212 protein-coding genes, 4 tRNA genes and 1 riboswitch (2 of these 217 cut by a window edge) are annotated in these 227,031 nt (G+C 65.9%); of the genes, 145 read left to right on the top strand and 71 right to left on the bottom strand.

Features of this window, described 5'->3' with window-relative positions; all coding sequences use genetic code 11:
- The 9 genes from der to NX774_RS04110 form a co-directional block, all read left to right on the top strand.
- Positions 1-72: the 3' end of a ribosome biogenesis GTPase Der gene (gene der, locus NX774_RS04150; protein ID WP_258820890.1), read on the top strand. The gene continues 1,272 nt to the left of window position 1, outside the view; only the last 72 of its 1,344 coding nucleotides appear in the window; its start codon lies beyond the left edge, outside the window; its stop codon occupies positions 70-72.
- Positions 73-208: 136 nt separating this feature from the next.
- Positions 209-445 (top strand): RNA chaperone Hfq, encoded by a 237-nt coding sequence (gene hfq / locus NX774_RS04145; protein ID WP_258809657.1) that lies wholly within the window; start codon positions 209-211, stop codon positions 443-445.
- 32 nt (positions 446-477) lie between these two features.
- Complete coding sequence (gene hflX, locus NX774_RS04140) at positions 478-1,644, top strand: GTPase HflX (protein WP_258821437.1); 1,167 nt, start codon at positions 478-480, stop codon at positions 1,642-1,644.
- A 6-nt stretch (positions 1,645-1,650) separates the two neighbouring features.
- On the top strand, positions 1,651-2,988 hold the full coding sequence (gene hflK / locus NX774_RS04135) for an FtsH protease activity modulator HflK (protein ID WP_258820889.1): 1,338 nt from the start codon (positions 1,651-1,653) through the stop codon (positions 2,986-2,988).
- Complete coding sequence (hflC, locus tag NX774_RS04130) at positions 2,988-3,863, top strand: protease modulator HflC (protein ID WP_258820888.1); 876 nt, start codon at positions 2,988-2,990, stop codon at positions 3,861-3,863. Before hflK ends, hflC begins: the two co-directional genes overlap by 1 nt.
- A gap of 271 nt (positions 3,864-4,134) precedes the next feature.
- A complete protein-coding gene (locus tag NX774_RS04125) occupies positions 4,135-4,941 on the top strand; it encodes a hypothetical protein (RefSeq protein WP_258820887.1) in 807 nt (268 codons plus the stop codon).
- Positions 4,942-5,134: 193 nt separating this feature from the next.
- Complete coding sequence (locus NX774_RS04120; RefSeq protein WP_258820886.1) at positions 5,135-6,289, top strand: ATP phosphoribosyltransferase regulatory subunit; 1,155 nt, start codon at positions 5,135-5,137, stop codon at positions 6,287-6,289.
- Between the two features lie 5 nt (positions 6,290-6,294).
- Positions 6,295-7,614: an adenylosuccinate synthase gene (locus NX774_RS04115; protein ID WP_258820885.1), complete on the top strand. Its 1,320-nt coding sequence runs from the start codon at positions 6,295-6,297 to the stop codon at positions 7,612-7,614.
- Between the two features lie 24 nt (positions 7,615-7,638).
- On the top strand, positions 7,639-8,178 hold the full coding sequence (locus NX774_RS04110) for a phosphoribosyltransferase (RefSeq protein ID WP_258820884.1): 540 nt from the start codon (positions 7,639-7,641) through the stop codon (positions 8,176-8,178).
- Between the two features lie 181 nt (positions 8,179-8,359).
- Here NX774_RS04110 and NX774_RS04105 read toward each other — a convergent pair whose 3' ends face one another.
- From NX774_RS04105 to NX774_RS04095, 3 genes are all read right to left on the bottom strand, one after another.
- On the bottom strand, positions 8,360-9,409 hold the full coding sequence (locus NX774_RS04105; RefSeq protein ID WP_258820883.1) for a hypothetical protein: 1,050 nt from the start codon (positions 9,407-9,409) through the stop codon (positions 8,360-8,362).
- Between the two features lie 15 nt (positions 9,410-9,424).
- Positions 9,425-10,225: a hypothetical protein gene (locus tag NX774_RS04100; protein ID WP_258820882.1), complete on the bottom strand. Its 801-nt coding sequence runs from the start codon at positions 10,223-10,225 to the stop codon at positions 9,425-9,427.
- Between the two features lie 528 nt (positions 10,226-10,753).
- Positions 10,754-11,122, bottom strand: coding sequence for a hypothetical protein (locus NX774_RS04095; RefSeq protein WP_258820881.1), 369 nt, complete (start codon positions 11,120-11,122; stop codon positions 10,754-10,756).
- 112 nt (positions 11,123-11,234) lie between these two features.
- Between NX774_RS04095 and NX774_RS04090 the strand changes: the two genes are divergently transcribed.
- From NX774_RS04090 to NX774_RS04015, 16 genes are all read left to right on the top strand, one after another.
- Positions 11,235-11,399, top strand: a complete 165-nt coding sequence (locus NX774_RS04090; protein ID WP_258820880.1) for a hypothetical protein — start codon at positions 11,235-11,237, stop codon at positions 11,397-11,399.
- A 96-nt stretch (positions 11,400-11,495) separates the two neighbouring features.
- The gene (locus tag NX774_RS04085) at positions 11,496-12,092 is read left to right on the top strand and encodes a MarC family protein (protein WP_258820879.1); all 597 of its coding nucleotides are present in this window, start codon (positions 11,496-11,498) and stop codon (positions 12,090-12,092) included.
- Positions 12,093-12,101: 9 nt separating this feature from the next.
- Positions 12,102-12,932 (top strand): AraC family transcriptional regulator, encoded by an 831-nt coding sequence (locus NX774_RS04080; protein ID WP_258820878.1) that lies wholly within the window; start codon positions 12,102-12,104, stop codon positions 12,930-12,932.
- 163 nt (positions 12,933-13,095) lie between these two features.
- Positions 13,096-15,411, top strand: a complete 2,316-nt coding sequence (locus tag NX774_RS04075; protein ID WP_258820877.1) for a DUF3141 domain-containing protein — start codon at positions 13,096-13,098, stop codon at positions 15,409-15,411.
- A gap of 33 nt (positions 15,412-15,444) precedes the next feature.
- Entirely contained in the window at positions 15,445-16,383 is a 939-nt protein-coding gene (locus NX774_RS04070; protein WP_258820876.1) for a phosphate acetyltransferase, read from the top strand.
- A 4-nt stretch (positions 16,384-16,387) separates the two neighbouring features.
- Positions 16,388-17,575: an acetate/propionate family kinase gene (locus NX774_RS04065; RefSeq protein ID WP_258820875.1), complete on the top strand. Its 1,188-nt coding sequence runs from the start codon at positions 16,388-16,390 to the stop codon at positions 17,573-17,575.
- A complete protein-coding gene (locus NX774_RS04060; RefSeq protein WP_258820874.1) occupies positions 17,572-18,216 on the top strand; it encodes a 3-oxoacid CoA-transferase subunit A in 645 nt (214 codons plus the stop codon). Before NX774_RS04065 ends, NX774_RS04060 begins: the two co-directional genes overlap by 4 nt.
- A gap of 10 nt (positions 18,217-18,226) precedes the next feature.
- Positions 18,227-18,892 carry a 3-oxoacid CoA-transferase subunit B gene (locus NX774_RS04055; protein WP_258820873.1) on the top strand — a complete coding sequence of 222 codons (666 nt, stop codon included), beginning with the start codon at positions 18,227-18,229 and terminating at the stop codon, positions 18,890-18,892.
- Positions 18,889-19,671: an enoyl-ACP reductase FabI gene (gene fabI, locus NX774_RS04050; protein WP_258820872.1), complete on the top strand. Its 783-nt coding sequence runs from the start codon at positions 18,889-18,891 to the stop codon at positions 19,669-19,671. The genes NX774_RS04055 and fabI overlap by 4 nt, the downstream gene beginning before the upstream one ends.
- 7 nt (positions 19,672-19,678) lie before the next feature.
- Positions 19,679-19,918, top strand: a complete 240-nt coding sequence (locus NX774_RS04045) for an RNA recognition motif domain-containing protein (RefSeq protein WP_258820871.1) — start codon at positions 19,679-19,681, stop codon at positions 19,916-19,918.
- Positions 19,919-19,929: 11 nt separating this feature from the next.
- The gene (locus NX774_RS04040) at positions 19,930-20,946 is read left to right on the top strand and encodes a hypothetical protein (RefSeq protein ID WP_258820870.1); all 1,017 of its coding nucleotides are present in this window, start codon (positions 19,930-19,932) and stop codon (positions 20,944-20,946) included.
- A 163-nt stretch (positions 20,947-21,109) separates the two neighbouring features.
- Positions 21,110-22,306: an efflux RND transporter periplasmic adaptor subunit gene (locus NX774_RS04035; RefSeq protein WP_258820869.1), complete on the top strand. Its 1,197-nt coding sequence runs from the start codon at positions 21,110-21,112 to the stop codon at positions 22,304-22,306.
- A 19-nt stretch (positions 22,307-22,325) separates the two neighbouring features.
- Positions 22,326-25,538 (top strand): efflux RND transporter permease subunit, encoded by a 3,213-nt coding sequence (locus tag NX774_RS04030; protein ID WP_258820868.1) that lies wholly within the window; start codon positions 22,326-22,328, stop codon positions 25,536-25,538.
- Between the two features lie 2 nt (positions 25,539-25,540).
- The gene (locus tag NX774_RS04025; protein WP_258820867.1) at positions 25,541-26,968 is read left to right on the top strand and encodes an efflux transporter outer membrane subunit; all 1,428 of its coding nucleotides are present in this window, start codon (positions 25,541-25,543) and stop codon (positions 26,966-26,968) included.
- Between the two features lie 10 nt (positions 26,969-26,978).
- A complete protein-coding gene (locus NX774_RS04020) occupies positions 26,979-27,809 on the top strand; it encodes a DUF2092 domain-containing protein (protein WP_258820866.1) in 831 nt (276 codons plus the stop codon).
- Positions 27,810-27,829: 20 nt separating this feature from the next.
- Positions 27,830-28,615: a hypothetical protein gene (locus NX774_RS04015; protein ID WP_258820865.1), complete on the top strand. Its 786-nt coding sequence runs from the start codon at positions 27,830-27,832 to the stop codon at positions 28,613-28,615.
- A 151-nt stretch (positions 28,616-28,766) separates the two neighbouring features.
- Here the strand turns inward: NX774_RS04015 and NX774_RS04010 are convergent, their stop codons facing one another.
- Positions 28,767-29,234 carry a glycine zipper domain-containing protein gene (locus tag NX774_RS04010; RefSeq protein ID WP_258820864.1) on the bottom strand — a complete coding sequence of 156 codons (468 nt, stop codon included), beginning with the start codon at positions 29,232-29,234 and terminating at the stop codon, positions 28,767-28,769.
- A gap of 16 nt (positions 29,235-29,250) precedes the next feature.
- Positions 29,251-29,937 carry a DUF3313 domain-containing protein gene (locus tag NX774_RS04005; RefSeq protein WP_258820863.1) on the bottom strand — a complete coding sequence of 229 codons (687 nt, stop codon included), beginning with the start codon at positions 29,935-29,937 and terminating at the stop codon, positions 29,251-29,253.
- Positions 29,938-30,135: 198 nt separating this feature from the next.
- On the opposite strand from NX774_RS04005, the gene NX774_RS04000 reads away from it, so the two are divergent.
- Both NX774_RS04000 and NX774_RS03995 read left to right on the top strand, forming a co-directional pair.
- Complete coding sequence (locus tag NX774_RS04000) at positions 30,136-32,319, top strand: patatin-like phospholipase family protein (protein ID WP_258820862.1); 2,184 nt, start codon at positions 30,136-30,138, stop codon at positions 32,317-32,319.
- A gap of 105 nt (positions 32,320-32,424) precedes the next feature.
- Positions 32,425-33,570, top strand: a complete 1,146-nt coding sequence (locus tag NX774_RS03995; RefSeq protein ID WP_258820861.1) for an AI-2E family transporter — start codon at positions 32,425-32,427, stop codon at positions 33,568-33,570.
- 20 nt (positions 33,571-33,590) lie between these two features.
- Here NX774_RS03995 and NX774_RS03990 read toward each other — a convergent pair whose 3' ends face one another.
- On the bottom strand, positions 33,591-34,127 hold the full coding sequence (locus NX774_RS03990; protein ID WP_258820860.1) for a GNAT family N-acetyltransferase: 537 nt from the start codon (positions 34,125-34,127) through the stop codon (positions 33,591-33,593).
- A gap of 4 nt (positions 34,128-34,131) precedes the next feature.
- Complete coding sequence (locus tag NX774_RS03985; protein ID WP_258820859.1) at positions 34,132-35,640, bottom strand: peptide MFS transporter; 1,509 nt, start codon at positions 35,638-35,640, stop codon at positions 34,132-34,134.
- A gap of 196 nt (positions 35,641-35,836) precedes the next feature.
- Here NX774_RS03985 and NX774_RS03980 point away from each other — a divergent pair, with 196 nt between their 5' ends.
- The 3 genes from NX774_RS03980 (at position 35,837) to NX774_RS03970 (ending at position 39,179) form a co-directional block, all read left to right on the top strand.
- Positions 35,837-36,295, top strand: coding sequence for an RES family NAD+ phosphorylase (locus tag NX774_RS03980; RefSeq protein ID WP_258820858.1), 459 nt, complete (start codon positions 35,837-35,839; stop codon positions 36,293-36,295).
- Positions 36,296-36,531: 236 nt separating this feature from the next.
- Positions 36,532-37,563, top strand: coding sequence for a trypsin-like serine protease (locus tag NX774_RS03975; RefSeq protein WP_258820857.1), 1,032 nt, complete (start codon positions 36,532-36,534; stop codon positions 37,561-37,563).
- A 257-nt stretch (positions 37,564-37,820) separates the two neighbouring features.
- A complete protein-coding gene (locus NX774_RS03970) occupies positions 37,821-39,179 on the top strand; it encodes a cytochrome-c peroxidase (protein WP_258820856.1) in 1,359 nt (452 codons plus the stop codon).
- Positions 39,180-39,275: 96 nt separating this feature from the next.
- On the opposite strand, the gene uvrB is transcribed toward NX774_RS03970, so the two are convergent.
- On the bottom strand, positions 39,276-41,375 hold the full coding sequence (gene uvrB, locus NX774_RS03965) for an excinuclease ABC subunit UvrB (protein WP_258820855.1): 2,100 nt from the start codon (positions 41,373-41,375) through the stop codon (positions 39,276-39,278).
- A gap of 108 nt (positions 41,376-41,483) precedes the next feature.
- On the opposite strand from uvrB, the gene NX774_RS03960 reads away from it, so the two are divergent.
- The 3 genes from NX774_RS03960 (at position 41,484) to NX774_RS03950 (ending at position 42,950) form a co-directional block, all read left to right on the top strand.
- On the top strand, positions 41,484-42,695 hold the full coding sequence (locus tag NX774_RS03960) for an amino acid aminotransferase (RefSeq protein ID WP_258820854.1): 1,212 nt from the start codon (positions 41,484-41,486) through the stop codon (positions 42,693-42,695).
- Positions 42,696-42,740: 45 nt separating this feature from the next.
- Positions 42,741-42,816 (top strand) — tRNA-Asn (locus NX774_RS03955).
- Between the two features lie 58 nt (positions 42,817-42,874).
- Positions 42,875-42,950: transfer RNA gene (locus NX774_RS03950), tRNA-Asn, on the top strand.
- Between the two features lie 145 nt (positions 42,951-43,095).
- Here the strand turns inward: NX774_RS03950 and purT are convergent.
- The gene (purT, locus tag NX774_RS03945) at positions 43,096-44,310 is read right to left on the bottom strand and encodes a formate-dependent phosphoribosylglycinamide formyltransferase (protein ID WP_258820853.1); all 1,215 of its coding nucleotides are present in this window, start codon (positions 44,308-44,310) and stop codon (positions 43,096-43,098) included.
- A gap of 178 nt (positions 44,311-44,488) precedes the next feature.
- Between purT and NX774_RS03940 the strand changes: the two genes are divergently transcribed.
- Positions 44,489-44,564, top strand: a tRNA-Asn gene (locus NX774_RS03940).
- 58 nt (positions 44,565-44,622) lie between these two features.
- On the opposite strand, the gene NX774_RS03935 is transcribed toward NX774_RS03940, so the two are convergent.
- Complete coding sequence (locus NX774_RS03935; protein ID WP_258820852.1) at positions 44,623-45,729, bottom strand: PEP-CTERM sorting domain-containing protein; 1,107 nt, start codon at positions 45,727-45,729, stop codon at positions 44,623-44,625.
- A gap of 202 nt (positions 45,730-45,931) precedes the next feature.
- Here NX774_RS03935 and NX774_RS03930 point away from each other — a divergent pair, with 202 nt between their 5' ends.
- On the top strand, positions 45,932-47,566 hold the full coding sequence (locus tag NX774_RS03930; protein WP_258820851.1) for a response regulator: 1,635 nt from the start codon (positions 45,932-45,934) through the stop codon (positions 47,564-47,566).
- On the opposite strand, the gene NX774_RS03925 is transcribed toward NX774_RS03930, so the two are convergent.
- Together NX774_RS03925 and NX774_RS03920 are read right to left on the bottom strand one after the other, a co-directional pair.
- Complete coding sequence (locus NX774_RS03925; RefSeq protein WP_258820850.1) at positions 47,548-48,003, bottom strand: response regulator; 456 nt, start codon at positions 48,001-48,003, stop codon at positions 47,548-47,550. The genes NX774_RS03930 and NX774_RS03925 overlap by 19 nt on opposite strands.
- A gap of 9 nt (positions 48,004-48,012) precedes the next feature.
- Positions 48,013-50,253: an ATP-binding protein gene (locus tag NX774_RS03920; RefSeq protein WP_258820849.1), complete on the bottom strand. Its 2,241-nt coding sequence runs from the start codon at positions 50,251-50,253 to the stop codon at positions 48,013-48,015.
- Positions 50,254-50,405: 152 nt separating this feature from the next.
- Here NX774_RS03920 and NX774_RS03915 point away from each other — a divergent pair, with 152 nt between their 5' ends.
- From NX774_RS03915 to NX774_RS03905, 3 genes are all read left to right on the top strand, one after another.
- Positions 50,406-52,799, top strand: a complete 2,394-nt coding sequence (locus NX774_RS03915) for a PAS domain-containing hybrid sensor histidine kinase/response regulator (RefSeq protein WP_258820848.1) — start codon at positions 50,406-50,408, stop codon at positions 52,797-52,799.
- Positions 52,800-52,928: 129 nt separating this feature from the next.
- On the top strand, positions 52,929-54,791 hold the full coding sequence (locus tag NX774_RS03910) for a hybrid sensor histidine kinase/response regulator (RefSeq protein ID WP_258820847.1): 1,863 nt from the start codon (positions 52,929-52,931) through the stop codon (positions 54,789-54,791).
- Between the two features lie 2 nt (positions 54,792-54,793).
- Positions 54,794-55,720 (top strand): pyridoxal-phosphate dependent enzyme, encoded by a 927-nt coding sequence (locus tag NX774_RS03905; RefSeq protein ID WP_258820846.1) that lies wholly within the window; start codon positions 54,794-54,796, stop codon positions 55,718-55,720.
- Here NX774_RS03905 and NX774_RS03900 read toward each other — a convergent pair.
- Both NX774_RS03900 and NX774_RS03895 read right to left on the bottom strand, forming a co-directional pair.
- Positions 55,704-56,897: an esterase/lipase family protein gene (locus tag NX774_RS03900; protein ID WP_258820845.1), complete on the bottom strand. Its 1,194-nt coding sequence runs from the start codon at positions 56,895-56,897 to the stop codon at positions 55,704-55,706. The genes NX774_RS03905 and NX774_RS03900 overlap by 17 nt on opposite strands.
- A gap of 202 nt (positions 56,898-57,099) precedes the next feature.
- The gene (locus NX774_RS03895) at positions 57,100-58,272 is read right to left on the bottom strand and encodes an alpha/beta hydrolase family protein (protein ID WP_258820844.1); all 1,173 of its coding nucleotides are present in this window, start codon (positions 58,270-58,272) and stop codon (positions 57,100-57,102) included.
- 277 nt (positions 58,273-58,549) lie between these two features.
- On the opposite strand from NX774_RS03895, the gene NX774_RS03890 reads away from it, so the two are divergent.
- From NX774_RS03890 to NX774_RS03845, 10 genes are all read left to right on the top strand, one after another.
- A complete protein-coding gene (locus NX774_RS03890; RefSeq protein WP_258820843.1) occupies positions 58,550-60,220 on the top strand; it encodes an efflux MFS transporter permease in 1,671 nt (556 codons plus the stop codon).
- Position 60,221: 1 nt separating this feature from the next.
- Positions 60,222-61,304: an HlyD family secretion protein gene (locus NX774_RS03885; RefSeq protein WP_258820842.1), complete on the top strand. Its 1,083-nt coding sequence runs from the start codon at positions 60,222-60,224 to the stop codon at positions 61,302-61,304.
- Positions 61,301-62,671 carry an efflux transporter outer membrane subunit gene (locus NX774_RS03880; protein WP_258820841.1) on the top strand — a complete coding sequence of 457 codons (1,371 nt, stop codon included), beginning with the start codon at positions 61,301-61,303 and terminating at the stop codon, positions 62,669-62,671. The genes NX774_RS03885 and NX774_RS03880 overlap by 4 nt, the downstream gene beginning before the upstream one ends.
- A gap of 72 nt (positions 62,672-62,743) precedes the next feature.
- Positions 62,744-63,310: an NADPH-dependent FMN reductase gene (locus NX774_RS03875; RefSeq protein WP_258820840.1), complete on the top strand. Its 567-nt coding sequence runs from the start codon at positions 62,744-62,746 to the stop codon at positions 63,308-63,310.
- A 43-nt stretch (positions 63,311-63,353) separates the two neighbouring features.
- Positions 63,354-63,974, top strand: coding sequence for a tRNA-uridine aminocarboxypropyltransferase (locus NX774_RS03870; protein ID WP_258820839.1), 621 nt, complete (start codon positions 63,354-63,356; stop codon positions 63,972-63,974).
- A gap of 106 nt (positions 63,975-64,080) precedes the next feature.
- A complete protein-coding gene (locus tag NX774_RS03865; RefSeq protein WP_258820838.1) occupies positions 64,081-65,205 on the top strand; it encodes a PA0069 family radical SAM protein in 1,125 nt (374 codons plus the stop codon).
- Positions 65,206-65,857: 652 nt separating this feature from the next.
- Positions 65,858-66,604, top strand: a complete 747-nt coding sequence (locus NX774_RS03860) for a VPA1269 family protein (protein ID WP_258820837.1) — start codon at positions 65,858-65,860, stop codon at positions 66,602-66,604.
- A gap of 246 nt (positions 66,605-66,850) precedes the next feature.
- Positions 66,851-67,819 (top strand): hypothetical protein, encoded by a 969-nt coding sequence (locus NX774_RS03855; protein WP_258820836.1) that lies wholly within the window; start codon positions 66,851-66,853, stop codon positions 67,817-67,819.
- A gap of 107 nt (positions 67,820-67,926) precedes the next feature.
- The gene (locus tag NX774_RS03850; RefSeq protein WP_258820835.1) at positions 67,927-68,910 is read left to right on the top strand and encodes a DUF4238 domain-containing protein; all 984 of its coding nucleotides are present in this window, start codon (positions 67,927-67,929) and stop codon (positions 68,908-68,910) included.
- A gap of 121 nt (positions 68,911-69,031) precedes the next feature.
- A complete protein-coding gene (locus NX774_RS03845) occupies positions 69,032-70,684 on the top strand; it encodes a P-loop ATPase, Sll1717 family (protein ID WP_258820833.1) in 1,653 nt (550 codons plus the stop codon).
- Positions 70,685-70,939: 255 nt separating this feature from the next.
- On the opposite strand, the gene NX774_RS03840 is transcribed toward NX774_RS03845, so the two are convergent.
- Together NX774_RS03840 and NX774_RS03835 are read right to left on the bottom strand one after the other, a co-directional pair.
- Positions 70,940-71,251, bottom strand: a complete 312-nt coding sequence (locus tag NX774_RS03840) for a hypothetical protein (protein ID WP_258820831.1) — start codon at positions 71,249-71,251, stop codon at positions 70,940-70,942.
- 74 nt (positions 71,252-71,325) lie between these two features.
- On the bottom strand, positions 71,326-74,874 hold the full coding sequence (locus NX774_RS03835) for a DUF4020 domain-containing protein (protein WP_258820829.1): 3,549 nt from the start codon (positions 74,872-74,874) through the stop codon (positions 71,326-71,328).
- Between the two features lie 113 nt (positions 74,875-74,987).
- Between NX774_RS03835 and NX774_RS03830 the strand changes: the two genes are divergently transcribed.
- The 3 genes from NX774_RS03830 (at position 74,988) to NX774_RS03820 (ending at position 76,824) form a co-directional block, all read left to right on the top strand.
- Complete coding sequence (locus NX774_RS03830) at positions 74,988-75,905, top strand: PA0069 family radical SAM protein (protein ID WP_258820827.1); 918 nt, start codon at positions 74,988-74,990, stop codon at positions 75,903-75,905.
- Positions 75,906-75,978: 73 nt separating this feature from the next.
- Positions 75,979-76,527 carry an AAA family ATPase gene (locus NX774_RS03825; protein WP_258820825.1) on the top strand — a complete coding sequence of 183 codons (549 nt, stop codon included), beginning with the start codon at positions 75,979-75,981 and terminating at the stop codon, positions 76,525-76,527.
- Positions 76,528-76,536: 9 nt separating this feature from the next.
- Entirely contained in the window at positions 76,537-76,824 is a 288-nt protein-coding gene (locus tag NX774_RS03820) for a TfoX/Sxy family DNA transformation protein (RefSeq protein ID WP_258820824.1), read from the top strand.
- Between the two features lie 55 nt (positions 76,825-76,879).
- On the opposite strand, the gene NX774_RS03815 is transcribed toward NX774_RS03820, so the two are convergent.
- Positions 76,880-77,449, bottom strand: a complete 570-nt coding sequence (locus tag NX774_RS03815; protein ID WP_258820823.1) for a gamma-glutamylcyclotransferase — start codon at positions 77,447-77,449, stop codon at positions 76,880-76,882.
- Positions 77,450-77,512: 63 nt separating this feature from the next.
- Positions 77,513-78,409, bottom strand: a complete 897-nt coding sequence (locus NX774_RS03810; protein ID WP_258820821.1) for a LysR family transcriptional regulator — start codon at positions 78,407-78,409, stop codon at positions 77,513-77,515.
- Between the two features lie 93 nt (positions 78,410-78,502).
- Between NX774_RS03810 and NX774_RS03805 the strand changes: the two genes are divergently transcribed.
- Both NX774_RS03805 and maiA read left to right on the top strand, forming a co-directional pair.
- The gene (locus tag NX774_RS03805) at positions 78,503-79,528 is read left to right on the top strand and encodes a fumarylacetoacetate hydrolase family protein (RefSeq protein WP_258820820.1); all 1,026 of its coding nucleotides are present in this window, start codon (positions 78,503-78,505) and stop codon (positions 79,526-79,528) included.
- Positions 79,525-80,169 (top strand): maleylacetoacetate isomerase, encoded by a 645-nt coding sequence (gene maiA, locus NX774_RS03800; protein WP_258820818.1) that lies wholly within the window; start codon positions 79,525-79,527, stop codon positions 80,167-80,169. Before NX774_RS03805 ends, maiA begins: the two co-directional genes overlap by 4 nt.
- Before the next feature lie 114 nt (positions 80,170-80,283).
- Here maiA and NX774_RS03795 read toward each other — a convergent pair whose 3' ends face one another.
- The 6 genes from NX774_RS03795 to NX774_RS03770 form a co-directional block, all read right to left on the bottom strand.
- Positions 80,284-81,450 (bottom strand): ABC transporter permease, encoded by a 1,167-nt coding sequence (locus NX774_RS03795; protein ID WP_258820817.1) that lies wholly within the window; start codon positions 81,448-81,450, stop codon positions 80,284-80,286.
- Positions 81,447-82,604, bottom strand: a complete 1,158-nt coding sequence (locus NX774_RS03790; protein ID WP_258820816.1) for an ABC transporter permease — start codon at positions 82,602-82,604, stop codon at positions 81,447-81,449. The genes NX774_RS03795 and NX774_RS03790 overlap by 4 nt, the downstream gene beginning before the upstream one ends.
- A gap of 3 nt (positions 82,605-82,607) precedes the next feature.
- Entirely contained in the window at positions 82,608-83,300 is a 693-nt protein-coding gene (locus NX774_RS03785) for an ABC transporter ATP-binding protein (protein WP_258820814.1), read from the bottom strand.
- Complete coding sequence (locus tag NX774_RS03780) at positions 83,297-84,508, bottom strand: efflux RND transporter periplasmic adaptor subunit (RefSeq protein WP_258820813.1); 1,212 nt, start codon at positions 84,506-84,508, stop codon at positions 83,297-83,299. Before NX774_RS03780 ends, NX774_RS03785 begins: the two co-directional genes overlap by 4 nt.
- A 155-nt stretch (positions 84,509-84,663) precedes the next feature.
- Complete coding sequence (locus NX774_RS03775; RefSeq protein ID WP_258820812.1) at positions 84,664-85,110, bottom strand: CBS domain-containing protein; 447 nt, start codon at positions 85,108-85,110, stop codon at positions 84,664-84,666.
- A 92-nt stretch (positions 85,111-85,202) separates the two neighbouring features.
- The gene (locus tag NX774_RS03770) at positions 85,203-86,135 is read right to left on the bottom strand and encodes a DUF4351 domain-containing protein (protein ID WP_258820810.1); all 933 of its coding nucleotides are present in this window, start codon (positions 86,133-86,135) and stop codon (positions 85,203-85,205) included.
- A gap of 90 nt (positions 86,136-86,225) precedes the next feature.
- Here NX774_RS03770 and NX774_RS03765 point away from each other — a divergent pair, with 90 nt between their 5' ends.
- From NX774_RS03765 to NX774_RS03710, 12 genes are all read left to right on the top strand, one after another.
- Entirely contained in the window at positions 86,226-86,996 is a 771-nt protein-coding gene (locus NX774_RS03765) for a uracil-DNA glycosylase family protein (RefSeq protein WP_258820809.1), read from the top strand.
- Between the two features lie 181 nt (positions 86,997-87,177).
- Positions 87,178-87,660 carry a Fe-S cluster assembly transcriptional regulator IscR gene (gene iscR / locus NX774_RS03760; RefSeq protein WP_258820808.1) on the top strand — a complete coding sequence of 161 codons (483 nt, stop codon included), beginning with the start codon at positions 87,178-87,180 and terminating at the stop codon, positions 87,658-87,660.
- A gap of 19 nt (positions 87,661-87,679) precedes the next feature.
- Positions 87,680-88,939 carry an IscS subfamily cysteine desulfurase gene (locus NX774_RS03755; protein WP_258820807.1) on the top strand — a complete coding sequence of 420 codons (1,260 nt, stop codon included), beginning with the start codon at positions 87,680-87,682 and terminating at the stop codon, positions 88,937-88,939.
- Between the two features lie 87 nt (positions 88,940-89,026).
- Complete coding sequence (iscU, locus tag NX774_RS03750; RefSeq protein WP_258820806.1) at positions 89,027-89,413, top strand: Fe-S cluster assembly scaffold IscU; 387 nt, start codon at positions 89,027-89,029, stop codon at positions 89,411-89,413.
- Between the two features lie 15 nt (positions 89,414-89,428).
- The gene (iscA, locus tag NX774_RS03745) at positions 89,429-89,752 is read left to right on the top strand and encodes an iron-sulfur cluster assembly protein IscA (RefSeq protein WP_258820805.1); all 324 of its coding nucleotides are present in this window, start codon (positions 89,429-89,431) and stop codon (positions 89,750-89,752) included.
- 6 nt (positions 89,753-89,758) lie between these two features.
- Positions 89,759-90,274: a Fe-S protein assembly co-chaperone HscB gene (gene hscB, locus NX774_RS03740; protein ID WP_258820804.1), complete on the top strand. Its 516-nt coding sequence runs from the start codon at positions 89,759-89,761 to the stop codon at positions 90,272-90,274.
- A 118-nt stretch (positions 90,275-90,392) separates the two neighbouring features.
- On the top strand, positions 90,393-92,282 hold the full coding sequence (hscA, locus tag NX774_RS03735; protein ID WP_258820802.1) for a Fe-S protein assembly chaperone HscA: 1,890 nt from the start codon (positions 90,393-90,395) through the stop codon (positions 92,280-92,282).
- Between the two features lie 121 nt (positions 92,283-92,403).
- Positions 92,404-92,745, top strand: a complete 342-nt coding sequence (fdx, locus tag NX774_RS03730; protein ID WP_258820801.1) for an ISC system 2Fe-2S type ferredoxin — start codon at positions 92,404-92,406, stop codon at positions 92,743-92,745.
- A 10-nt stretch (positions 92,746-92,755) separates the two neighbouring features.
- A complete protein-coding gene (gene iscX / locus NX774_RS03725; RefSeq protein ID WP_258820800.1) occupies positions 92,756-92,950 on the top strand; it encodes a Fe-S cluster assembly protein IscX in 195 nt (64 codons plus the stop codon).
- The gene (locus NX774_RS03720; protein WP_258820799.1) at positions 92,937-93,839 is read left to right on the top strand and encodes a class I SAM-dependent methyltransferase; all 903 of its coding nucleotides are present in this window, start codon (positions 92,937-92,939) and stop codon (positions 93,837-93,839) included. Before iscX ends, NX774_RS03720 begins: the two co-directional genes overlap by 14 nt.
- A gap of 4 nt (positions 93,840-93,843) precedes the next feature.
- Positions 93,844-94,875 carry a low-specificity L-threonine aldolase gene (ltaE, locus tag NX774_RS03715; RefSeq protein ID WP_258820797.1) on the top strand — a complete coding sequence of 344 codons (1,032 nt, stop codon included), beginning with the start codon at positions 93,844-93,846 and terminating at the stop codon, positions 94,873-94,875.
- Complete coding sequence (locus NX774_RS03710) at positions 94,875-95,591, top strand: RNA pseudouridine synthase (protein WP_258820796.1); 717 nt, start codon at positions 94,875-94,877, stop codon at positions 95,589-95,591. Before ltaE ends, NX774_RS03710 begins: the two co-directional genes overlap by 1 nt.
- Positions 95,592-95,621: 30 nt before the next feature.
- Here NX774_RS03710 and NX774_RS03705 read toward each other — a convergent pair whose 3' ends face one another.
- The 4 genes from NX774_RS03705 to NX774_RS03690 are packed head-to-tail and all read right to left on the bottom strand — an operon-like array spanning position 95,622 to position 97,909.
- The gene (locus NX774_RS03705) at positions 95,622-96,131 is read right to left on the bottom strand and encodes an RDD family protein (RefSeq protein ID WP_258820795.1); all 510 of its coding nucleotides are present in this window, start codon (positions 96,129-96,131) and stop codon (positions 95,622-95,624) included.
- The gene (locus NX774_RS03700) at positions 96,121-96,915 is read right to left on the bottom strand and encodes a DUF3106 domain-containing protein (RefSeq protein ID WP_258820794.1); all 795 of its coding nucleotides are present in this window, start codon (positions 96,913-96,915) and stop codon (positions 96,121-96,123) included. The genes NX774_RS03705 and NX774_RS03700 overlap by 11 nt, the downstream gene beginning before the upstream one ends.
- Positions 96,916-96,926: 11 nt before the next feature.
- Positions 96,927-97,343, bottom strand: a complete 417-nt coding sequence (locus NX774_RS03695; RefSeq protein WP_258820793.1) for a DUF3619 family protein — start codon at positions 97,341-97,343, stop codon at positions 96,927-96,929.
- Positions 97,340-97,909, bottom strand: coding sequence for an RNA polymerase sigma factor (locus NX774_RS03690; protein WP_258820792.1), 570 nt, complete (start codon positions 97,907-97,909; stop codon positions 97,340-97,342). Before NX774_RS03690 ends, NX774_RS03695 begins: the two co-directional genes overlap by 4 nt.
- Positions 97,910-98,428: 519 nt before the next feature.
- On the opposite strand from NX774_RS03690, the gene NX774_RS03685 reads away from it, so the two are divergent.
- The 7 genes from NX774_RS03685 (at position 98,429) to NX774_RS03655 (ending at position 105,878) form a co-directional block, all read left to right on the top strand.
- Complete coding sequence (locus NX774_RS03685) at positions 98,429-100,156, top strand: acetolactate synthase 3 catalytic subunit (protein ID WP_258820791.1); 1,728 nt, start codon at positions 98,429-98,431, stop codon at positions 100,154-100,156.
- Positions 100,156-100,647, top strand: coding sequence for an acetolactate synthase small subunit (gene ilvN / locus NX774_RS03680; RefSeq protein ID WP_258820790.1), 492 nt, complete (start codon positions 100,156-100,158; stop codon positions 100,645-100,647). Before NX774_RS03685 ends, ilvN begins: the two co-directional genes overlap by 1 nt.
- Positions 100,648-100,730: 83 nt before the next feature.
- The gene (gene ilvC / locus NX774_RS03675) at positions 100,731-101,747 is read left to right on the top strand and encodes a ketol-acid reductoisomerase (protein ID WP_258820788.1); all 1,017 of its coding nucleotides are present in this window, start codon (positions 100,731-100,733) and stop codon (positions 101,745-101,747) included.
- A gap of 241 nt (positions 101,748-101,988) precedes the next feature.
- On the top strand, positions 101,989-102,738 hold the full coding sequence (locus tag NX774_RS03670; protein ID WP_258820787.1) for an SIMPL domain-containing protein: 750 nt from the start codon (positions 101,989-101,991) through the stop codon (positions 102,736-102,738).
- A 90-nt stretch (positions 102,739-102,828) separates the two neighbouring features.
- Positions 102,829-103,683 carry a CDP-diacylglycerol--serine O-phosphatidyltransferase gene (pssA, locus tag NX774_RS03665; protein ID WP_370660399.1) on the top strand — a complete coding sequence of 285 codons (855 nt, stop codon included), beginning with the start codon at positions 102,829-102,831 and terminating at the stop codon, positions 103,681-103,683.
- 53 nt (positions 103,684-103,736) lie between these two features.
- On the top strand, positions 103,737-105,281 hold the full coding sequence (locus NX774_RS03660) for a 2-isopropylmalate synthase (protein ID WP_258820785.1): 1,545 nt from the start codon (positions 103,737-103,739) through the stop codon (positions 105,279-105,281).
- Between the two features lie 207 nt (positions 105,282-105,488).
- Positions 105,489-105,878 (top strand): hypothetical protein, encoded by a 390-nt coding sequence (locus tag NX774_RS03655; protein ID WP_258820784.1) that lies wholly within the window; start codon positions 105,489-105,491, stop codon positions 105,876-105,878.
- A 22-nt stretch (positions 105,879-105,900) separates the two neighbouring features.
- On the opposite strand, the gene NX774_RS03650 is transcribed toward NX774_RS03655, so the two are convergent.
- Positions 105,901-106,398 (bottom strand): hypothetical protein, encoded by a 498-nt coding sequence (locus tag NX774_RS03650; protein ID WP_258820783.1) that lies wholly within the window; start codon positions 106,396-106,398, stop codon positions 105,901-105,903.
- A gap of 178 nt (positions 106,399-106,576) precedes the next feature.
- Here NX774_RS03650 and rpsO point away from each other — a divergent pair, with 178 nt between their 5' ends.
- The 5 genes from rpsO to NX774_RS03625 all read left to right on the top strand — a co-directional run bounded on the left by rpsO (position 106,577) and on the right by NX774_RS03625 (position 112,214).
- Positions 106,577-106,846 (top strand): 30S ribosomal protein S15, encoded by a 270-nt coding sequence (gene rpsO / locus NX774_RS03645; protein WP_258820782.1) that lies wholly within the window; start codon positions 106,577-106,579, stop codon positions 106,844-106,846.
- Positions 106,847-107,022: 176 nt separating this feature from the next.
- On the top strand, positions 107,023-109,146 hold the full coding sequence (pnp, locus tag NX774_RS03640) for a polyribonucleotide nucleotidyltransferase (protein WP_258820781.1): 2,124 nt from the start codon (positions 107,023-107,025) through the stop codon (positions 109,144-109,146).
- A gap of 69 nt (positions 109,147-109,215) precedes the next feature.
- The gene (locus tag NX774_RS03635; RefSeq protein ID WP_258820780.1) at positions 109,216-109,671 is read left to right on the top strand and encodes an acetyltransferase; all 456 of its coding nucleotides are present in this window, start codon (positions 109,216-109,218) and stop codon (positions 109,669-109,671) included.
- Positions 109,672-109,845: 174 nt separating this feature from the next.
- Complete coding sequence (locus NX774_RS03630; RefSeq protein WP_258820779.1) at positions 109,846-111,477, top strand: sensor histidine kinase; 1,632 nt, start codon at positions 109,846-109,848, stop codon at positions 111,475-111,477.
- A complete protein-coding gene (locus NX774_RS03625) occupies positions 111,474-112,214 on the top strand; it encodes a response regulator (RefSeq protein ID WP_258820778.1) in 741 nt (246 codons plus the stop codon). Before NX774_RS03630 ends, NX774_RS03625 begins: the two co-directional genes overlap by 4 nt.
- Here NX774_RS03625 and NX774_RS03620 read toward each other — a convergent pair.
- From NX774_RS03620 to NX774_RS03565, 12 genes are all read right to left on the bottom strand, one after another.
- Entirely contained in the window at positions 112,189-113,097 is a 909-nt protein-coding gene (locus tag NX774_RS03620; protein ID WP_258820777.1) for a type II secretion system F family protein, read from the bottom strand. The two genes, NX774_RS03625 and NX774_RS03620, sit on opposite strands and share 26 nt — an antisense overlap.
- A gap of 11 nt (positions 113,098-113,108) precedes the next feature.
- Entirely contained in the window at positions 113,109-114,107 is a 999-nt protein-coding gene (locus NX774_RS03615; RefSeq protein ID WP_258820776.1) for a type II secretion system F family protein, read from the bottom strand.
- Positions 114,108-114,116: 9 nt separating this feature from the next.
- Positions 114,117-115,463, bottom strand: coding sequence for a TadA family conjugal transfer-associated ATPase (locus NX774_RS03610; protein WP_258820775.1), 1,347 nt, complete (start codon positions 115,461-115,463; stop codon positions 114,117-114,119).
- Positions 115,464-115,484: 21 nt separating this feature from the next.
- Positions 115,485-116,648, bottom strand: a complete 1,164-nt coding sequence (locus tag NX774_RS03605; RefSeq protein ID WP_258820774.1) for a CpaE/TadZ family protein — start codon at positions 116,646-116,648, stop codon at positions 115,485-115,487.
- Positions 116,649-116,669: 21 nt separating this feature from the next.
- Positions 116,670-117,098, bottom strand: coding sequence for a TadE/TadG family type IV pilus assembly protein (locus NX774_RS03600; RefSeq protein WP_258820773.1), 429 nt, complete (start codon positions 117,096-117,098; stop codon positions 116,670-116,672).
- A complete protein-coding gene (locus NX774_RS03595) occupies positions 117,095-117,523 on the bottom strand; it encodes a TadE/TadG family type IV pilus assembly protein (protein WP_258820772.1) in 429 nt (142 codons plus the stop codon). Before NX774_RS03595 ends, NX774_RS03600 begins: the two co-directional genes overlap by 4 nt.
- A gap of 4 nt (positions 117,524-117,527) precedes the next feature.
- Positions 117,528-118,835, bottom strand: coding sequence for a pilus assembly protein TadG-related protein (locus tag NX774_RS03590; RefSeq protein WP_258820771.1), 1,308 nt, complete (start codon positions 118,833-118,835; stop codon positions 117,528-117,530).
- A 55-nt stretch (positions 118,836-118,890) separates the two neighbouring features.
- Positions 118,891-119,097 (bottom strand): Flp family type IVb pilin, encoded by a 207-nt coding sequence (locus NX774_RS03585; protein ID WP_258820769.1) that lies wholly within the window; start codon positions 119,095-119,097, stop codon positions 118,891-118,893.
- Between the two features lie 121 nt (positions 119,098-119,218).
- A complete protein-coding gene (locus NX774_RS03580) occupies positions 119,219-119,488 on the bottom strand; it encodes a hypothetical protein (protein ID WP_258820768.1) in 270 nt (89 codons plus the stop codon).
- Between the two features lie 10 nt (positions 119,489-119,498).
- A complete protein-coding gene (locus NX774_RS03575) occupies positions 119,499-121,016 on the bottom strand; it encodes a type II and III secretion system protein family protein (RefSeq protein WP_258820766.1) in 1,518 nt (505 codons plus the stop codon).
- 22 nt (positions 121,017-121,038) lie between these two features.
- The gene (gene cpaB / locus NX774_RS03570) at positions 121,039-121,872 is read right to left on the bottom strand and encodes a Flp pilus assembly protein CpaB (RefSeq protein ID WP_258820765.1); all 834 of its coding nucleotides are present in this window, start codon (positions 121,870-121,872) and stop codon (positions 121,039-121,041) included.
- 19 nt (positions 121,873-121,891) lie between these two features.
- A complete protein-coding gene (locus NX774_RS03565) occupies positions 121,892-122,473 on the bottom strand; it encodes an A24 family peptidase (RefSeq protein WP_258820764.1) in 582 nt (193 codons plus the stop codon).
- A 506-nt stretch (positions 122,474-122,979) separates the two neighbouring features.
- Here NX774_RS03565 and NX774_RS03560 point away from each other — a divergent pair.
- The 6 genes from NX774_RS03560 to NX774_RS03535 are packed head-to-tail and all read left to right on the top strand — an operon-like array spanning position 122,980 to position 128,955.
- On the top strand, positions 122,980-123,846 hold the full coding sequence (locus NX774_RS03560) for an STAS domain-containing protein (protein WP_258820763.1): 867 nt from the start codon (positions 122,980-122,982) through the stop codon (positions 123,844-123,846).
- A 10-nt stretch (positions 123,847-123,856) separates the two neighbouring features.
- Positions 123,857-124,213 carry an STAS domain-containing protein gene (locus NX774_RS03555; RefSeq protein WP_258820762.1) on the top strand — a complete coding sequence of 119 codons (357 nt, stop codon included), beginning with the start codon at positions 123,857-123,859 and terminating at the stop codon, positions 124,211-124,213.
- Complete coding sequence (locus tag NX774_RS03550; RefSeq protein WP_258820761.1) at positions 124,213-124,677, top strand: anti-sigma regulatory factor; 465 nt, start codon at positions 124,213-124,215, stop codon at positions 124,675-124,677. The genes NX774_RS03555 and NX774_RS03550 overlap by 1 nt, the downstream gene beginning before the upstream one ends.
- On the top strand, positions 124,665-125,693 hold the full coding sequence (locus tag NX774_RS03545) for a SpoIIE family protein phosphatase (RefSeq protein WP_258820759.1): 1,029 nt from the start codon (positions 124,665-124,667) through the stop codon (positions 125,691-125,693). The genes NX774_RS03550 and NX774_RS03545 overlap by 13 nt, the downstream gene beginning before the upstream one ends.
- Positions 125,690-127,054: a sensor histidine kinase gene (locus NX774_RS03540; protein WP_258820758.1), complete on the top strand. Its 1,365-nt coding sequence runs from the start codon at positions 125,690-125,692 to the stop codon at positions 127,052-127,054. The genes NX774_RS03545 and NX774_RS03540 overlap by 4 nt, the downstream gene beginning before the upstream one ends.
- Complete coding sequence (locus NX774_RS03535; protein WP_258820757.1) at positions 127,051-128,955, top strand: hybrid sensor histidine kinase/response regulator; 1,905 nt, start codon at positions 127,051-127,053, stop codon at positions 128,953-128,955. The genes NX774_RS03540 and NX774_RS03535 overlap by 4 nt, the downstream gene beginning before the upstream one ends.
- Positions 128,956-129,071: 116 nt before the next feature.
- Here NX774_RS03535 and NX774_RS03530 read toward each other — a convergent pair whose 3' ends face one another.
- A complete protein-coding gene (locus NX774_RS03530) occupies positions 129,072-130,484 on the bottom strand; it encodes a M16 family metallopeptidase (protein WP_258820756.1) in 1,413 nt (470 codons plus the stop codon).
- Between the two features lie 11 nt (positions 130,485-130,495).
- Positions 130,496-131,869 carry a M16 family metallopeptidase gene (locus tag NX774_RS03525; RefSeq protein WP_258820755.1) on the bottom strand — a complete coding sequence of 458 codons (1,374 nt, stop codon included), beginning with the start codon at positions 131,867-131,869 and terminating at the stop codon, positions 130,496-130,498.
- Between the two features lie 330 nt (positions 131,870-132,199).
- On the opposite strand from NX774_RS03525, the gene NX774_RS03520 reads away from it, so the two are divergent.
- Both NX774_RS03520 and NX774_RS03515 read left to right on the top strand, forming a co-directional pair.
- On the top strand, positions 132,200-132,988 hold the full coding sequence (locus NX774_RS03520) for a GIN domain-containing protein (RefSeq protein WP_258820754.1): 789 nt from the start codon (positions 132,200-132,202) through the stop codon (positions 132,986-132,988).
- A 54-nt stretch (positions 132,989-133,042) separates the two neighbouring features.
- The gene (locus tag NX774_RS03515; RefSeq protein WP_258820753.1) at positions 133,043-133,651 is read left to right on the top strand and encodes a tetratricopeptide repeat protein; all 609 of its coding nucleotides are present in this window, start codon (positions 133,043-133,045) and stop codon (positions 133,649-133,651) included.
- A gap of 244 nt (positions 133,652-133,895) precedes the next feature.
- On the opposite strand, the gene NX774_RS03510 is transcribed toward NX774_RS03515, so the two are convergent.
- A complete protein-coding gene (locus NX774_RS03510) occupies positions 133,896-135,419 on the bottom strand; it encodes a PKD domain-containing protein (RefSeq protein WP_258820752.1) in 1,524 nt (507 codons plus the stop codon).
- A gap of 35 nt (positions 135,420-135,454) precedes the next feature.
- Positions 135,455-136,711 (bottom strand): SGNH/GDSL hydrolase family protein, encoded by a 1,257-nt coding sequence (locus tag NX774_RS03505; protein ID WP_258820751.1) that lies wholly within the window; start codon positions 136,709-136,711, stop codon positions 135,455-135,457.
- A gap of 260 nt (positions 136,712-136,971) precedes the next feature.
- On the opposite strand from NX774_RS03505, the gene NX774_RS03500 reads away from it, so the two are divergent.
- The 29 genes from NX774_RS03500 (at position 136,972) to NX774_RS03360 (ending at position 161,469) form a co-directional block, all read left to right on the top strand.
- A complete protein-coding gene (locus NX774_RS03500) occupies positions 136,972-137,952 on the top strand; it encodes an NAD(P)H-quinone oxidoreductase (RefSeq protein ID WP_258820750.1) in 981 nt (326 codons plus the stop codon).
- Between the two features lie 187 nt (positions 137,953-138,139).
- Entirely contained in the window at positions 138,140-138,895 is a 756-nt protein-coding gene (gene tpiA / locus NX774_RS03495) for a triose-phosphate isomerase (protein ID WP_258820749.1), read from the top strand.
- Positions 138,896-138,953: 58 nt separating this feature from the next.
- The gene (gene secG, locus NX774_RS03490) at positions 138,954-139,361 is read left to right on the top strand and encodes a preprotein translocase subunit SecG (RefSeq protein WP_258820748.1); all 408 of its coding nucleotides are present in this window, start codon (positions 138,954-138,956) and stop codon (positions 139,359-139,361) included.
- A gap of 112 nt (positions 139,362-139,473) precedes the next feature.
- A tRNA-Leu gene (locus NX774_RS03485) sits at positions 139,474-139,558 on the top strand.
- 170 nt (positions 139,559-139,728) lie between these two features.
- Positions 139,729-140,088, top strand: a complete 360-nt coding sequence (locus tag NX774_RS03480; RefSeq protein ID WP_258820747.1) for an NADH-quinone oxidoreductase subunit A — start codon at positions 139,729-139,731, stop codon at positions 140,086-140,088.
- Positions 140,089-140,091: 3 nt separating this feature from the next.
- Positions 140,092-140,568 (top strand): NuoB/complex I 20 kDa subunit family protein, encoded by a 477-nt coding sequence (locus NX774_RS03475; protein ID WP_258820746.1) that lies wholly within the window; start codon positions 140,092-140,094, stop codon positions 140,566-140,568.
- Between the two features lie 17 nt (positions 140,569-140,585).
- The gene (locus NX774_RS03470) at positions 140,586-141,179 is read left to right on the top strand and encodes an NADH-quinone oxidoreductase subunit C (RefSeq protein ID WP_258820745.1); all 594 of its coding nucleotides are present in this window, start codon (positions 140,586-140,588) and stop codon (positions 141,177-141,179) included.
- A complete protein-coding gene (locus NX774_RS03465) occupies positions 141,179-142,432 on the top strand; it encodes an NADH-quinone oxidoreductase subunit D (protein ID WP_258820744.1) in 1,254 nt (417 codons plus the stop codon). Before NX774_RS03470 ends, NX774_RS03465 begins: the two co-directional genes overlap by 1 nt.
- A 32-nt stretch (positions 142,433-142,464) precedes the next feature.
- Complete coding sequence (gene nuoE / locus NX774_RS03460; protein WP_258820743.1) at positions 142,465-142,941, top strand: NADH-quinone oxidoreductase subunit NuoE; 477 nt, start codon at positions 142,465-142,467, stop codon at positions 142,939-142,941.
- Positions 142,938-144,233: an NADH-quinone oxidoreductase subunit NuoF gene (gene nuoF, locus NX774_RS03455; RefSeq protein ID WP_258820742.1), complete on the top strand. Its 1,296-nt coding sequence runs from the start codon at positions 142,938-142,940 to the stop codon at positions 144,231-144,233. The genes nuoE and nuoF overlap by 4 nt, the downstream gene beginning before the upstream one ends.
- A 21-nt stretch (positions 144,234-144,254) precedes the next feature.
- On the top strand, positions 144,255-146,591 hold the full coding sequence (gene nuoG, locus NX774_RS03450) for an NADH-quinone oxidoreductase subunit NuoG (RefSeq protein ID WP_258820741.1): 2,337 nt from the start codon (positions 144,255-144,257) through the stop codon (positions 146,589-146,591).
- Positions 146,591-147,673, top strand: coding sequence for an NADH-quinone oxidoreductase subunit NuoH (gene nuoH / locus NX774_RS03445; protein ID WP_258820739.1), 1,083 nt, complete (start codon positions 146,591-146,593; stop codon positions 147,671-147,673). The genes nuoG and nuoH overlap by 1 nt, the downstream gene beginning before the upstream one ends.
- 16 nt (positions 147,674-147,689) lie before the next feature.
- Positions 147,690-148,178: an NADH-quinone oxidoreductase subunit NuoI gene (gene nuoI, locus NX774_RS03440; protein ID WP_258820738.1), complete on the top strand. Its 489-nt coding sequence runs from the start codon at positions 147,690-147,692 to the stop codon at positions 148,176-148,178.
- 21 nt (positions 148,179-148,199) lie between these two features.
- Complete coding sequence (locus NX774_RS03435) at positions 148,200-148,838, top strand: NADH-quinone oxidoreductase subunit J (RefSeq protein ID WP_258820737.1); 639 nt, start codon at positions 148,200-148,202, stop codon at positions 148,836-148,838.
- On the top strand, positions 148,835-149,143 hold the full coding sequence (gene nuoK, locus NX774_RS03430; protein WP_258820736.1) for an NADH-quinone oxidoreductase subunit NuoK: 309 nt from the start codon (positions 148,835-148,837) through the stop codon (positions 149,141-149,143). The genes NX774_RS03435 and nuoK overlap by 4 nt, the downstream gene beginning before the upstream one ends.
- 44 nt (positions 149,144-149,187) lie before the next feature.
- The gene (gene nuoL, locus NX774_RS03425) at positions 149,188-151,251 is read left to right on the top strand and encodes an NADH-quinone oxidoreductase subunit L (RefSeq protein ID WP_307731090.1); all 2,064 of its coding nucleotides are present in this window, start codon (positions 149,188-149,190) and stop codon (positions 151,249-151,251) included.
- Positions 151,252-151,271: 20 nt separating this feature from the next.
- A complete protein-coding gene (locus NX774_RS03420) occupies positions 151,272-152,762 on the top strand; it encodes an NADH-quinone oxidoreductase subunit M (RefSeq protein ID WP_258820735.1) in 1,491 nt (496 codons plus the stop codon).
- A gap of 15 nt (positions 152,763-152,777) precedes the next feature.
- Entirely contained in the window at positions 152,778-154,271 is a 1,494-nt protein-coding gene (gene nuoN / locus NX774_RS03415; protein WP_258820733.1) for an NADH-quinone oxidoreductase subunit NuoN, read from the top strand.
- Positions 154,272-154,274: 3 nt separating this feature from the next.
- On the top strand, positions 154,275-154,589 hold the full coding sequence (locus tag NX774_RS03410) for a DUF2818 family protein (RefSeq protein WP_258820732.1): 315 nt from the start codon (positions 154,275-154,277) through the stop codon (positions 154,587-154,589).
- A 187-nt stretch (positions 154,590-154,776) separates the two neighbouring features.
- Positions 154,777-155,340, top strand: a complete 564-nt coding sequence (locus NX774_RS03405) for an NUDIX domain-containing protein (protein WP_258820731.1) — start codon at positions 154,777-154,779, stop codon at positions 155,338-155,340.
- Positions 155,341-155,540: 200 nt separating this feature from the next.
- On the top strand, positions 155,541-156,230 hold the full coding sequence (gene ispD / locus NX774_RS03400) for a 2-C-methyl-D-erythritol 4-phosphate cytidylyltransferase (protein ID WP_258820730.1): 690 nt from the start codon (positions 155,541-155,543) through the stop codon (positions 156,228-156,230).
- Between the two features lie 19 nt (positions 156,231-156,249).
- Positions 156,250-156,759, top strand: a complete 510-nt coding sequence (gene ispF, locus NX774_RS03395; protein ID WP_258820729.1) for a 2-C-methyl-D-erythritol 2,4-cyclodiphosphate synthase — start codon at positions 156,250-156,252, stop codon at positions 156,757-156,759.
- Positions 156,760-156,910: 151 nt separating this feature from the next.
- The gene (locus tag NX774_RS03390; protein WP_258820728.1) at positions 156,911-158,143 is read left to right on the top strand and encodes an MFS transporter; all 1,233 of its coding nucleotides are present in this window, start codon (positions 156,911-156,913) and stop codon (positions 158,141-158,143) included.
- Between the two features lies 1 nt (position 158,144).
- Entirely contained in the window at positions 158,145-158,453 is a 309-nt protein-coding gene (locus tag NX774_RS03385) for a hypothetical protein (RefSeq protein ID WP_258820727.1), read from the top strand.
- 66 nt (positions 158,454-158,519) lie between these two features.
- Positions 158,520-158,732: a ParD-like family protein gene (locus tag NX774_RS03380; RefSeq protein WP_258820726.1), complete on the top strand. Its 213-nt coding sequence runs from the start codon at positions 158,520-158,522 to the stop codon at positions 158,730-158,732.
- Complete coding sequence (gene map / locus NX774_RS03375) at positions 158,729-159,496, top strand: type I methionyl aminopeptidase (RefSeq protein ID WP_258820725.1); 768 nt, start codon at positions 158,729-158,731, stop codon at positions 159,494-159,496. Before NX774_RS03380 ends, map begins: the two co-directional genes overlap by 4 nt.
- Positions 159,497-159,597: 101 nt before the next feature.
- Positions 159,598-160,149: an NADPH-dependent FMN reductase gene (locus NX774_RS03370; protein WP_258820724.1), complete on the top strand. Its 552-nt coding sequence runs from the start codon at positions 159,598-159,600 to the stop codon at positions 160,147-160,149.
- Positions 160,139-160,573, top strand: a complete 435-nt coding sequence (locus NX774_RS03365; protein WP_258820723.1) for a VOC family protein — start codon at positions 160,139-160,141, stop codon at positions 160,571-160,573. The genes NX774_RS03370 and NX774_RS03365 overlap by 11 nt, the downstream gene beginning before the upstream one ends.
- A complete protein-coding gene (locus tag NX774_RS03360) occupies positions 160,570-161,469 on the top strand; it encodes an ion transporter (RefSeq protein WP_258820722.1) in 900 nt (299 codons plus the stop codon). Before NX774_RS03365 ends, NX774_RS03360 begins: the two co-directional genes overlap by 4 nt.
- On the opposite strand, the gene NX774_RS03355 is transcribed toward NX774_RS03360, so the two are convergent.
- From NX774_RS03355 to NX774_RS03335, 5 genes are all read right to left on the bottom strand, one after another.
- A complete protein-coding gene (locus tag NX774_RS03355) occupies positions 161,466-163,919 on the bottom strand; it encodes a TonB-dependent receptor plug domain-containing protein (RefSeq protein ID WP_258820721.1) in 2,454 nt (817 codons plus the stop codon). The two genes, NX774_RS03360 and NX774_RS03355, sit on opposite strands and share 4 nt — an antisense overlap.
- Positions 163,920-163,981: 62 nt before the next feature.
- Positions 163,982-164,476, bottom strand: coding sequence for a RidA family protein (locus tag NX774_RS03350; protein WP_258820720.1), 495 nt, complete (start codon positions 164,474-164,476; stop codon positions 163,982-163,984).
- Between the two features lie 31 nt (positions 164,477-164,507).
- Positions 164,508-164,918, bottom strand: a complete 411-nt coding sequence (locus NX774_RS03345; protein ID WP_258820719.1) for a c-type cytochrome — start codon at positions 164,916-164,918, stop codon at positions 164,508-164,510.
- Complete coding sequence (locus NX774_RS03340) at positions 164,915-166,441, bottom strand: flavin monoamine oxidase family protein (protein WP_258820718.1); 1,527 nt, start codon at positions 166,439-166,441, stop codon at positions 164,915-164,917. The genes NX774_RS03345 and NX774_RS03340 overlap by 4 nt, the downstream gene beginning before the upstream one ends.
- Positions 166,442-166,942: 501 nt before the next feature.
- Positions 166,943-167,617: a hypothetical protein gene (locus tag NX774_RS03335; protein ID WP_258820717.1), complete on the bottom strand. Its 675-nt coding sequence runs from the start codon at positions 167,615-167,617 to the stop codon at positions 166,943-166,945.
- A 287-nt stretch (positions 167,618-167,904) separates the two neighbouring features.
- Between NX774_RS03335 and NX774_RS03330 the strand changes: the two genes are divergently transcribed.
- Positions 167,905-168,471, top strand: a complete 567-nt coding sequence (locus NX774_RS03330) for a phasin family protein (protein WP_258820716.1) — start codon at positions 167,905-167,907, stop codon at positions 168,469-168,471.
- Between the two features lie 12 nt (positions 168,472-168,483).
- Here NX774_RS03330 and NX774_RS03325 read toward each other — a convergent pair whose 3' ends face one another.
- The 3 genes from NX774_RS03325 to NX774_RS03315 form a co-directional block, all read right to left on the bottom strand.
- Positions 168,484-169,701, bottom strand: a complete 1,218-nt coding sequence (locus NX774_RS03325; RefSeq protein WP_258820715.1) for an acyltransferase family protein — start codon at positions 169,699-169,701, stop codon at positions 168,484-168,486.
- Between the two features lie 236 nt (positions 169,702-169,937).
- Positions 169,938-170,666, bottom strand: a complete 729-nt coding sequence (locus tag NX774_RS03320) for a LytR/AlgR family response regulator transcription factor (RefSeq protein WP_258820714.1) — start codon at positions 170,664-170,666, stop codon at positions 169,938-169,940.
- Positions 170,654-171,715 (bottom strand): sensor histidine kinase, encoded by a 1,062-nt coding sequence (locus NX774_RS03315; RefSeq protein WP_258820713.1) that lies wholly within the window; start codon positions 171,713-171,715, stop codon positions 170,654-170,656. The genes NX774_RS03320 and NX774_RS03315 overlap by 13 nt, the downstream gene beginning before the upstream one ends.
- A gap of 106 nt (positions 171,716-171,821) precedes the next feature.
- On the opposite strand from NX774_RS03315, the gene NX774_RS03310 reads away from it, so the two are divergent.
- Positions 171,822-172,409 carry a YdeI/OmpD-associated family protein gene (locus NX774_RS03310; RefSeq protein WP_258820712.1) on the top strand — a complete coding sequence of 196 codons (588 nt, stop codon included), beginning with the start codon at positions 171,822-171,824 and terminating at the stop codon, positions 172,407-172,409.
- Positions 172,410-172,417: 8 nt separating this feature from the next.
- Here NX774_RS03310 and NX774_RS03305 read toward each other — a convergent pair whose 3' ends face one another.
- The 5 genes from NX774_RS03305 to NX774_RS03285 all read right to left on the bottom strand — a co-directional run bounded on the left by NX774_RS03305 (position 172,418) and on the right by NX774_RS03285 (position 176,500).
- Positions 172,418-173,383, bottom strand: a complete 966-nt coding sequence (locus tag NX774_RS03305; protein ID WP_258820711.1) for an FHA domain-containing protein — start codon at positions 173,381-173,383, stop codon at positions 172,418-172,420.
- Positions 173,380-174,768, bottom strand: a complete 1,389-nt coding sequence (locus NX774_RS03300; RefSeq protein WP_258820710.1) for a S1 family peptidase — start codon at positions 174,766-174,768, stop codon at positions 173,380-173,382. The genes NX774_RS03305 and NX774_RS03300 overlap by 4 nt, the downstream gene beginning before the upstream one ends.
- Positions 174,769-174,833: 65 nt before the next feature.
- Positions 174,834-175,478, bottom strand: coding sequence for a GTP cyclohydrolase II (gene ribA, locus NX774_RS03295; protein ID WP_258820709.1), 645 nt, complete (start codon positions 175,476-175,478; stop codon positions 174,834-174,836).
- Positions 175,479-175,569: 91 nt separating this feature from the next.
- Positions 175,570-176,271 (bottom strand): pirin family protein, encoded by a 702-nt coding sequence (locus NX774_RS03290; RefSeq protein ID WP_258820708.1) that lies wholly within the window; start codon positions 176,269-176,271, stop codon positions 175,570-175,572.
- Between the two features lies 1 nt (position 176,272).
- The gene (locus NX774_RS03285; protein WP_258820707.1) at positions 176,273-176,500 is read right to left on the bottom strand and encodes a DUF3820 family protein; all 228 of its coding nucleotides are present in this window, start codon (positions 176,498-176,500) and stop codon (positions 176,273-176,275) included.
- Between the two features lie 60 nt (positions 176,501-176,560).
- Here NX774_RS03285 and NX774_RS03280 point away from each other — a divergent pair, with 60 nt between their 5' ends.
- The 12 genes from NX774_RS03280 (at position 176,561) to NX774_RS03225 (ending at position 193,231) form a co-directional block, all read left to right on the top strand.
- Positions 176,561-176,992, top strand: a complete 432-nt coding sequence (locus tag NX774_RS03280; protein ID WP_258820706.1) for a DUF1810 domain-containing protein — start codon at positions 176,561-176,563, stop codon at positions 176,990-176,992.
- A complete protein-coding gene (locus NX774_RS03275) occupies positions 176,992-177,573 on the top strand; it encodes a cysteine dioxygenase family protein (RefSeq protein WP_258820705.1) in 582 nt (193 codons plus the stop codon). Before NX774_RS03280 ends, NX774_RS03275 begins: the two co-directional genes overlap by 1 nt.
- A 68-nt stretch (positions 177,574-177,641) precedes the next feature.
- On the top strand, positions 177,642-179,063 hold the full coding sequence (locus NX774_RS03270) for an NYN domain-containing protein (protein WP_258820704.1): 1,422 nt from the start codon (positions 177,642-177,644) through the stop codon (positions 179,061-179,063).
- Positions 179,064-179,173: 110 nt separating this feature from the next.
- Positions 179,174-179,605 (top strand): hypothetical protein, encoded by a 432-nt coding sequence (locus NX774_RS03265; RefSeq protein ID WP_258820703.1) that lies wholly within the window; start codon positions 179,174-179,176, stop codon positions 179,603-179,605.
- Positions 179,606-179,656: 51 nt separating this feature from the next.
- A complete protein-coding gene (locus NX774_RS03260) occupies positions 179,657-179,983 on the top strand; it encodes a colicin D domain-containing protein (protein ID WP_258820702.1) in 327 nt (108 codons plus the stop codon).
- Entirely contained in the window at positions 179,980-180,291 is a 312-nt protein-coding gene (locus NX774_RS03255) for a colicin immunity domain-containing protein (RefSeq protein ID WP_258820701.1), read from the top strand. Before NX774_RS03260 ends, NX774_RS03255 begins: the two co-directional genes overlap by 4 nt.
- 133 nt (positions 180,292-180,424) lie before the next feature.
- Complete coding sequence (locus tag NX774_RS03250) at positions 180,425-181,894, top strand: sodium:solute symporter (protein WP_258820700.1); 1,470 nt, start codon at positions 180,425-180,427, stop codon at positions 181,892-181,894.
- A gap of 30 nt (positions 181,895-181,924) precedes the next feature.
- Positions 181,925-183,793 (top strand): signal peptide peptidase SppA, encoded by a 1,869-nt coding sequence (gene sppA / locus NX774_RS03245; protein ID WP_258820699.1) that lies wholly within the window; start codon positions 181,925-181,927, stop codon positions 183,791-183,793.
- A 208-nt stretch (positions 183,794-184,001) separates the two neighbouring features.
- Complete coding sequence (locus tag NX774_RS03240) at positions 184,002-185,396, top strand: efflux RND transporter periplasmic adaptor subunit (protein ID WP_258820698.1); 1,395 nt, start codon at positions 184,002-184,004, stop codon at positions 185,394-185,396.
- Between the two features lie 10 nt (positions 185,397-185,406).
- Positions 185,407-188,502, top strand: a complete 3,096-nt coding sequence (locus NX774_RS03235) for an efflux RND transporter permease subunit (RefSeq protein ID WP_258820697.1) — start codon at positions 185,407-185,409, stop codon at positions 188,500-188,502.
- On the top strand, positions 188,499-191,822 hold the full coding sequence (locus tag NX774_RS03230) for an efflux RND transporter permease subunit (RefSeq protein WP_258820696.1): 3,324 nt from the start codon (positions 188,499-188,501) through the stop codon (positions 191,820-191,822). Before NX774_RS03235 ends, NX774_RS03230 begins: the two co-directional genes overlap by 4 nt.
- An 8-nt stretch (positions 191,823-191,830) precedes the next feature.
- On the top strand, positions 191,831-193,231 hold the full coding sequence (locus NX774_RS03225) for an efflux transporter outer membrane subunit (RefSeq protein WP_258820695.1): 1,401 nt from the start codon (positions 191,831-191,833) through the stop codon (positions 193,229-193,231).
- Positions 193,232-193,367: 136 nt separating this feature from the next.
- Here NX774_RS03225 and NX774_RS03220 read toward each other — a convergent pair whose 3' ends face one another.
- Positions 193,368-194,426, bottom strand: coding sequence for an alpha/beta fold hydrolase (locus tag NX774_RS03220; protein ID WP_258820694.1), 1,059 nt, complete (start codon positions 194,424-194,426; stop codon positions 193,368-193,370).
- Between the two features lie 163 nt (positions 194,427-194,589).
- Between NX774_RS03220 and NX774_RS03215 the strand changes: the two genes are divergently transcribed.
- On the top strand, positions 194,590-196,239 hold the full coding sequence (locus NX774_RS03215; RefSeq protein WP_258820693.1) for a M28 family metallopeptidase: 1,650 nt from the start codon (positions 194,590-194,592) through the stop codon (positions 196,237-196,239).
- An 81-nt stretch (positions 196,240-196,320) separates the two neighbouring features.
- Here NX774_RS03215 and NX774_RS03210 read toward each other — a convergent pair whose 3' ends face one another.
- Entirely contained in the window at positions 196,321-197,325 is a 1,005-nt protein-coding gene (locus tag NX774_RS03210) for a bile acid:sodium symporter family protein (RefSeq protein WP_370660398.1), read from the bottom strand.
- 193 nt (positions 197,326-197,518) lie between these two features.
- Here NX774_RS03210 and NX774_RS03205 point away from each other — a divergent pair, with 193 nt between their 5' ends.
- The 3 genes from NX774_RS03205 (at position 197,519) to NX774_RS03195 (ending at position 200,983) form a co-directional block, all read left to right on the top strand.
- Positions 197,519-199,657 (top strand): S46 family peptidase, encoded by a 2,139-nt coding sequence (locus NX774_RS03205; protein ID WP_258820692.1) that lies wholly within the window; start codon positions 197,519-197,521, stop codon positions 199,655-199,657.
- Between the two features lie 220 nt (positions 199,658-199,877).
- Complete coding sequence (pnuC, locus tag NX774_RS03200; RefSeq protein ID WP_258820691.1) at positions 199,878-200,471, top strand: nicotinamide riboside transporter PnuC; 594 nt, start codon at positions 199,878-199,880, stop codon at positions 200,469-200,471.
- A complete protein-coding gene (locus NX774_RS03195) occupies positions 200,441-200,983 on the top strand; it encodes an AAA family ATPase (protein ID WP_370660397.1) in 543 nt (180 codons plus the stop codon). The genes pnuC and NX774_RS03195 overlap by 31 nt, the downstream gene beginning before the upstream one ends.
- Here NX774_RS03195 and NX774_RS03190 read toward each other — a convergent pair.
- The 3 genes from NX774_RS03190 to NX774_RS03180 form a co-directional block, all read right to left on the bottom strand.
- On the bottom strand, positions 200,980-203,112 hold the full coding sequence (locus NX774_RS03190; RefSeq protein WP_258820690.1) for a TonB-dependent siderophore receptor: 2,133 nt from the start codon (positions 203,110-203,112) through the stop codon (positions 200,980-200,982). The two genes, NX774_RS03195 and NX774_RS03190, sit on opposite strands and share 4 nt — an antisense overlap.
- Before the next feature lie 92 nt (positions 203,113-203,204).
- Positions 203,205-203,303: riboswitch (TPP riboswitch) on the bottom strand.
- A 182-nt stretch (positions 203,304-203,485) separates the two neighbouring features.
- The gene (locus NX774_RS03185; RefSeq protein WP_258820689.1) at positions 203,486-204,643 is read right to left on the bottom strand and encodes an iron-containing alcohol dehydrogenase; all 1,158 of its coding nucleotides are present in this window, start codon (positions 204,641-204,643) and stop codon (positions 203,486-203,488) included.
- Positions 204,644-204,707: 64 nt separating this feature from the next.
- Positions 204,708-205,667: a DUF535 family protein gene (locus NX774_RS03180; RefSeq protein ID WP_258820688.1), complete on the bottom strand. Its 960-nt coding sequence runs from the start codon at positions 205,665-205,667 to the stop codon at positions 204,708-204,710.
- Positions 205,668-205,899: 232 nt separating this feature from the next.
- Between NX774_RS03180 and NX774_RS03175 the strand changes: the two genes are divergently transcribed.
- Positions 205,900-206,598, top strand: a complete 699-nt coding sequence (locus NX774_RS03175) for a glutathione S-transferase (protein WP_258820687.1) — start codon at positions 205,900-205,902, stop codon at positions 206,596-206,598.
- A 157-nt stretch (positions 206,599-206,755) separates the two neighbouring features.
- Positions 206,756-208,546, top strand: coding sequence for an amidase (locus NX774_RS03170; protein WP_258820686.1), 1,791 nt, complete (start codon positions 206,756-206,758; stop codon positions 208,544-208,546).
- A 162-nt stretch (positions 208,547-208,708) separates the two neighbouring features.
- Here the strand turns inward: NX774_RS03170 and NX774_RS03165 are convergent, their stop codons facing one another.
- Together NX774_RS03165 and NX774_RS03160 are read right to left on the bottom strand one after the other, a co-directional pair.
- Positions 208,709-209,356 (bottom strand): SdpI family protein, encoded by a 648-nt coding sequence (locus tag NX774_RS03165; protein WP_258820685.1) that lies wholly within the window; start codon positions 209,354-209,356, stop codon positions 208,709-208,711.
- Complete coding sequence (locus NX774_RS03160) at positions 209,353-209,640, bottom strand: autorepressor SdpR family transcription factor (RefSeq protein ID WP_258820684.1); 288 nt, start codon at positions 209,638-209,640, stop codon at positions 209,353-209,355. The genes NX774_RS03165 and NX774_RS03160 overlap by 4 nt, the downstream gene beginning before the upstream one ends.
- 153 nt (positions 209,641-209,793) lie before the next feature.
- Between NX774_RS03160 and NX774_RS03155 the strand changes: the two genes are divergently transcribed.
- The 5 genes from NX774_RS03155 to NX774_RS03135 all read left to right on the top strand — a co-directional run bounded on the left by NX774_RS03155 (position 209,794) and on the right by NX774_RS03135 (position 215,641).
- Positions 209,794-210,261, top strand: coding sequence for a VOC family protein (locus tag NX774_RS03155; RefSeq protein WP_258820683.1), 468 nt, complete (start codon positions 209,794-209,796; stop codon positions 210,259-210,261).
- Between the two features lie 95 nt (positions 210,262-210,356).
- Positions 210,357-210,869: a DinB family protein gene (locus NX774_RS03150; RefSeq protein ID WP_258821433.1), complete on the top strand. Its 513-nt coding sequence runs from the start codon at positions 210,357-210,359 to the stop codon at positions 210,867-210,869.
- The gene (locus NX774_RS03145; RefSeq protein ID WP_258820682.1) at positions 210,866-211,711 is read left to right on the top strand and encodes a PhzF family phenazine biosynthesis protein; all 846 of its coding nucleotides are present in this window, start codon (positions 210,866-210,868) and stop codon (positions 211,709-211,711) included. The genes NX774_RS03150 and NX774_RS03145 overlap by 4 nt, the downstream gene beginning before the upstream one ends.
- Positions 211,712-211,829: 118 nt before the next feature.
- Positions 211,830-212,603, top strand: a complete 774-nt coding sequence (locus tag NX774_RS03140) for a hypothetical protein (protein WP_258820681.1) — start codon at positions 211,830-211,832, stop codon at positions 212,601-212,603.
- An 83-nt stretch (positions 212,604-212,686) separates the two neighbouring features.
- Complete coding sequence (locus NX774_RS03135) at positions 212,687-215,641, top strand: EAL domain-containing protein (protein ID WP_258820680.1); 2,955 nt, start codon at positions 212,687-212,689, stop codon at positions 215,639-215,641.
- An 89-nt stretch (positions 215,642-215,730) separates the two neighbouring features.
- Here NX774_RS03135 and NX774_RS03130 read toward each other — a convergent pair whose 3' ends face one another.
- Positions 215,731-216,120 carry a DUF4124 domain-containing protein gene (locus NX774_RS03130; protein ID WP_258820679.1) on the bottom strand — a complete coding sequence of 130 codons (390 nt, stop codon included), beginning with the start codon at positions 216,118-216,120 and terminating at the stop codon, positions 215,731-215,733.
- A 179-nt stretch (positions 216,121-216,299) separates the two neighbouring features.
- On the opposite strand from NX774_RS03130, the gene NX774_RS03125 reads away from it, so the two are divergent.
- Genes NX774_RS03125 through NX774_RS03115 form a run of 3 tightly spaced genes read left to right on the top strand, consistent with a single transcriptional unit; the run spans position 216,300 to position 219,930 of the window.
- Positions 216,300-217,112, top strand: coding sequence for a gluconate 2-dehydrogenase subunit 3 family protein (locus NX774_RS03125; RefSeq protein WP_258820678.1), 813 nt, complete (start codon positions 216,300-216,302; stop codon positions 217,110-217,112).
- On the top strand, positions 217,112-218,881 hold the full coding sequence (locus NX774_RS03120; protein WP_258820677.1) for a GMC family oxidoreductase: 1,770 nt from the start codon (positions 217,112-217,114) through the stop codon (positions 218,879-218,881). Before NX774_RS03125 ends, NX774_RS03120 begins: the two co-directional genes overlap by 1 nt.
- Positions 218,878-219,930 (top strand): c-type cytochrome, encoded by a 1,053-nt coding sequence (locus NX774_RS03115; RefSeq protein ID WP_258820676.1) that lies wholly within the window; start codon positions 218,878-218,880, stop codon positions 219,928-219,930. The genes NX774_RS03120 and NX774_RS03115 overlap by 4 nt, the downstream gene beginning before the upstream one ends.
- Positions 219,931-220,144: 214 nt before the next feature.
- On the opposite strand, the gene NX774_RS03110 is transcribed toward NX774_RS03115, so the two are convergent.
- The 5 genes from NX774_RS03110 to ompR all read right to left on the bottom strand — a co-directional run bounded on the left by NX774_RS03110 (position 220,145) and on the right by ompR (position 224,171).
- Positions 220,145-220,513 (bottom strand): YXWGXW repeat-containing protein, encoded by a 369-nt coding sequence (locus tag NX774_RS03110; protein ID WP_258820675.1) that lies wholly within the window; start codon positions 220,511-220,513, stop codon positions 220,145-220,147.
- Between the two features lie 149 nt (positions 220,514-220,662).
- Complete coding sequence (locus NX774_RS03105) at positions 220,663-221,040, bottom strand: RidA family protein (RefSeq protein WP_258820674.1); 378 nt, start codon at positions 221,038-221,040, stop codon at positions 220,663-220,665.
- Entirely contained in the window at positions 221,040-222,008 is a 969-nt protein-coding gene (locus tag NX774_RS03100; RefSeq protein WP_258820673.1) for a threo-3-hydroxy-L-aspartate ammonia-lyase, read from the bottom strand. The genes NX774_RS03105 and NX774_RS03100 overlap by 1 nt, the downstream gene beginning before the upstream one ends.
- 28 nt (positions 222,009-222,036) lie before the next feature.
- Positions 222,037-223,410, bottom strand: coding sequence for a sensor histidine kinase family protein (locus tag NX774_RS03095; RefSeq protein ID WP_258820672.1), 1,374 nt, complete (start codon positions 223,408-223,410; stop codon positions 222,037-222,039).
- The gene (ompR, locus tag NX774_RS03090) at positions 223,410-224,171 is read right to left on the bottom strand and encodes an osmolarity response regulator transcription factor OmpR (protein ID WP_258820671.1); all 762 of its coding nucleotides are present in this window, start codon (positions 224,169-224,171) and stop codon (positions 223,410-223,412) included. The genes NX774_RS03095 and ompR overlap by 1 nt, the downstream gene beginning before the upstream one ends.
- 196 nt (positions 224,172-224,367) lie before the next feature.
- Here ompR and NX774_RS03085 point away from each other — a divergent pair, with 196 nt between their 5' ends.
- The 3 genes from NX774_RS03085 to NX774_RS03075 all read left to right on the top strand — a co-directional run.
- Complete coding sequence (locus NX774_RS03085; protein WP_258820670.1) at positions 224,368-224,763, top strand: hypothetical protein; 396 nt, start codon at positions 224,368-224,370, stop codon at positions 224,761-224,763.
- Between the two features lie 141 nt (positions 224,764-224,904).
- Positions 224,905-226,788 carry a flagellar assembly protein A gene (locus NX774_RS03080; protein WP_258820669.1) on the top strand — a complete coding sequence of 628 codons (1,884 nt, stop codon included), beginning with the start codon at positions 224,905-224,907 and terminating at the stop codon, positions 226,786-226,788.
- 93 nt (positions 226,789-226,881) lie between these two features.
- Positions 226,882-227,031, top strand: the start of a protein-coding gene (locus NX774_RS03075; protein ID WP_258820668.1) for a chemotaxis protein CheW. The gene runs 330 nt beyond the window's last position; 150 of the gene's 480 nt are visible here — the first part of the coding sequence; it begins with the start codon at positions 226,882-226,884; its stop codon lies beyond the right edge, outside the window.

The raw sequence follows: 227,031 nt of genomic DNA, 5'->3' as shown, positions 1-227,031 counted from the left end.
AATTTGGTGGGCACCCCGCTCCGTATTGAATTGCGTTCTGGCAAGAATCCGTTTGCCAAAGAGAACAAATAACCCATAGCAGGACGACAAACGGCGGCAAAACAGGGTACAGTAGGCTTGTTTTCGCCTTCAAAGAACGTCGGTTTTGCCTCTTGAAAACCGGCGAGTCGCCTCAACTTTTAAACTACAACAACATCACGGAGCTTTTATGAGCAACAAAGGGCAACTGTTACAAGACCCATTCCTCAACGCCTTGCGCAAAGAGCACGTTCCCGTCTCGATCTACCTGGTCAACGGGATCAAGCTCCAGGGACACATCGAGTCCTTTGACCAGTACGTGGTCCTGCTGCGTAACACCGTCACCCAAATGGTGTACAAACACGCCATTTCGACCGTTGTCCCGGCCCGCGCCGTCAACCTGAACCTCGAGCAGGAAGCCGAGTAAGGCCGATGGCAGAAGCCCCCGGCACCTCCACCATGCGCGCTGCGCTGGTGGGCATCGATTTTGGGGCTGGCGATTTTTCCGCCAGCCTCGATGAGCTGTCGTTGCTCGCGCGTTCCGCCGGTGCCGACCCGATCACCACCATCACCGCCCGCCGCGCCGCGCCCGACCCGGCCTACTTCGTGGGCAGCGGCAAGGCCGACGAGATCGCCCAGGCTTGCCTGGCCGAGCAGGTCGACATCGTCATCTTCAACCATGCGCTCTCGCCCGCCCAGCAGCGCAACCTGGAGCGGCGCCTGAACGTGCGGGTCGTCGACCGCACCAGCCTGATCCTCGACATCTTCGCCCAGCGCGCCAAGACCAACGAGGGCAAGCTGCAGGTCGAGCTGGCCCAGTTGCAGCACCTGGCCACGCGCCTGATCCGCGGCTGGACCCACCTGGAACGCCAGAAGGGCGGTATCGGCCTGCGCGGCCCTGGCGAAACCCAGCTCGAGACCGACCGCCGCCTGATCGGCGAGCGCGTCAAGATGCTGCGCACGCGCCTGACCAAGTTGCGCAAGCAACATGAAACCCAGCGCCGCTCGCGTGGGCGCAACCAGACCTTCTCGGTCTCGCTGGTCGGCTACACCAACGCCGGCAAGTCCACCCTGTTCAACACGCTGACCAAGGCCGGCGTGTACGTCGCGAACCAGCTGTTCGCCACGCTCGACACCACCAGCCGCCGCCTGTACCTGGGCGGCGAGGTCGGCAACGTCGTGGTGTCCGACACCGTCGGCTTCGTGCGCGAGCTGCCCCACCAGCTGGTGGCGGCGTTCCGCGCCACGCTGGAGGAAACCATCCATGCCGACCTGCTGCTGCACGTCGTGGACGGCTCCTCGCCCGTGCGCAACGAGCAGATCGAGCAGGTCAACGACGTGCTGCGCGAGATTGGCGCCGACCACGTGCCGCAGATCCTGGTGTGGAACAAGATTGATGCCGCAGGGCTAGAGCCCGGGGTGGAACGTGATGAATATGATAAAATCAGCCGCGTTTTCATCAGCGCCCAGAGTGGCGCGGGCCTCGATCTGCTGCGCGAGGCGATCGTCGAGGCAGCAAGCGCCGGGCCCGGCCTGACGCCGTATCCAGAAGAACAGGAAGATCCGCGCGGCTTTGCGCAGGCCGGCGACGTCCTTCCATCCTCCACCCCTGTCGGGCCCCACTAAAAGCATATGCTTGCTTCAATACTAAAAAGAATCGGCATCAAGACATCGTTGAACGATCCGCGCTGGGGCCACAATCCCAAAGGAGAAGGCAAGGCCCAGGAAGGTCGTCGTCCCGGCGAAGGCCCGCCTGACCTCGACCAGCTGTGGCGCGACTTCAACGCCCGCCTGAACCGTTTGTTCGGCCAGCGCGGCGCCGGCGGCGGTGACGGGCAGTTCAAGCCCGACATGCGCGGCGCCGGCATCACCGCGTCCGTCATCGTCTTCATCGTGGCGCTGATCTGGTTTGCCAGCGGCGCCTTCATCGTGCAGGAAGGGCAGGTCGCCGTGGTGACCACCTTCGGCAAACTCAGCCACACCGCCAAGCCGGGCTTCAACTGGCGCTGGCCTTACCCGATCCAGGCCCACCAGATCGTCAACACCGGCCGCGTCAACACCGCAGAGATCGGCTACCGCAACAACGTGCGCAACCGCCAGCCGGCCGAATCGCTGATGCTCACCGACGACGAGAACCTGGTCGATGTGCAATTTGCCGTCCAGTACCAGGTCAAGGACCCGGTGGCCTGGCTGTTCGCCGGGCGCGACCAGGACGACACCGTGCGCCACGTGGCCGAGAGCGCCGCGCGCGAAGTGGTCGGCAAGAACAAGATGGACTTCGTGCTCTACCAGGGACGCGACCGCATCGCCGGCGACATCCACGCGATCATGCAGCGCCTGCTCGACCAGTACAAGCTGGGCGCACAGGTCACCGGCGTGACCATGCAGGCGGTCCAGCCGCCCGAGCCGGTGCAGGCCGCGTTCAACGACGCCGTCAAGGCGGCCGAGGACGCCGCGCGCGCCCGCAACGAAGGCGAGAGCTATGCCAACGACATCCTGCCGCGCGCCCGGGGCCAGGCCTTCGGCGTGATCCAGGAAGCCGAGGCCTATCGCTCGATGGTGGTCGAGAACGCGATGGGCAACGCGGCTCGTTTCGACGCCGTGGTCTCGCAGTACGCCAAGGCGCCGGCCGTCACCCGCGACCGCATGTACATCGACACCATGCAGCAGATCTTCACCAGTGCCAGCAAGGTGCTGGTGGACACCAAGAGCGCCAACACGCTCTACCTGCCGCTGGACAAGATGATGGACAAGACCGCCGCCCGTGATGCCGCCATCGGCAGCAAGTCGGGCCCGGTGCAGGTGCCGCAAGCGCAGCAGGCGCAGCCTCAGCAGGCGCAGCCGCAAGCCCAGCAGCAAGCCCAGCCGCAGCAGGCCCAGCCGCAGCCGGAAGCACCGCAGAACCTCGAATCGGTACGCCAGCGCGACGCGCGTAGCCGCGAATCGCAACGCGACCGGGAGACCCGCTGATGAACCGCCTCGTCACTGTATTTGTCGCGCTGTTCGTGGCGCTGATGCTGCTGTCCTCGACCGTGTTCGTCGTGGACCAGCGCCGCTATGCGATCGTCTTCGCGCTTGGCGAAGTGCATGAAGTCATCAGCGAGCCCGGCCTGCATTTCAAGCTGCCGCCGCCGCTGCAAAATGTCGTCTACCTCGACAAGCGCATCCTCACCCTGGACACGCCTGACGGCGAACGCTACACCACGTCCGAGAAGAAGGGCCTGCAGGTGGACGCCTTCGTCAAATGGCGTATCGCCGACCCGCGCGGCTTCTTCGTCAGCTTTGGCGGCGACGAGGGCAAGGTGCGCGACCGCGTGGCGCAGATCGTCAAGGCGGCGTTGAACGATGAAATCTCGCGCCGCACCGTGCACCAGGTGGTGTCGACCGAACGCGACAAGATGATGGACGTGGTGCGCGGCAAGGTCGAGGCCGGCGCCAAGCCGCTCGGGCTGGACGTGATCGACGTGCGCCTCAAGCGTGTCGATTTCGTGGACGAGATCAACGGCGCCGTGTTCGACCGCATGAAGGCCGAGCGCGTGCGCGTGGCCAACGAGCTGCGCTCGACCGGTTCGGCCGACTCCGAGAAAATCAAGGCCGACGCCGACCGCCAGCGCACCGTGATCCTGGCCGAAGCCTACCGCGACGCCGAGAAGATCAAGGGCGAGGGCGACGCCAAAGCCTCCGAGATCTACGCCAAGTCGTTCGGCAAGAACCCCGAGTTCTACAAGTTCTACCGTTCGCTGGAAGCCTACCGCGCCTCCTTCAAGAACCATGGCGACGTGATGGTGATCGATTCCAATTCCGAGTTCTTCAAGTACTTCAGGAACCCAGGTTCCGGAAAGTAAGAACATTCTTCGGACATCCAGTTTCCGGGATTCTTCAAAGGCGGCCAGGTGCCGCCTTTTTGTTTTCCGAAAATCTTTTTGCAGAGGAATTGGTTCTACCTGGACATTGTTCTCAGCAAGAATCCGGCGCCGCCCTTGATGCATGTTCAACTTATTGTCGAGGTCGCTACGTTCTCTGGCATTGGCTCAAAAGTTCCATTTTTGATTTCTCGATGATGGGTTGTGAAGCAAGTCTTCACGGAACAACAACCCATTGTGGAGGAGCAAATCTATGTTCTCGATTCCCTCGGCGCGCAAGCTGCCCGGCGTGGTGGCTTCCTTTCCTGCGTTCATCCCCTTGTTGCTGCTGGCCGGGTGCGGCGGCAGCGACCAGGCCAAGCAGCAGTCTTCGCCTCCACCCTTTGCCGACTCCGGCCCGCCCGACCAGGTGTGCGTCTCCGGCCAGCCGACCGGGCAGGCGCCGCCACCGTACCTGCTGGGCGCGATCAATTCGTCCGAGCCGGCCACGCCCCCGGCCCCGGCCACCCTGGCCGCTGTTTCCAGCGCAACCTCCGACCCGCTGGGCGAACCGATCGCGCTGGCCGACACCTATACCGGCCTGGTCCAGGGCACCCTGTACAACACCGCGGCCTGGCCGGTCTGGTGGGGTACAGGCAAGACCGTGGATACCGTGCAATGCCTGCTCAACGGAAACTGGCACAAGCACATGCTCATCTCCATCTACAAGGACGGCAAACGGCTGGGCTTTCCGGACGGGATAGGGCGGGTGCACGCGGGCTGCTACCACGCTTATGAGATGCACGTGCACGACGTGACCGGCATCATCCACATGGAAGCCGATGCGCCGCGCAACTACAACCTGGGCAACTGGTTCTCGCTGTGGGGCCAGCCGCTCGGGCGCGACAACACCGCCGGGCTGGCCGGTCCGGTGCGCTTCTACATCATCGAGAACGGCAAGATCACCCGGTACGATGGCGATCCGCACGACATCGCGATGGTCGCGCACCGCGAAATCCTGATCGTCAGCGGCAGCACGCTGTCGGTGGTGCCGAAGTACCAGTGGCCGCTAGGCATCTAGGCTGGACCCATGTCCGGGCCCGCGGCGACCGGGCCGGGACGTGGGAGATTGACAACTTACCCGCTGCGGGAACAATGTTTCCCTGCCTGCACTGCAGCATTTTCGGTTAGAATTGTCGATTCGGCGCAGCCATCGCGCGCCTCTCGCGCGTCTCAAGTTGTCCGAAGTCCAATAACTCCCGTAGTAGTCGCCCATGCCGAACTGGCTTTTGCCCGAGAATATTGCCGACGTCTTGCCGTCCGAAGCACGCAAGATCGAGGACCTGCGTCGCCTGATGCTCGATAACTTCCGCTTGTACGGATACGAGCTGGTGATGCCGCCCATGCTCGAATACGTCGAATCGCTGCTTGCCGGTGCCGGCCAGGATACCGACCTGCGCACCTTCAAGCTGGTGGACCAGCTGTCCGGCCGCTTGCTCGGCCTGCGCGCCGACATGACCACCCAGGTCGCCCGTATCGACGCCCACCTGCTCAACCGCAACACCGTCACCCGCCTGTGCTATGCCGGCAGCGTGCTGCACACCCGTCCGTCGGGCCTGCACGCCACGCGCGAGCCGCTGCAGATCGGCTGCGAGATGTACGGCCACGCCGGCCTGGAAGCCGATGCCGAGATCCAGGAACTGGCGCTGGCCTCGCTGGCCCTGGCCGGCTTCGACGACGTGCGGCTGGACCTGTCGCACGTAGGCGTGCTGCGCGCGATCCTGCTCGAGGACCCCGTCGCCAAGCGCGACGAGGCCCAGCTGCATAGCCTGCTGCGCGGCAAGGATGTGCCGGGCCTGGAAGAAATCACGAACAATTACAGCGCAACGACGCGCAACGCGCTGCTGGCCCTGCCGCACCTGTACGGCGACGTCGACGTGCTGGCCAAGGCGCGCGAGGTGCTGCCGGCGCTGCCGGGCATCACCAAGGCGCTGAGCGAACTGGCCGCGCTGGCCGCATCCGCCATCGGCCGCGCCCAGGTCGCGATCGACCTGGCCGACCTGCGCGGTTACCAGTACGAAAGCGGCGCCATGTTCGCGCTGTACGTGGCCGGCTTGCCGAACGCCGTGGCGCGCGGCGGCCGCTACGACCAGGTGGGCGAAGCGTTCGGCCGGGCACGTCCGGCGACCGGCTTTTCGCTCGACCTGCGCGAGTTGGCGCGGCTGCTGCCGACCGCCGAGCGCAAGCATTCGATTCGCGCGCCGTGGGGCAACGCTCCCGAGCTGCGCGAAAAAATCGCCGAGCTGCGCAAGGCCGGCGAAGTGGTGATCCAGAGCATGCCGGGTCACGACAACGTTCAGGACGAGTTCGAGTGCGACCGCGTGCTCGTCCTCGACAATGGAAACTGGATTCTCAAAAACTTAGGTTAAGTGTGATGTCAAATAAAAACGTGGCAAAGAATGTCGTGGTCATCGGCACCCAGTGGGGCGATGAGGGCAAGGGCAAGATCGTTGACTGGCTGACCGACCACGCAGCCGGCGTGGTGCGCTTCCAGGGTGGCCACAACGCGGGCCACACGCTCGTCATCAAGGGTCAGAAGACCGCGCTGCAGCTGATCCCGTCGGGTATCATGCGCGAAGGCGTGGCCTGCTACATCGGCAACGGCGTGGTCGTGTCGGTGCCGGACGTGATGCGCGAAATCGACAAGCTGCAAGCCGCCGGCATCGAAGTGAGCTCGCGCCTGATGATCTCGGAAGCCTGCCCGGCGATCCTGCCGTACCACGTGGCAATCGACGTCGCGCGCGAAGCGGCCCGTGGCGTCAACAAGATCGGCACCACCGGCAAGGGCATCGGCCCGGCCTATGAAGACAAGGTGGCGCGCCGCGCGATCCGTATCGCCGACATGCTCAACGAGTCGCGCTTCGCCGAAAAGCTGAAAGAGAACCTCGACTATCACAACTTCGTGCTGACCGGCTACCTGGGCGGCACCGCTATCGACTTCCAGAAGACCTTCGACGACGCGATGGCCCTGGTGCCGCGCTTGAAACCGATGGTCGGCGACGTTTCGTCGGCACTGTACGCGGCGCACAAGAAGGGCGGCAACCTGCTGTTCGAAGGCGCACAAGGCTCGCTGCTGGACGTGGACCATGGCACCTACCCGTACGTCACCTCGTCGAACTGCGTGGCCGGCAATGCCGCCGCCGGCGCCGGCGTCGGTCCCAACATGCTGCATTACATCCTGGGCATCACCAAGGCCTACACCACCCGCGTCGGCTCGGGCCCGTTCCCGGCCGAGCTGCCGACCGACCAGGGCATCGGCGAGCACCTGTCGCGCGTGGGCCACGAGTTCGGCACCGTCACCGGCCGTGCGCGCCGCTGCGGCTGGTTCGACGCCGCGCTGCTGCGCCGCTCGGTCCAGATCAACGGCGTGTCGGGCATGTGCCTGACCAAGCTGGACGTGCTGGACGGCCTGGAAACGCTCAAGCTGTGCACCGGCTACACCATCGACGGCCGCGCCGTGGACATCTTCCCGGTGGGCGCCGAGGAAGCGGCACGCTGCGTCCCGGTGTACGAAGAAATGCCGGGTTGGAAGGAAAGCACGGTTGGCGCCAAGTCCATGGACGAGCTGCCCGCTGCTGCACGCGCTTACATCAAGCGCATCGAGGAACTGGTCGGCGTACCCGTCGACATGGTTTCGACCGGTCCGGACCGCGAAGAGACGATCGTCCTGCGCCATCCGTTCGCGGCCCAATAACGACAACGTAGAGGGAATCCTGATATGACCACTCCGGTATCGACCGACAACGACCTTTGGGTATCCTGGGACGAGTACCACCGCCTGATCGAGCGCCTGGCGCTCAAGGTGTATGAATCGAACTGGCAGTTCGACATGGTGCTGTGCCTGGCACGCGGCGGCGTGCGCCCGGGCGACGTGTTCTCGCGCATCTTCGACGTGCCGCTGGCGATCCTGTCGACCAGCTCGTACCGCGAAGAGGCGGGCACCAAGCAGGGCGACCTGGACATCGCCAAGTACATGACGATGACCAAGGGCCCGCTGCGCGGCAAGATCCTGCTGGTCGATGACCTGGCCGATTCCGGCGTGACCCTCAAGAAAGTGCGCGAGCACCTGAAGGACAACTACACCGACGTGACCGACGTGAAGTCGGCCGTCATCTGGGTCAAGGGCTGCTCGGCCATCAAGCCGGACTATTTCCTGGAAGAGCTGCCGCACAACCCGTGGATCCACCAGCCGTTCGAGGACTACGACGGCCTGCGCCCGCACCAGCTGTCGGCGTGGCTGAAAAAGTTCGAAAAGTGATAAAAAAGATCGGGGTGCTTGCCCCGATTTTTTTCGAGCGTCACCTCTGTAAGTCAATGCGCGCCGCGTTCTCCCGCAGCGATCGAGGCGTCACGGCCAAGCGGCAGTAGCTGAGCGACAACGCAATCAATGCTTGTCGGCGACTCCTTCATAAAATGCGGCCGAGCGGACTTCGGTCTTTTCAAGGTTTGTTTTGTGTAGCCCCCAGAGCTCGTAGTTGACTTGAAAACAACGCTACTGCGCTCGTTACCGTCGCATTTTGGGGTAGCGAATACGAATAACCCTGAGTGCGCTCTAATAACTGATACAAGGTCGAAATATCGGTCGTCTCTTTCAGAACGCGGTTTCCTTCTGGATTGGAGAAGACAGCAAGGATTTTTCGTGGGTCGGTGCTCGGGGACGACAGTCGCCTGATAATCACTCGTGCGTATGGCTTGCCGCTTAGCATTGAATCGATTGTTGCCACCGCGTTAATCCACAGGGCATATCTGACGGAGTCCACCAAGCCAAAGCTGTCGATAGCCATGGGAAAACCTGGCTCGTGGTCAAGGAGTAGCCTCAAGACGTCTTCCTGGTGTGCACGGTTTAGTTGTCCAAGCAGTCTTGGAACGCCGAAGGTGGTGGCAAGTATTTCGTTCGCAAACTGGTTGTGCGCTTTCTCAAGCTCTCTCAACATCTCGGACTGGTCTGCAGGTGATGAAAGGCGTAGACCGTGCGCCAACTCGCCATAATAGGCGTCATCACCCAACACCTTTGCGGCATGCGCACGTTTCAGAACCTGGTAGCGATCAAGTGGATATCCCAGGCGTGAATATTCAAGTGCCGCTTCTCTTGCGATGCCTAAATCTGCTGAATCGACGAGTCCCTTGATATCATTCTCGATAAGCAGATTCTGCGGACTTCGGTCGCCGGGTGTGTACATGGACGCCAACACTCTTATCAACAATATCTTATCCTCCCGTCCCCGCGCTTTCGCCAAACTTGCCCTCACAGCTCGAAGATTCTCGTCATTCACCGGTAATTTCTTGTTCAAAACTCCGATTAGCAGCTGCTGTCCTTCCGAAGGGCTTGGGCGCGAGTTTTGATAGTGGCGAAATAAGTCGTTCGCGGACTTGTTCGACAATAAATCCGTGACGCCAGTTTGAGCAAAAGTTTGGGTCGAAAGACATGTTGACATTGCTGTCGCCCACATGGCGAAAGACTTCTTCCATACTTGAAAATGTGGTGTCATTTGGTCCTCTAGTCGCTAGCGATAAGCGGTCAGGCTTGCAAAAACTGTGTTTGGGGTTCTGATGTATGAGTTGGCGAGTGTCCTTATGAAATTTTCCCAATTAATCGCGCTCGTAGTTCGTGACGCGTATCGCCCAGGCATTGACATCGTTGCTACAACAAAACTGTCGCACCGAAAAGACCCCCGCACAGGCAGCGACCGAAATACGTCCCACGTGCCGGAATACCACGACGGTGACAAGGTATAGGTAGAACCTAGTTGTCGTTCAAGAAGCGCAAACCTGACCATGGCGGTACGCATCTGGAGTTGCTCGAAATCACGGCCGTCGTAAGAGCAGAATATCTGGTAGCAGCCAATTTCCGTAAAACCTGATGGAATATTGGCGGACGCGGTGCCCCAAAAATTATGTGTCGTGGATTTGAATTGATTTAAGGTGACTATGCGAATGCCGTTTTGGTCTTCGTCGTTAGTGACGGCCTCGATTACGTTTCCACCACCGTCAAACAGGCCGATATGACCAAGAAAGTCCCCGACTGCTACATCAAGGTCGCGGCCGACAACATCTGCCTGAAGTCGTGGATCCTTTGGTCCTGGCTCGGCCCCAATGTTCCACAGCGGTGTCCCGCCTGGGCTATAGACAACAAGATTGCCGTCGTCCTGTACTGCAAGGAATGATCCCGGATGACCCCATGTTCCGCTGTTCCATATGGGGCTCATTATTCCATTGTACTCTACGAAATTGCCGTCAGTTTGCATTGCCGCGAACCAACCGCCTTTTGCGAAGCGATAGCGTACAGTGCCGTCATTGCGATACATGACGAGGTTACCGTCTGCCTGCATTGTTAGGCTATATGTGCCAGCATAGGATCTTATTGATTGGCCCATATAGAGCTGTGTGCCCGGGCCAAGATAGTTTCCAGCTGAGCCCACTGAGCCCGCTGAGCAGATTGCTGCAAGCATTATTGATCTGAGTGCTACTAGAAAATTAGAAGTCTTTTCCTTTAGTGGCATTGTATATCCCCCCAGTTAGTTGCCAAACTGCCCTCAACACTCGATTGCCATGAAGCACTCATTCTTAGTTCGAATCGCATCGCGCTGGAGGTGTAACATAGCAAGCCGAAGCACGCCGGCATTTAACCTAACGAGGAGAACAAACGATCTGCTGCTGATTTTTGTCAGTTCAGCCTAAAATGGTGATTCGGAAAGGAAAATACTGGAGAACTTCGAAAACTGCAGCGGCTGCCATCACGATGGAGATGTACAGTTCGCGGGAATCGATAAAACCACAGGAAACGGACGCTATCTAACGACAGACCCGGCAAAAACGCATATCACCGGCAAGTGCTAGTTCGAGGGAGTCTGCTGTGCCCTTCTTACATCTGGTCCCGTCCGGCTGGGCACTCGGAAGCGGGCCGTGGGCCGGTACCGGGTAGGGACCGTAATCCCGATTGGGGCCGAGGGCGCCACAGCTTTTGGAGACGTGTTGTCTAGACGGAAGGTGAGTACGGCCACAAAGCCGACTGCAATGCTGATCATCGCAGCCACGACGCCGATTGTGGTCGCAATCATCCATTTGATCAGACTGTTGGCGACCTCGCTCAGGTCTGCCTTCGTGGCGTAGTTCGATCGAACCACGGACAGGTCTGTCTTGATGGCGGCGACGTCGTTTTCCAGTCGTTTGGTGAAGGCATTCACGGCTCCATCATAGGTCATCTGCTACCCTCCGCAAGTTTTCGCTTGGTTCCTAAATTGCGTGCGCTACCCCACAGAAACGGCGAAGTCACGGGTCTAAGCTGCGTGTATCTGAGTTGGAAAGGAGATCGCCATGCCTACCGGAGCCAGTCCGAAACGTGAACGCGAGTACAAGGAACTCGAGAACAAGTTTGAGAAGGAACACCGCTATCCCGGCCGCGAGAAGGAAGTGGCGGCGCGCATCGTGAACAAGCAGCGCGCCGAGCACGGCGAGACCAAGTCGTCCAAGTCGAAGTAGTTCCAGGGCGCCGGTATCGGCCGGCGCCTTTCCACCACGCCAGCAGACGTGCATATCGGTTAATATCGGACGATTCCATCCGATGCCGATTTGCCAATGACTCAAAGCTTTTTCCAGACCTTCATCCTGCTATTGCTGGTGACAGACCCGTTCGGCAACGTGCCGCTGTTCGTCAGCGCGCTGAACCCGGTCGCGCCCGCGCGCCGCTCGCGCATCGTGGTGCGCGAATGCGCGATCGCCTTCCTGCTCCTGCTGCTGTTCATGTTCTTCGGCCGCCACTTCCTGGCGGCACTGAACCTGACCGAAGTATCCTTGCGCATCGGCGGCAGCGTGATCCTGCTCCTGATCGCGATCCGCATGGTGTTCCCGCACCCGGATGGCGTGCTGGGCCGCACCGAAGGGGGCGAGCCGTTCATCGTGCCGCTGGCGATTCCCGCACTGGCCGGTCCCTCGGCGCTGGCCACCGTGCTGCTGTTCACCGCCAACTCCACCGAAGAAGTCGCGATTCACGTTGCCGCACTCGGTGCCGTTGCGGTGGTGTGGCTGGCCGTGTTCCTGAGCGCGGACCGCCTGCAGCGCCTGCTCGGCACCCAGGTGATGACCGCGTTCGAACGCCTGATGGGCCTGATCCTGACCGCGATGTCGGTCGAGATGCTGCTGGGCGGCGTGCGCGCCTTCGTCAAAACCTTGTAAACAGTATTGATGAAAACCTCGCTGCACGTGCCGACGGGCGAGCTGGCCGAGGCGGTGTTCGGTATCGCCTTCATGTCCACGCTGGACGAGCCGTGGCCGCCCGCGCAGCCGCGCCTGAACCGGTTCCCGGCCATGGTGTACTGCGGCGTGACGATGCTCACCGAGGGCCATGTGGCGGTGCTGGCCGACGACGACGGGGCGCTCAAGCCCATGCCGGACTGGATCGTGTTCGGTCCACGCACCCGGCCCGTCACCTCGGTCACGCTCGCCCCGCTGCGCTGCGTGTCCGTGATCTTCTACCCGGACGCGTTCGCGCTGCTGACCGGACAGGCGCCTGCGCGGCTGCAGGACCGGGACGAAGCCGCAGCGTCGTGGCTGCTTGAAGAATGGAACGACTGGCAGCCCGCATTGCGGGACAGGGCAGGGGACGAGGCTGCGCAAACGCAGTGGATCGAATCATGGCTGCTGCCGCGCTGGCTCGACGCGCGCCAGCGCTGGAACCGCACCCTCGGCGAAAGCCTGCGCCAGCTAACCCGGCGTGGGTTGGCTGCCACGGTGCGCACCCTTGGCGTGGGCGAGCGCCAGATGCAGCGGCAGTACCGCGCCCAGGTGGGGCTGACGCCGGCGCAGGCGCGCCGCCTGCAGCGCATGAACGAGGCCGTCTACGCGCTGCGCAGCGGCGCTGCCGAAGGGGACACGCTCGCCGCGCTCGCGGCCGAACTGGGCTACGCCGACCAGGCGCACATGGCGCGCGAGCTGCGCGCGCTGACCGGGCTGCCGCCATCGCGGCTGGAACAGCACATCGAATCGGATCCCGATTACTGGCCGTACCGCCTGTGACGCGCGGGCTCGCGAGCCCACCCTCACGCGCTACTCCCGTCAAGCGTCATTGGACTTTGGTCGCATTGCCGCCGTGGCCTCGCGATAAGACCATGTACCCGACATCCAGCGGCCCAGCCGCTGCGAGCACGGCACTTCCTTACCCCGACGTCGAGGTGACCAGATGGATCCAGGAACCCAGCTAGCGCGCAGCAATGATATCGGCATCAAGATCGGCCTGCTTTACCGCAAGCGCACCGAGACGGCGCTCAACGAATTCGGCGACCGCGTGCGCGCCGCTGTCGATGGCAAGGACGGCCGGGTGCCGGCGCTGCTGGCCGGCGTCGATCCGGCCAGCGCCTGGCAGTACGCCATCGACACCATGCAGCGCTCGATCCTGTTCTGGGACACGATGCGCCAGCGCGGCAACAACTTCGTCGAGCAGGCCATGCACGGCCTGCAGCCGATGCTGCACTTCCAGTTCGAGATGGTGCTGGACGGGCGCACCTTCGACCGCCCGGTCAACTACGCGCTGGTGCGCATCATTCCGCCGGAGGGCGTGACGGTCGATCCGCGCCGCCGGCCCTACCTCATCATTGACCCGCGCGCCGGCCATGGCCCCGGCATCGGCGGCTTCAAGGACGACTCCCAGGTCGGCGTCGCCCTGCGTGCCGGGCACCCGGTGTATTTCGTGATCTTCTTCCGCGACCCCGAGCCGGGCCAGACCCTGCTCGACGTGTGCGCCGCCGAGCAGCAGTTCGTGCGCAAGGTGCGCCAGCTGCACCCGGACAGCCCCAAGCCGGCCATCGTCGGCAACTGCCAGGGCGGCTGGGCCGCGATGATGCTGAGCTCATCGTCGCCGGAAGATACCGGCCCGATCCTGATCAACGGCGCGCCGATGTCGTACTGGGCCGGCGCCTGGAGCACGGGCGAGGGCGACAATCCAATGCGCTACACCGGCGGCATGCTGGGCGGCTCGTGGCTCGCGTCCTATACGGCCGACCAGGGAAACGGCATCTTCGACGGCGCCTGGCTGGTCTACAACTTCGAGAACCTGAACCCGGCCAATTCGCTGTGGGGCAAGTACCGCACGGTGTACGCCAACGTCGACACGGAGCCGCCGCGCTTCCTCGACTTTGAACGCTGGTGGGGCGGCTACTACCTGATGAACCGCGAGGAGATCGAGTTCATCACGAAGAACCTGTTCGTCGGGAACAAGCTGTGGTCGGGCGACGTGAAGTCGGCCGGCGGCAGCGCTTTCGACCTGCGCGACATCAAGGTGCCTATCGTGCTGTTCGCGTCGATGGGCGACAACATCACGCCGCCGCAGCAGGCCTTCAATTGGGTGGCCGACATCTACGGCAGCACCGACGAGATCAAGGCGCGCGGGCAGGTGATCGTCGGCCTCATGCACAAGAACATCGGCCACCTCGGCATTTTCGTGTCGGGCAAGGTCGCCAAGAAGGAGTACACCCAGCTGGTGTCGGTGCTGCAGACCATCGAGCGCATGCCGCCTGGCCTGTACGGCATGGACATCCTCGAGCACAAGGGCGAGGACGGCAAGGTCGAGTACGAGGTCGAGTTCCGCGAGCTGCGGCTGGAGGAGATCAACGCGCGCGTCAATCGCTTTTCGCGCGTGGACGAGCGCCCGTTCGAGGCGGTCGAGGCGGTGTCCGAATTCACCCAGCGCGCCTATGAGCTGTTCGCGCAGCCGGCCGTGCAGGCGCAGTCGTCCGACTGGAGCGCGCGGCTGCTGCGCCAGTTCCACCCGCTGCGCGTGCAGCACTGGGCCATGTCGGACCTGAACCCGTGGTTCGCCTGGCTCGGGCCGGCCGCGCAGGCTGTGCGCGAGCATCGCAAGCCGGTCGAGGCGGACAAGCCGGCGCGCCAGCTCGAGGAAATCGGCGCCGAGCTCGTGAGCGCCTCGCTCGAGCTGTACCGGGCGATGCGCGACGCCACCACCGAGGCCGCGTTCTTCGGGGTGTACGCCAACATGTTCGCGATGTACCTGGCCGACAAGCACAAGGCCGAGGCGGCGCGCATCAAGCCGGTGGTCGAGCCGCGCGACCTGCCATACGTGAAGGAGGCGCTCGCCTCGATCACGCAAGGCGGCTACGCCGAGGCCTTCGCCCGCGCCGGCGTGCTGCTGATGCGGCACGGCGAGCCGTTGCCGCTGTCGCGCCTGGAAACGATCGACGAACTGGCGCGCGATTACGCCGACTTCCTGCCCAAGGTTCCGCCCGAGCAGGCGCGCCGCACCCGGGGCGAGCAGGAGATCATCGCGCGCTACGAGCCGGAGCAGGCGCTGCTGTCGCTGCCGGCCCTGCTGAAGGACCCCGGCGACCGGACCCGGCTGCTCACGCTGCTCGACAAGCTGATCGCGGACCCGCGCGTGCAGGCGGTGCGGCCGAGCCAGGAGCAGGTTGCCATGCTCGAGCGGATCCGCTCCGTGCTGGGCGCGCGCCCGCCGGTGGAGCGGCGCATCCAGGCGGTGCGCTGAGCCGTTCGCCACAACCTCCTGAAAGGGAACGACATGGACAACAAACACGAGAAGTACCAGCGCCTGATCGACTACTGCCAGACGTTGCCGGCGCTGCCGACCGCCGTGGTGCACCCGTGCGACAAGAGTTCGCTTTGCGGCGCGGTCGAGGCCGCGCAACTGAACCTGATCGCGCCGATCCTGGTCGGTCCCGCCGAGCGCATCAAGGCGGTCGCCGGCGAATGCGGCGTGTCGCTGTCGGACTACCAGGTGGTGGACGCGCCGTACAGCGAAGCGGCCGCCGATTGCGCGGTGCAGCTGGTGCGCGAAGGGAAGGCCGAAGCGCTGATGAAGGGCAGCCTGCATACCGACGAGCTGATGGCCGCGGTGGTGCGGCGCGATGCAGGGCTGCGCACCGGCCGCCGGGTCAGCCACTGCTTCGTCATGGATGTGCCGGGCCATGAGAACGCCCTGATCATCACCGACGCCGCCGTGAACATTGCGCCCACCCTGGAAGAGAAAAAGGACATCCTGCAAAACGCGATCGACCTGGGGCATGCGCTGATGTTCCCCGAGGTGCGGGTGGCGATCCTGTCGGCGATGGAGACCGTGAACCCGAAGGTGCCTTCGACGATCGAGGCGGCGGCGCTGTGCAAGATGGTGGACCGCCACCAGGTGACCGGCGCCGTGGTCGACGGTCCGCTCGCGCTGGACAACGCCATCGACCCGGAGGCGGCGCGCATCAAGGGCATCGATTCGCCCGTGGCGGGCCGCGCCAACGTGCTGCTGGTGCCGGACCTGGAAGCCGGGAACATGCTGGCCAAGAGCCTGTCGTTCCTGGCCGGGGCAGACGCAGCCGGCATCGTGCTCGGCGCACGGGTGCCGGTCATCCTGACCAGCCGCGCCGACTCGACGATGACGCGGCGTGCCTCGTGCGCGGTCGCGGTGCTGGTGGCCAAACAGCGGCGCGAGGCCGGCAAGGCGATGGGGTGACGCGATGGCCGACATCATCCTGGTCGTGAACGCCGGCTCATCGAGCATCAAGTTCTGCGGCTACGAAGCCGTTGGCGCCGAGCCAAGGCCGCTGCTGAAAGGGCAGGTCGAAGGGCTGTTTACCGAACCGCACTTCAAGGTGGCCAACGCGGCCGGCGACCGTACCGAGGAGAACCGCTGGCCCTCCGGCACCGAGATCGGCCATGCCGGCGCGATCCGCTACATCGCCGAGTTCCTGCGCAATCATCGCGAAGGCCACCGCCTGGTGGCGGTCGGGCACCGGGTGGTGCACGGCGGCCTGGAATTCGACGCGCCCACCCTGGTCGATCACGCGGTGCTCGAGCGGCTGGCCACGTTGGTGCCGCTTGCGCCGCTGCACCAGCCGCACAATCTCGCGCCGATCCGCGTGCTGCTCGAGGCGCGGCCCGACGTGCCCCAGGTGGCCTGCTTCGACACGGCCTTCCATCGCAGCCAGCCCGAGGCCGCGCAGGCCTTCGCACTACCGCACGAGATCACCGCGCGCGGGGTGCGCCGCTATGGCTTTCACGGCCTGTCGTACGAGTACATTGCCAGCACACTGCCGCAGGTGGCGCCGCAAGCGGCGGCGGGCCGCACCGTGGTGGCGCACCTGGGCAACGGCGCCAGCATGTGCGCGCTCAAGGCCGGGCGCAGCGTGGCCAGCACGATGGGCTTCACCGCCGTGGACGGGCTGCCGATGGGCACGCGCTGCGGCAGCCTGGACCCGGGCGTGATCCTGTACCTGATCGACGCGCTGCAGATGAACGCGCGCACCGTGGAGGACCTGATCTACAAGCGCTCGGGCCTGCTGGGCGTGTCCGGCCTGTCCAGCGACATGCGGGTGCTGCTCCAGAGCGACGACGTGCGCGCGCGCTTTGCGGTGGAGCTGTTCATCTACCGCATCGCGCGCGAGCTCGGCTCGCTGGCCGCGGCGCTGGAAGGGCTCGATGCGCTGGTGTTCACAGCCGGGATCGGCGAGCACGCACCGCTGGTCCGCGACCGCGTGTGCCGCCTGGCCGGCTGGCTTGGCGTGGCGCTCGACCCTGCCGCCAACGCGGTGGACGGGCCGCGCATCAGCACGGGCGAGAGCCGCGTGTCCGCGTGGGTGGTGCCGACCAACGAGGAGCTGATGATCGCGCGGCATACGCTGGCCGCCACGGCGGGGCGGATATGAAGACCGTCGCGCTCGACAAAGCCGTTGCGCTCATTCCGGATGGCGCCAGCCTGATGGTGGGCGGCTTCATGGGCGTGGGCACGCCCGAGCGGCTGATGGATGAGCTGGTCCGGCAGGGCAAGCGCGGCCTGACCGTGATCGCCAACGACACCAGTTGCCCGGGGCGCGGCATCGGCAAGCTCGTCACCGCCGGCGCGGCGGACCAGTTCGTGGTCAGCCACATCGGCCTGAACCCCGAGACGCAGAGCAAGATGATCGCCAACGACATCAAGGTCGAACTGGTGCCGCAGGGGACGCTGATCGAGCGCATCCGCGCCGGCGGTTACGGCCTGGGCGGCATCCTGACCGCCACCGGCGTGGACACGCTGGCCGAGGAGGGCAAGCGCAAGATCGAACTGGATGGCCGGCAGTACCTGCTCGAGACGCCGATTCGCGCCGACTTCGCGCTGGTCGAGGCCTTCCTGTCGGACTATTACGGCAACCTGACCTATGCGTTCACGGCGCGTAACTTCAACCCGGTGATCGCGATGGCGGCCGACACGGTCATCGTCGACGCCGCCCATATCGTCCCGGTCGGGATGATTTCGCCCGACCACGTGGTCACGCCCGCGGTACTGGTCGACTACCTGGTCGCGCATTAAGGGAACCGCCATGGACGCACAGACCGTCATTGCCAAACGCATCGCACGCGAGCTTTCCGCCGGCATGCTGGTGAACCTGGGGATCGGCATTCCCACCGCGGTCGCCAACTACGTTCCCGCTGGCGTGCGCATCTACTTCCAGTCCGAGAATGGCCTGATCGGCACCGGACCGATTCCCGAGGAGGGGATGAGCCAACCCTACCTGACCGACGCCGCCGGCCAATACGTGAGCGCGCTGCCCGGCGCCTGCACCTTCGACAGCGCGATGTCGTTTGGCCTGATCCGCGGCGGCCACCTCGACGTCACCGTGCTCGGTGGCTTGCAGGTGGACGAGCAGGGGCACCTGGCCAACTGGATGATTCCCGGGAAGATGGTGCCCGGGATGGGCGGTGCGATGGACCTGGTCACCGGCGCGCGCCGGGTGATCGTGGCCATGCAGCACAGCGCCAAGGGCAAGCCCAAGATCGTGCGGCAGTGCACGCTGCCGCTGACGTCCGCGCGGCGCATCGACCTGGTCGTCACCGAGCTGGCCGTGATCTCGTTCGACGGCGGCATCCCGACCCTGCTCGAGACCGCGCCGGGCGTGAGCGTGCCGGAAGTGCTGGCCGCCACCGAGGCATCGCTGGTGGTGCCGGAGCAGGTCCCGCAAATGCAGATTGAAGGAGCGACATCATGACAAACGCAACCCCGCGCCCCATCCTCACGGGCGCCAAGGCGCTGGTGACGGGCATCGCCAACGAGCACTCGATCGCCTATGGCTGCGCCAGGGCGTTCCGCGAAGTAGGCGCCGAGCTCGCCGTCACCTACGTCAACGAGAAAACGCGCGGCTACGTGGAACCGCTGGCGCAGCAGATGGAGTCGAAGATCTTCATGCCACTGGACGTGGCCAAGGAAGACGAAATCGATGCCGTGTTCGACCGCATCGAAAAGGAATGGGGCAAGCTCGACATCTTCGTGCATTCATTGGCATGGGCGCCCAAGGACGACCTGCAGGGCGGCCTGCTGAACTGCTCGGCGCAGGGCTTCGCGCAGGCGATGGACGTGTCATGCCACTCGTTCATTCGCCTGGCCCGCCGCTGCGCGCCCTTGATGAAGGACGGCGGCGCCATGTTCACGATGACCTATTACGGCGCCGACAAGGTGGTCCCCAACTACAACGTGATGGGGCCGATCAAGGCGGCGCTGGAGGCGTCGGCGCGCTACCTCGCGTACGAGCTCGGGCCGAAGCACATCCGTGTGCACGCCATTTCGCCGGGACCGCTGCAGACGCGCGCCGCATCGGGCCTGAAGGACTTCGACCGCATGCTCAACGAGGCCGCCCAGCGCGCGCCGCTGGGCGAGCTGGTGGACATCATGGACGTCGGCTACACCTGCGCCTTCCTGGCCACACCGTTCGCCAAGCGGATGTCGGGCGAGACGCTGTACGTCGATGGCGGCGTGCACATCATGGCATGAGGCGATCATGGCCCAGCTCTGGATCGGCAACGTGGACGACAGCGCCACCGACGACGATATCCGCGACCTGCTGGTGCGCTACGGCTTTCCGGCGTTCGACGCGATCGAGCATGTCCCCGGCAGCGGCGTCCGGCCGGCGGTCCTGCTCACCTTTAACCAGGCGCCGCCGCAGGAGCTGCGCATGCTCGGCGACCGCATCCAGAACCTGTTCTGGAAGAACCGCAAGATCAACATACAGGTGATGTAGGGAGGCCGCCAATGGGGCTGCTCGACAAGATACTGCACGGTTCGCGCGAGCACGACGAGCAGCGCCGCATCGACGAGGGCGTGGCGCGCGTGCTCACGTTCTGCCCGCAGCTGCGCATGCTGCGCCAGGCCGAGGCGCGGCTTGCGCCCGCGGTTGCCATCGCGGTGCGCTACCTGGTTGGCCTGGCGCGCGAGGTGCCGCCGGTGCGCGAAGCGAGCGCGCAGGCGTGGGCGGGCGACCCCAGCATCCATGCGTTCTTCGCCTCGCCCGATGACATCGCGCCCGTCCTTTCGCGCTCGGAAGACCTGCGCGCGTTCTTTGACCATTCCCCCGGCCTGCCCGAGGCGTACGCCCTGCTCGGGATGGCGATGACCGAGAAGCACATACTTGGCGTCGCGCTGGAAGGCGAGACCATGCGCCGCGACGTGATCCAGGAGACGATCAGCTTCAGCGACCACCAGGTGCGCGTGTGCGGCCGCACCGAGCTGGAACTGAGACAGGAGATCGTGCGCCGCCTGGTAGACCAGCTGGCGCTGGAGGGCATGACGCGCTTTGCGGCCGACCAGGAGCGCCGCGGCGAGCTGGAAAAGGAACAGGCGTTGCTCAAGACGCGATTGCTGCTGCTCGAGCGCCAGGGCGTGGGGGTGCGCGCGGCGCTGGGCGACGAAGCGCGCGCCAGCGCGGCCCAATTGGAGCACCTGCGCCAGCAGATGGCCGACAACGGGCGCGAGCTGGAAGGGCTGGGCGTGCGTGCCGAAACGCTGGAGCGCCAGCTCGGGCACCTGTGCGCCGTGCTGGCCGAACCGGCGGCTCACATCTATGTCGAACGCAAGACCGTCCGCCTGAACAAGATGAACGTCGTGCTGTCCCATGACAGCGCCGAGGCGGGCGACGACATCACGTTCGAAGTGGCGCGCATACCGGCCAGTCCGCCGCGCAAGCGGGCGTTCGCGCTGGTGCGCTTCGCGCGCGGCGAGCTGCTGCCCGAGCAGAGCATGTTCGAGCGCGCGGCACGGCTGCTTGGCTGAAGCGCCGGTGCCGCCGCTCATCCGGCTAAGACCAAGGTCCAATTACCCGACAATCCCGACTGGCATACCTTGGACCCAACTTGCGGCCGCAAGCGGCCGACCTGCGCGCCCGTATGGCCGCGCCGCTGCGACGTCAACTCAATCGTTTGGCCAGGGGTATGCCATGACATGTCGATCGTTACCGCCGCCGTTTGCCGCCTGGCGCTGGCTGGCTGCCGTCGGCGCCGTTGCCGCCCTGCTGGACGGCTGCACCAGGCAGGAGGCGCAGCCGGCACCCGGTCCGCTGCAGGTCAGCGCGCTCACCGTCGAGCCGCGCGACACGCCGGTGCAGTTCGAATTCGTGGCGCAGACGCAAAGCTCGCGCGAGGTACAAATCCAGGCCCGGGTCGAAGGCTTCCTCGACCGCCGGCTCTACACGGAAGGCGACATGGTGCGCGCCGGCCAGCCGCTGTTCCAGATGGACAGGAAGCCGTTCGAGGCGGCGCTGCTGTCGGCGCAGGGGCAGCTCGAGCAGCAGAAGGCGCGCCACGCGGTGGCCAGCGCCAACCTGGCGCGCGTGCGCCCGCTGGCGGCCCGCAACGCGGTCAGCAAGAAGGAGCTGGACGACGCCATCGGCTTCGAGCGCGAGTCGCAGGCCGCGGTGCTGGCGGCCGAAGGCCAGGTGCGCCAGGCCAACCTCAACCTGGGCTACACCACGATCTACTCGCCGCTCAAGGGGCTGTCCAGCTTCGCCAAGCAGCAGGAGGGCAGCTACCTGACGGTGGGGCAGCAGGGCCTGTTGACGACGGTGTCGCAGATCGACCCGATCTGGGTCAACTTCAGTGTGTCCGAGAACCAGCAGCTGAGCTACCGCGACCAGATCGCCAAGGGCAAGCTCAGGTTTCCGGCCAACCTGCAATTCACGGTCGAGGTGGTGATGGCCGATGGCTCGATCTTTCCGCACCGCGGCCACATCAACTTTGCCGCGCCGTCCTTCGATCCGGCGACCGGCACCTTCCTGGTGCGCACCGAACTGCCGAATCCAGATGGGGTGCTGCGCCCGGGCCAGTTCGTGCGCGCCCGCGTGTATGGCTCGACCCGTCCGGCCGCGATCCGGATTCCGCAGCGCGCCGTGCAGCAGGGTGCGAAGGGGCACTACGTCTGGGTGGTCGGCAATGACGGCAAGGCCCGCCAGCGCGTGGTGGAGGTCGGCGACTGGTACGGCGACGAGTGGTTCATCAGCGACGGACTGAAGAGCGGCGAGCGGGTGGTGGTGGACGGCGCAGGACGCGTGGCGCCGAACGCGCCGCTGAAGGTGACCACGTTCGCGCCCGCGCCGGTGGTGGCCAGCACCGGCGCTGGCGCGCCGCAGCCGCGCTAGCGCCAGCCGGAGCCTTGACATGAACGTGTCCCGCTTCTGCATCGACCATCCGATCTTCGCCTCGGTGATCTCGATCATCATCACGCTTGCGGGCGCGGTGGCCATGGTCAAGTCGCCGGTCGCGCAGTACCCGGACATCACGCCGCCGCAGATCACGGTGTCCGCCACCTACCCGGGCGCGGACGCCAACGTGGTGGCGAACAACGTGGCCGCCCCGATCGAACAGCAGGTCAACGGCGCCGACAACATGATCTACATGAACTCGTCGAGCTCGTCGACCGGCAACCTGACCCTGAACGTGTTCTTCGAGATCGGCACCGACCCGGAACTGGCGCAGGTGGATGTGCAGAACCGGGTCAACCTGGCGCTGCCGCAGCTGCCCTCGGCCGTGACGGCGCAGGGCGTGCAGGTGCAGAAGAAGTCGTCGGCGTTCATGATGGTGATCGCGATCTATTCGCCCAGCGAGCGTTACGACCCGGTGTACGTGGCCAACTACGCCAACATCTACGTGCTGGACGCCTTGAAGCGCATCCCGGGCGCCAACCAGACCGCGATCTTCGGCACGCCCGACTACGCGATGCGCATCTGGCTCAAGCCCGACCGCATGGCGCAGCTGGGCGTGACCGCGGCCGAGGTGCAGAACGCGGTCGCGGCCCAGAACCAGCAGTACGCGGTGGGTCGGCTGGGCCAGTCCCCGACCGGCAAGCCGGTCGAGCAGTCGTTCACCGTCACCACCGCCGGGCGCATGACCGACCCGGCCCAGTTCGACAACATCATCATCCGCGCCGCCAGCGGCGGCGCCGCCATCGTGCGCCTGAAGGATATCGGCCACGCCGAGCTGGGCCAGAAGGACTACTCGATCCGCGGCACTTACCAGGGCAAGCCGGCCACGATGATGGCGGTGTACCAGCAACCGGGCGCCAACGCGCTGGACGTCTCCAACCAGGTCAAGGCGACGCTGGCCCAGATGAAGAAGGAGTTCCCCGAGGGGATCGAATACAAGGTGGTGATGGACACCACCAACTTCACGCGCGCCTCGATCCACGACGTGGTCAAGACTTTCTTCGAGGCGGTGATCCTGGTGGTGCTGGTGGTCTACCTGTTCCTGCAGAGCCTGCGGGCGACGCTGATCCCGGTGCTGGCGGTGCCGGTGTCGATCGTCGGCACCTTCATCGGCATGCAGGCGCTGGGCTTTTCGATCAACATGCTCACGCTGTTCGGCATGGTGCTGGCGATCGGCATCGTGGTCGATGATGCGATCGTGGTGATCGAAAACGTCGAGCGCAACATGACAGTGCACAAGCTCGACCCGAAAGAAGCGGCCCGGCGCGCAATGGACGAGGTAGCCGGCCCGGTGGTGGCGATCGTGCTGGTGCTGTGCGCGGTGTTCGTGCCGGTCGCCTTCCTGGGCGGGATTACCGGGCAGTTGTACAAGCAGTTCGCCATCACGATCGCGATTTCGGTGGTGATCTCGGGCCTGGTCGCGCTTACGCTGTCGCCGGCGCTGGCGGCGCTGCTGCTCAAGCCGGCGCATGGCAAGAAGAACTGGTTCTTCCGCTGGTTCGAGCGCAGCTTCGAGCGCATGACCGAGGGCTACGCGCGCGGTGTCGCCTTCATGATCAAGCGTTCGGTGCTCGCCTTGCTGCTGTTTGCAGGCATGATCGCGCTGTCCGTGGTAATGATCAAGAAAGTGCCAACGGCCTTCCTGCCGCCCGAGGACCAGGGCTATTTGCTTGGCGCGGTCATCATGCCCGACGCGGCCAGCCTGGACCGCACCGGCGCGGTTGGCAAGCGGGTGTCTGACTACTTCGTCACGAACCCGGCGGTGGCGGGCGTGGCCGTGATCGACGGCTACAGCCTGCTCGACAACCAGAACAAGAACAACGCCGGCACCTTCTTCGTCGGGTTCAAGGACTTCGACGAGCGCTACTCCAGCGAAAACATCCGCAGCCAGAACGCGAAAGCGGTGCTGCTGCAGGCCTACAAGGCGCTGGGCAACGACCCGCGCGGCGTGATCCTGCCGGTGAACCCGCCGTCGATCCCGGGCCTGGGCACCACCGGCGGCCTGGAGGTCTGGGTGCAGAGCAAGGGCGACAAGAACGTGCAGCAGATGGCCGCCTCCGTGGCCGACTACCTGGCCAAGGCCAAGGCGGCGCCGGAGCTGGCGCGCGTGACGGCGACCTTCAACGCCAACTCGCAGCAGCTGATGGTGGACGTGGACCGCGACAAGGCCGAAACGCTCGGGGTGCCGGTGGAAGACGTGTACGGCACGCTGCAGACGATGTTCGGCTCGCTGTACGTGTCGCAGTTCATCAAGAGCAGCCGCCTGTGGCAGGTGATCCTGCAGGCCGAGCCGGGCTACCGGCTGCAGCCGGAAGACCTCGAACGCCTGTACGTGCGCAACAAGGACGGCAAGATGCTGCCGCTGTCCTCGATCGTGACCAGCCGCTACGTGACCGGGCCCGACCTCATGACCCGCTTTAACAACTTCCCGGCCGTGAAGATCACCGCCAACGCCGCGCCCGGCTACAGCTCGGGCCAGGCCATCGCCGCGCTCGAGCGCATCGGCGCGCAGGCGCTGCCGTCCGACTTCGGGCTGGCCTGGAGCGGCGAAGCGTTCGAGGAGAAGCAGGCCGGCAGCACCTCGACCTCGGTGTTCGCGTTCGGTCTGGTGATGGTGTTCCTGATCCTGGCGGCGCAGTACGAGAAATGGTCGCTGCCGGTCGGCGTGCTGATGGCGGTGCCGTTCGCGCTGTTCGGCGCGCTGGTGGCGGTGATGCTGCGCGCTCTGAACAACGACGTGTACTTCCAGATCGGCCTGACGATGCTGATCGCGCTGGCGGCCAAGAACGCGATCCTGATCTTCGAGTTCGCGGTGCTCAACCGGGAGCAGGGCAAGTCGTTCTACGACGCGGCCATGACCGCCGCGCGCGAGCGGCTGCGCCCGATCGTGATGACATCGATCGCGTTCATCCTTGGCTGCGTGCCGTTGGCGATCGCGACCGGCGCGTCGGCCAACAGTCGCATTTCGATCGGCACCGGCGTGATCGGCGGGATGCTGGCGGCCACCGTGATCGCGGTCTATTTCATCCCGATGTTCTACTACGTGATCGAGAGCACGGTGGAGCGTTTCGGCCGCAGGAAAGCGCCGCCGGGCGAGTCCGGCGAACGCCTGCCCGCGCCGGGCGGGATTGCCGGGCACGTGCCGCACGCGCCGCATGAAGGAGACTAACAATGCGAAAAGCCCTGGTGCTGGCCACGGCCGTAACCGTCATGTCCGGTTGCGTCGTCGGCCCCGACTACCGCCGCCCGGCGGTGGACGCGCCGGCCGCGTTCCGGTTCGAGATCCGCGCTGCGAGGGACATGGCCAATACCGCCTGGTGGCGCCAGTTCAACGATCCGCAGCTGGACCAGTTGATCGTCATCGCGCTCAATGAGAACAAGGACGTCAAGATCGCCGCCGCGCGGATCGACCAGTTCCTCGGCCAGTACGTCAGCACGCGCTCGGTCCTGTTCCCGCAGGTGGGCGCGCAGCTGAACGGGCAGCGCCAGCGCTTGCCGCCGTCCGAACGGGCGCTCACGCCCGGGGCGATCGGCTCGGTCATCGAGACCTACGACGCGGCGCTGTCGCTGAACTGGGAGATCGACGTGTTCGGCAAGCGCCGGCGCCAGACCGAGGCCGCGCGCGCCAACGTGCTGGCCAGCGAAGAGGGGCGGCGCGCGACCATCCTGACCCTGGTGTCGTCGGTGGCGTCGTCGTACATCACGCTGCGCGAGCTCAATCGCCAGCTCGAAATTGCGCAGGACACCGTGGCATCGCGCCGCGCGTCCTACCTGCTGTTCAAGGACCGCTTCGAGGGCGGCACCGTGTCCGAGCTGGAGCTGGCCCAGACCAAGTCGGACTACGAGGCCTCGCTGGTCACCATCCCGCAGATCCAGGCCCAGATCGGCCAGGCCGAGGACGCGCTGTCGGTGCTGTTGGGCCGCAATCCCGGCCCCATCGAGGGAGGCCTCAAGCTGGCGGCCATGCAGTTGCCGGCCGTGCCCGCGGGGCTGCCGTCGCAGCTGATCGAGCGGCGCCCGGACCTGCGCCAGGCCGAACAACGACTGGTCGCGGCCAACGCCCAGATCGGCGCGGCGCGCGCGCAATACTTCCCGACCATCTCGCTCACGGGCCTGTTCGGCGCCGTCAGCAACGAGTTCTCCGGCCTGTTCAAGGGCGCGAACAAGGCCTGGGCGTTCGGCGCCGCGGCCACCGCGCCGATCTTCACCGCCGGCGGTATCGCGGGCAGCGTGCAGACCGCCGAGGGCCAGCAGCGCGAGGCCTTGCTGACCTACCAGCAGGCGATCCAGACCGCGTTCCGGGAGGTGTCCGATTCGCTGGTGTCGCACACCAAGGCGCGCGAGCAGCTCGCCTACCAGGAACAGCAGGTGGCCACGCTGCGCCGCTACCTGGAGCTGGCACGGCTGCGTTACGACAACGGCTACACCAGTTATATCGAAGTGCTCGACGCCGAGCGCAACCTGTACAGCGCCGAGGTGGCGTATTCCCAAACCCAGGGCAACGTGTTCGTCTCGCTGGTGAACCTGTACAAGGCGATGGGCGGCGGCTGGGTGACCGAGGCCGAGCGGATGGTGGCAACGCCGCTGGCGCAACAATGAGGAGAAGACGATGAGACGAGTGAATCTTGCAGCCGGTGCGATGGCGGTGGCGGCGGCCGCGGCGCTGGCAGGCACCGCCGGGCAGGTGCCGCAGCCGCCGGCTGCTGCGCCCGCGCCAACGGCGGGGCCGCCCGCCGCGCAAACCGAAAGCCAGCTGCGGGCCAAGCAGATCCTGCAGCGCATGGCCACGTTCCTGGCCGCAGCGCCGCGCTTTTCTGTGACAGTGAGCAACAATTACGACGTGCTGCAGGCATCCGGCCAGAAGATCGAGTTCGGCGAGCGGCGCCAGCTCGTGGTGCAGCGGCCCGACCGCCTGCGCGTGGAGGCCCTGCGCAGCGACGGTGCCCGCACCTCGGCAGTGTTCACCGGCACCGAGATGGTGCTGATCGATGCGACGCGCAAAGTGTATGCCAGCGCGCCGCAGTCCGCTGGCCTGGACGAGTCCATCGTGCACTTCGTGAGCGACCTTGGCATCCGGGTGCCGCTCGCAATGCTGCTGCTCACCCGCCTTCCGGTGGAGCTGGAGCGGCGCGTGCGCAGCATCGATTACGTCGAGCACACCGACCTGTTCGGGGTGCCCGCGCACCACCTGGCCGCGCGCGGCGACACGGTGGACTTCCAGGTCTGGGTGCGTGACGACGCGCAGCCGCTGCCGCTGCGCGTGGTGCTGACCTACAAGGAGGAGCCGGGGCAGCCCGAGTTTCGCGCGCAGTTCAGTGACTGGAACCTGAATCCGACAATCACCGCTGCGACGTTCCAGCCGGCGTTCCCCGCCGGCGCGCAGAAGGTATTGTTCGAAGCCCAGCTGGCTGCGGCGCGCGCGGCCGGGAAGGGCCGCTAGCAATGACGCGGGAGGGTGGCATGAATACGATGATGAAACGATCGGGGCGGGCGCGCTGGGCGCTGCTCGCATGTGTGGCGCTGTTCGGGCTGTCCGAGCTGGCGCAGGCCCAGCGTGGCGGCGGTCGCGGTGGCGGCGGTGGGGGGGGGCGTGGCGCGGCCGGCGGCGGCGGGGGCGGCGGCTTCTCCCGTTCCGGGCCGGCCGCCAGCGGCGGGTTCGGATCGGGTCACGCCCCGTCCTCCGCCCAGCGCTCGGGACAGGGCGGCGGCGGGCGCCAGCAAGCGGCCAGCGCCGGCGGGACCGGACAGCGGCAGCAGAACGCATCGCAAGCGCAGGCACAACGGCAGCAGAGCGCGTCGCAATCGCAGGCCAACCGGCAGCAGAGCGCATCGCAATCGCAGGCCAACCGCCAGCAGAGCGCATCGCAATCGCAGGCCAACCGGCAGCAGAGCGCCTCGCAGGCGCAGGCCAACCGGCAGCAGAGCGCCTCGCAGGCACAGTCCAACCGGCAAGCGGCGTACGGTGACTATCACTACGGTGGCTGCCACGATTGCGACGACTGGGACAGCGGCTCGGCGGCAGCCGGCTTTGTGGCCGGCGCCGTGGTGGGAGGCGCGGCTGTCGCTGCCACCACCCCGTCCACCACCACGGTCGTGGCCGCCGCGCCGGTGACGGCGGCGCCGCCATGCAGCGTGGCGCCCACCTCGGTCAACGGGGCGACATACTACAACTGTGGATCGACGTGGTACGCCGCGGGTTACGGCAACAACGGCGTGGTGTACGTGCCGGTGGCGCCGCCGCGCTGAGCGCGCGGTCGTGCAGGAAACACCAGGCACCTCGTCCCCGCGCAGGCGGGGACCCATGCCGGCCTTGCCTCGAGATTGCAGCGCGCCGGGCGGCTGCCCAAGCGGCCTTTGAATCCCCGCCTGCGCGGGGACGACGTTGGTGGTATCGCGGCTACCCCAGCGTGTACCCGCGCCCCTTCATGCAGGCCGCGTACGCGTTGTTGTAGGTCTGCAGCTGGCCCTGCTGTTGCTGCTGGGATTGCTGGTTGCGGGCGGCCTGGTTCTGCCGCGCCCTGTGGCCGCCGAGCATCGTGCCGCCCACCGCGCCCACGGCCGCGCCCTTGCCGGTGTCCCCGGCGATCGCGCCGATCGCTGCACCCCCGAGCGCGCCGCGCGCGGCCCCGCGTGCACGCTCGCCGCCGCCGACCGCCGGTCCGGTCTCCTGCGGCGGCGGGTTGGCCGCCAGCGCGGCCGGATCGACCCCGGTCTTGTTCCTGGCCCACACGTGGCACTCGCCCTCGTCCTTGTTTTGCTGCGCGGTGGACTGGCCCTTGCTCGGATAGGCGCTCGGCTGCTGCGCTGGCGCCGCCAACGGCAGCGCCAGCACGAGCAGGACCACGGCGCCGGGTTTGATCTGCATGGCGTTCCCCTTGCGTCTAGCGTGCTTCGTTCGCGGCGACCGGCGGCGGCTTCACGCCACGCAGTTCGTCCAGGCGCGCGCGGAAATTCCTGGCCCAGTAGTCGGTGATCGGCGGCAGCGCCTCCCAGGTGATCTGGTCGCCCTGCGGCAGGCGCTTGTCGCCGCGGCGCGTGACGGTGGCCGCCACCACCCGCTTGCCGCTCGGGTCCAGCACTTCCAGCTCCGCCTTGATCTCGGCCACGCGCGGGCCGCCACCGGCCGCTTCCCGGCCGACGTTATAGACCGCCTTGAACGGGAGGTAGTCGACCGCCCCCGCCGGTGGCTTGGCCGCTTCCAGCCCGGTAATCGCGCTGCGCACGCGCAGCACGTCCGGGCCCGGCTGCGTGACGACCTGGTACTCGGGCGCGAGCGCGCGCTGCAGCGATTGCTGCATCTGCGCGCCGATCCGCTGCACCACATCCGGCGGCACTGGCGGCTGGTCCTTCGGCTGGGTCACCAGCACCTGGACCGGATCGAACATCAGCTTCGTGTACGGCTTGAAGTCGGTGTTCCTGTCCACGTACAGCATCACCCCCTCACGGTCCGGCGCGGGTTTGAGCTGCGAATAGTCGCCCAGGAACCCCGACTGCGTCGTGGTCGGCTGCGAGCTGCAGCCGCCGAGCAGTGCCAGGGTGACGATGATTGCACTTGATGAGTATTTCATGATCGGTCCTTTGGCCGCCTGCACAGCGGCCTGCGGGACCACTGTAACGCGCGCACGTCATTGTTGGCATTGACCTTTGGTCCCAGCGCGACCGCGCTGCGGCTTGATGCGCGTCAACCCGGCGCGCGGGCGCAACCGTGCGCCCCGCCGTGGCCGGTACAGTAGCGCGGTCGATCCGTCGCGCCCCGCGCCATGCCCATGTCCCTGAACAAGCTGCTGCTCCTGGTGCTCGCCGCATCCGTGCTGGCGCCGTGCGCGGCCGGTGCGCAAGCGCCGGCGCGCCCGCGCATCGGCCTGGTGCTGGGCGGCGGCGGCGCGCGCGGCACCGCCCACATCGGCGTGCTCGAGGTGCTCGACCAGTTGCGCGTGCCGGTCGATTGCGTGGCCGGCACCAGCATGGGCGCGCTGGTGTCCGGCGCCTACGCCAGCGGGCTCACGCCGCAGCAAATGCTCGCCCGGCTTGGCACGGTCGACTGGCGCGACCTGTTCGACGACAATCCTTCGCAAACCGAAACCAACTACCGCGAGCGGCGCCTGTCCGAGACCTACTATCCGGGCCTGGAGTTCGGCGTCACAGACCACGGCCTGCGCATGGCGCACGGCGTGGTCGGCGGCCAGAAGATCAAGCTGTTCTTCAACACGCTGGTCGGGTCCGAGCGCGGCGAGCGCAAGATCGAGAACCTGGCGCTGCCGTTGTCGATCCTGGCCACCGACATCGGCACCGGCAACAAGGTGGTGCTGCGCGACGGCCAGTTGTCCGAGGCAATGCGCGCCAGCATGTCGGTGCCGGCGCTGCTCTCGCCGGTGCCGTACCGCGGCCTGAAGCTGGTCGATGGCGGGCTGGTGGACAACCTGCCGATCGACGAAGTCAAGCTGCGCTGCAATGCCGAGGTGGTCATCGCGGTGGACGTCGGCTCGCCGCTGTCCCGGCCCGAGGACGTCGATTCGATCGCCGCGGTGACCGGGCAGATGATCAACGTGCTGGCCGAGCAGAACTCGGTGATCTCGCGCGCGACGATCGGCCCGCGCGACGTGTATATCAAGCCCGGGCTGGAGGGCATCACGGCCGCCGATTTCGTCAAGTTCCGCGAGGGCGCCGCCAGCGGCCGGGCGGCGGCGCTGGCGGTGGCCGACAAGCTTCGGCGCTATTCGGTGACCGAGCAGCAATACGCCGCCTGGACGCACAAGCTGCGCTCGGCACTGCCGCCGCTGCCGCGCGTGGACGAGATCCGGATTGCGCCGCTGCGCCACGTGAACCCCGAGAACGTGGCCAAGCACATCGAGATTTCGCCCGGCCAGCAGCTCGACACCCAGGTGCTGGAACGCGACCTGTTGCGAATTTATGGGGATGGCGACTTCGAAAGCGTCGACTACCTGATGCAGGTGGCGCCCGGGCGCAATACCCTGCTCATCAACCCCGTCGAAAAGAGCTGGGGCCCGGATTACCTGCGCTTCGGCGTGAGCGTGGAGGCCGGCGACAAGCAGAACGATTTCCAGGTGCGCGGCGCCTACCACCGCAAGTGGGTCAACGGCTACGGCGGCGAGTGGCTGTCGGGCGCGCAGCTGGGCGAGCGCAGCAACCTGTTCACCGAGTTCTACCAGCCGCTCGATCCGCGCCAGCGCTTCTTCATCGAACCGGCCGGGGCGCTGTCGCGCGAGCGCCTGCGCGTGTACCAGGATGACCAGCGCATCGCCGAATACATCCTGCGCCAGAAGCGCGCGTTCCTGTCCGCCGGCATGAATTTCGGCGTGTTCGGCCAGGCCCGCCTCGGCTGGCTGTACCGCAAGCTCGACACCTCGATCGAAACCGGCGCGCCGACGCTGCCCACTGGCAAGGTCACGCTGCGCGGCTGGAACGCCGTGCTCGACCTGGACCAGACCGACCGCGTGTTCTTCCCGTCGCGCGGCTGGTTCGCCAGCGCCAATTATTTCAAGAATCCGGGCATGGGTTACAGCCGCCTGGGCGTCGACTTGCGCGCCATCCATACCTGGGACCCGTACGTGGTCAATGCCCGCTACTACTATTTCCGCCGCCTGGAGGGCAAGCTGCCGCTCGGCGACGCCGGCGCCCTGGGCGGCTTCTTCACCTTGTCCGGCTACGCCCGCAACCAGATCCTGGCCGGCGACATCCGCTTTCTCAGCGTGCGCGGCGAAAAGATCATCGGCCGCATGCCGCTGGGCCTGTCGGGCGACCTGCGCGCCGGTGTCTCGCTCGAGTTCGGCAGGGCGCGCGAGCGCTTCACCGAGACCCACCTCGAGGGCTGGCAGCAGGCCGCCTCGCTCTACCTTGGCGGCGATACCCCGCTCGGCCCGCTTTACCTGGGCTACGGCCATGCCAAGGGCGGGCACCACAGCATCTACTTGTTCCTGGGCTTGCCATGAGGGGAGGGCGTTGGGCTTTGGTCCAATTTGTCGGCGCGGGGCGGGGCACGACAATCGTCTCTCGTCCTGGATGCGAACGGAGGTCCCGTGCGATTTGACCGATTGATGGAACAAGTGGTCGGCGTGGTGGCCGTGCTGGTGCTGGCGGGCGGCGCGCTGATCGTGATCGCGCCCTTCATCACGGCGCTGCTGTGGGGCGCGATCCTGGCCTATTGCACCTGGCAGCCGTTCCAGCGCCTCACCCGCGTGCTGCACGGCCACCGGGTGGCGGGCGCGCTACTGGTCGGGCTGCTGATCCTGCTGGTCGTGATCCTGCCGCTGTTCTATGCCGGCCTGTCATTCTCGGCCCGGGTGCCGCAACTGGTCGGGCTGGCCAGGGAGCGCCTCGCCGCCGGCGTGCCGCCGCTGCCCGACTGGCTGACCCACTTGCCGCTGGTCGGCGCGCGCCTGGACCAGGCCTGGCAGGACATCGCCGCCCGCAATCCGGAGATGGTGGCGCGCCTGCGCGAGCTGTCCGGGCCGGTGCTGCGCGGCGCGCTCGGGGCCGCGCTGGCGATCCTGTCCGGCCTGGGCTTGATGGTGGTCAGCGTCTTGTTTGCCATGTTCTTTTACCTGAGCGGCGACGCGATCGGCAAGGCGCTGTTCGTGGTCATGCAGCGCATCGCCGGCGCGCGCGCGCCGGCCCTGCTCACGCTGATCGGCTCGACGGTGAAAGGCGTGGTGTACGGCATCCTCGGCACCTCGCTGGCGCAGGGGCTGCTGTGCGGCATCGGCTACTGGATCGCCGGCTTGCCGTCGCCGGCGCTGCTCGGGCTGATCACCTTCGTGCTGGCGATCCTGCCCGGCGGTCCGCTGCTGGTGGTGGTGCCGGGCGCGATCTGGCTGGTGCAGCAGGGCGCGCCCGGCTGGGCGGCGTTCCTGGTGGTGTGGTCGCTCGTGATCGGCATCGGGGTGGACAACGTGCTCAAGCCCCTGATCATCGGCAGGAGCAGCCCGATCCCGTTCGTCCTGATCCTGCTGGGCGTGATCGGCGGCGCGGCGGCCTTCGGGCTCCTCGGCGTGTTTGTCGGGCCCACCTTGCTGGCGGTGGCGCACGCCGTGCTGAGCACCTGGACCGAGGTGACCGCAGCGGCGGCCCGTCCGGCCGCCGGGCCTGGCGCTGCAGGCGCGCCGCCGGGCGGAGTGCCGCAGGCGATGCCCCCGGGGTTTGCGGCCGGGGCTGCCGGTGAGCAGCGCAGCCAGCCGACCTGAAGGCGAGAGGGGAGGGCCGTTCAGCGCCCGGGGCCGGAATTGGCGCGCAGCCAGGCCTCGCGCGCAATGTCGTACACCGAAGTGGGCATGCCGTGCCACTCCTGCTGGCCGCGGTAGCGCATGCCCAGCCGTTCCATCAGGCGCGAAGAATTGCGGTTGTCCGGATGGCAGATCGCGCACAGCAGCGGCGCTTGCAATTGCTCGAACGCGAACCGGGTCATGCAGCGCGCCGCTTCCGAGGCGTAGCCCTGGCCCCACTTGTCGGCCCGCAGGCGCCAGCCGATTTCGTGGGGATTGGCGGGATTAAAGCCGAGGTACTGCACCCCACCGGCGCCAATGATCTGGCCGCTGTCCTTCTCCAACAGCGACCACCACGAAAAGCCCCAGTCCGCCCAGCGCTGCTTGACGCGGCCGATCATGGCGAGCGTGGCCTCGCGGCTTTCCGGCTCACCCGTGATGAAACGCATGACGGCCGGATCGCTGTTCATCGCCGACAGGCCGTCGAGGTGTTCGTCGGCCATCGGCACCAGCCGCAGGCGGGCGGTCTCGAGGATCATCGGCCTAGCTGTGCGACTGGTGCACCGCAGTCAGCTTGCGCAGCAGCGGCAGCACGGCCAGCGCGAGCAGGGTGCAGGCCACCGCACCGATGCCCAGTTTGTTGAACAGGCTGGTGTAGATCGGCAGCGTCTGCATCGGGTCCACCAGGTTCTGTGGCACGCTCGCGTAGTTGGCCACCACGCCGCCCAGGTACTGCGAAATGCCGGTGCCGACGTAATAAGCGCCCATCATGAAGCCGCTCATGCGCTCCGGCACGTAGCGCGCAATCATCGCCAGGCCCAGGCCGGACACCAGCAGCTCGCCCAGCGAATAGAAGCCGTAACCCCAGATCATGATCCACGACGAAGTCTTGCCGCCCACGGCGAACTGGCCCGCCACGCCGTAGATGAAGAAGCCGACCGCCACCACCGAAAAGCCGAGCGCGAACTTGGCCGCGATCGACAAGTCCTTGCCGCTCTTGCCGGCCTTGGTGTAGATCCACGCCAGCACCGGCGAGAGCACCATGATCCAGATCGCGTTCAGGGCCTGGAACTGCGCCGGCGCCCAGTCGAACAGGTGCATGCCGAACAGCGAGAAGTCCAGGTCCACGTTACGCAGCGCGAACAGCGACAGCGAGGTGGACATCTGCTGGTAGAAGATGAAGAAGAACACGGTCTGCAGCGTCAGCACGAGCGCCGCGATCAGGCCCGAACGCTCGCTGGCGGCACTCTTGCGGATCAGGTGGACGAAGATGCCCAGCACCACGATGCCGGCGATGTACACGAACGCGCGCGCCAGCGCCTGGTATTCGAGGATCACCGCCGAGGCGCCGGCCACGATCACGCCACCGCCCAGCACCATGGCCAGCTTGCCGTAGTCCAGCGGCGCGCGGTCCGGCGGCGAGCCGAGATGATGGATCGTGTGGCGCATCAGCGCCACGTTGAACAGGCCCAGTACCAGGCCCACGCTGCACACCGCGAACGCGACGTGCCAGCCGAGCTCGCCGCCGTAGGTGGCGTTCACGTAGTCCTTGATCCACGGCGTGGCCAGCATCGAGAAGGTCGAGCCGACGTTCACCGACATGTAATAAATCGTGAAGGCGCTGTCGATCTTCGAGTCGTCGCCTTCGTAGTTCTTGCGCACCAGGTTGGCGTTGTTCGGCTTGAACAGGCCGTTGCCGACCACCACCACGCCCAGCGCGCAGAACAGGAACCAGGTGTTCTCGGTGGGCACGGCCATCAGCGCATAGCCAACGGTCAGGATCATTGCGCCCAGCACGGCGGTGCGCTTGGTGCCCAGCACCTTGTCGCCGATCCAGCCGCCAATCGCCGGCGCCACGTAGATCAGTGCCGCTGCCGCGCTCCACACCAGGTTCGCACGCTCGTCGTTGAAGCCGAGGCGCTGCACCATGTAATACACGATCAGCGCTTGCATGCCGTAGTAGCCGAAGCGTTCCCACAGCTCGATCAGCACGAGCGTCATGAACGAGCGGGTCGGCGAGACGGTCCGCGCTGGCAATGTTTCAGGTTTCATTTGTCTCCCTTGTCAATATGGGGGCCGCGCGGGTCCCCGCGGCAATGGGTGCGATGCTACGCGACAGAAACTGAAGATGCAATGTTGAAACGACCAGCGCAGCGGGCCGCCAACCCGGCATCCGTGCGCGGGCGTGCGCAGCCTCGGGTGTATCCTCGGCCTACCCGAGTGAGCGCAGCGGAGGATTGTTCCAAAGATGAGGAGCTGGCGTATTGCGATAGAAGAAGCGGCGCTCGATCGTTCCTGCAAGGGCGCACAGGAAAGCGGGGGCCACTGGCACCGGCCTGGCGTCCCGGCGCTGTACGCGGCCACCACTGCCGAGCTCGGCGTGCTCGAAAAGTTCGTCCACGCGGACGAAGGCGAGCAGAACCTGGTCCTGGTTGCAATCGACCTGCCCGACGATCCCTCGTTCGGCCTGGACGTGCCGGCCCACAAACTGCCACCGGGCTGGAACGCGCTACCTGGTTCCCAACCGGCCGCCGAGTTCGGCACGCGTTTCCTGCAGTCCGCCTCCCATCTTTACATGCGCGTTCCTTCGGTCATCGTGCACGAGGGAGTCAATCTCGTCATCAACCCGCTGCATCCTGCCTACGACCGCGTGCGGCTCGAGGTGGTGCGCCCCTTCAGCTTCGACCCGCGCATGTTCAAGCGCTGAGTTTTGGTGTCGGGAAACTTTACACTCGGCACTTTTACTGCCTTGTGTTAGCTGGCTAACTCATTGAAAGAAAGCATTTTTTTTCCTATTGGCACAGCTTGTGCTTTAAGTCAGTTCCGCGTACGGCAGATGCGCTCATCAAGCCGGGAAACGCTCACCAATGACAAGGAAAAAAAATGCAAACCTTGAATTTCCACTTCAAAAAAATGATGGGTCATGCAGTCGCCGCAAGTGCGATGTCCGCTCTGGCACTGGCGGCCCAGGCTTCGACGATTGAGAACGGCAACTTCACCCCGCTGATCACCTCGGGCGCGCTGCCCGATTCGCCGTCCGCGCACGTGGACGCGAACACGGCCTCGTCCGCCTTCTCGGGCGTTGTCAGCATCAACATCGTGTACCCGGACGCCAGCGGCAAGCAGCTGTCGTACATCTGCTCCGGCGCCTTGGTCGGCAAGCGCACCGTCGTCTCGGCCGGGCACTGCGTGGACATCGACGGCCACGGTACGGTGATCGACCTGAAAAAGCCGAACAACGCGGTGCGCGTGGTGTTCAACAATACCGGCGACAAGTACACCGCCATCATCAACGCCTCCAGCGTGAACATGAACCCGAATTACCAGGGCTTCGGCTACTGCCCGCCGGGCATCAACTCGTTTTGCGTGAACGATGACATCTCCGTCATCACGCTGGCCCAGGACGCCCCGGCCTCGGCCCGCAGCTACAAGATCGCCGCCAACCGGCTCAATGCCGGCACGCACATCACCATGGCCGGCTACGGCACCTCGGGCGATGGCGTCAACGGCTACTACGTCAACCCCAGCTTCCACGTGAAGCGTACCGGCGAAAACTACGTGGACCTGTTCGACGGCAACGACGAGCAGGGCTGGGGCGGCGCCAACGAAGTCTGGTACGCCGACTTCGACGGCAACGGCAAGGACACCTTCTGCAGCTTGTTCCACGCCTGCAGCCCCGTGCTGCCGAACGACCGCGAGTCCGGCATTGGCGGTGGCGACTCGGGCGGTCCGTCGTTCGTCAACATGTACGGCGAGCTGATGCTGGCCGCGAACAACACGTTCAGCGGCACCTTCAGTGGCCAGACGCCGGGCACCTTCGGCACGTATTTCGGTGGCATTCTGCTGAGCAGCTACAAAAACTACCTTGGCGCCGCCGCAGGCGAGGGCATCACTTTCGTGCCGGAACCGGGCAGCCTGGCGCTGCTGGGCCTGGGTGCGGTGCTGTTGTTGCGCTCGCGCCGACGCGTTGCTTGATCTGCCTCGCCTGCAAAAGAGACGACCTTTGACGGGTCGTCTTTTTTTTCGTTCGCGAACCACTATAGATTCTTCCTGTATGGCAACGAAGAGCGCAAAACAGGGAGAACGAAATGCGAAAAGAGGCGCCACGAGTTGGCCGCCGGCCCGCCTTCATATGGACATGGCTCGCGGTGCTGCTTGCCGGTTGTGGCGGGCCGGATGGGGGAACGTCACAACCGGCCGCCGGGGACCCGATCGATGAAAGGCTGTCTGCCGTGCTGCACGAGCAGGGCTTTACCGGCAGGGTGGAAGAGAGCCTGGAGCGGCGCCTTGGCCGCAAGCTCGATCCCAAACTGGCCGATGTGGGCAGGCTGTTGTTCTTCGACCGGATCTCGAATCTGCACAATGACAACACCTGCGCCGGCTGCCACGCGCCAACCAATGGCTTTGGCGACTCGCAGCCGATGGCGATCGGCATCCAGAGCAACCTGCTGGTCGGGCCGCACCGGCTTGGCCCGCGTAACCAGCGGCGCACGCCGACGGTGGTCAATGTGGCGTTCTATCCCAGGCTGATGTGGAACGGACGCTTTGCGGCATTGTCCGGTGACCCGTTCAACAATGCGCTCGGCTATCAGTTCCCGCTGCCGGAAGGTGTCAGCAAATTTGGCCCGAACAATTCCCGGTACCCGCACCTGCTGGTCGCGCAGGCGCACATGCCGCCAACGGAGCTGAACGAAGCGGCCGGCTTTACCGGTGTGCTGGACGGGATCAACCCACGGCTGCAGGTGTTCGACGATGGCAAGGGCATGCGCGTGCCGGGGCTGGACGCGAGCGGATGGCGCAACGATGCGATCCGGGACGTTGTGGTCCAGCGGCTGAACGCGGTGCCCGAGTACGTGCAGAAGTTCGGCGGCCCGGTGGACATCGACATGTTCGCCAAGGCGATTGCAGAATTCGAGTTCACGCTGGTGCGCGCCAACGCGCCGCTGGACCGCTTTGCGCGCGGGGACACGGGTGCGATGACGGTCTCGCAAAAGCATGGGGCGCTGCTTTTCTTCGGCAAGGCCAACTGCGTCGCCTGCCACGGGGTGCGGGGCGAATCCAACGAGATGTTCAGCGACTTCAGGATGCACAACATCGGCGTGCCGCAGATCGCGCCAGCGTTCGGCCCAGGTAAAGGCAATACGATCTTCGACGGGCCCGATGAGAACGAGGACTTCGGGCTCGAGCAGGTGACGGGCGAGATCGGGGACCGCTACAAGTTCCGCACTTCGCCGCTGCGTAACCTCGCGGTGCAGCCGGCGTTCTTCCACAACGGGGCATTCGTGAGGCTGGAGGACGCGGTGCGGCATCACCTGGACGTGATCGCATCGCTGAAGAACTACGACGCGGCGAAGGCAGGCGTGGCGCCTGATCTGGTGGGCCGCACGGCGCCGGTCGACAAGGTGAGCGCAACCCTCGATCCGAAGCTGGGCAAGGCGGTCGCGCTGACGGAGCAGGAGTTTGCCGACCTGGTGGATTTTCTGCGCAATGGCTTGCTGGACGAGCGCGTCAAGCCCGGCGAGATGTGCAAGCTGGTGCCGGACAAGCTGCCCAGTGGCCCTCAGTTCCTGAAATTCGAGGGCTGCCGGTAGGGTGGGCGGGTTTCCCGCCCACGCGTTCCGCAAGAAGCTGCGCAGCTAGTCCGGCGTTCCTTGGACGCGTGGGCAGGAGACCTGCCCACCCTACGGTCATTTTCCGAGCATGGAGACGACGTTGTCCGCCCCCGGCGCGCCAAACGCCTGCTGCTTGAGCATATGCAGCTGGTCCCGCACCTGCGCCGCCTTTTCGAACTCGAGGTTCTTCGCGTGTTCGACCATGAGCTTTTCGAGCCGCTTGATCTCCTTGCTGACCTGCTTCTCGCTCATCGCCTCGACCTTGGCGGTCTCCTCGTCTCCTTGCGCAAGTCGCTGTTTGGCGGCAGCGGCGCTGTAGACGCCGTCGATCATCTCCTTGATCTTCTTCTGCACACCTTTCGGCGTGATGCCATGCTCTTCGTTGAAGGCGATCTGCTTGGCGCGGCGGCGCTCGGTCTCGTCGATCGCGCGCTTCATCGAATCGGTGATCGTGTCCGCGTAGAGGATTGCCACGCCGTTCAGGTTACGCGCCGCTCGGCCCACGGTCTGGATCAGCGAACGTTCGGAACGCAGGAAGCCTTCCTTGTCCGCGTCCAGCACCGCCACCAGCGACACCTCCGGCAGGTCCAGGCCCTCGCGCAGCAGGTTGATGCCGACCAGGACGTGGAAGGTGCCAAGCCGCAGGTCGCGCAGGATCTCCACCCGCTCCACGGTGTCGATATCGCTGTGCAGGTAGCGCACCTTGATGCCGTGGTCGGACAGGTACTCGGTCAGCTGCTCGGCCATGCGCTTGGTCAGCGTGGTCACCAGCACGCGCTCGTCCTTGGCGATGCGGTCGCTGATCTCGCTCATCAGGTCGTCGACCTGCGACAGGGCAGGGCGCACGATGATCTTCGGGTCCACCAGGCCGGTCGGGCGCACCACCTGCTCGACCACGTTGTCGGCGTGTTCTTTTTCGTAGTCGGCGGGCGTGGCAGACACGAACACCGTCTGCCGCATCTTGCTTTCGAATTCTTGGAACTTGAGCGGGCGGTTGTCGAGCGCGGACGGCAGGCGGAAGCCGTAATCGACCAGGTTCACCTTGCGCGAGCGGTCGCCGTTGTACATCGCGTTGAGCTGGCCGACCAGCACGTGCGACTCGTCCATGAACATCAGCGCGTCCTTCGGCAGGTAGTCCACCAGCGTCGGCGGCGGCTCGCCCGGCATCGAGCCGGACAGGTGCCGCGAGTAGTTCTCGATGCCCTTGGTGAAGCCCACTTCGGCCAGCATTTCCAGGTCGAAGCGCGTGCGCTGTTCCAGCCGCTGCGCTTCCAGCAGCTTGCCTTCCTTGTGGAAGAATTCGAGGCGGTCGCGCAGCTCGGCCTTGATCGAGTCCACGGCGCGCAGCACGGTGGAGCGCGGCGTGACGTAGTGCGAGCCGGGGTACACGGTAAAGCGCGGGATCTTCTGCTTCACGCGGCCGGTGAGCGGGTCGAACAGCTGAAGCGATTCGATCTCGTCGTCGAACATCTCGACCCGGATTGCCAGCTCCGCATGCTCCGCCGGGAAGATGTCTATGGTGTCGCCGCGCACGCGGAAGGTGCCGCGGCCGAAGTCCATCTCGTTGCGCGTGTACTGCATCTGGATCAGGCGCGCGATCACGTCGCGCTGCGCCACCTTGTCCTTGGCGCGCAGCGTCAGGATCATCTTGTGGTATTCGTTCGGGTTACCGATACCGTAGATCGCGGACACGGTAGCCACGATCACCACATCGCGCCGCTCCATCAGCGACTTGGTGCACGACAGGCGCATCTGCTCGATGTGCTCGTTGATCGACGAGTCCTTTTCGATGAACAGGTCGCGCTGCGGCACGTAGGCTTCCGGCTGGTAGTAGTCGTAGTAGCTGACGAAGTACTCGACCGCGTTCTCGGGGAAGAACTCGCGGAACTCCGCATACAGCTGCGCCGCCAGCGTTTTGTTGGGCGCGAACACGATCGCGGGGCGGCCGCAACGCGCGATCACGTTGGCCATCGTGTAGGTCTTGCCCGAACCGGTCACGCCGAGCAGCGTCTGGTACATCAGGCCGTCGTCGATGCCTTCCACCAGGCCCGCGATGGCGGTCGGCTGGTCGCCTGCAGGCGGAAACGGCTGGTGCAGTTTGAAGGGCGAATTCGGGAATGTGATGACGTTCGGTGCCGGTGCGTTTGCAACGGATAAATCTGCCTTGCCTGCCATGCTTTCAGACCTTTGCTAGAATGGTAGTCCGACTGCGGCACTGCAACATGCAGGAGCTGCTGTCTATACAACCGCTGCAAACCCCAGCCAACGACCAAGTTTAACACGATGAATTCCACCGCCCCTGCCAGCCTTTTCGGCGCCATCGACATGGCACCCCGCGACCCTATCCTGGGTATTACTGAAGCGTTCAACGCAGACACCAACCCCGCCAAGATTAACCTCGGTGTGGGTGTGTATTACGACGACAACGGCAAGGTGCCGCTGCTCGAATGCGTGCAGAAAGCGGAATCCAAATTGATGGAACAGCAAGCACCGCGCACCTATCTGCCGATCGAAGGCCTGGCGCAGTACGACAAGGCTGTTCAGGAGCTCGTATTTGGGGCCAACAGCCCGGTAATTCAAGAGAAGCGTGCCGTGACCGTGCAAGCGCTCGGCGGCACCGGCGGCCTGAAGATCGGCGCCGACTTCCTCAAGCGTTTTGCCCCGGATTCGCAGGTGTACATCAGCGACCCGAGCTGGGAAAACCACCGCGCGCTGTTCGAAAGCGCCGGCTTCGTGGTCAACCACTACGCCTACTACGACCCGGCCACCCACGGTGTCAATTTCGAAGGCATGCTCGCCTCGCTCAAGTCGATGCCGCAAGGCTCGATCGTTGTGCTGCACGCCTGCTGCCATAATCCGACCGGCGCGGACCTCACGCAAGAGCAGTGGGGCGCCGTGATCGAGGCGGTCAAGGCCGGCGGCCTGATTCCGTTCCTCGACATGGCCTACCAGGGCTTCGGCTCGGGCATCGCCGAAGATGGCGCCGTCGTCGGCCGCTTTGTGCAAGCCGGCGGGCCGCTGCTGGTGTCGAACTCGTTCTCCAAATCGTTCTCGCTGTACGGCGAGCGCGTGGGCGCGCTGTCGGTGGTGGCATCGAGCGCGGAAGAGGCGGCACGCCTGCTGTCGCAACTGAAGCGCGTGGTGCGCACCAACTACTCCAACCCGCCGGTCCATGGCGGCAAGGTGGTGGCAACCGTGCTGTCCACCCCGGAGCTGCGCCAGCTGTGGGAAGACGAACTGGCCCACATGCGCGTTCGCATCAAGCAGATGCGCGATGCGCTGGTCGAAAAGCTCAAGGCCAAGGCGCCCGGCCACGACTTTGATTTCGTGCGCAAGCAAGTCGGCATGTTCTCGTACTCGGGCCTGACCAAGGAACAGGTGGCCAAGCTGCGCGCCGAGTCGATCTACGCCGTGGACACCGGCCGCATCTGCGTGGCCGCGTTGAACTCGAAGAATATCGACCGGGTCGTTGACGCAATCGCTAAAGTGCTCTAAACTCTTGGCTCTTCCGGTATGGCGACATGCCGGAGGACGTATTGATCCCTGATAGCTCAGTCGGTAGAGCGACGGACTGTTAATCCGCAGGTCCCTGGTTCGAGTCCAGGTCGGGGAGCCAGAATTTCTGGAAAGCCACGGTTGTTCGTGGGTTTCTTAATGTAGTTGCAAGAGTTTATTCCCTGATAGCTCAGTCGGTAGAGCGACGGACTGTTAATCCGCAGGTCCCTGGTTCGAGTCCAGGTCGGGGAGCCAGACAAAAAGGAGTTTCGAGCGATCGAAACTCCTTTTTTCGTTTGCGCCGCTAAAAATGCGTCCCGTAGGGTGGGCTCTTGAGCCCACGCTGTTTCGCGCGCCGCGTATCGCCGCGTGGGCTCGAGAGCCCACCCTACAGGCGCTGTCAGGCCTTGCCGCTGACCGGCTTGACCTTGCTGGCAGCCTCCCGTGCGCGCTCGCGCGCGGTTTCCGCGTTCTCTGCCGTGGCCAGCGCCACGCCCATGCGGCGGCGCGCGAAGGATTCAGGCTTGCCGAACAGGCGAATGTCCGCGCCCGGCACGCGCAGCGCGTCGGCAACGCCTTCGAACGCGATGCCCTGTTCGTCCAGGCGGCCGTAGATCACGGCGGACGCGCCCGGGCAGCGCAGCGTGGTGTTAACCGGCAGCCCAAGCACCGCCTTGGCATGCAGCTCGAACTCGCTCTGCACCTGGCTGGCCATCGTCACCATGCCGGTGTCATGCGGACGCGGGCTCACTTCCGAGAACCACACCATGTCGCCCTTGACGAAGAGCTCCACGCCGAACACGCCCAGGCCACCCAGGTTGCCCGTGACCTTGCCCGCGATCTCGCGCGAACGCTCCAGCGCCACCGTGTTCATCGGGTGCGGTTGCCACGACTCGATGTAGTCGCCGCGTTCCTGCAGGTGGCCGATCGGCTCGCAGAAACGCGTTTCGACCTGGCCGTCTGCGCCAATCGCGCGCACCGTCAGCAGGGTGATTTCATAATCGAAGTCGATGAAGCCTTCGACGATCACGCGGCCCGCATCGACACGGCTGCCGGATGCGGCGTAATCCCAGGCCTGCTTGATGTCGGCGGCGCTGTCGAGCTTGGACTGGCCCTTGCCGGACGAGGACATCACCGGCTTGACCACGCACGGAAAACCGATCTCGGCGCAAGCCTGCGTCAGCTCTTCCAGGCTGCTGGCGAAGCGGTAGGGGGACGTGGCCAGGCCCAGCTCTTCGGCCGCCAGGCGGCGAATGCCTTCGCGGTTCATGGTCAGCATCGCGGCGCGCGCCGTGGGGATGCAGGTAATCTTGCCGGCGCCTTCCAGTTCGGCCAGCTTGGCCGTTGCGATGGCTTCGATCTCGGGGATCACCAGGTCCGGCTGCTCCTGCTCGATCAGCGCGGCGAGCTGGTCGCCGTTGGTCATGTCGATTACGTGGGCGCGGTGCGCGACCTGGTGGCCCGGTGCGTTGGCATAGCGGTCCACCGCGATGACTTCGACGCCGAGGCGCTGGAAGGCGATGATGACTTCTTTGCCAAGCTCGCCGGAGCCGAGCAGCATGATCTTGGTTGCGGACGGGGAGAGGGGAGTGCCGAGGATGCGTGGGGTGCTCATGTTGAATACAGCTGAAGTTGCGGAATATTGAAACTATAGCACCCCAGCTGTGATGAGGACGGGCTGGCGCTGGTTGGACAGGCGGGCCGGAAACTGGTCCGGCCACAAGCGGCCGACCGCGAAAAACGCGTGCGGGGCTGGCAAAAACAAAATTACGCCGCTATAATGCGGCCTCCTTTCCCTGATAGCTCAGTCGGTAGAGCGACGGACTGTTAATCCGCAGGTCCCTGGTTCGAGTCCAGGTCGGGGAGCCAGAATGCAAAAGGCCGCGTGCGAACGCGGCCTTTTTTCGTTTGCGCCGCGGCGACCAGCTCAGGCGCGCGCTCGCCGCACGCGACGGCGGCGGCAGGCCACCAGAGCGAGCCCGGCCGCCAGCAGCGCCGCCGCCGACGGCTCGGGAACGGCCGACACCAGGTCGAGCCGGACCGAGGTGCAGTCCTCGGAATTTGGCCCGTTGCAGGCGATGGCAAGGATCTGGCCCTGGTCGTTGATGTCGCTCGCCGTGGCCAGGTGCCAGCCGGCCGGCAGCGTGGTGATGGCGTTCAGGTCGATCATCTTGTGGTCGATGTACAGGAAGGCCGTGAGCGGACTTTCGACGGTCGCCCCGGACTCGCCCACGATCAGCCCTAGGTTGTTGATCGCGTGCGCCTGGCCGTAGCCGCTGCCCAGCGTGCCCAGGTCGATCATTTTGCCGTCCTGGAAGAGGAACGGGTGGATCGCGCTGTCGTCGGGGCCGATGCTGGACCAGCCGACCGCCTGGCCGCAATCGTTGATGTCGTAACCCAAACTGCGCTCGCCGGTGCCGAGCGTTCCCAGGTCCTGCACTGTACCGTCCTGGTAGATGATGGCGTGGTAGAACGGATCGTTGACCGACCCTTGCCCGTTGCTGGCGTAGCCCACCACCGCGTCGTGGTTGTTGACGTTCAGGGCAAAGCTGAAGTCGCCGCCCAGCGTGGGAACGAGTTCCGAATGGCCATTACGGTAGAGGAAGCCGCGCACCGCCTCGTCGACGAACGGATCGGCGATGCCGGCCACCGAGCCGCGGTTGTTGATCGAGTAGCCCTCGGAGGTGTAGTACAGCGACGGCAGCGTGGCGTGGATGTCGACGTAGTTGCCGCCGATGAGGGCGTAGGCGGTGTTGGTGCTGAAGACACGGCCCGTCACGTCCAGGTGGTCGTTGATGCCACTGCCGGTGCCGGGCGGCACGTTGAGCGTGAGGAGGCCGCTGCCGTCCCAGATGGCGGCGCGGTTCTGGTAGGTGCCAACGACGCGGCCGGCGTTGTTCATGGGGTCGAACGGCCCGGGCTCGAACCCGGGCGGCACGAAGGTGACGGTGTACTGCGGGTCGGCGAATGCGGCCAGCGGGGCGGCCGCAAGCAGGGCGAGCGCTGCTGCCAAAAAAGGTTTTCTCGGGATCATGGCGGGCTCCTTGTGCGATGCGTGATCCAACCCAGTTTGCATGGCGTGTTCAGCCGGACTCTGCGAAAACTCAGCAGTGCTGCATGGGCGTCACCCCCGCGCACGATTGGCCTGCCAGACAGATGCAATCGACAAAAGTTGTTGTAAAATCTTCGCTTTACATTTTGCAACAATTTATGTTGTCCGGATTTGCCAGTCGCACATGATTGAAGACGATGCCAGCCACTGCTCGGTCCTGCTGATCGACGACGAGCCGTTCGCACAAGACATCATTGCCCACGGGCTGGAAAACTGTCTCCAGCACACGCTGCGCTTTGACACCAACCCCGAGCGCGCGGTCGAGCTGGCCCGGGAAGTCGACGCCACCGTGGTGCTGGTGGACCTGCGCATGCCGGACATCGACGGCTTCGCGGTCACGCGCCGCCTGCGCCTGGATCCCACGACCGAGCACATTCCGGTGATCCTGCTGTCTTCCGAGGACGATCCGGACATCAAGGCGCGCGCGTTCGCGGCCGGCGCCAACGATTACCTGGTCAAGTGGCCCGACCCGCGTGAGCTGGTGGCGCGCGTGCGCTACCACAGCGGCGCCTGCGTGGCGCGGCGCCAGCGCGACGCCGCCTTCGTATCGCTGCGCCACAGCCAGGAGCAGCTCGAGGCCAGCCAGTGGGCGCTGCACCAGGCGCAGAAGATGGAGGCGATCGGCCAGCTCACCGGCGGCGTGGCGCACGACTTCAACAACGTCCTGCAGATCATCGGCGGCAACCTGCAGCTGCTCAAGCTGATGGGCGGCATCAACGAGGCCGGGCGCGCGCGGGTGGACATGGCGCTGGCCGGGGTCGAGCGCGGCGCCAAGCTGTCCTCGCACCTGCTTGCGTTCGCGCGGCGCCAGCCGCTGCAGGCGGTGGTGCTCAACCCGGGCCACCTGCTGCGCGAGATGGACGAGATGATGCGCCGCGTGCTGGGCCCGCGCGCGCGCGTCGCCACCGAGATCGCGCCCGGCCTGTGGAGCACCACGGCCGACCCCAACCAGCTCAACAACGTGCTGCTGAACCTGGCCATCAACGCGCGCGACGCGATGGCGGGCGAGGGCACGCTCACGATCCGCGCGGCCAATGTCGGTGCCGGCAGCGCGCGGCCCGCCGGCGTGGATCCCGGCGAGTACGTGATGATCGAAGTGGCCGACAGCGGCAAGGGCATGCCGCCCGAGGTGCTCGAGCGCGCGTTCGAACCGTTCTTCACCACCAAGCCGACCGGGCAGGGCACGGGCCTGGGCCTGTCGATGGCCTATGGTTTCGTCAAGCAGTCCGGCGGCGAGATCGTGCTGGAGAGCGAACCGGGGCGCGGCACCAGGGTGCGCATCTACCTGCCGCGCAGCGACGCCGAACCGGCGCAGGCCGAGGCGCCGGCCAGTGCGCCGCTGCTGGGCGGGCTGGAGACGATCCTGGTGGTGGAGGACGAAGAGGACGTGCGCTCCTCGACCTGCGCGCTGCTGTCGGCGCTCGGCTACTACGTGCTCGAAGCGCACGACGCCGGCGCCGCGGTCGACATCGTGCAAAGCGGGCGCCACATCGACCTGGTGTTTTCGGACGTGATCATGCCCGGGCCGGTGAGCGCGCTGGAGCTGGCCGCAATCGTGCGCCAGCGCCTGCCGCACGCGCAGTTCCTGTACACCTCGGGCTACGCGGAAGGCGTGCTGTCACACGAGGGCAAGCTGGACGCCTCGGTCAACCTGCTGCAAAAGCCCTATCACCCGGACGCGCTGAGCGCGCGCATTCGCCACTTGCTGCGGCGCGCCAACAAGCAGCAGGCCGTGCCCGCTCACTTGGGCTTGACGTAACGGCGCGAGCCGGGCGGCGGTTCGTTCAGCACGGCCCAGAAGATGCCCAGGTCGGCGATCGCGCGCACGAACTCGTTGAAATCCACCGGCTTGACCACGTAGGCGTTCACGCCCAGCTCGTAGCTGCGCAGCAGGTCCTGTTCTTCCTTGGACGAGGTGAGCATCACCACCGGCTGGCTCTTGAGGGTGGCGCTGCTGCGGATCTCCTTGAGCACCTCCAGCCCGTCCACCTTGGGCAGCTTCAGGTCCAGCAGCACCACGGCGGGATTGCCCACCGGGCGGCCGGCGTACTCGCCGCGGCGCATCAGGTAGTCGAGCGCTTCGGCGCCGTCGCGCGCGATCACCACTTCGTTGGCAAGCTGGCTCTTGGATAGCGCGATGAGCGTCAGCTCCAGGTCGTGCGGATTGTCCTCGACCAGCAGGATGGGTTTGAGCATAGGTGTCTTTTACTGAATGTCTGGTTTTCGTGGAATGGCGAACGAGAAGGTCGCGCCTTCGCCCTGCACCGAGTTTGCCCACACCCGGCCGTGGTGGCGCTCGACGATGCGGCGCACGTTGGCAAGGCCAATGCCCGTGCCCTGGAAGTCTTCCATGCGGTGCAGGCGCTGGAACACGCCGAACAGCTTGTGCACGTATTCCATGTTGAAGCCCGCGCCGTTGTCGGCCACGTGGAAAATGCTCTCCTGGTCGGTCTGCTCGGCGTAGATGCGGATCACGGCCGGGTCGCGCCCGGCGGTGAACTTGACCGCGTTCGACAGCAGGTTGAACATCGCCAGGTGCAAAAAGGTCGGGTCCGCGCAGATGGCGGGCAGCGGGCCGATCTCCCACGCGATGTTGCGGCCCTGCGCCTCCAGGCCCAGCTTGTCGATGCAGGCGTCCACCATGTCGGTCATGTCGATCGTGGCTGGGCGCAGCGCCGCGCGGCCCATCTGCGAGAAGCTGAGCAGGTCGTCCACCAGCTTGCCCGCCAGGCGCGCGGACTCCTTGATGTTGCGAAGGAAGCGCTCGCGCTTGCCGGCGTCCTCGCTGCCGGCCGATTCGAGCAGCAGGTCGGAAAAGCCGACGATGTGGCGCAGCGGCGCGCGCAGGTCGTGCGACACCGAGTACGAGAACGCTTCCAGTTCCTTGTTGGCGCGGCCAAGCTCCTCGGCCAGCTCGGCCATCTGCTCGGCGCGCTCGAGCGCAATGCCCAGCAGGGCGGTGCGAAACTCGATGGTCAGCTCGATCTCGCCGCTGTGCCAAGGCAGGCTGGTGCCGCGGATGGTCTCCTGCCACGACGCGAAGCTGGTGCGCGGCGACAGCTGCACCGGGTCCCCGGGGCCGGCCGCCTTGTGGCGCGGGTCGCCGGCCCATTCGACGGTGTGGATGACCTCGGGGCGGAACCACAGCAGGTAGTGCTTGTGGATGCGCGAGATCGGCATCGCCAGCAGGCCACTGGCCACGGCCATCATCTCGCGCGCCGGCGGGTAGATCGAGGGCAGGCGGTCGGTGTGGAACACCTCGACCTGGCCGCGCATGCCCAGCCACGCCACCAGGTCCTGGATCTGCGCATGCGAGGGCGCCGCGCCGTAGGTCAGCACGCGGTCGTCGGCGACGATCGCCACCCCGCCGGCGCGTGCAAAGCGCAGCAGTTCGGGGAACACGCTGCTCATGTTGTCGACGAAGTCGGCGCCTTTGGTCAGGCCGCCCAGCATCGACACCATGATGCGGCGCACTTCGAGCCGGAACTGCAGTTCGCTCGCGTCCTCGCGCGTCTCGATGCACAGCGCCAGGATCTGGCCCAGCTGCTCGCAGGCGGTGCGCTTTTCGAACGGCACTGCGCGCGGCTCGGCGTTGTGGCACGAGATCAGGCCCCACAGCTTGCCGCGCACCACCAGCGACACCGACATCGACGCCAGCGTGCCCATGTTGCGCATGTACTGCAGGTGCACCGGCGAGACGCTGCGCAGCGCCGCGAACGACAGGTCGTTCATGTTGCCGGTGGCCGGGTTCACGGCCGGCACCAGCGGCGAAGGCGTGTAGTTGGCGTCCTGGATCAGGCGGATGCGCGAGAGCGTGTACAGGTCGCGCGCCTGGGCCGGGATGTCGGACTCGGGAAAGCGCTGGCCCAGGTACGACTGGTACGACAGGTCGCGCGATTCGGCCATCACGTGGCCGTGGCCGTCGCCGTCGAACTGGTACACCATCACGCGGCCAAAGCCGGTCACCTCGCGGATGTGGTGGGTGGCCAGCTGGGCCAGCGACTGCACGCTGGCGGCTTCGTTCACCTTGAGCAGGAAGTCGCCGATCAGCGGGTACAGCTGGCGAAAGTCGGCCGGCTCGGCGCGCCCGGCCGGCTCGAACTCGGCGATGACCACGCCGTCCCACTCGTGGGCCAGCACGTCGAAGTGGCGGCCGTTGGCCAGCGTCGTGGTGCCGAGGTAGAACGGCCGCGCGGACAGGGGGGCGGACAGGGCCGGCGCCAGGCGCGCATGGGCTTGCTCGCCGATCACCTGCGCCAGCGGCTGGCCGACCGCCGCCTCGGCCGCCACCCCGGCCCACTCTCCCAGGCTGGCGCTGGCCTGCAGCACCTCCAGCGCGTGCGACAGCGTCAGCAAGAAGCCGTGCGGCTGGATACTGCCCGGGGTGCGGATCGGTTCCTTGTCACAGGCGGACAGGTCGAGAACGGGAGGGGAAGCCTGGGTCATGAGGGGACGTGTTGCTGCGGATGAAACAAGTCACACATTTTACATGCAAAGCTTGAGAAAACACCTGGCTTCACTCTGCAGGCCGCGAGAAAAGTGTGGCAATTCGCAACATTTGCACGGAAATCACGCATCAGTTGTGGGACAATTACAAAATGACATGTTCGCCCGACTATGCCGCGCTGTTTCGCGCGTCCCCCTATCCGCATTTGCTGCTCGATCCGGGCTTGCGAATCGTGGCCGCGAATCCGGCCTATCTGCAGGTGACGGGGGCGCATGAGGGCGACATCGTCGGCTTGCCGATCTTCGACGCCTTTCCGCCCAATCCGGATGACCCGGAATCGACCAACGTGGCCGAGGTGCGCGCCTCGCTCGAACGGGTGATCGCGACCGGCAAGCCGGACGGCGCGGTGTTCGTGCGCTATTCCATCCCGCAGCGTGACGGCCACGACACGGGTTTCAAGGAGCGCTACTGGAGCACCGTGCACACGCCGGTGTTCGACGACGCGGGCCGGCTTGCCTACATTTCGCAGAACGCGCTGGACGTGACCGAGTTCTACCGCTACGACCGGCGCCGGCGCACGGCGCTGCCGGCCGCCGGCGACGCGCTCGACGCGACCGGCGACGCGGTGGAGCAGGCGCGCCGCCATGCGGCCATGCAGCGCGCCGTCATCGGCGAGCGCAGCTACCTGCGCAACCTGTTCAACCAGGCGCCGGGCTTCATCGCGGTGCTGAACGGTCCCGAGCATGTGTTCGAAATCGTCAACGAGGCCTACTACCAGCTGGTGGGCCACCGCCCGATCATCGGCAGGCCCTTGTCCGAGGCGCTGCCAGAAGTGCGCGGGCAGCGCTTTCCGCAGTTGCTGGACAGCGTGTACGAGAGCGGCAAGACATTCGTCGGGCGCGGCATGAAGGCGCACCTGCAGCGCGAACCGGACGGGGCGCTGGTCGAAGCCTATGTGGACCTGCTGTACCAGCCGCTGTTCGGCCAGGACGGCAAGGTCAATGGCATTTTCGTGCAGGGGCACGACGTCACCGAAGCGCACGCGGCCCAGCTGGCCAAGCGCGAGAGCGAGGAACGGCTGGCCGACGGCATGCTGGCCGCGCGCATGGTGGTGTGGGACTGGAACGTGGCGACGCGCGAGGTCATCTTCTCCGACAACGCCGAGCACGTGCTGGGCGCGCGCGGCGGCACCATGGCCGAGATGCATGAACACCTGCCGCTCGAAGACCGCGAGCGCCTGCAGGCGGCCCATGCGCGCGCGCTGGCCGCGCGCGGCAGCTACGCCGAGACGGTGCGCTACGTGCGTCCGGACACCGGGCGCCTGCTCTGGCTCGACGTGCGCGGCAAGGTGCGCTGCGGCGCCGATGGCAATCAGGAATCGGTGCGCGGGGTGGCGATCGACGTCACCGAGCGGGTGCGCGCCGAGGAAGACCTGCGCGACGCGCACCGCCGCAAGGACGAATTCCTGGCGATGCTGGCGCACGAGCTGCGCAACCCGCTGGCGCCGATCGCGGCGGCGGCCCAGCTGCTGCGCCACGGCCCGCCCGACCCGGCAAGGCAAGCGCAGGCGGCCGACATCATCACGCGCCAAGTACGCCACGTGGCGGGCCTGCTGGACGACCTGATCGACGTCTCGCGCGTCACCCGCGGCCTGGTGGCGATGGAGCGCGCGCCGGTGGACATGCATGGGGTGGCGGCCGATGCGCTCGAACAGGCGCGCCCGGCGGCCGAGCGGCGCGGCCAGGCGCTGGCGGTGCGGCTGCCGGACGCGCCGGCGCGCATTTTGGGCGACCACAAACGCATCGTGCAGGTCCTGTCCAACTTGCTGGGCAACGCGTGCAAATACACGCCCGAGGGCGGCCACCTGCAGCTGGAGATGGCGCTGTCCGACGGCGCGGTGGTGCTGCGCGTGGCCGACGACGGCATCGGCATCGGGCCGGAGCTGCTGCCGCATGTGTTCGACCTGTTCACGCAGGGCGAGCGCAGCGCCGACCGCGCGCAGGGCGGGCTGGGCGTGGGGCTGGCGGTGGTGCGCAGCCTGGTCGAGCAGCATGGCGGGCAGGTGCGCGCGGCCAGCGACGGGCCGGGCAAGGGAAGCACCTTCACCGTGGTGCTGCCGCTGCTGGACGGCGGCATGCAGGCCGCGATGCCCGCACCTGCCGCGCCGGCCGCCGCGCCTGGGCTGCGGGTGCTGGTGGTGGACGACAATCCGGATGCGGCGCGCATGCTCGCCATGCTGCTGGAGACCGAAGGGCACGAGGTCGCGGTGGAAAACAGTTCGGCGGCGGCGCTGCGCCGCGTTGCCACCGACGTGCCCGACGTGTGCCTGCTCGACATCGGCCTGCCCGGCATGGACGGCTACGAGCTGGCGCGGCGCCTGCGCGCGCTGCCGGCGCTGGCGGCCAGCCGGTTGGTCGCTGTCACCGGCTACGGCCAGCCGGCCGACCGCGCGCTGGCGCTGCAGGCCGGCTTCGACCATCACCTGGTCAAGCCGGTGGACCTGGCCGAGCTGTTCGGGCTGCTGCGTTCCGTTACAAAAGGCTGAGGCCGCTGTTCAACGGGGACGGCGATTTGCAAAACCACGGTGTATCATAGGATACATTTTGACCCGACGACTGGAATGCCCCACGCGCCAATGACACACAGCGAGCCCGCACCGTTGCCGTTAAACGAGATGCAGCGATTCCAATACCTCATCGCCGGCATCAACGATTATGCGATCTACATGATCGACCCGAACGGGTACATCACGAGCTGGAACGCGGGCGCGCAGCGCTTCAAGGGCTACACCGAGCACGAGATCATCGGCCAGCATTTCTCGCGCTTTTACACTCCCGAGGACCAGGCCAGCGGGCTGCCGGTCAGGGCGCTGGGGATCGCGCTGGCAGAGGGTAAATACGAATCGGAAGGCTGGCGCGTGCGCAAGGACGGCACGCGCTTCTGGGCCCACGTGGTGGTCGACCCGATCTACAACGAGGACGGCAAGCTGCTGGGCTACGCCAAGGTCACGCGCGACGTCACCGAGCGCAAGCATGCCGAGGACGCGCTGCGCGAGAGCGAGCAACGCTTCCGGCTGCTGGTGCAGGGCGTGAGCGACTACGCCATCTTCATGCTCTCGCCCGAGGGCATCGTCACCAACTGGAACGTGGGCGCGCAGCGCATCAAGGGCTATTCCGAGGAAGAGATCGTCGGCAGCCATTTTTCGCGCTTCTATACCGAGGACGACCGCAAGGCGGGCCAGCCCGAGCTGGCACTCCAGGCCGCGCGCCAGGCCGGGCGCTTCGAGCGCGAAGGCTGGCGCGTGCGCAAGGACGGCAGCCGCTTCTGGGCCCATGTGGTGCTCGACGCCATCCGCGACGAGCATGGCGCGCTGCTCGGCTTTGCCAAGATCACGCGCGACCTGACCGAGAAGAAGGCCGCCGCCGACGCCCTGGCCAAGGCCAACGCGGCACTGTTCCAATCGCAGAAGATGGAGTCGATCGGCCAGCTCACCGGCGGCATCGCGCACGACTTCAACAACCTGCTGTCGGTGCTGGCCAGCGGGCTGGAGGTGCTCAGCCTGCAAGGCGGCGGCGCGGGGCAGGCCAAGACCCTGGACAGCATGCGGCGTGCGGTGGACCGCGGCGCCGCGCTCACCCAGCAGCTGCTCGCGTTCGCGCGCCAGCAGCCGCTGCAGCCGGAAACGCACAACATCAACCGGCTCATCACCGGCTTCGAGTCGGTGCTGCGCCGCGCGGCCAACGCCGCGATCCGGTTCGACATCGTGCTCGAGCCGCAACTGGGCAGCGTGATGATCGACCGCGCGCGCTTCGAGTCGGCCCTGCTGAACCTGGTGGTGAACGCGCGCGACGCCATGCCCGGCGGCGGCGAGCTGAGGATCGAGACCTCGCAGGCCAGGCTGGGCGAGAAGGACGTGCCGGGCCTGCCCGCGGGCCAGTACGCGCGCGTGACGGTGCGCGACAGCGGCACCGGCATGTCGCCCGAGACCATCCGCCGCGCGTTCGAGCCGTTCTACACCACCAAGGAGGTGGGCAAGGGCACCGGCCTTGGCCTGTCGCAGGTGTACGGCTTCGTCAAGCAGTCCGGCGGCGAGGTGGTGATCGAGAGCGCGCTGGGAACAGGCACCGCGATCTCGATCTACCTGCCCGCGGTGGAGGGCGCCGAGCATACCGACCAGGACCACACCGAGACCGTCCTGATCGTCGAGGATGAGGCCGACCTGATGGACATGGCCACCTCGCTGTTCCTGAACATGGGCTACAACGTGCTGACCGCGCCGCGCGCCAGCGAAGCGCTGGGCGTGATGGCGGCGCGCCCGGTGGACGTGCTGTTCACCGACATCGTCATGCCCGAGATGGACGGGATCGAGCTGGCCAACCGCGTACGCGCCCTGTACCCGGACACCCGGATCGTCATCGCCTCCGGCTACCCGCTGTCCAAGCTGCGCGAGAAGCACGACAACCTGAACAAGTTCACCTTCGTTAACAAGCCTTACCGCCTGGCCGACCTGGCGCGTGCGCTGCGCATCGCGAGCTGACCATGAACCTGCACATCGACACGCCACTGCTGGCCTCCACCGCAATGGGCGCGCGCGCCGGCCAGGCGATCTGGCTGAAGATGGACGCGCTGCAGCCATCCGGCTCGTTCAAGCTGCGCGGCATCGGGCACGCCTGTGTCACCTACGCGCGGCGCGGCGCGCGCCGCTTCATCTCTTCGTCGGGCGGCAATGCCGGGATCGCCGCTGCGTATTGCGGGCGCCGGCTCGGCGTGCCGGTGCTGGTGGTGGTGCCCGAAACGGCAAGCAGCCGCGCCCGCGAGCTGATCGCGCGCGAAGGCGCCGAGATCCGCGTGCACGGCGCCTCGTTCCAGGAGGCGAACGCGCACGCGCTGTCACTGCTGGGCGAACACGACGCCTTCATCCACCCGTTCGACGATCCGCTGCTGTGGGAAGGGCACGCGAGCATGATCGACGAGACCGTGCGCGCCGGCGTGCGCCCGGACGCGGTGATCCTGTCGGTGGGCGGCGGCGGGCTGCTGTGCGGCGCGGTCGCCGGCCTGCGCCGCAACGGCCTTGCCGAGGTGCCGGTGTTCGCGGTCGAGACCGAGGGCGCCGATTCGTATGCGCAGTCGGTCGCCGCCGGCGCGCGCATCGAGCTGCCGGCCATTACCAGCATTGCCACCTCGCTGGGTGCGCGCCGCGTGTCCGAGGCGGCGCTGGCGCTGCGTGGCACGCATCGGGTGCATCCCGTGGTGCTGCCCGACGCCGACGCCGTGCAGGCGGCCTTGCGCTTCATGGACGACCACCGCATCGTGGTCGAGCCGGCGTGCGGGGTGTCGCTGGCGCTGGCCTACCGCGCCGGCGAGCTGCTGGCTGGCTTTTCGAACGTGCTGGTGATCGTGTGCGGCGGCGTGACCGCGACCGTGCCCCAGCTGCAGGCCTGGGGAGCCGCTACAGCGCAAAGATGATGTCCGCAATCCGGTCATAGACCGGGTCGGCCGACGGGCCCGGGTTGGGCCAGTTGAGGATGTCGAAGTGGTCGTAGCCGCGGTAATTGCCGAGGAAATTCCAGCTGCCCTTGAGCGCGTTGCCGTCGTAGTCGCGCACCGGATGGCCGGCGGGCGCGCGCATGCTGGCCGTGTTGACCACGCCGTCGTTGGGGAACCAGGTCTCGTCGATGCGCACGCGCCCCGGCGCGTTTTGCGTGTAGCCGCCCATGCCGTGTTGCATGGCCGATGGCACGATCCACTCGCCCGCGTACGGCTTGAAGTAGGGGATCATGTCCTCGCGCGGGTACTGGTAGCGCACGTTCTGGATCGGCGCCAGCGCGCGGTCGGTGCCGTTGCAGCACCAGCTGCCGGCCTCGGTGGCCAGCGTGCCGACCGAGAAGTAGTACACGTTGGGCGAGGTGCGCGCCCACAGGTTGAAGTCGCGCGCGCCGTCCGGCGCCAGCTCCCAGTGCGCCATGTCGTTGTCGAACATGTCGCGCAGCGGCGTGTGCAGGTTGGGCAGGAAGTCGAGGATCGCGTCGCGCAGCGTGGTGCCGTTGTGCGGCGCCGAGATCGTGGTCACGCTTTTTACCCATCCGGTCTTGCCGCCCTTGAACAGCTCGCCGTCGCCCTCGCCGGGCGCGCCATGTTCGAGCAGCTCGACCAGTGCGCGGATCGTGGTGCCGCCCTGGCTGTGGCCGATCAGGTGGATGGGGTGGCTGGCGTCCCATTGCGGGTAGAACGCGAGCGGGTAGTGTTCGGGGTTGTGCGCGGCATCGGCGGCCCAGCATTTGCCGGCGGGCTTTTGCGGCTGGCCCGGCGGATCGTACTTGACCACGTGCTGCTGGCCGTAATCGACGCAGCCGCCCTTGATCTGTGCGTACAGCTCGGCCGCGCGGTCCCAGTTGGAGCTGATCGCGCCCACGCCGGCCGCGAACACCGCGTGCGGGCCCTTGTACACCTGCATGTGGGCGGCGATGTCGCCGTAGCCGCCCCAGTACTTGAAGCCGGATTCGCGGAACTGCCCGGGGCCGAATCCGAGAAAGCCGTGCACCAGGATCACGGGATCGTTGTTGGCAGCCGCGGCGGGCAGCCACGGCGACAGCGCGGCCGCGGCCAGCAGCGCGCGTGCGACACCTTGGGCGAATCGCGACATGGGGCTCTCCAGCGGATGTGTTCAAACCTCCGACATTGTCCGGGGTCAGCCGGGGCCGTGGTTTGTTCTACATCTGAAAAGCGGGCACGAGCAGTCGCTTGTTGTGTGTCGGAAATGTAGGGTGGGCTCTTGAGCCCACGCCGTGAGAAGCGGCGGGTGGGAACGCGTGGGCTCGAGAGCCCACCCTACGCGACGTTCGAACTTAATTTGCCGACTTGCCGACCGTACCGCCCACGGCGCCCTTGGCGTCGCGGTCCACCGCCGGCGTCAAGGATGCCGTCATCGCGGCCTTGTCGGCCTGGTCGAGCTTGCCCTCGTTCCACACCACGTAGTCGTCGATCGAATACAGGTGGCAGGGCTTGCTGCTTTTGGCCGAGCAGGTGGCCAGCGCGCGGCCTTCCGGGTCCTCGCCTTCTTCGGCCCAGGTCCAGGCGCCGGTGGGCGAGACCGCGAACGCGCGCGGGGTCAGCTTGGTCAGGTAGTCGCGGTAGGCGCGGCGGCCGTTGTCGGTCAGGAAGGGCACGGCGTCCACGTCGTCCACCTTCGCGTAGTCGGTTTTGGGCGGCTGCGGCGGCTCGGGCACGTTGTACAACACCTTGGTCGGCATGCCGACCTGCTTGAGGAATTCCTCGGCCTCGGAGAGCCACACCTTTTCGCCGTCGCGGCTGGCGAGCATGCCGTGCGCGTCGCGCTTGAAGGTGCCGTACTCGACCAGCTTGCCCTGGCCGCCGGCCAGCAGGTAGGCGTCGTGCATGCGCGTGGCCAGCTCCGGCCCGAACAGCGAATCGTTGGCGCCGTACATCCACAGGCTGGGGATCTTGGCGTTGGCGCCGTAGTTGGCGTAGGCGCTCACCAGCTCGCGCTGCCACGCGCATTCCTCGTCGCGCAGGCCGCCGGCAAAGTTGAGCAGGCCGCGCACGCCCGGCAGCTGCTGGGTGCCCAGCGCGATCGTGGCCAGCCCGCCGTAGGACTGGCCGGCGATCACGATGCGCTGCGGGTCCACCCAAGTCTGCTCGCGTGCGTAGTTGAGCGCGTCGAGGATGTCGCTGGCCTGGCTGTAGCCGTTGGCGGTCATGTCGCAGCCGTGGTCGCGGTAGCGGCCGGTCGAGCTGGCAAAGCCCTGGCGCATCGGCACGATCACGGCATAGCCGCGCGCCACGAAGGCGTGCGCCATATGATAGAAGCGGTCGCGCGGCTGCTGGTCCGGGCGGCCCGGATCCTTGCCGTGGTTAATGATGAGCAGCGGGAACGGTCCCGGGCCGTTCGGCGTGAATACCGTGGTCTCCATCATGGCCTGGTGATCGGGCCCGGCCGGGATCAGCACGATGTGCTCGTTCAGGCGGTAGTCGAGCTGGAGCTCTTGTTCAATTGCCAAGCCCGGCAGCAGGGCGATTGCGGCGACGAGGGCGGATGTAATCTTGCGAACAGAAGGACGGACTCGGATCATGGAAACTCTAGGTGTCGGGGGGCGATTTGTAACAAATTGCCGAGCGGCATGAACTTGATTCTAGGCACCTAGAAAAAGCGGAGCAATATCCAATAGATCAGTTCCGGAAGTAAATTTTCGCGTGGTGCCAAATTTGCTACGGCTGGCTGGGACTGGGGACGCGCCAAGTGGACAGAAGGGCAAGACGACAGGCCGGGGAGGGCCGATGAGCAGGTTTGCGCCGCGCGACTGGCATCCGGACGAGCGCCCGATGCTGCCGGGCTCGCCGTCCACGCCCGCGCATCCGCCGCTGGTGCGTGTGGCCTATTTCCTGGTCGGCGCGCTCCTCACGCTCACGGGCGGGCTGGGCAACGCGCTGGTCACCGCCAACCTGGTCAACCTGCAGGGCACGCTGGGCGCCTACGCCACCGAGACCAACTGGCTGCCAGCCGCGTTCGTGATGACCAACGCCTCGATGAACCTGCTGCTGGTGAAATTCCGCCAGCAGTTCGGGCTGCGCGCGTTCACCGAACTGTTCCTGGTGCTGTACGCGCTGGTGACGTTCGCGCACCTGTTCGTGGGCGAGCTGGGCTCGGCGATCGCGGTGCGCGCCGCGCACGGCATGGTGGGCGCGGCGCTCTCCACGCTTGGGCTGTACTACACGCTGCAGGCCTTCCCCAAGCCGGTCCGCTTCCGCGGTACCGTGGTCTCGCTGGGCATCGCGCAACTGCCACTGCCGCTGGCTTACATCTTTTCGAGCGAGCTGCTGCAGTTCGGCGAGTGGCATGGCCTGTATGTGTTCGAGCTCGGGCTCACGTTGCTGGCGCTGGCCTGCGTGCTGGCGCTGCCGCTGCCGCCGGGCGACCACTACAAGGCGTTCCGCCCGCTCGACTTCGTGACCTTTGCGCTGTTTGCGCCGGGCGTGGCGCTGCTGTGCGCCGGGCTGACCTTCGGCCGCGTGCTGTGGTGGACCGACGCGCCCTGGGTCGGGCTGGCGCTGGCCGGCTCGCTGGTGCTGATCCTGGCTGCCTTCTTCGTCGAGCACACGCGGCGCACGCCCTTGCTCAATATTCGCTGGCTGACCAACGGCAGCATCCTGCGGCTGGCGCTGGGCATGCTGCTGGTGCGCGTGGTGCTGGCCGAGCAGGGCGTGGGCGCGGTGAACTTCATGCGGCAGGTGGGCCTGAACAACGACCAGCTGGCGACCCTGTTCACCGTGGTGCTGCTGTCCACCATCGCCGGCATCGTGGTGGCCGCGACCACCACCAGCCTGCAGCACCTGCTGGCGCCGCAGGCGATCGCGCTGGTGATCATGGCGCTGGGCGCGTTCATCGACTCGCATGCCACCAGCCAGACCCGGCCTGAACAGATGTACATCAGCCAGGGCATGCTGGGCTTTGGCGGCGCGCTGTTCCTGGGGCCGCTGGTGGTGTCGCTGATCGGGCAGGTGATCGCGAACCCCGGCAACCTGATCAGCTTCTCGGTGTTGTTCAGCCTGACGCAGAACCTGGGCGGGCTGATCGGCACCTCGCTGCTGGGCACCTTCCAGGTCTGGCGCGAGAAGTACCACTCGAACGTGCTGGTCGAGCAGCTGTCGGCGCTGGACCCGGACGTGATCGCGCGCCTGCAGGCCGGCAGCGCCGCGTTTGCGCGCGCCACCACCGACCCGGCCGCGCGCGCGCGCCTGGGCCTGTCCTCGCTTGCCGCAAGCGCCACGCGCGAGGCCAATGTGCTGGCCTATGACGATGTGTTCCTGCTCATTGCCCTCATCGCCTCGCTGCACGCGCTGTGGGTGTTCGGGCGCGGCGCGTGGCTGAGCTATGTCGCGCCACCGGCGCCGGCCGCGGCCCCCGCCGCCCCGGGCGCCAAACCAGAACCCGAACAGGTGACCGACTGACATGGCCGACGCATTGACCTCTCCCGCACCGGTCAACCCGGCCCGCAGCCTGCTGCTTAACGCGCTCATGTTCGGCAGCCTCGCGCTGGTGGGCGTGCTGATCGTGCTGTACGCGTGGAACCTGCCGCCGTTTCACAGCGCGGTCGAGAGCACCGAGAACGCAATGGTCCACGGGCAGATCACGCTGATCAGCCCCCAGCTGTCGGGCTACGTGGTCGAGGTCAAGGTGCAGGACTTCCAGCAGGTGCGTGCGGGCGAACTGCTGATGCGCATCGACGACCGCATCTACCACCAGCGCCTCGAGCAGGCGCGCGCGCAGCTGGCCACGCAGCAGGCGGCGCTGGCCAACTACGCGCAGACGCATGCCAGCGCGCAGGAGACGATCGCCCAGAACGAGGCTGCGCTGGCCTCGGCGCTGGCGCAGGAGCGCAAGGCCAGGGCCGACCTGGCGCGGGTGGAGGAGCTGGCGGCCGACGGTTCGTTGTCGGTGCGCGAACGCGACGCGGCGCGCGCGGCCGCCGCTCAGGCGTCGGCGGCGGCCCGGCAGGCCAGGGCCGCGCTCGGGATCGCGCGCCAGAACTTCACGTCCGTCGGCGTGAACCGCGCCTCGCTCGAGGCGGCCGTCGCGGGCGCCCGGGCGGCCGTACGGCTGGCCGAGATCGACCTGTCGAACACCCGCATCGTGGCCCCGCGCGACGGCCAGCTGGGGCAGGTCAGCGTGCGGCTGGGCGCCTACGTCAACGCCGGCACCCAACTGACCGCGCTGGTGCCGCCGCAGCTGTGGGTGATCGCCAACATGAAGGAAACCCAGATGGCCAACGTGCGCCTTGGCCAGCCGGTCACGTTCACGGTCGATGCACTGGACAGCGCCAGGCTGCGCGGACATGTGGAGCGCATTTCGCCCGCCACCGGCTCGGAATTCGCGGTGCTCCCGCCGGATAACGCGACCGGAAACTACGTCAAGATCGCCCAGCGCATCCCGGTGCGCATCAGCGTCGATCCGGGCCAGCAGCTGGCCGCGCGGCTGCGGCCCGGCATGTCGGTGGTGGCCAGCATCGACACCGGCGCCAAGGGGCAGCAATGAAGCTTGCTGCGGTCGTGCTGGCGGCGCTGCTGGCCGGATGCAGCCTGCCGCGCCACCCCGCGCCTGCGCCCACGCTGCAGGTGCCGGCGCACTGGCGCACCGCGGTCGGCCCGGGCGCGGCGGTGGAGCGCGACTGGTGGCAGGCCTTCCATGATCCCGCGCTGGCAAACCTGGTGCAGCAGGCGCTCGCGCGCAATGCCGACGTGCGCACGGCGCAGGCGCGCCTGCAGGAGTACCTGGCGCGCATCACGGTGGCGGCAAGCGGCCAGTGGCCCACGCTGACCGCCGGCGGCGGCCCGTCGCGCGCGGAAGCCATCGGCTCGACCGGAGCGGCCACGGTCGTGACCTCGGTGACGGCCGGCGTGCAGGCCAGCTACGAGATCGACGTGTTCGGCCGGGCCGCGGCAACCACGCGCGCAGCGCGGCTGGATTACCAATCGCAGCAGGCGCTGGCCGATGCAACCGCGCTGTCGGTGGCGGCCAATACCGCCAATGGCTACCTGAACCTGCGTGGGCTCGATGCCCAACTCGAGCTGGCCCGTGCCACGCTCGCCTCGCGCCGGCGCTCGCTCGACCTGGCGCGGCGCCAGTTCGAAGTCGGCTATTCGTCGCGGCTGGAGCTGGCACAGGCCGAGGCGGAATACCGCACCACCGCCGGCGTGTTGCCGCAGCTGGAGCGTTCGATCGCGCTGCAGGAAAACGCGCTGGCGCTCCTGGCAGGCGCGAACCCCGGCCCGGTCGCGCGCGGCCTGCCGCTGGCCGAGCTGGCCCCGCCGGCCATCGCGCCGTGGCTGCCGTCGCAGCTGGTGCGGCGCCGTCCCGACGTGGCCGCGGCGGAGAGCGCGGTTGCCGCTGCCGACGCCAGCCTTGCCGTCGCGCGCGACCAGTTGCTGCCGTCGATCCGCATCTCGGCGGCGCTGTCGGCCGCGGGCTCGAACCTGCCGGAACTGCTGAGCAACCCGACAGCCCTGTGGTCGATCGGCGGCAGCATCCTGGCGCCCGTGTTCGACGCCGGCCGCTTGCGCGCCCAGACCGACATCGCGGCATCGGTGCGCGACCGCGCCGTGTTCGCGTACGAAGCCACCGTGCGCAACGCCTTTGCCGAAACCGACAACGCGCTGGCCAGCATCCGCCGGCTGGGCGAGCAGATCACCGAAGCGGAGGCGCGCCGGGTGGCGGCGGCCGAGGCGCTGCGCATTGCGCACAACCGCTATGCGAACGGCTACGCCTCGTACCTGGAAGAGCTGGATGCGCAGCGCAACCTGTTCACCGCCGAGCAAACCGTGCTGCAGCTGCGCGCAAGCCTGCTGGGCGCGCACGTGGACCTGTACCGCGCGCTTGGCGGCGGCTGGGCTCCGGCGCGCTGAGCCGCCGTGCGCACGGCGCTGTCCAATGTGGTTAAAATGGCCAGATTGCCGTTCAACTTGTAGGAGGACTTCATGGTCAGGATTGGTGTAATCGTCGGCAGCACGCGCCCGGGCCGCAAGGCGCTGGACGTGGCCAAATGGGTGATGGACATCGCCAGGCTGCGTTCGGATGCGGCGTTCGAGTTGGTGGACATTGCGGACTTCAACCTGCCGCTGCTGGACGAGCCGGTGCCGCCGTCGATGGGCCAGTATTCCAAGCCGCACACCAAGGCCTGGGCCGAAAAGATCGGCCAGTACGATGGCTTCGTGTTCGTCACCCCCGAGTACAACCACGGCACGTCGGGCGCGCTGAAGAACGCGATCGACTTCCTGTACAAGGAGTGGAACAACAAGGCCGCCGGTTTCGTCGGCTACGGCAGCGCGGGCGGGGCGCGCGCGATCGAGAGCCTGCGCCTGGTCATGGGCGAGCTGATGGTGGCCGACGTGCGCGCGCAGGTGATGCTGTCGCTGTTCACCGATTTCGAAAACTTCGCCACCTTCAAGCCGGCCGCGCACCACGAGAAGTCCGTCAACGCCATGCTCGACCAGGTCGTCGCCTGGAGCGGCGCGCTGCAGGGACTGCGCGGCAAGCAGGGCTGACAGGGCTGCTACAATCGGCGGCCCTGAACACCCGTGCCGCCGCATGACCGCTACCGTTCCGACCCGCCGCGCCACTTGCGGCGCCTGCCTGCGCCCGCGAAGCGCCTGCGTGTGCGCGGCGGTCGCGCGTGTAGAGACGCCGGTCGAGCTGCTGGTGCTGCTGCATCCGCTGGAAGCCGGCAACGCGAAAAACAGCGGCCGGCTGCTGCACCTGTGCGTGCCGGGCAGCCGCATCGAAGTGGGCGAGGCATTCGACCCGGCGGCGCTCGAGGAGATGCTGCATGCCGGCGGCCGCGTGCCGCTGCTGCTGTATCCGCCCACGCCCGCGCAGGCAGGCGTCGCGCAGCCGCCCGGGCTCGATCGTGCGCTGCTGTCATCGCCGCAGCGCCTGCGCCTTGTCGTGCTGGATGCCACCTGGCGCAAGAGCCGCAAGATGTTGTATCTGAATCCCGCCTTGCAGAAGCTGCCCCGGCTGGCCCTGTCGGAGGTGCCGGCGTCGGCATACCGGATACGCAAGGCGCACGCGCCGCACCAGTTGTCCACGTTCGAAGCCGCGGCGTACGCGCTGCGCCAGGTGACGTGCGACGAGCAGGCATGTCAAACCTTGCTGATGGCCTTCGACAACTTCGTTGCACAACAGGCAGCGTTCGCGAATCGCGCTTGAATTCGCGGTAAGCGCGGCGTAAGATACTGTATAAACGTACAGTGCAGGTGGTGCCGTGGCAGAGCGCGAGCGACAAATTGACAGGGAGGGTATCGAGGCGCAGCCCATGCTCCCGCCGCGTCCGCTTGCCGCGCGCAAGGGGCGCGGCGCCGTCTCCAACATCCAGGGCCGTTACGAGCTGGACCAGCGCGAGCGTTTCGACGACGGCTGGGCTGCGGACGGCGAGGACGAAGCGCCGGCATTCCGTACGGTTGTCACGGACGAATACGCCAAAAGCATCCTCACGCGCAACGCGTCTCCCGATGTGCCGTTCAATGTGTCGCTCAATCCCTACCGCGGTTGCGAGCACGGCTGCATCTATTGTTTTGCGCGGCCCACGCACAGCTACCTGGGCCTGTCGCCGGGGCTGGATTTCGAAACCCGGCTGTTTGCCAAGGTCAACGCGCCGGACCTGCTGCGGCGCGAGCTGGCGTCGCCTTCGTACGTGCCCGAGCACATTGCCATTGGCGTCAATACCGACGCCTACCAGCCGTGCGAGCGGCAGCGCCGGATCACGCGCCAGGTGCTCGAGGTGCTGCACGAGTGCAACCATCCTGTCGGGCTGATCACGAAAAACGCCTTGATCGAGCGCGACATCGACCTGCTCGCGCCCATGGCCGAAAAGCGGCTGGCGTGCGCGGCCATTACGCTCACCACGCTCGACCCCGAGATCGCCCGCACGCTCGAGCCGCGCGCGGCCGCGCCGGCGCGCCGGCTGCGCGCCATCCGCACACTGGCCGAGGCGGGCATTCCGGTCAGCGTGTCGGTGGCGCCCATCATCCCCTTCGTCACCGAGCCCGAAATCGAAAAGATCCTCGAGGCCGCGCGCGATGCTGGTGCGGTTGGCGCGCATTATGTGGTGCTGCGCCTGCCCTGGGAAGTCAATCCCCTGTTCAAGGAATGGCTCGAAGCCCATTTCCCGGAGCGCGCCGCGCGCGTGATGAACCGCGTGCGCGACATGCGCGGCGGCAAAGACTACGACAGCGACTTTTCCAAACGCATGCACGGGGAGGGCGTCTGGGCCGACCTGATCCAGCAACGGTTTGCCAAGACGGTGGAGCGGCTGGGCATGGGCGGTTTGCGCGGGCGTTTCGAGAAACTGGACGTGTCGCAGTTCCGGCGGCCGCTGGTCGTGCCTCCCGCGGCTGGCAAGCAGACGGGCAACGCGACCGGGCAGCTGGATTTGTTCTGAAAGAAGCGGCTCGACCGTCGAGAGGCAGCACCCCTACGCGTGGGTCAATCTAACTCGGGGCGACCTTGGCGGAATTCACACGATTTCTTCGTACCTCAGCTCTCTGCAAAGAGCGGTAGAGTGGATCGGGCTTGTCTACGGAAAGCAATTCGGTACCACGTCTCACGGGCCGAGGCATGCTTATGGCCAAAGGGCGCGGCAGGCGGGTGTCGGTGAGATCATCCTCCAGCGCGTCATGCACCACTGTTCGCCGGAAAGCCAGCGGGTCTACACACAACCAGAACTACGGGAAGTGGCCGATGCGCTCGATCGCGCTACGGAAAGACTCGGCAATGGTACGGCCGCGCCCGAAGGACACTGACCCGCACTCACAGAAGTTAGATGAATGGCGAATTACACCAATCACAGGAACAACCTTTATCGCCAGAACTTTGTGCGAAGATCGAAACGCGATTTCGGGACGGCGTCCCAAAGATGCAGATTGCGCGAGAGTTAGGGATATCGCACTCTGTTGTACGCAAATACACCGCGCCGATGCCATGGGGAGTGCCAAGTTCGGTGAAGGAAGAAGCTAAGCGCCTGCTCGATGAGGGCAATACCATATCGCAGAGCGCTAAACGCCGGCTTGGTCGAACCCCGGATTGAATTGTCAATGGAGGACGACCGTCAACTGATGCGGGTCCAGCGTCTCTATCCGGAACTTGAAGAATGGCGGACCTATGCAGCCCAGTGGTACGGAATCGTCGAGGGGAACTTTGCGATTGCCTGCGCGGGAATTAACCGTTTCATCAACTACTTGGCCAAGAACCAGCTATTCCCACGGCCCGCAGACTACTTCCTGCGGAAAAATGCAAAGCTCATACCTAGCTTCTTCGAGTGCGAATGCGCGCAGTCCGATCATGGGGCCGCGATGAACAATTGCGTCGCTGATTTTCTCGACTGGGTCCTTATCCAGCCCGAGTTCGCAGATCTTGATGAAGATTCCCCAACGACTCTCCCCATATTCCGGAGCCCGCTGAATCGCGTTAACCGCGCAGAGCACAGACCAAGAAGAGGCTCCGAGTCGAATAAGCAAGTCATGCCTTATTGGATGATCCACGACCTGCGCCGACGGGTTGCACAGGGACCGTACTTTCGCGACTGGGTGTGGGCGCAGGGGCTAGCCGGCAAGGCAAATGTCTTCGGTGACAAGGAATCAAGCGATTTGTTTCCGGCCGATGAGGCGCGGCTCGACAAATCCGATCGCGACTGTGTGTGGCGCATCCGACAGCGCATTGATAAAGGCTCGGTGCTCGAAATGTGGAGCCCTGTGAGGTGGGTTGCGTGCTTGTTAAAGCTGCAGATCACCGCGCGCATGGGGCAGATTTGGACGAGGCTCCCCTCAACGATGCATTCGTAGGGCACGTCAATGACCAAGAACGCCTAACAAAACCTGTTACTTGCTCTGATGGCAACAAGCTCGTACACTGAGCCATGCCGACCGTCCACTATCGGCTAGGAGCGGACATTCGTAGGTGTCGGCTTTCTAGCTCTACCAAATTGGCAGGCGCCGCCGAGTGCGCACTTCCAAATCAATGGATAATATCGACAAGTTAAGCCTCGAACGAGGCTATCCTCCACTCCACCTTCATTCTGCCAACGCACAATGCAGTCAACCATCTTCGCTGTGAGTGATGACCCATTTTGCCTTTGGGAACGGGATGTGAAGCAGCGAAATCTCGAATTCCTCGACGGTTTGGATCCGGATTATTTTTACTACGTTCTAGAGACGCATTTGAACGCGGAAGACGAGAAGCGGGCCGTGATCGCGCTTCGTCAATCGCTGCACCACGCAATAGAGACGATGTTTTCATTGCTCGGCGCTTTTGTGCAGGCACCAGACTGTGTTTATGCGTGGATCGCGAAATGCTCCAATACTCAGCTCCGGGAGGTAGTAGGGCGGATAACACAAGGAGATCCAGAATTAGCTACGAAGCTAATAATTCCCGCGATCGATTGGAGGTCAATCGCAGCCGTGATCTTCGCCACGTATCTACCGGGCACAGAGCGTCAGAGCGACACTGTCGAAAGGTACGCGACTCTATGGGTAAGGTTATCGAGCGAGTTAACAAATGAAGCGCAGATCGACGAACATAACTCTTTGAAGCATGGCTTTCGCTTTCGCTCGGGTGGGTTCGCACTTGCCTTCGGTGTCGAGCCTGAATTTGGTGTATCTCCTCCAGAATCGGTAATGAGAACCTTAGGCGGTTCAACTTTTGGTGCAACTTTTTTCAAGATAGAAAAGCTCGGCCCAAAAAAGAGCAGTCCCCATATCCGGTCGCGCCGCACTTCAGTGAACTGGTCGCTGGAGCGAACGGCGCTTCTTCTTCAGCTTGCGCATATGTCCATCTGCAATGTCATATCTGCCCTAAGGATTGTTAACGGTGTTCCGCCAGCCGAATGTAAATTTTTGAGGCCTCAGCATGACTCCGATTTCGAGCGGCCTTGGCTGTACAGCACCGGAGTTACGAGCATGAATCTTGATTTCACAATTGACGAACAACGGCTCTCCGAGGTGACCAAGTCAGAGTTGCTCGAGCGGTTACGTAAAAAAAATAGGCAGGCCGATGAATGAGTTTCGCTTGGGTATCCAACTAAAGCGTCAATAACTGTAACGCGAGAAGTGGTGTCGTGCCACCAAACAGCGTCCCAATTCGCCCTGTCCTCGAAAAAATGAATAGTATGACAGCAAGCCAAGCACGAAATCATCATTGGGTTCCGCAATGTTATTTGAAGGGGTTTGCGAAAAGCCCCAGCAAGAATGCCAAGCTCTACGTCGTTGACAAAGTGTCTCATACAGCATTCACGGCTAGCCCGCGAAACGTCGCGTGTGCGCGCGACTTCAACCGGATCGACGCGGAGGGAGTAGCGCCGGACCATGTCGAATCCGGATACGCGAAGTTCGAGAGTTTGGTGGCGCCGGCGCTGCGCCGCATGAGCGACAGCCGGAACTTCGGTAACGCGGAGGACCACAACCTTGTGCTGAACCTAGTGGCTTTGTTGGCCGTCCGGACACCACGTATGCGCGAGAACGTCCGCGATTTCCATGAGCGAGTTGCCCGACAGATGATGTCTCTAACCGTTGCCAGCAAAGTGCGCTATGAAGCTACCTTCGAACGCGCGGTCGAGGACGGCTATATCGATAAGGATAGGTCGGTGAGTTACGAGGATATGAGAGACTTTGTGGACCGAGGTGAGTACACCATCGAAGTTGCCACTACGCGCCATGTCGACAACGAACTGAATCTCGTGGATACCGTTTTACCGCTCTTGGGACGGCGCACTTGGACGCTTATTCGAGCACAACCCGGCACTGGCGGGTTCGTCACTTCGGACCATCCTGTTGGGTTACAGTGGGCCGAACAAAAACCGCGTGGCTTTTTTTCGTCCCCCGGCTTTGGCTTGCGCGGCACAGAATTACTCTTCCCAATATCCCATGATTTGCTTATGGTGGGCCAATTTGAGGGAGTTGGCGGTGTACTCGAGGCAAACATGCATCAGGTGGCGTTCGCAAATACCGCCCTGATCTGGCATGCAACGCGTCAAGTATATGCGCGAGACGATAAGTTTTTCTACCTGCGCAATGATGGCGAGTTGAAACGTGGAAGTGACTTGGTGAAGGATCTCGAGCAGCAAATTCGTGTCTCCCCGCGCCGGCTTCGCTAGTTGCTGCTCGCCAAGCTGATTCATGTGCTAGACCTTGGCACAATGTCCGCCATGGAGCGTAAACCGACAATGAAATCCTGTTTGAGTGTATGCTTATGGCAACTTTAACGATGGGTGGATCATGACTAAACATCGAAACTCTCGCAAGCGCTCTCCGTTGCAGCATCAAAATCCAGCGGCACCTGGGCAAGCTGGAGAATCCTGCGATCAAGATCCTGGCATACGGCACGAGGCGACGTCGACGCTGGAGACGGCAGAGACTTCGCCGTACCCAACAAGGGCTGTACACCGCCGCGATTTCCTCTCGGCGGAGCTATTTGGCAATGAAGCGGGTGATGACGAGGACTTGGAAGTACTGAATAGTTACTTTCTTGATAAAGCTGATTTTGACCGATTCTATTCTCCAGATTGCAAACTGTCGATTGTCCGCTCGCGGAAAGGAGTAGGCAAATCGGCTTTATTAAAGCAGACATTGTACCGTCGCCAAAAAGCTCAGAAGGGCGAACTTCTAATATATGTAAAAGCCTCTGACCTGATTGCGCTGCAGGATGTGAAAACCGACACGCCCGCTGCACTTGTTTACGGGTGGCAGCAGCGAATTTGTACCCAGATAAATCTAGAGCTCGGCGCGATTCTGAATTTCGGGTTCACTGATGACAAGATGCTCCTAATCGAATCGTCGGAACTCGCTGGGTTTAGGAATAGGAATATTGTAGGCGCGCTGGTTGATCGATTAAAGATTAAAGGTTTAGGGGCTGAGGTGGAGCGATCTCGTGTCCCAATCTCAAATTCTCAAGCAGTTTTGGAACGAGTATTGGGCCAACATGAGATAACGGTGTGGCTATTTATAGACGATGTGGATTCAACATTCCTAAATACGGAGTCCGAACGTCTCAAAGCAAGCACCTTCTTTAGTGCTTGTCGAAATTTGGTGAGTGTGGTCAATGGACTGTGCATTCGAGCAGCAGTAAGAACTGACGTTTGGTCTGTGCTTGCACAGCACGACGAGGCTATGGATAAGTGCGAGCAGTATATGCTTGATCTCAGTTGGAGCACGGAAGAGACAGGAAGAATTCTACAAAATAAAATTCTGAGCTTTTTCCGAAGAACTTATCCTGATGACCCGCGTTATGCGGAGTTCAATCCTATTGAAGACGGACGTGCGATACGGAGGATTGTTTTCAAAGAACTTTTCCCTTGGGGAGCGGGTAGATTAGTAGACTCTTTCCGGCCTATTCACATCCTGTCTGCTGGGCGCCCTCGTTGGGCGGCTCAGCTCTGCAAATTGGCCGCGAAAGATGCATATCGCAGTATGAATTCGCTTATCACGGTTAATCATATTCACGATGTTATGCAGTCGTATGGTAAATTTCGCATCGACGATCTGTACAAAGAACACCGACATCAATGTGCGGTGTTAAAAGATATTGTCGAGTCGTTTAGCGGAGGGCGGAAACGATACGACACAGTACACCTTTTGGAGCATATTGCTGACAAAATAATACGGCGAATAGGAGTCCCGAACATTGATGGAGTAACTGCGCCTGATGGGCCCTTGACAGTTGCTCACTTCTTATTCAGATGTGGTTTTATCGCTGCTAGGGATGACAGCGATCCATCCGGCTTAGGTTTTGTTCACTTCGAAGACAGGCCCAATTTGTTAACATCACACGCAAATCTAGATGACGGTTTGGTTTGGGAAATTCACCCGAGTTATCGATATGTTTTGCGCATCCAAGGTAATCGTACTGCGGAAGGCTTTAGCTTTGACTAGAGCGCTCGGATAAGCAGACAGCCGAGCTGGTAGGAAGCGCCACTGCGGCCGGAGTCGCCGGGCGCACAGGGAGCGCGCTTTAGATCTGTTCGAGAACTGGATAGCAAGACCTTGCTGGCAACGATCACGCGCTGTACTTGACGACCTCGCGGACTTAGAATCTCCAGTCGAATCCTCGAAACTCCTGTTCGAGCAAGTCAGGGTCAGGCAGCCGCCTCCGATGAGCAGCGCGCAGGGCAGCCACCTCGTTCTCGATCAAAGCTTGCGGTTCCGCCAGTTGTAGTGCAAGGCGGCGACTGATGTCACTAGCGAAGTACTTTTGGAATATCGCGCGCCGCGACATACCTGGGCTAGCAGCACATTCTCGGTGTAGAGATGGAGCCCGGCACCGACCGCGAGTCCTGTCAAGACAAAGAAAACTGGCTCTTTCGTAAGCGCCCCTACGACAATAGCCGAGACCACGCCGGCAACCCACGACAGCCGGTGCAGGTGCGTGATCAGGCGCACGCGAGCTATCCGCTCGGCTCCGAGTGCTGCAAACACTTCATGCTGCAGTTCACTTTCCAATTTCCCCTCCGATGCGACGTCCCGAGTGAGCGATATTCTGTAACTTTGTGCGCCAGCACCTGGCTCTACGCCGCCTACGCCGCGCCAGCCCGCGCCAATTGCTCCCTGAGCCGTCTGTCGACATCGGACGGGAGCGGAGGAAGCCGCTGGGCGATTCTAGCGAGATCGGGGACCAAGTACTCGCGGACGCAATCGCAGAGGTAGATGAGTAACTGTGCGGCGGCTTCTGGGAACTGCACCACCAGGTCACTCTGGCGCAACGCCACCAGCAAGCTGCTGTGATCCAGTACGAGGTGCGGCGCCTGCACCGCCATTGCCACCGCCTCGGCGAACATGTCCCCCAAGTGAGCAACCCAATCTAGCATTTTCGCGATTTCACGCGCGTCGAGCGGGGAACCGACGCCGTCCAAACGCTGCTGCCAGTACCGCTTCAGCCAGCGCTCCCATAGCGCTCGTTTTGCCCCGGCGTCCATCGTGCGGAGAAAATTCCCAACGTACGCAGAGAAGGCGACTCGGTCACTGATCGCCCCGTCATGCATCAAGACAGGCAACAGGTCCTGCGTGGGGTCGTCGGCATAGAACACGGCAAGCGCGGCGCAAAATTCAATGAATCGCTGGCGTCGCGGCGCGCTCTCCTCGATACGGCGCAAGGCAGCGCCAAACGCAGGCAGCATCTCTCCTGCCAGCGCCTGGTTGAGCTGGCCCCATGCCAAGAAGCCGTCCCACGCCTGAGTGAACCTAGCGGCGTCCGAATCCGTGAAAAGTGGTAGCACCTTTTCGCGCGTCCAGACATCGTCCATACCAGACAGGAAAGCCACCTGGCTCGCGAGCAAGGCGCGGCCGTAGCCGCCTTTTGATCCCGGCTCGCTGAGCACGCTCTCGAACCAGCTCTTGTACGTGCCTGGCAGGTGCCGCTCATCGCCGGACTTCCCGTGCATGAGCACCGCCAAACTAGCAAGCCAGTATTCGACGATGACACCAGAGGGCCGGTTGATGGCAGCCGATAGCCAGTCGCGCACTTGCTGGTCAGTGTCGTTGACCTGCACTGCTTGCCAAGCACAGAACGCGACATCATTGGCCTCGTCCAGTAGCTCGAGCGCGAAGGGCTTGCCTCCATCCTTGACTAGTGCGTAAAGCAGTGCGGCGATATCAGAGCCGTGGGCGGCTTGCAGTTCTGGTCGCCTCACGATTGTGAGCAGTTCGCGCCACTCGCCGGCAGTAAGCCCGCTGTCGCGGAGTCCGCGAAACGCCGCGCCCCAAAGGTCTGAAGAGTACGCCTTGCTCGATGTCAGCGCGACCATGAGGCCGAAGCCCCACTGCGGCTGTTGTTTGCAGGCCGTGGTCACCGCCATGAGCATCCCGGGCCGGCCCGGCCCGAAAAACTGGGTGCCCTTGAAATGCAATAGCGGGTCAAGCTGGTCTTGTGCCGGCGTAGCCAGGAGTTGTTCGGGTGGCCACGGGCTCTCACTGCCGACAGAACGCGTCATGCCGCTGTAGTGCTTGAACTCCGGGTGATCCTCCGGTTCCCATTCCGGATGCCGCTGCTTGATTGGCGCCAAAGCTGCGCGGGCGTACCCGCAGTCGGGCCGCGCCTTGAGGAGCCAGGACAGCCAAGCGAAGTGCGCCCAGTCCGTCATCTGCTCCGTAGACCAGTCCACGGCGGCCGGAACCTCAATAGCAACGACGGCGTCGACCACTACCTTTCGCACCTCGTCGCTCGCCAACGGGTAACTCAGCGCGACCGCACGGTACACCTCATGGTGCTCCATGGTGCCAGCAAGACCCACACGGTGCAGTACCCAGCGTAAGCGGTCGTCAGCGGACATTCCGTCCAAGTTCGTGGTCGCGTGGATCGCGAGCCGCCGCAGCAGGGATACCGTCATGTTGACGCTCTCAAGCCAGGCGTCGACGAGCAGCGGGCGCCGGTCGGCAAGATGTTCCAACGCGTCGCGTGCTGCGTCAATGAGAACGTCAATTGGTTCTGGGAACTGGTCCTGCTCGTGCTGCTCGATGGCGGAGCGGTGATAGCTAAGCGGGTCCCATTCGTCCGATACCATGCTCCAGGTCGCCAGATCTTGTTGGATTTCTTCCAGCGATCGGGTCACTGCGGACAGCAAAGTATGGGCATTCACCGACAAGTTCGGCTTGACGTGATCGGTCCACAACTCGGAGAGCAAGTGGACATCGCAGCCCAGCACACACTCGGCGTCCAGACGGCGCGATGGAACCTCATCTGGGTCGTCGGCAACCCGATTGTTGGGGTTGAGACGAGTTTCGTGCTGGCACAGGTATAAGAAAATTTTAAGCACGAGTGAACGCTCGTCGGCCCGCGCACATTTCTTGGCGAGCCAAACCAAGTGATGTGGCTCTGCTTCCGCAGGCCGTGCCGCAAGCAGGATCGTTACCCATCGTTCTAGCGCTCGCGAGGCGAGGGGCGATTCCTGGTCCAAGCCGATCTTGAGCGCGATTGCGGTCCAAAGAGCAGCGTTCAGCCGTCCTCGGTGTATCGCAATGAGTTCGAAGAGTTCGTCAGCTTGCTCAAGGACGAAATTGTCGGTCAGCCACGTCATCAGCAGTGTGTCGCGGTCGCTCAAAGCCCCGGACCCGAACAGCGCGTCGAGGTGGCCGCGTGCACCCAGCCAGCGGAGCCACAGCGGACCACGGGCCGCGCGTAACAGAAAGCGTGTCGTATGGACTTCGCGAAGTCCCTGTTCGATTTCATCTGCCACCTCGTCGTCAACTGGCGGTACGCCGGTCCCCAATTCGGTCAGCCGCTGCTGCCAATCGAGGACTCCGCGCGAAGACAACTCGGCAAGTTTGTGGAGGCCGTCTTCCAGTTCCTTGTACTTGTTCCCCCCTTCAGCCAACCCGAACCTGATTGGTGTGATTCCGAGTGCTTTCCAGTTGCCTTCCTTTTCCGGCAGGCTCAGGGCGAATCGACCGGCAACGCTATCGGCCGGCAGGGCACGTGCAAGGTAATTCATGACCACGTCGTCGTGGCTGTAGCCTACAAACAGGACGGTATAGCGGCGGAACACCTCTACGAGAAAGCGTCGCGCCCAGCCTTCCGTCAGGTAAGCCCGGCCGAAATCGGCATCCGTGAGCACCAGGCCGGCCGGTTGGGTGAGCGCACCGTGGACATGTACGATCCCACTGAAATCGCTGCCTCGCGGCAGAGCCGGCGCCCGGTACAGGTCTGGCATTTGCCCGAATACCGCGATCGACGCGGCCCCGAAGTGGGGGTCGAAGTTTGTCGTGACGATCCTGACCCGGTCGACAGTTCCAAAAATCTTGATCAAATCTCGATGGAGCGCCTTCGGTTGGCTCTCTGGCGCGGACAACCGCTCCGCAGCACGCTTGTGGACAGGCACGCCGCGGAGGTCCAAGTGCCCGAGAAAGCGGTCCAGTGGCTCTTCTACGGTACTGCCAGTCCCGCCAGCAATGGATTCGGCCAGCGCTCGGAAGTCCGGCAGGTTCGACGGCGGCCCCATCGATACTCCGGCACCGGCGAACACGACCAGTGTACCGTCGCGGGCGGCGTCGAGTATCCGATTGTCGAAGTTGATCGAGCCGAGCTTGGGCATCACCGTCCGCGCCAAAGGAAAGGCAATAATTTCGCACAAGCATGGATTCTAGGCAAGAGGTAACCGGGCGAGGGCCACATACTACATAGTTGTTTGGGCGAGCGAGACGCCCTGTCGGGGCGACATTCAGCCAACATGGCAGTTGCAACTATGTGCATAACTGGGTAAGACGGATTGGTTGCGAGCACGGCTGCATCTATTGTTTCGCGCGGCCCACGCACAGCTACCTGGGCCTGTCGCCGGGGCTGGATTTCGAAACCCGGCTGTTTGCCAAGGTCAACGCGCCGGACCTGCTGCGGCGCGAGCTGGCGTCGCCTTCGTACGTGCCCGAGCACATTGCCATTGGCGTCAATACCGACGCCTACCAGCCGTGCGAGCGGCAGCGCCGGATCACGCGCCAGGTGCTCGAGGTGCTGCACGAGTGCAACCATCCTGTCGGGCTGATCACGAAAAACGCCTTGATCGAGCGCGACATCGACCTGCTCGCGCCCATGGCCGAAAAGCGGCTGGCGTGCGCGGCCATTACGCTCACCACGCTCGACCCCGAGATCGCCCGCACGCTCGAGCCGCGCGCGGCCGCGCCGGCGCGCCGGCTGCGCGCCATCCGCACACTGGCCGAGGCGGGCATTCCGGTCAGCGTGTCGGTGGCGCCCATCATCCCCTTCGTCACCGAGCCCGAAATCGAAAAGATCCTCGAGGCCGCGCGCGATGCTGGTGCGGTTGGCGCGCATTATGTGGTGCTGCGCCTGCCCTGGGAAGTCAATCCCCTGTTCAAGGAATGGCTCGAAGCCCATTTCCCGGAGCGCGCCGCGCGCGTGATGAACCGCGTGCGCGACATGCGCGGCGGCAAAGACTACGACAGCGACTTTTCCAAACGCATGCACGGGGAGGGCGTCTGGGCCGACCTGATCCAGCAACGGTTTGCCAAGACGGTGGAGCGGCTGGGCATGGGCGGCTTGCGCGGGCGTTTCGAGAAGCTCGACGTGTCGCAGTTCCGGCGGCCCCTGGTCGTGCCTCCCGCGGCTGGCAAGCAGACGGGCAACGCGACCGGGCAGCTGGATCTGTTCTGAAAGAAACGGCGGGATTGGCGCTCCCCGGCCGGATCGGCTACGATTGCTGGTTGGAAAATCCAGGAACAGGCTTATGGCAGAGGGCGACGCGGCAGCGCAAGTGGTCGAGAAGGTGGTGTTTGTCGGCGCGGAATCGACCGGCAAGTCCACGCTTGCTCAGCACCTTGCGCGCGAGTTCGACACGGTGTACGTGCCCGAAATCGGGCGCTTCATCTGGGAAGAAAAGAAGGGGCAGCTGAATGTTGACGACTACGTTGACATCGCCGTCAAGCACCGCCACGCCGAAGCGGAGGCGGCGGCACAGGCGCGCCGCTACCTGTTCGTGGACACCAGCGCGCTCACGACCCTGCTGCTGGGCTACTGCTTCGGCCACATCCAGCAAGCGCCCGAAGAGTTGTTGCGCTATGCGGACGACTGCAAGCAGCGCTACGCGCATCACTTCGTGTGTGCCGACGACATCCCCTACGAATACGACCCGGCGCGTGAAAACGAGGAATGGCGGGGGCGCATCCAGAAGCTGGTGCTGGAAGACCTGGACGCGCGCGGCATTCCCTACACCATCGTGACCGGCACGGTCGAGGAGCGCGCGGCCCAGGTGCGGCGCGTGCTCGAAGCACGCTGAAGGCCCGCGATGACGCCAAGGCCGCAGCGGCTGCGCGACATGAAGGGACTGGGCCCGCGCTGCGAGCAATGGCTGCCGCTGGTTGGTATCCGCACGCCCGATGAGCTTCGTGCCGCCGATCCGTTCCAGGTGTATGCGCGCCTGTTGCCGCAGGTGCCCGGGCTGGGGCTGAACATGCTGTACGCGCTGATCGGCGCAATCGAAGGGCGCAACTGGATCGACATCAAGCGTGAACGCCGCACCGAAATCCTGCTGCGGCTCGAAGACATGGGCCTGGCCCCACGCAGATCCGCGTAGCCCAACGCGTTCAACCGGTGGCGGCAGTGTCCCTATGACAGGTCTTCACGGCGCCTCACCCCGCCATGAACTCCCGCAAATGGCGCTCGATCTCAAACACATGATGGTCGAACTTGCCCAATTCGCGCAGCGCCCTGGCCAGTTCCAGCAGATACTCGCTGTTCGGCCCGCTCGGCCCGCGTGAGGCGGCGATCTGGCGTGCAATGTCGCGCTCGCTGGCCGGCCCCAGGTAAGCCGCATTCTCGTGCGTCGCAATGTACACCAGCCCCTCGGCGCTACCGGCGCCCTCGAAGCTGATCTCGGTGGCCAGGCGCAGGTAGCCGTTCTTTTCGCGATGATCCAGGTGCGCGAATTCTTCCGGTGTGACCAGGTAGGCCATCCCGTGGCACACCTGTCCGGGGTCCGGCACCAGCGTCACCACCCGGCCCGGCGCGGTCTCGGTGCCACGGTGGTCGTGCGAACCCTGCCAGAAGCGCCGCGTCCAGCCGGTGATGCTGGCCGCTCGCCGCTCGATGAAGGGGAAGTCGGCCTTGAAGATCAGCGAGCCATAGCCGAACAGCCACACGCTTTCGTGGCCGTCGAACCTGTCCATGCGCTGGTTGATCGCAATGGTGTTGTGGGACATCGTTCCTGCGTTTGCTAGAAAGGAAGGCGTATTCTAGCGCCGCCCGCGCACCAGGCGCTGGCCTTACTCGCCCTTGGCGACGAAATCGAGCAGGAAAGCAACGAACGCCTCGGCAGCCGGGCTCAAGGTCCGTTGCGGGCGCGTATGCACGAAGAACCTGCGCGTGAGCCGCGGCGCTTGCAGCTCGCGCATGCCCAGCTGGTACGGGCTCACCAGCGGCTCGGCATACGGCAGGCACACCGTCACCCCCAGTCCGCTGCTGACCATCGCCAGCGCCGTTGTCATGAACGCCACCTCATAGGCCGGCTTGAGCGTGACCTCGCGCAGTTCGCCGTGCATGTCGGCCAGCAAGCGCTCGGTGAACTGGCCCTGCAGCGAAATGAACGGATAATCCGCCAGGTCCTGCCAGGTGACCCGCTCGCGCTGTGCCAGCGGATGCCCCTTGGGAAAGACGAGCGCGAACGGCAGCTCGAACAGCAGCCGTGCGTCCAGCGCCGGCGCCGGCTCGCGCTCGGGCGCAATACCCACGTCGGCTTCGCCCGACAGCACCCGCGATGCCACGCTTTCGACGGCGCAGTCGGCCAGGCGCACCTGCACGTCAGGATGCTCAGCCTGCCATGCCGCGATCGCGCGCGGCAGTACCGTGCATGCCATCAGCTGCGGCGCGGCAATGCGCACGGTCCCTTTCTTCAGGCGCGTGTGCGCCTCAATGTTCGCAAGCGCACCGTCCAGGTCGTCGATGATCTGGCTGAATAGGGGCACCAGCTCGCGGCCGATGTCGGTGAGCGCGATCTTGCGCGTGCTGCGGTCCACCACGCGGGTGCCAAGGGCCGCTTCCAGCTCCTTGATCAAACCCGACAGGGCCGACTGCGACAAGTGCAGCAGCTGCGCGGCGAGCGTAAAGTTACCGGTCTTGGCCAGCGCGACGAAGGCGCGCATCTGGCGCAGGGTTGGATTCATAAGATAATCCGATAAATCGGGCGGAAAATACTGTTTGTATGATAGTCCGTTTTGTTCTTTAATGGCGGCAACTAACTGCATGAAGGAAACGCCATGAAACTCGCCACCCTCAAGACCGGCGGCCGCGACGGCACCCTGGTCGTCGTCAGCCGCGACCTCGTGACCTGCCAGCGCGTGCCGCACATCGCGCCCACGCTGCAGGCGGCACTGGACGACTGGGAGCGCGCGGCCCCGCGACTGCAGCAGGTGTACGAGGCGCTCAACGGCGGCAACGCGCCCGCGGCCGAGTCCTTCCTGGAAGAAGAAGCGCACTCGCCGCTGCCGCGCGCTTACCAATGGGCCGACGGCTCGGCCTACATCAACCACGTGGAACTGGTGCGCAAGGCGCGCGGGGCCGAGCTGCCGGCCTCGTTCTACACCGACCCGCTGATGTACCAGGGCGGTTCGGACTCCTTCGTCGGCCCGTGCGACCCGATCTGCGTGCTGTCCGAGGACTGGGGCGTGGACCTGGAGGCCGAGGTGGCCGTGATCACCGGCGACGTGCCGATGGGCGCCACGCCCGAGCTGGCCGCAAGCGCGATTCGCCTGGTCATGCTGGTCAACGACGTCTCGCTGCGCAACCTGATCCCGGGCGAACTGGCCAAGGGCTTCGGCTTCTTCCAGTCCAAGCCGGCCAGCGCATTTTCGCCGGTGGCGGTCACGCCGGACGAACTGGGCAGCGCCTGGCGCGACAGCAAGCTGCACCTGCCGCTCCTGGTCACACTCAACGACAAGCCGTTCGGCCGCCCCAACGCGGGCGAGGACATGACCTTCAGCTTTGCCCAGCTGGTCGCGCACGCCGCCAAAACGCGCGAGCTGGAGGCCGGCAGCATCATCGGCTCGGGCACGGTGTCCAACAAGCAGGGCAGCCTGCATGGCTCGAGCATCGAAAACGGCGGCGTGGGCTATTGCTGCCTGGCCGAGGTGCGCATGTACGAGACGATCGAGCGGGGCGCGCCCGCAACGCCATTCCTGCGCTATGGCGACAGCGTGCGCATCGAGATGCTGGACGCGGAAGGCTCGAGCATCTTCGGCGCGATCGACCAGGAGGTCGCGCACTACCACCGGAGGACCGAATGAAGCTCTACACCTACTTTCGCAGCTCGGCCGCGTACCGGGTGCGCATTGCGCTGAACCTGAAGGGGCTCAAGTACGAGGCGGTGCCGGTGCACCTGCTGCGCGGCGGCGGCGAGCAGCTGTCGGACAACTACCGCAAGATCAACCCGAGCGCGCTGGTGCCCGCCCTGCAGGACGAGCGCGGCACGCTCACGCAGTCGATGGCGATCCTGGAATACCTCGAAGAGACCCATCCCGACGTGCCGCTGCTGCCGCCTGACCCGCTCGGGCGGGCGCGCGTGCGCGAGCTGTGCCAGATCGTCGCCTGTGACATCCATCCGCTCAACAACCTGCGCGTGCTGCGCTACCTGGTGCACACCGTCGGCGCGACCGAAGAGCAAAAGACCGAGTGGTATCGCCACTGGATCAGGGAGGGGCTGGCGTCGCTCGAGGGGCACCTGGCGCGCGACCCGGGCGCTGCCGATTTCTGCCACGGCGAGACGCCGACGCTGGCCGACTGCTTCCTGGTGCCGCAGGTGTTCAACGCGCAGCGCTTCGAGATCGACGTGGCGGCCTACCCGAACATCGCCCGCATCAACGCCAACTGCGTCCAATTGCCGGCGTTTGCACACGCGCACCCGTCGCAGCAGCCAGACGCCGAGTAGCAGGCGTAGGGTGGGCAGCTTGTCTGCCCACGCGTTCAGGCAGCGTACGAATTTGCGCGCACGCGAGCGCAAGTTGCACGCGTCGGCGGCATACCCGCCCACCGTGCGACCGTATCACGCAGCCCGCAGCGCATCGACGATCTCCATGCGCGAAGCACGCAGCGCCGGCAGGAAGCCGCCGACGAAACCCATCGCCAGCGCGAACAGCAGCGACTCGGCCGCGATCGCCGGCGTCAGGCGAAAGCCGAACGCCAGCTCCGAGAACGACTGGAAGTTCGTGGTCGAGAACGACACCAGCTGCATGGCCGACGCGCACGCCAGCCCGGCCAGGCCTCCCACCAGGCCCAGCATCAGCGCCTCGACCAGAAACGCTGCCAGGATGCTGCGGCGCTGGAAGCCCAGCGCGCGCAAGGTGCCGATCTCGGCCACGCGGTTGGCCACCGATGCATACATCGTCACCGTCGCGCCGATCACCGCGCCAATCGAGAACACCACCGACAGCGTCATGCCGAGGATGTTGATGAAGGTGGACAGCGCCTTTGTCTGGTCCGAGTAGTAGGCCTGCTCGCGCTTGGCCTCCAGCGTCAGGCGCGGGTCGGTTTCGATATCCTTCTTGAAGCGCTCGAACTGCGCGCTGTCGGCCAGCCTGAGCACGATGGACGAGTAGCTCGGCCGCCGGAACGCCTGCATCAGCTGGTCGGCGTCACCCCAGATTTCGGAGTCGAAGCCGCTGCCGCCCGCATCGAACAGCCCGACCACGTTCCACTCGCGCTGGCCGAAGCGCATGCGCTCGCCAAGGCCCGCGCCATTGAAGCGCCGCGCCACGCCGGCGCCCGCCACGATTTCGGAAGAGCCGGCCCGGAACATGCGCCCGGCCACCAGCCGTACCTGCGGGCGCAGTTCGAGCGCGTTTGGCCCGACCCCGCGGATCAGCACATTGGAACGCTGGCTTGATTCGCGCTTGTCCAGCGAGATCAGCACCACCGTCTCGCGCGAGGCCAGCGGCAGCCCCTCGCGCGTGAGCGCCACCGCCGGGTGGCTGATCGCCGCATCGGCCTGTGCGCGCGGGACCGAGCTTTGCACTTCGGTCTCGGACGAGCTGCGGATCAGCACCACGTTGTCGTATTCGCCCGTGGTCACCATGGTGTCGTGCAGCCCTTCGTTCAGCATCAGCACGGCCGCGAACACGAACACCACCAGCGCGAGCCCGGCGGCGGTGAGCATGGTGGTCAGCCGGCGCGACCACAGGTTGCGCGCGACATAGCCAGGGGGGATCCTCATGCCACGCTCCGCAGGCCATCGACGATGTTCACGCGGATCGCGCGCACGGCCGGCGCAATGGCCGCGACCACGCCGACCGCGATGGCGGCCGCAGCCTGCATCAGCACCGTGAGCGGCGCGACCTCGAACACCGGGAACAGCGTGCCCATGCGCGCAGCGAACGCGACCGCCGCGGGGTAGAGCAGGGCGATGCCGAGCAAGCCGCCCGCGCTCGACAGCAGCAGCGACTCGCCGACGATGAGCGAGCCTACGAAGAGCGGCCCGAAGCCGAGCGCCTTGAGCGTGGCATATTCCGACAGGCGCTCGCGTGCGCTCATCGCCATGGTGTTGGCCATCACGGCCATGATGATGAGGATGACGACATAAGACACCAGCCGTATCGCAACCACGATCGCATCGGACATCGACACGAACGAGAGCTGGAACGCCTTCTCGGTTTCGGTCAGCGTTTCGGCCAGCGAGTTCTTGAAGGTGGCATCGATGGCGGCGCTCACCTCCGGCGCCTGGTCGGGACGCGTGATCTGCACCACGTACACGCCCACCTGGTTGGCGCGGCGCGGCGTGGTCTTGAGCAGGGTCTCGTTCAGGTAATCCCAGTGGAAGAACATCTGCGTGGTCACCGTGCTCGGCGTGCGCCCCTCGTAGATGCCGCGCACCACAAAGTCCCACTGGCCGGGAAAGATCGTGCCGCGCAGCGGGATCACGTCGCCGATCCTGAAGTGGTACTGGTCGGCCAGCTTGCGCCCGATGATGGCGCCCTTGCGGTCGCGCAGGAAGGCCTTGCGCTGGTCCGGCGGCAGGACGAAGTCGGTGTAGATGTCGAGGTAGCTTTCGCCGGACACGGCCAGCTGCGGGAAAAAGTTCTTGGGGTCCTGGTACACGCCGCCGAACCAGTTGGCCCAGGCCACGCGGCGGGTGCCGTCGATGGCGCGGATCTTGGCCGCGTACGACAGCGGCAGCGGGAACACCAGCGAGACCGCGTTGCGCGTGATGAGCGTGGTGTTCGATGCCGCGTTCGCGCCCGCGTACCAGGCCTTGACCACGGTCTGCAGAAAGCCGAAGGCGAGGGTGGCAATGACGATCCCCACCACGGTGAGCGCGCTCCTGAGCTTGTGGCGCAGCGCGTTGCGCAGGATGAGCTTGAGCCTTTGCATGGACTACGCGCCCTGCGGCGCCGCCAGCAGCTCGCCTTTTTCCAGGTGGATGATGGTGCGCGCCTGCTGGGCCGCGTGGGCGTCGTGCGTGACCATGATGATGGTCTTGCCCAGTTCGCGGTTCAGGCGCTGCATCAGGTCCAGCACCTCGCTGGCCGAGGCGCGATCCAGGTCCCCGGTGGGCTCGTCGGCGGCGATCAGCACCGGGTCGGTGACGATGGCGCGCGCGATCGCCACGCGCTGCTGCTGGCCGCCGGATAGTTCGCCCGGCAGGTGGTCCATGCGGTCGGAAAGGCCCACCATCTGCAGCGTCATTTCGGCCCGCTCGCGCCGCTCGCGCCGCGACAGGTTCGTCAGCAGCAGCGGCAGTTCGACGTTTTCGAACGCGCTCAGTACCGGCATGAGGTTATAGAACTGGAAGATGAAGCCGATGTGCGCGGCGCGCCAGTCGGCCAGCTCCGGTTCCGACAGCGCGGTGATGTCCAGGCCGGCCACGCGCAGGATGCCACGGTCCGGCTTGTCGATCCCGGCGATCAGGTTGAGCAGCGTGCTTTTGCCCGATCCCGATGGCCCCATCAGTGCGGTGAAGTCGCCGGCGGCGACCGACAGCGTGATATCGGTCAGCACCGGCACCACCTGTCGGCCGCGCCGGTAGGATTTGGCCAGGTGCTCGATCTGGACTAGCGCCGCCATCATTTTTTCGCCTGCTCGACAGGCTCGCCGTCGGCCAGGCGCGGCGGCGGATTCAACACCACCTTCTGGCCCGGCACCAGTGACTCGACTACCACCAGGTCGCCCAGCCTGCGGCCGACCGAGACCGGCTTTTCCTGCACCTTGCGGTCGGCCAGCACGAACACCACCGTGCGGCCACCGCGCCGGGCAATGGCGGCCGGCGGCACGGCGGGCAGCGGCTGCTTTTCGCCGGGGCGCAGGGCGCGCGACAGGAAGGCCACGCGCGCGCTCATATCCGGCAGCACGCGCGGGTCCAGGTGCACGAAGCGCAGCTTGACCAGCAGCGTGGCCTTGCTACGGTCCACGGTCGGCACCATGCGCGACACCACGCCGTCCAGCCGCAGGCCAGGATAAGCGTCGAGCTGGATCTCGGCCGGCTGGCCGACCGCGATCTTGGCCAGGTTCGATTCGGAGACGTCCGCCTCCACTTCGAGCGTGTCCATGTCGGCCATGGTGACCACCGCGCCCTTTGCCTCCGCGGCCGAGGAAAAGGGCGTGATGTTGTCGCCCACGTTCGCGTTTTTGGTGAGGATCACGCCGTCGAAGGGCGCGCGGATCAGCGTCTGGTCCAGCGCCACCTGGGCCGCGCGCGCATTGGCCTCGGCCGCGGCCACCGCAGCCTGGGTGGCCTCGACGTTGGCGCGCGCCTTGTCGTAGCGGCCCTGCACGGCATCGAGCGTGGCCGGGGCGATGAAGTTCTTGGCGCGCAGCTCGGCGTTGCGGCGCAAGGCGTTGGCCGCCTCCACCTGCTCGGCCTTCGCTTGCGCCAGGTTGCCGCGCGCGACTTCGACGTTCGCCCTGGCCTGGCCGAGCGCGGCGGCCACGTCGCGGTTTTCCAGCCGAGCGATGAGCTGGCCTTCCTTGACCCGGCTGCCTTCCAGCACGCCCAGCCATTCCAACCGCCCCGTCGCCTTCGATGAGATGGCGGCCTTGCGTTGCGGCGCCACGTAGCCGGTTGCGTTGAGCACGGTGAGCGCCTGGGCCGGGTAGGCCAGGGTCACATTGACGATTTCGACCGCCGGTGGCGCCGTCCAGATGCGCAGCGCGGTGAGGGCGCCGAGCAGCACCAGCGCAGCAAGCAGCCACAGCCATCGCGGAAGTTTGCGCCGCCGCCGGGCGCCAGGCTGGGCGCCACGGTCGATCGACAGTTTGGAGAGATCCGGAGTGTCCACTTCGACAACGCGTTCATACGGTCTTGCAAAGCTGGTGGACAGCGGGGCGGTAACGAAATTCCACGCGGGCGCGGCTTTTTGACTGTTGTCTGAGACGGGCCAATGGCTTGCCTCTTGCAGGCGCAGGCGCTGCGGCGCCTGCGCTCGTACGCTGGTCAGTGCTGCGTTTGCGGGCGGTCAGGCGCGGACGGGCTGGAAATCTCGTCGAGCGCATGGTCGATGCCGGCCGAGTGCTTGGTCGCCATGTCGCCAAGCGAGACGATGCCGATCATGCGGTGCGACTGTTCGTCCAGCACCGGCACGCGGCGGATCTGGACGTCGCCCATCTGGCCGAGCACCTCGTCCACGCTCTGGTTGCTGGTGCAGGTGCGCACGTCGGTGCTCATCACGTCGGCCACGCGGGTCGATTGCGGTGCCTGGCCGGCCGCGGTCGAGCGCACCGTAATGTCGCGGTCGGTGATCATGCCGACCAGCTTGTCGCCGTCGCAGACGGGGATCGCGCCGACGTTCAGCTCGTCCATCATTTGCGCGGCATGCTGCACGTTGTCCTGCGGCGAAATGGTGCGGACGTCGCGGGTCATCACATCCTGGATCGTTTGCATCTTGGCCTCCTTCTCGATTGGTTGGCGTGCCTCGTGGGGCAGGGCGCCATCATGCACCGGATCGGGAAAGGCGGACGCATGGTTGGATGCGGCTAGCAGCGGTTGAAGACCTGGTCCAACGTTGGCGCGTCGAGCAGGGTTTCGCCCCAGTGCTGCAGGTCTGCCGGCTCCGCTTCTTTCAGGCGCTCTTGGATAGAATCCGGAAGTTGGCCAAAGCGCTTTTCGAGTTGGCGGGTCAGAAGATCGCTGAGCGCCTCCTTCCGGCCTTCTTCACGGCCACGTTCCAGCCCGCGGCGTTCAAACGAATTCATGTAGGGCATGCCACGCTCCTTCTCCAGACCGTTGATGTCATCCATGAGCTGCTTCTGAAGCCCGGGCGGGAGGTACATCATCCAGTCGATCACGCTGAACAGATCAACAATCCTTTGCTTGTCCCACTTCCGCTCGTAAAGCAGCCGAGCAAGACGGAACTTGGCATCTCGCCGTTGGACATGTTGCCCTCGCGTTTGTTGCGTGAGCAGGTGCGCAGCTGTGACGAGTGCAAAAACGTTCTCGTCGCCTAGCAGCTGCTCAAGCCGAGGCGCGAAACCGTTGAGCTTGGCCGTAGGAAACCGAATTCCCATCGCGCAACCCAGAAGGGAATAGCTAAAGCTGTCGGGCGACCACTTGGCCGAGCCATCGGCCAGCACCACGAGGCTGGCGACGGGCCGACGGTAGCGATCGTAGATTCGGTAGTTGTATATAAAAACGCGTTCGGCAAAGTTACTGTCGTAGTTCCCCTGCACGTCCACGTGCACCAGCACCCATTCCTCCGCACCGTCCAGCAGGGCGACTCGTGCCAGCTTGTCCACGCGTCGCTTGCCTGTCTCGGCGTCGTGAACAACCTGTGCCAGTTCCTGTTCGAGAAAGACATGCGGGATCGTCCAGTTGATTGCCCGATAGGCGGCTGGGAAGTAGAAGGCGATGAATTCCGGAAAGTACCTTGTCAGCGCATCCTTCCACGGGGTGTCGTAATCGTCGCTCATGCTACTTCGACCAGCCCGGCACAGCTCCGTCATCTGTCGGCCAATGATCCAGCACAGTACAATTCCCTTTTCCCTCGTCTGCCACCCCCAATGCCCGCCAGCGCCATCCCCCAGCCGATCCTGTCCGCCCTCGATCTTGCCCACACCTCCTGGCGCCCGCACCTGATCAAGGGACTGGAAGCGATGGCAAAGGCAAGCCCGGCCTACCTGCCGGCGCTGGCCGACGACCACTATCTGCCAACGCGCAACCGCCTGTTTGCCGCGTTCGCGCTGCCGCTGGAGCAGGTGCGCTACGTGCTGGTGGGCGAGGGGCCATATCCGCGCGAGGAAAGCGCGACCGGCGTCTGCTTCATGGACGGCGCGGTTGGCGAACTGTGGTGCGAGAACGGCCTGTCGAAGGCGGTCAACCGCGCCACCTCGCTGCGCAACTTCATGAAGATGCTGCTGGTGGCCGACGGCCAACTCCAGAGCGGCGATTGCAGCGGGCAGGCGCTTGCGCCCGTCGCCGCCGCGGCGCGCACCAACGGCAGCATCCGCACGCTGGCCGAACTGCAGTCCAACCTGACCGGTCACGGCTTCCTGCTGCTGAACGCGGCACTGGTTTTCCGGCCCCACGTCGCCCCGGCAGTCGAAGCCCGCGCCTGGCAGCCATTCCTGCAAACGGTGCTGGCCGCGCTGGCCGACCTTCCTGCCCCGCCGACGCTCGTGTTGTGGGGCAAGATCGCCGAGCAATTGAAGAAGCTGCCGGAAACCGCGCGCTTTGCCCAGGTCTGCGCCGAGCACCCCTACAACCTGTCGTTCATCCAGCACGACGGCATGCAAAAGCTGTTCGGCCCGATGCAGCTGTTGCGTGCCCGGTAAGAAAGAAGAGGCGGGAAGGCGGCGTCGCTGCGCCGCAGCAGGAATCGCAGGCCGCCAAGACAAAGCCGGCCGAATGCGCTATACTTGACTAAATCATTCAACTAATCGGGTTTTTATCAGCCTGCAAGGCGATCCGAATTAGTTAAAGAAACGCAATATTCTAACATCAACCGGGGTTGTGATGCGTCTGACCACCAAAGGCCGTTTTGCTGTTACCGCGATGATCGATCTTGCCCTGCGCCAGGGCAAGGGCCCCGTCACGCTGTCGGGCATCAGCCAGCGCCAGGCCATTTCGCTGTCTTACCTGGAGCAGCTGTTCGGCAAGCTGCGCCGCCATGAAATCGTCGAATCGATCCGCGGCCCGGGCGGCGGCTACAGCCTGGCGCGCCCGGCGGAAAAGGTCACCGTGGCCGACATCATCATCGCGGTGGACGAGCCGATCGATGCCACCCAGTGCGGCGGCAAGGAAAATTGCCATGGCGCCGATGCCGCCACCGGCACCCGCTGCATGACCCACGAGCTGTGGGCCACGCTGAACGAAAAGATGGTCGACTACCTCGATTCGGTCACGCTGCAGGACCTGGTTGACCAGCAAAAGCAGAAAGAACAACAGAACGTCGTGGTGGTGCACCGCAACAGCCACGCCGCCGTCGGACAAGATTGAAGCAGATTGGAGTGAACTGATGAACGCGCCCCTGGACACGCAACAACTGGAAAAGAGCTTCGCCACCGCACCGCATTTTCCGATCTACATGGACTACTCGGCGACCACGCCGGTGGATCCGCGCGTGGCGGACAAGATGATCCCCTACCTGCGCGAGCAGTTCGGCAACCCCGCCTCGCGCAGCCACGCCTACGGCTGGAGCGCCGAGGCGGCGGTGGAAGAGGCGCGCGCCCAGGTGGCCGCGCTGGTCGGCGCCGACCCGCGCGAGATCATCTGGACCTCGGGCGCAACCGAGTCGAACAACCTGGCGCTCAAGGGCGCGGCCAACTTCTACAAGACGAAGGGCAAGCACATCATCACGGTCAAGACTGAGCACAAGTCGGTGCTCGACACCGTGCGCGAGCTGGAGCGCCAGGGCTTCGAGGCAACCTACCTCGAGCCGCAGGACAACGGCCTGATCTCGCTCGAACAGCTGGAAGCGGCAATGCGCCCGGACACCATCCTGGTCTCGGTCATGCTGGTCAATAACGAGATCGGCGTGGTGCAGCCGATCGCCGAGATCGGCGAACTGTGCCGCAAGAAGGGCATCATCTACCACTGCGACGCCGCGCAAGCGACCGGCAAGGTGCACATCAACCTCGAGAACCTGAAGGTTGACCTGATGACCTTCACCGCGCACAAGACCTACGGCCCGAAGGGCGTGGGCGCGCTGTACGTGCGCCGCAAGCCGCGCGTGCGCCTGGAAGCGCAGATGCACGGCGGCGGCCACGAGCGCGGCCTGCGTTCGGGCACGCTGCCGACCCACCAGATCGTGGGCATGGGCGAAGCCTTCCGCCTGGCCAGGGAAGAGATGGACAGCGAACTGGGCCGCATCAAGGCGCTGCGCGACCGTCTGGCCAAGGGCCTGATGGAGATCGAAGAGGTCTACATCAACGGCGACATGGAGCATCGCGTGCCGCACAACCTGAACGTGTCGTTCAACTTCGTCGAGGGCGAATCGCTGATCATGGCCGTCAAGGACATCGCGGTGTCGTCGGGTTCGGCCTGCACCTCGGCCAGCCTGGAGCCGTCGTACGTGCTGCGCGCCCTGGGCCGCAGCGACGAGCTGGCGCACAGCTCGATCCGCTTCACCATCGGCCGCTTCACGACCGAGTCGGACATCGACTTCGCGGTCAACCTGCTCAAGGAAAAGGTCGGCAAGCTGCGCGAGCTGTCGCCGCTGTGGGAAATGTACAAGGACGGGATCGACATCAATTCGATCCAGTGGGCGGCGCACTAAGCATCGGCACTGCTGGCACAGGTTGATTGAACGCGTGGGCAGAGGATCTGCCCACCCTACGCAAGAATTTACACCGGGAGCATCAAAATGGCATATTCGGACAAAGTGTTGGACCACTACGAAAACCCGCGCAATGTCGGCTCGTTCGACAAGGGCGATGAGGCGGTCGGCACCGGCATGGTCGGCGCACCGGCCTGCGGCGACGTGATGAAGCTGCAGATCAAGGTCAACGAGCAAGGCCTGATCGAGGACGCGAAATTCAAGACCTATGGCTGCGGCTCGGCGATCGCCTCGAGCTCGCTGGTGACCGAATGGGTCAAGGGCAAGACGCTCGACCAGGCGCTGGACATCAAGAACACCCAGATCGCCGAGGAGCTGGCGCTGCCGCCGGTGAAGATCCACTGCTCGATCCTGGCCGAAGACGCAATCAAGGCCGCCGTGGCGGACTACAAGACCAAGCACCCGGGCGCGTAAGCCCAGGAGGAAAAGATGGCAGTCACCCTGACCGAAAAGGCAGCGAAGCACATCACGCGCTACATCGAGCGCCGCGGCAAGGGCGTGGGCCTGCGTTTCGGCGTGCGCACCACCGGCTGTTCGGGCCTGGCATACAAGCTCGAATACGTGGACGAGGCCGCGCCCGAGGACGTGGTGTTCGAATCGCACGGCGTGAAGGTCTTTGTCGATCCCAAGAGCCTGGCGTACATCGACGGCACCGAACTCGATTTCGCGCGCGAAGGGCTCAACGAGGGCTTCCGCTTCAACAACCCGAACGTGAAGGACTCCTGCGGCTGCGGCGAGAGCTTCCGCATCTAAGGCTCCATGCAGAACCACTTCGAGCTGTTCAACCTGCCGGCGCGCTTCGACCTCGACCTGCCGGCCCTGGACGCCGCCTACCGCGACGTGCAGGGCCGCGTGCATCCCGACCGCTTCGTCAACGCCAGCGACACCGAGCGGCGCGTGGCGATGCAGTGGGCCACGCGCGCCAACGAGGCCTACCAGACGCTGAAGAACCCGCTCAAGCGGGCGCGTTACCTGGTCGAGCTGAACGGCATCGACCTGCAGACGGAATCGAACACGGCCATGCCGATGGACTTCCTGATGCAGCAGATGGAGTGGCGCGAGGCGCTGGGCGATGCGCGTGCCGCCAAGGACGCGGGCGCGCTGGACGAGCTGGATGCCCAGCTCAAGCGCGAGCGCAAGGAGCGGCTGGCGAAAATCGGGCACGCGCTGGACGCCGGCCAATACGAACAGGCGGCGCAGGACGTGCGCGCGCTCATGTTCCTCGACAAATTCGGCGACGAGGTGCACTACGCGTTCGAAGCGCTGGAAAGCTGAATTCGGCCGGCCGCGCCTGCGTAGGGTGGGCACTTGTGCCCACGCGGCGATACGCGGCGTGTCCCACCCCGCGTGGGCACAAGTGCCCACCCTAAAAGAACAAAACAGGTAACACCACATGGCACTCTTGCAAATCTCCGAACCCGGCATGTCGACCGCGCCGCACCAGCACCGGCTGGCGGTAGGTATCGACCTGGGCACCACCAACTCGCTGGTCGCAACGGTCCGCAGCGGCAGCCCTGAAGTGCTCAGCGACGAGGACGGACGGCCGCTGCTGCCGTCGATCGTGCGTTACCTGCCCAACGGCCACGCCAACATCGGCTACAAGGCGCAGGCCCACCGCACCACCGATCCGAAGAACACCATTGTCTCGGTCAAGCGCTTCATGGGCCGCGGCCTGAAGGACATCGCCCACGCCGAAAACCTGCCATACGATTTTGTCGATGCGCCCGGGATGGTGCAGATCAGGACCGTCGCGGGCGTGAAGAGCCCCGTGGAAGTGTCGGCCCAGATCCTCGCCACGCTGCGCCAGCGCGCCGAAGATTCGCTCGGCGACGAACTGGTCGGCGCCGTGATCACCGTGCCCGCCTACTTCGACGACGCGCAGCGCCAGGCCACCAAGGACGCGGCCCAGCTCGCGGGCCTGAACGTGCTGCGCCTGCTGTCGGAGCCGACCGCGGCGGCGATCGCCTATGGCCTGGACCACGGCAAGGAAGGCGTCTATGCCGTGTATGACCTGGGCGGCGGCACCTTCGACATCTCGATCCTCAAGCTCACCAAGGGCGTGTTCGAGGTTATGTCCACCGGCGGCGACTCGGCCCTGGGCGGCGACGACTTCGACCAGCGCCTGTTCTGCCACATCCGCGACGAAGCGAAGCTGGCGCCGTTGTCGAACGAGGACACCGCCACGCTCATGGTCAAGGCGCGCCAGGCCAAGGAGCTCCTGTCCACCAACGCCGAGACCACCGTCGAGGCGATCCTGAAATCGGGCGAGATCGTGCAGGTGACGGTCACCGCCGAAACCTTCGCCGAGATCACCCGGCCGCTGGTCACCAAGACCATCAACGCGATCCGCAAGGCCATGCGCGATGCGAACGTGTCGGTCGAGGACGTGGATGGCGTGGTCATGGTCGGCGGCGCCACGCGCATGCCGCACGTGCGCCGCGCGGTGGGCGAGTTCTTCCACACCATCCCGCACGCGAACATCGACCCGGACAAGGTGGTGGCCCTGGGCGCGGCAATCCAGGCCAACCTGTTGGCAGGGAACCGCGCGCCCGGCGACGACTGGCTGCTGCTGGACGTGATCCCGCTGTCGCTCGGTATCGAGACGATGGGCGGCCTGGTCGAGAAGATCATTCCGCGCAATTCGACGATCCCGTGCGCACGCGCGCAGGAGTTCACCACTTTCAAGGACGGACAGACCGCGCTGGCGGTGCACGTGGTGCAGGGCGAGCGCGAGCTGGTGTCCGACTGCCGCTCGCTGGCGCGCTTTGAGCTGCGCGGCATTCCGCCGATGGCCGCTGGCGCGGCGCGCATCCGCGTGACCTACCAGGTCGATGCCGACGGCCTGCTGTCGGTGTCCGCGCGCGAAACGCGCTCGGGCGTGGAAGCGTCGATCACCGTCAAGCCGTCGTATGGCCTGTCCGACGACGAAGTGGCGCGCATGCTGCAGGACTCGTACACCTCGGCCCAGGTCGATATGCAATTGCGGGCGCTGCGCGAAGAGCAGGTCGAGGCCGAGCGCATCTTGCTGGCGACCCAGTCGGCGCTGGACAATGACGGCGACCTGCTGGCGCTGGACGAGCGCACGGCGCTCGACGGCCTGATGCTGGCGGTGCGCGAGACGCTGGCCAAATCGAACGACGAATCGACCGAGGCCGGGGCGCGCCAGAACGCGCTGCATGATGCGGTGCAGGCGCTCTCGCGCGGGACCGAGGATTTCGCCGCCCGCCGCATGGACAAGAGCGTGCGCAGCGCGCTGGCTGGGAAGTCGCTGGATCAGGTATAAGACAGCCTTAAACAACGTCGTTCCCGCGCAGGCGGGAACCCATGCTGAGCCTGATTGGCACGCGGTCTATGGGTTCCCGCCTCCGCGGGAACGACGTCAGATAACCAAAGAGGTAACAGAAGTGCCACAACTCGTATTCCTGCCCCATCCGGTGTTTTGCCCCGAGGGCGCGGTCGTGGAAGCGCCGGCCGGCAAATCCATCTGCGACGTCATGCTCGAGAACGACATCGAAATCGAGCACGCCTGCGACCGCGTCTGTGCCTGCACCACCTGCCATGTGCTGGTGCGCGAAGGCTACGAGTCGCTCAATGAGCCGGAAGAGAAGGAAGAGGACATGCTCGACAAGGCCTGGGGCCTGGAGCCTGTCTCGCGCCTGTCGTGCCAGTCCATCGTGGGCACCGAGGACCTGGTCATCGAGATCCCCAAGTACACCATCAACCACGCGGCCGAAAAGAACCATTGAGGGTAGCGCCATGAAGTGGACCGACATCTCCGCGATTGCCGAAGCGCTTTACGACAAGTACCCGGACGTGGACCCGACGGCCGTGCGTTTCGTGGACCTGCACAACTGGGTCATCGGGCTCGAAGGCTTCGACGACGACCACGCGCGCGGCGGGGAAAAGATTTTGGAAGCGATACAGCAGGCATGGATCGATGAAGCGAGCTGACAAGACGAACAAGGCGCCGGCCGTGCCGGAACTGCCGCCCGAGGTGCGACCCGGCCAGTCGATCGAGCTGCTCAAGGAGCTGCACATCCTCACCCGCGACGGCAAACTGAACCAGGACAGCCGACGCAAGCTCAAGCAGGTATATCACCTGTACCAGTTCATCGAGCCGCTGCTGCAGGACGTGCTCGCACAGCACCCGGGCGTGTCGCTGGTCGACCACGGCGCCGGCAAGTCCTACCTCGGCTTCATCCTGTACGACCTGTTCTTCAAGAACCTGAACGACGGCTCGCACATCTACGGCATTGAAACGCGCGAAGAGCTGGTGCAGAAATCGACCGAACTCGCGCAGCGGCTGGGCTTTACCGGCATGTCGTTCCTGCCGCTGTCGGTGGCCGAGTCCACGAAGTCAAGCTTGCTCCCGCCGACGGTGGACGTGGTCACCGCGCTCCACGCCTGCAACACGGCGACCGACGACGCGATCGACTTTGCGCTCAAGAAGAAAGCGAAGTACATCGTGCTGGTGCCGTGCTGCCAGGCCGAAGTGGCCTCGGTCCTGCGCAAGAACAAGGGCGGCCAGCTGGGACGCAACGTGCTCACCGAGTTGTGGCGCCACCCGATCCACACGCGCGAATTCGGCAGCCAGATCACCAACGTGCTGCGCTGCCTGCAACTGGAAAGCCACGGCTACCAGGTGAACGTGACCGAACTGGTGGGCTGGGAGCACTCGATGAAGAACGAGCTGATCGTCGCCACCTACAAGAACCTGCCGCGCCGCCGTCCTGCCGAGCGGCTGCAGGAAGTGCTGTCCACGCTGGGCCTGGAAGAGATGGGCCAGCGTTTCTACAGCGGGCAAACGGCGCAGCTTGAAACTGTCACCCCCACGGAATAAGAACATGAGCAATAGCGATAACTGGATCGATCTTCGCAGCGACACCGTCACCCAGCCGTCGGAGGCGATGCGCGCCGTGATGGCCGCCGCACCCGTTGGCGACGACGTGTACGCCGACGACCCCACCGTCAACGGCCTGCAGGACTACGCGGCCGACCTGTTCGGCTTCGAGGCGGGCTTGTTCGCGCCGTCCGGCACGCAGACCAACCTGATCGCGCTGATGAGCCACTGCGGCCGCGGCGACGAATACCTGGTCGGCCAGGAAGCGCACACCTACAAATACGAAGGCGGCGGCGCCGCGGTGCTGGGCAGCATTCAGCCGCAGCCGATCGCCAACCAGCCGGACGGCTCGATCGCGCTGGCCGACATCGAAGGCTACATCAAGGCCGACGACATCCACTTTGCGCGCACCCGCCTGCTGGCGCTGGAAAACACCATCGGTGGCCGCGTGCTGCCGCAGGAGTACGTGAAGGCGGCAACCGCGCTCGCGCACGCCAAGGGCCTGAACACCCACCTGGACGGCGCCCGCATCTGCAACGCGGCGGTCAAGCAGGGTATCAGCCTGCGCCAGGCCGTGGCTGGTTTCGACAGCGTGTCGGTGTGCCTGTCCAAGGGCCTGGGCGCGCCGGTGGGCTCGGTGCTGCTGGGTTCCAAAGCGCTGATCGAGCAGGGCAAGCGCTGGCGCAAGATGCTGGGCGGCGGCATGCGCCAGGCCGGCATCATCGCCGCAGCGGGCCTGTACGCGCTCGAGCACAACGTGCAGCGCCTGGCCGAGGACCACGACAATGCCGCCCGGCTGTCGCGCGGTCTGGCCGACATCGACGGCCTGACGGTCACCACGCCGCAGACCAATATCTTCTACGTGGATATCCCCGCCGCCGCGTGCGAGCCGCTGCGCGCCTACCTGGCGGGCCAACGCATCCGCGCGTCGGTCGGCCCGCACACGCGCCTGGTCACGCACCTGGACGTGAACGCGCAAGACGTCGAGCGCACCATCGCCGCGTTCAAGGCGTTCTTCAAAGACTGGCGCGCTTGATGACCGACGAAGGCGTACGCCTGGCCAAGCGCGTCGCGACCCTGGTGCCGTGTTCGCGCGCCGAGGCCGAACGCTACATCGCGGGCGGCTGGGTGAGCGTGGACGGCGTGGTGGTCGAAGATCCCGCCACGCGCGTGACGGACACACAGGCCGTTCAAATGCTGCAGGGCGCGACTGCCGTCGACCTGGCGCCCGTGACCATATTGCTGCACAAGCCTGCCGGTTTCGCGTGCGGCGGCGATGGCCGCCCTGCGACCGACTGCCTGACGCCCGAGAACCTCGAAGGGCGCGAGCGCTTCCTGAAGCGGCACCTGGCAAAGCTCACGCTGGCCGTGCCGCTGGAGACCGGTGCCAGCGGCCTGGTGGTCTACACGCAGAACTACCATGTGGCGCGCAAGCTCGTGGACGAGGCTGACCGCTTCGAACACGAGTACGTGGCCGACGTGACCGGCAAGATGCCCGAAGGCGGCTTGGCGCTGCTCAATCGTGGCCTCACGTTCGAGGGCAAAGCCACTGGTCCGCTCAAGGCGAGCTGGCAGAGCGAAAACCGGCTGCGATTTGCGGGGAAGGGCTTCCGGCCGGGGCAGGTCGAGCATATGTGCCGCGCGGTCGGACTGAACGTGGTGGCGCTCAAGCGCCTGCGCATTGGACGCGTGCCGCTGGCAGGGCTGGCGGAGGGCCGCTGGCGCTACCTGGGCGAGTTCGAGCGGTTCTGACTAGCCCCGAACCGGCGCACCAACGGCGGGTTATTGCTTGCTTGGTTTGGGCATCGACACCAGCCGCGTCCCGGCCAGCTTATCGTGCAGGAACTGGCGGTCCTTGTCGAGGAACGCGGTCATGGCCCAGGCCACGATGCCGATGCCGATGGCAATTACCGCTTGGCCTCTCTGCAAACCTACGGCGTAGCAGACCATCAGCGCCGGCAAGAACCACCCCCACGAGAGCAGGTAGCGGATCGCCGCGATCCGGTACGGGACGCGCGCGTATCCAGGCTGCACTAGCTTAATACGCCAGGTTTTCATCGCCAGCGTGTGCCCGCTGTCTGTCCAAAAGTGAACGAAATAGGCTGCGGCGACCAGAAACAGGACGAAATTGCGGCCGTGCTGGAACACCGGCTCTTGTCGGTTTCCGGTCACGATCATGTAGATGACGGTCGCGAGCGCCTCTACCGAGGCAAGCAAGAATGCTTCGTAGACCATCGAGATGAGGCGGCGCTTGACGGTCGGCGTGGCCGCCGTCTCGAAATTATTGAGCATTCGGGGGAGGCGAAACCGGCGCGGCCGGCGTAGTCGAAGGAGTGGGCGTTGCCGTGGCCGGTGCGGCAGGTGCCGGCTGGGCCGGGGCAGGGGCGGGCGCCGCAGGCGTTGCGGCCGGCGCCTGTGCCGGCGCCGCGCCAGGCACGCAGGGCGGCGCTGCCGAGACCGGGTTCTTGGCCATGCCGGCCGGGCACCCGGTCGGGCTCTTGTGGATCGGGGTCGGCGCACGCCGGCTCGGCACCGCTGCCGCGGCCTGCTTGCGTGCCGCAGCCTCGGCGGCGAGCTTTTGCTTCTGCTCTTCGGGAAGCTGCTGGTAACTTTCCCAGGTCGAGGTCTTTTCGCCCGGCGCCAGCTTTTTGGTGCGGGTGTAGGTGTCGCGCGCCAGCTTGCGCTGCGCCGGCGTCAGGCGCACCCACTCGCGCATGCGCTCATGCACGCGCTGCTGCTCTTCGGGCGACATGGATTTGAAGCGGTTGGCCATTTCCAGCCATTTTTGCTTGCGTACCCCATCCATCTGGTCCCATTCGGTGGCCAGCGGGTCGAGCGCGGCGCGCTGCGCGGGCGAAAGGTCGCGCCAGAGCGGCTTGTCCGGCGTTTTGGCAGGTTTGGTGGCGGCAGGCTTGGCGCCGGCGGCAGGGGCCGGCGGCCGGGCTGCAGCCGCGGCCGGCTGGCCCGCAGGCGTCGCCGGCACGGGCGCGCCTGCTTGCTGCGCCACGGCAAATGCCGCCGCGCCGGCCAGCGCGAGCGCGGCCGTGCAGGCAATGGCGGTGTAACGGAAACGCAAGCCGTTTGCCCTCATTGGGTCGCGCGTTGCTGGTCCTGCCCTTGGGCTTGGGAGGCCAGATAGGCGTTGAAGCCGTGGTCGGTGTAGGCGGTCAGCGGCAGTTCGTCGGACAGCACGGCGGCATCCAGTTCGGCCAGCTCGGCAATACGCTGCTGCTGTTCGTACTGGTACAGCCCGGCCAAGCCAAACACGGCCGCCAGCAACGGCACCGCCACCGCAACGCGGCCCAGGCCGGCCATCGACAGCATGGCGTGGATGTTGAATGCCGGACGAGCCTGCTTGCGCGCCGGCGCATCGGCCTTCTTGCGCGCCACAGCGCGCGCACGCGCGGCTGCCAGCCGTTCGGTGGTCGAAGCGGGCAGGGCATCAAGATTGTCGTTCAGGGCGTGGCGGATCTTGTACGCCAGGTTGATGTCGTCCGTGTTCATAATTTAATTCCCTTGGCTTTGAGGGCTTCGGCCAGGGCGTGCGTAGCGCGAGAGCAATGCGTCTTGACGCTGCCCTCGGAGCACCCCATCGCTTCGGCCGTCTCGGCCACATCCATGTCCTGCCAGTAACGCATGAGGAAGGCTTCCCGTTGACGCGCGGGGAGTCGCTGCACTTCTTCCTCGATCAGGCGCAAGGTTTCGGCACGTTCCACCTGGTCCGCACTGGACTCGGCGGCGGCCGAGCCTTCCTCGGCTTCATAAGATGCAAGTATATCAAAATCCTCGTCTTCCTCCTCCCGGCGCCCCAGCCCGGAAAACAGGCTGACCCAGGTGTTTCTCACCTTTTCGCGCCGGAAGTAGTCGAGGATCGTGGTCTGCAGGATGCGCTGGAACAGCATCGGCAGTTCGGCGACCGGCTTGTCGCCATATTTTTCGGCGAGCTTGATCATCGCGTCCTGCACGATGTCCAGCGCCGCTTCGTCCTTTCTCACCGCATACACGGCTTGCTTGAAGGCGCGCCGCTCGACGTTCCCGAGGAAGTCGTTGAGTTCTTTGTCTGTGGCCATGCGATGAAGGGTGCGCCGAGGTACTTTGCCTGTGGCATTTGGGAAAACTGACGAATGCTAGCAAAAAACACAGCGGTATGCACAGGCTTAACGCAGCCTGCGCCCCCATCCGCCCTGGGTTTTGCACCAGTTTGGCGCGGTTCGCCCTGATTTCGAACAAAGTCACACAAGGCGCTTGACCAAAATGCTGCAACGCAGTAAGGTGTTTGTCACGCTTTGCAACCCCGAAGCCCCCAAGTCACCGGGCCAGCCACACAAGGTCTTACCCGGCATTGACTCGCTTTCATTTGTAGGCAGTTTGCTCCCACCCGCGCCACAAGCGCGAGAAATGCGCAACCGCGCCACAGACACTCACGCTAGAACGAGTTGCGACCAGCATCGGTTCACAGGGTATCTACGGGTATCTGCAGGATCGATGTGACCGCAGGAAGAAGGGAAAGCTGAGCACCTGTCGCGCCAAACGCATTTCGTTAGGAAAGAGCATCCGATCACTTCCCTGTGGGTTTTGAAAGGAATGTTATGAGTAACGAAGCAACGGCTCCCATCACGGGCGCTGAGATCGTCGTGCGTTGCCTGGCCGAGGAGGGCGTCAAACACGTCTTCGGCTATCCGGGCGGTGCAGTCCTGTATATCTACGACGCCATTTTCAAGCAAGACAAGTTCCAGCACATCCTGGTGCGCCACGAACAGGCCGCCGTCCATGCTGCTGACGCTTATTCCCGTTCGTCCAATACCGTCGGCGTTGCCCTGGTCACCTCCGGTCCGGGCGTCACCAATGCCGTCACCGGCCTGTCCACCGCGTACATGGACTCGATCCCGATGGTGGTCATCACCGGCCAGGTGCCGAGCCACGCGATTGGCCAGGACGCCTTCCAGGAATGCGACACGGTCGGCATCACGCGCCCGGTGGTCAAGCACAACTTCCTGGTCAAGGACGTCAAGGACCTGGCCTCGACCATGAAGAAGGCCTTCTACATCGCCCGCACCGGCCGTCCCGGCCCCGTGCTGGTCGATATCCCGAAGGACATCAGCATGGCCAAGACCATGTTCGAGTACCCGCGCGATATCGAGATGCGCTCGTACAAGCCGGTCGACAAGGGGCACGCGGGCCAGATCCGCAAGGCCGTGCAGCTGCTGCTGCAGGCCGAGCGTCCGATGATCTACGCCGGCGGCGGCGTGATCCTGGCCAATGCGGCGCCCGAGCTGAACAAGCTGGTCGACAAGCTCGGCTACCCGGTCACCAACACCCTGATGGGTTTGGGCGGCTACCGCGCCGGCAGCGACAAGTCGGTCGGCATGCCCGGCATGCACGGCACCTTCGAAGCGAACATGGCGATGCAGCACTGCGACGTGCTGATCGCGATTGGTGCGCGCTTCGACGACCGCGTGATCGGCAATCCGAAGCACTTTGCCACCAACCCGCGCAAGATCATCCACATCGACATCGACCCGTCCTCGATTTCCAAGCGGGTCAAGGTCGATATCCCGATCGTGGGCAACGTCAAGGACGTGCTCGTTGAACTGCTGAGCCAGCTCGACGCGACCGACACCAGGCCGAATGCCGGCGCGCTCAAGAACTGGTGGACGCAGATCAACGCCTGGCGCTCGCGCGAATGCCTGAAGTACCACCATTCGGACGAGGTGATCAAGCCGCAGTCGGTGATCGAAACCCTGTGGAAAGTGACCGAAGGCGACGCCTTCATCACCTCCGACGTTGGCCAGCACCAGATGTGGGCCGCCCAGTACTACCCGTTCAACAAGCCGCGCCGCTGGATCAACTCGGGCGGCCTGGGCACGATGGGTGTGGGCCTGCCGTACGCGATGGGCGTGCAGATGGCCAATCCGGACGCGACCGTCGCCTGCATCACCGGCGAAGGCTCGATCCAGATGTGTATCCAGGAACTTGCCACCTGCAAGCAGTACCACCTGACGCCGAAGATCATCCTGCTCAACAACGGTTACCTGGGCATGGTGCGTCAGTGGCAGCAGCTGGACTACGAGTCGCGCTATTCGGAATCGTACGTGCACTCGCTGCCGGACTTCCAGAAGCTGGCCGAGGCCTATGGCCACGTGGGCATGCGCATCACCAAGCCGTCCGACGTGGAAGGCGCGCTGCGCGAAGCGTTTGCGATGAAGGACAAGCTGGTGTTCATGAACTTCCTCACCGACCCGGACGAGAACGTCTGGCCGATGGTGAAGGCTGGCAAAGGCTTGTCTGAAATGCTGCTCGGCTCGGAGGACCTGTAATGCGACACATCATTTCCGTCCTGCTCGAAAACGAAGCTGGCGCCCTGTCGCGCGTCGTGGGCCTGTTCTCCGCGCGCGGCTACAACATCGAAACGCTGACCGTGGCGCCGACCGAAGACGCGACCCTGTCGCGCATGACGATCGTCACCAGCGGCTCGGACGACATCATCGAGCAGATCACCAAGCACCTGAACCGCTTGATCGAAGTCGTGAAGGTCGTGGACCTGACCGAAGGCCCGCACATCGAACGTGAGCTCATGCTCATCAAGGTGCGCGCGGTCGGCAAGGAACGCGAAGAGATGAAACGGACGGCGGACATCTTCCGCGGCCGCGTCATCGACGTGACCGAAAAGACCTACACCATCGAGCTGACCGGCAACAAGGACAAGCTGGACGCCTTCATTGGCGCCATCGACCGCGCCGCGATCCTCGAAACGGTGCGTACCGGCGGCTCGGGCATCGGCCGCGGCGAACGCATCCTGAAGGTGTAAGGACCGGAACGTAGGGTGGGCAGCTCTGCTGCCCACGCGTCCAACCAGCTATCACATTACTCTAAAAAATACAGGACCCTAAAATGAAAGTTTTCTACGACAAAGACTGCGACCTCTCCCTCATCAAAGGCAAGAATGTCGCCATCATCGGCTACGGTTCGCAGGGCCACGCGCACGCGCAGAACCTGAACGACTCGGGCGTGAACGTGACCGTCGGCCTGCGCCGCGGCGGCTCGTCCTGGGCCAAGGTGGAGAAGGCCGGCCTGAAAGTGGCCGAAGTGAACGATGCGGTGAAAAACGCCGACGTCATCATGATCCTGCTGCCGGACGAGAACATCGCCCAGGTGTACAACGAAAACGTCGCGCCGAACGCCAAGCAGGGCGCGGTGCTGGCCTTCGCCCACGGCTTCAACGTGCACTACGGCCAAGTCGTGCCGCGCGCCGACCTGGACGTGATCATGGTCGCACCGAAGGCCCCGGGCCACACCGTGCGTGGCACCTACGCCCAGGGTGGCGGCGTGCCGCACCTGGTGGCCGTGTACCAGGATAAATCGGGTTCGGCACGCGACATCGCGCTGTCGTACGCCATGGCCAACGGCGGCGGCCGTGCCGGCATCATCGAGACCAACTTCCGCGAAGAGACTGAGACCGACCTGTTCGGCGAGCAGGCCGTGCTGTGCGGCGGTACCGTCGAGCTGATCAAGGCTGGTTTCGAGACGCTGGTGGAAGCGGGCTACGCGCCGGAGATGGCGTACTTCGAGTGCCTGCACGAGCTCAAGCTGATCGTGGACCTGATCTACGAAGGCGGCATCGCCAACATGAACTACTCGATCTCGAACAACGCCGAGTACGGCGAGTACGTGACCGGCCCGCGCGTGGTGACCAGCCAGACCAAGGAAGCGATGCGCCAGTGCCTGAAGGACATCCAGACCGGCGAATACGCGAAGAGCTTCATCCTCGAGAACAAGGCCGGTGCCCCGACCCTGATCTCGCGCCGCCGCCTGACCTCCGAGCACCAGATCGAGGAAGTCGGCGCCAAGCTGCGCGCGATGATGCCGTGGATCGCGAAGAACAAGCTGGTGGATCAGTCGAAGAACTGATTGTTGGCTTCAAGACCGTCGTCCCCGCGCAGGCGGGGACCCATGGACAGGTTGGGCTGTCGAAACGCTTGCGACGCGGCTCGGCAAGCTCAGCATGGGTCCCGGCTTTCGCCGGGACGACGTAGTTTGCGATTCGGGTAAAAGAAATTGCAACGATTCGATACAGAAAGTAAGTACGGCTGCAAAAAACGGTATCGTATCTGGCAACGCGGCAACCGCCGCCTTTACCCGGAGAAAAACAATGTCGCCCTCGAAAATCCTTCTGTTGACCGTCCTCGCCGCCGCCTCGTCCGCGTACGCGCAGAGCGGCCCGTCCACCGCCGGCACGCTGGTGATCGTGCCCGCCTTTGGCGAAGTGAAGCACGCCAACGATGAAGCCGTGGTCACGTTCTCGGTCGAGGAGCACGACAAGGACAAGACGGCCGCCGCTGCGCGCGTGAACCGCAAGATGAAAGAGGGCACCGAACTGGTGCGCGCGGCCGATCCGAGCGCGCGGCTCAAGACCCAGGGCTACTACACGGTGCCGATCTACCAGGACAACCCGCCGCCGCAACCGCTGCAGACCGTGCAGCGCCCGCCGGTGCCGGTGGCATGGCGCGTGGGGCAGTACCTGGAAGTGAAGACGAATAACCTCGCCGTGCTGCCGAAAACCGCGGCAGCGGCCCAGAAGGTGCTGGCGATCAGCAACCTGTCCTTTGGCCTGTCGAAGGAAACGGAAAAGCGGCTCGACGATGAACGCATCGCCGAGACCTACAAGAATTTGAACGAGCGCATCGCGTCGATTGCCGCCGCGATGGGCAGGAAGCCCCAGGACGCCGTGCTCGATACGGTCGATTTCGAGGCTTCCGGCAATTACGCGCCGGTCGGTGCGGCCCCGATGCTGATGTCGGTGGCGCGCGCCAAGACGGCTGACCAGGTGCCCGAGCCCAGCTTCGAGCCGGGCGAAACCACGCTGCAAATGCGTCTCGTAGGAAAGGTGAAGTTCAAGTAACAGTATCCGTTCGCTAACAAGTCGACCCGGCCACTATAATGGTGAGGTCAGCGCCACAAGCGCGAACTTTACTTGAGAACCGACTACACAATGGCACATTTCCCCCGACGCAGAAAAGCTGCCGCCGCCATGGCGCCCAAGGCACCCCGATTCAGCCGTTTCGGCCGCAGGGCCGAGGGCCAGCGCGGCCGCGGCATCTATCTGCTGCCCAACGCGTTCACCACCGGGGCGCTGTTCTGCGGCTTCTACGCGATCGTCATGGCGATGAACCAGCGCTTCGATTACGCGTGCTGGGCGATTTTCGTGGCCATGATCCTGGACGGGCTCGATGGCCGCATCGCGCGCCTGACCAACACCCAGTCCGAGTTCGGGGCGCAGTACGACTCCTTGTCCGACATGGTCTCGTTCGGCGCTGCGCCGGCGCTGGTCATCTACGAATACTCGCTGCGCGGCCTGGGCAAGCTGGGCTGGATCGCGGCCTTCGTGTACTGCGCCGGGGCCGCGCTGCGGCTGGCGCGCTTTAACACCAACATCGAAGTGGTGGACAAGCGCTACTTCCAGGGCCTGCCCAGCCCGTCGGCGGCAGCGCTGGTGGTCGGCTTCATCCTGATGATGACCGACCCGGACATCGACGTGTCGGCGCGCCAGGTGGACTGGCTCAGCTGGACCATCGCCCTGTTCGCCGGCCTGACCATGGTCACCAACGTCCCGTTCTACAGCTTCAAGGACGTCAACTTCAAGAAGTCCGTTCCGTTCATTGTCGTTTTCCTGATCGCCCTCATCTTCGCGCTGGTGGCGATCAAGCCGGCCGTGGTGCTTTGGCCGCTGTTTGTTTTATACGGTTTATCCGGTTATGTGGTGCTGTTCTGGCGTATGGCCAAGGGCAAGCCGGTCAGCATCATCCAGACCGAGGATGAACCGTCAGACCCGAGCGAGCGCCGCTGACCGCCCACGAGGCGGCCGGGTTGCGCTCGCATTAATTTGTTATTGGAGCCGTCATGTCTGACCCGAACCGCCTCATCATTTTCGATACCACCCTGCGCGATGGCGAGCAATCGCCCGGCGCATCGATGACCAAGGATGAGAAGGTGCGCATCGCGCGCCAGCTGGAGCGACTACGGGTGGACGTGATCGAGGCAGGCTTTGCGGCCGCCTCACCGGGCGACTTCGAGGCGATCCGCGCAATCTCGTCGGTGGTGCGCGAGTCCACCATCTGCTCGCTCTCGCGCGCCAACGACCGCGACATCGCGCGCGCCGCCGAGGCGCTGGCCCCGGCCGCCCGCAAACGCATCCACACCTTCATCGCCACCTCGCCGCTGCACATGCAGATGAAGCTGCGCATGGAGCCGGAGCAGGTGCTGGAACAGGCCAAGCTGGCGATCCGCTACGCCCGCAACCACACCGACGACATCGAGTTCTCGCCCGAGGACGGCAGCCGTTCGGAAGAGGATTTCCTGTGCCGCGTGCTGGAAGCGGTGATCGCCGAAGGCGCAACCACGATCAACTTCCCGGACACGGTCGGCTACGCGGTGCCGCAAGAATTCGGCGAGCGCATCCGCCGCCTGCGCGAGCGCGTGCCCAACTCGGACAAGGCGATCTGGTCGGTGCACTGCCACAATGACCTGGGCCTGGCAGTGGCCAACTCGCTGGCCGGCGTGGCCATTGGCGGCGCGCGCCAGATCGAATGCACCATCAACGGCCTGGGCGAGCGTGCCGGCAACACCGCGCTGGAAGAAGTGGTGATGGCGCTGCGCACCCGCGCCGACTTTTACAAGCTCACGGTCGGCATCGACACCACGCAGATCGTGCCGGCCTCGAAGATGGTTTCGCAGATCACCGGTTTCGCAGTGCAGCCGAACAAGGCGGTGGTGGGCGCGAACGCCTTCGCGCACGCTTCGGGCATCCACCAGGACGGCATCCTCAAGGCGCGCGAAACCTACGAGATTATGCGCGCCGAAGATGTGGGCTGGACCGCCAACAAGATCGTGCTGGGCAAGCTCTCGGGCCGCAACGCGTTCAAGGCGCGCCTCTCGGAGCTGGGCGTGGAGCTCGAGTCCGAGGCCGAGGTGAACGAGGCCTTCGCCCGCTTCAAGCACCTGGCCGACCGCAAGGCCGAGATCTTCGACGAGGACATCATGGCCCTGGTGGCGCAGGGCGCGAAGGAGCAGGTAGGCGAGTACTACCGCTTCGTCTCGCTGGCGCAGCGCTCCGAGACCGGCGAGCTGCCGCATGCGCGCGTGAGCTTCGCCATGGACGGCAAGGAGTACACGGCCGAAGCGACCGGCGACGGCCCGGTGGACGCGATGATCAACGCGATCGAATCGCATGCCAAGAGCGGCGCCGAGCTGCTGTTGTTTACGATCAACGCGATCAGCGGCAGCTCGCAGTCGCAGGGCGAGGTCACGGTGCGGCTGTCGCGCAACGGGCGCATCGTCAACGGCGTCGGCTCCGATCCGGACATCGTGGTGGCGTCGGCCAAGGCCTACTTGTCGGGCCTGAACAAGCTGCAGTCCAAGGTCGAGCGCGTCAACCCGCAGCTGTAACCTGATTCTTAGCTTCAGCCCGTCGTCCCCGCGCAGGCGGGGACCCATAGACAGCGTGATTGCACGCTCAGCATGGGTCCCCGCCTTCGCGGGGACGACGGCTGTTCAGAGCATCGCACGCGCGCACGATTGTCCGCCTGCGCCCGGTTGTATTCCGCAGTGTTGTCCGTTATCTTTCAGGCATCTACAACAACAAGGAAAACCTGAATGACGATGATCTCCACCCTCAAGGCCTCGCTGGCCTGCGCGCTGGTTGCGGTGTTCTGTTCCGGCTGCGTGATCGCCACCGGCGGCAGCACGGACAAGGGACAAACCGGCGGCGCCAGCGAATGCGCCACCTCGTCGGACGGCCGCGCGGTCGCCTGCGGCGGCAAGGCCGCCAGCTGCCAGATGTCCAGCGACGGCAAAGCAGTCGCCTGCGGCGGACATGCCAACTACTGCCTGCGCTCGGACGATGGCCGCTCGGTCGCCTGCGGCGGCAAAGCCAACTACTGCGAAAAATCGGCGGACGGAACGGCAGTCGCCTGTGGCGGCATGGCCGGCGCCTGCTCGCGTTCGGCCGACGGCCGGGCCGTCGCCTGCGCAGGCGCGAACTAAGCCACGGGGCTTGCCGCGGCGGCTAGTGGAACTTGTCGTCCCGGTCCTGGTAGCGCGGATCGGGACCGTTCTGCATCATGCGCACGATGCCGCCGCGGTCGAACATCACGTTCATCATCGAGTACCAGACGTCGTTCTCGAGGTAGCGATAGGACCAGACCTCGTAGTCGCGCAGCGTCAGGTAAGACACCTCGGCCGGATGCCCGATCGTGCGCAGCACGTCGTCTTTGGTGGCATGGTCGATCTTGATGGTGGCGAACTTGGCGCCGGTGAGCACCTGCTCGAACCGGCTCAGGCGCCCGTCCGGGCCAATGTGCGCCATCCAGGTGTATTCGCCCATCGGTCCGGTCGCGTATTCAAGCAGCTGCCCGCCGTCTTCGGGATAGACCGCCGTCGGCCGTCCCATCTTTTCCGTCACCACCGTTGCGCTGTCGCCCTGGGAAGGGAAGTGGCGGACGATCGTGCCGCAGCCGGACAAGGCAATGGCTGTGGTGATTGTTAAAATTGCAAATTTGGCCATCTTGGCACTCCGAAAAGCCCGGGAAACCAGCCCCACGCCGTATCGGGCGTGAGCAAAATACTGGCTGCATGGGCAGTTTTCGCATATACTAGCCGGTCTGGCCCCAGGGCCGGGTTTTATCAACGTTATCACGGTGCGCTGGGTTCCGACTCTTGCACCGCATGTGAAAGGCATCATCATGACCGTAGAAAACATCAACAAAGCCGCGATCATCGCGGACAACGCACGTGGCCAGAACGATACCGGTTCGCCGGAAGTTCAGGTCGCACTGCTGACCGCACGCATCAACGAGCTGAACGGCCACTTCAAGACCCACCAGAAGGACCACCACTCGCGTCGTGGCCTGATCGCCATGGTCAACCGTCGCAAGAGCCTGCTGTCCTACCTGAAGGGCAAGGACGCCAACCGCTACCGCGACCTGATCGCCAAACTCGGCCTGCGCAAGTAATTCGATTGCGACAGACGGTTTAGTCAGGAAATGCCTGCGTCAGTTCGGCTGTCGCGGGCATTTTTTGTTTTTGCTGTTCCGTTGTTTTTGCAGTAAGGCGTGATCGGAGGAGAGCGCCCGTGGTGAGGTGAACGACAGCTCCTGAAAATCTGTCGGCAAATAGAAAGGGATTACCCATGTTTAACAAAGTTACGAAAACCTTCCAGTACGGCCAACATACCGTCACCCTGGAAACTGGCGAGATCGCACGTCAGGCATCCGGCGCCGTCCTGGTGTCGGTCGAAGACACCGTGGTGCTGGCAACCGTGGTCGCCAAGAAAGAGGCGAAACCGGGCCAGGACTTCTTCCCGCTGACGGTCGATTACGTCGAGAAAAGTTACGCTGCCGGTAAAATCCCCGGCGGTTTCTTCAAGCGTGAAGGCCGCCCGTCCGAAAAAGAAACGCTGACCTCGCGCCTGATCGACCGCCCGATCCGCCCGCTGTTCCCGGAAGGCTACCTGAACGAAGTGCAGGTCATCATCCACGTGCTGTCGGTCAATCCTGAAATCGACCCGGACATCCCGTCGATGATCGGCGCCTCGGCCGCCCTGTGCGTGGCCGGCATCCCGTTCAACGGCCCGATCAGCGCCGCGCGCGTTGGCTACATCGATGGCCAGTACGTCCTGAACCCGACCACCACCCAGCTCAAGAGCTCGAAGATGGACCTGGTCGTGGCCGGTACCGAGCACGCCGTGCTGATGGTCGAATCGGAAGCGCAGCAGCTGTCCGAAGAAATCATGCTGGGCGCCGTGGTCTTTGGCCACGAGCAAGGCAAGGCCGTGATCGACGCGATCCACGCGCTGGTGGAAGAGGGCGGCAAGCCGGAAATCGAGTGGACCGCCGCCGCCAAGAACGAAGCGCTGATCTCGCGCGTGGCGCACTTTGCCGAAGCGAAGATCCGCGACGCCTACAAGACCCGCGACAAGCAAGCCCGTACCGACAAGCTGCGCCAGCTGTCGGCGGAAGTGCAGGCCGACCTGGCAGCCGAAGCGGCCGCCAACGGCACCGAGGCACCGGACGCCGTCGAAGTGGGCAACATCCTGTTCGACATGGAAGCGCGTGTCGTGCGTTCGCAGATCCTGGAAGGCGAGCCGCGCATCGACGGCCGCGACACCCGCACCGTGCGCCCGATCTCGATCCGCACCAGCGTGCTGCCGCGTACCCACGGCTCGGCCCTGTTCACCCGCGGTGAAACCCAGGCGCTGGTGATCGCCACCCTGGGCACCTCGCGCGACAGCCAGAAGATCGACGCGCTGATGGGCGAGTACACCGACGAGTTCATGATGCACTACAACATGCCGCCGTTCGCCACCGGCGAAACCGGCCGTGTTGGTTCGCCCAAGCGCCGCGAAATCGGCCACGGCCGCCTGGCCAAGCGCGCGCTGATCGCCGCGCTGCCGGAACAGGACGAGTTCAGCTACTCGATCCGTCTGGTCTCGGAAATCACCGAGTCCAACGGTTCGTCGTCGATGGCATCGGTGTGCGGCGGCTGCCTGGCGCTGATGGACGCCGGCGTGCCGATGAAGGCGCACGTGGCCGGCATCGCCATGGGCCTGATCAAGGAAGGCGGCAAGTTCGCCGTGCTGACCGACATCCTGGGTGACGAAGACCACCTGGGCGACATGGACTTCAAGGTGGCCGGTACCGCCAACGGCATTACCGCGCTGCAGATGGACATCAAGATCCAGGGCATCACCAAGGAAATCATGCAAGTGGCACTGGCGCAAGCCAAGGAAGGCCGCCAGCACATCCTGGGCGAAATGCAGAAGGCCATGCCGCACGTGCGTACCGAGCTGTCGGACTTCGCACCGCGCCTGCTCACCATGAAGATCAATCCGGAGAAGATCCGCGACGTGATCGGCAAGGGCGGCGCCGTGATCCGCGCGCTGACCGAGGAAACCGGCACCCAGATCGACATCACCGACGACGGCGTGGTGACGATTGCTTCGGTGGACGCCGCTGCCGCACAGGAAGCCAAGCGCCGCATCGAAGAGCTGACCGCATCGGTCGAGATCGGCAAGACCTACGACGGCACCGTCCTGAAGCTGCTGGACTTCGGCGCCATCGTGCAAGTGATCCCGGGCAAAGACGGCCTGCTGCACATCAGCCAGATCGCCAACGAGCGTGTGAACGCCGTCGCCGACTACCTGAAGGAAGGCCAGCAAGTGCGCGTGAAGGTCATCGAGGCCGACGAGCGTGGCCGCCTGAAGCTGTCGATGAAGCAGGCCGAGGCTGCAGGCGCCGAGGCAACCGCGCAGTAATCGTCTCTGGCCCCAAGGCCGGCAAAACCGCCAGTGCGCAAGCCTGGCGGTTTTTTTTCAGGAGATCCCATGTCGAGCTTTACCGAATTGAAGATTCGTCCGTCGTATCCGGCGGATTTCGCCGAATTGGCCCACGTGTGGGAAGCGTCCGTGGCCGCCACGCACCATTTTCTTCGGCGAGAAGACTTTTTGCTGTTGCGGGGCATGATTATCGAATTCTTCGAGCAAGTCGATCTCGTGGATGCGACCGGCGCGGACGGCAGGATCACCGGTTTTCTCGGCACATCGGAAGACAAGGTGGAGATGCTGTTTATCCACCCGGACGAACGCGGACTCGGCATCGGCAAGGGGCTGATCCGGTATGCCATCGAGCAGCTTGGTATCCGCAAGGTCGACGTGAACGAACAGAACGAACAGGCAGTCGGCTTCTACCAGCGCATGGGATTCCAGGTGATCGGTCGCAGCGCCGTCGACGGGATGGGAAAACCGTATCCGCTGTTGTGCCTGGCTCTGGCCGACGAATAAATGCGCTGGCGCCAAGTCGATCGTCCCCTGACCAAGGTCATGGTGTTGTAAAAAATGTAACTTAGAATCGGGGTTGGCTGCGGCGACATGGTGCTTGGGTATCTGATCCTGGGCAATGTTTCTCAGCAAAGACAAAAACCCTGTATGGCGATTTCGAGCTCTCGTACGCCAGCGATGGCGCCGCATTTGGACGAAGCCGACAACCAGCTGGTCGCGGGTATCCGGCTGGTGCTGGCGATCTCGGCCTTGCTGGTGGCCATCGTCGATCATACCGGCCCCAACAAGGCCAATTCCTTCGAGCTCATCATCTTGTCGTGCTACGCGGCAGCGTGTGCGCTGGCCTGTGCGGGCAGGCTCGAATGGGCACGCGGCAAGTTGATGCACCGCGTAGACGTGGCCGCCTGCGCGGCAATGGCCGCCGCCGGCGACGACGCGGACGTGTTCGCGTTGGTGTTCCTGTTCTTCGCGATCGTCGTCGCGTCGCTGCGCTTTGGCCTGGACGAGGGCGCGCGGGTCACGCTGGCTGGCGTCGTCCTCTACAGCGCCGCGGTGATCCTCACGCATGGCGGCTCGGTGCCAGCACGCCTGTTCCTGCTGGCGGCGATCCTGCTCGCCTTCGGCCGGGCCATCGCACAGCTCGGGGAACGGCAGCTGCGGGCCGTGCGGCGCCAGGCGCTGCTGGCCGAGCTCAATCATGTCGCCAACCCGCGCTTCGGCATCGACCGCACGATGAGCATGGCGATGGAGCGCACCCGTGCCTTTTTCGAGGCCGGCACCTGCATCGTCATACTGGAAGAGCAGGACAGCGGCCGCGCCACCATGCGGGCGGTGCGCGAGGGCAGCGCGGCGGTGGCGCCGATGGAAGACATCGACGCCGGCCTCGCGCGCGCACTGCTGCCGGAACCGCGCGCGCATGTGCTGCTGTACGCAAGGCCCTCGTGCCGCTGGCCGCACGCGGCGGCGGTATCGCAAAGCCACGCGGGTGTGGGCGCCTGGGCCGCGCATGACGAGGCGCCGCTGCGCGAACTGGCCGACCTGTTGCAGGCACGGTCTTTCATCAGCGCGCCGCTGGTCTTCGGGCGCTGCCGGGGACGCATCTACCTGACCGGCGGCGCGCGCGACTTCGGGCGCGGCGACGCGCTGTTTCTGGCACGGATCGCGGCGCGCGAGCTGGCCGCCATCGACCGCATCGACGTGCTGGACCGCATCGCCACCGACGCCGCGGCGCTGGAGCGCAAGAAGATCGCGCTCGACCTGCACGATACCGCGATCCAGTCCTACATTGGCCTGCAGCTCGGGCTGGCCGCGCTGTGCCGCCAGGCCGAGCCATCCAACCCGCTGGCAGGTGAGCTCGACAAGTTGTCCACCATGGCCGCCGAGGTTGTCGTGGAGCTGCGCGACTATGCGCGCCGCACCCGCGCCGGCCCCGGCGCGGACGAACCGATGTGCATGTCGGCCCTTCGCCGCCAGGCCGCGCATGCCCAGGCCGCGTATGGCGTGGACGTGCGCATCGAGAGCCAAGGCCGGATCGAGTTCGGCGACCGTCTCACGGCCGAAGTGCTGCAGATCGTGCGCGAAGGGATCAGTAACGTCTGCCGCCACACCAAGGCCAGGCGCGCCGTGGTGTCGCTGTGCTGCGGTCATGATCGGCTGCGCATCGAGATCAGCAACGAGCATGGCGGAAAACCGCCGGCGCCGTTTCGCCCGGCTTCCATCACCGAGCGCGCGCTTGCGCTCGGCGGCAGCGCCTTCGTGCACGAGGGCCGCTTCAACGACACGATTGTCTGCGTGGAGATCCCTTTATGAACAGTGACGCCAACGACCCGGGTATTGGCCCCATCAGGGTGCTGCTGGTCGAAGACCACCAGACCATGCTGTGGGGGCTGCAGAAGCTGGTGGACGCCGAACGGCCGCGCATGGAGGTGGCCGGCACGGCGCGCACCTGCCCCGAGGCGCTGGAACGCGCCGCGCAGCTGGCGCCGGACGTGATCCTGCTCGACCTGGACCTGAACGGCGTGTCGATGATCGACTTCCTGCCCGAGCTGTTGGCCAATGGCCTGTCGCGCGCGCTGGTGCTCACGGCCGCGCACGAGACCGAGACGCTCGACCTGGCGGTGCGGCGCGGCGCGCGCGGCATCCTGCACAAGGAAGTCTCGGCCGGGCAGGTGCTCAAGGCGATCGAGAAGATCCACCGCGGCGAGCTGTGGTTCGACGCGGCCACCATGGACCGCGTGTTCGGCCAGCTGCTCCGCTCGCGCAACGCGCCCAAGCCAGAGCCCGCGCCGCACGAGGCATTGACCGCCCGCGAGCGCGCCATCATCAGCGCCGCCGTGCAGCACAGCGGCAGCGCCAACCACGAGGTGGCGCAGCGCCTGTTCATCTCGGAGCACACGCTGCGCAACCACCTGACCTCGATCTACCGCAAGCTCAACGTCAACAACCGGCTCGAGATGTATGTCTATGCGATGCGGCATGGCCTGGTCCAGCCCGAGCATGTGCGCCAGCGCGATAGCGCGGTCAGTGGGCGGCCAGGATCGGCATGATCGTGCGCACGATGACGATCATCGCCGGCCCCAGCACCACCATGATAATGGCCGGGAAGATGAACAGGCACAGCGGGATCAGCATCTTGGTCGGTACCTTGGCCGCGTGCTCCTCGGCCCGCACCTGGCGCTTGTGGCGCAGGTCCTCGGAAAACACCCGCAGCGATTCGCCGATGCTGGTGCCGAACTTGTCGGCCTGCGACAGCATCGTGGCAAACGTCCCGATTTCTTCCACGCCCGAGCGCAGGGCCAGGTTGCGCAGCGACTGCGAGCGGCTGGCGCCGGCGCGCAGTTCCAGGTTGGTCAGGTGAAGCTCGTCGGCCAGCGCGCGGCTTTTCATTCCCATCTCGTCGGCGATGCGGGCCATGGCGGCATCCAGGCCCAGGCCCGCTTCCACACACACCAGCATCAGGTCCGCCGCATCGGGAAAGTTCTCGAAGATTTCGCGGCGGCGCTCGCGCAGGCGCCACCATAGCGCCAGGTTGGGCAGGTAGCAGCCGGCCAGCGCGGCGATCATCAGGAACATCAGCACCTTCATTTCGTCCATGGCGGTGAAGGTGCGCAGCAGCAGCCAGGTGAGCGCCGCAAGCGCCACCGGCAGCACTGCCTTCAGGCCGAAGTAGATCAGGCGCGCGTCGTCGCGGCGGATACCGGCGTTGATGAAGCGTAGACGCAGCGCCGAGTTCTCCCAGTCGCCGGTGGGGGCGAGCACCCCGGCAAACGGGCCGACGGCCTGCGCCACCGTGGTAGCCCAGTCGGGCCTGGCGCCGGACGCTTCGAGTGTTTGCAGGCGGCGGTCCAGGCGGCTTGGGACCACCAGCATGAACAGGCCGGCGCAGGCTGCGGCGACAGCCAGGAAGACCAGGAAGGCAAGCATGAACATGGCCGTCTCCTTCACACGCGGATGTGGATGATTTTGCGGAGCACCAGCACGCCGAAGGCCATCGACACCAGCATGGCGCGCACGATGCTTTGCCCGAGCGGGTCGGTCCACAGCGGCGCCATGAACTCCGGGTTGAACAGGTTCAGGAAGCCGCCGATGGCGAACGGCAGCAGCGACAGCAGCCAGGCCGACATGCGTCCTTCGGCCGAGAGCACGCGCACGTGCCACAAGAGCTTCAGGCGCTGGCGGATCAGGCGGCTCAGGTTGGACAGCACCTCGGTCAGGTTGCCGCCGGATTCGCGCTGGATCAGCACGGCCACCACGAAGTAGCGCAGGTCCGTGATCGGCACCCGCAGCGACAGGTTGGACAGCGCCTGGTCGAGCGACACACCGAAGTTGACCTCGTCGTGCACCATGCGGAATTCCCCGGCGATCGGCTCGGCCATTTCGTCGCCGATCATCTGCAAGCCGGTGCCGAAGGCGTGGCCGGCGCGCAGCGCGCGGCCGAGCAGGTCGAGCGCATCCGGCAGCTGCTGTTCCAGCTTGGCCAGGCGGCGCGCGCGCCGGTGCCTCACGTACGCCAGCGGCAGGATGGCCGCACCGGCGGCGACCATGGCGCCAGCCATGAACGGCTGGTGCAGCAGGGCCGTAACCACGAGGTAGGCGATGGCGGCGCACGCGGCGCAGCCGAGGACCAGGTTGGCCACGGTCCAGTTGAGGTTGGCCTGCAGCAGGATGCGGTCGAGCTGGTGCGCGCTGGGCAGCCGCAGCAGGAAGCGCTGGAACGGCGGCAGCTCGCTCAGCATGCGATCGCGCACCAGCTGCTGCGTGGCGCGGCTGTCCGCCACGTCGGCCAGGGTGGACAGGCGCTGCTGGATCTTTTTCGCGTGCGGCCCGCGGTAGGTCTTCCACATCAGATACAGCCCTTCGAGCAGCAGGATCACCGCAATGAAGACGAGCACCGACAGCAGCGGCGGCACGTGGGCGATGGCGTTGGCGTTGCTGGGCATGGCGCTCTCCTACTGGTAGCGGCGCGCGCTGTCGAACATGGTGTCGGGCAGGGTGATCCCGAACGCGCGCAGCCGATCGCAGAACTTGGGGCGCACCCCGGTCGCCTGGAAGTAGCCTTCCACCGCGCCGTCCGCGGCAACCCCGACCTGGCGGAAGGCGAAGATCTCCTGCATCGTGATGACGTCGCCCTCCATGCCGGTGATTTCCTGGATGCTGGTGATCTTGCGGCGGCCGTCGATCAGGCGCAGGCCCTGGATCACCACCGTGATGGCCGAGGCGATCTGCTGGCGCGCGGCCTTGTGCGGCAGGTTCAGGTTGGCCATGCCGATCATGTTCTCCAGGCGCGAGAGCGCGTCACGCGGGTTGTTGGCGTGGATCGTGGTGAGCGAGCCGTCGTGGCCCGTGTTCATCGCCTGCAGCATGTCCACCGCCTCGGCACCGCGCACCTCGCCGATGATGATGCGGTCCGGGCGCATGCGCAGCGCGTTGCGCACCAGCGCGCGTTGCGTGATCTCGCCCTTGCCCTCGATGTTGGGCGGCCGCGTTTCCATCCGCACCACGTGCGGCTGCTGCAGCTGCAGCTCGGCCGCGTCCTCGATGGTGACGATGCGCTCGGCCGGCGGAATGAAGCCGGACAGGATGTTCAGCAGCGTCGTCTTGCCGGCGCCAGTGCCGCCCGCGATGATCATGTTGACCTTGGCCTTGCACAGGCCTTCGAGCACGGTGGCCATGTCCGGGGTGAGGCTGTGCAGGTCGTTCACCAGGTTGGCCATCTTCAGCGGAATGTGGGCAAAGCGCCGGATCGACATCATCGGCCCGTCCAGCGCCACCGGCGCGATCACCGCGTTCACGCGCGAGCCGTCGGGCAGGCGTGCGTCCACCATGGGGCTGGACTCGTCGATCCGGCGGCCCACCAGCGAGACGATCTTGTCGATGATGCGCAGCAGGTGCTTCTCGTCGGTGAAGCGCACCGGCGATAGCTCCAGGCGTCCCTTGCGCTCGACGAAAATCCGGTTGTAGCGGTTGACCAGGATGTCCGACACCGTGGGATCGGCCATCAGCAGCTCGAGCGGGCCAAAGCCGAGCATCTCGTGCTGGATGTCGCGGATCAGCGCGCGCCGTTCCAGCTCGTTGATCGCGGCCGTATCCTCGTCGAGCATCCGCTCGGCCATCGCCGCAATCTCGGAGCGCAGCGTTGCCGCCGGCAGCGCTTCAAGTGCGGCCAGGTCGAATTTGTCGAGCAGTTTGAGGTGGATGCGCGCCTTGATCGCCTGGTAGTCGTCACTGGTGCCGACCTCGGACGCGCGGGTGTCGTTCTTGCTGTCGACGGCATTGAGTTTTTCGCGGAAGGACATGGCTTGCTCCATCGGGATTGGTCAGCTGGCTGCCAGCTGGCGCCGCACCAGCCGCTCCAGCAGGCTGCGCGGCGCTTCCTGCCGCGGGCTGATCGTTTCCGCCAGTTGCGCCACGCTGCGCAGCACCGGGTCCGATGGCGCGCCGGTCATCAGGGCTTCGCCGTGGTCCACCGCGGCCGTGACGTGGCGGTACGAGTTGGGCACGGTATGGATGGTGAACTTGCCCAGTGCCCGTTCGATCTCGGCCGCGCCGATCGCACCCTTGCGCTCGAAGCGGTTGACCACCAGTTCAACCTTGTCCGGCCCGTAGTCGAGCGACTTGAAGATCGCCAGCAGCTTTTTGGCGTTGCGGATCGACGGCAAGCCTGCCTGCATCACGGTATAGATCCGGTGCGCGCGGTCAAGCGCCTTGATGCTCAGGTTCGTGACGGGACGGCCGATGTCGAGCACGACGAAATCGTAATGCTGCACGGCCAGCGCGAGCACCGCGTCCACATGCTCGGGGCCGATCTCCACGGCCTGCGTATGGTCCTCGGGCGCGGCCAGGATGGAAAGGCTGGGGGTGATGCGCACCGTGCACGCGGCCAGGAACGAGGCATCCAGCCGGTCGATCGCGCGCGCCACGTCGGCCATGGTCGATGGCGGCCGCTGGTCGTGCACGAACGAGAGTGCGTCGCCGAACTGCAGGTTCAGGTCGATCAGCAGCACCGACCTGGCTTGCGCCAGCTGGTAGCCCAGGCTGGTGGCAAGGAAGGTGGCGCCACTGCCGCCCTTGCACGGCATGAAGGCGAGCACCTTGCCGGTACCACGCCCCGACGCGCCGCGCAGCTTGCCGCAGATGCGCGTGACGGCTGCCTCCAGCTCGGCCTGGCTGGTGGGCGAGGGCAGCACCTCGCGCACACCCGCGCGCATGGCGCTGAGCAGGAAGGCCGGCGAGGTCTCCGCGCACAACAGCACCACCGCGATCTGCGGATGGCGCGTGGTCAGGTCCTCGATCGGGGCCAGGCTGTCCTCGCAGCAGCCAATGCCGTCCACCAGCATCAGGTCGGGCTGGTCCTGCTCGGCGACCTGGCGCAGCTTGCCGGCGCCGCCCTCGGTCAGCAGCGCGACGTGCGAGGCGGCCTGCAGCAGCTTGCCGATTTCGTTCAGCCGCACCTTGTTGGGTGAAATGGCGGCGATCTTCATGACGTTCTCCTTCCCTGTGTTTTATTGGCAGATGAGCGCGTTGTTGGGGTCCTGGCGCATCATCTCGCGCGGCAGGTGGGTGCTGAATGGCGGCAGCGAGCGCACCGGGATCACCAGCCCGGTCACCGGCGAGATCCAGCGGAAGTTCAGGCCCGTGATGGTCACCGTCACCCCTTCGCAACTGGTGGCGTCGCAGCCCGCCGGTTCCCAGGCCAGGTTGACGCCGCCGATCTCCGGCACCAGGCGCCGCATCTTGTCCAGCAACAGCGGCTGGCTGGTGGTGTCGGCACAGACGACGGCGTAGCGCGCGCCCACGCGCGCGGCCTCGGTGGCGGCGTTCCAGGTGAAGAGCATGCGGGCGAAATCGAGCACCCCGAGCAGGAACATGAAGAACACCACCAGCACCAGGGCCAGTTCGATGATCGTGGCCCCACGCTCGTTGCGGTTCATAGCGGGCTCCGCATGGTGGCGCTGATGTCGCTGAAGGTGATGGTCGCAAACCTGGCGCCGAACATGTTGGCGATCATCGGCCTGAACTGGTAGCCGGACACGCGCACCGTCACCGTGTTGATCAGCGGGTCGCTGCCCGCCGTTTGCCAGGTGGGAGCGGGCACGTTGGCCGCGCCCAGCGCGGTGTCGAGCGGCGTGCCGGTGCCGGCCAGGTTGCCGTACACGATCAGGTTGCGCGCCTCGGCGACGTGGGTGCCGGGCGTTTGCACGGACAGGTAGCGCGCGGCGTCGCGCACCGCCTTGGCGGTGGTGTTGTAGCGGTACACAGCGCGCCCCAGTTCGGCCGCCAGCAGCGACAGCACCAGCAGCAGCGGCAGGATGAACGCGAACTCGATGAGCGCAACGCCGGTTTGTCGATTGGCCATGGTGTCACCTGACGAGCACGGGCACGAGGGGGCCGCCTGTACCGCCGGGCAGGCCGCTGGGCGCGCACGGGGAGTTGGGGATGCCGGCCAGGCCACGGTATTCCAGGTTGGCCGAGTCATTCGGGCCGGTGAGCGGGTGCAGCATGAACATGCACACGAAATCGGTGACCTGGGCAGCATCGTTGATGACCGGGACCACCACCAGCCGCCGGTCGTAGCCGTACTGCCGATGCTGGCCGGAAGGACCGGGCGTGGCCAGCTTCTGGAAACTGTTTAGCTTGTTCCTGTCGCCGAAGACGATCAGGGCGCCGTCCTTCAGGTCCGTGCCCGTGTCGTCGAATGAGGCGTAGGCGGCGCGCTTGGTCACGTAGTTCTGCGCGCTTGCGGGCGAGCCCGCGGCGGGCGTTCCGTTGAAGGCGTTCTGCGGCACCGGGTTCTTCCAGTTGACGATGGTGTACGAGTAGCCGGTCTGGTCCGGATGGTTCACGCTGGGCGAGTCCGTGTTTTTGTAGATGCCGAAGCGGAAGTTCCACGGCCGGTCCACGCTGGTCTGGGCGCCGGGCGTGCCGAGGGTGTCGCCGATCTTCGTGCCGCAGTGGCCGCCCTCGGACAGCTCGGCGGCGGTTTCGCTCGCGCTCTTGCTGCCGTCCAGGTTGTACCAGCCCATCTCGCCAGCCGAGGCGCCGCCCTTGTCGAAGACGGTGACCCACTCGCCGATCTGGAATCCGAAATTGTTCGCGCGGCTGCCGCTGACGCGTGACTTGAGCGCAACGGGAATCGGGCAGGTGCTCTGCGCACTGGCGCGGGTGGCCACGGCGCTGGCCAGCACGTCGCGGCTGGTCGGATTGGCGGCGGCGTCGCCGGTGAACGCGCCCATCGCGTGCAGCAGCCACATGCGCACGCCTTGCTGGGTATGCACGCACTGCGCATAGCGCGCATTGGCGGGCACGGTGGTCGGGACATACGCGCCGTCCTTGAAGGTGATGTCGGCGGCGGCCACCTGGCCTTTGCCATCCCAGTTGGCCGACTGGAGGTTCACGCGGTTCAGGTTGGCGGCGGTGATGCCAGCGTTGCGCGCCCGCGTGAGCGCGGTGGATTGCCCGTCGAGTTCCTGGGCCGCGGCCAGCGCGCACGCATCCATCGCCGTCTGCAGCTCGGTCTTGACGATGAACAGGCGCCCGAAGTCGAACGCGATGGCCACGAAGCCGAGCAGGAAGAACAGCATGAAGCACACCAGGAGGATGACCGCGCCGGCCTGGCGCTTGCGGGCGCCGGCGCGGATTGCCTGGAGGGGAAGGGGATGCGCGCACATGGGTGAGCAAGTCGGTTGGATGGCGGGCCGCACAGGCGGCCCGCCGGCCGCCCGGTCAGGCGCACGAAGCCGAGGAGGTCAGGCAGGTGGCGACACGGGTGATGAAGCCCGAGAAGCTGGTGCCGGTCAGGTCGCGCAGTGCCACCACGAGGATGATCGACACCACGGCGATGATCAGCGCGTATTCGATGACCTGGGCGCCTTCGTCGTCGCGCACGAACGATTTGATCGATTGGCCGGCTGCTTTCAGGAGGGTTTTCATGATGTTTCCTTTCGGTTGGTTGAGTGACAAAGCTCCCGCCCTTGTGGGGAGGGTTACTGCTCCAGGCCACGGCGGTCGCCGCGGTCTCCGGATTGCTGCGCGGCCGCCCAGGGGCTGCCGCTCATTTCGAACTGGCGCCCGTGCCGCCCACGTTGATCACGTTGACGACCGGCGGCGGCGTCTTGAAGCTGTCGTGGTAGCGCGTCACCGCCTCGCGCCCGGACTGGCCGTCGATGCCCGCCGCCAGGTCGCGGTTGCCCGATGCGTTCGGGTCGATCGTCATTGCCACGCGCGCCTGGCGCACCGCGTCGCCAAAGCGCGCGTCGTAGTGCGGCGTGGCGGCGCAGCCGGCCAGCAGGGCAAACAGGGTCAGGCAAGTGGTGCGGTACATGGCGTTCTCCTTATTTGCCCGGTGCGGGTTCGGCGGCCAGGCCCTCGGCCTTGCCGCGCAGGACCGCGTCGGAGCGGCTCGGCTCGACGTGGTTGTCGGTCGGCGCCACCAACCCTTCGGCCGGCTTGACCAGGCGCGGCGTGATGATGAAGATGAGCTCCGTCTGGTCCTTCTGGAATTCGGTCGAGCGAAACAGCGCGCCCAGGATCGGCAGGTCGCCCAGGCCCGGGAAGCGGCTGATGGTTTCCGTCACGTTGTTGCGGATCAGGCCCGCCACGGCGAAGCTCTGCCCGTCGCTCAGCTGAACCGTGGTGTCGATGCGGCGCGTGGTCACCGAAGGCAGCACCGAGGTCACGCCGCCCACCGTGGTGAAGGGCGAGCCGGTCTGCGACAGTTCCGACACTTCGGACACCAGCTTGAGGTTCACCCGGCTGCGGTCGAGCACCGTGGGCGAGAACTTCAGGCCCACGCCGAATTCCTTTTCCTCGAGCGTGATGGTGGGTGCGCCGCCGTTCTGCGACTGCGAGACCGGGATGAAGATCTTCCCGCCCGACAGGAAGCTGGCCGACTGGCCACTGATGGCCATGATGTTCGGCTCCGCCAGCACGCGTACCAGGCCGTCCTTCTTCTGGGCGTCGACCCCGAACAGCGTGGCGTTGGCGCCGCGCGTGGACAGGCTCGATTTGGCCGCCGCCTTTTCGTTGCCGATCACCGCCCCGGCCGCGCCTTCGATCACCGTGCCGCGGATGTTCTGGCCGAATTTGCCGAACACGGCGGGCGCGCCGCCAAAGATGCCGGTCAGGACCTGCGAGGTGAGCCCGTCGGCCGAGGTGACCATGCGCGCAAAATCGATGCCGAACTTGTCGAGCAGCGTCTTGCTGACTTCGGCGATCTTCACCTCCAGCATGACCTGCTGCGGCGCCGTCACGGTGAGCAGGTTGACCACGCGCTTGCCATCGCCGTAGGCCGTGGCCACGCGCACCGCTTCGTCCAGCCTGGCCAGGTCGGTGACCTTGCCGGTCAGGACGATTGAATTCTCGGCGCTGCGCACCGTGATGCCGGTTTCCTCGGGCATGAGCTCGGCCAGCTTGGCCTGCAGCACGGCGGGGTCGATCGATACCACCACATCGCGCAGGTAGCAGGCGCCGTTTGCGTCCTGAAGGATGATGTTGCTGGCGCCGGCTTTTTTCCCGCGCAGGAAAAGGTCGGAGGGGCTGAGCAGCAGCACGTCGATCTCGGCCACGCCGGACGGGTCGGACGCGGCACCGGGCGCCGCGGCCGGCGCTGGCACGGCCGCCGCTGCGGATGCCGCCGGCCTGGCGGGCGCGCCCGCCAGCAGGCCGCTGGCCACGATCCGCGACACCGGCGCGGCCAGCGGGATCACCGACGCCTTGCCCAGCATGACCTGGGTGGGCGGCTCCACCAGCACCGTCTTGCAGGTCCTGGTCCCGGCGTCGGCCGCGCCCCAGGCCGGCGCCGCCAGCGTGGTGGCGACGGCCAATGCGGTGATGCGCAGTTGCGTGTTCATGGTTGGTTCCTCCGTGGCGCTTTCAGAAGCAGCTGAGGGTCGTTGCGCCGTGCTGGATCACCTCCACGCACGGGCGCTTTGGCGCTGGCGCGGCGGCCGGTGCCGACACGCGGTGCGGGCGCGCGGCCGCCACCGGGACTGCGACCGCCTGCTTATCGCCGAACAGTTCGTTCTTGGTCACGCCGCTGGTGGCCACCGGCTGCTTGTCCACCTGGTTGCGCAGCACCAGCGACAGGGTGCCCACGCTGCGCGCCAGGTCGAGCTTCTCGGCGTCTTCCAGCGACACTTCCAGCGTGACCGCGCTCACGACCTTCGGCTTGGTGTCGTCGCGCGCCGCCTCCTGCGCCACGGCCAGCACCAGCACGCGCTCCAGCACCGTCTTGCTGATCGGTTTGGGCTGCGCGCCGCTGCCCTGGTCCTGCTGGGCGTTCACCATCACGTCCACGTAATTGCCGGGCAGGGCAAAGCCGGCCACCCCGACCACTTCATTGACGCGCACGGTGATGGCGCGCTTGCCTTCCGCGATCACCGCCGACAGGCCGCCGAGCGTGCCCTGCGGCGCCAGCTTGCGTTCGAGGAGCGGCTCGCCGCGCACCACGCCGAACCGCGGCACGCGGTCCTGCAGCTCCTTGATGTCGGTGAATGCGCCAGGCGGCATGGCGCTCGCCGGCCAGTCGAGGGTGGACAGCATTTCGGGATTGATCTTGGTGCCGGGCTCGATGTCCACCGCCGCCACGACAACCTTGTTGGACGCCACGCCAGGCTGGCGCGAAACCCATCCGGTTGCGTAGGCCGCGGCGGCCAGTCCGAGGACGAGCGCGGCGACGATCAGCCCGAGTGCCTTGAGGTTTTTCATGGTGCTGCCTCGCTAAGGTTTAGACGAGCCCGAACTGACGGGCCACGATGTAGCTCGCCGTGCCCACCGCGATCGCCACGCCGTAGGGGAGCTTGCCGACCGACGGCGCGGCGCCCGGCGAGACGCCCGGATTGCCGCGCGCAACCGCCGACCACACCATCCCGCGCACCACCGTGCCGGTGTTGGCCAGCAGCCGCCCCAGCGCACCGTGCAGCAGCGACACCGCGATGGCGCCAAGGCCGCCGGCGACAACCGAGAACAGCACGGCATACAGCGTGCCCTCCATGCCGAGGAAGGCGCCGGCCATCGCCATCAGCTTCACGTCGCCCGCGCCCATCACGCCGATCGCGTACATCGGCAACATCGCGACCAGGCCAAGCAGCATGCCGGCCGGTCCCCAGGTCCACTGGGCATGCCAGGCCGGCACCAGCAGGTTGTAGACCAGCGCAAACGCCATGCCGCCGAAGGTCAGGAGATTGGGGATGCGGTAGCTGCGGTAGTCGCTGACAGCGGCCGCCGCCAGCAGGGCCAGCAGCACGCCGGTGCGCGGGTCGGTGACCAGCATCGCCAGCAGTTCGAAGAAGGCGCGGACTTCATCCATGATCGTTCCCGGTGGGTGACGGCGGTTGATCGATGGCTTCAGTCTAGTGATGCGGCCGGTCCCGCGAATCGGATGCATGTCCTGTTCAAGGGCGGCTGGGACTCCTGTTTTTCGGGGCACGCGGTAGTGCGTGCGGACCAGGAGGCGGCGCGGGCGGTAGTCGTTTTGTCCTGGTTCTGCCGCGTCCAGGCCAGGCTCGCGCAGGTTGAACGCGTGGGCAGGATCTGCCCACCCTACGCGCTCAGTTTGCCAATTGTTGAATGGCCGAATCTCTGTAACATTTCGACGGCTTATCTGTATGTAGGAGTAGTCCTACGTGTACTTACAATTTGGCAATTACATTGTTTCTTAAAATACACATATGAAATGCTCAATTGTGTCGTGGCTTTATAGAAATGGGTGGTATAGTTGGCCGCTTTTACAAATTGCCAGCAGTGTTTTGCGACTCCGCGTCACATGCTGCTTGCGCTAACTTCCCATCCAAAACAAAGAGAAGGAACCGATTGATGACCACGCAGGACTACGCCGCCCGCATCAGCCAGTTGATCCAGGACCACCAGGCAGACATCGGAACCGAATGGATCGGCCAGCTCGAGGCATTGACTGGCCGCGCCAATGCGGTCTCGCGCGAGCAGCTGCGCGCCCATTGCCAGCAATTCCTTGCCGCCTTCACAAACGCCACCCGCGGTGGCGTGCTCGACAACATCGAGCACCGCTCGTGGGACGACGCGCGCGACCTGCTGGCCGAGATCTCGTCCAGCCGCGCCAAGGGCGGCTCGACCCCGAGCGACACGGCGACCTTCGTGTTCTCGCTCAAGCAGCCGCTGTTCTCGCGCCTGCGCGACGGCTTCACGGGAGACCCGGAGGGGCTGGCCACGGCCTCGTGGACCATCAGCAGCCTGCTGGACAAGCTGGGCCTGTACACCATCGAAGTGTTCCAGAAGACGCGCGACCAGATCATCGTGCGCCAGCAGCAGGAGCTGCTCGAGCTGTCCACGCCGGTGGTCAAGCTGTGGCAGGGCATCCTGGCGCTGCCGCTGATCGGCACGCTCGATTCGGCCCGCACCCAGGTCGTGATGGAGAACATCCTGCAGAAGATCGTGGACACCGGCGCCGCGATTGCGATCATCGACATCACCGGCGTGCCGACGGTCGATACGCTGGTGGCGCAGCACCTGATGAAGACCATCGCCGCCGCCCGCCTGATGGGCGCCGACTGCATCATCAGCGGCATCCGCCCGCAGATCGCGCAGACCATCGTGCACCTGGGCGTGAACCTGGAGGACGTGATCACCAAGGCCACGCTGGCCGACGCCTTCCTGGTCGCGCTGGAGCGCACCGGCACCGCCGTGGTCCCGGCCACCAAGGCTTGAGAAGGGGCATATGGAACGCATTCCCATCCTGCGCATGGGCGACCTGCTGCTGGTGACGATCCAGGTCGACATGCATGACCGCCTGGCGATGACCCTGCAGGACGACCTCGCCGAGCGCATCGTGCGCGACAACGCCAAGGGCGTGCTGATCGACATTTCGGCACTCGACCTGGTCGATTCGTTCATCGGCCGCATGATCAGCAATACCGCCGCCATGGCGCGCGTGCTCGACGCCCAGACGGTGGTGGTCGGCATGCAGCCGGCGGTGGCGATCACGCTGGTGGAGCTCGGGCTTACGCTGCAGGGCGTGAAGACCGCACTCAACGTCGAGAAAGGCATGGCCCTGTTAGGAAAGAACGCCTTCTGATGAGCGACCAACATAACGCGGCGTTGTTCGAGAGCGTCCTGCTCGAGCGCAACCGTGCGCTGCGTACCGGCCGCACCACCTTGCCGCTCTGGACCGACGAGGACGTGGTCGGCCTGCGCAAGCAGGTGCGCGAGCGTGCCGTGGCCATTGCGCTGTCGCTGGTGGACCAGACCAAGCTGGTCACCGCGGCAAGCGAGCTGGCGCGCAACACGCTCAAGTACGGCGGCGGTGGCGAGGTGCACCTGGACAGCCTGTCGGATGGCATACGGCTGGGGATCGGGCTGATCTTCGTCGATGGCGGCCCGGGCATCGCGGACACCGCGCAGGCGCTACGCGACGGCTACACCACCGGCGGCGGGCTGGGCCTGGGCCTGGGCGGCTCGCGCCGCCTGGTCGACGAGTTCGAGATCGACAGCAGACAGGGAGAAGGCACCGCGGTGTCGGTCGTGAAATGGAAGCGCTGATCAGCTCTTTGTCGCACCAGGAGGCGGTGGCCATCAGCCACGCCAGCGACGCTTCGGCCGCGCGCCGCATCGGGCAGAAGCTGGCCGATGCGCTCGGCTTTGACGAAACGCGCGCCGGCCAGCTCGCCATCATCATCAGCGAGGCGGCCACCAACATCCTCAAGCACGCCGGGCAGGGCACGCTGTACATTGGCCCGGCCCAGTCGGGCGCGGGGCCGGGAGTGGACGTGGTGGCCGTGGACGAAGGACCCGGCATCGTCGATTTTGCGAGCAGCCTGGTCGATGGCGTGTCCACCGCCGGCACCGCCGGTACCGGGCTGGGCGCGCTGAACCGACTGTCGGATGAGTTCGACGTGCATTCCACACCGGGCAAGGGCTCCGCGTTTTTCATGCGATTATGGCGCGACGCCACGGCGCCGGCGCCGCGGCCGGTGGTGGTGGGCGCGCTGGCGCTGCCAATGGCCGGCGAGGACGAGTGCGGCGACGGCTGGGCCGTCGGCTGCCATGAGCGCGGCGCGACCCTGCTGGCGGCCGATGGCCTGGGCCACGGGCCGGAAGCGGCGGCAGCCGCCAAGGCCGCCATCGGCGCGCTCGAGCGCAACCGCGACCTCGAGCCGGCCGAGCTGATGGCGCGCGCCAACGAGGCGTTGCGCATCACGCGCGGCGCGGCCCTGGCGCTGGCCCACATCGACTGCGCGCACGACCAGCTGCGCTTTGCCGGCATCGGCAACATCAGCGCCTGCGTGTATGACGGCAAGGGGCGCCGCGCGCTGGTCTCGCACAACGGCATCGTCGGCCACAACATGCGCAAGGTGCAGGAGTTTTCGGTACCGTTCGGACCGGGCGCGCTGTGCATCATGCATTCGGACGGCGTGCAGACCCAGTGGGACGTGGCCGCCTACCCGGGCCTTGTGGCGCGCCACCCGGCGCTGGTGGCCGCAGTGCTGATGCGCGACTTCATCCGGCGCCGCGACGACGCCATGGTGCTGGCGGTGCGCCGGCGGGAGAAGCCATGAAACCGCAACGTATTCTTGTGGTGGGACTGGAGAACGAACAGGACGTGGTGCTGGTGCGCCAGCGCGCGCGCCAGGTATCGAGCCTGCTCGGATTCTCGCAGCAGGACCAGGTGCGCATCGCCACCGCGGTGTCGGAAGTGGCGCGCGCCTGCCAGCAGCGCGCCAGCGGGCGCGCCAACTTCGCTCTGTGCACTGACGGGGTACGCCAGCACCTGGAAGTGGAGGTGTGCCCGAACGCCAGCGGCGCGCGCGCGCCGGCGGCAAGCGGGGACGGCATGGCCGCGGCCCCGGAACTGGCCATCATCACCGCGCACCGCCTGATGGACGCCTGCGAAGTAAAGGAGCAGGAAGGCGGGGTCAAATGCGTCACCATGTGCAAGCTGTTGCCGGCGCAGCCGCCGATCGGCGCGCAGCAGCTGGCCGAGCTCACGCGCCAGCTGGCCGCCAGCCCGGTGGCCAACACCTACCTCGAAGTGCAGGTGCAGAACCAGGAACTGCTGGCCACGCTGGCCGAGCTGCGCGAACGCCAGGAAGACCTCTTGTCGCTCACGCGCGAGCTCGAGGACACCAACCGCGGCATCCTTGCGCTGTACGCCGAGATCGAGGACAAGGCCGAGCGGCTGCGCCGCGCCGACGAAATGAAGTCGCGCTTCCTGTCCAACACCAGCCACGAGCTCAGGACGCCCTTGTCGTCGATCCGCGCGCTGGCCAAGCTGCTGCTCGACCGCATGGATGGCGAGCTGACCGTGGAGCAGGAGCGCCAGGTGCAGTTCATCTCGCGCGCGGCGGAAGACCTGTCCGAGCTGGTCAACGACCTGCTCGACCTGGCCAAGATCGAGGCCGGCAAGGTCGAAGTGCAGCTGGCCCCGGTGGTGGTGGAAAACATGTTCCGCGCGCTTAAGGGCATGCTGCGCCCGCTGGTCGATGGCGCCAACGTGGAGCTGGTGTTCGACACCGGGGGTATCATGGAGCCGTTCGATTCGGACGAGAGCAAGATTTCGCAGATCCTGCGTAACTTCATCTCGAACGCGCTCAAGTTCACCGAGCACGGCGCGGTCACGGTGCGCGCGCGCCTGCTTGCGGATACCGACGACATCGCTTTTGCCGTGGCCGACACCGGCATCGGCATCAGCCAGGAGAACCTGCAGTTGATCTTCGAGGAGTTCAGCCAGATCGAGCACCCGCTGCAGCGCAAGAGCAAGGGCACCGGCCTGGGCCTGCCCTTGTGCCGCAAGCTCGCCGAACTGCTGGGCGGGCGGGTCGAGGTCGAAAGCACGCCGGGACAGGGATCGACCTTCACCCTCATCCTGCCGCGGCACTTTCCGCCCGCCGCCACCAGCATCGATGGAACCGAATCATGACTGCCAATCCGACCCTGATCCTCAACGTAGACGACAACGACGGCGCGCGCTACGCCAAGACGCGCATCCTGCAGAGCGCGGGATTCCGGGTGGTGGAGGCCGCCAACGGCACCGATGCGCTGGCCATCGTCGCGCGCGACGAGCCGGCGCTGGTGCTGCTGGACGTGAAGCTCCCCGACATCAACGGCCTCGAGGTCTGCCGCCGCATCAAGGCCGACCCGGCCACCGCGTGCGTGCTGGTGCTGCAGACCTCGGCCGCGCTGACCGGCCGCGACGACAAGATCCGCGGCCTGGAGGGCGGCGCCGACAACTACCTGGCCGCGCCGATCGAGGCGGACGAACTGATCGCCAACGTCAACGCGCTCTTGCGCATGCGCCAGACCCAGGACGAGCTGCGCGACAGCGAGGAGCGCTTTCGCCAGCTGACCGACACCATCGAGGACGTGTTCTGGATGTTCTCGGTGCCCGACGCCACGCCCGACTACGTGAGCCCGGCGTACGAGGCGCTGTGGGGACGCAGCCGCGCGCTGCTGGCGCAGCGCCACGACGACTGGCTCGAAGGCGTGCATCCGGACGACCGCGCCCAGCTGGCGGCGCGCTGGGCCGCATTGGCGACCGAGCCTTCGTACGACGAGGAGTACCGCCTGCTGCTCCCGGACGGCACGGTGCGCTGGGTCCGCGACCGCCTGCGCCCGGTGCGCAACGCCAAGGACGAGGTGTACCGTGTCGCGCGCATCACCAGCGACATCTCGCACCGCAAGGAGATGGAGGCGCTGCTGCGCGCCGCCGACAGCAACAAGAACGAATTCCTGGCCACGCTGGCGCACGAGCTGCGCAACCCGCTCTCGCCGATCCGCAATGCCGCCGCGCTGCTGGGCACGACCGGGGACGGCGCCAGCGAGCGCCAGGCGCGCGCCAAGGAGGTGATCACGCGCCAGGTGGACCACCTGGCACACCTGGTGGACGACCTGCTCGACGTGGCCCGCATCTCCGAAGGCAAAATCGCGCTGCGCCGCGAAGAGGTCAACCTGGGCGCGGTGATCGGGCAGGCGATCGAGACCGCCGGCCCCCTGATCACGGCGCGCGAGCACCGGCTCGAGGTGCACCTGCCGGACGAACAGATCTGGGTGAGCGGCGATCCGGTTCGGCTGGCGCAATCGATGGGCAACCTGCTGCACAACGCGGCCAAGTTCACGCCCAAGGGCGGGCGGCTGGGCGTGGTCGCCAAGCTGACCGACAGCGGCACCGTGCGCATCTCGGTGCAGGACAACGGCATCGGCATTGCCGAGGACAGCCTGCCGCGCATCTTCGGCATGTTCACGCAGGCGGCGGTGCCGCCCGACCGTGCGCCGGAAGGGCTGGGAATCGGGCTGTCTCTGGTGTCGCGCCTGCTCGAGATGCACGGCGGGCGTCTGACCGCGTCCAGTCCCGGCATCGGTTTGGGCAGCACCTTCACCGTCGAACTGCCGGTGCTGCGGGTGGAAAGCGCGCCGGCCGAGGCGCGCCGCGAGCAGGCCAGGGTGCCGGGCCGCGCGGGCGGGCTGCGCGTGCTGCTGGTGGACGACAATGCGGACGCGATGGAGATGATGGGCTTTCTGCTCGGCGAAATGGGACACGAGGCGATCACGACCCAGGACGCGCACAACATCGTGGCGCTGGCGCGCGCCCACAAGCCCGATGTCATCGTGCTCGACATTGGCCTGCCGGGCGTGGATGGCTACGAACTGGCGCGCATGATCAAGCGCGAGCCGGAGCTGGCAGCGATCCGGCTGGTGGCGCATACCGGCTACGGCTCGCCGGAAGACCGCAAGAAGGCGCTCGACGCCGGCTTCGACGCGCACCTGGTCAAGCCGGCCGAGCTGGACGACCTGGAGGCGGCGCTGCGCGGCGAACGGCGGTAGGGTGGGCACTTGTGCCCACGCGGTGATACGTGCCGCGTGCCGCGTGGGCACAAGTGCCCACCCTACGAAAAAACGCCTGCGCGCAGCAGGCGTTTTCGCATCCGGCGAACCGGCGCTTACTTCTCGCTGACGGTGAACTCGCCGAACGCCTTGAGCTGGTCGGCCACCGCGCCCTTGTCGCCCACGACCACGATCGACTGCTTCTCGGGCGCGAAGTACTTCTTCGACACGTCGCGCACCTGCTCCGGCGTGACCTTCTGGATCAGCGGCACGTACTGGCCCAGGAACTCGGCCGGCAGGCCCACCAGCCAGTTGGCGGCCAGCGTGCCCGCGACCGAGCGCTGCATCTGGTTGCTGATCAGGTAGCTGCCGGCCACGTAGCGCTTGTGCATGTCCAGTTCCGCCGGCGGCACCAGCTCGGTGCCGATGCGCTTGAACTCGTTCATGTACTCGGTGATCGCCGCGCCCGTGACCGCGTTGCGCACGTCCGCGCCGCCCACGATGCTGCCGCCGTCGCGGTTCAGGCGCGCCCCGGCCGAGGCGCCGTAGGTGTAGCCTTTTTCCTCGCGCAGGTTGATGTTCACCCGGCTCGAGAAGCCGCCGCCCAGCACCGTGCTGGCCAGGCGCAGCGGCACCTGGTCGGTGGCCGTGGCCGCAATGCCGGGGCTACCCAGGCGCAGCGTCGATTGCACGCTGCCCGGGCGCTCCAGCAGCACCCGCGCCGGCTTGGCCGCGGTTGGTGCCGCCGGCGTATCCGGCAGTGCCTTGCCCTGCACCTTCCAGTCGCCGAATGCCTGCTGCGCCAGTTTGAGCGCATCGGCTTCCTTGATGCGGCCGGTGATCACGAGCAGCGCGCGGTCCGGGCGGAAGCGCTTGGCGTGCTCGGCGCGCAGCATTTGCTCGGTGGTCGTGCTGATCGATTCCACGGTCGGCTCGGTGTGCCCGTACGGATGCTCGCCGTAGATCGCCACGCTGAGCGCGCGGTCGGCCCTGAAGCGCGGCTGGGTCTCGGCCACCCGCAGCGCCTGCAGCGCGTTGGCCTTGGCCAGTTGGACCTCTTTGGCCGGGAACGCCGGCACGCGCGCCACCTCGGCCAGCAGCGCGGCCATCTCGGCCGCGTGCGAGGCCAGGGCGTTGGCCGACACCACGATGCCATCCACAGCGGCGCTGGCGGCGACCGAGCCGCCCATGCCTTGGGCGGCCTCGGCGATCGCGCGCGAGTCGCGCTTGGCCGAGCCTTCGTTGAGCAGGCCTGCCATCAGGTTGGCAAAGCCCGGATGGTCCTTGTCGTCGGCGGCGAAACCGGCGCCGCGCACGGCCAGCACGAAGTCCACCCGCGGCAGCCCTTCACGCGGCACCACCCACACGGTCAGGCCGTTGGCCAGCGTCTTCTTGCCGATGTGGGGCACCGGCAGCGGCTTGTCCTTGGCGTAGGCCGGCATGTCGGTCGGCTTGGCGGCCGGGGCGTCGGCGTACGCGCCGGGCGCGAACAGCATCGAGATCGCCAGTGTCAGCATCAGTTTTTTCATCGATGTGCTCCTCATTTCTTGTCGCCGGCCGGCGCCGCTTTCGGGGCGGGCTTGCGGTCAATGACGGTACGGTTGGCCGGCACCAGGTAGGCGGCGGCGGCGCGCTTGATGTCGTCCGACGTCACGCCTTCGATCCATCCGGGGATCTTGTTGGCCACGTTGGCGTCGCCCCACAGGGTCTGCAGCTTGGCCAGCGTGTCGGCGCGGTTGATGAAGCTTTCCATCTTGTTGTTCCAGTCCGCGAGCATGCTGGTCTTCACGCGCTTGAGCGTGGCGTCATCCACGCCGTTCTTGGCGACTTTGGCGATTTCCTCGTCCATGGCGGCCAGCATGGCGTCGGCGCTGCTGCCGGGCTTGTAGAGCGCGAACACGGTCATCAGCGTGGGGCCGTCGTATTCCCACGGGCCGGTCAGGCCGAACAGGGTGTTGACGTTGAGCGCGATCTCGCGCCCCTTCACCAGCCCCTGGTAGAACAGCGAGGCGTCGCTGCCGGCCAGCAGCTCGGCCAGCACCGCCACGGCGGCCTGGTCGCGGCTGCCGCGCGCCGGCACCTTCCACGCCGCCGCAATCGCCGGCACCTGGGCCAGCGGGTCGCTTTGCTCGACGCGCTTTTCCTTCGTTCCCAGCGGCTCGCTGAAGTCGCCGGCGGCCGGGGTGGGGCGCTTGGCGATCGCGCCGAAGTACTTCTGCGCCAGCGCGAAGCCCTGGGCCGGGGTCACGTCGCCCGCGATCGCCAGCACCGCGTTGTTCGGGCCGTAGTAATCGCGGTGAAAGCCGCGCACGTCGTCCAGCGTGGCGCCTTCCAGGTCTTCGAAGCTGCCGTAGCCGTCGTGGTTGTTCTCCCACTTCTGGAACGCCTGCTGCGAGATGTCGAGCCAGTAGAAGCCGCCGTACGGCTGGTTCTTCACGTTCACGCGAATCTCTTCCTTGACCACGTCCTGCTGGTTCTTCAGCGTCGCCGCGTTGAAGTCGAGCGTCTTCATGCGGTCGGCCTCCAGCCACAGCAGCGGCTCGATGGCCGAGACGGGCGCGGTCTCGATGTAGTTGGTGAAGTCGGGGCGGGTCGAGCCGTTGTTGCGGCCGCCGCCACCGGTGATGGTCTTGTCGAACACGCCCTTGGGTGCGTTCGGGGTGCCCTGGAACATCAGGTGCTCGAACAGGTGGGCAAAGCCGGTGCGGTTCCTCGGCTCGAGGCGCATGCCGACGTGGTACACCACCGAGATGCCGACCGTCGGCGAGCTGTGGTCTTCCGAGACCACGACCGTCAGGCCGTTGTCGAGTTTCTTGGTCTGGACGGGCAGGGTCCACTGGTCGGCCGACGCGGCGAGCGCGAACATCGGGACAGTCAGGCCAGCCAGCAGGACAGGGAGAAGGCGCTTGCGCATGGAATTCCCTTGCAAATTGGACGTTGGTTGTGGTTCGGGCGGCGCTGCGGCCACCCCGCAGCGATCTTAACGCACAGGCATGTCAGGAAGTAATCTTTTTTCGCGGCCGGGCGGGTCCAGTCCCGCGATTCGGTCGCCCAGCCCCGCATTTTTGCAGCCTGTCGCATTCTGCCGTTTCCGGACGGGACCGCAATTTATAGTTCGATCATCGGCCCAGCATCGAAATTGCACAGAAGGAATGATCATCTGGTAAGCTTTTTCGGTAACTGGTAGTGAAGCCGGCGCCGGTCCTGGACCTGCCCGACGGACAATTGCATGACGGAGAATCGCGTGAACAAGTTTTTCAAGTTCGGCCTGGTGCTGGCCACCTTGTGTACCTTTGCCGGGGCCGTGTTCGCGGCGCCGCCTGACGTGGCCAGCGAGAACCGCCCGATCGACGCGCGCGTGGTGCGGGTCAAGACCGACGGGCTGGTTGACCTGCACATCCGCCAGGGTTCGCCTGCCTCGCTCACGGTGCGTGGTGATCCGCGCTGGCTGGAGCGCACCAGTACCGTGCAAAACGGCGACACGCTCAGCATCGACACCGAGGTGCGCAGCAACAAGCTGTCCGAGCGCTTCATCTCGCGCGAGATGGCCGGCCTGCGCGTCGAACTGACCCTGCCGCAGCTGCGCGAAGTCTGGTCCGAAAGCCTGGGCACGACCATCGTGAGCGGCTTTTCCGGCGACGAGCTGGACCTGACCCTGGACGGCGCCGGCTCGATGAACGTGAACTGCAATGTCAAGCGCCTGACGGCCAACCTTGGCGGCCTGGGCAGCATGATGATCTCCGGCCTGAATGCGGACGGGGTCGAGCTGAACCTGCGCGGCGCCGGCGGCATCACGCTGCTGGGGCGCAGCAAGTGGCTCAAGGCCGACCTTGGCGGGCTGGGCGGCCTGAATGCCCAGCAGTTCACGGCCGACAACGTGACCATCGACGTGTCGGGCCTGGGGAATGCATCGATCACCGCGCGCCAGAACGCCAACCTGTCGCTGTCGGGCATGGGATCGGTCACGGTGTACGGCAAGCCGCTGAACCACAAGGTGTCGATCGACGGCCTCGGCAAGGTCAGCTGGAAGTAGGACGATCAAGGACGCCGCAAAGGCGAGGGCAGGAACCCGTATCCAGAACGAGACATGAAAAAACTATTCGTTGCGATCACATTCGCACTAGGCCTGCATGCCACGGCGCACGCGGGCTTCACGGAAGGGGCGAACGCGTACAACGCGAACAACTACGCGCTGGCGCTCAAGGAAATCACGCCACTGGCCAAGGCCGGCAACGCCGACGCCCAGCACCTGCTGGGCTTGATGTATTACATGGGGCGCGGCGTGCCGCAGGACTACAAGCAGGCGTTCGCCTGGCACCAGAAGGCGGCAGTGCAGGGCAAGGCCGATGCGCAGTACGTGATCGGCGCCATGTACTACAAGGGCAATGCGGTGCCACAGGACCAGAAGCAGGCGGTGTACTGGTTCCGCAAGGCGGCCGAGCAGGGCCACCCGGAAGCGCTGTATGCGCTGGCGCTGATGTACCGCTACCACGTGGCCGGCATGCCGCAGGACGTGGTGATCGCCTACATGCTGTGGAACCTGGCCGCGGCCAACGGCCACGCCAATTCGGCCAACCAGCGCGCCTCGGTGGCAAGGGTGATGAGCCAGGAGCAGGTCGAGGAGGCCCAGGCCTTGTCGCGCAGCTGGAAGCCGGGCACGCCGCTGCCGACGCAGTCGAAGACCGGCGGGAATTGAGCGACTCGCTAACAAAAATACGCCAGCGCGATGCTGGCGTTTTTTTGGGGGCGCCACTTGCGTTAAGTGTTGACTTCAGCCCATGGTTCCAGCGCAGGCCAACGTCATCCCGGCGAAGGCCGGGATCCATGCTGAGCCTGCCGCTACCGCACGGCCCGCACTTCGGCAAACTCAGCATGGGTCCCGGCGTTCGCCGGGACGGCGGTCTCAACTTCAACGTGGCATTCGGTGCTGCGGTTCAGCTTCAGGCCGGGCCTTTCACGACCACCTTGCGGGTCACCGTGGTGGTGTGACCCGCGTCGTCGGTGACGCGGGCCGTCACCTGGTAGGTGCCCGGTGTGCTGTACACGTGGCTGGCGTTCACGATGCCCTCGCCACCGCGTTCGATCGCCCGGCTGGCCGGCTCGCTGCTGCCATCGCCCCACGACCAGCTGACGCTGTGCACCGCGGCCGCGTCATCGTCCACCAGGTGGGTCGAGACGAAATACGGCGTGCCGGCGGCCACGCTGTCGGGAGCCGTGATCGGCCCGACCGCCGCGCCGCAGCCGCAGCGGCCCGGCTTGAGCAGCACCAGCCCGGTGTTGGTCAGGACGACGATCGACCCGTTGTCCGAGATGGCCCTGGCCGACTGCAGCAGCATCCCGTTGGGCAGGTGCCGCACGCGCGTGTTCAGGTCGATCATGCCGGTCGCCGCGGTCCAGATGAACGCGTGCAAAGGCGCTTGTGCCTGGCTGCTCAAGTTGGAATCGCCCACCACCTGGCCGTAGTTGTTGGCAGCCCAGGCACGCGCGTTGACGCCGCCGGGCAGGGTGCCGATGTCCTTCATGCCGGTCGCATGCGTCCAGGTCATGGCGTGCTCCCCGCCGCTCGTGAAGATCTCGCCCGCGATTCGCCCCAGGCTGCTCATGCCCAGCACAAGCGACCTGTCCCCGCCGGCGGTACCGAGATCGCGGATGCCGGTCGCGCGCGTCCACAGGTAGGCGTGGTCATTGCCGCTCGCCGTGCCCGAGTTGCCTGCGATCTCGCCGAATTCGTCGACCGCGCGCGCGTCAGACCCGGTACCGCCGGGGAGTGTTCCGATATCGATGAAGCCGGTCGCGCGCGTCCAGGCGAATGCGTGGGAGGTGCCAGGCGCGACCTCGAAGTTGCCCGCCACCAGCCCGGCATCGTTGATCGCCACCGCGAACGACAGGCCCGGGCCGGGCGCTCCCAGCTCGAACCTGTGGCCCGGTCCCCTCCACAGGGTCGCGATCGGCACGCCCGAGTTCCGGTTGCGCCACGAATAGCCCACCGCAATGCCGTGGTTGTTGATGTCCCTTGCCTCGGCGACCGCGGCGTTGTCGAGCGGGCGCAGGTCGCGGATGCCGGTTCTCTTGCTCCATACAAACGGGTGGATATCGTCGGTGTTATCGACCCCGGCGCCGCCCACGACCTGTCCCTTGTCGTTGAGATTGTCCGCGAGGGAGAGGCTTGCGCCCGCGATGCCGGGGATCTTGAAGATCCGCGACCCGTCGTAGAAGTAGCCGGAGCGGTCGATGGAATAGGCCACTTGCCCATAGCGGTTGATGGCGGTGCGTTGCACGAAGCCTTCACCAAGGTTGACGACGGTGTAGAACGGCGCCGGAGGCATGGACGCCGCCTGCATGTCGGACGCGCCCACTGCGGGCTGCGAAAGTGTCGTTTGTGCGTCGGCCAGCCCGGCCAACAGCAAGGCCAACGCCAACATGGCGCGCGAAGGAGCGAAGCGTTTCTGGGTAAGGTGCCACATATATCCTCCGGTTGGAAGCTGTATTCACTGGTGTCTTATTTTCCGGTCGTGCTACCCGTACGTGCTTGGACCGCGATCGACCCAAACAGTGTCAACGGCACCGCATTGCCCATCGCCCGGCTTCCCAGGTCGTTCGGGTTCAGGTGGTCGCCGCTGTCGTACGCCGGCAGGAGGCGCGCGCCATGTGCCGGATCGCGCAGGACCTGGTCAAAGTCGATCACGCCGTCGAATTCGTCGGTCGCGCGGATCCATGTGTTGATCTGCTGGCGCACCTGCTCCCTGGCCGGCGAATACAGCGCCGAGCCTTCGAACGGCGGGAGCGTCGCGCCATAGACGGCGATACCCTTTTCGTGGGCCCGCGCGATCAGCTGCCGGTAGCCGGCAATGAGGGCGTTCTGGCTGACCGGCGCGTTCGCCGGGCTGCTGCCGATGTCCTCGATGCCCATCAGCACCGTCATGTAGCGCACCCCGGCCGTGGCCAGCACGTCGCGGTCGAACTCCGGCGCGTTGGACAGCAAGCGGTTGCCGCTGATGCCGCGATTGACCACGGAGAGGCGACCGTCGATCCCGGGTATGGGGTCGCGCACCGTCTGCAGGCGGCGGGCCAGCCAGTCGGGCCAGCGGCTGTTGGAGTCGGGCGTGGTGCGCGCGCCATTGGTGATCGAGTCGCCCAGCGTGACGATCGCCGCACCTGCGCTGTCCAGGTCCACCTCGGTCAGGAATGGCCACGACGCGATGGTGAGGGCGACCGGCATCGTGGTCGCGCCGGCGAAGTTCCCTTGCGTGGACACGTAGCTGCTCTGGGTCGTGTCGTGCGTGGTGGTGGCCCGGGCTGTACCAGGCAGGTAGATGCTGACGGCCAGGTCCGACAGCGGCGCCACGTTCAGCTCCACCGGGTCGGACAGCGCGGCCGCACCCGGGGGGATCGTGATCGACGGGGCGCCGCCGAAGGTGAGCGGCCGGTCGGTGCCGGGCACGATGCTCGCTACCGACGCCCGCACCGCGATGTCGGCCTGGCCGACACGCAATGCGGTGCTGCCCATTTCATTGGAAAGGCGGATGCGTACCCGGTTGCCGCCGATGCTGGCGTGGACCACGAGGCGCAGCGTTTGGTCGGCGAAAGTCTGCGTGCTGGACGGCTGCGGCGGGCCGGCGGGGCTGGAACCCCAGGTGGCGGTCCAGTGCTCCAGTTGCCGTTGCTGCGCGTGCGCCGCCGGCTGGAAGGCGATGGCGCTGGCCAGCAAGGCGCCTGCCAGTACCAGGGCGTGGAAAACGGGGGATTGCCGCATCATGCTTGCTCCTCTGCTCGAGCTGGCGTGGTGGCCACATGCACGTTGCATGGATCGCGTGACCAATCTAGGCAGGCTCGACCATGCGGGCAAGACATGATCGCGGGGTTTCTTGCGCTTGATCGAACCTCCCTCAAAAATCCAGTTCACTGAAGAATTTGTTTGCGGGAGAGTACAAATTCAGCACGTTCTTTCGCTTGGAAGCAACGCGGAAGAACAGCGCGCTTGGCGTATAATTGTGTTTTTCGTAACAAGGGGGACACATGCGCGCGATCGAAATTACGCAGCCGGGCAAGCCCGAGGTGCTGCAACTGTGCGAGCGTCCGCTGCCGCAGCTCAAGGCCGGCGAAGTGCTGATCAAGGTGCACGCGGCCGGCATCAACCGCCCCGACGTGCTGCAGCGCCTGGGCCACTACCCGGTGCCGCCGGGTGCGTCCGACCTGCCGGGTCTGGAAGTGGCGGGCGAAATCGTCGATGGCGACCTGGCGGGCAGCTCCTTCCAGAAGGGCGACATGGTGTGCGCGCTGGTGCAGGGCGGCGGCTATGCCGAATACTGCGCGGCGCCGCTGGCCCAATGCCTGCCGGTGCCGGCGGGCCTCTCGCCCGTGCAGGCGGCCTCGCTGCCGGAAACCTTTTTCACGGTCTGGAGCAACGTGTTCGACCGCTCCGCGCTGGCCGAGGGCGAGACGCTGCTGGTGCAAGGCGGTACCTCCGGCATTGGCGTGACCGCGATCCAGGTCGCCACCGCGCTGGGCCACCGCGTGTTCGCCACCGCAGGCACCGACGAAAAGTGCCGCGCCTGCGAGGCGCTTGGCGCCGAACGCGGCATCAACTACAAGACCGAGGATTTCGTGGCCGTGACCAAGGAGCTCACCGGCGGGCGCGGCGTGGACGTGGTGCTCGACATGGTGGCCGGGCCCTACGTGGCGCGCGAGATCGACTGCCTGGCCGACGACGGCCGCATTGCGCTGATCGCGCTCTTGGGCGGAGCCAAGGCGCAGGTGGACCTGGGACAGGTGCTGCGCCGCCGGCTGTCGATCAGCGGCTCGACCCTGCGCCCGCGTCCCGTCGCATTCAAGGCACAGATCGCGCAGCGCCTGCGCGAGCGGGTCTGGCCCCTGATCGAGGCGGGCAAGATCAAGCCGGTGATCTACAAGACCTTCCCGCTGGCCGAGGCGGCGCAGGCGCAGGCGCTGATGGAGTCCAGCACCCACGTGGGCAAGATCGTGCTGCAGGTGATTTGAGACACCGTCGTCCCGGCGCAAGCCGGGACCCATGCACAGTGCGCTACTTCGGATCGTCAGCATGGATCCCGGCTTGCGCCGGGATGACGGGACAGAAAGTGTGGTTCCAGGGCCGGCCGCGCCAGTCCTTGTTTGACCGTGACATCCACGACCGCTAGAATAGCGGGTTATTTGACTGCGGGGTTCTATGCGTCCCAAACTGGTCGTAGGTAACTGGAAGATGAACGGCAGCCGCGCTGCGAACGCAACGCTGCTGTCCGGCATTGTGGCGGGGCTCGGCGGTGCAAAAGCAAAAGCCGCGTGCGCAGTGTGCGCACCGGCGCCTTATCTGGCACAGTGCCAGGAACTGCTGGCCGGTACCCCGGTCGCCTGGGGCGCCCAGGATGTGTCCGTGCACGCGAGCGGCGCCTACACGGGCGAAGTGGCAGCGGCCATGCTGGCCGACTTTGCATGCCGCTACGTCATCGTCGGCCACTCCGAGCGCCGCGCCTACCATGGCGAGGGCAACGAGCTGGTGGCGCGCAAAGCCAAGGCCGCGCTCGACGCGGGCCTGACCCCGATCGTCTGCGTCGGCGAAACGCTGGCCCAGCGCGAGGCCAACCAGACCGCCGCCGTCGTCGGCGAGCAGCTGGGCACCGTGCTCGAGACCCTGAGCCCGGAAGAGGTGACCAAGATCGTGGTCGCCTACGAACCGGTGTGGGCGATCGGCACCGGCAAGACCGCCACCCCGGCCATGGCCCAGGAAGTGCACGCGCAGCTGCGTGCCCAGCTGAAGGTCCGTGTCGGCAAGGAAGCGGCGCAGCAACTGCACATCCTGTACGGCGGCAGCATGAAGCCGGACAATGCGGCCGAACTGATGGCCCAGCCGGACATCGATGGCGGCCTGATCGGTGGCGCCTCGCTCAAGGCTGCCGAATTCCTTGCCATCATCAACGCGGCCTGACCCTGCAAGGCCTCCTGAAAATAATCTGAAACCCCGTTAAACTTGGAATGGAATTGTAATGAGCACCTTGTTCAATCTGATCATTGTCCTGCAGGTCCTGTCGGCCCTGGCCATCGTCGGCCTGGTGTTGATGCAGCACGGTAAGGGCGCGGACATGGGCGCGGCCTTCGGTTCGGGCGCCTCGGGCAGCCTGTTCGGCGCCAGCGGCTCGTCGAACTTCCTGTCGAAGTCCACCGCGATCGCCGCCGTCATCTTCTTCGCCTGCACCCTGGGCCTGGCCTACGTGGGCAACAAGCGCCCGGCTGCCGGCACCGACGTGGGCGTGATGGGCCGCGTGACCGTGCCCTCGACCAATGCCCCGGCAACGACCGCTCCGGCCAACAACGCAGGCAACGCAGCACCGGTGCAGGCACCGGCCGCGCCGGCCACTTCCGCCCCGGCGCCGGCCAACCAGATTCCGAAGTAATCAGGCTTCTGTAAAGATAAGAAATATTGAGAAACTGTGCATTTTTCCTTGTGTCAACGCAATTTGTGCATTGAAAAAAGGTGCTAAGGCAGGGTAAAATAGCAGTCTCTTAGCCGACGTGGTGAAATTGGTAGACACGCTATCTTGAGGGGGTAGTGGCGAAAGCTGTGCGAGTTCGAGTCTCGCCGTCGGCACCAGGAATATCAGAAGCCAGCAAAGGCGCATGAGCTTCAGCTCTGCCTAAGCTGGCTTTTTTACGAGGATCAGTCGTACGATCCTGGTGTAGGGCACTTAGCCAGGGTTGCGCGATACGGCGCTGCAGTCAATGCGGCAGTTTCATTAACCGATCGTTCAAACAGGCTTCACAGTGAACCTCGAAAATTACTTCCCCGTTCTTCTCTTCATCCTTGTCGGTGCCGGTGTCGGCATCGCCCCGCAGGTGCTCGGCCGCCTGCTCGGGCCGTTCCGTCCGGACTCGGCCAAGCTCTCCCCGTACGAATGCGGCTTCGAGGCTTTCGAGGACGCCCGCATGAAGTTCGACGTGCGCTACTACCTGGTGGCGATCCTGTTTATTTTGTTTGATCTGGAAACGGCATTCTTCTTCCCGTGGGGCGTTGCGATGCGTGACCTGGGGTGGCCGGCCTTCGTGACGATGATGGTCTTCATCGCCGAGTTCGTGGTCGGTTTCTGGTACATCTGGAAGAAAGGTGCCCTTGATTGGGAATAAGCCATGGCAATTGAAGGCGTTTTAAACGAAGGTTTTATTACCACCACAGCTGACAAGCTGATCAACTGGGCGCGTACGGGATCGATGTTCCCGATGACTTTCGGCCTGGCTTGCTGCGCGGTCGAAATGATGCACGTGGGCGCCGCCCGCTACGACATGGACCGTTTCGGGGTCGTGTTCCGCCCGTCGCCGCGCCAGTCGGACGTGATGATCGTGGCCGGTACCCTGTGCAACAAGATGGCGCCGGCACTGCGCAAGGTGTACGACCAGATGGCCGAGCCGCGCTGGGTCATCTCGATGGGCTCCTGCGCCAACGGCGGCGGCTACTACCACTACTCCTACTCGGTGGTGCGTGGCTGCGATCGCATCGTGCCGGTCGATATCTATGTCCCGGGCTGCCCGCCGACCGCTGAAGCGCTGCTGTACGGCATCATCCAGCTGCAGAACAAGATCAAGCGCACCAACACCATCGCGCGCTAAATATTCCGGTTTTCACCATGACGACAAAACTCGAGACCCTTGAACTCGCCCTGAAAAATGCGCTGGGCGATGGCGCTTCCATCACGGTGGCGCTGGGCGAAGTGACGGTGGTAGTCAAGGCCGCCGACTACCTGGCCGCGATGCAGACCCTGCGCGACGATCCTGCCTTGCGTTTCGAAGAGCTGATCGACCTGTGCGGCGTGGACTACTCGCAGTACGGCGACGGCACCTGGGATGGCCTGCGCTTTGCGGCCGTGTCGCACCTGCTGTCGATCGAGCACAACTGGCGCGTGCGCGTGCGCGTGTTCGCGCCCGACGACGACATGCCCGTGATCCCGACCGTCACCGGCATCTGGCGTGCCGCCAACTGGTACGAGCGCGAAGCGTTCGACCTGTACGGCATCATGTTCGAGGGCCACGGCGACCTGCGCCGCATCCTCACCGACTACGGCTTCATCGGCCACCCGTTCCGCAAGGACTTCCCGATTTCGGGCTACGTCGAAATGCGCTACGACCCCGAGCAGAAGCGCGTGATCTACCAACCCGTGACGATCGAGCCGCGTGAAAACATTCCGCGCGTGATCCGCGAAGAAAACTACGGGATCAAATAATGGCTGAGCTTAAGAATTACACCCTGAACTTTGGTCCGCAGCACCCGGCAGCGCACGGCGTGCTGCGCCTCGTGCTGGAACTGGACGGCGAGGTGATCCAGCGCGCCGACCCGCACATCGGCCTGCTCCACCGCGGTACCGAGAAGCTGGCGGAAACGCGTACTTACCTGCAGTCGGTCCCGTACATGGATCGCCTGGACTACGTGTCGATGATGTGCAACGAGCACGGCTACGTGCTGGCCATCGAAAAGCTGCTCGGCATCGAAGTGCCGGTGCGCGCGCAGTACATCCGCGTGATGTTCGACGAGATCACCCGCATCCTGAACCACCTGATGTGGCTGGGCGCGCACGCGCTCGACATCGGCGCAATGGGCCCGTTCCTGTACTGCTTCCGTGACCGCGAAGACCTGTTCGACGTGTACGAGGCAGTGTCGGGCGCGCGCATGCACGCGGCCTACTATCGCCCGGGCGGCGTGTACCGCGACCTGCCGGACGCGATGCCCAAGCACAAGCCGTCGATCATCCGCAGCCAGAAGGCCATCGACGAACTGAACGAAACCCGCCAGGGCTCGGTGCTGGACTTCATCGACCTGTTCACCCAGCGCTTCGACGGCTACGTGGACGAATACGAGACCCTGCTGACCGACAACCGCATCTGGAAACAGCGTACCGTCGGCATCGGCGTGGTGTCGCCGGAAGACGCGAAGGCGATGGGCTTCACCGGCGCCATGCTGCGCGGCTCGGGCGTGGCCTGGGACCTGCGCAAGACCCAGCCGTACGCCGTGTACGACAAGATGGACTTCGACATCCCGGTCGGCACCAACGGCGACTCGTACGACCGCTACCTGGTGCGCGTGGAAGAGCTGCGCCAGTCCAACCGCATCATCAAGCAGTGCGTGGCCTGGCTGCGCGCGAACCCGGGTCCGGTGATGACCGACAACCACAAGGTCGCTCCGCCGAGCCGCGTGGACATGAAGACCAACATGGAGTCGCTCATCCACCACTTCAAGCTGTTCTCGGAAGGCTTCCACGTGCCGGCCGGCGAGGCCTACGCGGCGGTGGAACACCCGAAGGGCGAATTCGGCATCTACATCGTGTCCGACGGCGCCAACAAGCCGTACCGCCTGAAGATCCGTACCCCGGACTACGCCCACCTGCAGAGCCTTGACGAAATGGCGCGCGGCCACATGATCGCCGACGCCGTGACCATCATCGGCACCCAGGACATCGTGTTCGGCAGTATCGACAGGTAACGCCCACGTTCGCTAAGAAGGTAGACCAGATTATGTTATCCGAGCAGTGCTATAAAAAGATTGACCGCGAACTGGCCAAGTACCCGGCCGACCAGCGCCAGTCCGCCGTGATGGCCGCGCTGGCCCACGCGCAAGTCGAACTGGGCTGGCTGTCGCCCGAAACCATGCAGGAAGTCGCCGACTACATCGGCATGCCGGCCATCGCCGTGCAGGAAGTGGCGACCTTCTACAACATGTACAACCTCAAGCCGGTCGGCAAGCACAAGATCACCGTGTGCACCAACCTGCCGTGCGCCCTGTCCGGCGGCGAGCGCGCCGGCGAGTACCTGAAAGAAAAGCTGGGCATCGATTATCGCGAAACCACCGCCGACGGCATGTTCACGCTGCTGGAAGGCGAGTGCATGGGCGCCTGCGGCGACGCGCCGGTCATGCTGGTGAACAACCACCGCATGTGCTCGCACATGAGCCGCGAAAAGATCGACGCCATGCTCGAGGAGTTGAAGAAATGACCTGCCTGCACGACCGTCACATCAACCCGCTGATCCTCAAGGACCTGAACGGCGACAACTGGCACCTGGCCGACTACGTCAAGCGTGGCGGCTATTCGGCGCTGCGCCGCATCCTGGAAGAGAAGATCGCGCCGGAGCAGATCATTGCCGACCTGAAGGCCTCGGGCCTGCGTGGCCGCGGCGGCGCCGGTTTCCCGACCGGCCTGAAGTGGAGCTTCATGCCGCGCCAGTTCCCGGGCCAGAAATACCTCGTCTGCAACACCGACGAAGGCGAGCCGGGCACGTTCAAGGACCGCGACATCATCCGCTACAACCCGCACGCGCTGATCGAAGGCATGGCCATCGGCGCCTACGCGATGGGCATCACCGTGGGCTACAACTACATCCACGGCGAGATCTTCCAGGACTACCTGCGCTTTGAAGAGGCGCTGGAAGAGGCGCGCGCCGCCGGCTTTTTGGGCGACAAGATCATGGGCAGCGAGTTCAGCTTCCAGCTGCACGCGCACCACGGCTACGGCGCCTACATCTGCGGCGAAGAAACCGCGCTGCTCGAATCGCTGGAAGGCAAGAAGGGCCAGCCGCGCTTCAAGCCGCCGTTCCCGGCCTCGTTCGGCCTGTACGGCAAGCCGACCACGATCAACAACACCGAGACCTTCTCGGCCGTGCCCTTCATCCTGAACATGGGCGCCGAGAACTACATGGCGCTGGGCAAGCCGAACAACGGCGGCACCAAGATCTTCTCGATCTCGGGCGACATCGAGCGTCCGGGCAACTACGAAGTCCCGCTGGGCACTCCGTTCGCCAAGCTGCTCGAGCTGGCCGGCGGCATGCGCGGCGGCAAGAAGATCAAGGCGGTGATCCCGGGCGGTTCGTCGGCCCCGGTGATCCGCGGCGACGTCATGATGGACACCGACCTGGACTACGACTCGATCGCCAAGGCCGGTTCGATGCTCGGTTCGGGCGCCGTGATCGTCATGGACGAGACCCGCTGCATGGTCCGCTCGCTGCTGCGCCTGTCGTACTTCTACTTCGAGGAATCGTGCGGCCAGTGCACCCCGTGCCGTGAAGGCACCGGCTGGCTGTACCGCATGGTCCACCGCATCGAGCACGGCCAGGGCCGCGCGGAAGACATGGAGCTCTTGGCCTCGATCGCCGGCAACATCCAGGGCCGCACCATCTGCGCGCTGGGCGACGCCGCCGCGATGCCGGTGCAAGGCATGATCAAGAATTTCCGCGACGAATTCGAATACCACATCGAGCACAAGCGCTGCTTGGTGCCCGCATACATCTAAACCAGGTCAGGTAACGATCAAATGGTTGAAATTGAAATAGACGGCAAAAAAGTCGAGGTCCCGCCAGGTTCCATGGTGATGGACGCGGCCAACAAACTCGGCACCTACATTCCGCACTTCTGCTATCACAAGAAACTGTCGATCGCAGCGAACTGCCGCATGTGCCTGGTGGAAGTGGAGAAGGCGCCCAAGCCGCTGCCAGCTTGCGCCACCCCGGTGACCCCGAACATGATCGTGCGCACCCACAGCGACAAGGCCGTGCAGGCCCAGAAGTCGGTGATGGAGTTCCTGCTGATTAACCACCCGCTCGACTGCCCGATCTGCGACCAGGGCGGCGAGTGCCAGCTGCAAGACCTGGCCGTCGGTTACGGCAAGAGCGAATCGCGCTACAAGGAAGAAAAGCGCGTGGTCGCGCCGAAGGAAGCCGGCCCCTTGATCTCGATGGAAGAGATGAGCCGCTGCATCCAGTGCACCCGCTGCGTGCGCTTTGGCCAGGAAGTGGCAGGCCAGATGGAATTCGGCATGCTGGGCCGCGGCGAGCATTCGGAAATCTCGACTTTCGTCGGCAAGACCGTCGATTCTGAAGTGTCGGGCAATATGATCGACCTGTGCCCGGTGGGCGCGCTGACCTCCAAGCCGTTCCGCTACTCGGCACGTCCGTGGGAACTGTCGCGCCGCAAGTCGGTGTCGCCGCACGATTCGCTCGGCTCGAACCTGATCGTCCAGGTCAAGGGCGGCAAGGTGATGCGCGTGCTCCCGCTGGAGAACGAGGCGATCAACGAATGCTGGCTGTCGGACCGCGACCGCTTCTCGTACGAGGCGCTGGACAATGCCGACCGCCTGACCAACCCGATGATCAAGCAGGACGGCCAGTGGATCGACACCGACTGGCAGACCGCGCTGGAATACGTGGCCCACGGCCTGCGTAACATCCGCCACGAGCACGGCGCCGAGCACATCGCCGCGGTTGCCGCCGGCGGCTCGACGCTGGAAGAACTGCACCTGCTGGCCAAGGTCGCGCGCGGCCTGGGTTCGGCCAACATCGACTTCCGCCTGCGCCAGAGCGACTTTGCGCTGGACGAGGAAGTGGTGCCCTGGCTGGGCATGCCGGTTGCCGACATCTCGCTGCTCAAGCGCGTGCTGGTGATCGGTTCGTTCCTGCGCAAGGACCACCCGCTGGTCGCCACCCGCCTGCGCGCTGCCGCCAAGGCCGGCGCCAAGCTGACGATCATCAACGGCACCGCCGAAGAGAACCTGATCCCGACCGCGAAGAACATCACCGTGCTGCCGTCCGAATGGCTGGCTGCGCTGTCCGAGATCGTCGTGGCCGTCGCCGCCGCCAAGGGCGTTGCCGCCCCGGCCGGCTTCGAGGCCATCCAGGCCGGCGACGTCGCCAAGGCGATTGCCGCCACCCTGGTCGAGACCGGTGCAGAACTGCCGGGCGCCATCCTGCTGGGTAACGCTGCCGCGCAGCACCCGCAGGCAAGCAAGCTGCACGTGGCCGCACAATGGATCGCCGAGCAAACCGGCGCCAAGTTCGGTTACCTGCTGGACGCTGCCAACAGCGTCGGCGGCTACCTGGCCGGCGCCGTGGCCAAGCCGGAATCGGCCTTTGCATCGCCGAAGAAAGCCTTCGTCGTGTTGCACGCCGAGCCGGAGCTGGACTGCGCCAACCCGCAGCAAGCCCGTGCCGCGCTGGGTGCCGCCGAAATGGTCGTCGTGATGTCGCCGTTCAAGCACGGCCTGGACTACGCCGACGTGCTGCTGCCGGTGTCGCCGTTCAGCGAAACCTCGGGCACGTTCGTGAACGCCGAGGCCCGCGCACAGAGCTTCAACGGCACCGTGCGTCCGCTGGGCGAGACCCGTCCGGCCTGGAAGGTGCTGCGCGTGCTGGGCAACCTGCTGTCGCTGCCGGGCTTCGACTTCGAGACTTCGGAGCAGGTGCGCGACGACGTGCTGGGCAAGGGCGTGTTCGACGTGTCCGCGAAGCTGAACAACATCGCCAAGGTGCCGGCCGTTGCTGCCACCTACGGCAATGCCGGTTCGCTCGAGCGCGTGACCAACGTGCCGATCTACTACACCGACGCCATCGTGCGCCGTTCCGAGCCGCTGCAGCGCACCGCCGACGCCAACGCGCCGCTGGTCAGCCTGCCGAAGGCCCTGGCCGAGCAGCTGGGCGTGAAAGCGGGCGACAGCGTCAAGGTCACCCAGGGCAATGGCTCGGCCATCCTGGTGGCGAACGTGGACCCGACGCTGCCGGCGAACGCCGTGCGCGTGGCTGCCGGCCATCCGGCCGTGGCCAGCCTGGGCGCGATGTTCGGCACCATCAATGTTGAGAAAGCAGGGGAGGGCAAGTAATGGCAACGCCCGGTTTTATTGATACTCTGAACGCCACCGGCGCCGCCACCCTTGGTGGTGTGTGGCCGCTGGTCTGGACCCTGATCAAGATCGTGGTGGTGCTGCTGCCGCTGATGGGCCTGGTCGCTTACCTGACCCTGTGGGAACGCAAGCTGATCGGCTGGATCCAGATCCGTGTCGGCCCGAACCGCGTGGGCCCGGCCGGCCTGCTGCAGCCGATCGCCGACGCGGTCAAGCTGCTGTTCAAGGAAATCGTGATCCCGACCAAGGCCAGCAGCGCGCTGTTCGTGATCGGCCCGATCATGACCATCATGCCGGCACTGGCCGCCTGGGTGGTGGTGCCGTTCGGCCCGCAGGCTGCCTTGGCCGACGTCAACGCCGGCCTGCTCCTGCTGCTGGCGATCACCTCGATGGAGGTGTACGGCATCATCATCGCCGGCTGGTCGTCGAACTCGAAGTACTCGTTCATGGGCGCGATGCGCGCCTCGGCCCAGATGATTTCGTACGAGATCCCGATGGGCTTCGTGATGGTCGTGATCCTGATGGTTTCGGGCTCGCTGAACTTCTCGGACATCGTCGCCGGCCAGACCCGCGGCATGATGGCCAGCCACGGCCTGAACATCCTGTCCTGGAACTGGCTGCCGCTCTTGCCGCTGTTCGTGATCTACATCACCTCCGGTCTTGCCGAGTGCAACCGCCACCCGTTCGACGTGGTGGAAGGCGAGTCGGAAATCGTGGCCGGCCACATGGTCGAGTACTCGGGCATGTCGTACGCGATGTTCATGCTGGCCGAGTACGGCAACATGATCCTGGTCGGCGCGCTGGCATCGATCATGTTCCTGGGTGGCTGGTCGGCTCCGTTCTCGTTCCTGGAGTTCGGCGGCGGCTTCGGCGGCTTCTTCTGGCTGTTCGCCAAGACCTTCATGTTCGTATCCCTGTTCATCTGGGTGCGCGGCACCTTCCCGCGTTACCGCTATGACCAGATCATGCGCCTGGGCTGGAAAGTGTTCATCCCGCTGACGCTGGTGTGGCTGGTCCTGGTCGCTGCCGTGATGCAGACCCCGTGGAACATTTGGAAGTAAGGAAGCGCATTACATCATGGATCGTTTAAAAGACTTCTTCGGCAGCTTCATGCTGACCGAACTCTTCAAGGGGCTGGCCCTGACCGGACGCTACGCGTTCTCGCGCAAGATCACGGTGCAGTACCCGGAAGAGAAGACCCCGATGTCGCCGCGCTTCCGCGGCCTGCACGCGCTGCGCCGTTATCCGAACGGCGAAGAGCGCTGCATCGCCTGCAAACTGTGCGAGGCGGTGTGCCCGGCCATGGCCATCACGATCGAGTCGGCACAGCGCGAGGACGGCACCCGCCGCACCACGCGCTACGACATCGACCTGACCAAGTGCATCTTCTGCGGCTTCTGCGAAGAGTCCTGCCCGGTCGACTCGATCGTCGAGACCCACGTGCTCGAATACCACGGCGAAAAACGCGGCGATCTCTACTACACCAAAGAGATGCTGCTGGCCGTCGGTGACCGCTACGAGGCCGACATCGCCGCCAACCGCGAAGCCGACGCGCCGTATCGCTAATAACAAGGTCCTGGGTTAGACATGGAATTCAAAACTTTTCTGTTCTACGCGTTCGCGGTCATCATGACCTTGGCCGCACTGCGCGTCATTACCGCCCGGAACCCGGTGCACGCCGCGCTGTTCCTGGTGCTCGCGTTCTTCAACGCGGCCGGTATCTGGATGCTGCTCAAGGCCGAGTTCCTGGCGATCGTGCTGGTGCTCGTGTACGTCGGCGCCGTGATGGTGCTGTTCCTGTTCGTCGTGATGATGCTCGACATTAACATCGACCGGATGCGCGAAGGCTTCTGGGGCTACTTGCCGTTAGCCAGCGGCATCGGCGCCCTGATCGTGCTGGAGATGGGTGCGGTGCTGTGGCGCGGCTTCCTCGGCGTGAACGAGAACGCTGCGGCCAACGCCGGCAACATCGGCGGCACCAAGGAACTGGGCATGCTGATCTATACCCAGTACATCTACGGTTTCGAGATCGCCGCTGCGATCCTGCTGGTGGCGATCATCGCCGCAGTCGCCCTGACCCTGCGTAAGCGCAAGGACACCAAGGCGATCGACCCGGGCCTGGCCGTGCGCGTCAAGCGCAACGACCGCCTGAAGATCGTGAAGATGCAAGCGGTGAAAGAGGCGCCTGCCGCTCCTGCAGAAGCAAACAAGGAGGCTGCAAAATGACGCTCTCGCTCGCACACTACCTGGTCCTGGGCGCGATCCTGTTCGCGATCTCGATCGTCGGCATTTTCCTGAACCGTAAGAACGTCATCATCCTGCTGATGGCCATCGAGCTGATGCTCCTGGCCGTGAACCTGAACTTCGTCGCCTTCTCGCATTACCTGGGCGACGCGGCAGGGCAGATCTTCGTGTTCTTCATCCTCACCGTGGCGGCGGCCGAATCGGCCATTGGCCTGGCGATCCTGGTGGTCCTGTTCCGCAACCTGGACACGATCAACGTGGAAGACCTCGACAGCCTGAAGGGCTAAGCGGTTATTGATAACTCATCCTCGATTAAATAAAAGGTTCAACAATGGTGGGTAATTCTCTCGACGCTAACCTGCTCCTGGCTGTCCCGCTGGCGCCGCTCGCAGGCTCCGCGATCGCAGGCCTGCTCGGTACCAAGTTCCTTGGTAACGTAGTCGGACGCAAGGTTTCGCACAGCGCGACCATCCTGGGCGTGCTGATCGCGCTGATCATCTCGGTGCAGACCCTGATGGCGGTGATGAACGGCGCCTCGTTCAATGGCGACATCTACACCTGGATGACGGTGGCCGGCATGAAGATGACGGTCGGCTTCCAGATCGACGCGCTGTCCGCGATGATGATGTGCGTGGTCACCTTCGTGTCGCTGTGCGTGCACATCTACACGATCGGCTACATGGCCGACGACGAAGGCTACAACCGCTTCTTCTCGTACATCTCGCTGTTCACGTTCTCGATGCTGATGCTGGTCATGTCCAACAACTTCCTGCAGCTGTTCTTCGGCTGGGAAGCAGTGGGCCTGGTCTCTTACCTGCTGATCGGCTTCTGGTACACCCGCCCGACCGCGATCTTCGCGAACATGAAGGCGTTCCTGGTGAACCGCGTCGGCGACTTCGGCTTCATCCTCGGCATCGGCCTGTTGCTGGCGTTTGCCGGCTCGATGAACTACCAGGACGTGTTCGCCCAGCGCGAGCAGCTGGCAACGCTGACGGTGCCGGGCATCGGCTGGCCGCTGCTCACCGCCGCCTGCATTTGCCTGTTTATCGGCGCGATGGGTAAATCGGCCCAGTTCCCGCTGCACGTGTGGCTGCCGGACTCGATGGAAGGCCCGACCCCGATCTCGGCGCTGATCCACGCCGCGACCATGGTTACCGCCGGCATTTTCATGGTGTCGCGCATGTCGCCGCTGTTCGAGCTGTCCGATACGGCCCTGTCGTTCGTGATCGTCATCGGCGCCATCACCGCGCTGTTCATGGGTTTCCTGGGCATCATCCAGAACGACATCAAGCGCGTGGTCGCTTACTCGACCCTGTCGCAGCTGGGCTACATGACCGTGGCGCTGGGCGCTTCGGCCTACAACGTGGCCGTGTTCCACCTGATGACCCACGCATTCTTCAAGGCGCTGCTGTTCCTTGGTGCCGGTTCGGTCATCATCGGCATGCACCACGACCAGGACATGCGCAACATGGGCGGCCTGCGCAAGTACATGCCGATCACCTGGATCACCTCGCTGATCGGTTCGCTGGCCCTGATCGCCACCCCGTTCTTCTCGGGCTTCTACTCGAAGGACTCGATCATCGAGGCGGTCGCCGCTTCGGAGATCCCGGGTTCGGGCTTCGCCTACTTCGCCGTCATGGCTGGCGTGTTCATCACTGCTTTCTACTCGTTCCGCATGTATTTCCTGGTCTTCCATGGCAAGGAGCAGTGGAACGAGAAGCACCACCACGTGAGCCACGGCCACGACTCGGATGCGCACAATGAAGAAGAAGACCACGAGGGCGAACACCACCACGGCCTGCACCCGGGCGACAAGCCGCACGAGTCGCCGTGGGTCGTGACCCTGCCGCTGGTGCTGCTGGCGATCCCGTCGGTGATCATCGGCTACCTGACCGTCCAGCCGATGCTGTTCGGCGACTTCTTCAAGGGCGTCATCTTCGTGGGCGAGAACCACAAGGCCATGGAAGAGCTGGCGCACGAGTTCCACGGCGCGGCCGCCATGGGCATGCATGCAGTGACGACCGTGCCCTTCTGGCTCGCGGTGGCTGGCGTGGCCGCGGCGTACTACTGCTACATGGTCAACCGCAAGGTGCCGGAACTGTTCTATAACGCGCTGCGTCCGATCTACACGCTGCTCGACAACAAATACTACATGGACAAGTTCAACGAAGTGGTCTTCGCTGGCGGCGCGCGCGCCCTCGGTGGCGGCCTGTGGAAGGTGGGCGACCGCGGCCTGATCGACGGCCTGCTCGTCAACGGCAGCGCCAAGCTGGTGGGCTGGTTCGCCGCCATCGTGCGCACGTTCCAGACCGGTTACATCTATCACTACGCGTTCGTGATGATCGTCGGCGTGCTGGCAACGCTGCTGTACTTCTTCCCGTTCTGGCACGCATAAATCAGGCATAGACAAAGACAATGAATCAGACACTTCCATACCTGAGCCTGTCGATCTGGCTTCCGATCTTGTTCGGCGTGCTGGTCCTGGCTGTTGGCCGCGACAACAACGCCGGCTTTACCCGCGTGCTGTCGCTGATCGGCGCGATCGTCAGCTTCTTGCCGACGATCCCGCTCATCACGAGCTTCAACAATTTCGCGCACGGTCCGCAGTTCGTCGAAAAGTTGGCCTGGATCGAGCGTTTCAACATCCAGTACTACCTGGGCATTGACGGCCTGTCGCTGTGGTTCGTGCCGCTGACGGCCTTCATCACCATCATCGTCGTGATCTCGGCGTGGGAAGTGATCCAGGAGCGCGTGGCGCAGTACATGGGTTCGTTCCTGCTGCTGTCGGGCCTGATGGTCGGCGTGTTCGAAGCGCTCGATGGCCTGCTGTTCTACTTCTTCTTCGAAGCGACCCTGATCCCGATGTTCATCATCATCGGCGTGTTCGGCGGCCCGAACCGTGTGTACGCGGCATTCAAGTTCTTCCTGTACACCTTCTTCGGCTCGCTGCTGACGCTGATCGCGATCATCTACCTGTACAACCGCGCTGGCGGCAGCTTTGACATCCTGGCATGGCACGCACTGCCGCTCACGATGAACGAGCAGATCCTGATCTTCCTGGCATTCTTCATGGCGTTTGCCGTGAAGGTGCCGATGTGGCCGGTGCACACCTGGCTGCCGGACGCCCACGTGGAAGCGCCGACGGGCGGCTCCGTGGTGCTGGCCGCGATCATGCTGAAACTGGGCGCGTACGGCTTCCTGCGTTTCTCGCTGCCGATCGCCCCGGACGCTTCGCACTACCTGGCCCCGTTCATCATCACCATCTCGCTGGTCGCCGTGATCTACATCGGCCTGGTGGCGCTGGTGCAGGCCGACATGAAGAAACTGGTGGCGTACTCGTCGATCGCGCACATGGGCTTTGTCACCCTGGGCTTCTTCATCTTCAATGACCTGGGCGTGCAGGGCGGTATCGTGCAGATGATCTCGCACGGCTTCGTCTCGGGCGCCATGTTCCTGTGCATCGGCGTGCTGTACGACCGCATGCACTCGCGCCAGATCGCCGACTACGGTGGGGTGGTGAACGTGATGCCGAAGTTCGCCGCGTTCTCGGTGTTCTTTGCGATGGCCAACTGCGGCCTGCCGGCCACCTCGGGCTTCGTCGGTGAATTCATGGTGATCCTGGCCTCGGTCAAGTACCAGTTCTGGATCGGCACGCTGGCTGCCACCGCCCTGATCCTGGGCGCGGCCTACTCGCTGTGGATGGTCAAGCGCGTCGTGTTCGGCGCACCGGGCAACAAGCATGTGCTGGAGCTGACCGACCTGAACAGCCGCGAATTCTTCATGTTCGTGGTGCTCGCACTGCTCACGCTGTACATGGGCCTGTACCCGGCGCCGTTCACCGACACGATGCAGACTTCGGTCTCCGACCTGCTCGCGCATGTCGCCCAGTCCAAGCTGCCTCACTAAATGGTATTGACTCAAATGACTAACAATCTGATCCCGGTTTACGCCGAAATCTTTATGCTGGTCGCGGCCTCCGCGATCCTGCTGATCGACATGTTCCTGTCGGAGTCGAAGCGGTCGATCACCTACGTGCTGACGCTGCTTGCGCTGGCCGGTGCGGCAGTCTTCTCGTTCGCCGACTTCAACAGCGGCGCGACGACCTACACGTTCAACAACATGTTCGTGTCGGACCCGATGGCGAACCTGCTCAAGCTGTTCACCTACCTGGCCACCGGCATCACCCTGGTCTATTCGCGCCAGTACGCGACCGACCGTGGCATGCTGTCGGGTAACCTGGGCGGCGAGTTCTACGTGCTGACCCTGTTCTCGACCCTGGGCCAGATGGTCATGATCTCGGGTAACAGCGTGCTGTCGCTGTACCTGGGCCTGGAACTGATGTCGCTGTCGCTGTACGCGATGGTGGCGATGCGCCGCGATCACGCCGTCTCGACCGAAGCGGCCATGAAGTACTTCGTGCTCGGCTCGCTGGCTTCGGGCTTCCTGCTGTATGGCATTTCGATGGTGTACGGCGCGACCGGCTCGCTGATGCTGACCGACATCACCCGCATCATCGCCACCCAGGGCGCCAACCACACCATCCTGGTGTTCGGCCTGGTGTTCATCGTGGCCGGCATGGCGTTCAAGCTGGGCGTGGTGCCGTTCCACATGTGGGTGCCGGACGTCTACCAGGGCGCACCGACCGCCGTGACGCTGCTGCTGGGCGGCGCGCCGAAGCTGGCCGCGTTCGCCATGGCGCTGCGCATCCTGGTCGAAGGCCTGCCGCAGATGGCGTTCGACTGGCAGCAGATGCTGATGGCGCTGGCCGTGCTGTCGCTGGCCGTGGGCAACCTGACCGCGATCGTGCAGACCAACATCAAGCGCCTGCTGGCCTACTCGACCATTGCGCAGATGGGCTTCGTGCTGCTGGGCCTCTTGGCCGGCGTGGTCGGCCGTGGCGCGGACGCGAATGCCGCCAACATGGCCCCGGCCTACAGCGCCGCGATGTATTACTCGATCACCTACGTGCTGACCACCGTCGGCACCTTCGGCCTGATCATGATGCTGGCCCGTTCGGGGTTCGAAGCCGAAGAACTGGCCGACTTCAAGGGCCTGTCCAAGCGCAGCCCGTGGTTTGCCGTGGTGATGACCGTGCTGATGTTCTCGCTGGCCGGCGTGCCGCCGATGATGGGCTTCATGGCCAAGTGGGCCGTGCTGCAGGCGGTGACCGCCACCGGCCAGATCTGGCTGGCCATCGTGGCCGTTCTGTTCTCGCTGATCGGCGCCTACTACTACCTGCGCGTGGTGAAGGTGATGTGGTTCGACGAGCCGGCCGACACGACCGCGATCGCGACCCCGTTCGACATGCGCGTGGTGCTGTCGCTTAACGGCGTGGCCGTGGTGCTGCTGGGCGTGATGCCGGGCGCACTGCTGGGCACCTGCCTGACCGCGATCAAAGCCACCCTGGCGTCGTAAGCGTTGGACGTTTCCCTCGCAAGCTGGTTGGTCATCGCCGTCGCCCTGGTGGCGGCCAACCTGCCTTTCTTCAACGAGCGCGTGTTCGGCTTCCTGCCATGGAAAGCCGGGCAGGGGCGCACGAAACCCTTCATCGTGCGCCTTCTCGAGTTGATTGTTTTATACTTCGTCGTCGGCTTGCTTGCGCGCGGCCTCGAATCCCGGATCGGCAATGTGTTCGTGCAGACCTGGGAGTTCTATGCGATCACCGCGTGCATGTTCGTCGTGCTGGCGTTTCCCGGGTTTGTACTGCGTTACCTGCGCAAACGCCGCGGCTGAATCCTACCCGATCGGTTGAGTCGTCGTCCCCGCGGAGGCGGGGACCCATGCTGAGTGTGCGACGATGCGGCGTTTCGCTCTGCTGCACATTGTCTGTGGGTCCCCGCCTTCGCGGGGACGACATGCAGAGGCTGCGGGTGAAGTCAGCTGAAGCGGTTGGCAAACGCAGACAACGACGAAATCCCGCATGGACCACCTCAAAGAAACCCGCCTCGACGGCGAAACCGCATTTGACGGCAAGTTCCTCAAGGTCGAGCGCGACCGCATCCGCCTGCCCGACGGCGCCATCACCCATCGCGAGTTCATCCGCCACCCCGGCGCGGTGGTGATCCTGCCGCTGCTGCCGGACGGGCGCATTTTGCTCGAGCGCCAGTTCCGCTACCCCAACGACCGCGTCTTCGTCGAATTCCCGGCCGGTAAGATCGACCCGGGCGAAGACCACCTGGCCTGCGCCAAGCGCGAGCTGGAAGAGGAAACCGGCTACACGGCCCAAGACTGGCAATTCGTGTGCACCATCCACAACGCCATCGCCTATTCGGACGAGCACCTGGAGCTGTTCCTCGCGCGTGACCTGACCGCCGGCCAGGCCAAACTCGACGAGGGTGAGTTCCTCGAAACCTTCACCGTCACCTTGCCCGAGATGCTCGACATGGTGCGCCGCGGCGAGATCACCGATGTGAAGACCATCATCGGCACCTTCTGGCTGGAGAAGATCCTCTCCGGCAGCTGGACGCCTGCCCAGGCCGGCTGAGGCGTTGCGCGCAGCGCGCATAGCAGTCCTTTCTTGCGCGCGGGATGCGCCACCTCAAACCGCATCCCGATCATTTGCCGAAAGTGGAATCAGGTGGTCGCGCGTACGGCCGCCTGCGCCGGGCCGCGCGCCCTGAGCAAAGATGGCCAAGGTGAGGTACAGTCTCTTATTGATTCGGCAAAACGCACCAGACCGCAAGCATGAACCAGCCAGCTCCCCGTTACTTCGCCCTCGTGCCTGCCGCCGGTGTCGGCGCGCGCATGGGTGCGGGTTCGCCCAAGCAGTACCTGCCCATCGGCGGCAAGCCGATGCTGCGCCACACGCTCGACGCTTTCCGCTCGAGCCCGCTCATCGCGCACACCTTCGTGGTGGTCAGCGTGGACGACCCGGTCATCGACACCGTGGTGCCGCCGGACGGGGTAACGGTGCTGCGCTGCGGCGGCGCCTCGCGCCTGGAATCGGTGCGCAACGGCATGTGGGCGCTGGAAAACCAGCTGCACGCCGGCGACTGGGTGCTGGTGCACGACGCCGCGCGCCCGGGACTGAATGCCGAGCTCATCGAAAAGCTGATCGGGGAAACCGGCGAGCATCCGGTCGGCGGCCTGCTGGCGCTGCCCGTGGTGGACACCGTCAAGCGCGCCATCAACGACGAGGTGGCCACGCTGTCGCGCGACGGACTGTGGCTGGCCCAGACCCCGCAGATGTTCCGTTTCCGCCTGCTGGCCGACGCGCTGGAAGCCGCGACCGACCCGAGCACCATTACCGATGATGCCAGTGCGGTTGAAGCCCTTGGCCTTGCCCCCAAACTGGTGGAAGGTCATCCCCGGAATTTGAAAGTGACGCTGCCATCGGACATCAAGATTGTCGAGATGTACCTGGCGGCGCCTTAACCCAAGACAGACACGAACCATGGCACTTGCATCCTACAATCCAACCCCGCCGTTTCGCATCGGCACCGGCTACGACTGCCACGCGCTGGTCGAGGGCCGCAAGCTGATCGTCGGCGGCGTGACCATTCCGCACCGGCTCGGCCTGATGGGCCACTCCGACGCCGACGTGCTGCTGCATGCGATCATCGATGCGCTGCTGGGCGCGGCCGCGCTGGGCGACATCGGCAAGCATTTCCCCGACACCGACCCGATGTTCGCCGGCGCCGATTCGCGCACCCTGCTGCGCGAGGTCGCCAGCCGCGTGCTCAATACCGGCTACACGATCGGCAACATCGACGCCACCATCATTGCCCAAGCGCCCAAGATGGCGCCGCACATCCCGCACATGGTCTCGCGCATTGCCGAGGACGTGGGCGTGTCGCCGCAGCAGGTCAACATCAAGGCCAAGACCAACGAAAAGTTGGGCTACCTGGGGCGCGAGGAGGGCATGGCGGCCGAGGCGGTGGCCATGCTGATCCGGTCGGCTTGATCTGAACCATTACCGCTACGTCGTTCCCGCGCAGGCGGGGACCCATGCTGACTATGCGCTGTCGTAGCGCCGCAAGGTGCCTTGGCAGCTTGCTCAGCATGGGTCCCCGCCTGCGCGGGGACGACGTGCGTGTGTTTGCAGGAAACCCTTGATGAGTGACCACAACGAGATGAGTCCCCGCGCCGCGTGGCTGCTGATCCTGTCGGCCAGCGCGATCCTGATGATCACCATGGCCGCGCGCCTGACCACCGGCCTGTTCCTCTCGCCGATCAACACCGCCACCGGCCTTGGCATCGGCGCGATCAGCTTTGCGATGGCCATTGGCCAGTTCATGTGGGGCGCCTCGCAGCCGGTGTTTGGCGCGGTGGCCGACAAGTACGGCTCGGCGCGCGTGATCGTGGTCGGCGCGGTGCTGCTGGCCGTGGGGCTGGCGGCCACGCCTTTCGTCAGCTCGCAATGGGGTCTGATGGTCACGCTCGGCATCCTGTCCGCCTCGGGCGCCGGCGCCGGCAGCTTTTCGATCCTGATCGGCGCCACCGCCCAGCGCCTGCCGGCTGCGCGCCGGCCGTTCGCGTCGGGCTTCATCAACGCCGGCGGCTCGTTCGGCCAGTTCGTGTTCTCGCCGCTGCTGCAGGCGATCATCAACGCGGCCGGCTGGGTACAAGCGATGCTGTTCATGGCCGTCTCCACGCTGCTCACCATTCCGCTGGCCTGGCCAATGCGCGGCAAACCGCCGCACAGCGCCACCACCGGTTCCGGCGGCATCACGCTCACCGAACAGTTGCGCCAGGCGCTGCGCGACCCCAGCTACCTGTGCCTGCACGCGGGCTTCTTCACCTGCGGCTTCCATATCGCCTTCCTCGTTACGCACCTGCCGGGCGAGGTGTCGCTGTGCGGGCTGCCGGCCGGTGTGGCCGGCACCACGCTTGGCCTGATTGGCCTGTTTAACATCGCCGGCAGCCTGGGCGCCGGTGCGCTGGCCGCGCGCTACCGCATGAAGTGGCTGCTGGTGGCCATGTACGGCAGCCGCGCGGTGATCATCGCGCTGTACCTGCTGGCGCCCAAGACGGCGCTCACCTTCTACCTGTTCGCCGCCGCGCTGGGCACCACCTGGCTTGCCACCGTGCCGCCCACCGCGGGCCTGGTCGCCAAGCTGTTCGGCATGCGCTACCTGTCCACGCTGTTCGGGCTGACGCTGCTGTCGCACCAGATCGGCGGCTTCTTTGGCGCCTGGCTGGGCGGGCTGTCGATCGTCCACTTCGGCGACTACCGCTGGATGTGGTACGCGGACATCGTACTGGCGCTCGGCGCGGCGCTGGTGAACCTGCCGATCCGCGAGGCGCCGGTAGCGAAGGCGCAAGCACTGCCGGCGGCAAAGGCCTGACATGGCGCGCGACACCTGGGCCTACCGCGAGGTGGCGGTGGAATCGGTGCATGACCCGGTGAGCGGCCGCCTCGAAATCCATCCCATGGCAGGGCAGGCGTTTGCGCCGACCCTGCGCGTGCACTGCGCCCGCAAGCTCACCGACCCCGCGCTGTACCCGCCCGGCACCTGCTTCCTGCTGTCGGCCAAGCTCACCGACCGGCTGGGCGGCGAGCCCTACCTGTACGCCTGGCACGGCGACCCGGTGGTGGTGCTGACGCGCGCGCAGGCCCGTAAATTCCTCGCCGAGTACCGCCGCATCCGTATCTGATCGCGCTTGCCATCCTGCTGTTGTTGAGTATATGATTCGTATATGTTTCGTATATTGGAGGGCAGCATGGGCATTGTGAACATTGACGACGATTTGCACGACCAGATACGCAAGGCGAGCGCGGTGTCGTGCCGCTCGATCAACGCGCAGGCGGCGTTCTGGATCAAGATCGGCATGCTGTGCGAAATGCACCCCACGCTCAGTTTCAACGAGATCGTAGCGCGCGAGCTGCGTGCCGCAGGCGTTGCGCCGCAAGCGTTACAGGTGGCTATGCAATGACCAAGCGACCGGAAGAAATCGCATTGATGGCCGAATCGGGCAAGCTGCTGGCCCAGGTATTTGCCTATCTGGACGGGCTCGACCTGGTCGGCATGACGACCATGCAGGTAAACGACCTGGTGGACGACTACATCGTCAACACGCTCCAGTCGCGGCCGGCAAGCAAGGGCCAGTATGGTTTTGAGTATGCGCTGAACTCGTCCCGCAACAGCGTGGTGTGCCACGGCGTGCCCTCGGCCACCGAGTTCCTGCAAAGCGGGGACATCGTGAATTTCGATATCACGCTGGAAAAGAATGGCTATATCGCCGATTCCAGCAAGACCTATCTCGTTGGCGAGGTGTCGGCCCAGGCCAAGCGGCTGGTGCAGGTGACTTACGAGGCCATGTGGAAGGGCATCAAGGCGGTTCGCCCCGGCGCCAGGCTGGGCGACGTCGGCTATGCGATCGAGCAGCACGCCCGCAAGAACGGCTACACGGTGGTCAGGGAATACTGCGGTCACGGCATTGGCCGCGAAATGCACGAGCCGCCCGAGGTGCTGCACTGGGGCAGGCCAAAGACCGGCGTGGTGCTGCGCGAAGGCATGGTGTTCACCATCGAGCCGATGATCAACCAGGGGCGGGCCGACGTTGAAACCCAGGACGATGGCTGGGCGGTCGTCACTTGCGACGGGCGGCTGTCCGCGCAGTTCGAGCACACCGTGGCCGTGACGAACAACGGCGTGCGGGTGCTGACCTTGCGCGCCGGCGAGAAGATGCCACACTGAGCTTGCGCTTGCGGCGCCGTGCACTGCATCGTATGCGGGCGCGGTGATGCAAAAATGGTTACCATTTGTACTTCCAAGGCTCAACCTACGGGAGGAAGCAAATGGCAACGAGAAAAATCGCCGTACTGGTCGGCAGCCTGCGCAAGGAGTCGTACACGCGCAAGGTGGCCAAGACCCTGATGCTGCTGGCGCCGCCGGCGCTGGAGATGGAGATCGTCGAGATCGGCCAGCTCCCGATGTACAACCAGGACCTCGACACTGCGCCGCCGGCCGCGTGGACCGAGTTCCGCAACCGCATCCGCGAGGCCGACGGCATCCTGTTCTGCACGCCCGAGTACAACCGCTCGATTCCCGGCGTGCTCAAGAACGCGGTAGACGTCGCGTCGCGGCCGTACGGGCAGTCGGCATGGAACGGCAAGCCGTGCGCCGTCGTGAGCGTGTCGCCGGGCGCGATCGGCGGCTTTGGCGCCAACCACCACCTGCGCCAGTGCCTGCCTTTCCTGAACATGCCTTGCATGCCCGCGCCGGAGGCCTACGTGGGCGGCATCGCCGGCAAGGTCGACGCCGAGCACGTGAGCGACGAGTCCACGCGCAAGTTCCTGCAGTCCTTCATTGACGCCTTCGCACCATGGGTGGAGCGCCATGCGGACTGAAACCAACGCCACCACCCACGCCATCGGCGTCCTTCACATCGACCACATCGTGCTGCGCGTGCGCGACCTGGACGCCATGGTCGGCTTTTACGGCAAGGTGCTCGGCTGCGCGGTCGAGCGGCGCCAGGACGAGATCGGCCTGGTGCAGCTGCGCGCCGGCAGCTCGTTGATTGACCTGGTGCCGGTGGACGGCAAGCTGGGCAAGGCGGGCGGCGCCGCGCCCGGGGCCGAGGGGCGCAACCTCGACCATTTCTGCTTGCGCGTCGAGCCTTTCGACGAGGCGGCGATCCGCGCTCACCTGGCGGCGTGCGGCGTGCAGGCCGGCCCTACCGAGAGCCGCTACGGCGCCGAGGGCGAGGGACCGTCGATCTACCTGCAGGACCCGGAGGGGAACACCATCGAGCTCAAGGGCCCGAGGGCATGAACGACCAGCCATCGCCAAGCTACGTACCCCAGGCGCCGGCCTCGTACGGGCGCCCGCGCGGCGAGCTGCGCGGGCGGCTCTACGACATCATCTTCGAGTCGGACACCCCGGCCGGCCGCCGCTTCGACATCGTGCTCGTGTGCGCGATCCTGCTCAGCATCCTGGTGGTGGTGCTCGACAGCGTGCCCGAACTGGACAAAGACTACGACGGCGTGCTGTTCGCGGCCGAGTGCATGTTCACGGCCCTGTTCACCGCCGAGTACCTTGCCCGGATCTGGTGCGTGCGCCGGCCGTGGCGCTACGCGACCGGCTTCTACGGCATCGTCGACCTGCTGTCGGTGCTGCCCACGTATTTTTCGCTGCTGGTGCCGGGCAGCGCGCTGCTGCTGGACATTCGCATCCTGCGCCTGCTGCGCGTCTTCCGGATCTTCAAGCTCACGCTGTACGTGCAGGAATACACCCGGCTGGGCGAGGCCCTGCTGGCAAGCCGCCGCAAGATCATGGTGTTCCTGTCCGCCGTGGTGATGGCAGTGCTGGTGCTGGGTACCGTGATGTACGTGGTCGAGGGGCCCAAGAACGGCTACACCAGCATCCCGGTCTCGATGTACTGGGCCATCGTGACCATGACCACCGTTGGCTACGGCGACATCACGCCGCACACCAGCCTGGGCAAGCTGATCGCCTCGTTCATGATGCTGCTGGGATGGGGCATCCTGGCCGTGCCCACGGGAATCGTGACGGCGGAGATGACCCGCCAGGAATGGGGTCGGGGCGCGGCGAGGGGGCCCGCGACGCCGGCCTGCGCCGCCTGCGGGTCGCACGGGCATGCGCGCGAAGCCCGCTTCTGCAAGGACTGCGGGGCAGCGCTGCCGTCCCGCAGTCCCGCCGGCACTTAGAACTTCATGCTGGCACGCGCATAGTAGTAGCCGCCGTTGATCCCGAACGGCGAGAACGACGGGTAGAGCGTGACTGCGCCGTTATCCAGGTTGGCGCGGCGCTCGGCCAGCAGCGTCGCGTTGACCTGGTTCGGGTAGGTGTTGAACAAGTTGTTCGCACCGACCGCGAAGGTCCAGGTCTTGGACGGGCTGTACGCCAGTTCCAGGTCCGTGATCCAGGTCGGCTTGACCTCGTTCTTGTACCACACGGCGCCGTCGGACGAATCGAGCGACTCGGACCTTCCGTAGAACGCCTCGCGCAGGTTCATCGTCCACTTCCCAAGCTTCCACAAGGCGCCCAGGTTCAGGCGCATGCGCGGCGACGCGGTCTCGATGTCGGCGATGGCCGACGGGTCGAGCAGCGTCTGCGGCTGCAGCTGGGCCGGCGCCTGGTTGATCTTGGTGACCTCCACCTTGTTGTAGTTGGCGGCGGCCGACCAGTCCACCTTGCCCCACTCGCCGTAGCTGCTGTTCAGCGTGGCGACGAACTCCAGGCCCCGGCTGCGGGTGTTGACCGCGTTCGAGAAGATGTTGATCCCGGTCTGCACCACGGTCGGGTCGAGCACGTTGCCGTTGGCGATGATGGCCTTGATGACCGCCGGCGAGTTGATCGCGCCGCCCGAGCCGTACAGCGCGCCGCTGCCGACGATGCGGTCGCGGATGCTGATCTGGTAGGCGTCCAGCGTGATCGCCAGGTTCGCGGTCGGGTGCAGCACGATGCCGGCGCTGATGTTGGTCGATGCCTCGGGCTTCAGGCCATTCACGCCCACCAGCTTGGCGCCGGCGGAGTTCGGCGGCAGCTGGACGAAGGCGCTGCGCGGCGACACGTTGGTGGCCGAGTAGTATTCCTCGGCCAGCGTCGGCGCGCGAAAGCCATTGCTGTAGGTGGCGCGCACGCCGACCGCCGGCGAGAAATCGTAGCGCGTGGTCAGCTTGCCCACCTTGGCGTTGCCGAAGTCGCTGAAGTGCTCGTAGCGCGCGGCCAGGTCCACCGTCAGGTCGGTGACCGGCTTGCCCGAGATGTCCACGTAGCCGGCCTTGCCGGTGCGGCTGTGGGAACCGGCGTCGGTCAGCGAAAAGCCCGGGAACGACTGCGAGCCTTCCTTGTAGCGCGATGCGGCGTCGCCGGCCACGATCTCGTAGGTGTCGCGGCGCTGCTCCAGGCCTGCGGCCACGTTCAGGGGCGAGGCCATGCCAACGTCGAATTCACGCGACAGGTCCAGGTTGTTGGTCAGCTGGCTTGCGTGGAATTCGCCGGCCCTGAACTCGGTGGGCGTGAAGCCGGTATCGTTGAACAGCGAGACGTTGGCCGAACTGGCCACGCCGATCTTGCTCACGTCCTTGCCGTAGGTGCTCGACAGGTCGAAGCTCCAGCCCAGCGCCTTGAACTTGGCGCCGACCGTGAGCGCATAGTCCTGCTCGTTGAAGGTCTCCAGCGGCGAGAAGCCGTTCGGATAGACCTTGGGGATACGGCTGGGCATGCGGTAGTTCTCGAACGCGCGCGCCTTCTTTTCGCCATAGGTGGCAAAGCTGTACACGCTGGCGTCGTTGCTGATATCGGCCCCGAAGTTGGCGGCGAACACGTGCTGGCGGTACTGGGCGTCGCCCGAGATCCGGTTCAGGTTCGGGTACAGGCTATTGTTCTTCAGCTGCGGCTGCGCGGCCAGCGTGGCCGGGTCGGTCACGCGCGGGTCGATCCCGCCGCGGTTGGAAAAGCCGTGGAACTTCGATTCCGCGGTCAGGCTCAGGAAGGCGCCTTCGAACGGGGTCAGGCCCATGTTGGCCGAAGCATCGCCGGTGTGGCCGCCTTCGTCCATGTAGCCGCCGCCGTTCATGCTGGCGGTGCCGCCCTGGTAGTTCGACTTGAGGATGATGTTGACCACGCCCGCAATGGCGTCGGTGCCGTACTGCGCGGCGGCGCCGTCCTGCAGCACCTCGACGTGGTCGATCGCGGCGATCGGGATGTAGTTCAGGTCGGCCGCGGCGCCGCCCTGGTACGGGCCACCCAGCACCGACAGGTTCGAGGTGCCGTGGCGGCGCTTGCCGTTGATGAGCACCAGCGTGTTGTTCGGCGACAGGCCGCGCAGGCGCGCGGACAGCGTCATGGCGGCCATGTCGCTGCCGAACGCCTGGGCGTTCAGCGAGGGCAGGTTCTGCGACAGCGCCTGCATCAGGTCGGGCTGGCCGGCGCGCGACAGCGAGGTGGAGTCGAGCACCTGCACCGGCGAGGCGCTGTTCTCGACTTTCAGGCCGGTGGCGCGGGTGCCGGTCACGATCACGACACCCGCATTGGCCACCTGCGCGGCGGGGTCAGGTGTGTCGGCCGGCTTTTCTTCCGCGGCGTGGGCCAGGCCCAGGCCCGAGTGAAGGACGATGGCGGCGACGCCGCCCTTGAGGATTGCCTTTTGCATGGATTTCCCTTTTTTGGTCGAACAGTTTGTGTACAACTTCTGGAATCAGGGAGCGGCGGTGCTTACTTCTTCGCGGCCACCACCTCGATCTCGACGAGCCAGCCCGGGTTGGAAAGCGCGGCCACCTGGACCACGGCGCGTGCCGGCAGGTTGGGCTGGGCGCCGCCGAAGAACTGCGTGTAGGCCTGCATGAAGCCGGCCACGTCGGCCTTGCCGCCCTTGGCCGGATCGCCGACCAGGAACACCTGCATCTTCACCACGTCGCCCATCGACAGGCCCATGCCCTTGAGGACCTCGGCGATCTTCTTGAGCACACCCTCGGTCTGGGTCTTGGTGTCGCCGAACGCGGCGAGCGAGTTCGGGTCGGCCGACTTGTCCACCAGCGGCGGCACCTGGCCGCTGACGAAGCTGATGGCGGTACCGGCGGGCAGCGTGACTGCCTGCGCGATCGGGAAATCGGAGCCGGGGATCTTGTGGCGGACGATCGCCGGCCCGGCCGCGCTGGCGGCCAGCGGCATCAGGCAGAGCAGGGCGGCGATCAGTTTGTTTTTGTTCATGCGGTTTTCCTCCTGGGTTTTGAAAAACGGGTCAGTGCTTGTTGCCGAAGCGGCTGTGGCTGGCCGGCGGCACTTGCAGGTCGGTGCGCAGTGCGCTCACTTCGTCCTGCGTCAGCGGCGCGGCGCTGTTGCCCCAGCTGCTGCGCACGTAGCTGAGCACCTGCGCGATCTCGGCGTCATCGAGGCTGCCGCTGAAGTTGGGCATGCCGCCACGTCCCTTGAGCAGCACGCTGGCCGGGTCGCGCGCCGGCCCCTGCACGAAGCTATTGCCGGCCAGCGCGGGGAAGGCGCCGGGAATGCCTTTGCCGGTCGGCTGGTGGCAGGCCGCGCAGTTCTTGACGAACAGCGCCTTGCCGTCGAGCGTGTCGGCCCGCACGTTCGTGTGCCAGGCCACGGCGGCGGCCATCAGCGCCGACCCGATCGCGAGTTCGTGGAATTTCATGCCATGGCCCTCCGGTGGATTTGCTCGATCTGCTGCCACGCCGATTCGATGGCGCCGGCCTGCCAGCCGGTCAGGTAGCTCAGGTGCTCGCCGGCCAGCATCACCCGGCCTTCGCCTTCGAGCAGGGTGGGGTAGGCGTCCTTGCGCCCGTCGTCGGTCCATTCGGCCCAGCCGCCCAGGTTGTACTGGACGCGATGCCAGGCCACGGAGAAGGCGTTGTCGAACGAAGCGCGGTAGGCGCCGGGGAAGATCTTTTCGCCGGCGTCGAGCGCGAACTGGGCGCGCTGGTCGGGCGACAGGGCGCTGACCTCGATCGCATCGAGCGCGTAGTGGTAGTAGCCCAGCACCACGCCCTTCTTCGATTGCCAGGCCGTCGACGGCAGCGAGATCGTGTTGATCGCCTTCAGGTCGGTCAGCACGTGGCCGCCGTAGATGCGTTCGTCCTCTTCCCAGAAGCGGCGGTTCATCTGCAGGCCGATCTTGCCGACCGGGGCATAGGCCACGCCGCGGATCGCGGCCTTGAATTTGTCGGTGAAGTCGGTGTCGATCATGCGCAGCACCGACAGCGGGATCGTGCACAGGCAGTAGTCGGCCGCGATGGTGCTGACCTTGCCGCCGGCGTCCTTGTAGGTGACCAGCACCTGCTCGGCGTTCTGGCGGATCGACTGCACTTCGGCGCCGTAGCGGATGTGGCGGCGCACGCGCTTCTCGAACGCCTTGGCGATCTGGTCCATGCCGCCGACCGGCTGGAACATCGTGCCGTGCATCGGGAAGTCCTGCACCGCGCTGTACACCTTGCCCACCTTGGCGGCGAGCAGGTCGCGAAAGCCGAGCGGGTCACTCGGCGTGCCCGCGACCAGGCCGGCGCCGGGGTTGACGGCGTAACCGCGGCCGCTGCGGCCCTTGTACTGCAGCTCGGCGCCTTCGAGCGCGCCCTCGTGCTTGAGGTAGTCGAGCAGCAGCATCTGGTCGTCCTTCGTCATCTGCTGGTCGAGCAGGCCGCCCTTGACCGACTTGGCGAGCAGCTCGGACACGTGACCGCGCATGTCGGCCTTGAGCTGTTCGCCGCGCAGGCGCTGCTTCGACAGCGGGCCGGCGTCTTCCATGTACACGAACGCGTGGTCGTTCTCGTTGACCATGACTTCGAGCGGCACGTCGAACTGGCGCGTGTAGTACAGCGTCGACTGGTGGTCGAGCGGGATGCGCCACGGGCCGTGGTTGATGTACTGGCCCTGGTCGAACTTGCAGTGCTGGGTTTCGCCGCCCAGTTCCTGCAGCGCGAAACCCTTGCGCGCAGTCTGGCAGCGGCCGCCGGCGAAGTGGCGCGCCTCGAGGACCTGGCAGTCGTAGCCGAGCTTGGAGAGCTCGTACGCGGCCGTCATGCCGGCCAGGCCGGCGCCGAGGATCACGATCTTCTTGCCTTTGCCGCTGCCGCTCAGTTGCGGCGGCGCGGCGGCCTGCGAGGCGATCCCCATTCCCCATGCGTTCATCGTGTTGAGCAGCAGCGCTGATCCGCCGACCATGGCGGCACGATATAAAAATTCACGTCTTGTGACTGACCGGGCCTTGCTATCCATCCGCACCTCGATAAGTGATTGCTGAAAACGAAACTGGTGAAACACAAGAGCAAATAGCAATAGCTGTGCCAAGGACGATGAGGTCGGGAGAATTTTTTTCTTTGAAAAATAATGTTGTGCCCGCAGTGCGCCGTGCGGCGGACGGGCCGGGACGCGCGGGCGGAAAATAAAGTTTTCGCGTGGCGACTGCGGGTTGCGGACCCTGGATGGCGCTCGCGCCCACGCGCCGGGCCACGCGTTGCGTCACACGCGTTGGCGCGCAAGGTGCACGATGCAGCGGCTGACTGCCTGACGTATGCATAAACTGTATTTTTCAAGCGCCAGACTTTATTTGCGGGAGCGACCGTTCACGCGAGGCCAGGCGTGTGCGGCGACGGCACGCAAGCCCGGTGCGCGCCGCACCAGCGCGCACCGGGTTCTTGCACTACGGTTGGGAGAAGAGGTGCGTCAACGCAGCGCGCAGGCGGCGTCGCGCTCGATCCAGTACTTGAACTGGCCGAAGGTGGGGATGGAGGAGTCGTCGCGCTCGCGGAAGAAGTCTTCGAGCATTTGGCGGTAGGCGCCGCGCCGCGAGAACTCGGCATGCGTGGCAGCGTAGCGCGCCACGGCGGTGCGGAAAGTGGCGCGGATCTGTGCGTCCGCATTCAGCCCCGGTTGCGAGGCATCCTTGCGCGGGCGCCCGCGCTTGACGTGCGCGTTGGGCACGCGGATCTTGCCCGGCGCGCCGGAATTGGCGTAGTCCGGAAGCAGGGCGGCCAGCGTCTGCCCGCGCTCCCAATAACGCCGCAGGTAGCGCAGGATCGTGGCACGCGACACACCCGTTTCGGCCACACGGTGCGCGATCATTTCAGCCCGGCGGCGCGAGAGGAAGATCGCGGGCGCGCTTGCCACCAGCGGGGCGATCACCTCCCATGCCCTGGCCTGCAGTTCGCGGTGTTTCTCGGGCACCACCGCCGCGGGGCAGGCTGGTGCACCCGGATCGACCAGCAGCAGCGACAGGCGCCGTGATCGCACGTCCGCTTCCAGCATCGCCACCCGCGCCGGTTGCGGCAGCGCGCACGGCGTATCCAATTGATAGGTGAATGCGACCTCCTGTTTTGCATCGATCCACAGGATCCGCATCGTTTTCCCGTCCGGCCCGCAGGCGCGGAGCACATCGTTCGCAAGCAACATTCGAAACACTGGCAACAGTTAAGGCACAGTGCTTTATGCAAATATCGCGCCAGCAAGCGGGCTGCACCTTTATGGCAGATCAAGAGCCGCCTGGCCGTATCCCCTAGCCTTGCACCTTGTGCTGGCATGAACCATTCGCGCACCGGGATAGGGCAAACGCAGCATCCCGTTCGTGCGCGGGCAGCCTCGCGCCGCCGTGCCGGTTCCTTCCACTACCATTCACCTGGAGGCGACCCATGTATCCATTTCCGCAAGCCGTCAGTCCCGCCATCAAGAGCCACCTCGACGCCCAGGCCACGTACCTGAACGACGTGGCCAGGTCCATGTTCCATTCGTTCCAGCAGGTGTGCGACCTGAACATCCAGCTGATGCAGGCCATGCTCGAAGAGTCCGCGCAGGCCGGCAAGCAGCTGCTGGCGGCGGATGGGCAGACAGAGGTGCTGGGCGCCGCGGCGGCGCGCGCGCAGCCGGCCACCGACAAGCTGCGGGCCTGGCAGCAGCACCTGTCGCGCCTGGCGGCCGACACCCAGGTCGAGCTGGCGCGGGTCACCGAGCAGCACGCGCAAAACACTGCGCGCACGGCCCGCGCGCTGGCCGACGAGGTGGCGCGCACAACAAGCGAACAGGCCGAGCGTGGCATGCGCACCCAGCAGGAAACCATGCGCCGCGTGGCCGACCCGTTCGCCCACGCGGCTGAAGCGAGTGCGGCCCAGGCCGCGCACATTTGGACCGGCGGGCCGCAGCCGATGCAAAGCGCGGCGCAGCAGGGCGGTGCGCAACCGGCCAGCGCCCAGCACGGTTGAAGGCCGCGATACTCACGCCGCGCGCGCGGCGGCCAGGCGGGTGCTGGCGCCGTCCGCTTGCGGGCGCAGCGACGCCAGGCCGAACAGGGGGCGCAGCAGTGCGCTGCGCCGCACCGCCTCGAATATGCCGAAGCTCGCGGTGAGCGTGGCCACGACCAGCAGCATGGCCTCCAGCCCCGGCGCAAGGCGCAGCGGCTTGAGCGCGTGCGCCATCACCACGATCAGGGTCTGGTGTGCGATATACACCGGGAACACGGCCTCGGTCAGGTAACGACGCGCCACTCCGTCGCGCTGCAGGTGGCGCTGGGCAAAGCCGCAAGCCGCCGCAATGGCGCACCAGGCAAACAAGGCGTACACGGTGCGCATCAGCACCCGCAGCGCTTCCACCTGGCCTGCCGGTACCGCGTCGTCAGGCACGGCCCAAAAGATGACGGCAGCGACCCAGCACGCGGCGGAGATCCCGAGCGACACCCAGCGCACATCGCCCAGCCGCGGCCAGACCTGCGGCGCGCGGGCCAGCAGGGCGCCCAGCACGAACAGCGAGAAATAGGTAGCGTGGCTGTACCAGTCGCCGATCACGGCGTGGTTTTGCGGAAAGCGCCCGGCGAGCAGCACGCGCAGGATCGCCAGCACCAGCGCGGGCAGCACGATGATCTTCCATCCACTGAGCGAGCGCGCCACGCGGCCAGCCAGGGCGTCGAAGCGCTCGCCCAGGATGGACACCAGCGCTGCCAGGCCCAGCGTGTAGAGCCACAGGTAGGCCACGAACCAAAGGTGGTTCCAGGTTGGCATGATCAGGCAGTCGGAGCCGCGGCAAAAGCCGCCGTAGCCGGTCAGGTACAGGTGCATGAAGTCGAGGTAGCTGCCGCCGTAGCTGACCTTTTCGACCACTTCGAGGTAGGCCTGCGGCGGGACCACCACCAGCATCCCGAACAGCAGCGGCACCAGCAGGCGCGTGCTGCGCTGGCGCAGGAAGGACGTGACCTTGCTCCTGGCGAGCATGAAGCTGGACGCCACGCCCGAGACCAGGAACAGCAGGTCCAGTCGCCACGGGGACGACAGCAGCATGAAAGGTTCGGGACCGTGGCTGGCGGCAGGGCTCTTCACGTGCCAGTCCCAGCTCACGTAGTACATCCCCACGTGGAACAAGATCAGGATGAAGAACGCAATGATGCGCAGCCAGTCGAGGAAGAACAGGCGCGTTGGCGCCGCGGTGTCTGTCGTGTGCATTTGAATGGATCCGTTGGTTGGTGACGGATGCCAGAATAGGATGCGGCGCCGCCTGCGCGCGAGCGCGATGGGGCGAACCGGGAGTGTGATGGGGCGAACCGGACTACCGAGCCAGGCGTGCGTTGAACGCGTGGGCGGGAGACCCGCCCACCCTACGGGGGGCACGGGTAGGGTGGGCAGGTTTCCTGCCCACGCGTTCAGCCAGCAGCAGCGTAGCCGTCAAGCGAGCATGGAAGTCAGCGAATGGACAGCCGGGCCAGCACCCCGGCGCGGTACTGGCGGCTGCACGGCACACGGGCGCCGCCGCGCAGCACCAGCTCGCAGTCGCCCTTGTCGAGCGGGACCACGCGCTCGATCCAGTCCAGCTGTACCGCCGCGCGGCGATGGCAGCGCACGAAGCGCGCGCCAAGCTGGGCGACCAGGTTGGAGAGCGTCTGGCGCAGCAGCGGCTGGCCTTCGGCCGTGTGCAGGACCACGTAGTTGTCGGCCGTCTCGATCCACTGCACGTCCGCCACGCGCACCACGCGGGTGCCGGTGTGGCCCGGCACCAGCAACTGGCGCACCGGGTGACTGGCGCCGAACTCCGGCAGGGCCGGTGCGGCCGTTTGCAGCCGCAGGCGCTCGTTCAGCCGCTCCAGCGCGCGCTGCAGGCGCTGCACATCGAACGGCTTGAGCAGGTAGTCGATCGCGTTGGCGTCGAAGGCGCGCACCGCATACTCGTCGAAGGCGGTCACGAACACCACCAGCGGCGCAGGCGCCGGGAGCGAGGCCGCCAGTTCCAGCCCCGACAGCTCGGGCATCTGGATGTCGAGGAACAGCGCGTCCGGCTTGAGGCCGTCGATCTTCTCCAGCGCCTCGATGCCGTCGCGCGCTTCGTCGATGGCCTCCACGCCCGGCATCGATGCCAGCATGCGGCGCAGCCGTTCGCGCGCGGGGCGCTCGTCGTCAACGATCAGCAGGCGCATGGCAGGCGCATTTCGGCGCGCACGCCGAACGGGGACAGGGCGGCGAGCGAGAGGCTGGCGCGTTCGCCATGCAGGGCCGCGAGCCGCTCGCGCAGGTTGGACAGGCCGATGCCCGGCGGCGCCGCATCGGCGAGCGTGCCGCCATCATCCTCGACCGCCAGCACCAGCTGGCCGTCGTCGCGCCGGGCCGACACCACGATCGCCACCGGCTGGCGGCGGCGTTCGACGGTGTGCTTGAACACGTTTTCCAGCAGCGGCTGCAGGCTCATGACCGGAACAGGGCAGGGCAGCAGTGCCTCGTCCACCTGCCACGCGATGGTGACGCGGTCGGCGAAGCGTTCGGCCATCACGCCCGCGTAACCACGCACCAGGCGCAGCTCGGTGTCGAGCGAGGTCTCGTGGCCGCCGCCCAGGTCGAGCGTGGTGCGCAGCACGCTGGCCAGCTGCGCCAGCGTGGCGTCGGCCTTGTCGACGTCGGTGTGCATCAGCGACGAGACCGTGTTGAGCGCGTTGAACAGGAAGTGCGGCTGCATCTGCTGCGCCAGCCGCTGCAGCTGCGCCTGCTGCAGCAGGCTGTTGGCGCGTTCGGCGCGCAGCCTGGCATCCAGCATTTCGCGATACGACAGCAGGCCGAAGCGAATCACGGTGAACAGGCCGATGAAAATCGAGATCTTGACCGACTCGTAGAAGAATACGTGCGGCCATGGACCGTGGCCATAGGTTTCGCCGGCGGCGCTGTACACCGCGATGCGAATGCCGAAGGCGATCGGGACGAATGCGGCCCAGTACAGCGGGAGCCACAGCGCCTGCCGCGCGAACCAGCGCGACGGGGTGGCCACCAGCGGCTGGTAGCGCCGCGTCAGGCGGTCCTGCAGCAGCATCAGGAGGGTGGCCGCCACCATCGACGAGCCTTCCCACAGCACCGGCTTCCACAGCTTGCCGTCGTTGTTGTAGTTGGCCAGGTAGTCCTGCACCGCGACGGCCACCATCAGGCTCCAGAACAGGAGCCACGCAAGGCCGATGACGATCTTGTTGCGGTTCGAATCCATGACCGGGCAAAGTAGGGGCGACGCGGCGATGATCCTGCATTCGTGCGCCGTTGTCAAAATGGCAGAGCCGATATACTCTCGGCAGGTCCCAGCCGGAGTACGAGAAATGCCAGATGACGACGAGGTGCTTGAGTGTTCCCACCAGGCCGAGTGGGCGCAGTGGCTTGCGGCCAACCACGCCAGTTCCGCCGGCGTGTGGCTGCGCCACGCCAAGAAGGGAAACCCGCAGCGCACGGTAACGTATGCCGAGGCGCTGGAGGTGGCGCTGTGCTTCGGCTGGATCGACAGCCGCAAGCAGTCGGCCGGCGAGCTGCACTTCCTGCAGCGCTGGACCCCGCGCTCGGCCAGGAGCATCTGGTCCAAGGTCAACCGCGAGGCGGCGCTGCGCTACATCGAGCAAGGCCGCATGCAGCCAGCGGGCCTGGCCGAGGTCGAGCGCGCCCGGCGCGACGGCAGGTGGGACGCGGCCTACGATTCCGCGCGCGCGGCAAGCGTTCCGGCTGACCTGCAAGCCGCCCTGGACGCCAGCCCGGCGGCAGCGAAATTCTTCGCCACCCTCAGTTCCCAGAACCGCTACGCGATCCTGTTTCGCATCCAGACGGCGAAAAAGCCTGCCACCCGCGCGGCCCGCATCCAGACGTTCACCGAAATGCTGGCGCGCGGCGAGACCATCCACCCGCAACGCAGCGCGTAGGCCGGCATTCAGCCGTCGCCTTCGTCCTTGTCCTTGCTGGCGCGCTCCACGTCCAGGCGCGCCTTCATTGCGCCGACCTGGCCCATGAACTCGTCCACGCTGTGGTCGCGGCTTGCGCGCAGCTCGGGCGGCATCAGCACCGACATGTACAGCTCGTCGCCCAGGCGCCCGCTGCGCTGCTCGTTGGCGATGAAGGCCAGGCCCGACCCGAGCAGGCCGAGCGCCACGCAGATGAAGCCGAACCGGCGCGTGCGCTGCGGCCGCACGGTGGCAAGGTGGAACCACACCATGCCCGCGACCAGCGCGATCGCCACGTGCGAGCCGTAGCGCGTGAGCGGCTCGAGCGACCACGCATAGCCCAGCGCCGAGGTGCCCAGGCGGTAGAGCGTGAGCGCCGCGGCCCCGCAGCCGAAGATGAACAGGTGCCGCCCCAGCCGCGCATGGCGCCCGAAGAGGCGGTTGGCAAAGGCCCACATGCCGCTCCATAGCAGCGCCGCGCCAAGGCCATAAGCGACTGCCTGCAGGTAGCGGATCAGCTCGAACGACTGGGTGTCGGCCAGCCACATGAGGAACAGCGAGACCGCGCCGACCAGCAGCACGCCGGCAAAGCCGGGCAGCGCGCCTTCCCAGCGGTGCATGGTCCGGTCCAGCAGCTCCGGCGCGACCGGGTGGTCCGCCGGCCGCACGCGCAGCGAGGTGTGCCCAAGGCGCACCACGGTGTCGCCGTCCAGCAGCACGCTCTGGCTGCGCCGCCCCTTGTGCACCACGCCATTGCGCGAGCCCAGGTCGCGCAGCACCGGTGCGCCGGCCGCGCCCAGTTCCACCACGGCGTGCTGCGGCGCGACGTGGGCGTCGTCCAGGATCACATCGTTGTCGTAGCCACGCCCGAGCCGGATCGGCAGTTGCGCCAGCTGGTGCCGGTGCAGCACGTCGCCGTTGACGGCCAGCGTTTCGACGAACCACGGGCCTTTCATCGCCGCGTCCTTCCCAGCGCGGTAAGAAAGGCGCGCGTGACGCGCATGCCGTTCTCGTACGAGACCCCGGCCACGTCGAGCCGGCTTTGCAGGCTGGCCTGGTCGTCGTCGGTACTGGCGGTGAGCAGGGTGAAGTTGTACAGGCCCGGGAATTTGCGGTACGCACGCACGCAGGTCACGGCGCGCAGCGGCAGCGACTGCGTGGCCACGAACTGCTCGGTACACGAGGGGCCGGTCAGGCGCGTGTCCTTGCGGCTGCCGATGCGGTCCACGCGGAACTGGTTGGTCGCCAAGAACGCGAAGCGCAGCGGATTGAGGCTGGACGAGCGCAGGTACTGGTGCGTCATCGACACGTAGCCGGTTTGCTGCGAGTCCGAGACGTAGATTGCCGCTTCCATCGCGCAGCTGATCGCGTCTGCCGTGTAGGGCGCCTCGGCCTTGAAATTGGAGCGCCCCCAGCAGCGCACCTGGCCCGACTCGCGCACCGGCACCAGGTAGGGCCCCATCGACTTGACCGACAGCGGCTTTTCCAGCAGCCGGTCGATCATGCCGCGCTGGTGCGCCAGCAGCTGCTGGCCGATCACGGGATTGAAGTCGCGCGGCGGCGCGCGCTGGGTGGCGACCTTGTGCAGCAGCTCCTGCGCATACTTCACCGGCACCAGAAAGCTCACCAGCTCGCCGTCGCGCCGCTTGGACACGTTGACCCCGGCCACCGTGCCCGCTTCGGTCACGCTCGGCCCGCCGCTCATGCCCGAGTTGATCGGGCCGGTGAACATCAGCTGGTCATAGAAGCTGCGCGTGATGACCCCGTTGTACGCGCCTTCGGAGATCGCAAAGCCCAGGTCGAGCGGGTTGCCGAGCGAGTACAGGTACTGCCCCTGGGTGAGCTTGACCGCGCGTTCCGGCACCTTGAAGAAGCCGCTGCCGCTGCGGTTGATGCGCACCACGGCCAGGTCGTGCAGCACGTCCACGGCCAGCAGTTCGACCGGGCCGCTGTTGCCGTCGGTGTCCATGTACTCGCCCACGTACACGTCTGGGTCGAGCGCCATCTGCGACACCACGTGGTAGTTGGTCAGCACCAGGTTGGAGGTGCCGACCATGAAGCCGGAGCCCACCTGCGACTGGCTGCGGCCATTCCTCAGCAACATGCGAATCTGCAGCAGGTCGGCGCGCGCGGACGAATACAGTTGCTGCGCGGCGGTGGAAGGCGGTGGCAGGGCGCCGGCGTCCGTTTCGGCAGGGCCGGGCGCGGGTGGGACGAGGGTAGGGGGCGCCACCAGCGGCGTTGGCTCCCGGGGCTTGCCGGCAGCGTTCTTTTGTGCGGCAGACGCGCCCAGCCCGCCGGCAAGGCACGACAGTACGACAGCAATGGCAAGGCGGTTCATGCAACCCTTCGATGGCAAGTCGACAGCGCCTACTTTGCCACCAAACGGCGCAACCGCCGCACACGCTACAGCTGGCCGTCCTCCACCGGTTCGGTCACCGGATTCATCATGTGACCGAGCTTGGCAGCCTTGGTGTTCAGGTAATTGTTGTTGAAGGCGTTGCGGTTGACCAGCAGCGGCACACGCTCGACCACGTCGATGCCCAGGCGGGTCAGGGCGTCGATCTTGCGCGGGTTGTTGGTCATCAGGCGCACCTTGCGCACGCCGAACTGCTCGAGCATCGGCTTGCACAGCTCGTAGTTGCGGGCGTCCGCATGAAAGCCCAGCTGCAGGTTGGCTTCGACCGTGTCGGCGCCGGCTTCCTGCAGGCGGTAGGCGCGGATCTTGTTGACCAGGCCAATGCCGCGGCCTTCCTGGCGCAGGTACAGCAGGATGCCGCGGCCCTCGGCGGCGATCTTCTTGAGCGCGCCTTCGAGCTGGGCGCCGCAGTCGCAGCGCTGCGAGAACAGCACGTCGCCGGTCAGGCATTCGGAGTGCACCCGCGCCAGCACCGGCTCACCGTTGCCGATGTCGCCCAGCACCATGGCCAGGTGCTCCTTGCCGGTTGCGTGCTCGACGAAGGCGTGCAGGGTAAATTGCGCCCACGGCGTGGGCAGCGCGCACGACGTCACATAGTCAAGCAGCGGTTCATTGGCAGGTGTGGCGGACATCTTGGCGTTCTCTGGTTTTGTATTGCTGTAACCGCTAAGTTTACCGGAAATTCGGGTTTTCCGTGCGGATTGGGCCCCCCGCAGGCCCGGTTCATGCCGGCAGGTCGAACACGAGCAGCTCGGCATCGGCCGCATCGATCAGCCGGATCGACGGCTCGCCGGTGAGCTTGAGCGCGTCGCCCGCGCGCAGGTGGGCGCCGTTGGCCCACACCTCGCCGCGGATCAGGTGCACGTAGCCGCGCCGGCCCTTGGCCAGCATGTGCTCGACGTCGTCGTTGCCATCCATGAGCGAAGCGTACACGGCGGCATCCTGGTGGATCGTGATCGAGCCGTCGCGGCCGTCGCTGGAGGCGATCAGGCGCAGCCGGCCGCGCTTGGACTCGGGCGGGAAGTGCTTTTCCTCGTAACCTGGCGCAATGCCGGCTTTTTTCGGCTGGATCCAGATCTGCAGGAAATGCACCGGCTCGGTGGCCGAGCCATTGAACTCGCTGTGCTGCACGCCGGTGCCGGCGCTCATGCGCTGCACGTCGCCCGGGTGCAGCACCGAGCCGGTGCCCATGCTGTCCTTGTGTTCCAGCGCGCCTTCGAGCACATAGGAGATGATCTCCATGTCGCGGTGCCCGTGGGTGCCGAAGCCCATGCCGGGCGCGACCCGGTCCTCGTTAATCACCAGCAGCGGCCCAAAGCCGGTGTGGCGCGGGTCGTAATAGGAAGCGAACGAAAAACTATGTTTTGACACCAGCCAGCCGTGGTCGGCGTGGCCGCGCTCTTCGCTCTTGCGCATTTCGAGCATCTTATCCTCCGTTTCTTGGGCCGCTGCGCAGCGGGTCGAGCAGGCTGCGCAAGGCGTTGTGGTCGATTTCGTACATCAGTTCGAGCAGTTGCCCCAGTTCGCCCTTGGGAAAACCCTCGCGTGCGAACCAGCCAAGATAGTGGCCGGGCAGGTCGGCGATCTTGTGGCCCTTGTATTTACCGAAGGGCATCTCGCGGGTGAGCAGCAATTGCAGGTGTTCTGGTTTCATTGCTGCCACTTTAGCAAAGTTGGCGGGCGGTGTAGCATGGACCCCGATGGGGAGGATGCCATGGATACCGATTACGACCTCGAACGCTTCGTCACCGCGCAGGACGAGGTGTACGCGACCGTGCTGGCGGAGTTGCGCGCCGGACGCAAGCATACCCACTGGATGTGGTTCATTTTTCCGCAAGTGGCGGGGCTGGGGCACAGCGCGACGGCGCAGAAATACGCGATCGGCTCGTCCGACGAGGCGGCGGCCTATCTGGCGCACCCGGTGCTGGGGCCGCGCCTGCGCGAGTGCGCCACGCTGGTTGCCAAGCATGACGATACGCCCATCGAACAGATTTTCGACAGCCCGGACGACCGCAAATTCCAGTCGTCGATGACGCTGTTTGCCGACGTGGCGCCGGACGAGGCCGTGTTCCAGAGCTGCCTCGATCTGTTTTTCGATGGCAGGGCCGACCCTGCCACGCTTGATTTCCTTAGCAAGGAGCATTGATGACCAATCTTGTCCGCCTGCGCGACTTCGTGCGCGAATTCACCCGGCTGGTTGACAGCGGCGCCGACGAGGCGCGGATCTTCAGCGACGGGCGCGAGCTGTTGCGCGCGCTGGTCGCCGTGGACGACTGGCTGCCCGACGAATTCGCCCGGCCGCACCGCGACCGCTACCGCCAGTTCCTGCTGCACTGCGACCCGCTGGAGCGGTTTTCGGTCGTGAGCTTCGTGTGGGGGCCGGGCCAGGCCACGCCGGTGCACGACCACACGGTGTGGGGCATGGTCGGCGTGCTGCGCGGGACCGAGCGCTGCCAGGAATTCGCGCTGCCTGCCACACCCGGGCCGATGGTCTCGACCGGTTCGCACGCGCTGCCCGCCGGCGCCATCGACCTGGTCTCGCCCACCGTGGGCGACATCCACCGCGTTTCGAACGCGCTGGCGGACGGGGTGTCGGTCAGCATCCATGTGTATGGCGCCAATATCGGTGCGGTGGCCCGCCATACCTTCGACCTGGCCAGTGGCGAGCGCAAGCGCTTCGTGTCCGGCTACGAGAACGAGACCGTACCCAACCTGTGGAGGGTGTGACGCCGATGTAATGTTGTTGCGTATAATCGCCGGGTGGCATTTCGCCCTATATTAGAAAACAACAATTTATGGCTTCATCCTCAGACAACATCAGCATGGCGGTGTTCTGCGACTTCGAGAACGTCGCACTCGGCGTTCGCGACGCCAACTACGAGAAATTCGACATCAAGCCCGTGCTGGAACGGCTGCTGCTCAAGGGCAGCATCGTCGTCAAGAAGTCGTACTGCGACTGGGAGCGCTACAAGGGCTTCAAGGCCGGCATGCACGAGGCGAACTTCGAGCTGATCGAGATCCCGCACGTGCGCCAGAGCGGCAAGAACTCGGCCGACATCCGCCTGGTGGTCGATGCGCTCGACCTGTGCTACACCAAGTCGCACGTCAATACCTTCGTCATCATCAGCGGCGACTCGGATTTTTCGCCGCTGGTGTCCAAGCTGCGCGAGAACGCCAAGCAGGTGATCGGCGTGGGCGTCAAGCAATCCACCTCGGACCTGCTGGTGGCCAACTGCGACGAATTCATTTTCTACGACGACCTGGTGCGCGAAAAACAGCGCGCCGCCGCCAAGCGCGACGAGCGCAAGTCGCAGCCGCAGGCCAAGCGCCCGAGCGACGACCGCCGCAAGGAAGAACTGGAAGCACGCCGCACCCAGGCGCTGGAAATGGTCGCCGAGACCTTCGACGCGCTCGTTTCCGAGCGCGGCGACAGCGGCAAGATCTGGGCCTCGCTGCTCAAGGACACGCTCAAGCGCCGCCGCCCGGATTTTTCCGAGACCTACTACGGCTTCCGTACCTTCGGCAACCTGCTGGAGGAGGCGCAGAGCCGCGGGCTGTTCGAATTCGGGCGCGACGAAAAGTCCGGCGCCTACGTGTACCGCAGCAGCGCGGCGCCTGCCGCGCCGGCCGTCGAGCCGGTCCAGCAGGTCCAGAGCGTGCCGGAACTGGCGCTGGCCGAACAGCTTGATACCAGCGCGCTGCCCGAATCGCAGCCGGAGCCCAAGCCCGAGTCGCGCCGCCGCGGCCGTGGCGCTCGCAAGCAGGCCGGGCGCGACGAGCAGGAAATGATCGCGCGCGCCGACGAAGCGGTGCAGCACCAGGTGGCGCTGGCCCAACCGGTCGCGGCGCAGGAACAGGCGCCGGCGGAAGCGGCCGAGGCGCTGGGCGAAGCGGAAGGGCTGTCCGAACGGATCGAGGCGCCGGTCGCGCAAGCCGCCCCGGCGCCGGCCAAGGAGCGTCGCCGCTCCACCCGCAAGCCAAAGGCGGCCGCTGTGGCGGAAGCACCGGCAGCAGAGCCGGCCCCGGTCGCCGAGAGCGCGGCTGCGGTGGAGGCCACGGCCGAAGCCGCCGGCCAGGACGAGACGGCGGATGAGGGCGCCGAGGCAAAGGCCGCGCGCAAGAAGACCGCGCGCCCGGCCCACAAGGCCCCGGCACGCAAGAGCGCTCCGCGCAGCCGCCGTCCGGCCAAGCCGAAGACGCCGCCGGAAAGCGCGTAAGCCGAACGGCGCGACGCGAGGGCGTCGCTCTGCTATATTGGCCAAACCGCGCGTTTGCGCGCGCGGTTCCTGGTCGTTGCCGCAGAACCGTTAGTGCCGAGGAAGCCGCCATGCGCAAGCTCATCGTACCGCTGATCCTGCTCGCCGCCGCCATCCACGGCGTCCGTGCCGAGCCGCCCGCGCCGGCGCGCAACCACCCGCTGCTGGGCATCTGGAAGCTCGACCTGCCAGATGTCGGCTGCTCCGAAACCTATCACTTCCGCAGCGACGGCACCTCGCTCGTTACCAGCGCCGAAGAAGTCTCCGAGAGCGAGTTCAAGGTGCCGGACAAGCCCAGCGCCAAGGGCTTTTACCGGCTGGAAGACCGCATCGTGAAGGACAACGGCAAGAAAGACTGCGCCGGGCAAATCACCAAGGTAGGCACGCACGCGACCAACTTCATCATCTTCCACCCGTCCGGGGTGCTGTTCCTGATGTGCGCCGACGAATCGATGCGCGCCTGCATCGGCCCGTTCGAGCGGGTGATGGGGCAGGAGACCTGAATAAGCTTGTCTTCTCGTGCTGTAAACGCAAGGTGACCGAGTTCAAGCGAAATGACGCCAAGCCCTGGCCGCATCCATTTCAATCGGAGCCAGCTTCAGCACGCTTTCAAACACGCCAAGGATTTCGGTGTCACCGGTAATGCAAGCCGACAGAAGCTTGGTGAATTCGCACATGCGATCGAAAGTCATATCGCGGATTCTGGCACCGTGGCAGTTTCGGGGTCGTACCGCGGTCTAACGGTGACGCATTTCGTCAATCCCGCCACGGGCTTGAATGTTATTCTGGATCAGGCGGAGCATTTCCTGACCGGATGGAAGCTAAGTCAGGCGCAGCGCACTCATGTGCTCCGCACTGGAAAACTTGGAGGCGGAAAATGAGCAACGTTGCGCAGGATTACCGGGATTTGTTGCAGCGATTCCTGAGTAATCAACTTGAAGCGCAGGAATTCCAGACCGCGTATCTCGAAAAGTTTCAGAACGAGAAAAGACATCTTTCCGAAGAGCTGTACGAGGTGCTCGATGCACTGTTTGGCGACGTCGACGCGTTTTGCCCAGACCCAGAGCTGCTGGCTAAGCTGAACGCCGACCTGCCCGGCTTCTATCTCAGCGAGCCTGTTTTGAGAACCCGTGTTGAGCGCGCGTTTGCCCTGCTCGCAAATCTGCAACACATCAGTGGTGTTAAGTAAGAGCAGGGCCCCCCTACTGATTCGTGTTTGCCTTGACCACGCTACAGCCTGCGAACCGCGTGCGCGGGCTATGATGGCCCTTGTCATTGCTTCCGTGTATATTGCTGGGCGATCAACCTAGCAACGGAAACTTATGTCCCCGGCACTCCTTTTCTGCATCCTGATCGGCTATTTCGGGCTCCTGATGGCGGTCGCATGGGCCACCGGCCGCAACGCCAACAACGACAGCTTCTTCATTGGTAACAAGAGCAGCAACTGGATGCTGGTCGCGTTCGGCATGGTCGGCACCACGCTGTCCGGCGCCACCTTCATCAGCGTGCCGGGCGCGGTGGGCAACGACGGCTTTGGCTATGGCCAGATCCTGATTGGCTACGTGATCGGCTACATTGCCGTCGCCTACATCCTGCTGCCGCTGTACTACCGCCTCAAGCTCACCTCGATCTACCACTATCTCGACGTGCGCCTTGGCCGCCGCGCCTACCAGAGCGGCGCCGGCTTCTTCATCCTGTCGCGCCTGCTGGGCGCCACGGCCCGGCTCTACCTTGTGGTCAATATTCTGCAGGCCCTCATCCTGGATAGCCTGGGCGTGCCGTTCTGGCTGACGACCTTTGTGGTGCTGGGCATGATTTTGATGTACACCTACCAGGGCGGCGTGAAGACCATCGTCTGGACCGACACGCTGCAGACCACTTGCATGCTGGCCGGCCTGTTCTTCTGCGTCGGCTTCATGCTCAGCGAACTGAACCTGTCGATTCCCGAGAGCCTGGCGCGCATGCACGAGCAGGGCCTGTCGCGCGTGTTCACCTTTGACGCCGACAGTCCCAATTTCTGGCTCAAGCAGATCGTGGCCGGCGCCTTCATCGTGGTCACGATGACCGGCATGGACCAGGAGATGATGCAAAAGACGATCTCGGTGAAAACCGTCGGCGACTCGCAGAAGAACCTGCTGAGCCTGACCGCAGTGCTGGTGGTCGTGCTGTCGGCCTTCCTGTTCCTGGGCGGCCTGCTGTACCTGTACGCGCCGATCGTCGGCGTCACCGCCACCGGCGACAAGATCTTCCCGGCCGTGGTGATGGGCCATTTGCCTGCCACGGTCCAGATCATCTTCCTGGTGGCGCTGATCTCGGCGCTGTTCCCGAGCGCCGACGGGGCGATCACTGCGCTCACCTCCACCTTCTGCATCGACATCCTGGGCATCCAGCGCCGCAACGACCTGTCGGAAGAGGCCAAGGTGCGCCTGCGCCGCCACGTGCACCTGGGCTTTGCCTTCCTGTTCCTGGCGCTGGTGCTGGTGTTCAAGTGGGCGGACAATCCGAGCATGATCGGCGTGATCCTGAAACTGGCCAGCTACACCTACGGCCCGCTGCTGGGCCTGTTTGCGTTCGGCATGCTGACCCGCCGCACCCTGAACGACCGACTGGTGCCGTTTGTCACGATCGGCGCACCGATTCTTTGCGGGCTTCTTGAGGCCAATCAGAAGTATCTGCTTGGAAACTACCGTCTCGGGCTTGAACTGCTCATCGTAAATGGCATATTGGTGTTTGCTGGCCTGTTTGCCATTTCCCAGCGTGAGAAAGCCGGGTCCGCAGCCGTCACCGCTTAACTTCCCGCCAACTTTTTTGCCGGAGTTCCGATGTCCTTCAAGCCTTTTTCGATGTTGCGCCGGGGTGTGGGCGCGCTGTGGCGCGGCATTGACGCCACCCGCCGCGTGGTGCTCAACCTGTTCTTCCTGATCGTGCTGATCGCCTTCCTGTGGGCCTTGTTCGGCGGCGGCGCGCGGCCGTTGGCGCCGAAGACCGCGCTGGTGCTCGAGCTCAAGGGCCAGCTGGTGGAAGAGCACAGCGGCAGCGTGGCCCAGAGCCTGGCCGAGGGCCTGGGCGGCGAGGTGCGCAAGACGGTGCAGCTGCGCGACCTGCTCACCGTGCTCGATGCCGCCGCCAAGGACCCGAACATCAGCACCGTGCTGGTGTCGCTGGACCAGCTGGACATCGCGGGCATGGCCTCGATGCACGAGTTCGGCGCCGCGCTGGACCGCGTGAAGGCGGCCGGCAAGCCGGTGGTGGCCTGGGGCGGCAGCTACGACCAGAAGCGCTACCTGGTCGCATCGCACGCCAACGAGGTGTACGTGCACCCGATGGGCATGGTGCTGATCCAGGGCTTCGGCCACTACCGCAACTACTACCGCGACGCGCTCGACAAGCTGGGCGTGACCGTGAACCTGATGAAGGTGGGTACCTACAAGAGCTTTGCCGAGCCGTTCATCGGCAACGGCCCGTCGCAGGCGGCGGTGGAGGCGGACACCTACCTGTACAACGGCCTGTGGGGCAGCTACACGGCCGAGGTGGAGAAGAACCGCAAGCTCGCCGCCGGCACGCTCAACGCCGACATCGAGCAGCTGCCGCAGAAGATGGCGGCGGCGGGCGGCGACGCGGCCAAGGTGGCGCTGGCCGCCGGGCTGGTGGACGGCATCAAGAACAAGGACGAGGTGCGCGCGCTGCTGGTCAAGCGCGGCGCCTACGACGAGCGCATCAAGAGCTTCCGCCAGGTGTCGTTCGACGACTATTTGGCGCGCCACCCGCAAAAGCTGCTGGGCGACGCGGTCGGTGTGGTGGTGGCCGAGGGCGATATCACCGAAGGCACCGGCGCGCCGGGCACGGTGGGCGGCATCTCCACCGCCAACCTGATCCGCAAGGCGCGCGAGGACGACCAGGTCAAGGCCGTGGTGCTGCGTGTGAATTCGCCGGGCGGCAGCGCTTACGGCTCCGAGCTGATCCGGCGCGAGCTGGAGCTCACGCGCGCCGCCGGCAAGCCGGTGGTGGTGTCGATGGGCGACGTGGCGGCCTCGGGCGGCTACTGGGTGTCGATGGCGTCGGACGAGGTGGTTGCCGACCCGGGCACGATCACCGGCTCGATCGGCGTGTTTGCGATCATCCCGACCGCCGACAAGGTGGGCGACAAGCTCGGCATCCACACGGCCGGCGTGACCACCACCTGGCTGGCCGACCCCTACAACCCGCTGCGCCCGCTCGATCCGCGCTTTGGCCAACTGGTGCAGTCGAGCATCAACCACATCTACAGCGAGTTCACCGGCAAGGCGGCGCTGGCGCGCAAGACCACCGCCGCGAAAATCGACGAGGTCGGGCAGGGCCGCGTGTGGACCGGCGTGCAGGCCAAGGAGCGCGGGCTGGTCGATACCCTGGGCAGCTACCAGGATGCGCTCAAGTCGGCCGCGCGCCGCGCCAAGCTGGGCGAGGATTTCCGCGTCGCCTATGTCGAGCGCCCGGTGTCGCCGTTCGAACGCTTCTTGCAGAAGGTGGGCGTGTCGTCGGATCAGTTTATCAAGGTGCAGGTGAAGCTGGGCCTGCTGCCGGAAGGGCTGGAATCGGCGCTGCCGGCGGCCGCGTCCACCGGCGTGATGAAGGACCTGGGCTGGCTGGCCGGTGTGGCCGACGGCAGGAAGCCGTTCTCGGCGGTAACACACTGCCTGTGCCAGGTGCCGTGAATGTAGCGAGTTTGTAACGGCAAGTAGCACTGATACATGCAGCAGGGCCCCAAGGGCGCGGCACCCAGCCGCGCCTTTTTTCTTTTCTGAACGGGAAACGGAAGGGCTCGCGCTATGTACGATGCGAAACATATCGTCATGGGTCTCCGTGCTAAAGTCAGTCGGTCAACAGCTTCGCGCTCCCGCCCGGGAGCTGAACAGGATGAGCATGGATTCGACCGTCACCCCCGACAAACCCGCCACCACCACGCCCCGCACCCGCCGCTCGCGCGTGATCGGCGCCATCATCGCCGTGCTGGCCATGATCGGCCTGGCGGCGCTGGCCTGGCACCTGACGCACCAGGCGCCCGCCGCGGGCGCTGGCCCGGGCGCGGGGGCGGGCGGCAGCCGGGCGGCCGGTGGCGCAGGCGGTGCCCGCGGCGGCGGCGGGCCGGGCGGACGCGGCATGCCGGCCACCACCGTGGGCGTGGCCACCGCCGAGCGCGCCGACATCCCGGTGTACCTCGACGCATTGGGCACGGTGACGGCCACCGCCACGGCCACCGTGCGCGCGCAGGTGGCGGGCGTGCTCCAGAAGATCAACTTCACCGAGGGCCAGCTGGTGCGGCAGGGGCAGGTGCTGGCCACCATCGACCCGCGCTCGTTCCAGATATCGCTGCAGCAGGCCACCGGCCAGCGCATGCGCGACGAGGCGCAGCTCGAAAGCGCGCGCGTGACGCTGTCGCGCTACCGCACGCTGCTGGAACAGGATTCGATCGCGCGCCAGGACGTGGACACGCAGGCCGCGCTGGTCAAGCAGCTGGAAGGCACGGTCACGGCCGATCGCGCGGCCGAGAACATGGCCAAGCTCAATCTCGGCTACACCGAGGTGAAGGCGCCGATCGCCGGGCGCGTGGGCCTGCGCACCGTGGACGTGGGCAACCTGGTGAGCACGGGCGACGCCAACGGCGTGGCCGTCATCACCCAGCTCACGCCGATCGACGTGCAGTTTTCGGTGCCGCAGGATCAGCTGCAGGAGCTGCAGGCGCGCATGCGCGAAGGCGCGCGCCTGCCCGCCACGGCGCTGGACCGCACCCGCACGCAAACGCTGGCCCAGGGACGCTTCATGGCGCTCGACAACCAGGTGGACGTGCAGACCGGCACGGTGCGCGCCAAGGCCCGCTTCGAGAACGCGGACGGCAAGCTGTTCCCGAGCCAGTTCGTCAACCTGCGGCTGCAGGTGCGCACCATCGGCAACGCGGTGGTTGTGCCGGTGACGGCGCTGCGCCACGGGGCGGACGGCGACTTCGTGTATGTGCTCAATGCCGCCGAGCGCACCGTCGCGCTGCGCCCGGTCACGCGCGGCGAATCGACCGTGGACAAGGTTCAGATCCGTAGCGGGCTGCAGGCCGGCGAGCAGGTGATCACCGAGGGCGCGGATCGGCTGAAGGACGGCGCCAAGGTGGTGCTGCCGGGTGACCGGCCGGCCATGGGCGGCGCCGGCGGTGCGCGCGGTGGGCGGCGTGGCCAGGCGGGGCAGGGCGCCGATGCGCAGGCGCCGGCCGCAGGCGGAGCCGGCGCGGCCAATCCGCGCCGCCAGCGCCGCGACAACGCACAGCAGTGAGCCGACCGCAATGAGTCCATCCGGTCCGTTCATTCGCCGCCCGGTCGCCACGGCGCTGCTGATGGTGGCGATCGTGCTTGCTGGCCTGGTCGGCTACAAGTTCCTGCCGCTGTCGGCGCTGCCGCAGGTCGACTTCCCGACCATCCAGGTGCAGACGCTGTACCCTGGCGGCAGCCCCGAGGTGATGGCGCGCACCGTCACCGCGCCGCTGGAGCGCAACTTCGGCCAGATGACGGGACTGTCCCGCATGAGTTCCACCAGCGCCGCCGGCGTCTCGGTGATCACGCTGCAGTTCGGCCTGGGCCAGACGCTGGACGTGGCCGAGCAGGAGGTGCAGGCCGCGATCAACGCCAGCAGCACGCTGCTGCCGACCGACCTGCCGGCCCCGCCCGTGTACGCCAAGGTCAACCCGGCCGACGCGCCGGTGCTCACGCTGGCCATCACCTCCGACACCATGCCGCTGACCGAGGTGCAGAACCTGGTCAACACGCGCCTGGCGCTTAAGATCAGCCAGGTCTCGGGCGTGGGCCTGGTCACGCTGCAGGGCGGGCAAAAGCCGGCGGTGCGCATCCAGGCCAACACCGAACAGCTGGCCTCGTACGGGCTGGGGCTCGATACGCTAAGGAGCGCGATCACCGCGGCCAACGCCAACAGCGCCAAGGGCAGCTTCGACGGCCCGACGCGCGCCTACACCATCAACGCCAACGACCAGCTGGTGACGGTGCCGGACTACCAGAACCTGATCATCGCTTACCGCAACGGCGCGCCGGTGCGCCTGTCCGAGGTGGCGCGTGTGGTGAACAGTGCCGAGAACGTCAAGCTCGGGGCCTGGGCCAACATGAAACCGGCCATCATCCTGAACGTGCAACGCCAGCCGGGCGCCAACGTGATCGCGACGGTGGACGCGATCAAGCAGCGCCTTCCCGAACTGCAGGCCAGCCTGCCGCAGGCGGTACAGCTGACCGTGCTGTCGGACCGCACCGCCGGCATCCGCGCTTCGGTCGAACACGTGCAGTTCGAGCTGGTGCTGGCCGTGCTGCTGGTGGTGCTGGTGATCTTTGCGTTCCTGCACAGCGTGCGCGCCACCGTCATCGCCAGCCTGGCGGTGCCGATCTCGCTCATCGGCACCTTTGGCGCGATGTACCTGCTCGGCTACAGCCTGAACAACCTGTCGCTGATGGCGCTCACCATCGCCACCGGCTTCGTGGTGGACGATGCGATCGTCATGATCGAGAACATCGCGCGCTACATCGAGGAAGGCGACAAGCCCATGGCCGCCGCGATCAAGGGCGCCACCCAGATCGGCTTTACCATCATTTCGCTGACCGTGTCGCTGATCGCGGTCCTGATCCCGCTGCTGTTCATGGGCGACGTGGTCGGCCGCCTGTTCCGCGAGTTCGCGGTCACGCTGGCGATCACCATCCTGATCTCGGCGGCGGTGTCGCTGACGCTGGTGCCGATGATGTCCGCGCGCTGGCTGCACAGCAGCGCCGAGGAAAAGCCCAACCGCTTCGCGCAGCGCTTCCATGCCTTGTTCGACCGCGTGATCCACCGCTACGACCATGCGCTGGCCTGGGTGCTCGACCGCCAGCCGATGACGCTGCTGGTGGCCTTGGGCACGCTGCTGTTGACCGTGCTGCTGTATGTGTTCATTCCCAAGGGCCTGTTCCCGACGCAGGACACCGGCCAGCTGCAGGCCAGGGTAGAGGCGCGCGAAGGCATCTCGTACGAGCGCATGGCCGAACTGCAGCAGGCCGCCGCGCGCGAGATCCTGGCCGACCCGGACGTGCAGTCGCTCAGCTCGACGGTTGGCGTGGATGCGGCCAACAACACCATGCTCAACGCCGGCAGCATGCAGATCAACCTGAAGGATGGCCACCGCAACCAGGCCGACATCATGGAGCAGCTGCGCCGCCGCGTGGCGCAGGTGGCTGGCCTGGCGCTGTACGTGCAGCCGGTGCAGGACCTGACCATCGACGCCGAGACCGGCCCGACGCAGTACCGCCTGTCGATCGAGGGCGCCGACAACGCCACCGTGACGCAATGGGCGAACCGCCTTGCGCAGCGCATGCGCCAGCAAAGCCAGCTGCGCAACGTGACCACCGACGCCGGCGCCACCGGCGCGGCGGCGTTCGTCAACATCGACCGCGACAGCGCCTCGCGGCTGTCGATCACCGCGTCCAACGTCGACGACGCGCTCTACAGCGCCTTTGGCCAGCGCATCGTGTCCACCATCTTCACCGAGACCAACCAGTACCGCGTGATCCTGGAGGCGCTGCAGGGCGAACAGATGTCGCTGGACGCGCTCAATCGCCTGCAGTTGCGCACGGGTTCCGGGCAGCCGACGCCGCTGTCGGCGATCGCGACCATCAACGAGCAGCCGGCGCCGCTGCAGATCACGCACGTGGCGCAGTACCCGGCGACCACGGTCGGCTTCGATACGGCGCCCGGCGTCAAGCTCGGGCAAGCGGTGGACGCGGTGCGCGCGGCTGCGCTCGATGTCAAGCTGCCGCCGGCGGTCACGCTGACCTTCCTTGGCGCGTCCGGCGCCTACCAGGCCTCGCTCACCAACCAGCTGTGGTTGATCCTGGCCGCCGTGGTCTGCGTGTACATCGTGCTGGGCGTGCTGTACGAGAGCTACATCCACCCGCTCACAATCCTGTCCACGCTGCCCTCGGCCGGTGTGGGCGCGCTGCTGGCGCTGATGGTCACGGGGCAGGGACTGGGCGTGATCGGCATCATCGGCATCATCCTCCTGATCGGCATCGTCAAGAAAAACGCGATCATGATGATCGACTTCGCCATCGAGGCCGAGCGTGACGACGGCAAGGCTCCGCGCGAGGCGATCCACCAGGCCGCGATGCTGCGTTTCCGCCCGATCCTGATGACGACGCTGGCCGCGCTGTTTGCCGCCATACCGCTGATGCTGGGCTGGGGGCAGGGCGCCGAGCTGCGCCGCCCGCTGGGCCTGGCCATCTTCGGCGGCCTGATCGTGAGCCAGCTGCTCACGCTGTTCACCACGCCGGTGATCTACCTGGCGTTCGACCGGCTGGCGCGCCGCTGGAGCGGCCGCGCGCCGGCCAAGCCGCGCGAGGTTGGCGCATGAACCTGTCGCACTGGTTCGTCCGGCGCCCGATCGGCACCGTGCTGCTCACGCTCGGCCTGGCGCTGGCGGGCATTGCGGCGTTCTTCGTGCTGCCGGTGGCGCCGCTGCCGCAGGTGGACTTCCCGGTGATCTCGGTGAGCGCCAGCCTGCCCGGCGCCAGTCCCGACACCATGGCCACCAGCGTGGCCACGCCGCTGGAGCGGCGTCTGGGCGTGATCGCGGGCGTGAACGAGATGACCTCGAACAGCGGCAACGGCTCCACGCGCATCAGCCTGCAGTTCGACCTGAACCGCAAGATCGACTCGGCCGCGCGCGAGGTGCAGGCCGCGATCAACGCCTCGCGCGCCGACCTGCCGGCTACGCTGCGCAGCAATCCCACCTACCGCAAGGCCAACCCGTCCGATGCGCCGGTGCTGATCCTGGCGCTCACCTCGCGCACGCGCACGCCGGGCCAGATCTACGATGAAGTGTCCAACCTGGTGCAGCAGCAGATCGCGCAGGTGCAGGGCGTGGGGGACGTGGAGATCGGCGGTGGCTCGCTGCCGGCGGTGCGGGTTGACCTGAACCCGTACCAGCTCAACCACTACGGGGTGGCGGCCGAGGACGTGCGCGCCGCGCTCCAGGCCAGCAACCCGAACCGGCCCAAGGGCGCAGTCGAGGCCAACGGCACCCGGCTGCAGATCTACTCGCAGGCCAACACGCCCAGCGGCGGGCGCTTTGCCGCCGACTACCGCGGCGTGATCGTCGCGTGGCGCAACGGGGCGCCGATCCGGCTGCAGGACGTCGCCACCGTGTATGACGGCGTCGAGAACGTCAATACCCTGGGGCTCTTTAACGGCAAGCCGGCGGTGATCGTGCTGGTGACGCTGCAGCCGGGCGCGAACGTGATCCAGACGGTGGATGGCGTCCGTGCGCTGCTGCCCACCTTGCAGGCCCAGTTGCCAGGCGACGTGACGCTGCAGGTGGCGTCCGACCGCACCAATTCGATCCGCGCCTCGCTGCACGAAATCGAAATGACCCTGATGATCTCGGTGCTGCTGGTCGTGGTGGTGGTCAGCGTTTTCCTGCGCAGCGTACGCGCGACGGTGGTGCCGGCGGTGGCCACGGTGGTGTCCTTGCTGGGTACCTTCGGCGTGATGTACGCGCTTGGCTTCTCGCTGAACAATCTGTCGCTGATGGCGCTGACCGTGGCGACCGGCTTCGTGGTCGATGACGCCATCGTGGTGCTGGAAAACACCAGCCGCCACATCGAGCGCGGCATGGACCGCATGAAGGCGGCCTTGCTGGGCGCGCGCGAGGTGGGCTTTACCGTGCTGTCGATCAGCCTGTCGCTGGTGGCCGTGTTCATCCCGCTGCTGTTCATGGGCGGGCAGGTGGGGCGCCTGTTCCGCGAGTTTGCGGTGACGCTGTCGGCCGCGGTGCTGATCTCGCTCGTCATTTCGCTGACCACAACGCCGATGATGTGCGCATGGCTGCTCAAGAAGAGTACCGTCGAGCGCAAGCCCAACCGCTTCGCGCGGGCGGCCGAGCGCGGTTTTGCGCGGGTGCTGCGGGTGTACGAGCATGCGCTCGACTGGGCGCTCGACAGCAAGCTCTTGGTCATGGCGATCCTGTTGTTCGTGGTCGGCCTGAACGTGTACCTGTACGCAGCCGCACCCAAGGGCTTCTTTCCAACGCAGGACACGGGCCAGATCAACGGCGGCCTGCGCGCCGACCAGAGCATTTCGTTCCAGGCCATGCAGGGCAAGCTGCGCCAGTTAGTTAGCATCATCAAGAGCGACCCGGCGGTGGACACCGTGGTCGGCTTTACCGGCGGCTCGCGCGCCGGCGGCGGCTTCATGTTCGTGAATCTCAAGCCAGCCTCGCAGCGCAAGGAGGGCGGGCAGGAAGTCATCGCCCGGCTGCGGCCCAAGCTCGCGCGCGTGACCGGCGTGACGCTGTTCCTGAATCCCGTGCAGGACCTGCGCATGGGCGGGCGCCAGAGCAATTCGGCCTACCAGTACACGCTCAAGAGCGATAACCGCGCCGACCTGCGGCTGTGGGCCACGCGCCTGGCCGATGCGATGAAGCGGCAGGGCGCGCTGGTGGACGTGGACACCGACCAGGCCGAGAACGGCGTCGAGACCTACCTGAACATCGACAAGGAGAGCGCGTCGCGGCTCGGCATCAGCACGCGCGACATCGATAACGCCCTGTACGACGCCTTCGGCCAGCGCCAGGTGGCCAACATCTACTCCGAGCTGAACCAGTACCATGTGATCATGGGCGTGGCGCAGCAGTATGCGCAGTCGCCGCTGTCGCTGGAGGATATCTATGTGCCGGCCAAGAATACGGCAGCCGCAAGCGCGCTGCGCACCAATACCAGCCCATCCAGTGCCGCTTCCAGCACCGCCACCGCTGCCGGCGGTGCGGCCCTCAACCTGGTCAGCGGGATCGCCTCGTCCGCGGCCAGCGGAACTCCGTCGGCGCCCACCAACCTGACGGCGGCGCGCGACCCGGCCAGCGGGCAGGCCATCTCGGGATCGATGTCCACGATGGTGCCGCTGTCGGCGATCGCCAGGTTCAGCGAGCGATCCACGCCCAGTTCCGTCAACCACCAGGATGGCGAACTGGCCACCACCGTGTCGTTCAACCTGGCGCAAGGCTACAACCTGTCCGATGGCCAGGCCGCGGTGCGCCAGGCCGAGGCGGACATCGGCATGCCCAACAACGTGCGCGGCAGCTTCCAGGGCACGGCGCGGGCGGCTCAGGAATCGAACCAGCAGCAGCCGCTCCTGATCGCGGCAGCGCTGGTGGTGATCTACATCGTGCTGGGCATTCTGTACGAGAGCCTGGTGCACCCGGTGACGGTGCTGACCACGCTGCCATCGGCAGGCGTGGGCGCCGTGCTGGCGTTGTTGCTGTTCAAGATGGAGTTCTCGATCATTGCGCTGATCGGCATCTTCCTGTTGATCGGCATCGTGAAGAAGAATGCGATCCTCATCATCGACTTTGCGCTGGAGTCGGAACGCGCGCGCGGATTGACCGCCGCCGAGGCCGTGCGCGAAGCCTGCCTGCTGCGCTTTCGCCCGATCCTGATGACGACGCTCGCCGCCGCGCTGGGCGCCTTGCCGCTGGCGATCGGCTTTGGCGAGGGCTCGGAGCTGCGCCGCCCGCTCGGCATTGCCATCATCGGGGGCCTGATCGCCAGCCAGCTGCTCACGCTCCTGACCACGCCGGTGGTGTACGTCCTGCTCGACAAGCTGCGCCGCAGGGATGCGTCCGAACGCGAGCTGGTGCGCCACCCGCTCGACGACGAAGTCCAGTCCACCCCAACATGAGTGCCCCTATGCGAAACACGAAGCCGCTCCGCCTGCACCTGCTTGCGCTTGCCGCCTGCCTTGTGGCCGGCTGCTCCGTCGCGCCCACGTACCACGTTCCCACGAGCCCCGCACCGGCCCAATTCAAGGAGGCGCAGGGCTGGGTGCCGGCAGCGCCGGGCGACGCGCTCGAGCGCGGCGCGTGGTGGGACCTGTTCAGCGACCCGGTGCTGGGCCAACTGGCGGCCAGCGTGGAGGTGTCGAACCAGAACGTGGCGGCGGCGATCGCGGCCTACGACCAGGCGCGCGCGGCGGTGCAGGCGCAGCGCGCGTCGCTGTTCCCGTCGGTGGACCTGAGCACCAGTGCCGACCGGGCCGGCGGCGGCAATGCCGGCCCGTCGAACCGCTACCGGCTGGATGTTGGCGCGAGTTGGGAACTGGACGTGTGGGGACGCCTGCGCGCCAACGTGTCGGCGGCCACCGCCAACGCACAGGCGTCCGCGGCCGACCTGGCCTCGGCGCGCCTGTCCGCGCAGGGGCTGCTGGCCACCGACTACTTTGCGCTGCGCGCCACGGATGCGGCACTGGGGATCATCGCCAGCACCATCGACGCCTACCAGCGGGTGCTGCAGATCACGCAGAACCGCTTCAAGGCCGGCATCGCCGCGCACTCGGACGTGCTGCAGGCGCAGACGCAACTGGCCAATGCGCAGGCCGACCAGCAAGGACTGCTGCGCCAGCGCGCGCAGCTCGAACATGCGATCGCGATCCTGGTCGGCAAGGCGCCTGCCGAGTTCTCGCTGGCGGCCACGCCCTCGTGGCAAGTGGTGGTGCCCGAGGTGCCGGCGGGCGTGCCGTCGACGCTGCTGCAGCGCCGGCCCGACATCGCGGCAGCCGAGCGGCGCGTGGCGGCGGCCAATGCGCAAATCGGGGTGGCGCGCGCGGCCTATTTCCCCAGCCTTGGCCTGTCGGCCAATTACGGCACGGCGTCCACGACGCGCTTTGCGGACCTGTTCTCGGCGTCGAACGCGGCGTGGTCGTTCGGGCTGTCGGCGGCGCAGAGCATCTTCAACGCCGGGGCGACCAGCGCGAACGTGGCGGGGGCCGAGGCGGCGCATCGCGAGGCCGTGGCGCGCTACCGCCAGACCGTGCTGACCGCATTCGGCAACGTGGAGGACCAGCTGGCGGCGTCCCGCGTGCTGGCGAACCAGCAGGACCGGCGGCGCGAGGCGTCCCAGGCGGCGGACCTGGTCGAGCAGCAGATGCTCAACCGGTACAAGGCGGGGCAGGTGAGCTATACCGAGGTGGTCACCGCGCAGGTGACGGCGCTGAACGCGCGCAGGAACCTGGTGCAGGTGCAGTCGGACCGGCAGGCGGCGGCGGTTGCGCTGATCCAGGCATTGGGCGGCGGCTGGCACGTGCCGCAGTAGTCAAGCTTTCGCCGCTGTCGCGAGCACGTCGTCCCCGCGCAGGTGGGGACCCATGCTGAGGGTAACGAAGCCACAAGCGCTGCAGCGACTCAAGCGCTCTATGGGTCCCCGCCTGCGCGGGGACGACGTATCGACGTTAGTTGGCCAGCAGCTCGCGCAGGTACTGTTCCCACAGCTTGGCGATCGTATGGCTGCCATGCCCGCGGGTGTCGGGCGTGAGCGGCAGCACCACGGCCTTGCCGTGCTTGACGCGCTTGATCTCGCGCTCCAGGATGCCCAGCTCCGGCGGGTTGATCAGGTCATCGGCGGTGTTGACGGCGATGAGTGGCGCCTGGATCTTTTCCAGCTGCGGCTTGGGATCGTAATCCTGCGACGCCTCCAGCTGGTACAGCAGGTCGTTCGCATCGGTGCTCTTCATCGCGGCGAGCACGTAGGCATCGAGCGCCTTGTCGGTCTCGGCCAGCGTCGGCGTCTGTTCCTGCCGCAGCACCGGGTTGCTGCTCATGAAGTACAAGATCTGCGTGGCCGTGCGCAGGCTTTGCGGCTGGGCCTTGTACTCGCCACCCTGCCACTGCGGGTCGTTGCGGATCGCGTCGATCACCGTGCGGCGCCACACGCGGTTGCGTCCCGAGATCTGGTCCGGCAGGCTGGCCAGCGGCATCAGGGCATCCATGAAGCCGGGATAGCGCTCGCCCCATACCCAGGTCTGCATGCCGCCCATCGAGGTGCCCATCACCAGCCGCAGGTGGTTCACGCCCAGCGTTTCCGTCAGCAGGCGGTACTGCGCGTCCACCATGTCGTTGTAGCCGTAGTTCGGAAAGCGCGCGTGCAGGCCGTCGCTCGGCTTGGACGACTGGCCGTGGCCGATGCCGTCGGTAAGGATGATGTAGTAGCGCGACGCATCGAGCACGCCACCGGGGCGGAACAGTTCGCCCGAAAATTCGGGGCGCACGAACTGCGCGCCGGTGCCGCCGGTGCCGTGTGTGATGAGTACCGCGTTGGTCACCTTGCCTTGCGCGTCGCGCTGCGGCTTGCCGAAAGTGCGGTAGTGGAGCTTCAGCGCCGGCAGCGATTCGCCCGACTTGAAGCGGAAATCCTTGAGGATGGCATCGCCTTCGTTTGGAACCGGAACGTCGGCCGCCTGGACGGCGCTGGCGCAGATGCAGAGGAGGAGGGACGCGAGAAGCTTGGACATGTTCGTTTTCAAAAAGCCATTGCAGGGGCTGGTTACTATAGTCCAGTTTCCAATGCGTGTACGTTTGACACTGGAAATTTTTCCGCAGATACTTTTCCCGCTCTTTGCTGAGTTTCCCCGTGTATTTACGGGCTTCCCTGATCCCATCCAGCGAGATTGTTGCGTGAAAAAGAAAACCCTAGTTCTGGCCCTGTTGGCGGCGGCCTCCGCCCAGGCGGCAACACCCCCGAAATTTGATCCCCACCGCATCATCCAGGACGTGAAGGTCCTGGCATCCGACGAATTCGAAGGCCGCGGCCCCGGCACCGCTGGCGAAGTGAAGACGGTGGACTACCTGGTCAAGCAGTTCAAGGCGGCCGGCCTGCAGCCGGGCGGCGACCTGGTGAACGGCAAGCGCAGCTGGACCCAGGACGTGCCGCTTGGCCGGTTCGAGATCAAGGGCCCGGTCCAGGTCAGCGTGAGCGATGGCAAGCAGACCATGGCCCTGACCCAGGGCGAGGAGATTGCGATCCGTCCGGCCGAGAACGGGCAGGCGCAAGTGGATATCGCGAACGCGCCGCTGGTCTTCGTCGGCTACGGCGTGAGCGCCCCGGAGCGCAACTGGGACGACTTCAAGGGCATGGACCTGAAGGGCAAGCTCGCCGTGGTCCTGATCAACGACCCGGACTTCGAAACCGGGCAGGGCGACTTCGGCGGCAAGGCGATGACCTACTACGGCCGCTGGAGCTACAAGTACGAAGAGATGGCGCGCCGCGGCGCGCTGGGCACGCTGATCGTGCACGAGAGCGCACCGGCCTCGTACGGCTGGCCGACCGTGAAGAACTCGAACACCATCGTCCAGTACGACATCGTGCGCAAGGAGCCGCCCAAGGATCACGCGCCGGTCGAATCGTGGATCCAGCGCGACCTGGCGGTGGACCTGTTCAAGCGCGCAGGCCTGGATTTCGAGGCCGCGAAGAAGCAGGCGCAAAGCCGCGACTTCAAGCCCGTCGAGCTGGCCGGCATCACGCTGTCGGCGCACTTCGCGGTGGACGCGCAGGTGATCAAGTCGAAGAACGTGGTGGCGATCAAGGAAGGCAGCAAGCGCCCGAACGAGTATGTGATCTACACCGCGCACTGGGACCACCTGGGTGTGGGGCTGGCCAACGGCAAGGGCGACAAGGTGTACAACGGCGCGCTGGACAACGCGAGCGGCACGGCCGCGCTGCTGGAACTGGCGCGCGCCTACGGCAAGCAGCCCAAGCCGGCGCGCAGCGTGGTGTTCCTGTCGGTGACCGCGGAAGAAAAGGGCCTGCTGGGTTCCGAATACTACGCGGCCAATCCGCTGTACCCGCTGGCCAGGACCGCCGGCGTGATCAACATGGACGGCATGGCGCCGAACGGCCCGGCACGCGACTTTTCCATCTCGGGCGTGGCCAAGCTCGACCTGCTCGATCGCCTGAGCGCACAGGCGCGCAAGTGGCACCGCACCTACTCGCCGGACCCGAATCCGGAGGCGGGCTACTTCTACCGCTCCGACCACTTCTCGTTCGCCAAGCGCGGCGTGCCGGCGATCTCGTATCGCGGGGGCCAGGACTGGGAGAACGGCGGCCTGGCGGCGGGCAAGGGCAATGCCGAGGCCTATCGCGTGAACGACTACCACCAGGCCTCGGACGAGTTCAAGCCGGAGTGGACCTTCCAGGGTGCGGCGCACGACCTGGAACTGATCTACGCAACCGGCCGCGAGCTGGCCGATTCGGGCGACTGGCCCAACTGGTCGCAGGATTCGGAGTTCCGCGCAGCGCGTGACGAAAGCGCGGCGCAGCGCAAGTAAGCGGTAGGGTGGGCGGATTCCGCCCACGCGTTCAAAGCACGCATGCGTAGTTGGACGCGTGGGCAGGAGGACCTGCCCACCCTACGGTGCCTGGCTGTCCGGCCTGCGCGCCAGCCGGCCTGCCAGCACCGCACACACCATCAGCTGCAGCTGGTGAAACAGCATCAGCGGCAGGATGATCATCCCAAGAGCGCTTGGCGCGAACAGCACCTTTGCCATTGGCACGCCGCTGGCCAGGCTCTTTTTCGAGCCACAGAACACGATCGTGATCTCGTCTTCCTTGCTGAACCCCAGCCGCCGGCTGGCCAGCGTGGCGGCGCCGAGCATGACGGCCAGGATCAGTGCGCTGATCATCAGGATGCCGATGAGCGTGGACAGCGAGACCTTTTGCCACAAGCCTTCGTTCACCGAGTCGCTGAACGCGGTATAAACCACCAGCAGGATCGAGCCCTGGTCGAAGAATTTGAGGACCGGCTTGTGGCGGTCCACCCAGCCGCCAATCAGGGGACGCAGCAACTGGCCGGCGATAAAGGGCAGCAGCAGTTGTTCGACGATGGTGAGCACCGAATCCAGTGGCGAGCCGCCCGCCGCGCCGCGCGCGATCAGCACGCTGACCAGGAGCGGCGTGATGAAGATGCCAAGGAAGTTCGAGGCCGAGGCGCTGCACACCGCCGCCGCCACGTTCCCGCGCGCCAGCGCCGTGAACGCAATCGACGACTGCACTGTCGAGGGCAGCGCACACAGGAACAACACCCCCAGGTACAGGTCCGGCGTGAGCAGGGCCAGGGCAAGCGGCTTGATCGCCAGGCCCAGCAGCGGGAACAGGACGAAGGTGCTGGCCAATACCAGCAGGTGCAACCGCCAGTGGGTCAGCCCGGACACCAGCGCCTCGCGCGACAGCTTGGCGCCGTGCAGGAAGAACAGCATGCCGATCGCGAGCGTGGTGATGTGGCCGAACGCGACCGCCACCTGGCCGCTGGCCGGCAGCAGGCTGGCCAGCGCGACCACGACCATGAGCAGCACCGTGAACGGATCGAGCGCGAGCCGGCGCATCAGGCCGGCGAACAGGTTGTCAATACGAGGCATGCGATTCCAGGGCAATCCCATTGGGGGGAGCGTGTCATTTTAGCGGCATCGCCACAGTATGGCTGCCGGCAGCGGCGAAAGCCTGAAAATCGTTTTCACTATTTGGCAACGCGGCTATACTCGGCGGTTGTCTCATATCGTCCGCCGCGGCCTCCTGGTGCGGTGATGAATATTTTTTGACCTGGGGTCCAACTTGTTCAAATCTCTTGTCCTGCCAGTCGCCCTGCTGGGCGCAGCAACTGCCGCACACGCCGACGAGGGCCAGTGGCAGCCGCACCAGCTCCCACAGCTCAAGTCCGAGCTCAAGCGCATCGGCATCACCATTCCGGCCGAGAACCTGGCCGACCTGTCGAAGCACCCGATGAGCGCGATCGTCTCGCTGGGCGGCTGCTCCGCCTCGTTCGTCTCGCCCGATGGCCTGGTGGTCACCAACCACCACTGCGGCTATTCGGCGATCCAGCGCAACTCGACCCCGGAGCACAACTACATCGCCAACGGCTTTTTGGCCAAGACCCGCGCGCAGGAGCTGCCGGGCGGCCCGAACACGTTGGTTTACGTGACCGAGAAGGTCGAGAACGTGACCGATCGCGTGCTCAAGGGCTTGTCGCCTAACCTGTCGGGCAAGGAGCGCCACGAGCAGGTGGAAAGCCGCATCAAGGCGCTGATCGCCGAGTGCGAGTCCGACAAGGCCTACCGCTGCTCGGTGCCGGCCTTCCACCGCGGGCTGGAGTACTACCGCATCAAGCAGCTGATGATCCGCGACGTGCGCCTGGTGTACGCGCCGTCCAACCACATCGGCGACTTCGGCGGCGACATCGACAACTACGAGTGGCCGCGCCAGGTGGGCGACTTCTCGTTCCTGCGCGCCTACGTGGGCAAGGATGGCCGTCCGGCCGACCCGTCGCCGGACAACGTGCCGTACAAGTCGAAGGACTTCCTGGTCGTCTCGGCCGAAGGGCTGAAGAACGGCGACCCGATCCTCCTGGCCGGCTATCCGGGCCGCACCAGCCGCTACAAGCTGCCCAGCGAGATCCGCTTTGCGCGCGACGTGGACTACCCGGCCAAGGTAGGCGCGATCACGGCCGACCTGTCGGTCATCGCCGCCGCCACCATGGGCAACCCGAACTACAACGTGCGCTACGCCAGCGTGGTCAAGAGCGCCAACAACGTGCTCAAGAAGACGCAGGGCCTGCTGGACGGCTTCGCGCGCAAGGACATCGCCGCGATCAAGGACGTCCAGGACGCCGAGTTCCGCAACTGGTACAAGCAGCACGGCAGCGGCTCGAAGACGCTGCTGGCGGACCTGGACGCGGTGATCGGTTCCGACATGGCCGTGTCGCGCCAGGAGTTCGCGCTGAACGAAGCGACCCACAGCGACCTGCTCAAGAGCGCACGCACGCTGTACAAGCTGGCGATCGAGCGGCAAAAGCCCGATGCGCAGCGTGAGGCGGGCTACCAGGAGCGCGACGTTTCGTTCATCAAGGCGCGCCTGACGCGCCTGGAGCAGTCGTTCGTGCCGAGCGTGGACCAGGCCCGCTACGCCGCCGCGCTCACCCGTTACGCCAAGCTCGATGCGAAGATCCACCCGGCCGGCGTGGACGCGCTGCTGCCCGCGCCGGACGCGCTCGATACGCTTTACAAGAACACCCAGCTGGCCGACACCGCAAAGCGGCTGGCCTGGATCGGCAAGGACCCGGACGCCTTCCGCAAGTCCGATGACGCCTTCATCCAGCTGGCGGTGCGCATGCACGACGCGGCCAATGCGGTGGAAGAGCGCCGCAAGGAAGTGGACGGCAACCTGGAGCGCGTGATCCCGCAATACATGGCGGCCGTGATCGCGTGGAAGAAGTCGCTCGGCAAGCCGGTGTACCCGGACGCCAACTCGACGTTGCGCGTGACCTTCGGCACCGTGTCGCCGTACTCGCCGCGCGACGGCATCACCAAGGGCCCGTTCACCACCGTCGAGGGCATCCTCGAGAAGGCCACCGGCAAGGAGCCGTTCATCGCGCCGGCCTCGCTGTCGGAGGCGATCAAGGCCAAGCGCTACGACGTGTTCAAGGATCCGGTGCTGGGCACCGTGCCGGTGAACTTCCTGTCGTCGGCCGACACCACGGGCGGCAACTCGGGTTCGGCGGTGATGAACAAGCGCGGCCAGCTGGTGGGCCTGAACTTCGATTCGACCTACGAGTCGATCACGAAGGACTGGTACTTCGACAGCGCCATCACGCGCGCCATCCACGTCGATATCCGCTACATGCTGTGGGTGATGAAGGAAGTCGACCACGCCGACAACCTGCTCAAGGAAATGACGATCAAGTATCCGAAGAAGTGAGCGTGAGGCACTGAGGAAGCGGCCGCGTGGGCAACCGCGCGGCCGTTTTTTATTGTTGAATGCGCGTGTGCTTCAACGTAGGGTGGGCAGATTCTGCCCACGCGTTCAGCTCAAGCGTGCGCGCTCGCTGTCTCCGCATTGACCGACGTGCTGGAACAGGAGCGCGGCCAATGCGATAATCCTTTAGTTTGGCGCCACCGCGCCGCCTTCCCGCCCGCGAATGAACGATACACTCACCCTTGCCGGTTTTAGCACCTCGCCGCTGGAGCTGACTGGTTTCCTCCTGTCCGTGATCATGGTGCTGCTGAACATTCGCCAGAACCACTGGGGCTGGCTGTTCGGGATCGTCTCGTCGGCCACCTACGGCATCGTGTTCTTCAACGCGCGGCTGTACGGCGACGCCTCGCTGCAGCTGGTGTTCATCGCCAGCGCGCTGTGGGGCTGGTACCAGTGGCTGCGCGGCGCGGGCGAGAGCAAACTGGTCGTCTCTCGCCTGAGCGGTGCCGGCTGGGCGTGGTCGAGTGCAGCCTGGGCGCTGGGGTTCGTTGCGCTCGCGGCGTTCCTGCATGCTTTTACCAACACCGACGTGCCGCGCGCGGACGGCTTCCTGACCGCCGGCAGCCTGCTGGGCACTGTGCTCCTGGCGCGCAAGAAGGTGGAGAACTGGCATGTGTGGATCGCCGTGGACGTGCTGTATGTCGCGCTGTACATGTACAAAGGCCTGATGCTCACCGCAATCCTGTACGCGGTGTTCGTGGCGATGGCGGTGGCGGGCCTGCGCGCGTGGGCCAACATCGCAAGGGCGAGGGCATGATGGCGCACGCCACGCGCATCGTCATCCTCGGCGCTGAATCGTCCGGCAAGTCCACGCTGGCCGAGGCGCTGGCCGGGCATTACGGCACCGTGTGGGTGCCCGAGTACCTGCGCGAGTTCGTCGAGACGCGCGGCCGCGTGCCGTTCGAGGAGGACCAGTTCGGGATCGCACTCACGCAGCTGGAGCGCGAGAACGCGCAAGCCGCGCGCGCCAATCGCTTCCTCTTTTGCGACACGTCACCGCTGATGACGGCGATCTACAGCCGCGCCTACTGGAACCGGGTGGATGCGCCGCTGGCCGCGCTCGCGGCCAAACACGACTACGCGCTCACGCTGGTGGCAGCGCCAGATGTGCCGTGGGAACCGGACGGCCTGCAGCGGGACGGGATCGAGCGGCGGCAGGAAGTGCACCGCATGGTGATCGAGACGCTGGACGAACGGCGCATACCGTTCGTCCAGGTGGGAGGAGACCTGCCGCAGCGGCTGCGGCAGGTGCGGGAACTGCTGGGTTAGAAGTCCAGCTGGGCCGACACGCGGAAGGTGCGCGGGGCGCCCGGATACAGGTAGCCGCCCAGTGCCGGGGTCACGTCGCGCCAGTAGAACTTGTCGAACAGGTTGTCCACGCGCGCACGCACGACCACGTTGTTGGCGCCGGCCTTGAGCGCGTACGCGCCGCCCACGCCGAACACGCTGTAGCTGGGCACGAACACCGTGTTGGTCACGTCGAACGCCTTGCGGCTGGCGTACTGCCAGGTGCCGTCGATCTTCAGCCCCGGAACCTGCGGCACCGAGTAGGCCAACATTGCGATCGACTTGAAGTTCGGGACGTCAGTCACGCGCTTGCCGTCGATGGTCGGGTCACCCGTGCCTTCCTGCTTGGTGTTCAGCGCGGTCAGCGACACGCTGTATTCCAGGTTGGCAGCCGGCTTGCCCTGTGCCGCCAGTTCCAGGCCGCGGTGGGTCTCCTGGCCGTTGCGCACGAAGGTGTTGGCGGCGTTGGTGTACTCCAGGCCGCGGCGGATCTGGAACAGGGCAGCGGACAGCTGCAGCGCGGCGTTGACGTTGCCCTTGACGCCGAATTCAACCTGGTGCGAACGGTTCGGGCCCAGGCCCTGCAGCTCGTTGGTGGTCTGCATCGGCGCAAAGCCGCCCGGCTCCACGCCGTGGCTCAGCGCACCGTACACGTTCCATTGCGGCGTGAATGCGTACACCAGCGCCACGTTCGGCAGCAGGAACGAGTCGTCGCTCTTCTCGTGCGGGGTGGCCGGATCGACGAACTGGTCGCGCTTGAAGTTCACGTAGCGCACGCCGGCGTGCAGCGTGGTTTGCGGCGCGAGCTTGACGATATCCTGCGCGAACAGGCTGCTTTCCTTGTCGGTCAGGCGCTCGAACACCGGGCCGGTCACGCGGTCCGGGCCGACCGGCGGCACGATGCGGTTGTTCCAGATGTTGCTGGAGCCGACGAAGTCGTAGATGTAATCGCCAAACGCGTTGTGACGCTCGTTGTACGAGGTGCCGACGGTGAGCGCGTGCGAGATGTCGCCGGTTGCGAACTTACCCTGCACCATGGCCTGCGCGCCCCACGGGGTCTTGCGCTCGCCGATGCTGCGGTAGTCATACACGTCGTAGTCGCCATTGGTGCAGTAGCCCGGGTAGAAACCGGCGCCTTCGTTGGAGCAGCCGTACGGGAAGGCGGTGAAGTCGTCGCGCTTGAACCAGTGCTTGTTGGCGTTGACGGTGGCAACCCAGTCCGGCGCCAGCTTGTATTCGAAACGCAGGCCCAGGTTGGTGCTCTTGGTGTCCACCGGCTTGGCCCACGGCTGGTCGTTCAGGAACATCTTGCCCGACACGCCGGTCGGCAGCACTTCGCCGCGGATCAGCTGGAAGCCCGGCTGGGTCAGTTGCGCCTTGTGCTGGTAATCGAAGTCCAGCTGCAGCAGGGCGTCGGGGCTGATCTGCCAGTCGAAGGCACCCGAGACGAATTCGCGCTCGCCGTTGGCGCCGCGCACGTACGGGTGCAGCGAAGCGGCGGCGGCGTTGACGCGGTAGCCGAAGCGGCGGTCCTCGAAGCGGCCGCCCAGGTCCACGGCGCCGTACACGGTGCCGCGCTCGCTGTATTCGACGGTGGCCGAGCGCAGCGGCTTGTCGGTCGGACGCTTGGTCACGTAGTTGATGATGCCGCCCGGCGCCGACACGCCTGCCTGCAGGCCCGACAGGCCCTTGAGGATCTCGATGCGCTCCTTGTTCTCGAGCGGGATCTGGGTGTCGTTCGGGATGGCGATGCCGTCCTTGCGGTAGCTGGTGTCATTGTTCAGGGCAAAGCCGCGGATCGAGAACTGTTCCGCGTAGCCGACCGCATTGTAGGCGTCGCTGATGGAGGCATCGTATTTGGCCGCTTCGGTGGTCGTGCGGATCGACAGGTCCTGCATGCGGCTGCTGTCGATGGTGGTGATCGATGCGGGAGTATCGACCACCGCGGTGGTGCCGAAACCGCCGACGGCCGCGATGCCGCCGGCTTGCTTGGTGCCGGTGACCACGACTTCGGGAACGGCCTGGCCGCTGGTTTGCTGCGCGTACGCGACGCCGGAGAACGCCTGCACGACGGCGCAGGCGATGATGGTTTGCTTCAGGTTGGTTTTCATTGTGTTTGCTCGTTTTCGCGCGCCGCCGCTGGCTGCGCGCTGCTTTTTACAAAAGCCGGAGCCAACGTGGGGGAAGGGCAAACAAGATAGACGACAACTGCTTTGCGCTTTCCTTCGCTGGCATTATCCAGATCAGGTACGGAGGGTATCTCTCACCCGGAAGCAAAGCCCCAGGACCCCTAGCGAGCCGCGAGTGTATCACGAACCAGGGCGGTTCGTGGTGTGTCTGCTAATTCAAGATTGGGATGTGTTGTTAAAGCTGCGGATTTGCTGGCTTGGATTGGACGCGTGGGCAGCGAGCTGCCCACCCTACGCAAATCGCTGCTACGTAGGGTGGGCAGGTTTCCTGCCCACGCGTTCAACGGCGCTCTGATCAGAGGCAAAGCTCCAGCACCTTGCGGCTCACCTCGAGATTGACGTCGCGCTTTTCGCCCAGCTTGACCATGCGGTGCGCCTCGAGCGCCTTGAGCACCGGCTCGATCACTTCGCGGCCCAGCTGGTAGTCGGGCAGGCGCGTGCCCACGCCCACTTCGCGGAAGAAGGCTTCGGTGCGTGCGATCGCCTGCTCGATGCGGTCATTCTCGCTGCCTTCGGTGATGTGCCACACGCGCTCGGCGTATTGCAGCAGCTTGGCGCGCTTGGCCTCGCGCCGCACGCGCAGCATCGCCGGCAGCACCACCGCCAGCGTCTGCGCGTGGTCCAGCCCGTAGAGCGCGGTCAGCTCGTGGCCGACCATGTGGGTCGCCCAGTCTTGCGGCACGCCGGCACCGATCAGGCCATTCAAGGCCAGCGTGGCGGTCCACATCAGGTTTGCGCGCACGTCGTAGTCGTGCGGTTCGGCCAGCGCCCTGGGGCCTTCCTCGATCAGGGTGAGCAGCAGGCCCTCGGCAAAGCGGTCCTGTACCTTGGCGTTCACCGGGTAGGTCAGGTACTGCTCCATGGTATGCACAAACGCGTCCACGATACCGTTGCCGACCTGGCGCGGCGGCAGCGTGTAGGTGGTGGTCGGGTCCAGCACCGAGAATTTCGGGAAGACGAGCGGCGTGCCGAACGCGAATTTTTCGTGCGTGGCCTTGCGCGTGATGACGCCGCCGGAATTCATCTCCGAGCCGGTGGCCGGCAACGTCAGCACGGCGCCGAACGGCAGCGCGGCCTGCACGTTGGCGGCGCGCTTTTCGAAGATGGTCCAGGGATCGTCGTCCATGGTCGCGCCGGCGGCCACGAACTTGGTGCCGTCGATGACCGAGCCGCCGCCGACGGCGAGCAGGAAGTCGATGCGCTCGGCCTTGACCAGCGCGATCGCCTTCATCAGGGTTTCGTAAGTGGGATTCGGTTCGATGCCGCCGAATTCAAACACGGTGTGCTGCGACAGCGCCGCCTTGACCTGGTCGTACACGCCGTTGGCGCGGATGCTTCCGCCGCCGTACAGCACCAGTACGCGCGCCTGTTGCGGCACCAGGTCGCGCAGCTTGGCGATCTGTCCTTCGCCAAAGACGATGCGGGTGGGATTGTAGAAATCGAAGTTGAGCATCTGGCCCCCTTTTGTTGCCGAACAAAAGAGGGATTATCGCGCAGTCGGCTGATTCGCGCCGGCTTCAGGCCTCGGCCGGCTCGCGCACCGGCGCCGCGTGCTCCTGGTGCGCGCGCGCGTGCAGCAGGTGGCGCTGCAGGGTGCCGCGCGCCGACTCGCCGATCACGCGCCAGTGTTCGCGCCGCTGGGCCGCGCGCTTGCGGTGCTTGGACGGCATGTCGGCCAGCGGCTTGAGGTAGAACGGCAGTGCGATCAGCCAGGTGTTGCCCGGCATTTCAACGCCGCCGAGGATCTTCCAGAAGCCGTCGTAGGCGTTGGCGAAGTGCTTGACCTCATCCGGATTGTAGGCGACGTGGGCGGTGCACTTGATCGCCACCACCTGGTCCATGCCGACCGCCTGGGCCACGCCCTGCATCGCCGCAAAGCAGAAGAAGCTGGGCGAGTTGTTGGGGAAGACCTGCTCGAAGGCCTCGAACGCCTCGCCCGAATCGGTCCAGCGCCCCTGGTTGCGCGCAATGAAGGGCACCAGCGGCGCCTGCACGCCGGCCATGGCGCCGTCCATCCAGCTGAACGACAGCCGGTGCAGGCACTTGCCGTCGGCCACCAGCGAGAGCGTGAGATCGCCCTCGGCATTGGCGCGCGAGGCCATGTCGAGCCGGATCAGGAAGCGGTGCTCTTCGTGCTGGTGCTCCCACAGCACCAGCCCGCCGTCGCGGTACACCGCCTGCTTGTAGGCGGCGTTGAAGGTGGTTTCCTCGAAGTTGTAGTGCGCCAGTGCGCACTGCACCCGCTGGCGCGGCGACAGGCCCTTGACCAGGTAGTCGCGGTGGCTCAGGTGGTGGAACAGGTCGTCGTTGGGCGGCAGCGCGACATAATTGCGCACCACGTCGAGCTGGCACAGCGCCTGGTGGTCGCGGTAATACATCAGCACCCGCGACGTGCGCAGGATGCACAAGATCCAGGACGTCAGGCTGTACTGGCTGCGGCGGGCCAGCCAATGCTGTTTCAGGTGGGCGAAAATCATCGCGCGCTCCGTGGTCGCAACTGGTTGTCAGGCGTTTCTATCTTGTCTTAGCTTCAGGCCGACAAAAATGAGATTGCTCAAAAGAAACAAATTCTACATTGCAACGACCGCGCCGTGTCGTTTTTTCCCGTGGTGCTGAGCCCGGCGCGGCAAGACTAGCACGATTGGCGCGCCGTCCGAGCCGGTCCCTGTTCGATAATTGCGCCAAACCGAACGAAGCCGGAGGTGGCCCGTGACCTATGAACTTTTTTATTGGCCGTCGATCCAAGGGCGCGGCGAATTTGTCCGCCTGGCGCTGGAGGAAGCCGGCGCCCCCTACGTCGACGTTGCGCGCGAGCCGGGCGGCATGAAGAAGATGATGAAGGCGCTGGAGGATGGCGGCCATCCCGCGTTCGCCCCGCCGTTCCTGAAGGCCGGGCCGCTCACGATCGGGCAGACCGCCAACATCCTGTTGTACCTCGGCCAGCATCACGGCCTGGCGCCACAAGTGGAGGAGGGCGGGCTGTGGACGCACCAGCTGCAGCTGACCATTGCCGACCTGGTGGCCGAGGCGCACGACACGCACCATCCGGTCGCCGGCTCGCTGTACTACGAGGACCAGAAACCGGAGGCCAGCCGCCGCGCGGCCGACTTTGTCGCCAACCGCATCCCCAAGTTCCTCGGCTACTTCGAGCGGGTGCTGGGCGGGCGGGCGTGGCTGGTGGGGGGGCAGCTCACGTATGCCGACCTGTCGCTGTTCCAGGTGGTGGAGGGGCTGTGCTATGCGTTCCCGCGCGCGCTGGCGGGACTGGGCGACGAGTATCCAGGCATTGCCGCCTTGCGCGAGCGGGTGGCGGCCCGGCCCAGGATCGCGGCCTATCTCGCTTCGCCGCGCAGGCTGCCGTTTTCGGAAGAGGGCATCTTTCGCCACTACCCCGAGCTTGATCCGTAGGGTGGGCAGCTTGTCTGCCCACGCGTTCAATCAGCGCATGCGTGATCTGGACGCGTGGGCAGGAGGACCTGCCCACCCTACCGGCGAGTTGTTTTGCCATCTGGAATTGGGTTAGCATCACCGGCGGTCTGTCCGTCCATCCACTTCCAGAGGCACCATGACACAACGCCGCAAGTTCCTCATCAACGCCCCGCTTGGCCTGCTGGCCGCCACCACCGCCGTGCGCAACGACGCGCTCGCGCAGGACACGCCGCCGCCCGGCGCGCCACCGACCTTCGGCGCCACGCCCGCGGTCGGTCCCGAGGTGAGCCCGGCCACCTTCGCCGAGGCCGAAAAGCTGATGCAGGTGAAAATGACCCCGGCCCAGCGCGAGATGGCGTCGGCAAGCTGGCGTGTGTCGCTGTCGTCCACCATGGAGCGGCGCACCGGGCCGCGCAAGGTGCTGCTTTCGCCCGAGCTGGCGCCGGCCACGGTGTGGCATCCGCAAGCGGTCGCCGGCACGACGGGCGGCAAGGGGCGCTTCGTGCGCAGCCGCGCCGGCGCCGGTGCGCTGCCCGCGCGCGACGAGGACATCGCGTACGCCACCGTTGCCCAGCTGTCGCGCTGGATCGAGTCGCGCAAGCTCACGTCCGAACGCCTGACGCGCATCTACATCGAGCGCATCGAGCGCCATGACGGCAAGCTGCGCAGCGTGATCACGCCCACGTTCGAGCACGCGCTGGCGCAGGCGCGCCAGGCCGACCGCGAGATCGCCGCCGGCCGCTACCGCGGGCCGCTGCACGGCATTCCGTACGGGGTCAAGGACCTGCTCGACACCGCCGGCATCCGCACCACCTGGGGCGCAGAGCCGTTCCGCGACCGGGTGCCTGCCAAGGACTCGGCGGTCGTGGCGCGCCTGAACGCGGCCGGCGCGGTGCTGGTCGCCAAACTGAGCCTGGGCGCGTTCGCGCTCAACGACATCTGGTTTGGTGGCCAGACCATGAACCCGTGGCTGCTGGAAGAGGGCGCGTCGGGGTCGAGCGCGGGGCCGGGTGCGGCCACGGCGGCCGGCCTGGTGGCGTTTTCGGTCGGCAGCGAGACCGGCGGCAGCATCGTCAGCCCGTCGATGCGCTGCGGGGTGACCGGCCTGCGCCCCACTTATGGCCGGGTGCCGCGTACCGGCGCCATGACGCTGTGCTGGTCGCTCGACAAGCTCGGCCCGATGACGCGCAGCGTCGAGGATGCGATGCTGGTGCTGGACGCGATCTCCGGCACCGACGCGGGCGATGTGGCGAGCGTGCCGGCCAGGCTCGATTTCGACGCCGGCGCCGGCGTGCGCGGCCTGAAGGTCGGCTACTTCCCCGGCTGGATGAACGAGGCGCCGGCCACGGACGTGGACCGCGCGGCGCTGGAGCGCATGAAAAAGCTCGGCATGACGGCCGTGCCGGTGTCGCTGCCGGACTGGCCGTACCAGTCGCTCAACACGGTGCTGTTTGCGGAGGCCGCCGCCGCGTTCGAAGAGATTACGCTCGACGGCCGCATCGACCAGCTGCGCGAGCAGGTGCCGGACGCGTGGCCGAACCTGTTCCGCGAGGCGCGCTTCCTGTCGGCGGTGGACTTCGTGCAGGCCGACCGGCTGCGCCGCAAGGTGGCGCTCGAAATGGCGCGCATCATGCGCGAAGTGGACCTGCTGCTGGTGCCGTCGCTGCGCGACGAGATGCTGACGATTTCGAACTTCACCGGCCACCCGTCGCTGACGCTGCGAACGGGCTTTGTGCAGGTGGGGCAGGCGCGCAGCGACTGGGCGCCGGATCCTGCGCGCCCGCTGCCCACGTTCACGCCGCCGCGCCGTGTGCCGCATGGCGTGACCCTGATCGGGCGCCTGTTCGACGAGGGCACCATTGCGCGCGCCGGCATGGCCCTGGAAAACGATGCCGGCGTGGCCGGCGAGCGCCCGCCAGGGTTCTGAACAACACCGCCAACGCTGACGTAGGGCGGGCAGATTCTGCCCACGCGTTCAACAAGCTGCAAAGCAGTCGCAGTGCTTGACCACAGCCGGGAAAAGCCCGGCAGCGCGGCGAGCCAGCCCCTGTTGAACGCGTGGGCGGACAAGCCGCCCACCCTACCGTCCTCAGGCGTGCAGCCCGCCTTCGCGCTCGAGCCGCTTGTAGTACACGAGCGAATACGCGGCCGGCACCAGTGGCCCGGCCAACAGCAGCGCGAGCGCGACCGCCGGTTGGTCGGCCAGCGCCGCGACGAACGACAGCGCGCCGAACCCGACCATCGTCTTGGCCGCCAGCCGGTGCGTCGCGTACCACACGCGTTCGTTGGCCAGCGTCCACGGCGTGCGTACGCCGATCCAGAAGTTGCTGCGCACCTTGCCCATCACATTGCCCAGCAAAGCGATGAACACCGCCACCCCGGCCAGCATGTGGTGGGTGGTCGCTCCCGAGCCCGTGGTCACGCCCCACAGCATCACGGCCTGCGCCCAGGCCAGCATGGCGACCACCAGCAAGGCGCAGTACCAATAGGTGTCGGTGAACGCATCGACCGAGAAGCGCGCCGGCGAAATCTTCGGCAGCACCGCGAACAGCAGCAGGCTGCCGGCCATGATGCCCGGCATGAGCCAGGCGTTGGCGCGCGCGCCGTAGCGGTCCACCTCGCCGCGGATATTCCAGTGCACGGGCATGCGGTCCGGCAGCGCGCCGTACAGGGCCAGGGTGGCGCCGGCCACAGCCAGCACGAGCAGGATCGACAACAGCAGGTAGCGGTTCTTCATTGTTTTTCTCCTTTGGCGCCGCGCGCCAGGTCCATCGTCCATGCCAGGATGTCTTCCAGCACGGTTGTGTTAAGCGCGTACCAGATGGTCTGGCCTTCGCGCCGGCTGGTCACCAGCCCCGCCTCCTTGAGCACCGCAAAATGATGAGACAGGGTAGGCTTGCTCATGTCGAACCGCCCGGCCAGGTCGCCAGCCGTCATCTCTTCTTTGCGCAGCAGGTGCAAAATGGCGCGGCGGGTCGGGTCGGCGAGGGCCTTGAAGATCGAATTGCTGGCGTCCGACATAATTAGAAATTCATGTAATTAGAAAGTGATCGAAATACTAGGCGGGTCTTGGCGCAATGTCAAGCACCCGGCATTTGGGGTGAATCTTCCGGTTTCGCGTTGGTCGATTCGCACGGGTATGTCCTGGATAGTTCAACCGCAAAGGAGAGCGCAATGAGCACAAGCAATGTCAAGCCGGTTCCGGAAGGGATGCACACCATTACCCCGCACCTTGTCTGCGCCGGCGCGGCAGATGCGATCGAGTTCTACAAGAAGGCGTTCGGCGCCGAGGAAGTCATGCGGCTGCCCGGGCCCGACGGCAAGCTGGGCCACGCCATGCTGCGCATTGGCGATTCGCTGCTGATGCTGGCCGACGAGTTCCCGCAGTGGGAGTCGTTCGGGCCGCTGTCGCTGAAGGGCTCGCCGGTCACGCTGCACCTGTCGGTGGCCGACGTGGACAAGGCGTTCGAGCGCGCGCTGGCCGCCGGCGCCGCCGTGCGCATGCCGCTGGCCGACATGTTCTGGGGCGACCGCTACGGCATCGTGGAAGACCCGTTCGGCCACCGCTGGTCGCTGGCCACCCACATCCGCGACGTGTCGGCCGAGGAGATGGCGGCCGAGATGGCCAAGGCCTGCGCCTGAGCCAATCCGGCAGGCGGGCGCACGCGGCAGTATCATGTCGGCTTTCCCACGCCAGCGAGGAGACGCCCTTGAACCTGACCAGCTATGTGCGCCAGATGGCGACCTACAACCAGTGGATGAACGAGCGCCTGTACGCGGCCGCCGCCACGCTGCCCGATGCAGAGCTTGCGGCTGACCGCAAGGCGTTCTTCGGCTCGATCCTCGGCACCCTCAACCACGTGGTCAATGGCGACATCATCTGGCTTAAGCGGTTTGCCGCGCATCCGTCCAGCTGCCCGGCGCTGGCGCCGGTGGTGCCGTTGCCGCTGCCGGCCGGGCTGAACGAGCCGCGCGCCGCCACCCTGGCCGAACTGGCCGTGCTGCGCCGCCAGCTTGACGGCGTGATCGTGGGCTTTGCCGGCGAGGTGCGCGACCAGGACCTGGACACGGTGCTCAGCTGGACCAACAGCCGCGGGCAAACCTGGCACAGGCAGTTCGGCGGCGTGCTGCAGCACTTCTTCAACCACCAGACCCACCACCGGGGCCAGGTCACCACCTTGCTGTCGCAGCAGGGTGTGGATGTCGGCGCCACCGACCTGCTGCTCGTGCTGCCCGAGGTGGCCGCATGACGCCAAGCGAGATCTTGCGCATCGCCGCGTTCGCGGACGGCGACGCGGGCGGCAACCCGGCCGGCGTGTGGCTGGGCGCGTCGCTGCCCGACGCCGCCACCATGCAGCGCCTGGCGGCCGTTATCGGCTTTTCCGAAACCGTGTTCGCGGCGCCGCAGGGGGGCTTCTTTCGCGCGCGTTACTTCTCGCCCGAGGCCGAGGTGCCGTTCTGCGGCCACGCCACCATTGCGCTCGGCGCAGCGCTGGCCAGGCAGCATGGCGATGGCGTGTACCGGCTCGCGCTCAACAACGCGCAGATCACGGTGGAGGGCCGGCAGCAGGGTGCGCAGGTGCAGGCGGCGCTGCAGTCCCCGCCCACCCGCAGCCAGGCCGCGCCCGCTGCGCTGGCCGATGCCGCGCTGGCGCTGTTCGGCTACACCCGTGCTGACCTCGATCCGCGCATCCCGCCGGCGCTGGCCCACGGCGGCGCAGACCATCTTGTGCTGGCGCTGGCCAGCCGCGAACTGCTGGCGGCAATGCGCTACGACCTGGACGCCGGCCGCGCCCTGATGAATGCCCACGGCCTGGTGACCGTGGTGCTGGCCTGGGCCGAGGCGCCGCAGCGCTTCCACACCCGCAACCCGTTCGCGGCCGGCGGCGTGTACGAGGACCCGGCCACCGGCGCCGGCACGGCCGCGCTGGCGGGCTACCTGCGCGACCTTGGCTGGCCGCACGGTGGCCACATCGAGGTGGTGCAGGGCGAGGACATGGGCATGCGCTCGCGCCTGTTCGCAGACATTGGTCAACAGCCCGGGGGCTCGATCCGCGTGTCCGGCATCGCCCGCTTCATGAGCGCTCAATGATAAAAATATGTGAAATAAATTAAGGCTTAAAAGCAGGCCTGCTCCAAAGATTGACGAAGTGACAAAGAACGATAATGAAAAAATTAACCTTTTTTTCACATCGTAACCAGGAGTCCTCATGGAGCAGCACCAGCAACCGTTCAATCCGTCCCGCGGCATCCACGCCGTCGGTCCCGCCAGCGTTTCGCCTGCCACCGAGCGCCTGCCTTTCACCATTCGCCGCGTGGACGACAGCGATGCGCTGCGCAAGGCGGTGCAGATCCGCCACGCCGCCTACGCGCGCCATGTGCCCGAGTTCGCGCGCACGCTCGCGTTGCCGGAAGACGCTGACTACGAACAGGATTGCGCGGTGCTGCTGGCCGAGTCGCGGCTGGATGGCTCGCCGCTGGGCACCGTGCGCATCCAGACCAACATGTTCCAGCCGCTCTCCATCGAAGAATCGGTGGTGCTGCCGGCGTGGCTGCAGGGACGACGCCTGGCCGAGGTGACGCGCCTTGGCGTGGGCGAAGGGCGCATCGGGCGCGTGGTCAAGCTGGCCCTGATCAAGGCCTGCTTCGAATACTGCGAGCGTGACGCGATCGACTGGGCAATCGTGACCGGCCGCGCGCCGATCGACCGCCAGTACCAGCAGTTGCTGTTCGAAGACGTGTTCGACGGCGGCCAGATGGTGCCGCTGCGCCACGTGGGCAACATCCCGCACCGCGTCATGGCGTTCGAGATCGCCACCGGCGAAGCACGCTGGCGCGAGGCCGCCCACCCGCTGCTCGGGTTCTTCCGCCACACGCGCCACCCGGACATCGACATCGGTCCGGTGGATCCAGCGCGCGGTATTGCGCCGCGCCAGTTTGCACGGATGCGTCAATACAACCGTCTCGCCGAACTTGCCGCCTGAAAAACAATTGCAATAGAGCAAGAACAGGTTGTATCCTTGCGCCCTGACGCTGCCGGCCCGGTTGCCGGTGCCAGTGAACCCGCATGAGCCAGCCTATGTCCTATTCGCCGACACCGCCGCGCAGCACGCCCGCCGGACCCGTCAACCGGGCGCTGGAAGGTGTGCTGCGCCTGTTCTCGGTGTACCTGGTCCCGCTGGGGATTGCCTTGTTTTCGCTGGTCGCGCTGCTGTTCTGGAACAGCCACTACGTCGCCAGCGGCGACCAGCCGGTGGCGCTGCGCCTGCTGGTGGAGCAGGAGGCCGCGCTGGCGCCCGAGGCGGCGCTGCGCCAGCTGGCGCAAGTGAGCGCGATCGACCATTACGACAGCCGGCTGTCCGAGGCACCGGTGTGGTTTGCCTTCACCACCCGGGGCGCGCCGGGCGACGCCGACGTGGTCGAGTTCCCGTCGCCGCACATGGTGGCGATCACCTGCTGGGATCCGTACAGCATGCAGCAGCTGGGCCAGGCCCGGCGCGGCAGCGCCGAGGGCGCGCTGTCGCAGGTCAAGGCCGGCTTTGCGCTGCGCCTGTGGAATACGCCGGCCGAGGTGCTGTGCCGCGCCAGCTTCATCGGGCCTGCGCGCCTGACCGCGGTGCAGTGGCCGGTGGACCAGATGACTTTGTCGATCCAGCAGTTCCACCGCAAGTCGGGCCTGCTCGACGGCGGCATGATCGTGCTGACCTTGTTCATCCTGATTACTGCCGCGATCAACCGGCAGACGCTGTACCTGCAGTTCGCGGGCTGGCTGATCCTGAACCTGCGCGTGGGCGCGCTGTCGGCCGGCTGGGACGTGCAATGGCTTGGCCAGGCCATTCCGGCCGAGTGGCTGCTACCGGTGCGCAAAGCCACGATCGCGCTGTACGCGATGTCCACGCTGACCCTGTACCACACGCTGTTCGGCGGCTACCTCAGCCGCACCCGCTTTGCGCCGCCGCTGCGCGTGCTGCAGTGGCTGTGCGTGCCGCTGCTGGCCTGCGCCTTCGTGCTGCCTTACCGTAGCTTCTTGCCGATCATGTGGACGGTCACCGGCGCCGGCCTGGTCCTGATGACGATGGGGCTGGTGAGCGTGATCGCGCGCAGCCAGGCCCGGGTGGCGCTGTGGTTTGCCGCCTCGTTCGCGGTGACCTTCATGTCCGGGCTGGCCGAGGTGGTGTCGGCCGCGCTCAACGTGCGCGAGCTCACCGGCGTTGCCAACAGCGTCACCGCGGCGCTGGCCTCGAGCCTGCTGGCCGCGCTCGCGGTGGCCGAGCAGATGCGGCTGGAGACCGAACGGCGCATCGCCGCGCAGGCCGAGCTGGAACACGCCTACGAGGCGATGCCGCTGGGCCTGTTCACGCTCGACCTGTACGGGAACTTCCTGTCGACCAATCCGGCGCTGGCCGGCATGCTGGGCGACCCGCGCATGGTGCCGGGGCGCACGCGCTGGCAGCAGTTCTTCCCCGAGGGTGTGCTCGGCCAGCTCCAGGAGCTGGTGCACCGCCAGCAGAATGCCGAGCTGGAGATCGCCTCGCGCGACGGCGAGCGCCGCTTCCTGGTGCGCGCGACGCTGGCGCGCGGTCGCATCGAGGGCGTGCTGGAGGACATCACCGAAAAGACCAAGGCCACCGAGCAGCTGCGCTTCATGGCCAACCACGACCCGCTGACCAAGGTGTACAACCGGCGCGGGATCGAGAAGGCGTTCGAGCTGGCCGCCGCGTCGCTGGCCGCCGGCAAGCCGCTGGCGCTGGCCTACGTGGACCTGGACCGCTTCAAGCTGATCAACGATTTGTTCGGCCACGCCGCCGGCGACGAGGTGCTCAGGCAGGTGTGCGGCCGCATGGGGATGATGCTGGGCGGCGAACAGCAGATCGGCCGCGTGGGCGGCGACGAATTCGTGATCGTCATGCCCGACACCCCGGTGCGGCTGGCCGCGCTGGTCTGCCGCGGCATCGTCGACCGCCTGGTCGGTGAGCCGTACCAGGTCGGCGACAAGGCGTTCCATGTGCGCGGTTCGATCGGGCTGATCGAGGTGTCGCTCGGGATGGCGATGAAGGACGCGGTGTCGGCCGCCGACCGCGCGTGCCGCGAGGCCAAGGCCAACGTGCACGAAGGGCTGGCGGTGTACGAGCGCGATTCGTCCGCCTTCCACGAGCGCGAGGCCGAGCTGAACCTGGTCGCGCGCTTGTCCGGGCCGCACCCGACCGCGGGCCTGTTCCTCGAAATGCAGCCGATCATGTCGCTCAGGAGCCCGAACGCCTCGCTCAATTTCGAGGTGCTGCTGCGCATGCGCGAGCCGGACGGGCGCGTGATGCCGGCCGGCCCGCTGATCGACGCGGCCGAGAAGTGCGGCCAGGCCGGCGTGATCGACCGCTGGGTGCTGGCCACCACGCTGGACTGGATCGCGCAGCATGCGGAGCAGCTGCCCAACACGCGTTTCGTGTGCATGAACCTGTCCGGTGCTTCGCTCAACGACGAACGCTTCGTGCAGGACACGCTGGAGATCCTGGGGCGGCGCGCGGCGGTGGCGCACCGGCTGTGCATGGAGATCACGGAGAGTGTGGCCTTGCACGACCTGGACAACACGCGCCGCTTCATCGAACAAGTGCGCGCGTTCGGCGTGAAGGTGGCGCTGGACGACTTCGGGGCCGGCTACACGTCGTTCTCGTACCTGAAGGAGCTGCCGGCCGACGTGCTCAAGATCGACGGTAATTTCGTCGTCAACATCAACGCGCATCCGGCCAACGTGGCCATCGTCGAGGCGATCGTCAACCTGGCGGTCAACCTGGGCATGAAGACCATCGCCGAATGGGCCGAGGACGCGGCCACCGTGCGTACGCTGGCCGAGATCGGCGTGGACTACGTGCAGGGCTGGGCGGTGGCGCGCTCACAGGCGCCGGAGCGGCTGCTGGAGGCAAAGTCGTCGGCCAGCTTCATCACCGACAGCCAGGTTGCGTACCTGGTGCGCTGCCTGGACGCGGGCGTGGAGCTCGAGCAGGAACTGTTCGCGGGCCTGAACTGACCGTAGGGTGGGCACTCGTGCCCACGGGTCTGTATGAGGCGCGTGTGACGCGTGGGCTCGAGAGCCCACCCTACCAAGACGGGCAGCATTCATCGTTGCCCGTTTTCCTTCACCATCAGCTGCATGCGCGCCGCCTTGAGCGTGGCCGCGTCACGCGAGAGCTGCGCTTCCTTTGCCGTGGGCGGCTTCCATTTTCCGCGCGGGGGCAGCGGCGCCGGCGCCGGATAGCGCGCCGTGGCCGGCACCGCGGCCGGCAGCTCGTCGCCGCCCGAGCCGGTGCTGCCGGCACTGCCCGAGCCACCGAATGAGCTGTCCTGGATCACCAGGCGCTGCCCGGCCGTGCCCGGCGGGCAGGGCTGGTCGGTGAGCGTGACGTGGCCGGTGCGGTCCACGCACTTGAGGATGTCCCCGGCCAGCGCGGACGGCGCCGCAGTGGCCGCGGCCAGGATCAGGCAGAGTTGGCAGGCTTGGCGCTTCATCGCGGCTCCCGGGTTAAAACGAATGCATCCATTCTTTCGCGCGCCCGGCCGTGGGTCTGTTCGGTGCCGAACCCTGTCCACAATCTCCCGAACCAGAACAGCTGGCCGAACTCTAACGTTGCACACGGGCCGCGCCCGTCCATCGCCCGCTCGACCAAAAAACAACCGGAGAAAAACAGATGGAGAAGCTGTCGCGACGATCGTTCTTCAAAGCAGCGGGCGCCACCGCCGCGGCCATTGCCGGCAAGGCACACGCACTCCCCCATGACGAAGCGGCGCACCAGCACGCGCCAGGCCAGCGGGCCGGCGCCACAGCCGCGCCGGCCACCTACACCTTCTTCCGGCTTGATGAGGCACGCTTCATCGAGGCCGCCTGCGCCCGCCTGATTCCGGCCGACGCCAACGGCCCCGGGGCAATCGAGGCGGGCGTGCCCAACTACATCGACAAGCAGCTCGGCGGCGCCTGGGGCGCGGGCGAGCGGTTGTACCGCAGCGGCCCCTGGCAGCAGGGGCTGCCGGGGCAGGGCTACCAGCTGCCGTTCACCCCGGCCGAGCTGTTCCACAACGCGCTGCGCGCCATCAACGAGGACATCCGGCGCCGGCGCGGCACCACCTTCGACCAGCTGCCCGGTGCCGAGCAGGACGCCTACCTGCAGTCGCTGCAGACCGGCCAGCAGAGCCTGAACGGCGTGCCGGCACATACGTTCTTCGAGTCGCTGCTGGGCTTGACCATCGAAGGCTTCTTCAGCGACCCGATCTACGGTGGCAACAAGGACATGGTGGCGTGGAAAATGATCGGCTTTCCGGGCGCCTACGCCAGCTTCTACGACCTGGTGGACCAGCACGGCATGCTGTACACGCGCGCGCCGATGTCGATTGGCGAAGATGCGCGCGGCATGATCATGATCGAGCCGGTCAGCCCGCCCGCGCACGCCCCGTCGGCCGAGGCGCCACGCACCCCCACGCCGGCGCGCCGGAAAGGGGGCAAGTGATGGCTACCCGGATGAAGGAATGCGATGCCGTGCTGATCGGCGTGGGGCTGGTGGGCACCATGCTCGGGCGCGAACTGACCAGGGCGGGGCTGAAGGTGGTCGGGCTGGAACGGGGCAATCCGCAGTTCACGGTGCCCGACTTCCAGGGGCCGCAGATGCACGACGAGCTGCGCTACTCGGTGCGCAAGGGCTTCATGCAGGACAACACCAAGGAAGCGATGACCTTCCGCAACAACATCAACCAGGTGGCGCTGCCGATCCGGCGTTGGGAGAGTTTTCTGCCCGGCACTGGCCTGGGCGGCGCGGCGGTGCACTGGAACGGACAGACCTACCGCTTCCAGGATGACGAACTGCGGCTGCGCAGCCACACCGAGCAACGCTACGGCAAGAATTTCATCGATCCGGACCTGACCATCCAGGACTGGGGCGTGAGCGCCGCCGACCTCGAGCCGCACTACGACCGCTTCGAATACCTGCTGGGCACCAGCGGGCAGGCCGGCAACGTCAAGGGCCAGAAGATCGCCGGCGGCAACCCGTTCGAGGATCCGCGCTCGCGCGGCTACCCGACCCCGCCGATGAAGGAGCCGTACGGCTCGGCCATCTTCCGCAAGGCCGCGGCCAGCCTGGGCTACCACCCGTTCCCGCAGCCGTCGTCCAACCTGTCACAGCCCTACACCAATCCGGAAGGCATGACGCTCGGCACTTGCATGTTCTGCGGCTATTGCGAGCGCTTCGCCTGCGAACACTTCGCCAAGTCGTCGCCGCAGACGGTCCTGCTGCCGGTGCTGCTCAAGGACAAGAACTTCACCTTGCGTACACAGTCGCACGTGCTGCGCATCAATTTGTCGAAGGACCGCAAGCGCGCCACCGGTGTCACCTACGTGGACGCTGCCGGCCGCGAGTTCGAGCAGCCGGCCAAGATGGTCATCCTGTGCTCGTTCTCGCTGAACAACGTGCGCATGCTGCTGCTGTCGCGCATTGGCGAGCCGTACGATCCCAAGACCGGGCGCGGCAATGTCGGCCGCAACTATGCGTACCAGACGATGAGTGCGGTGCAGGTGTTCTTCGACGAGTCGGTCAACATCAACCCGTTCATGCGTTCCGGCGCCAACGGCACGCTGATTGCCGATTTCGTGGCCGACAACTTCGACCACGGCCCGCACAAGTTCATCGGCGGCGCCTATTTCGGCGACGTGATGACCAACGGGCGCCCGATCGAATTCCATCCCACGCCGCCGGGCACGCCGGCCTGGGGCGCGGCGTGGAAGGCGGCGGTGGTCAAGCACTACAACCACACCTCGGTGCTCAACGTGCACGGCAGCTCGATGTCGGCCAAGGGCAACTACCTCGATCTCGATCCCACCTACAAGGATGCGTGGGGCTTGCCGCTCTTGCGCATCACCTTCGACTTTCCGCCCAACGATCTGCGCATGTCGGCCTATGTCACCGCCAAGGCGGTCGAGATCGGGCGTGCGATGGGCGCTCGCCAGGTGGCCGGGGCCGGGCGCAAGGGGCCGTACGTGATCACCCAGTACCAGACCACCCACAACACCGGCGGCACCATCATGGGCCTGGACCGCCGCAGCAGCGTGGTCAACCGCTACCTGCAAAGCTGGGATGTGCCGAACCTGTTCATCATCGGCGCCTCGAACTTCCCGCAGAACGCGACCTACAACCCCACGGACACGGTCGGCGCGCTGGCCTACTGGTCGGCCGACGCGATCGTCCACCGCTACCTGAAGTCCCCCGGACCCTTGGTGCAAGCATGAAGACATCGATCATCTGTCCCGCCGCGCTGGCCGTGCTGGCGCTGGCAGGCTGCGCCGGCAGGGGCGGTGGCGCGCAAGACGGTGCACAGCAGCCCGACGTAGCCCAGGGCCCGGCTGTGCCGCAGCCGGGGGCGCAGGAGACCCAGGCCGGGGTGATGCAGGAACAGCAGGCGCAGGCCGGGCAGGCGCTCGCGCTCGCCCAGCCCGGCGCGGCCGCCGCGCAGGCGTTCGGCCCGCCCAACCTGCAGCTTGGCCAGCGCATCGCCACGCAGGGCGCGCCCAACGGCGTGGCCGCGTGCGTGAGCTGCCACGGCGCGCAGGGCGAGGGCAACGCTGCCAGCGGCTTCCCGCGCATTGCCGGGCAGTCGGCCTACTACATGGGCAAGCAGCTGGCGGCCTACGCCAACGGCGCGCGCGTGAGCAACCCCATCATGCTCGCGATCGCCAAGGGCATGAGCGCCGAGCAGATCCGCGACGTGAGCGCCTATTACGCGACGCTGGGCGGTGGCGCGGCGCCGCCGGCGGGCACGGGCGCTGGCGCGGCAGCCGCGTCCGGGCGCGGTGCCCAGCTGTCCATGGCCGGCGACGAGAGCAAGCGGGTGCAGGCCTGCGCCAACTGCCACGGGCCGGGCGGGGCGGGTGAGCCGCCGATCTATCCCTACCTGGCCGGGCAGAACGGCAACTACCTGACCGCGGCCATGCAGGCCTGGAAGAGCGGCACGCGCAAGACCGACCTGTCGGGCCAGATGGTGCAGATCGCCCGCGCCTTGTCCGATGCCGACATTGCCGCGCTGTCGGGGTACTTCAGCGCGCAGCCGGCGCCTCCGCCTTCAGCCACGCGGGTGAACATTGCAGCTGGTTCGAGCGCGCGGCCGGCGGTGGCGGCGGCGCCCGGCGCGCCCGGGCCGCGCACACCGGGCGCGGCTGCGGCGGGCGTGACCGGCTCGGGCAGCGAACAAGGCTCGCCGGTGACAGGGGGCGGGCAGGGGCCGGGCGGGGGCGGCGGCACCCAGGGCACCAAGCCGCCGGAGCCGCCGATCCGGCGTTGAGTTGGCGGGAGCGGCGGTACGGCGGACGGCTGGACGCGTGGGCAGGAAACCTGCCCACCCTACGGTAGCGGCTCTGATCCCGGTAGGGTGGGCAGGTCCTCCTGCCCACGCGTCCAACTAACGCCAGCACGGCCGAAGCGCCCGGCACCGGGCACAAAAAAAGCCGAACCGCTGCGACACGGTCCGGCCATTGCGTTTATCGACGCCTGCCCGATCAACCGCGGTTCGGATTGTTCGGATGCTCGTCGAAGCGGTTCGGCACGCCGTCGCCGTCGCGGTCACGCATGCCGCGTTCCCAGCCGCCGCGCTTCATCACCCACTGGCCGTCGCGCTCTTCCCACACCGGCGCGCGGTAGCTGTAGCCGTGGCGTGCGCGCAGCCACTGGCCGCGTACCCACACATAGCGGTGATGGCGATACTCGTAATGGCCCGGCGCCCACACGTAGCCGCGCCGTTCATGCGGCACCGCTTCATTGCGCGGCGGCGGCGGTGCTTCGCGCACGATGATGGTCTGGGCCTGGGCGGCGGCGGTGATGCCGCCAAACGAACTTGCGAGCAGTGCGGCAATAAGCAGTTTTTTCATGGTTGCGTCCTCCTTGAGTAGCCGTGTGATGTTCCACAGTTATAGCCCTCAGGATAGGCGCGCGACCGTGCGCTTGCACGCATTGGCGTGTAAAAAGTGTTACGAGGAATTGCGGCAGGAAGGATCGGTGACTGACGGCAACCCCGGGCCTACTGCGGCCGCTGCGCCACCAGTTGCACCTCGACCAGGAAGCCGTAGTGCAGCGCCGGCACCGGCACCACCGTGCGCGCCGGCTTGTGGGCGGCGAACACGCGCGCGTAGGCAACGTTAAACGCCGGCCAGTTCTCCACGCCCACGATGTAGGCCGTGCACTGGACCACGTCGGCAAAGCCGCAGCCGGCCGCGCGCAGCACCTTGCCGCACTGTTCGAACACCGAGCCGCATTGGGCCTCGAACCCGGCCGCGGCCGGGTCCACCTCGGCGGAGGAGGGCAGGATGCCCGACAGGAACACCAGCCCACCGGCTGCCACCGCCTGCGAGTAATGCCCGGCGGGCGCCGGCAGTTCGTGCGACTGGATGAGTTCCATCAGCCTGCCACCAGCTGCGCAAAGCGCGCCAGGTCGACGTTGCCACCGCTGATCAGGATGCCGACCCGCTTGCCCGCCACCGGCACCACGCCGTGCAGCGCGGCTGCGGCAGCCAGGCATCCGGTCGGCTCGACCACGATTTTCATGCGCTCGGCAAAAAAGCGCATGGTCGCCTTGAGCTGTTCGTCGCTGACGGTCACGACGTCGTCGACGAAGCGCTGGATCACCGCAAAATTGTGTTGCCCCAGGTGCGTGGTCTGGGCCCCGTCCGCGATCGTCTGCGGCACCGGGATGTCCACGATCTGGCCGCTGCGCAGCGACTGCTGGCCGTCGTTGCCGGCTTCCGGTTCCACGCCGATCACCTTGCAGGAAGGCGACAGCGTGGCCGCGGCCAGCGCGCAGCCGGCCAGCAGGCCGCCGCCGCCGAGCGGCACCAGCAGCAGATCGAGCTGCCCGGCGTCCTCGATCAGTTCCTTGGCCGCCGTGCCCTGGCCGCAGATCACGTCCGGATGGTCGTACGGCGGGATCAGCGTCATGCCGCGTTCCTTGGCCAGGCGCGCGCCGATTTCCTCGCGGTTTTCCTTGTAGCGGTCGTACAGGATCACTTCGCCGCCATAGCCGCGGGTGGCGCGCACCTTCAGCTCCGGCGCGTCCTGCGGCATGATGATCGCGGCCTTGATGCCCATCAGGCTGGCCGACAAGGCGATCGCCTGCGCGTGGTTGCCCGATGAGTAGGTCAGCACGCCCGCGCGCTTTTGCTCGTCGGTGAACCGGGAAATGGCGTTGTAGGCGCCCCGGAACTTGAATGCGCCCATGCGCTGCAGGTTCTCGGCCTTGAAGAACAGCTCGGCGCCGGCCATGGTGTTGGCGGTGCGCGAGGTCAGCACCGGGGTGCGGTGCGCCGCGCCCTTGATGCGCGCCGCGGCCTGTTCGATGTCGCTGTATTGCAGTTGAGCGGTCTCGGTCATGTCGTTCTTGGTTGGTATGAAATGGATTCTAGGCCGCCAGCGGCAGCGCCAGCTGGACGACCAGTCCGCCGCCTTCGCGGTTGCGCAGGTTCAGCTGCGCGTTGTGGCGGGTCAGCACGCGTTCGACGATCGCCAGCCCCAGGCCCGCGCCGTTGGCCTGGCCGCGCGCCGTATCCAGCCGCGTGAACGGTTTGAGCAGCTGGGCGATCTGGTCCTCGGGCACGCCCGGGCCGTGGTCGGCCAGCGTGATCACCGCGCGCCGGCCATGGCCGGTGGACTTGACCTGGCAGGTGATGTCGACTTCGGTATGGTCCTGGCCGGGCGTGCGCGCGTAGCGGCGCGCGTTCTCGATCACGTTGTTGATCACGCGCCGCAGGTCGATCGCGTTGCCCAGCACCTGCACGTTCGGCTCGATGTCGCAATGGACCCGCATGTTGGGCATGCGTGACGCCTCGCGCCCGATCTCGGCCAGCATCTCGGACATGTCCACCGCCGTGAAGGTGGCCGACTCGGTCGGCTTGGCGTAGTCGAGGAACTGGCCGATGATCGCGTCCATCTGCGCGATGTCCGACTGCATGCCCTCGCGCGCTTCCTGCGACAGGTTGGCCATTTCCACTTCCAGCTGCATGCGCGCCAGCGGCGTGCGCAGGTCGTGCGAAATGCCGGCCAGGATCACCGCGCGGTCCTTTTCGACCTGGGCCAGGTCCTCGACCATCTGGTTGAAGCTGCGGTTGGCCTGGATGATCTCCTTCGACCCTTTTTCCGGCAGCGGGGCCGGGCGCTCGCCCTGTGCGATCGCGCGCGCGGCTGCGGTCAGGCGCGCCAGCGGCAGGTTGACCAGGCTCGAGATCAGCGCCGCGCCCAGTACCGACAGCACGCCCACCACGCTGGCCCAGCCGATCCACTGCACCCGGGTCAGGCCCATCAGGCGGTCGCGTTCGAGCATCAGCCAGTATTTGTCGCCGTCGATGTTAAAGCTGATCCAGAAGCCGGCCACGTCGTTCACGCGGCGCGAAAAGCGCGTGTCCTCGCCCAGCTTTTCGCGCACCAGCGCCGCGATCTCGGCCATGTTGGGCGTGGAGGGCGGCGGCTCGATCTTGTCGTCCGGTTCGAGCGGCAAAATGCGGATGCCTTCGTTGGACACCAGCTCGAACAGCAGCTCGCGCCGCAGCTCGGGCGCCGAGTGCGTGAGCGCGGCCTTGGTGATGGTCACCACCGACACCACCAGTTCGGCCGTCTGCTGCACCTGCGGCCCGCGCTGGACCATGTTGATCATGCCGATCCACGAGGCCATCGACAGCGTGGTCAGCACCGACAGCAGGAAGAACGTGCGCCAGAACAGGCCGCTCCTGAACCAGCCAAGGCGCAGGAAGCGCGGCGCACCCGATTGGAAGGCTGACACTAGCGCGGCTGTCCTTCAGGGATGAACACGTAGCCCAGGCCCCACACGGTCTGGATGTACAGCGGGCTGGAAGGATCGGGTTCGATGAGCTTGCGCAGGCGCGAGATCTGCACGTCCAGCGAACGGTCGAACACCTCGTACTCGCGGCCGCGCGCCAGTTCCATCAGCTTTTCGCGCGACAGCGGCTGGCGCGCATGGCGCGCGAACACCTTGAGCACCGAGAATTCGCCGGTGGTCAGCGGCACCGTCTCGCCGTTTTTCTTGAGCGTGCGGGTGCCCAGGTCGAGCACGAAATCGCCGAACTCGAAGGTTTGCGGGGTCTCGGACGGTGCGCCCGGGATTTCGTCCGGGCCCTTGCGGCGCAACACCGCGCCAATGCGCGCGACCAGCTCGCGCGGGTTGAACGGCTTGGGCAGGTAGTCGTCCGCGCCCATCTCCAGGCCGACGATGCGGTCCACGTCCTCGCCTTTGGCGGTCAGCATGATGATCGGGGTCTGGTCGCCGGCACCGCGCAGGCGGCGGCAGATCGACAGGCCGTCTTCGCCAGGCAGCATCAGGTCCAGCACCAGCAGGTCGTAGCGCTCGCGCAGCCACAGCTTGTTCATGGCGGTCGCGTTTTCGGCGGTGACGACGGTGAAGCCCTGTTCGGTGAGGTAGCGGCGCAACAGGTCGCGCAGGCGCACGTCGTCGTCCACGACCATGATCTTGGCCGAGTGGCCGCCGGAGTGGTTGCCGGAATTCGTTTGGGTGGGTGAATTCATAGTCTGTCCGGTTTGTCAGAATTATGTCGCTATGGTAACTTCTCTCGCCGATGCGTGCGGGGCTTCCTAACCCGGCATTACATTGTGTTACAAACTTTACCCATTTGGTCTTATGCCCCTCGGGCTTTATGCATACACTGGGTACAGGTCGCAACAAAGATTATCTGTTTATACGGCATCGCGGAAGAGGAACACCATGAAACACGTGCCCATCCCAACCAGTGTATCGCCCGCCAACTTCGGCGGCATCCGGTTGGCGCGCGTGCTGTGTGCGGCAGCCGCCGCGCTGGCCGTGGTGGCCGCTCCCGCAATGGCGCAGCGCCAGGACCGCGGTGCCGACCCGCGCATGCAGGACATGCGCGGCCAGCAGGAGCAACCGCGTCCGATGCCGCAGGCCGAGCACGGCCAGCGCTTCGACCCGCGCACCTTCGATTCCCGCGAGTTCGACGAGCGCCGCATGCAGCAAGAGGCCGCCGCGCGCAGCCAGGAAGCGCGCCGCAGCGGCCGCCTGACCCCGGACGAGCGGCGCGACCTGCGCCGCCAGATCAACGAGGCAGGCATGGACCTGTATTCACGCCCGCAACACCGCTGACGCGCATTCCCCCATTTCTGGGGGTAACTTGTTGCAAGACGTTTATTTTCTATTGACACCATGTTACGCTTGTCCGGTCACCCGTTGTGCATTGTAAATATGCGGGGTTAACCAGACGACCGGAGCGTGAACGTGTCGAACATGCCTGCTGCTACAACCAACGATGGATCGCCCGCGGGCGGCGCGGCCAGCATGCCGGAGTACGGCGTGGTGCAGCGCGAGGACGGCGTGTTCCTCGACCCGTCGCTGCCGCGCGCCGGCCTGATGGCCGCGATCGACAACATCTTCGTCGCCAACAACTATTTCGCCGGGCTCGATTACGCGGTACTGCTGCGCGCGCTGTACGGCGTGGGCGCGCCATTGCCGCTCAATCCCAATGGCGACGGCTGGGTGCGGTTTGCCTTCGGCATCGTGCCGTTCGACCCGGCGCGCCGCCAGCTGTACCGCGCGGTCAAGCTGGACAAGGGCATGGCCGAATACTATTTCGAGCCGGTGTACCTGGATGATGCGGGTGACCCTGGCGGCAGCGGCGTGCCGGCCCGCCTGGACCTGGACGAATTCGTCGCCGACCTGTGGACCAAGGGCATCCGCTTCGGGATCGATCTGGACGCCGTGCGCGCCGCGATCGCGTCCAGCCAGTCGGGGCGGCTGGTGGTCGCCCGCAAGCTCGACGCGCTGCCCGGCCAGGACGCGCGCGTGATCGAGGTCTCGGACGACATCCACCGCAACGACGCGCCGCGCCAGCTCGCCAACGGCAAGCTGGACCTGAACTCGTTCCAGAACCGATTCCCGCAGATCAAGGAAGGCGTGCGGCTGCTGAAGAAGCTGCCGCGCGTTCCCGGCACAGCCGGCTATGAACTGAACGGCAACGTGATCGAACCCGCGATTCCCGCCGACCTCGACCTGCAAGCCTATTGCGGCCTGGGCACGGTGGTGCAGCGCACGCCGGATGGCGAGTTCCTGGTGTCGCAGCAGGCCGGTTTCCTGACGGTGGACCGCAAGACCAGCCAGATCTCGGTGGGCGGCAAGATCGTCAGCCACGACGGCGTCAGCGTCAAGACCACCGGCAACCTGCAGCTGTCCGGCGACTACGAGGAATTCGGCGAGATCCAGGAAAAGCGCGTGATCGAGGGCGACAGCATCACCGTCCATGCCGACGTGTTCGGCACCGTGGTCTCGCGCGGCGGTGCCGTTGTGCTCAACCGCAACCTGGTTGGCGGCACCGCGATCAACAAGCAGGGCGGCATCACGGTGCGCGGCATGGTCTCGGGCGCCACCATCCAGGCTAGTGGCGGCGACGTGGAGCTGCAGCGTGCCGAGAACTCGGTGATCTCCGGGCGCGCGGTGCGCATCGAGCACGCGATCAACTGCGAGATCGTGGGCGAGACGGTGGAGGTGGGGCAGGCCGAAGGCTGTGCCATCGCCGGGCGTAGGCTCGCGATCGATACCGCCGCGCCGCGCCGCCAGAGCGAAATGGTGGTGTTCGTCCAGGTGCCCGACAGTGCGCGCATCAACAGCGTGCTGGCCGCAACCGCCGTGCGCGCCGAGCAGCTGGAGGAAGCTGCCGCGCGCTACAAGGCCGAGGTGGACCGGCTGGCCGGGCAGCCCGACGTGCGCAAGTACATGCGCCTGGCCGCGAGCGTGCGCAAGAACGAGATCACGCTCACGCCGGAACAGGTGCCGGCGTTCCAGCGCATGGCCAAGGCGGTGGGGCCGGTGCTCAAGGAGATCGGCAAGGCGTCCGACGCCCAGAAGGCCGCCGAGCTCGAGCTGCAGCAAAGCCGCGAACTGGTCGCGCAGCTGGAACGCCAGCGCGACGGCGCCGGCGTCTCGCGGGTGGCGGTGCGCTCGGTGCAGGGCGACATCCAGGTGCGCGCGCTGAAATACGACCCCGACGACGGCAGCAGCTGGGACCTGCCGGCACGCGACATCAAGGCTCGCCTGCGTGGCAACACTGCGGGCGCGCCGCTGTTTGCCGGCAGCGCCGGCGCCTTCGAGTGGGACAGCGAGCACGCCCGCGCCTGAGTTTTTGATGTCTCCGCAGAAATATTGACAGCAGTCAACTGATTCCGCGCCCCGAGCCCGTACGATAGAGTCGCTAACAAGTGGGGGCGGGCCATGCAGAACGACACCAGCGGCGTTTCTCAGCAAATCAAGTTCCTCAGCTTCACGCTCGGCGGGCTGGAGTACGGGCTCGACTTCGGCAAGGTGCAGGAACTGCGCGTGCTCAAATCGCTTGAGCGCTTCGCGGCCGATGGCGAGATCATC

This window comes from Massilia agilis, assembly GCF_024756255.1.
Taxonomy (GTDB): Bacteria; Pseudomonadota; Gammaproteobacteria; order Burkholderiales; family Burkholderiaceae_D; genus Telluria; species Telluria agilis.
This window is presented reverse-complemented; position numbering and strand designations above follow the sequence as displayed.

Excerpts from the sequence above, each read along its gene's own strand:
- NX774_RS03600 (WP_258820773.1), bottom strand. The coding sequence starts at position 117,098 with ATGAACCGCAACGAGCGTGGGGCCACGATCATCGAACTGGCCCTGGTG.
- hflC (WP_258820888.1), top strand. The coding sequence starts at position 2,988 with ATGAACCGCCTCGTCACTGTATTTGTCGCGCTGTTCGTGGCGCTGATG.
- NX774_RS03960 (WP_258820854.1), top strand. The coding sequence starts at position 41,484 with ATGAATTCCACCGCCCCTGCCAGCCTTTTCGGCGCCATCGACATGGCA.
- NX774_RS04110 (WP_258820884.1), top strand. The coding sequence starts at position 7,639 with ATGACCACTCCGGTATCGACCGACAACGACCTTTGGGTATCCTGGGAC.
- NX774_RS04035 (WP_258820869.1), top strand. The coding sequence starts at position 21,110 with ATGACATGTCGATCGTTACCGCCGCCGTTTGCCGCCTGGCGCTGGCTG.
- NX774_RS03580 (WP_258820768.1), bottom strand. The coding sequence starts at position 119,488 with ATGTACCGCACCACTTGCCTGACCCTGTTTGCCCTGCTGGCCGGCTGC.
- NX774_RS03605 (WP_258820774.1), bottom strand. The coding sequence starts at position 116,648 with ATGAAGATCGCCGCCATTTCACCCAACAAGGTGCGGCTGAACGAAATC.
- NX774_RS03535 (WP_258820757.1), top strand. The coding sequence starts at position 127,051 with ATGACTGCCAATCCGACCCTGATCCTCAACGTAGACGACAACGACGGC.
- NX774_RS03080 (WP_258820669.1), top strand. The coding sequence starts at position 224,905 with ATGCCTGCTGCTACAACCAACGATGGATCGCCCGCGGGCGGCGCGGCC.
- NX774_RS03360 (WP_258820722.1), top strand. The coding sequence starts at position 160,570 with ATGAACGACCAGCCATCGCCAAGCTACGTACCCCAGGCGCCGGCCTCG.
- NX774_RS03625 (WP_258820778.1), top strand. The coding sequence starts at position 111,474 with ATGAACAGTGACGCCAACGACCCGGGTATTGGCCCCATCAGGGTGCTG.
- NX774_RS03670 (WP_258820787.1), top strand. The coding sequence starts at position 101,989 with ATGTCGCCCTCGAAAATCCTTCTGTTGACCGTCCTCGCCGCCGCCTCG.
- NX774_RS03160 (WP_258820684.1), bottom strand. The coding sequence starts at position 209,640 with ATGTCGGACGCCAGCAATTCGATCTTCAAGGCCCTCGCCGACCCGACC.
- NX774_RS03870 (WP_258820839.1), top strand. The coding sequence starts at position 63,354 with ATGACCGCTACCGTTCCGACCCGCCGCGCCACTTGCGGCGCCTGCCTG.
- iscX (WP_258820800.1), top strand. The coding sequence starts at position 92,756 with ATGAAGTGGACCGACATCTCCGCGATTGCCGAAGCGCTTTACGACAAG.
- NX774_RS03875 (WP_258820840.1), top strand. The coding sequence starts at position 62,744 with ATGGTCAGGATTGGTGTAATCGTCGGCAGCACGCGCCCGGGCCGCAAG.
- hscB (WP_258820804.1), top strand. The coding sequence starts at position 89,759 with ATGCAGAACCACTTCGAGCTGTTCAACCTGCCGGCGCGCTTCGACCTC.
- NX774_RS03910 (WP_258820847.1), top strand. The coding sequence starts at position 52,929 with ATGCAGCGATTCCAATACCTCATCGCCGGCATCAACGATTATGCGATC.
- NX774_RS03695 (WP_258820793.1), bottom strand. The coding sequence starts at position 97,343 with ATGAACACGGACGACATCAACCTGGCGTACAAGATCCGCCACGCCCTG.
- NX774_RS03180 (WP_258820688.1), bottom strand. The coding sequence starts at position 205,667 with ATGATTTTCGCCCACCTGAAACAGCATTGGCTGGCCCGCCGCAGCCAG.
- NX774_RS04030 (WP_258820868.1), top strand. The coding sequence starts at position 22,326 with ATGAACGTGTCCCGCTTCTGCATCGACCATCCGATCTTCGCCTCGGTG.
- NX774_RS03765 (WP_258820809.1), top strand. The coding sequence starts at position 86,226 with ATGCCCGCCAGCGCCATCCCCCAGCCGATCCTGTCCGCCCTCGATCTT.
- NX774_RS03465 (WP_258820744.1), top strand. The coding sequence starts at position 141,179 with ATGGCTGAGCTTAAGAATTACACCCTGAACTTTGGTCCGCAGCACCCG.
- NX774_RS03500 (WP_258820750.1), top strand. The coding sequence starts at position 136,972 with ATGCGCGCGATCGAAATTACGCAGCCGGGCAAGCCCGAGGTGCTGCAA.
- NX774_RS04105 (WP_258820883.1), bottom strand. The coding sequence starts at position 9,409 with ATGACACCACATTTTCAAGTATGGAAGAAGTCTTTCGCCATGTGGGCG.
- pssA (WP_370660399.1), top strand. The coding sequence starts at position 102,829 with ATGGCACATTTCCCCCGACGCAGAAAAGCTGCCGCCGCCATGGCGCCC.
- NX774_RS03880 (WP_258820841.1), top strand. The coding sequence starts at position 61,301 with ATGAAGCTTGCTGCGGTCGTGCTGGCGGCGCTGCTGGCCGGATGCAGC.
- ilvN (WP_258820790.1), top strand. The coding sequence starts at position 100,156 with ATGCGACACATCATTTCCGTCCTGCTCGAAAACGAAGCTGGCGCCCTG.
- NX774_RS03085 (WP_258820670.1), top strand. The coding sequence starts at position 224,368 with ATGAAACACGTGCCCATCCCAACCAGTGTATCGCCCGCCAACTTCGGC.
- sppA (WP_258820699.1), top strand. The coding sequence starts at position 181,925 with ATGTCCTTCAAGCCTTTTTCGATGTTGCGCCGGGGTGTGGGCGCGCTG.
- NX774_RS03860 (WP_258820837.1), top strand. The coding sequence starts at position 65,858 with ATGGAGGACGACCGTCAACTGATGCGGGTCCAGCGTCTCTATCCGGAA.
- maiA (WP_258820818.1), top strand. The coding sequence starts at position 79,525 with ATGAAGCTCTACACCTACTTTCGCAGCTCGGCCGCGTACCGGGTGCGC.
- NX774_RS03985 (WP_258820859.1), bottom strand. The coding sequence starts at position 35,640 with ATGAAACCTGAAACATTGCCAGCGCGGACCGTCTCGCCGACCCGCTCG.
- NX774_RS03110 (WP_258820675.1), bottom strand. The coding sequence starts at position 220,513 with ATGAAAAAACTGCTTATTGCCGCACTGCTCGCAAGTTCGTTTGGCGGC.
- NX774_RS03115 (WP_258820676.1), top strand. The coding sequence starts at position 218,878 with ATGAAGACATCGATCATCTGTCCCGCCGCGCTGGCCGTGCTGGCGCTG.
- NX774_RS03530 (WP_258820756.1), bottom strand. The coding sequence starts at position 130,484 with ATGAAAAAACTGATGCTGACACTGGCGATCTCGATGCTGTTCGCGCCC.
- pnuC (WP_258820691.1), top strand. The coding sequence starts at position 199,878 with ATGAACGATACACTCACCCTTGCCGGTTTTAGCACCTCGCCGCTGGAG.
- NX774_RS03630 (WP_258820779.1), top strand. The coding sequence starts at position 109,846 with ATGGCGCCGCATTTGGACGAAGCCGACAACCAGCTGGTCGCGGGTATC.
- cpaB (WP_258820765.1), bottom strand. The coding sequence starts at position 121,872 with ATGAAAAACCTCAAGGCACTCGGGCTGATCGTCGCCGCGCTCGTCCTC.
- iscA (WP_258820805.1), top strand. The coding sequence starts at position 89,429 with ATGGCAGTCACCCTGACCGAAAAGGCAGCGAAGCACATCACGCGCTAC.
- hflK (WP_258820889.1), top strand. The coding sequence starts at position 1,651 with ATGCTTGCTTCAATACTAAAAAGAATCGGCATCAAGACATCGTTGAAC.
- NX774_RS04120 (WP_258820886.1), top strand. The coding sequence starts at position 5,135 with ATGCCGAACTGGCTTTTGCCCGAGAATATTGCCGACGTCTTGCCGTCC.
- NX774_RS03615 (WP_258820776.1), bottom strand. The coding sequence starts at position 114,107 with ATGCCCAGCAACGCCAACGCCATCGCCCACGTGCCGCCGCTGCTGTCG.
- NX774_RS03185 (WP_258820689.1), bottom strand. The coding sequence starts at position 204,643 with ATGCTCAACTTCGATTTCTACAATCCCACCCGCATCGTCTTTGGCGAA.
- NX774_RS03650 (WP_258820783.1), bottom strand. The coding sequence starts at position 106,398 with ATGGCCAAATTTGCAATTTTAACAATCACCACAGCCATTGCCTTGTCC.
- NX774_RS03300 (WP_258820710.1), bottom strand. The coding sequence starts at position 174,768 with ATGAACCGCCTTGCCATTGCTGTCGTACTGTCGTGCCTTGCCGGCGGG.
- NX774_RS03775 (WP_258820812.1), bottom strand. The coding sequence starts at position 85,110 with ATGCAAACGATCCAGGATGTGATGACCCGCGACGTCCGCACCATTTCG.
- NX774_RS03655 (WP_258820784.1), top strand. The coding sequence starts at position 105,489 with ATGACGATGATCTCCACCCTCAAGGCCTCGCTGGCCTGCGCGCTGGTT.
- NX774_RS03585 (WP_258820769.1), bottom strand. The coding sequence starts at position 119,097 with ATGAAAACCCTCCTGAAAGCAGCCGGCCAATCGATCAAATCGTTCGTG.
- NX774_RS03565 (WP_258820764.1), bottom strand. The coding sequence starts at position 122,473 with ATGGATGAAGTCCGCGCCTTCTTCGAACTGCTGGCGATGCTGGTCACC.
- NX774_RS03345 (WP_258820719.1), bottom strand. The coding sequence starts at position 164,918 with ATGAAATTCCACGAACTCGCGATCGGGTCGGCGCTGATGGCCGCCGCC.
- NX774_RS03275 (WP_258820705.1), top strand. The coding sequence starts at position 176,992 with ATGACCAATCTTGTCCGCCTGCGCGACTTCGTGCGCGAATTCACCCGG.
- NX774_RS04055 (WP_258820873.1), top strand. The coding sequence starts at position 18,227 with ATGGACGCACAGACCGTCATTGCCAAACGCATCGCACGCGAGCTTTCC.
- NX774_RS03285 (WP_258820707.1), bottom strand. The coding sequence starts at position 176,500 with ATGAAACCAGAACACCTGCAATTGCTGCTCACCCGCGAGATGCCCTTC.
- uvrB (WP_258820855.1), bottom strand. The coding sequence starts at position 41,375 with ATGGCAGGCAAGGCAGATTTATCCGTTGCAAACGCACCGGCACCGAAC.
- NX774_RS04060 (WP_258820874.1), top strand. The coding sequence starts at position 17,572 with ATGAAGACCGTCGCGCTCGACAAAGCCGTTGCGCTCATTCCGGATGGC.
- NX774_RS04095 (WP_258820881.1), bottom strand. The coding sequence starts at position 11,122 with ATGACCTATGATGGAGCCGTGAATGCCTTCACCAAACGACTGGAAAAC.
- NX774_RS03510 (WP_258820752.1), bottom strand. The coding sequence starts at position 135,419 with ATGTGGCACCTTACCCAGAAACGCTTCGCTCCTTCGCGCGCCATGTTG.
- NX774_RS04125 (WP_258820887.1), top strand. The coding sequence starts at position 4,135 with ATGTTCTCGATTCCCTCGGCGCGCAAGCTGCCCGGCGTGGTGGCTTCC.
- NX774_RS03770 (WP_258820810.1), bottom strand. The coding sequence starts at position 86,135 with ATGAGCGACGATTACGACACCCCGTGGAAGGATGCGCTGACAAGGTAC.
- NX774_RS03120 (WP_258820677.1), top strand. The coding sequence starts at position 217,112 with ATGGCTACCCGGATGAAGGAATGCGATGCCGTGCTGATCGGCGTGGGG.
- NX774_RS03900 (WP_258820845.1), bottom strand. The coding sequence starts at position 56,897 with ATGTCGCGATTCGCCCAAGGTGTCGCACGCGCGCTGCTGGCCGCGGCC.
- NX774_RS03805 (WP_258820820.1), top strand. The coding sequence starts at position 78,503 with ATGAAACTCGCCACCCTCAAGACCGGCGGCCGCGACGGCACCCTGGTC.
- NX774_RS03885 (WP_258820842.1), top strand. The coding sequence starts at position 60,222 with ATGGCCGACGCATTGACCTCTCCCGCACCGGTCAACCCGGCCCGCAGC.
- NX774_RS03975 (WP_258820857.1), top strand. The coding sequence starts at position 36,532 with ATGTCCGCTCTGGCACTGGCGGCCCAGGCTTCGACGATTGAGAACGGC.
- NX774_RS03130 (WP_258820679.1), bottom strand. The coding sequence starts at position 216,120 with ATGAAGCGCCAAGCCTGCCAACTCTGCCTGATCCTGGCCGCGGCCACT.
- NX774_RS03290 (WP_258820708.1), bottom strand. The coding sequence starts at position 176,271 with ATGCTCGAAATGCGCAAGAGCGAAGAGCGCGGCCACGCCGACCACGGC.
- NX774_RS04040 (WP_258820870.1), top strand. The coding sequence starts at position 19,930 with ATGGGGCTGCTCGACAAGATACTGCACGGTTCGCGCGAGCACGACGAG.
- NX774_RS03785 (WP_258820814.1), bottom strand. The coding sequence starts at position 83,300 with ATGATGGCGGCGCTAGTCCAGATCGAGCACCTGGCCAAATCCTACCGG.
- NX774_RS03905 (WP_258820846.1), top strand. The coding sequence starts at position 54,794 with ATGAACCTGCACATCGACACGCCACTGCTGGCCTCCACCGCAATGGGC.
- NX774_RS03385 (WP_258820727.1), top strand. The coding sequence starts at position 158,145 with ATGGCGCGCGACACCTGGGCCTACCGCGAGGTGGCGGTGGAATCGGTG.
- NX774_RS04045 (WP_258820871.1), top strand. The coding sequence starts at position 19,679 with ATGGCCCAGCTCTGGATCGGCAACGTGGACGACAGCGCCACCGACGAC.
- NX774_RS03340 (WP_258820718.1), bottom strand. The coding sequence starts at position 166,441 with ATGGTCGGCGGATCAGCGCTGCTGCTCAACACGATGAACGCATGGGGA.
- NX774_RS03610 (WP_258820775.1), bottom strand. The coding sequence starts at position 115,463 with ATGTCCTTCCGCGAAAAACTCAATGCCGTCGACAGCAAGAACGACACC.
- NX774_RS03240 (WP_258820698.1), top strand. The coding sequence starts at position 184,002 with ATGGATTCGACCGTCACCCCCGACAAACCCGCCACCACCACGCCCCGC.
- NX774_RS03210 (WP_370660398.1), bottom strand. The coding sequence starts at position 197,325 with ATGCCTCGTATTGACAACCTGTTCGCCGGCCTGATGCGCCGGCTCGCG.
- rpsO (WP_258820782.1), top strand. The coding sequence starts at position 106,577 with ATGACCGTAGAAAACATCAACAAAGCCGCGATCATCGCGGACAACGCA.
- NX774_RS03220 (WP_258820694.1), bottom strand. The coding sequence starts at position 194,426 with ATGTCCAAGCTTCTCGCGTCCCTCCTCCTCTGCATCTGCGCCAGCGCC.
- NX774_RS03660 (WP_258820785.1), top strand. The coding sequence starts at position 103,737 with ATGTCTGACCCGAACCGCCTCATCATTTTCGATACCACCCTGCGCGAT.
- NX774_RS03330 (WP_258820716.1), top strand. The coding sequence starts at position 167,905 with ATGTATCCATTTCCGCAAGCCGTCAGTCCCGCCATCAAGAGCCACCTC.
- NX774_RS03635 (WP_258820780.1), top strand. The coding sequence starts at position 109,216 with ATGTCGAGCTTTACCGAATTGAAGATTCGTCCGTCGTATCCGGCGGAT.
- NX774_RS03595 (WP_258820772.1), bottom strand. The coding sequence starts at position 117,523 with ATGGCCAATCGACAAACCGGCGTTGCGCTCATCGAGTTCGCGTTCATC.
- map (WP_258820725.1), top strand. The coding sequence starts at position 158,729 with ATGACCAAGCGACCGGAAGAAATCGCATTGATGGCCGAATCGGGCAAG.
- NX774_RS03350 (WP_258820720.1), bottom strand. The coding sequence starts at position 164,476 with ATGAACAAAAACAAACTGATCGCCGCCCTGCTCTGCCTGATGCCGCTG.
- NX774_RS03685 (WP_258820791.1), top strand. The coding sequence starts at position 98,429 with ATGAGTAACGAAGCAACGGCTCCCATCACGGGCGCTGAGATCGTCGTG.
- NX774_RS03165 (WP_258820685.1), bottom strand. The coding sequence starts at position 209,356 with ATGAAGAACCGCTACCTGCTGTTGTCGATCCTGCTCGTGCTGGCTGTG.
- NX774_RS03810 (WP_258820821.1), bottom strand. The coding sequence starts at position 78,409 with ATGAATCCAACCCTGCGCCAGATGCGCGCCTTCGTCGCGCTGGCCAAG.
- NX774_RS03925 (WP_258820850.1), bottom strand. The coding sequence starts at position 48,003 with ATGCTCAAACCCATCCTGCTGGTCGAGGACAATCCGCACGACCTGGAG.
- NX774_RS04025 (WP_258820867.1), top strand. The coding sequence starts at position 25,541 with ATGCGAAAAGCCCTGGTGCTGGCCACGGCCGTAACCGTCATGTCCGGT.
- NX774_RS03140 (WP_258820681.1), top strand. The coding sequence starts at position 211,830 with ATGGAGCAGCACCAGCAACCGTTCAATCCGTCCCGCGGCATCCACGCC.
- NX774_RS03320 (WP_258820714.1), bottom strand. The coding sequence starts at position 170,666 with ATGCGCCTGCTGATCGTTGACGACGAGCGCCCCGCGCGCGAACGGCTG.
- NX774_RS03470 (WP_258820745.1), top strand. The coding sequence starts at position 140,586 with ATGACGACAAAACTCGAGACCCTTGAACTCGCCCTGAAAAATGCGCTG.
- NX774_RS04000 (WP_258820862.1), top strand. The coding sequence starts at position 30,136 with ATGTCCCTGAACAAGCTGCTGCTCCTGGTGCTCGCCGCATCCGTGCTG.
- NX774_RS03135 (WP_258820680.1), top strand. The coding sequence starts at position 212,687 with ATGAGCCAGCCTATGTCCTATTCGCCGACACCGCCGCGCAGCACGCCC.
- NX774_RS03540 (WP_258820758.1), top strand. The coding sequence starts at position 125,690 with ATGAAACCGCAACGTATTCTTGTGGTGGGACTGGAGAACGAACAGGAC.
- NX774_RS03305 (WP_258820711.1), bottom strand. The coding sequence starts at position 173,383 with ATGAAAGGCCCGTGGTTCGTCGAAACGCTGGCCGTCAACGGCGACGTG.
- NX774_RS03560 (WP_258820763.1), top strand. The coding sequence starts at position 122,980 with ATGACCACGCAGGACTACGCCGCCCGCATCAGCCAGTTGATCCAGGAC.
- NX774_RS03705 (WP_258820795.1), bottom strand. The coding sequence starts at position 96,131 with ATGCTCAATAATTTCGAGACGGCGGCCACGCCGACCGTCAAGCGCCGC.
- NX774_RS03325 (WP_258820715.1), bottom strand. The coding sequence starts at position 169,701 with ATGCACACGACAGACACCGCGGCGCCAACGCGCCTGTTCTTCCTCGAC.
- NX774_RS03920 (WP_258820849.1), bottom strand. The coding sequence starts at position 50,253 with ATGACCCAGGCTTCCCCTCCCGTTCTCGACCTGTCCGCCTGTGACAAG.
- pnp (WP_258820781.1), top strand. The coding sequence starts at position 107,023 with ATGTTTAACAAAGTTACGAAAACCTTCCAGTACGGCCAACATACCGTC.
- ompR (WP_258820671.1), bottom strand. The coding sequence starts at position 224,171 with ATGAATTCACCCACCCAAACGAATTCCGGCAACCACTCCGGCGGCCAC.
- ilvC (WP_258820788.1), top strand. The coding sequence starts at position 100,731 with ATGAAAGTTTTCTACGACAAAGACTGCGACCTCTCCCTCATCAAAGGC.
- NX774_RS04010 (WP_258820864.1), bottom strand. The coding sequence starts at position 29,234 with ATGCAGATCAAACCCGGCGCCGTGGTCCTGCTCGTGCTGGCGCTGCCG.
- NX774_RS03980 (WP_258820858.1), top strand. The coding sequence starts at position 35,837 with ATGAGGAGCTGGCGTATTGCGATAGAAGAAGCGGCGCTCGATCGTTCC.
- NX774_RS03850 (WP_258820835.1), top strand. The coding sequence starts at position 67,927 with ATGACAGCAAGCCAAGCACGAAATCATCATTGGGTTCCGCAATGTTAT.
- NX774_RS03100 (WP_258820673.1), bottom strand. The coding sequence starts at position 222,008 with ATGACCGAGACCGCTCAACTGCAATACAGCGACATCGAACAGGCCGCG.
- hscA (WP_258820802.1), top strand. The coding sequence starts at position 90,393 with ATGGCACTCTTGCAAATCTCCGAACCCGGCATGTCGACCGCGCCGCAC.
- NX774_RS03315 (WP_258820713.1), bottom strand. The coding sequence starts at position 171,715 with ATGGATTCGAACCGCAACAAGATCGTCATCGGCCTTGCGTGGCTCCTG.
- NX774_RS03995 (WP_258820861.1), top strand. The coding sequence starts at position 32,425 with ATGGAACAAGTGGTCGGCGTGGTGGCCGTGCTGGTGCTGGCGGGCGGC.
- NX774_RS04005 (WP_258820863.1), bottom strand. The coding sequence starts at position 29,937 with ATGAAATACTCATCAAGTGCAATCATCGTCACCCTGGCACTGCTCGGC.
- ltaE (WP_258820797.1), top strand. The coding sequence starts at position 93,844 with ATGAGCAATAGCGATAACTGGATCGATCTTCGCAGCGACACCGTCACC.
- NX774_RS03590 (WP_258820771.1), bottom strand. The coding sequence starts at position 118,835 with ATGTGCGCGCATCCCCTTCCCCTCCAGGCAATCCGCGCCGGCGCCCGC.
- NX774_RS03845 (WP_258820833.1), top strand. The coding sequence starts at position 69,032 with ATGACTAAACATCGAAACTCTCGCAAGCGCTCTCCGTTGCAGCATCAA.
- NX774_RS03545 (WP_258820759.1), top strand. The coding sequence starts at position 124,665 with ATGGAAGCGCTGATCAGCTCTTTGTCGCACCAGGAGGCGGTGGCCATC.
- ispF (WP_258820729.1), top strand. The coding sequence starts at position 156,250 with ATGGCACTTGCATCCTACAATCCAACCCCGCCGTTTCGCATCGGCACC.
- NX774_RS03890 (WP_258820843.1), top strand. The coding sequence starts at position 58,550 with ATGAGCAGGTTTGCGCCGCGCGACTGGCATCCGGACGAGCGCCCGATG.
- NX774_RS03125 (WP_258820678.1), top strand. The coding sequence starts at position 216,300 with ATGGAGAAGCTGTCGCGACGATCGTTCTTCAAAGCAGCGGGCGCCACC.
- NX774_RS04115 (WP_258820885.1), top strand. The coding sequence starts at position 6,295 with ATGTCAAATAAAAACGTGGCAAAGAATGTCGTGGTCATCGGCACCCAG.
- NX774_RS03435 (WP_258820737.1), top strand. The coding sequence starts at position 148,200 with ATGGAATTCAAAACTTTTCTGTTCTACGCGTTCGCGGTCATCATGACC.
- nuoG (WP_258820741.1), top strand. The coding sequence starts at position 144,255 with ATGGTTGAAATTGAAATAGACGGCAAAAAAGTCGAGGTCCCGCCAGGT.
- NX774_RS03475 (WP_258820746.1), top strand. The coding sequence starts at position 140,092 with ATGGCAATTGAAGGCGTTTTAAACGAAGGTTTTATTACCACCACAGCT.
- NX774_RS03230 (WP_258820696.1), top strand. The coding sequence starts at position 188,499 with ATGAACCTGTCGCACTGGTTCGTCCGGCGCCCGATCGGCACCGTGCTG.
- NX774_RS03145 (WP_258820682.1), top strand. The coding sequence starts at position 210,866 with ATGACGCCAAGCGAGATCTTGCGCATCGCCGCGTTCGCGGACGGCGAC.
- nuoN (WP_258820733.1), top strand. The coding sequence starts at position 152,778 with ATGACTAACAATCTGATCCCGGTTTACGCCGAAATCTTTATGCTGGTC.
- NX774_RS03990 (WP_258820860.1), bottom strand. The coding sequence starts at position 34,127 with ATGATCCTCGAGACCGCCCGCCTGCGGCTGGTGCCGATGGCCGACGAA.
- NX774_RS03270 (WP_258820704.1), top strand. The coding sequence starts at position 177,642 with ATGGCTTCATCCTCAGACAACATCAGCATGGCGGTGTTCTGCGACTTC.
- NX774_RS04075 (WP_258820877.1), top strand. The coding sequence starts at position 13,096 with ATGGATCCAGGAACCCAGCTAGCGCGCAGCAATGATATCGGCATCAAG.
- NX774_RS03105 (WP_258820674.1), bottom strand. The coding sequence starts at position 221,040 with ATGGAACTCATCCAGTCGCACGAACTGCCGGCGCCCGCCGGGCATTAC.
- NX774_RS03260 (WP_258820702.1), top strand. The coding sequence starts at position 179,657 with ATGACGCCAAGCCCTGGCCGCATCCATTTCAATCGGAGCCAGCTTCAG.
- NX774_RS04090 (WP_258820880.1), top strand. The coding sequence starts at position 11,235 with ATGCCTACCGGAGCCAGTCCGAAACGTGAACGCGAGTACAAGGAACTC.
- NX774_RS03515 (WP_258820753.1), top strand. The coding sequence starts at position 133,043 with ATGAAAAAACTATTCGTTGCGATCACATTCGCACTAGGCCTGCATGCC.
- NX774_RS03710 (WP_258820796.1), top strand. The coding sequence starts at position 94,875 with ATGACCGACGAAGGCGTACGCCTGGCCAAGCGCGTCGCGACCCTGGTG.
- NX774_RS03265 (WP_258820703.1), top strand. The coding sequence starts at position 179,174 with ATGCGCAAGCTCATCGTACCGCTGATCCTGCTCGCCGCCGCCATCCAC.
- hfq (WP_258809657.1), top strand. The coding sequence starts at position 209 with ATGAGCAACAAAGGGCAACTGTTACAAGACCCATTCCTCAACGCCTTG.
- tpiA (WP_258820749.1), top strand. The coding sequence starts at position 138,140 with ATGCGTCCCAAACTGGTCGTAGGTAACTGGAAGATGAACGGCAGCCGC.
- iscU (WP_258820806.1), top strand. The coding sequence starts at position 89,027 with ATGGCATATTCGGACAAAGTGTTGGACCACTACGAAAACCCGCGCAAT.
- NX774_RS03755 (WP_258820807.1), top strand. The coding sequence starts at position 87,680 with ATGAACGCGCCCCTGGACACGCAACAACTGGAAAAGAGCTTCGCCACC.
- NX774_RS03855 (WP_258820836.1), top strand. The coding sequence starts at position 66,851 with ATGCAGTCAACCATCTTCGCTGTGAGTGATGACCCATTTTGCCTTTGG.
- NX774_RS03935 (WP_258820852.1), bottom strand. The coding sequence starts at position 45,729 with ATGATCCCGAGAAAACCTTTTTTGGCAGCAGCGCTCGCCCTGCTTGCG.
- NX774_RS03575 (WP_258820766.1), bottom strand. The coding sequence starts at position 121,016 with ATGAACACGCAACTGCGCATCACCGCATTGGCCGTCGCCACCACGCTG.
- NX774_RS04015 (WP_258820865.1), top strand. The coding sequence starts at position 27,830 with ATGAATACGATGATGAAACGATCGGGGCGGGCGCGCTGGGCGCTGCTC.
- secG (WP_258820748.1), top strand. The coding sequence starts at position 138,954 with ATGAGCACCTTGTTCAATCTGATCATTGTCCTGCAGGTCCTGTCGGCC.
- NX774_RS03405 (WP_258820731.1), top strand. The coding sequence starts at position 154,777 with ATGGACCACCTCAAAGAAACCCGCCTCGACGGCGAAACCGCATTTGAC.
- NX774_RS03525 (WP_258820755.1), bottom strand. The coding sequence starts at position 131,869 with ATGCGCAAGCGCCTTCTCCCTGTCCTGCTGGCTGGCCTGACTGTCCCG.
- NX774_RS03310 (WP_258820712.1), top strand. The coding sequence starts at position 171,822 with ATGCCAGATGACGACGAGGTGCTTGAGTGTTCCCACCAGGCCGAGTGG.
- NX774_RS03790 (WP_258820816.1), bottom strand. The coding sequence starts at position 82,604 with ATGCAAAGGCTCAAGCTCATCCTGCGCAACGCGCTGCGCCACAAGCTC.
- NX774_RS03390 (WP_258820728.1), top strand. The coding sequence starts at position 156,911 with ATGAGTGACCACAACGAGATGAGTCCCCGCGCCGCGTGGCTGCTGATC.
- NX774_RS04020 (WP_258820866.1), top strand. The coding sequence starts at position 26,979 with ATGAGACGAGTGAATCTTGCAGCCGGTGCGATGGCGGTGGCGGCGGCC.
- NX774_RS04070 (WP_258820876.1), top strand. The coding sequence starts at position 15,445 with ATGGACAACAAACACGAGAAGTACCAGCGCCTGATCGACTACTGCCAG.
- NX774_RS03550 (WP_258820761.1), top strand. The coding sequence starts at position 124,213 with ATGAGCGACCAACATAACGCGGCGTTGTTCGAGAGCGTCCTGCTCGAG.
- NX774_RS04085 (WP_258820879.1), top strand. The coding sequence starts at position 11,496 with ATGACTCAAAGCTTTTTCCAGACCTTCATCCTGCTATTGCTGGTGACA.
- NX774_RS03815 (WP_258820823.1), bottom strand. The coding sequence starts at position 77,449 with ATGTCCCACAACACCATTGCGATCAACCAGCGCATGGACAGGTTCGAC.
- NX774_RS03380 (WP_258820726.1), top strand. The coding sequence starts at position 158,520 with ATGGGCATTGTGAACATTGACGACGATTTGCACGACCAGATACGCAAG.
- NX774_RS03170 (WP_258820686.1), top strand. The coding sequence starts at position 206,756 with ATGACACAACGCCGCAAGTTCCTCATCAACGCCCCGCTTGGCCTGCTG.
- NX774_RS03620 (WP_258820777.1), bottom strand. The coding sequence starts at position 113,097 with ATGTTCATGCTTGCCTTCCTGGTCTTCCTGGCTGTCGCCGCAGCCTGC.
- NX774_RS03250 (WP_258820700.1), top strand. The coding sequence starts at position 180,425 with ATGTCCCCGGCACTCCTTTTCTGCATCCTGATCGGCTATTTCGGGCTC.
- NX774_RS03865 (WP_258820838.1), top strand. The coding sequence starts at position 64,081 with ATGCTCCCGCCGCGTCCGCTTGCCGCGCGCAAGGGGCGCGGCGCCGTC.
- NX774_RS03225 (WP_258820695.1), top strand. The coding sequence starts at position 191,831 with ATGCGAAACACGAAGCCGCTCCGCCTGCACCTGCTTGCGCTTGCCGCC.
- NX774_RS03505 (WP_258820751.1), bottom strand. The coding sequence starts at position 136,711 with ATGATGCGGCAATCCCCCGTTTTCCACGCCCTGGTACTGGCAGGCGCC.
- NX774_RS03235 (WP_258820697.1), top strand. The coding sequence starts at position 185,407 with ATGAGTCCATCCGGTCCGTTCATTCGCCGCCCGGTCGCCACGGCGCTG.
- purT (WP_258820853.1), bottom strand. The coding sequence starts at position 44,310 with ATGAGCACCCCACGCATCCTCGGCACTCCCCTCTCCCCGTCCGCAACC.
- NX774_RS04080 (WP_258820878.1), top strand. The coding sequence starts at position 12,102 with ATGAAAACCTCGCTGCACGTGCCGACGGGCGAGCTGGCCGAGGCGGTG.
- ispD (WP_258820730.1), top strand. The coding sequence starts at position 155,541 with ATGAACCAGCCAGCTCCCCGTTACTTCGCCCTCGTGCCTGCCGCCGGT.
- nuoH (WP_258820739.1), top strand. The coding sequence starts at position 146,591 with ATGGCAACGCCCGGTTTTATTGATACTCTGAACGCCACCGGCGCCGCC.
- NX774_RS03370 (WP_258820724.1), top strand. The coding sequence starts at position 159,598 with ATGGCAACGAGAAAAATCGCCGTACTGGTCGGCAGCCTGCGCAAGGAG.
- NX774_RS03825 (WP_258820825.1), top strand. The coding sequence starts at position 75,979 with ATGGCAGAGGGCGACGCGGCAGCGCAAGTGGTCGAGAAGGTGGTGTTT.
- NX774_RS03280 (WP_258820706.1), top strand. The coding sequence starts at position 176,561 with ATGGATACCGATTACGACCTCGAACGCTTCGTCACCGCGCAGGACGAG.
- NX774_RS03190 (WP_258820690.1), bottom strand. The coding sequence starts at position 203,112 with ATGAAAACCAACCTGAAGCAAACCATCATCGCCTGCGCCGTCGTGCAG.
- nuoL (WP_307731090.1), top strand. The coding sequence starts at position 149,188 with ATGGTGGGTAATTCTCTCGACGCTAACCTGCTCCTGGCTGTCCCGCTG.
- NX774_RS03335 (WP_258820717.1), bottom strand. The coding sequence starts at position 167,617 with ATGCGGATCCTGTGGATCGATGCAAAACAGGAGGTCGCATTCACCTAT.
- NX774_RS03555 (WP_258820762.1), top strand. The coding sequence starts at position 123,857 with ATGGAACGCATTCCCATCCTGCGCATGGGCGACCTGCTGCTGGTGACG.
- NX774_RS03820 (WP_258820824.1), top strand. The coding sequence starts at position 76,537 with ATGACGCCAAGGCCGCAGCGGCTGCGCGACATGAAGGGACTGGGCCCG.
- fabI (WP_258820872.1), top strand. The coding sequence starts at position 18,889 with ATGACAAACGCAACCCCGCGCCCCATCCTCACGGGCGCCAAGGCGCTG.
- hflX (WP_258821437.1), top strand. The coding sequence starts at position 478 with ATGCGCGCTGCGCTGGTGGGCATCGATTTTGGGGCTGGCGATTTTTCC.
- nuoF (WP_258820742.1), top strand. The coding sequence starts at position 142,938 with ATGACCTGCCTGCACGACCGTCACATCAACCCGCTGATCCTCAAGGAC.
- NX774_RS03155 (WP_258820683.1), top strand. The coding sequence starts at position 209,794 with ATGAGCACAAGCAATGTCAAGCCGGTTCCGGAAGGGATGCACACCATT.
- NX774_RS03720 (WP_258820799.1), top strand. The coding sequence starts at position 92,937 with ATGAAGCGAGCTGACAAGACGAACAAGGCGCCGGCCGTGCCGGAACTG.
- NX774_RS04100 (WP_258820882.1), bottom strand. The coding sequence starts at position 10,225 with ATGTATCGCAATGACGGCACTGTACGCTATCGCTTCGCAAAAGGCGGT.
- NX774_RS03915 (WP_258820848.1), top strand. The coding sequence starts at position 50,406 with ATGACATGTTCGCCCGACTATGCCGCGCTGTTTCGCGCGTCCCCCTAT.
- NX774_RS03355 (WP_258820721.1), bottom strand. The coding sequence starts at position 163,919 with ATGCAAAAGGCAATCCTCAAGGGCGGCGTCGCCGCCATCGTCCTTCAC.
- NX774_RS03930 (WP_258820851.1), top strand. The coding sequence starts at position 45,932 with ATGATTGAAGACGATGCCAGCCACTGCTCGGTCCTGCTGATCGACGAC.
- nuoK (WP_258820736.1), top strand. The coding sequence starts at position 148,835 with ATGACGCTCTCGCTCGCACACTACCTGGTCCTGGGCGCGATCCTGTTC.
- NX774_RS03795 (WP_258820817.1), bottom strand. The coding sequence starts at position 81,450 with ATGAGGATCCCCCCTGGCTATGTCGCGCGCAACCTGTGGTCGCGCCGG.
- nuoI (WP_258820738.1), top strand. The coding sequence starts at position 147,690 with ATGGATCGTTTAAAAGACTTCTTCGGCAGCTTCATGCTGACCGAACTC.
- NX774_RS04065 (WP_258820875.1), top strand. The coding sequence starts at position 16,388 with ATGGCCGACATCATCCTGGTCGTGAACGCCGGCTCATCGAGCATCAAG.
- ribA (WP_258820709.1), bottom strand. The coding sequence starts at position 175,478 with ATGTCCGCCACACCTGCCAATGAACCGCTGCTTGACTATGTGACGTCG.
- NX774_RS03255 (WP_258820701.1), top strand. The coding sequence starts at position 179,980 with ATGAGCAACGTTGCGCAGGATTACCGGGATTTGTTGCAGCGATTCCTG.
- nuoE (WP_258820743.1), top strand. The coding sequence starts at position 142,465 with ATGTTATCCGAGCAGTGCTATAAAAAGATTGACCGCGAACTGGCCAAG.
- NX774_RS03420 (WP_258820735.1), top strand. The coding sequence starts at position 151,272 with ATGAATCAGACACTTCCATACCTGAGCCTGTCGATCTGGCTTCCGATC.
- NX774_RS03150 (WP_258821433.1), top strand. The coding sequence starts at position 210,357 with ATGGCGACCTACAACCAGTGGATGAACGAGCGCCTGTACGCGGCCGCC.
- NX774_RS03690 (WP_258820792.1), bottom strand. The coding sequence starts at position 97,909 with ATGGCCACAGACAAAGAACTCAACGACTTCCTCGGGAACGTCGAGCGG.
- iscR (WP_258820808.1), top strand. The coding sequence starts at position 87,178 with ATGCGTCTGACCACCAAAGGCCGTTTTGCTGTTACCGCGATGATCGAT.
- NX774_RS03365 (WP_258820723.1), top strand. The coding sequence starts at position 160,139 with ATGCGGACTGAAACCAACGCCACCACCCACGCCATCGGCGTCCTTCAC.